This window comes from Albibacillus kandeliae, assembly GCF_003116585.1.
GTDB classification, from domain to species: Bacteria; Pseudomonadota; Alphaproteobacteria; order Rhodobacterales; family Rhodobacteraceae; genus Albibacillus; species Albibacillus kandeliae.
In genome coordinates, this window is record NZ_QEHM01000001.1 from 844,630 (window position 1) to 1,075,315 (window position 230,686).

201 protein-coding genes, 2 tRNA genes and 2 pseudogenes (2 of these 205 running past the window's edge) are annotated in these 230,686 nt (G+C 64.4%); 101 read left to right on the forward strand and 104 right to left on the reverse strand.

Annotation, left to right across the window (positions count from 1 at the left end; all coding sequences use genetic code 11):
• Positions 1-961, reverse strand: partial view of a T6SS phospholipase effector Tle1-like catalytic domain-containing protein gene (locus DDT93_RS03990; RefSeq protein ID WP_109464484.1) — the 5' portion only. It extends 434 nt beyond the left edge of the window; 961 of the gene's 1,395 nt are visible here — the first part of the coding sequence; the start codon lies at positions 959-961; its stop codon lies beyond the left edge, outside the window.
• 93 nt (positions 962-1,054) lie between these two features.
• Positions 1,055-3,094, reverse strand: a complete 2,040-nt coding sequence (locus tag DDT93_RS03995) for an ASKHA domain-containing protein (protein WP_109464485.1) — start codon at positions 3,092-3,094, stop codon at positions 1,055-1,057.
• Positions 3,095-3,396: 302 nt separating this feature from the next.
• Here DDT93_RS03995 and guaB point away from each other — a divergent pair, with 302 nt between their 5' ends.
• The 3 genes from guaB to DDT93_RS04010 all read left to right on the forward strand — a co-directional run bounded on the left by guaB (position 3,397) and on the right by DDT93_RS04010 (position 8,430).
• Positions 3,397-4,845, forward strand: coding sequence for an IMP dehydrogenase (guaB, locus tag DDT93_RS04000; protein ID WP_109464486.1), 1,449 nt, complete (start codon positions 3,397-3,399; stop codon positions 4,843-4,845).
• A gap of 5 nt (positions 4,846-4,850) precedes the next feature.
• Positions 4,851-6,017: an RsmB/NOP family class I SAM-dependent RNA methyltransferase gene (locus DDT93_RS04005; protein ID WP_109464487.1), complete on the forward strand. Its 1,167-nt coding sequence runs from the start codon at positions 4,851-4,853 to the stop codon at positions 6,015-6,017.
• 115 nt (positions 6,018-6,132) lie between these two features.
• Positions 6,133-8,430: a hybrid sensor histidine kinase/response regulator gene (locus tag DDT93_RS04010; protein ID WP_232825360.1), complete on the forward strand. Its 2,298-nt coding sequence runs from the start codon at positions 6,133-6,135 to the stop codon at positions 8,428-8,430.
• Between the two features lie 49 nt (positions 8,431-8,479).
• On the opposite strand, the gene DDT93_RS04015 is transcribed toward DDT93_RS04010, so the two are convergent.
• Positions 8,480-9,073, reverse strand: coding sequence for a gamma-glutamyl kinase (locus tag DDT93_RS04015; RefSeq protein WP_109464489.1), 594 nt, complete (start codon positions 9,071-9,073; stop codon positions 8,480-8,482).
• A gap of 192 nt (positions 9,074-9,265) precedes the next feature.
• Between DDT93_RS04015 and recA the strand changes: the two genes are divergently transcribed.
• From recA to DDT93_RS04035, 5 genes and pseudogenes are all read left to right on the forward strand, one after another.
• Positions 9,266-10,336, forward strand: coding sequence for a recombinase RecA (gene recA, locus DDT93_RS04020; RefSeq protein ID WP_109464490.1), 1,071 nt, complete (start codon positions 9,266-9,268; stop codon positions 10,334-10,336).
• A gap of 130 nt (positions 10,337-10,466) precedes the next feature.
• On the forward strand, positions 10,467-13,142 hold the full coding sequence (alaS, locus tag DDT93_RS04025; RefSeq protein WP_109464491.1) for an alanine--tRNA ligase: 2,676 nt from the start codon (positions 10,467-10,469) through the stop codon (positions 13,140-13,142).
• 3 nt (positions 13,143-13,145) lie between these two features.
• Positions 13,146-13,409 (forward strand): annotated as a pseudogene (locus DDT93_RS26705) (DUF1330 domain-containing protein); the annotation flags it as partial.
• A gap of 3 nt (positions 13,410-13,412) precedes the next feature.
• Complete coding sequence (locus tag DDT93_RS04030; protein WP_109464751.1) at positions 13,413-13,733, forward strand: DUF1330 domain-containing protein; 321 nt, start codon at positions 13,413-13,415, stop codon at positions 13,731-13,733.
• Between the two features lie 35 nt (positions 13,734-13,768).
• Positions 13,769-14,086 carry a DMT family protein gene (locus DDT93_RS04035; RefSeq protein WP_109464752.1) on the forward strand — a complete coding sequence of 106 codons (318 nt, stop codon included), beginning with the start codon at positions 13,769-13,771 and terminating at the stop codon, positions 14,084-14,086.
• A 112-nt stretch (positions 14,087-14,198) separates the two neighbouring features.
• Here the strand turns inward: DDT93_RS04035 and typA are convergent, their stop codons facing one another.
• The 3 genes from typA to DDT93_RS04050 all read right to left on the reverse strand — a co-directional run bounded on the left by typA (position 14,199) and on the right by DDT93_RS04050 (position 18,283).
• A complete protein-coding gene (gene typA, locus DDT93_RS04040; protein WP_109464492.1) occupies positions 14,199-16,016 on the reverse strand; it encodes a translational GTPase TypA in 1,818 nt (605 codons plus the stop codon).
• A gap of 111 nt (positions 16,017-16,127) precedes the next feature.
• Positions 16,128-16,826 carry a hypothetical protein gene (locus DDT93_RS04045; RefSeq protein ID WP_109464493.1) on the reverse strand — a complete coding sequence of 233 codons (699 nt, stop codon included), beginning with the start codon at positions 16,824-16,826 and terminating at the stop codon, positions 16,128-16,130.
• A gap of 242 nt (positions 16,827-17,068) precedes the next feature.
• The gene (locus DDT93_RS04050; protein WP_109464494.1) at positions 17,069-18,283 is read right to left on the reverse strand and encodes an NADP-dependent isocitrate dehydrogenase; all 1,215 of its coding nucleotides are present in this window, start codon (positions 18,281-18,283) and stop codon (positions 17,069-17,071) included.
• 272 nt (positions 18,284-18,555) lie between these two features.
• Here DDT93_RS04050 and DDT93_RS04055 point away from each other — a divergent pair, with 272 nt between their 5' ends.
• A complete protein-coding gene (locus DDT93_RS04055) occupies positions 18,556-19,455 on the forward strand; it encodes a collagen-binding domain-containing protein (RefSeq protein ID WP_109464495.1) in 900 nt (299 codons plus the stop codon).
• Positions 19,456-19,532: 77 nt separating this feature from the next.
• Here the strand turns inward: DDT93_RS04055 and DDT93_RS04060 are convergent, their stop codons facing one another.
• From DDT93_RS04060 to DDT93_RS04070, 3 genes are read right to left on the reverse strand one after another with little or no spacing between them, the layout of a single operon-like run.
• Complete coding sequence (locus DDT93_RS04060; protein ID WP_109464496.1) at positions 19,533-20,117, reverse strand: HD domain-containing protein; 585 nt, start codon at positions 20,115-20,117, stop codon at positions 19,533-19,535.
• Positions 20,114-20,344, reverse strand: coding sequence for a hypothetical protein (locus DDT93_RS04065; protein WP_109464497.1), 231 nt, complete (start codon positions 20,342-20,344; stop codon positions 20,114-20,116). Before DDT93_RS04065 ends, DDT93_RS04060 begins: the two co-directional genes overlap by 4 nt.
• A 1-nt stretch (position 20,345) precedes the next feature.
• The gene (locus DDT93_RS04070) at positions 20,346-20,999 is read right to left on the reverse strand and encodes an alpha/beta hydrolase (RefSeq protein ID WP_109464498.1); all 654 of its coding nucleotides are present in this window, start codon (positions 20,997-20,999) and stop codon (positions 20,346-20,348) included.
• A 186-nt stretch (positions 21,000-21,185) separates the two neighbouring features.
• On the opposite strand from DDT93_RS04070, the gene iscR reads away from it, so the two are divergent.
• From iscR to DDT93_RS04130, 12 genes are all read left to right on the forward strand, one after another.
• A complete protein-coding gene (gene iscR, locus DDT93_RS04075; protein WP_109464499.1) occupies positions 21,186-21,644 on the forward strand; it encodes a Fe-S cluster assembly transcriptional regulator IscR in 459 nt (152 codons plus the stop codon).
• A gap of 58 nt (positions 21,645-21,702) precedes the next feature.
• Positions 21,703-22,746, forward strand: a complete 1,044-nt coding sequence (locus tag DDT93_RS04080) for a cysteine desulfurase family protein (RefSeq protein WP_109464500.1) — start codon at positions 21,703-21,705, stop codon at positions 22,744-22,746.
• A gap of 44 nt (positions 22,747-22,790) precedes the next feature.
• Complete coding sequence (gene sufB, locus DDT93_RS04085) at positions 22,791-24,314, forward strand: Fe-S cluster assembly protein SufB (RefSeq protein ID WP_109464501.1); 1,524 nt, start codon at positions 22,791-22,793, stop codon at positions 24,312-24,314.
• Positions 24,314-24,631 (forward strand): hypothetical protein, encoded by a 318-nt coding sequence (locus DDT93_RS04090; protein WP_109464502.1) that lies wholly within the window; start codon positions 24,314-24,316, stop codon positions 24,629-24,631. The genes sufB and DDT93_RS04090 overlap by 1 nt, the downstream gene beginning before the upstream one ends.
• Positions 24,628-24,942, forward strand: coding sequence for a heavy metal-binding domain-containing protein (locus DDT93_RS04095; protein WP_109464503.1), 315 nt, complete (start codon positions 24,628-24,630; stop codon positions 24,940-24,942). The genes DDT93_RS04090 and DDT93_RS04095 overlap by 4 nt, the downstream gene beginning before the upstream one ends.
• A 156-nt stretch (positions 24,943-25,098) precedes the next feature.
• The gene (locus tag DDT93_RS04100; protein WP_109464504.1) at positions 25,099-25,638 is read left to right on the forward strand and encodes a hypothetical protein; all 540 of its coding nucleotides are present in this window, start codon (positions 25,099-25,101) and stop codon (positions 25,636-25,638) included.
• Positions 25,639-25,731: 93 nt separating this feature from the next.
• Positions 25,732-26,487, forward strand: coding sequence for a Fe-S cluster assembly ATPase SufC (gene sufC / locus DDT93_RS04105; protein ID WP_109464505.1), 756 nt, complete (start codon positions 25,732-25,734; stop codon positions 26,485-26,487).
• Positions 26,487-27,767: a SufB/SufD family protein gene (locus tag DDT93_RS04110; protein ID WP_109464506.1), complete on the forward strand. Its 1,281-nt coding sequence runs from the start codon at positions 26,487-26,489 to the stop codon at positions 27,765-27,767. The genes sufC and DDT93_RS04110 overlap by 1 nt, the downstream gene beginning before the upstream one ends.
• Positions 27,767-28,252, forward strand: coding sequence for a YIP1 family protein (locus DDT93_RS04115; RefSeq protein ID WP_109464507.1), 486 nt, complete (start codon positions 27,767-27,769; stop codon positions 28,250-28,252). The genes DDT93_RS04110 and DDT93_RS04115 overlap by 1 nt, the downstream gene beginning before the upstream one ends.
• The gene (locus DDT93_RS04120) at positions 28,249-28,860 is read left to right on the forward strand and encodes a YIP1 family protein (RefSeq protein ID WP_109464508.1); all 612 of its coding nucleotides are present in this window, start codon (positions 28,249-28,251) and stop codon (positions 28,858-28,860) included. Before DDT93_RS04115 ends, DDT93_RS04120 begins: the two co-directional genes overlap by 4 nt.
• Entirely contained in the window at positions 28,853-30,073 is a 1,221-nt protein-coding gene (locus DDT93_RS04125) for a cysteine desulfurase (protein WP_109464509.1), read from the forward strand. The genes DDT93_RS04120 and DDT93_RS04125 overlap by 8 nt, the downstream gene beginning before the upstream one ends.
• 319 nt (positions 30,074-30,392) lie before the next feature.
• Positions 30,393-30,469 (forward strand) — tRNA-Arg (locus DDT93_RS04130).
• Between the two features lie 499 nt (positions 30,470-30,968).
• Here DDT93_RS04130 and DDT93_RS27150 read toward each other — a convergent pair.
• A pseudogene (locus DDT93_RS27150) lies at positions 30,969-32,000 on the reverse strand (recombinase family protein); the annotation flags it as partial.
• Between the two features lie 803 nt (positions 32,001-32,803).
• Here DDT93_RS27150 and DDT93_RS04150 point away from each other — a divergent pair.
• Positions 32,804-35,353, forward strand: a complete 2,550-nt coding sequence (locus DDT93_RS04150) for a DEAD/DEAH box helicase family protein (protein WP_109464512.1) — start codon at positions 32,804-32,806, stop codon at positions 35,351-35,353.
• Positions 35,354-35,569: 216 nt separating this feature from the next.
• On the opposite strand, the gene socB is transcribed toward DDT93_RS04150, so the two are convergent.
• The 4 genes from socB to DDT93_RS04170 form a co-directional block, all read right to left on the reverse strand.
• Positions 35,570-36,286: a type VI toxin-antitoxin system SocB family DNA replication inhibitor toxin gene (gene socB, locus DDT93_RS04155; RefSeq protein WP_109464513.1), complete on the reverse strand. Its 717-nt coding sequence runs from the start codon at positions 36,284-36,286 to the stop codon at positions 35,570-35,572.
• Positions 36,264-36,902: a type VI toxin-antitoxin system SocA family antitoxin gene (gene socA, locus DDT93_RS04160; RefSeq protein WP_332872680.1), complete on the reverse strand. Its 639-nt coding sequence runs from the start codon at positions 36,900-36,902 to the stop codon at positions 36,264-36,266. The genes socB and socA overlap by 23 nt, the downstream gene beginning before the upstream one ends.
• Positions 36,903-37,324: 422 nt before the next feature.
• Positions 37,325-38,563, reverse strand: a complete 1,239-nt coding sequence (locus tag DDT93_RS04165; RefSeq protein WP_109464515.1) for an HlyD family secretion protein — start codon at positions 38,561-38,563, stop codon at positions 37,325-37,327.
• A gap of 3 nt (positions 38,564-38,566) precedes the next feature.
• Positions 38,567-38,974, reverse strand: coding sequence for a hypothetical protein (locus DDT93_RS04170; RefSeq protein ID WP_198654758.1), 408 nt, complete (start codon positions 38,972-38,974; stop codon positions 38,567-38,569).
• A gap of 451 nt (positions 38,975-39,425) precedes the next feature.
• Between DDT93_RS04170 and DDT93_RS04175 the strand changes: the two genes are divergently transcribed.
• Positions 39,426-39,608: a Flp family type IVb pilin gene (locus DDT93_RS04175; protein ID WP_109464516.1), complete on the forward strand. Its 183-nt coding sequence runs from the start codon at positions 39,426-39,428 to the stop codon at positions 39,606-39,608.
• A gap of 304 nt (positions 39,609-39,912) precedes the next feature.
• Here the strand turns inward: DDT93_RS04175 and DDT93_RS04180 are convergent.
• Positions 39,913-40,002: transfer RNA gene (locus tag DDT93_RS04180), tRNA-Ser, on the reverse strand.
• A 122-nt stretch (positions 40,003-40,124) separates the two neighbouring features.
• Between DDT93_RS04180 and DDT93_RS04185 the strand changes: the two genes are divergently transcribed.
• Both DDT93_RS04185 and DDT93_RS04190 read left to right on the forward strand, forming a co-directional pair.
• The gene (locus DDT93_RS04185; protein ID WP_408607905.1) at positions 40,125-40,988 is read left to right on the forward strand and encodes a DUF2059 domain-containing protein; all 864 of its coding nucleotides are present in this window, start codon (positions 40,125-40,127) and stop codon (positions 40,986-40,988) included.
• 2 nt (positions 40,989-40,990) lie between these two features.
• A complete protein-coding gene (locus tag DDT93_RS04190) occupies positions 40,991-41,815 on the forward strand; it encodes a DUF2059 domain-containing protein (protein ID WP_109464517.1) in 825 nt (274 codons plus the stop codon).
• A gap of 3 nt (positions 41,816-41,818) precedes the next feature.
• Here the strand turns inward: DDT93_RS04190 and DDT93_RS04195 are convergent, their stop codons facing one another.
• Positions 41,819-42,289 (reverse strand): MarR family winged helix-turn-helix transcriptional regulator, encoded by a 471-nt coding sequence (locus DDT93_RS04195; RefSeq protein ID WP_109464518.1) that lies wholly within the window; start codon positions 42,287-42,289, stop codon positions 41,819-41,821.
• A 115-nt stretch (positions 42,290-42,404) separates the two neighbouring features.
• Here DDT93_RS04195 and DDT93_RS04200 point away from each other — a divergent pair, with 115 nt between their 5' ends.
• The 9 genes from DDT93_RS04200 to aroQ all read left to right on the forward strand — a co-directional run bounded on the left by DDT93_RS04200 (position 42,405) and on the right by aroQ (position 51,234).
• On the forward strand, positions 42,405-43,346 hold the full coding sequence (locus tag DDT93_RS04200) for a PDR/VanB family oxidoreductase (RefSeq protein ID WP_109464519.1): 942 nt from the start codon (positions 42,405-42,407) through the stop codon (positions 43,344-43,346).
• A 12-nt stretch (positions 43,347-43,358) separates the two neighbouring features.
• Entirely contained in the window at positions 43,359-44,714 is a 1,356-nt protein-coding gene (locus DDT93_RS04205) for an aromatic ring-hydroxylating dioxygenase subunit alpha (protein ID WP_109464520.1), read from the forward strand.
• Positions 44,711-45,190: an aromatic-ring-hydroxylating dioxygenase subunit beta gene (locus DDT93_RS04210; RefSeq protein WP_109464521.1), complete on the forward strand. Its 480-nt coding sequence runs from the start codon at positions 44,711-44,713 to the stop codon at positions 45,188-45,190. The genes DDT93_RS04205 and DDT93_RS04210 overlap by 4 nt, the downstream gene beginning before the upstream one ends.
• A complete protein-coding gene (locus tag DDT93_RS04215; RefSeq protein WP_109464522.1) occupies positions 45,187-46,809 on the forward strand; it encodes an AMP-binding protein in 1,623 nt (540 codons plus the stop codon). Before DDT93_RS04210 ends, DDT93_RS04215 begins: the two co-directional genes overlap by 4 nt.
• Positions 46,806-47,975 (forward strand): thiolase family protein, encoded by a 1,170-nt coding sequence (locus tag DDT93_RS04220; protein ID WP_109464523.1) that lies wholly within the window; start codon positions 46,806-46,808, stop codon positions 47,973-47,975. The genes DDT93_RS04215 and DDT93_RS04220 overlap by 4 nt, the downstream gene beginning before the upstream one ends.
• Entirely contained in the window at positions 47,972-49,222 is a 1,251-nt protein-coding gene (locus DDT93_RS04225; protein WP_109464524.1) for an SDR family NAD(P)-dependent oxidoreductase, read from the forward strand. The genes DDT93_RS04220 and DDT93_RS04225 overlap by 4 nt, the downstream gene beginning before the upstream one ends.
• Positions 49,219-50,001: a cyclase family protein gene (locus tag DDT93_RS04230; protein WP_109464525.1), complete on the forward strand. Its 783-nt coding sequence runs from the start codon at positions 49,219-49,221 to the stop codon at positions 49,999-50,001. Before DDT93_RS04225 ends, DDT93_RS04230 begins: the two co-directional genes overlap by 4 nt.
• Complete coding sequence (locus DDT93_RS04235; RefSeq protein ID WP_109464526.1) at positions 49,998-50,723, forward strand: SDR family NAD(P)-dependent oxidoreductase; 726 nt, start codon at positions 49,998-50,000, stop codon at positions 50,721-50,723. Before DDT93_RS04230 ends, DDT93_RS04235 begins: the two co-directional genes overlap by 4 nt.
• A 73-nt stretch (positions 50,724-50,796) precedes the next feature.
• On the forward strand, positions 50,797-51,234 hold the full coding sequence (aroQ, locus tag DDT93_RS04240) for a type II 3-dehydroquinate dehydratase (RefSeq protein WP_109464527.1): 438 nt from the start codon (positions 50,797-50,799) through the stop codon (positions 51,232-51,234).
• A 100-nt stretch (positions 51,235-51,334) separates the two neighbouring features.
• Here aroQ and DDT93_RS04245 read toward each other — a convergent pair whose 3' ends face one another.
• Complete coding sequence (locus tag DDT93_RS04245; protein ID WP_109464528.1) at positions 51,335-51,904, reverse strand: YcbK family protein; 570 nt, start codon at positions 51,902-51,904, stop codon at positions 51,335-51,337.
• Positions 51,905-52,239: 335 nt separating this feature from the next.
• Here DDT93_RS04245 and DDT93_RS04250 point away from each other — a divergent pair, with 335 nt between their 5' ends.
• From DDT93_RS04250 to DDT93_RS04265, 4 genes are read left to right on the forward strand one after another with little or no spacing between them, the layout of a single operon-like run.
• Positions 52,240-53,859 carry a L,D-transpeptidase family protein gene (locus DDT93_RS04250; RefSeq protein WP_109464529.1) on the forward strand — a complete coding sequence of 540 codons (1,620 nt, stop codon included), beginning with the start codon at positions 52,240-52,242 and terminating at the stop codon, positions 53,857-53,859.
• 40 nt (positions 53,860-53,899) lie between these two features.
• On the forward strand, positions 53,900-54,991 hold the full coding sequence (lpxD, locus tag DDT93_RS04255; protein ID WP_109464530.1) for a UDP-3-O-(3-hydroxymyristoyl)glucosamine N-acyltransferase: 1,092 nt from the start codon (positions 53,900-53,902) through the stop codon (positions 54,989-54,991).
• 33 nt (positions 54,992-55,024) lie between these two features.
• The gene (locus DDT93_RS04260) at positions 55,025-55,282 is read left to right on the forward strand and encodes an acyl carrier protein (RefSeq protein ID WP_109464531.1); all 258 of its coding nucleotides are present in this window, start codon (positions 55,025-55,027) and stop codon (positions 55,280-55,282) included.
• Positions 55,283-55,301: 19 nt separating this feature from the next.
• On the forward strand, positions 55,302-56,510 hold the full coding sequence (locus tag DDT93_RS04265) for a beta-ketoacyl-[acyl-carrier-protein] synthase family protein (protein WP_109464532.1): 1,209 nt from the start codon (positions 55,302-55,304) through the stop codon (positions 56,508-56,510).
• Positions 56,511-56,588: 78 nt separating this feature from the next.
• Here the strand turns inward: DDT93_RS04265 and DDT93_RS04270 are convergent, their stop codons facing one another.
• A complete protein-coding gene (locus DDT93_RS04270; protein WP_109464533.1) occupies positions 56,589-57,191 on the reverse strand; it encodes an invasion associated locus B family protein in 603 nt (200 codons plus the stop codon).
• Positions 57,192-57,712: 521 nt separating this feature from the next.
• Between DDT93_RS04270 and DDT93_RS04275 the strand changes: the two genes are divergently transcribed.
• The gene (locus DDT93_RS04275; RefSeq protein WP_109464534.1) at positions 57,713-59,251 is read left to right on the forward strand and encodes a helicase HerA-like domain-containing protein; all 1,539 of its coding nucleotides are present in this window, start codon (positions 57,713-57,715) and stop codon (positions 59,249-59,251) included.
• Here the strand turns inward: DDT93_RS04275 and DDT93_RS04280 are convergent.
• From DDT93_RS04280 to DDT93_RS04315, 8 genes are all read right to left on the reverse strand, one after another.
• Complete coding sequence (locus DDT93_RS04280; RefSeq protein WP_109464535.1) at positions 59,238-61,121, reverse strand: transglycosylase domain-containing protein; 1,884 nt, start codon at positions 61,119-61,121, stop codon at positions 59,238-59,240. The two genes, DDT93_RS04275 and DDT93_RS04280, sit on opposite strands and share 14 nt — an antisense overlap.
• A gap of 82 nt (positions 61,122-61,203) precedes the next feature.
• A complete protein-coding gene (locus tag DDT93_RS04285) occupies positions 61,204-62,508 on the reverse strand; it encodes a branched-chain amino acid ABC transporter permease (RefSeq protein ID WP_109464536.1) in 1,305 nt (434 codons plus the stop codon).
• Positions 62,505-63,515, reverse strand: a complete 1,011-nt coding sequence (locus tag DDT93_RS04290; RefSeq protein WP_109464537.1) for a branched-chain amino acid ABC transporter permease — start codon at positions 63,513-63,515, stop codon at positions 62,505-62,507. Before DDT93_RS04290 ends, DDT93_RS04285 begins: the two co-directional genes overlap by 4 nt.
• Positions 63,515-63,913 (reverse strand): hypothetical protein, encoded by a 399-nt coding sequence (locus DDT93_RS04295; RefSeq protein WP_109464538.1) that lies wholly within the window; start codon positions 63,911-63,913, stop codon positions 63,515-63,517. Before DDT93_RS04295 ends, DDT93_RS04290 begins: the two co-directional genes overlap by 1 nt.
• A gap of 2 nt (positions 63,914-63,915) precedes the next feature.
• Positions 63,916-64,743 (reverse strand): ABC transporter ATP-binding protein, encoded by an 828-nt coding sequence (locus tag DDT93_RS04300; RefSeq protein ID WP_109464539.1) that lies wholly within the window; start codon positions 64,741-64,743, stop codon positions 63,916-63,918.
• Positions 64,744-64,872: 129 nt separating this feature from the next.
• Positions 64,873-65,655 carry an ABC transporter ATP-binding protein gene (locus DDT93_RS04305; protein ID WP_109464540.1) on the reverse strand — a complete coding sequence of 261 codons (783 nt, stop codon included), beginning with the start codon at positions 65,653-65,655 and terminating at the stop codon, positions 64,873-64,875.
• 112 nt (positions 65,656-65,767) lie between these two features.
• Positions 65,768-66,946: an ABC transporter substrate-binding protein gene (locus DDT93_RS04310; protein ID WP_109464541.1), complete on the reverse strand. Its 1,179-nt coding sequence runs from the start codon at positions 66,944-66,946 to the stop codon at positions 65,768-65,770.
• Positions 66,947-67,724: 778 nt separating this feature from the next.
• Complete coding sequence (locus DDT93_RS04315) at positions 67,725-68,729, reverse strand: GlxA family transcriptional regulator (protein ID WP_109464542.1); 1,005 nt, start codon at positions 68,727-68,729, stop codon at positions 67,725-67,727.
• A 161-nt stretch (positions 68,730-68,890) separates the two neighbouring features.
• On the opposite strand from DDT93_RS04315, the gene DDT93_RS04320 reads away from it, so the two are divergent.
• On the forward strand, positions 68,891-70,261 hold the full coding sequence (locus tag DDT93_RS04320) for a class II 3-deoxy-7-phosphoheptulonate synthase (RefSeq protein WP_109464543.1): 1,371 nt from the start codon (positions 68,891-68,893) through the stop codon (positions 70,259-70,261).
• Between the two features lie 78 nt (positions 70,262-70,339).
• Here the strand turns inward: DDT93_RS04320 and DDT93_RS04325 are convergent, their stop codons facing one another.
• Positions 70,340-71,026 (reverse strand): PAS domain-containing protein, encoded by a 687-nt coding sequence (locus DDT93_RS04325; RefSeq protein ID WP_408607906.1) that lies wholly within the window; start codon positions 71,024-71,026, stop codon positions 70,340-70,342.
• A gap of 279 nt (positions 71,027-71,305) precedes the next feature.
• On the opposite strand from DDT93_RS04325, the gene DDT93_RS04330 reads away from it, so the two are divergent.
• The 11 genes from DDT93_RS04330 (at position 71,306) to phoB (ending at position 82,042) form a co-directional block, all read left to right on the forward strand.
• Positions 71,306-72,196, forward strand: coding sequence for a YicC/YloC family endoribonuclease (locus DDT93_RS04330; protein WP_109464544.1), 891 nt, complete (start codon positions 71,306-71,308; stop codon positions 72,194-72,196).
• Between the two features lie 19 nt (positions 72,197-72,215).
• Complete coding sequence (gene gmk, locus DDT93_RS04335; protein WP_109464755.1) at positions 72,216-72,857, forward strand: guanylate kinase; 642 nt, start codon at positions 72,216-72,218, stop codon at positions 72,855-72,857.
• Positions 72,854-73,381: a gamma carbonic anhydrase family protein gene (locus DDT93_RS04340; protein WP_109464545.1), complete on the forward strand. Its 528-nt coding sequence runs from the start codon at positions 72,854-72,856 to the stop codon at positions 73,379-73,381. The genes gmk and DDT93_RS04340 overlap by 4 nt, the downstream gene beginning before the upstream one ends.
• A complete protein-coding gene (locus tag DDT93_RS04345) occupies positions 73,378-74,559 on the forward strand; it encodes a trans-sulfuration enzyme family protein (protein WP_109464546.1) in 1,182 nt (393 codons plus the stop codon). Before DDT93_RS04340 ends, DDT93_RS04345 begins: the two co-directional genes overlap by 4 nt.
• A gap of 14 nt (positions 74,560-74,573) precedes the next feature.
• Entirely contained in the window at positions 74,574-75,605 is a 1,032-nt protein-coding gene (locus DDT93_RS04350) for an ATP-binding protein (protein WP_109464547.1), read from the forward strand.
• Positions 75,606-75,862: 257 nt separating this feature from the next.
• Complete coding sequence (locus DDT93_RS04355) at positions 75,863-76,906, forward strand: substrate-binding domain-containing protein (protein WP_109464548.1); 1,044 nt, start codon at positions 75,863-75,865, stop codon at positions 76,904-76,906.
• 79 nt (positions 76,907-76,985) lie between these two features.
• Positions 76,986-78,458, forward strand: a complete 1,473-nt coding sequence (gene pstC, locus DDT93_RS04360; protein WP_109464549.1) for a phosphate ABC transporter permease subunit PstC — start codon at positions 76,986-76,988, stop codon at positions 78,456-78,458.
• On the forward strand, positions 78,455-79,813 hold the full coding sequence (gene pstA / locus DDT93_RS04365; RefSeq protein WP_109464550.1) for a phosphate ABC transporter permease PstA: 1,359 nt from the start codon (positions 78,455-78,457) through the stop codon (positions 79,811-79,813). Before pstC ends, pstA begins: the two co-directional genes overlap by 4 nt.
• A 10-nt stretch (positions 79,814-79,823) precedes the next feature.
• The gene (pstB, locus tag DDT93_RS04370) at positions 79,824-80,621 is read left to right on the forward strand and encodes a phosphate ABC transporter ATP-binding protein PstB (protein ID WP_109464551.1); all 798 of its coding nucleotides are present in this window, start codon (positions 79,824-79,826) and stop codon (positions 80,619-80,621) included.
• 13 nt (positions 80,622-80,634) lie between these two features.
• A complete protein-coding gene (gene phoU, locus DDT93_RS04375; RefSeq protein WP_109464552.1) occupies positions 80,635-81,348 on the forward strand; it encodes a phosphate signaling complex protein PhoU in 714 nt (237 codons plus the stop codon).
• A 4-nt stretch (positions 81,349-81,352) separates the two neighbouring features.
• Complete coding sequence (phoB, locus tag DDT93_RS04380; RefSeq protein WP_109464553.1) at positions 81,353-82,042, forward strand: phosphate regulon transcriptional regulator PhoB; 690 nt, start codon at positions 81,353-81,355, stop codon at positions 82,040-82,042.
• A 127-nt stretch (positions 82,043-82,169) separates the two neighbouring features.
• On the opposite strand, the gene DDT93_RS04385 is transcribed toward phoB, so the two are convergent.
• Genes DDT93_RS04385 through cyoA form a run of 5 tightly spaced genes read right to left on the reverse strand, consistent with a single transcriptional unit; the run spans position 82,170 to position 86,952 of the window.
• The gene (locus DDT93_RS04385) at positions 82,170-82,913 is read right to left on the reverse strand and encodes an SURF1 family protein (RefSeq protein WP_232825361.1); all 744 of its coding nucleotides are present in this window, start codon (positions 82,911-82,913) and stop codon (positions 82,170-82,172) included.
• Positions 82,913-83,317, reverse strand: a complete 405-nt coding sequence (cyoD, locus tag DDT93_RS04390) for a cytochrome o ubiquinol oxidase subunit IV (protein WP_109464554.1) — start codon at positions 83,315-83,317, stop codon at positions 82,913-82,915. The genes DDT93_RS04385 and cyoD overlap by 1 nt, the downstream gene beginning before the upstream one ends.
• Positions 83,317-83,940 (reverse strand): cytochrome o ubiquinol oxidase subunit III, encoded by a 624-nt coding sequence (cyoC, locus tag DDT93_RS04395; RefSeq protein ID WP_198654782.1) that lies wholly within the window; start codon positions 83,938-83,940, stop codon positions 83,317-83,319. The genes cyoD and cyoC overlap by 1 nt, the downstream gene beginning before the upstream one ends.
• A 2-nt stretch (positions 83,941-83,942) precedes the next feature.
• The gene (cyoB, locus tag DDT93_RS04400) at positions 83,943-85,940 is read right to left on the reverse strand and encodes a cytochrome o ubiquinol oxidase subunit I (protein ID WP_109464556.1); all 1,998 of its coding nucleotides are present in this window, start codon (positions 85,938-85,940) and stop codon (positions 83,943-83,945) included.
• Positions 85,930-86,952, reverse strand: coding sequence for a ubiquinol oxidase subunit II (gene cyoA, locus DDT93_RS04405; protein WP_232825362.1), 1,023 nt, complete (start codon positions 86,950-86,952; stop codon positions 85,930-85,932). The genes cyoB and cyoA overlap by 11 nt, the downstream gene beginning before the upstream one ends.
• Before the next feature lie 692 nt (positions 86,953-87,644).
• Here cyoA and DDT93_RS04410 point away from each other — a divergent pair.
• A complete protein-coding gene (locus tag DDT93_RS04410) occupies positions 87,645-88,943 on the forward strand; it encodes an MFS transporter (protein WP_109464557.1) in 1,299 nt (432 codons plus the stop codon).
• Between the two features lie 73 nt (positions 88,944-89,016).
• Here DDT93_RS04410 and DDT93_RS04415 read toward each other — a convergent pair whose 3' ends face one another.
• Positions 89,017-89,928, reverse strand: coding sequence for a LysR family transcriptional regulator (locus DDT93_RS04415; RefSeq protein ID WP_109464558.1), 912 nt, complete (start codon positions 89,926-89,928; stop codon positions 89,017-89,019).
• Between the two features lie 102 nt (positions 89,929-90,030).
• Here DDT93_RS04415 and DDT93_RS04420 point away from each other — a divergent pair, with 102 nt between their 5' ends.
• The 4 genes from DDT93_RS04420 (at position 90,031) to DDT93_RS04435 (ending at position 94,689) form a co-directional block, all read left to right on the forward strand.
• Positions 90,031-91,254: an acyl-CoA dehydrogenase gene (locus DDT93_RS04420; protein ID WP_109464559.1), complete on the forward strand. Its 1,224-nt coding sequence runs from the start codon at positions 90,031-90,033 to the stop codon at positions 91,252-91,254.
• Positions 91,255-91,808: 554 nt separating this feature from the next.
• Positions 91,809-93,119 (forward strand): acyl-CoA dehydrogenase family protein, encoded by a 1,311-nt coding sequence (locus tag DDT93_RS04425; protein WP_232825363.1) that lies wholly within the window; start codon positions 91,809-91,811, stop codon positions 93,117-93,119.
• 3 nt (positions 93,120-93,122) lie between these two features.
• The gene (locus tag DDT93_RS04430; RefSeq protein WP_109464560.1) at positions 93,123-93,896 is read left to right on the forward strand and encodes an SDR family NAD(P)-dependent oxidoreductase; all 774 of its coding nucleotides are present in this window, start codon (positions 93,123-93,125) and stop codon (positions 93,894-93,896) included.
• Positions 93,897-93,906: 10 nt separating this feature from the next.
• The gene (locus DDT93_RS04435; protein WP_109464561.1) at positions 93,907-94,689 is read left to right on the forward strand and encodes an SDR family oxidoreductase; all 783 of its coding nucleotides are present in this window, start codon (positions 93,907-93,909) and stop codon (positions 94,687-94,689) included.
• Between the two features lie 20 nt (positions 94,690-94,709).
• Here the strand turns inward: DDT93_RS04435 and DDT93_RS04440 are convergent, their stop codons facing one another.
• Genes DDT93_RS04440 through DDT93_RS04470 form a run of 7 tightly spaced genes read right to left on the reverse strand, consistent with a single transcriptional unit; the run spans position 94,710 to position 101,919 of the window.
• The gene (locus DDT93_RS04440) at positions 94,710-95,759 is read right to left on the reverse strand and encodes an amidohydrolase family protein (RefSeq protein WP_109464562.1); all 1,050 of its coding nucleotides are present in this window, start codon (positions 95,757-95,759) and stop codon (positions 94,710-94,712) included.
• Positions 95,756-96,634 carry an acyl-CoA thioesterase gene (locus DDT93_RS04445; RefSeq protein ID WP_109464563.1) on the reverse strand — a complete coding sequence of 293 codons (879 nt, stop codon included), beginning with the start codon at positions 96,632-96,634 and terminating at the stop codon, positions 95,756-95,758. The genes DDT93_RS04440 and DDT93_RS04445 overlap by 4 nt, the downstream gene beginning before the upstream one ends.
• Before the next feature lie 16 nt (positions 96,635-96,650).
• Positions 96,651-98,615 carry an acetoacetate--CoA ligase gene (locus DDT93_RS04450; protein WP_109464564.1) on the reverse strand — a complete coding sequence of 655 codons (1,965 nt, stop codon included), beginning with the start codon at positions 98,613-98,615 and terminating at the stop codon, positions 96,651-96,653.
• Positions 98,612-99,829: a serine hydrolase domain-containing protein gene (locus tag DDT93_RS04455; RefSeq protein WP_109464759.1), complete on the reverse strand. Its 1,218-nt coding sequence runs from the start codon at positions 99,827-99,829 to the stop codon at positions 98,612-98,614. The genes DDT93_RS04450 and DDT93_RS04455 overlap by 4 nt, the downstream gene beginning before the upstream one ends.
• 32 nt (positions 99,830-99,861) lie before the next feature.
• Positions 99,862-100,659 (reverse strand): enoyl-CoA hydratase, encoded by a 798-nt coding sequence (locus tag DDT93_RS04460; RefSeq protein WP_109464565.1) that lies wholly within the window; start codon positions 100,657-100,659, stop codon positions 99,862-99,864.
• A complete protein-coding gene (locus DDT93_RS04465; protein WP_109464566.1) occupies positions 100,656-101,414 on the reverse strand; it encodes an enoyl-CoA hydratase/isomerase family protein in 759 nt (252 codons plus the stop codon). Before DDT93_RS04465 ends, DDT93_RS04460 begins: the two co-directional genes overlap by 4 nt.
• 31 nt (positions 101,415-101,445) lie before the next feature.
• Positions 101,446-101,919, reverse strand: a complete 474-nt coding sequence (locus tag DDT93_RS04470; protein WP_109464567.1) for a winged helix-turn-helix transcriptional regulator — start codon at positions 101,917-101,919, stop codon at positions 101,446-101,448.
• Between the two features lie 99 nt (positions 101,920-102,018).
• Between DDT93_RS04470 and DDT93_RS04475 the strand changes: the two genes are divergently transcribed.
• Positions 102,019-102,624, forward strand: a complete 606-nt coding sequence (locus DDT93_RS04475) for a glutathione S-transferase family protein (RefSeq protein ID WP_109464568.1) — start codon at positions 102,019-102,021, stop codon at positions 102,622-102,624.
• A gap of 74 nt (positions 102,625-102,698) precedes the next feature.
• Here DDT93_RS04475 and DDT93_RS04480 read toward each other — a convergent pair whose 3' ends face one another.
• From DDT93_RS04480 to DDT93_RS04540, 13 genes are all read right to left on the reverse strand, one after another.
• Entirely contained in the window at positions 102,699-103,403 is a 705-nt protein-coding gene (locus DDT93_RS04480; protein WP_109464569.1) for an ABC transporter ATP-binding protein, read from the reverse strand.
• The gene (locus tag DDT93_RS04485) at positions 103,400-104,161 is read right to left on the reverse strand and encodes an ABC transporter ATP-binding protein (RefSeq protein ID WP_109464570.1); all 762 of its coding nucleotides are present in this window, start codon (positions 104,159-104,161) and stop codon (positions 103,400-103,402) included. The genes DDT93_RS04480 and DDT93_RS04485 overlap by 4 nt, the downstream gene beginning before the upstream one ends.
• On the reverse strand, positions 104,158-105,453 hold the full coding sequence (locus DDT93_RS04490) for a branched-chain amino acid ABC transporter permease (protein WP_109464571.1): 1,296 nt from the start codon (positions 105,451-105,453) through the stop codon (positions 104,158-104,160). Before DDT93_RS04490 ends, DDT93_RS04485 begins: the two co-directional genes overlap by 4 nt.
• Positions 105,450-106,406, reverse strand: a complete 957-nt coding sequence (locus DDT93_RS04495) for a branched-chain amino acid ABC transporter permease (RefSeq protein ID WP_109464572.1) — start codon at positions 106,404-106,406, stop codon at positions 105,450-105,452. Before DDT93_RS04495 ends, DDT93_RS04490 begins: the two co-directional genes overlap by 4 nt.
• Before the next feature lie 93 nt (positions 106,407-106,499).
• Positions 106,500-107,744, reverse strand: a complete 1,245-nt coding sequence (locus DDT93_RS04500) for a branched-chain amino acid ABC transporter substrate-binding protein (RefSeq protein ID WP_109464573.1) — start codon at positions 107,742-107,744, stop codon at positions 106,500-106,502.
• A 475-nt stretch (positions 107,745-108,219) separates the two neighbouring features.
• Positions 108,220-109,017, reverse strand: coding sequence for an IclR family transcriptional regulator (locus tag DDT93_RS04505; RefSeq protein WP_109464574.1), 798 nt, complete (start codon positions 109,015-109,017; stop codon positions 108,220-108,222).
• Positions 109,018-109,040: 23 nt separating this feature from the next.
• On the reverse strand, positions 109,041-110,072 hold the full coding sequence (locus DDT93_RS04510; protein WP_109464575.1) for a phosphotransferase family protein: 1,032 nt from the start codon (positions 110,070-110,072) through the stop codon (positions 109,041-109,043).
• A 13-nt stretch (positions 110,073-110,085) separates the two neighbouring features.
• Positions 110,086-110,736, reverse strand: coding sequence for a histidine phosphatase family protein (locus DDT93_RS04515; protein ID WP_109464576.1), 651 nt, complete (start codon positions 110,734-110,736; stop codon positions 110,086-110,088).
• Positions 110,736-111,932 (reverse strand): acetyl-CoA C-acyltransferase, encoded by a 1,197-nt coding sequence (locus DDT93_RS04520; RefSeq protein ID WP_109464577.1) that lies wholly within the window; start codon positions 111,930-111,932, stop codon positions 110,736-110,738. Before DDT93_RS04520 ends, DDT93_RS04515 begins: the two co-directional genes overlap by 1 nt.
• Positions 111,933-112,036: 104 nt before the next feature.
• Entirely contained in the window at positions 112,037-112,963 is a 927-nt protein-coding gene (locus DDT93_RS04525) for an SDR family NAD(P)-dependent oxidoreductase (RefSeq protein WP_109464578.1), read from the reverse strand.
• A gap of 15 nt (positions 112,964-112,978) precedes the next feature.
• Positions 112,979-113,800 carry an SDR family oxidoreductase gene (locus DDT93_RS04530; RefSeq protein ID WP_109464579.1) on the reverse strand — a complete coding sequence of 274 codons (822 nt, stop codon included), beginning with the start codon at positions 113,798-113,800 and terminating at the stop codon, positions 112,979-112,981.
• Positions 113,801-114,916 carry an acyl-CoA dehydrogenase family protein gene (locus DDT93_RS04535; RefSeq protein WP_198654760.1) on the reverse strand — a complete coding sequence of 372 codons (1,116 nt, stop codon included), beginning with the start codon at positions 114,914-114,916 and terminating at the stop codon, positions 113,801-113,803. It abuts the gene before it with no gap.
• Positions 114,917-114,937: 21 nt separating this feature from the next.
• Entirely contained in the window at positions 114,938-116,128 is a 1,191-nt protein-coding gene (locus tag DDT93_RS04540; protein WP_109464581.1) for an acyl-CoA dehydrogenase family protein, read from the reverse strand.
• Between the two features lie 141 nt (positions 116,129-116,269).
• Here DDT93_RS04540 and DDT93_RS04545 point away from each other — a divergent pair, with 141 nt between their 5' ends.
• Positions 116,270-117,265, forward strand: coding sequence for an NADPH:quinone oxidoreductase family protein (locus tag DDT93_RS04545; RefSeq protein ID WP_109464582.1), 996 nt, complete (start codon positions 116,270-116,272; stop codon positions 117,263-117,265).
• A 9-nt stretch (positions 117,266-117,274) separates the two neighbouring features.
• On the opposite strand, the gene DDT93_RS04550 is transcribed toward DDT93_RS04545, so the two are convergent.
• Positions 117,275-117,931: a histidine phosphatase family protein gene (locus DDT93_RS04550; protein WP_109464583.1), complete on the reverse strand. Its 657-nt coding sequence runs from the start codon at positions 117,929-117,931 to the stop codon at positions 117,275-117,277.
• A 102-nt stretch (positions 117,932-118,033) separates the two neighbouring features.
• Between DDT93_RS04550 and DDT93_RS04555 the strand changes: the two genes are divergently transcribed.
• The 3 genes from DDT93_RS04555 to DDT93_RS04565 all read left to right on the forward strand — a co-directional run bounded on the left by DDT93_RS04555 (position 118,034) and on the right by DDT93_RS04565 (position 120,471).
• Positions 118,034-119,035: an NADP-dependent oxidoreductase gene (locus tag DDT93_RS04555; RefSeq protein ID WP_109464584.1), complete on the forward strand. Its 1,002-nt coding sequence runs from the start codon at positions 118,034-118,036 to the stop codon at positions 119,033-119,035.
• Positions 119,036-119,057: 22 nt separating this feature from the next.
• On the forward strand, positions 119,058-119,528 hold the full coding sequence (locus DDT93_RS04560; RefSeq protein WP_109464585.1) for a MaoC family dehydratase: 471 nt from the start codon (positions 119,058-119,060) through the stop codon (positions 119,526-119,528).
• 187 nt (positions 119,529-119,715) lie between these two features.
• Complete coding sequence (locus tag DDT93_RS04565; RefSeq protein ID WP_109464586.1) at positions 119,716-120,471, forward strand: autoinducer binding domain-containing protein; 756 nt, start codon at positions 119,716-119,718, stop codon at positions 120,469-120,471.
• A 375-nt stretch (positions 120,472-120,846) separates the two neighbouring features.
• On the opposite strand, the gene tsf is transcribed toward DDT93_RS04565, so the two are convergent.
• Both tsf and rpsB read right to left on the reverse strand, forming a co-directional pair.
• Positions 120,847-121,725 carry a translation elongation factor Ts gene (gene tsf / locus DDT93_RS04570; protein WP_109464587.1) on the reverse strand — a complete coding sequence of 293 codons (879 nt, stop codon included), beginning with the start codon at positions 121,723-121,725 and terminating at the stop codon, positions 120,847-120,849.
• Positions 121,726-121,803: 78 nt separating this feature from the next.
• A complete protein-coding gene (gene rpsB / locus DDT93_RS04575) occupies positions 121,804-122,595 on the reverse strand; it encodes a 30S ribosomal protein S2 (protein WP_109464588.1) in 792 nt (263 codons plus the stop codon).
• 212 nt (positions 122,596-122,807) lie between these two features.
• On the opposite strand from rpsB, the gene DDT93_RS04580 reads away from it, so the two are divergent.
• Entirely contained in the window at positions 122,808-123,401 is a 594-nt protein-coding gene (locus DDT93_RS04580) for a 2-hydroxychromene-2-carboxylate isomerase (RefSeq protein WP_109464589.1), read from the forward strand.
• On the opposite strand, the gene DDT93_RS04585 is transcribed toward DDT93_RS04580, so the two are convergent.
• From DDT93_RS04585 to DDT93_RS04595, 3 genes are all read right to left on the reverse strand, one after another.
• Positions 123,391-124,215, reverse strand: coding sequence for a lysophospholipid acyltransferase family protein (locus DDT93_RS04585; RefSeq protein ID WP_109464590.1), 825 nt, complete (start codon positions 124,213-124,215; stop codon positions 123,391-123,393). The genes DDT93_RS04580 and DDT93_RS04585 overlap by 11 nt on opposite strands.
• A complete protein-coding gene (locus DDT93_RS04590) occupies positions 124,212-124,976 on the reverse strand; it encodes a GNAT family N-acetyltransferase (RefSeq protein WP_109464591.1) in 765 nt (254 codons plus the stop codon). The genes DDT93_RS04585 and DDT93_RS04590 overlap by 4 nt, the downstream gene beginning before the upstream one ends.
• A gap of 121 nt (positions 124,977-125,097) precedes the next feature.
• Positions 125,098-125,286 carry a DUF3553 domain-containing protein gene (locus tag DDT93_RS04595; RefSeq protein WP_109464592.1) on the reverse strand — a complete coding sequence of 63 codons (189 nt, stop codon included), beginning with the start codon at positions 125,284-125,286 and terminating at the stop codon, positions 125,098-125,100.
• Between the two features lie 26 nt (positions 125,287-125,312).
• On the opposite strand from DDT93_RS04595, the gene DDT93_RS04600 reads away from it, so the two are divergent.
• Positions 125,313-125,909 (forward strand): histidine phosphotransferase family protein, encoded by a 597-nt coding sequence (locus tag DDT93_RS04600; protein WP_109464593.1) that lies wholly within the window; start codon positions 125,313-125,315, stop codon positions 125,907-125,909.
• Between the two features lie 4 nt (positions 125,910-125,913).
• Here the strand turns inward: DDT93_RS04600 and DDT93_RS04605 are convergent, their stop codons facing one another.
• The 6 genes from DDT93_RS04605 to DDT93_RS04630 form a co-directional block, all read right to left on the reverse strand.
• Positions 125,914-127,179, reverse strand: coding sequence for a glutamate-5-semialdehyde dehydrogenase (locus DDT93_RS04605; protein ID WP_109464594.1), 1,266 nt, complete (start codon positions 127,177-127,179; stop codon positions 125,914-125,916).
• A 70-nt stretch (positions 127,180-127,249) separates the two neighbouring features.
• Positions 127,250-128,356, reverse strand: a complete 1,107-nt coding sequence (gene proB / locus DDT93_RS04610; RefSeq protein WP_109464595.1) for a glutamate 5-kinase — start codon at positions 128,354-128,356, stop codon at positions 127,250-127,252.
• Positions 128,344-129,378, reverse strand: a complete 1,035-nt coding sequence (obgE, locus tag DDT93_RS04615; RefSeq protein ID WP_109464596.1) for a GTPase ObgE — start codon at positions 129,376-129,378, stop codon at positions 128,344-128,346. Before obgE ends, proB begins: the two co-directional genes overlap by 13 nt.
• 36 nt (positions 129,379-129,414) lie before the next feature.
• Entirely contained in the window at positions 129,415-129,951 is a 537-nt protein-coding gene (locus DDT93_RS04620; RefSeq protein WP_109464597.1) for a GNAT family N-acetyltransferase, read from the reverse strand.
• Between the two features lie 140 nt (positions 129,952-130,091).
• The gene (gene rpmA / locus DDT93_RS04625) at positions 130,092-130,361 is read right to left on the reverse strand and encodes a 50S ribosomal protein L27 (RefSeq protein ID WP_109464598.1); all 270 of its coding nucleotides are present in this window, start codon (positions 130,359-130,361) and stop codon (positions 130,092-130,094) included.
• Between the two features lie 11 nt (positions 130,362-130,372).
• Positions 130,373-130,987: a 50S ribosomal protein L21 gene (locus DDT93_RS04630; protein ID WP_109464599.1), complete on the reverse strand. Its 615-nt coding sequence runs from the start codon at positions 130,985-130,987 to the stop codon at positions 130,373-130,375.
• Positions 130,988-131,292: 305 nt separating this feature from the next.
• On the opposite strand from DDT93_RS04630, the gene DDT93_RS04635 reads away from it, so the two are divergent.
• Positions 131,293-131,727 (forward strand): c-type cytochrome, encoded by a 435-nt coding sequence (locus DDT93_RS04635; RefSeq protein WP_109464600.1) that lies wholly within the window; start codon positions 131,293-131,295, stop codon positions 131,725-131,727.
• 33 nt (positions 131,728-131,760) lie between these two features.
• Here the strand turns inward: DDT93_RS04635 and DDT93_RS04640 are convergent, their stop codons facing one another.
• A complete protein-coding gene (locus tag DDT93_RS04640) occupies positions 131,761-132,528 on the reverse strand; it encodes a helix-turn-helix domain-containing protein (protein ID WP_109464601.1) in 768 nt (255 codons plus the stop codon).
• 836 nt (positions 132,529-133,364) lie between these two features.
• On the opposite strand from DDT93_RS04640, the gene DDT93_RS04645 reads away from it, so the two are divergent.
• From DDT93_RS04645 to DDT93_RS04665, 5 genes are all read left to right on the forward strand, one after another.
• On the forward strand, positions 133,365-134,231 hold the full coding sequence (locus DDT93_RS04645) for a helix-turn-helix transcriptional regulator (protein WP_198654761.1): 867 nt from the start codon (positions 133,365-133,367) through the stop codon (positions 134,229-134,231).
• The gene (locus DDT93_RS04650; RefSeq protein WP_109464602.1) at positions 134,228-134,743 is read left to right on the forward strand and encodes a hypothetical protein; all 516 of its coding nucleotides are present in this window, start codon (positions 134,228-134,230) and stop codon (positions 134,741-134,743) included. The genes DDT93_RS04645 and DDT93_RS04650 overlap by 4 nt, the downstream gene beginning before the upstream one ends.
• A 66-nt stretch (positions 134,744-134,809) precedes the next feature.
• Positions 134,810-136,570, forward strand: a complete 1,761-nt coding sequence (locus DDT93_RS04655; protein ID WP_109464603.1) for a type I secretion system permease/ATPase — start codon at positions 134,810-134,812, stop codon at positions 136,568-136,570.
• A complete protein-coding gene (locus DDT93_RS04660) occupies positions 136,567-137,943 on the forward strand; it encodes an HlyD family type I secretion periplasmic adaptor subunit (protein WP_109464604.1) in 1,377 nt (458 codons plus the stop codon). The genes DDT93_RS04655 and DDT93_RS04660 overlap by 4 nt, the downstream gene beginning before the upstream one ends.
• A 278-nt stretch (positions 137,944-138,221) precedes the next feature.
• Positions 138,222-140,744, forward strand: a complete 2,523-nt coding sequence (locus DDT93_RS04665; RefSeq protein ID WP_109464605.1) for a calcium-binding protein — start codon at positions 138,222-138,224, stop codon at positions 140,742-140,744.
• A 218-nt stretch (positions 140,745-140,962) separates the two neighbouring features.
• Here the strand turns inward: DDT93_RS04665 and DDT93_RS04670 are convergent, their stop codons facing one another.
• The 3 genes from DDT93_RS04670 to DDT93_RS04680 form a co-directional block, all read right to left on the reverse strand.
• Positions 140,963-141,607, reverse strand: a complete 645-nt coding sequence (locus DDT93_RS04670) for a hypothetical protein (RefSeq protein WP_109464606.1) — start codon at positions 141,605-141,607, stop codon at positions 140,963-140,965.
• Positions 141,608-141,953: 346 nt separating this feature from the next.
• Positions 141,954-142,352 carry a rhodanese-like domain-containing protein gene (locus tag DDT93_RS04675; RefSeq protein WP_109464607.1) on the reverse strand — a complete coding sequence of 133 codons (399 nt, stop codon included), beginning with the start codon at positions 142,350-142,352 and terminating at the stop codon, positions 141,954-141,956.
• A gap of 26 nt (positions 142,353-142,378) precedes the next feature.
• On the reverse strand, positions 142,379-143,767 hold the full coding sequence (locus DDT93_RS04680) for an amidase family protein (RefSeq protein WP_109464608.1): 1,389 nt from the start codon (positions 143,765-143,767) through the stop codon (positions 142,379-142,381).
• A gap of 211 nt (positions 143,768-143,978) precedes the next feature.
• Here DDT93_RS04680 and DDT93_RS04685 point away from each other — a divergent pair, with 211 nt between their 5' ends.
• Positions 143,979-145,493 carry a peptidoglycan-binding domain-containing protein gene (locus tag DDT93_RS04685; RefSeq protein WP_109464609.1) on the forward strand — a complete coding sequence of 505 codons (1,515 nt, stop codon included), beginning with the start codon at positions 143,979-143,981 and terminating at the stop codon, positions 145,491-145,493.
• Between the two features lie 58 nt (positions 145,494-145,551).
• On the opposite strand, the gene DDT93_RS04690 is transcribed toward DDT93_RS04685, so the two are convergent.
• The 4 genes from DDT93_RS04690 to DDT93_RS04705 form a co-directional block, all read right to left on the reverse strand.
• Positions 145,552-146,982, reverse strand: coding sequence for a TRAP transporter large permease (locus DDT93_RS04690; RefSeq protein WP_109464610.1), 1,431 nt, complete (start codon positions 146,980-146,982; stop codon positions 145,552-145,554).
• 5 nt (positions 146,983-146,987) lie between these two features.
• Positions 146,988-147,671 carry a TRAP transporter small permease gene (locus DDT93_RS04695; RefSeq protein WP_109464611.1) on the reverse strand — a complete coding sequence of 228 codons (684 nt, stop codon included), beginning with the start codon at positions 147,669-147,671 and terminating at the stop codon, positions 146,988-146,990.
• Between the two features lie 90 nt (positions 147,672-147,761).
• Positions 147,762-148,763: a TRAP transporter substrate-binding protein gene (locus tag DDT93_RS04700; protein WP_109464612.1), complete on the reverse strand. Its 1,002-nt coding sequence runs from the start codon at positions 148,761-148,763 to the stop codon at positions 147,762-147,764.
• Between the two features lie 370 nt (positions 148,764-149,133).
• Positions 149,134-149,862, reverse strand: a complete 729-nt coding sequence (locus tag DDT93_RS04705) for a pyridoxamine 5'-phosphate oxidase family protein (RefSeq protein WP_109464613.1) — start codon at positions 149,860-149,862, stop codon at positions 149,134-149,136.
• Between the two features lie 78 nt (positions 149,863-149,940).
• Here DDT93_RS04705 and pdxR point away from each other — a divergent pair, with 78 nt between their 5' ends.
• Positions 149,941-151,383: a MocR-like pyridoxine biosynthesis transcription factor PdxR gene (gene pdxR / locus DDT93_RS04710; RefSeq protein ID WP_109464614.1), complete on the forward strand. Its 1,443-nt coding sequence runs from the start codon at positions 149,941-149,943 to the stop codon at positions 151,381-151,383.
• Here the strand turns inward: pdxR and DDT93_RS04715 are convergent.
• Both DDT93_RS04715 and DDT93_RS04720 read right to left on the reverse strand, forming a co-directional pair.
• Positions 151,380-152,597 (reverse strand): sigma-54-dependent transcriptional regulator, encoded by a 1,218-nt coding sequence (locus DDT93_RS04715; protein WP_109464615.1) that lies wholly within the window; start codon positions 152,595-152,597, stop codon positions 151,380-151,382. The genes pdxR and DDT93_RS04715 overlap by 4 nt on opposite strands.
• Positions 152,594-154,336, reverse strand: coding sequence for an ATP-binding protein (locus tag DDT93_RS04720; protein WP_232825364.1), 1,743 nt, complete (start codon positions 154,334-154,336; stop codon positions 152,594-152,596). The genes DDT93_RS04715 and DDT93_RS04720 overlap by 4 nt, the downstream gene beginning before the upstream one ends.
• Positions 154,337-154,424: 88 nt before the next feature.
• On the opposite strand from DDT93_RS04720, the gene DDT93_RS04725 reads away from it, so the two are divergent.
• Positions 154,425-155,609, forward strand: coding sequence for a cytochrome P450 (locus DDT93_RS04725; protein WP_109464617.1), 1,185 nt, complete (start codon positions 154,425-154,427; stop codon positions 155,607-155,609).
• 69 nt (positions 155,610-155,678) lie between these two features.
• On the opposite strand, the gene DDT93_RS04730 is transcribed toward DDT93_RS04725, so the two are convergent.
• Entirely contained in the window at positions 155,679-156,146 is a 468-nt protein-coding gene (locus DDT93_RS04730; protein WP_109464618.1) for an Lrp/AsnC family transcriptional regulator, read from the reverse strand.
• Positions 156,147-156,292: 146 nt separating this feature from the next.
• Here DDT93_RS04730 and cysG point away from each other — a divergent pair, with 146 nt between their 5' ends.
• From cysG to DDT93_RS04760, 6 genes are all read left to right on the forward strand, one after another.
• Positions 156,293-157,687, forward strand: coding sequence for a siroheme synthase CysG (cysG, locus tag DDT93_RS04735; RefSeq protein ID WP_109464619.1), 1,395 nt, complete (start codon positions 156,293-156,295; stop codon positions 157,685-157,687).
• Entirely contained in the window at positions 157,687-157,998 is a 312-nt protein-coding gene (locus tag DDT93_RS04740; RefSeq protein ID WP_109464620.1) for a DUF2849 domain-containing protein, read from the forward strand. The genes cysG and DDT93_RS04740 overlap by 1 nt, the downstream gene beginning before the upstream one ends.
• Before the next feature lie 58 nt (positions 157,999-158,056).
• Complete coding sequence (locus DDT93_RS04745; protein WP_109464621.1) at positions 158,057-159,721, forward strand: nitrite/sulfite reductase; 1,665 nt, start codon at positions 158,057-158,059, stop codon at positions 159,719-159,721.
• A gap of 7 nt (positions 159,722-159,728) precedes the next feature.
• Positions 159,729-160,490 (forward strand): phosphoadenylyl-sulfate reductase, encoded by a 762-nt coding sequence (locus DDT93_RS04750; protein ID WP_109464761.1) that lies wholly within the window; start codon positions 159,729-159,731, stop codon positions 160,488-160,490.
• Positions 160,487-160,891, forward strand: a complete 405-nt coding sequence (locus DDT93_RS04755; protein ID WP_109464622.1) for a DUF934 domain-containing protein — start codon at positions 160,487-160,489, stop codon at positions 160,889-160,891. The genes DDT93_RS04750 and DDT93_RS04755 overlap by 4 nt, the downstream gene beginning before the upstream one ends.
• A 68-nt stretch (positions 160,892-160,959) precedes the next feature.
• Positions 160,960-161,817, forward strand: a complete 858-nt coding sequence (locus DDT93_RS04760) for a ferredoxin--NADP reductase (protein ID WP_232825365.1) — start codon at positions 160,960-160,962, stop codon at positions 161,815-161,817.
• Between the two features lie 60 nt (positions 161,818-161,877).
• On the opposite strand, the gene DDT93_RS04765 is transcribed toward DDT93_RS04760, so the two are convergent.
• A complete protein-coding gene (locus DDT93_RS04765; protein ID WP_109464623.1) occupies positions 161,878-162,528 on the reverse strand; it encodes a hypothetical protein in 651 nt (216 codons plus the stop codon).
• 247 nt (positions 162,529-162,775) lie between these two features.
• Here DDT93_RS04765 and DDT93_RS04770 point away from each other — a divergent pair, with 247 nt between their 5' ends.
• The 6 genes from DDT93_RS04770 (at position 162,776) to DDT93_RS04795 (ending at position 167,974) form a co-directional block, all read left to right on the forward strand.
• The gene (locus DDT93_RS04770) at positions 162,776-163,951 is read left to right on the forward strand and encodes an MFS transporter (protein ID WP_157960098.1); all 1,176 of its coding nucleotides are present in this window, start codon (positions 162,776-162,778) and stop codon (positions 163,949-163,951) included.
• A gap of 73 nt (positions 163,952-164,024) precedes the next feature.
• Entirely contained in the window at positions 164,025-164,615 is a 591-nt protein-coding gene (gene infC, locus DDT93_RS04775; protein WP_332872682.1) for a translation initiation factor IF-3, read from the forward strand.
• 151 nt (positions 164,616-164,766) lie between these two features.
• Positions 164,767-165,666, forward strand: a complete 900-nt coding sequence (locus tag DDT93_RS04780) for a PfkB family carbohydrate kinase (protein WP_109464625.1) — start codon at positions 164,767-164,769, stop codon at positions 165,664-165,666.
• Entirely contained in the window at positions 165,663-166,595 is a 933-nt protein-coding gene (locus DDT93_RS04785; protein ID WP_232825366.1) for a pseudouridine-5'-phosphate glycosidase, read from the forward strand. Before DDT93_RS04780 ends, DDT93_RS04785 begins: the two co-directional genes overlap by 4 nt.
• A gap of 65 nt (positions 166,596-166,660) precedes the next feature.
• On the forward strand, positions 166,661-167,338 hold the full coding sequence (locus DDT93_RS04790; RefSeq protein WP_109464626.1) for a DUF502 domain-containing protein: 678 nt from the start codon (positions 166,661-166,663) through the stop codon (positions 167,336-167,338).
• Between the two features lie 60 nt (positions 167,339-167,398).
• Complete coding sequence (locus DDT93_RS04795) at positions 167,399-167,974, forward strand: hemerythrin domain-containing protein (protein WP_109464627.1); 576 nt, start codon at positions 167,399-167,401, stop codon at positions 167,972-167,974.
• 22 nt (positions 167,975-167,996) lie between these two features.
• Here the strand turns inward: DDT93_RS04795 and DDT93_RS04800 are convergent, their stop codons facing one another.
• Positions 167,997-172,628 carry a calcium-binding protein gene (locus DDT93_RS04800; RefSeq protein WP_157960099.1) on the reverse strand — a complete coding sequence of 1,544 codons (4,632 nt, stop codon included), beginning with the start codon at positions 172,626-172,628 and terminating at the stop codon, positions 167,997-167,999.
• 209 nt (positions 172,629-172,837) lie between these two features.
• Positions 172,838-173,467, reverse strand: a complete 630-nt coding sequence (locus tag DDT93_RS04805) for a response regulator (RefSeq protein ID WP_198654762.1) — start codon at positions 173,465-173,467, stop codon at positions 172,838-172,840.
• A 27-nt stretch (positions 173,468-173,494) separates the two neighbouring features.
• On the opposite strand from DDT93_RS04805, the gene DDT93_RS04810 reads away from it, so the two are divergent.
• The gene (locus tag DDT93_RS04810) at positions 173,495-175,474 is read left to right on the forward strand and encodes a sensor histidine kinase (RefSeq protein WP_198654763.1); all 1,980 of its coding nucleotides are present in this window, start codon (positions 173,495-173,497) and stop codon (positions 175,472-175,474) included.
• A gap of 16 nt (positions 175,475-175,490) precedes the next feature.
• Here the strand turns inward: DDT93_RS04810 and DDT93_RS04815 are convergent, their stop codons facing one another.
• Both DDT93_RS04815 and DDT93_RS04820 read right to left on the reverse strand, forming a co-directional pair.
• Positions 175,491-178,619 carry an efflux RND transporter permease subunit gene (locus DDT93_RS04815; RefSeq protein WP_109464631.1) on the reverse strand — a complete coding sequence of 1,043 codons (3,129 nt, stop codon included), beginning with the start codon at positions 178,617-178,619 and terminating at the stop codon, positions 175,491-175,493.
• 9 nt (positions 178,620-178,628) lie between these two features.
• Positions 178,629-179,786: an efflux RND transporter periplasmic adaptor subunit gene (locus DDT93_RS04820; protein ID WP_109464632.1), complete on the reverse strand. Its 1,158-nt coding sequence runs from the start codon at positions 179,784-179,786 to the stop codon at positions 178,629-178,631.
• Positions 179,787-180,041: 255 nt separating this feature from the next.
• Between DDT93_RS04820 and DDT93_RS04825 the strand changes: the two genes are divergently transcribed.
• The 3 genes from DDT93_RS04825 to DDT93_RS04835 all read left to right on the forward strand — a co-directional run bounded on the left by DDT93_RS04825 (position 180,042) and on the right by DDT93_RS04835 (position 185,551).
• A complete protein-coding gene (locus DDT93_RS04825; RefSeq protein WP_109464633.1) occupies positions 180,042-182,111 on the forward strand; it encodes a hydantoinase/oxoprolinase family protein in 2,070 nt (689 codons plus the stop codon).
• Positions 182,108-183,844 carry a hydantoinase B/oxoprolinase family protein gene (locus DDT93_RS04830; RefSeq protein ID WP_109464634.1) on the forward strand — a complete coding sequence of 579 codons (1,737 nt, stop codon included), beginning with the start codon at positions 182,108-182,110 and terminating at the stop codon, positions 183,842-183,844. Before DDT93_RS04825 ends, DDT93_RS04830 begins: the two co-directional genes overlap by 4 nt.
• Positions 183,845-184,192: 348 nt before the next feature.
• Complete coding sequence (locus DDT93_RS04835) at positions 184,193-185,551, forward strand: cytochrome P450 (RefSeq protein ID WP_109464635.1); 1,359 nt, start codon at positions 184,193-184,195, stop codon at positions 185,549-185,551.
• A gap of 146 nt (positions 185,552-185,697) precedes the next feature.
• On the opposite strand, the gene DDT93_RS04840 is transcribed toward DDT93_RS04835, so the two are convergent.
• The 8 genes from DDT93_RS04840 to DDT93_RS04875 all read right to left on the reverse strand — a co-directional run bounded on the left by DDT93_RS04840 (position 185,698) and on the right by DDT93_RS04875 (position 194,949).
• A complete protein-coding gene (locus DDT93_RS04840) occupies positions 185,698-186,474 on the reverse strand; it encodes a hypothetical protein (RefSeq protein WP_109464636.1) in 777 nt (258 codons plus the stop codon).
• A gap of 12 nt (positions 186,475-186,486) precedes the next feature.
• Positions 186,487-186,861: a hypothetical protein gene (locus tag DDT93_RS04845; protein WP_109464637.1), complete on the reverse strand. Its 375-nt coding sequence runs from the start codon at positions 186,859-186,861 to the stop codon at positions 186,487-186,489.
• A 63-nt stretch (positions 186,862-186,924) separates the two neighbouring features.
• Positions 186,925-187,851, reverse strand: coding sequence for a dynamin family protein (locus DDT93_RS04850; protein WP_109464638.1), 927 nt, complete (start codon positions 187,849-187,851; stop codon positions 186,925-186,927).
• Positions 187,848-189,914 carry a dynamin family protein gene (locus tag DDT93_RS04855; RefSeq protein ID WP_109464639.1) on the reverse strand — a complete coding sequence of 689 codons (2,067 nt, stop codon included), beginning with the start codon at positions 189,912-189,914 and terminating at the stop codon, positions 187,848-187,850. The genes DDT93_RS04850 and DDT93_RS04855 overlap by 4 nt, the downstream gene beginning before the upstream one ends.
• Before the next feature lie 131 nt (positions 189,915-190,045).
• A complete protein-coding gene (locus tag DDT93_RS04860) occupies positions 190,046-191,311 on the reverse strand; it encodes a hypothetical protein (protein WP_109464640.1) in 1,266 nt (421 codons plus the stop codon).
• Complete coding sequence (locus DDT93_RS04865) at positions 191,308-192,237, reverse strand: PP2C family protein-serine/threonine phosphatase (RefSeq protein ID WP_109464641.1); 930 nt, start codon at positions 192,235-192,237, stop codon at positions 191,308-191,310. Before DDT93_RS04865 ends, DDT93_RS04860 begins: the two co-directional genes overlap by 4 nt.
• On the reverse strand, positions 192,221-193,582 hold the full coding sequence (locus tag DDT93_RS04870) for an FHA domain-containing protein (RefSeq protein WP_109464642.1): 1,362 nt from the start codon (positions 193,580-193,582) through the stop codon (positions 192,221-192,223). The genes DDT93_RS04865 and DDT93_RS04870 overlap by 17 nt, the downstream gene beginning before the upstream one ends.
• Positions 193,579-194,949, reverse strand: a complete 1,371-nt coding sequence (locus tag DDT93_RS04875; protein WP_157960100.1) for a serine/threonine protein kinase — start codon at positions 194,947-194,949, stop codon at positions 193,579-193,581. Before DDT93_RS04875 ends, DDT93_RS04870 begins: the two co-directional genes overlap by 4 nt.
• A gap of 498 nt (positions 194,950-195,447) precedes the next feature.
• Here DDT93_RS04875 and DDT93_RS04880 point away from each other — a divergent pair, with 498 nt between their 5' ends.
• The 9 genes from DDT93_RS04880 to DDT93_RS04925 all read left to right on the forward strand — a co-directional run bounded on the left by DDT93_RS04880 (position 195,448) and on the right by DDT93_RS04925 (position 206,188).
• Complete coding sequence (locus tag DDT93_RS04880; RefSeq protein ID WP_109464644.1) at positions 195,448-196,569, forward strand: response regulator; 1,122 nt, start codon at positions 195,448-195,450, stop codon at positions 196,567-196,569.
• Positions 196,570-196,769: 200 nt separating this feature from the next.
• Positions 196,770-198,149, forward strand: coding sequence for a sensor histidine kinase (locus tag DDT93_RS04885; protein ID WP_232825367.1), 1,380 nt, complete (start codon positions 196,770-196,772; stop codon positions 198,147-198,149).
• Between the two features lie 201 nt (positions 198,150-198,350).
• Positions 198,351-199,178, forward strand: a complete 828-nt coding sequence (locus DDT93_RS04890) for an acyl-homoserine-lactone synthase (RefSeq protein WP_232825368.1) — start codon at positions 198,351-198,353, stop codon at positions 199,176-199,178.
• Between the two features lie 337 nt (positions 199,179-199,515).
• Positions 199,516-200,775 carry an imelysin family protein gene (locus DDT93_RS04895; RefSeq protein ID WP_109464647.1) on the forward strand — a complete coding sequence of 420 codons (1,260 nt, stop codon included), beginning with the start codon at positions 199,516-199,518 and terminating at the stop codon, positions 200,773-200,775.
• A gap of 80 nt (positions 200,776-200,855) precedes the next feature.
• Positions 200,856-201,872 (forward strand): porin, encoded by a 1,017-nt coding sequence (locus DDT93_RS04900; protein WP_109464648.1) that lies wholly within the window; start codon positions 200,856-200,858, stop codon positions 201,870-201,872.
• A 247-nt stretch (positions 201,873-202,119) separates the two neighbouring features.
• Entirely contained in the window at positions 202,120-202,605 is a 486-nt protein-coding gene (gene bfr, locus DDT93_RS04910; protein WP_109464650.1) for a bacterioferritin, read from the forward strand.
• Positions 202,577-204,118 (forward strand): di-heme oxidoreductase family protein, encoded by a 1,542-nt coding sequence (locus DDT93_RS04915; RefSeq protein WP_109464651.1) that lies wholly within the window; start codon positions 202,577-202,579, stop codon positions 204,116-204,118. Before bfr ends, DDT93_RS04915 begins: the two co-directional genes overlap by 29 nt.
• Positions 204,118-205,104, forward strand: a complete 987-nt coding sequence (locus DDT93_RS04920) for an imelysin family protein (protein ID WP_109464652.1) — start codon at positions 204,118-204,120, stop codon at positions 205,102-205,104. Before DDT93_RS04915 ends, DDT93_RS04920 begins: the two co-directional genes overlap by 1 nt.
• Before the next feature lie 4 nt (positions 205,105-205,108).
• The gene (locus tag DDT93_RS04925) at positions 205,109-206,188 is read left to right on the forward strand and encodes a DUF1513 domain-containing protein (RefSeq protein WP_109464653.1); all 1,080 of its coding nucleotides are present in this window, start codon (positions 205,109-205,111) and stop codon (positions 206,186-206,188) included.
• 38 nt (positions 206,189-206,226) lie between these two features.
• Here DDT93_RS04925 and DDT93_RS04930 read toward each other — a convergent pair whose 3' ends face one another.
• The 6 genes from DDT93_RS04930 to DDT93_RS04955 all read right to left on the reverse strand — a co-directional run bounded on the left by DDT93_RS04930 (position 206,227) and on the right by DDT93_RS04955 (position 213,343).
• Complete coding sequence (locus DDT93_RS04930) at positions 206,227-206,997, reverse strand: ABC transporter ATP-binding protein (RefSeq protein ID WP_109464654.1); 771 nt, start codon at positions 206,995-206,997, stop codon at positions 206,227-206,229.
• Positions 206,994-207,968 carry a FecCD family ABC transporter permease gene (locus DDT93_RS04935; protein WP_109464655.1) on the reverse strand — a complete coding sequence of 325 codons (975 nt, stop codon included), beginning with the start codon at positions 207,966-207,968 and terminating at the stop codon, positions 206,994-206,996. The genes DDT93_RS04930 and DDT93_RS04935 overlap by 4 nt, the downstream gene beginning before the upstream one ends.
• The gene (locus tag DDT93_RS04940; protein WP_109464656.1) at positions 207,965-208,954 is read right to left on the reverse strand and encodes a FecCD family ABC transporter permease; all 990 of its coding nucleotides are present in this window, start codon (positions 208,952-208,954) and stop codon (positions 207,965-207,967) included. Before DDT93_RS04940 ends, DDT93_RS04935 begins: the two co-directional genes overlap by 4 nt.
• Entirely contained in the window at positions 208,951-209,973 is a 1,023-nt protein-coding gene (locus tag DDT93_RS04945) for an ABC transporter substrate-binding protein (protein WP_109464657.1), read from the reverse strand. The genes DDT93_RS04940 and DDT93_RS04945 overlap by 4 nt, the downstream gene beginning before the upstream one ends.
• A gap of 66 nt (positions 209,974-210,039) precedes the next feature.
• Positions 210,040-212,160 (reverse strand): TonB-dependent siderophore receptor, encoded by a 2,121-nt coding sequence (locus tag DDT93_RS04950; protein ID WP_109464658.1) that lies wholly within the window; start codon positions 212,158-212,160, stop codon positions 210,040-210,042.
• A gap of 310 nt (positions 212,161-212,470) precedes the next feature.
• Complete coding sequence (locus DDT93_RS04955; RefSeq protein ID WP_109464659.1) at positions 212,471-213,343, reverse strand: NAD(P)-dependent oxidoreductase; 873 nt, start codon at positions 213,341-213,343, stop codon at positions 212,471-212,473.
• Positions 213,344-213,473: 130 nt separating this feature from the next.
• Here DDT93_RS04955 and DDT93_RS04960 point away from each other — a divergent pair, with 130 nt between their 5' ends.
• Positions 213,474-215,945, forward strand: coding sequence for a penicillin acylase family protein (locus DDT93_RS04960; protein WP_109464660.1), 2,472 nt, complete (start codon positions 213,474-213,476; stop codon positions 215,943-215,945).
• A 112-nt stretch (positions 215,946-216,057) separates the two neighbouring features.
• On the opposite strand, the gene hflX is transcribed toward DDT93_RS04960, so the two are convergent.
• The 4 genes from hflX to trkA all read right to left on the reverse strand — a co-directional run bounded on the left by hflX (position 216,058) and on the right by trkA (position 220,617).
• Positions 216,058-217,329, reverse strand: coding sequence for a GTPase HflX (hflX, locus tag DDT93_RS04965; protein ID WP_109464661.1), 1,272 nt, complete (start codon positions 217,327-217,329; stop codon positions 216,058-216,060).
• Positions 217,329-217,568, reverse strand: a complete 240-nt coding sequence (gene hfq, locus DDT93_RS04970; protein WP_109464662.1) for an RNA chaperone Hfq — start codon at positions 217,566-217,568, stop codon at positions 217,329-217,331. Before hfq ends, hflX begins: the two co-directional genes overlap by 1 nt.
• 133 nt (positions 217,569-217,701) lie before the next feature.
• The gene (locus DDT93_RS04975; RefSeq protein ID WP_109464663.1) at positions 217,702-219,237 is read right to left on the reverse strand and encodes a TrkH family potassium uptake protein; all 1,536 of its coding nucleotides are present in this window, start codon (positions 219,235-219,237) and stop codon (positions 217,702-217,704) included.
• Positions 219,238-219,240: 3 nt separating this feature from the next.
• Positions 219,241-220,617, reverse strand: coding sequence for a Trk system potassium transporter TrkA (gene trkA, locus DDT93_RS04980; RefSeq protein WP_109464664.1), 1,377 nt, complete (start codon positions 220,615-220,617; stop codon positions 219,241-219,243).
• Positions 220,618-220,734: 117 nt separating this feature from the next.
• Here trkA and DDT93_RS04985 point away from each other — a divergent pair, with 117 nt between their 5' ends.
• Both DDT93_RS04985 and DDT93_RS04990 read left to right on the forward strand, forming a co-directional pair.
• A complete protein-coding gene (locus tag DDT93_RS04985) occupies positions 220,735-221,214 on the forward strand; it encodes a hypothetical protein (protein WP_109464665.1) in 480 nt (159 codons plus the stop codon).
• A 232-nt stretch (positions 221,215-221,446) separates the two neighbouring features.
• Positions 221,447-222,133, forward strand: coding sequence for a class I SAM-dependent methyltransferase (locus tag DDT93_RS04990; protein WP_109464666.1), 687 nt, complete (start codon positions 221,447-221,449; stop codon positions 222,131-222,133).
• A gap of 87 nt (positions 222,134-222,220) precedes the next feature.
• On the opposite strand, the gene ntrX is transcribed toward DDT93_RS04990, so the two are convergent.
• The 5 genes from ntrX to dusB form a co-directional block, all read right to left on the reverse strand.
• Complete coding sequence (gene ntrX, locus DDT93_RS04995) at positions 222,221-223,636, reverse strand: nitrogen assimilation response regulator NtrX (protein WP_109464667.1); 1,416 nt, start codon at positions 223,634-223,636, stop codon at positions 222,221-222,223.
• Complete coding sequence (locus DDT93_RS05000) at positions 223,633-225,852, reverse strand: sensor histidine kinase NtrY-like (protein WP_109464668.1); 2,220 nt, start codon at positions 225,850-225,852, stop codon at positions 223,633-223,635. The genes ntrX and DDT93_RS05000 overlap by 4 nt, the downstream gene beginning before the upstream one ends.
• Before the next feature lie 182 nt (positions 225,853-226,034).
• Positions 226,035-227,402, reverse strand: a complete 1,368-nt coding sequence (locus tag DDT93_RS05005) for a response regulator (protein ID WP_109464669.1) — start codon at positions 227,400-227,402, stop codon at positions 226,035-226,037.
• A gap of 5 nt (positions 227,403-227,407) precedes the next feature.
• The gene (locus DDT93_RS05010; RefSeq protein WP_109464670.1) at positions 227,408-228,487 is read right to left on the reverse strand and encodes a two-component system sensor histidine kinase NtrB; all 1,080 of its coding nucleotides are present in this window, start codon (positions 228,485-228,487) and stop codon (positions 227,408-227,410) included.
• Positions 228,484-229,413 (reverse strand): tRNA dihydrouridine synthase DusB, encoded by a 930-nt coding sequence (dusB, locus tag DDT93_RS05015; RefSeq protein WP_232825369.1) that lies wholly within the window; start codon positions 229,411-229,413, stop codon positions 228,484-228,486. The genes DDT93_RS05010 and dusB overlap by 4 nt, the downstream gene beginning before the upstream one ends.
• A gap of 267 nt (positions 229,414-229,680) precedes the next feature.
• On the opposite strand from dusB, the gene DDT93_RS05020 reads away from it, so the two are divergent.
• A protein-coding gene (locus DDT93_RS05020) for a bifunctional 2-C-methyl-D-erythritol 4-phosphate cytidylyltransferase/2-C-methyl-D-erythritol 2,4-cyclodiphosphate synthase (RefSeq protein WP_109464672.1) crosses the window boundary here: on the forward strand, positions 229,681-230,686 show its 5' portion. It continues 131 nt past the right edge of the window; 1,006 of the gene's 1,137 nt are visible here — the first part of the coding sequence; it begins with the start codon at positions 229,681-229,683; its stop codon lies off the right edge, out of view.

The window sequence follows — 230,686 nt, forward strand, 5'->3', positions numbered from 1 at the left end:
TCCAGAGCAGGGTGATCTTACCAAGACCGCTGTAGTACTCGCGCGGGGTGCCGCCCACGTCGGAGTGATAGCCGGGGAACCAGCGCTGCTCGACATACTGCCGCCGCTCGCGCGCCGGGGTCTTGAACCGGTTGCCGTGATACTCGGAGGGGACCCAGGGCAGCGCGCGGAACATCGAGCGGCGCTCGTCCACCGCCTGGGCGTGCAGCACGATGCGGACAGAACGGTTGCGCATCACGTTGGCATGGGTGCCGAGCTCCATCGGGCTGCGCCACTTCCAGAACGTCCTGAGCGGGCGCGAGAAACGGGCCATCGAGGCAACCGTGTCGAACAGCCCCAGCGCCCGGATCGGCACGTCGGGATCGGGGCTCAGGACCTCGTCGAACTGCCGGAGTTTCTTGAAGATCACCGAATCCGGCTGCTTCCGGTCGAGGTCGGTCACCAGCCGGTAGGCGCGGAAAGCGCCGGGAATCAGGTGCAGCTTGTCCGGGGTGACCACGCCGAAGTTGTGCAGGAACCCGGCAAGGATGCGGGCGGCATAGGCGCCGCGCGAGAAGCCGAAGATGTAGATGCGGTCACCCTCGTCCGATGCGCTGCCCCCCTCCGGCGGCGGGGCGATCCCCAGCGCATCGGCGGCGGCGCGGATCCCGGCCTCCCGGCGGCGGCGCAGGGCCGCCTTGGTGCCGGGCCCCTGGTAGGTGCTGCAGAGAAAGCGGTAGGCGTCGAGGACGTCGTCTTCCAGCCCCATGCCGAACGCCAGCCCGAGCAGCGACTTGGTATTGTTCAGCAGGGCCGAGCCGAACAGGCGCGGCCCGTCGAGCGTGCCGACCCCGGGCACGTAGTGGACGATCTGCTCGTCGGTCTGGGCCAGCCCCTTGTAGAGCTTGAGGATGTTGCTCTCGTTGTCGCCGACCTCGTTGCCGGTGCCGTCAAAACAGATGATGATCTTTCGTGCGCTCATGGCCTCGCGGTTCCCGGCTGTCCCCCGGGGCCATGATGTCGCCTCGCGACGCGCGCTCCTAGTCCGGAATTCCGGACCGGAGCGCCGCGTGGATCAGCCCCGCCGCCCGCGGCGCCTGCGGCCTCCGTCGCCGCTATCACCCTGGTTGAAGGTCGCATCCGGCAGATCGACGATGCTGCGCAGGATCGGGAAGGGCTCGACCGAGTTCGGGATGTTCGAGGCGTTGACGAAATGCTCCTGGAACCGTGGCTCGATCGCGGTCTCGACCTTGTGGATCGCGCGCACCGTCTCCTCGATCAGGCTGCGTGCCTCGGTGTTCAGCAGGGCGATGCGCGCGCCGGTCCCGGCGGCGTTCCCCGCCGAGGTGACCTTGTCGAGCGGCGCGTCGGGGATCATCCCCAGCACCATCGCATGCTTGGGGCTGATATGGGCGCCAAAGGCCCCGGCCAGCACGATGCGGTCCACGTGGTCCACGCCGAACTTGTCCATCAGCAGGCGCGCACCGGAGTAGAGCGCGGCCTTGGCCATCTGGATCTCGCGGATGTCACGGTTGGTGACGGTGATCCGCGGCCCGCCCTCGGCGGTGCCGTCCCAGACCAGGTAGGAATAGGTGCGCCCCTCGAGGATGCAGCGCTCGGTCCCGGTCTGCTCGGGCGAGCCGATCAGGCCCGGCGCGTCAACGATGCCGGCCATGCGCATCTCGGCCACCATCTCGATGATACCGGACCCGCAGATGCCGGTGATCCCGCTCGGTCCGACCTGTTCGAGGAAACCGGCCTCGTCCGACCAGAGGTCGCAGCCGATCACGCGGAACCGCGGTTCCTTGGTGACAGGATCGATCTCGACCCGCTCGATGGCGCCCGGCGCGGCCCGCTGTCCCGAGGAGATCTGCGCCCCCTCGAAAGCCGGGCCGGTGGGCGAGGAACAGGCCAGCACCTTCTCCTTGTTGCCCAGCAGGATCTCGGCATTGGTGCCCACGTCGACGACGAGCATCAGGTCCTCTGACTTGTCTGGCGCCTCCGACAGGGCCACGGCGGCGGCGTCGGCCCCCACGTGGCCCGCGATGCAGGGCAGCAGGTAGATGCGCGCCGAGGCGTGCAGGTCCAGCCCCATCTCGCGCGCAGTCAGGTTCAGCGCGTCCGAGGTGGCCAGTGCAAACGGCGCCTGGCCCAGTTCGAAGGGGTCGATGCCAAGGAACAGGTGGTGCATCACCGGGTTGCAGACAAAGACCGCATCCATGATGTCGGCAGTGGCGATCTTGGCCTCCTCGGCGATCTGGGCGAAGAGCGTGTTCATCCCGTCGCGCACCGCGGCCGTCATCTCGGTCGCGCCGCCGGGGTTCATCATCGAGTAGCTGACCCGGCTCATCAGGTCCTCGCCAAAGCGGATCTGCGGGTTCATGATCCCCGAGGAGGCCACGACCTCGCCGGAGTGCAGGTCGCAGAGATGGGCCGCGATGGTGGTCGATCCGAGATCGACGGCCAGCCCGTAGACCGGCGCCTCGCGAAAGCCGGGCCAGACCTCGAGGATGCGCGGTGCCAGGGCCGAGGTGCCAAGGTGCACGGCGCAGGTGACGCTCCAGCCGCCCTTGCGCAACACCGGCTGCAGCTTCTGCAGGATCGACAGGTCGATCTGAAGTCCCTTCAGGTCCCACTGCGCCTCCAGCGCCATGCGCAGGCGCTGCAGGTCGCCCGAGGGGTCGTGCATGTCTGGTTCCGCCACCTCGACGTAGAACAGCCGCACCGCCGGGTTCATGGTGATCTCGCGCGCCTCGGCGCGCTTTCTCACCACCTGCTTATGCACCTGGCTCTCGGGCGGCACGTCGATCACCACGTCGCCCTCGATCAGCGCCTGGCACCCCAGCCGGCGCCCGTCCTTTAGCCCGCGCTTGGACTTGTAGCGCTCCTCGACCGCGTTCCAGTCCGAAAGCGCATCCGCGCGCACCGTGACTCCGTGCTTCGGGAACTCGCCGTAGGAGGGGGTGATCTGGCAGCGCGAGCAGATGCCGCGCCCGCCGCAGACCGAATCCAAGTCTACCCCGAGTTGCCGTGCGGCGGTAAGCACCGGGGTTCCGGGGGCGAAACGCCCGCGCTTGCCGGAGGGGGTGAAGATGACGAGGGGGTCACTGCTCATGTCGCGATCTGCCTTTCTGACGCGTTCGGCGTCAGGATAGGCATTAGCGGGCGCGGCGATAGACGCCCAGCGGCAAATGCTGCGCTGCCCGCGTCATTCTGCGACCCCCACATGGCTTCTTTGGGTCGCAAGTATCCCGGGGGTGCGGGGGCTGGCCCCCGCTTCGGCGCCGTGCCAGTCCGCCCGGGCCATGACGAGGGCGCAACCCGGACCGTGCACATATATATAGTGTTGGCCCTTTTCCCCCCAGACAAACCGTGCCATAGGGTAGCCGTCAAACGGGGTATGCATGGGGATTCATTATGCAGATTCGTGAGGCGCTCACCTTCGACGACGTTCTTCTTGTTCCGGCGGCCAGTTCCGTGCTGCCGTCCACGGCGGATACCCGCACGCGGGTGACGCGCAGCATCTCGCTGAACATCCCGCTGCTCTCCAGCGCGATGGACACTGTGACCGAGGCGCGCATGGCCATCGCCATGGCGCAGGCCGGCGGGATCGGCGTCATCCACAAGAACCTCGATATCGAGGCCCAGTCGCAGGAAGTCCGGCGCGTGAAGCGCTTCGAATCCGGCATCGTCTACAATCCCGTCACCCTGACGCCCGACCAGACGCTGGCCGATGCCAAGGCGCTGACCGAGCGCTATGGTTTCACCGGCTTCCCGGTGGTCGACGACCAGCACCGCGTCGTCGGCATCGTCACCAACCGTGACATGCGCTTCGCCCAGAAGGACGAGACCCCCGTCCGGGTGATGATGACCTCGGAAAACCTCGCCATCCTGAAAGAGCCCGCCGACCGCGACGAGGCCATCAGCCTGATGCGCTCGCGCCGGATCGAGAAGCTGCTGGTGACGGACGCCAAAGGCAAGCTGACCGGGCTGCTGACGCTGAAGGATACCGAGAAGGCAGTTTTGAACCCCACAGCCTGCAAGGACGACCTCGGCCGCCTGCGCGTGGCCGCGGCCACCGGCGTGGGCGATGCCGGCTTTGCACGGACCGAGGCGCTGATCGATGCCGGCGTCGACATCGTGGTGATCGACACTGCCCACGGGCACTCCGCCGGGGTGATCGAGGCCGTGGACCGGGCCAAGCGCATCTCGAACCATGTTCAGGTCATCGCCGGGAACGTCGCCACTGCCGAAGCAACCCGCGCGCTGATCGACGCGGGCGCCGATGCGGTCAAGGTCGGCATCGGGCCGGGCTCGATCTGCACCACGCGCATGGTGGCGGGGGTCGGCGTACCGCAGCTGACCGCGATCATGGATTGCGCCAGCGCAGCCGGTGACGTGCCGGTGATCGCCGATGGCGGCATCAAGTTCTCGGGCGACTTCGCCAAGGCCATCGCCGCCGGGGCGTCCTGCGCCATGGTCGGCTCGATGATCGCGGGCACCGACGAATCCCCGGGCGAGGTCATCCTCTACCAGGGCCGCAGCTTCAAATCCTATCGCGGCATGGGCTCGCTTGGCGCCATGGCGCGCGGGTCGGCCGACCGCTACTTCCAGAAAGACGCGGCCAGCGACAAGCTGGTTCCGGAGGGCATCGAGGGGCAGGTGCCCTACAAGGGTGCTGCAGGCGCGGTGATTCACCAGCTGGTCGGCGGTCTGCGCGCCGCAATGGGCTACACCGGCTGCGCCACCGTCGAAGAAATGCGCCGCAACTGCCAGTTCGTGAAGATCACCGGGGCGGGGCTCAAGGAAAGCCACGTCCACGACGTGACGATCACCCGCGAGTCGCCGAACTACCGGATCGGCTGAGGCAGATGACACCGGCGGCCCGCGTTCAGGCGGCAATCGACTGCCTTGACCGGATTCTCGCCGGGGCACCTGCGGAACAGGAACTGACGGGCTGGGCCCGGCGCTCGCGGTTCGCGGGGGCCAAGGATCGCGCCGCCATTCGTGACCACGTGTTCGACGCGCTGCGCTGCCGCCGCTCCTTTGCCGCCCTTGGTGGAGCGGAGACGGGCAGGGGCCTGATGCTTGGCGCTCTGCGAAGTGCGGGCCTCTCTCCTGACGAGCTGTTCACAGGCGCGCCCTACGCGCCGGAAGCGCTGAGCGAGGCGGAACTCGCAGCGGGCCGCGCGCCCGCTCCGGGCGCCGAGGCGGGCGATGTGCCCGACTGGGTCTGGCCGCTGCTCGAATCCGGATTTGGGACTGAGGCCGCCGAGGTGGCAGAGGCGCTGCGGAGCCGCTCCGCCGTCCATCTGCGGGTCAACACCGCCCGGACAACGCTCGAAGAGGCGCAGGCAGCCCTGGCGGAAGAGGGCATCGCCACGCGCCCTCATCCCGCCTCGCCGACCGCGCTGGAAATCACCGAGGGCGCGCGCCGCCTGCGCAACAGCCAGTGCTACCTGGATGGGCGCGTCGAACTGCAGGACGCCGCCAGCCAGGCCATCGTCGATGCCCTGCCGCTGCGCCCGGGGATGAAGGTGCTCGACTATTGCGCGGGCGGTGGGGGCAAGACGCTGGCCGTGGCCGCACGCGGCGAGCTGTCGGTCTTTGCCCATGATGCCGCGCCCCAGCGCCTGCGTGATCTGCCCGCACGGGCGGAACGGGCCGGGGCCAAGGTCCGGATCCTGACAACGGGAGAGCCGGAGTCGGCGGGGCCGTTCGACATCGTGCTCTGCGATGTGCCCTGTTCGGGCAGCGGTGCCTGGCGCCGGTCGCCCGATGGCAAGTGGCGGCTGACGCCCGAGACACTGGCGGCGACGCAGGAGATCCAGCGGGACATCCTGTCGAAGGCGCTGAAGCTCGTGAAACCGGACGGGCTGGTCGCCTATGCCACCTGTTCGATCCTGCCAAATGAGAACGACGTACAGGTGCAACGGGTCGCCGATGGTGCCCCGGGGTGGTCGGTGACCTACCGCAATTTCTGGGACCCGCGCGAGGGGACCGACGGGTTCTTCTCGGCACATCTCCAGCGCCGTTGAGGCGGCATAGGGCACGATACCGCGCGGGGATATTAACCTATGGTTAACCACTGAGCGGGAATATCGTTAAGGTGAATCCCCGGTGGACTTCCCCATGCCCGCGGAGACCCTTTTGTTGTTCAGACGCCCAGCCTCCCGCCCGTCGGGTCCGCAGCGGCCCGCGCCGGGCCTGCGGGCGCTCGTCGTGCTGTCGTTTGCCGCCGGGCTGGGGCTTGTCGCCGCCGTGGTCGCGCCGCCGGGATTCTGGACCCGGGCTTGCGCTGCCGCTGGGCTGGCGCTGGCCGCCGCGGTCGGGCTCGTGCTGTTGCGCCGACGCAGGGCGCCGCCCGCGGGATTCCTTCAGGCCTTCGACATCCTCTTCGCGCAGGACGGCATTCCCGCGATGCTTACGGATGATGAGGGACAGGTGCTGCTGCGCAATCCCGCCGCGGCGCGCCGCTATGCCGAGACCCTCGAGCCGAGCTTGGCCGGGACCTTGCGCGCGGTCTTCGCCAACCCCTCCGCCATCCTTAACCGGTTGCAGGCGCAGGCGGCCACCGAGGGGCAGGCGCGGGAAGACGTGGCGACACGCAACGGGATCCTGCGGCTCTCGGTGCATCAGGTCGAGGCCACGGCGCTGCTCTGGCGGATTGAGGAACTGTCGGACCGCGGCCAGAGCGCCCGTGGCGCCGAGGCGCTGCCGGTGCCCTTGCTGACCGTCGGGCGCTCGGGGGCGATCCTGTTCATGAACGAAGCCGCCCGAGTGCTGATCGGCGCGCGGGTCAAGGCGCTGGAGGGCGTCTTCCAGTCCCTGCCGGTGTGCCCGGGCGCGATCAACGCGATCACGACCGCGCGCGGGCCTATAGAGGTGGTGGTGGCCGAACATGGCGGCGGCGGGCGGCGAGAGCTGTTCCTTCTGCCGCTCGATCCCGGCCACGGCGCCGACTACACTGCACATTTCGAAGCGCTGCCGGTGCCGCTGCTCAAGATCGCCGCCTCGGGGCGGATTCTGGCCGCGAACCGAATCGCCACACGTCTGCTCTCCATCGCGCCCGGAGAGGAAGACGTGGCGATTTCGGACGTGATGGAGGGGCTGGGGCGACCGATAGACGACCTGCTGCGCGATATCATCGCCGGTGATCTGACCCAGTGCAGCGAGTTTCTGCGGTTGATGCGTCCCGACCGCGAGACCTATGTTCAGGTGACCCTGAACCGCGTGCAGGAGAATGCCGAGACCGTGGCGATTGCCGTGCTGAACGATGCAACCGAACTCAAGACGCTGGAGGCGCAATTCGTGCAGAGCCAGAAGATGCAGGCCATCGGTCAGCTCGCGGGTGGGGTGGCCCATGACTTCAACAACCTGCTGACCGCCATTTCGGGCCACTGCGACCTGCTGCTGTTGCGCCATGACCAGGGCGACCGCGATTACGGCGACCTCGTCCAGATCAACCAGAACGCAAACCGCGCGGCGGCGCTGGTGGGGCAGTTGCTGGCCTTCTCGCGCAAGCAGACCCTCAGGCCCGAGGTGCTGGACCTGCGCGATACGATGGCGGACCTGACGCATCTGCTGAACCGGCTGGTGGGCGAAAAGGTCGAACTGACGCTCAGCCACGACCCGGTGTTGCGGCCGATCCGGGCGGACAAGCGTCAGTTGGAACAAGTCATGATGAACCTCGTGGTCAACGCCCGCGACGCGATGCCAAAGGGAGGGGACATACGGATCGAGACCCGGGTGGTCACGCTGGCCGAACCGCTGGTGCGCGACCGCGCGACGATTCCGGCGGGCGAGTACGTCACCGTCACCGTTGCGGACGAGGGTGAGGGCATCGCCACCGACAAGCTGCCGAAGGTGTTCGAACCTTTCTACACCACCAAGCGCACGGGCGAGGGCACGGGGCTGGGGCTCTCAACTGTTTACGGGATCGTCAAGCAGACGGGCGGGTTCATCTTCGCCGACAGCCAGCTGGGCCGGGGCAGCACCTTCACCATCTACTTCCCGGTCTACGACCCGCGCCGGGATGCACCCGAACCGGCGCCGCCGCCCGTGCGCAGCATTTCCCCGACGCATGGCGAGGGCGTTGTCCTTCTGGTGGAAGACGAGGCGCCGGTGCGCGCCTTCGCCTCTCGCGCCTTGCGGTTGCGCGGATATACGGTGCTGGAGGCGGATTGTGCTGAGGACGCGCTCCACATGCTGGAGGACCCTGACCTCTCGGTCGATGTCTTCGTGACCGACGTGGTGATGCCGGGCATGGACGGGCCAAGCTGGGTCCGCCGTGCGCTCCAAACGAGGCCCGATGTGCGGGTTGTCTTTGTCTCGGGTTACGCCGAGGGGGCCTTTACCGATGGCGGGGCAAAGATCCCGAACTCGGTCTTCCTGCCGAAACCCTTCTCTCTGAGCCAGCTGACGGATACGGTTCATCAACAGATGAACTAAACCATTTCAGTCTCTTGGATGGCGCAGTTGAGGTCAAACCTCAGCGCGATTAACGGATGCTTTCGTACAGCTCGTACTCATGTGCAAACTTGCTGCGATAGCGCTCCTCCACGTCGAGAGAGATCAGCGTGCCGCCCGGAGGCGAGACGTTCTCGCGCTTGAGGTCGAGGGTCACCCCCAGCCGCTCTTCGAGGAAACGGTCGAGAGGAGCGCGGTCCTCGTAGCGGAAGAGATGGGTGATCGGCGCTCCGTTCTTGCGTGGTTCCAGGAACTTGGCCTGGCTGCCGACGGTCGCAAAGCCGGGCGTGTCATCTTGCATGTAGGCCAGCACGAAGTCGTCAAAACTCATCCCGGCCGTGGAGTTCGGCGTTCCTGCCAATCCGTCACGCTGGCGGTAGCGATACCAGCTGCCCAGCCAACTCAGCGGTTCGCGCATCACGGCCAGCGTTTCCAGATCGGCCCGGCAGACCTTCTCGAACATCGGCCGGAAAAACCTGTCGTAGCGGAACAGGTTCGCATGTTTCAGCTCGGGCGGCGCGGTCACGACCATGTCGGCGCGCGCGGCAAGAGCGGAGTGATAGGCCGTGGACCCGGTTTTCGGAACGGCGAGGAACGCCAGTCTTTCCTTAGTGAAAACAAGCATATGGTCCGGTCTCTCCTCGGTCCCGCCACGGGATGGTCTGGGTAAACTACTTCTTAACCAAAGCGGAGCACAGTGGGGAGGAGGAAAATTCTGTTGTAATGTTCTCTTTTTGGTCTCATATAGAACAAGAGGCGAACAAAGCAGCGATTGCCGCCCGTCTTCGGGTGTGACAATAAGATAGGGAACAGGACGATGGCGGATCTTTTGACAATGGACAGCAAGAAGAGCGCGGACAAGCAGAAGGCCCTTGAAAGCGCGCTGGCGCAGATCGAGCGGCAGTTCGGCAAGGGCTCGATCATGAAACTCGGATCGGACAACCCGATCGCCGAGATCGAGTCGAGCTCGACCGGCTCTCTCGGCCTCGATATCGCGCTTGGCATCGGCGGCCTGCCGATGGGGCGGATCATCGAGATCTACGGTCCTGAAAGCTCGGGCAAGACCACGCTGACGCTGCACTGCATCGCGGAACAGCAGAAGAAGGGCGGCGTCTGCGCCTTTGTCGATGCCGAGCACGCGCTGGACCCGCAGTATGCCCGCAAGCTGGGCGTCGACCTCGACGAATTGCTGATCTCGCAGCCCGACACCGGCGAGCAGGCGCTGGAGATCACCGATACGCTGGTGCGCTCGGGCGCGGTGAACATGGTCATCGTCGACTCGGTTGCGGCCCTGACTCCGAAATCCGAACTCGAAGGCGACATGGGCGATTCCAGCGTGGGCGTTCAGGCCCGCCTGATGAGCCAGGCCATGCGCAAGCTGACCGGGTCCATCAGCCGTTCCAAGTGCATGGTGATCTTCATCAACCAGATCCGCATGAAGATCGGCGTGATGTTCGGTTCGCCCGAAACCACCACCGGCGGTAACGCCCTCAAATTCTACTCCTCGGTCCGTCTCGACATCCGACGCATCGGCGCGATCAAGGACCGTGACGAGGTGGTCGGCAACGCAACCCGCGTGAAGGTCGTCAAGAACAAGGTGGCGCCGCCGTTCAAGCAGGTGGAATTCGACATCATGTACGGCGAGGGCATCTCCAAGACTGGCGAACTGCTGGATCTGGGCGTCGCCGCGGGCGTGGTCAACAAATCCGGCGCATGGTTCTCCTACGGGGATGAGCGCATCGGCCAGGGCCGCGAGAATGCCAAGCAGTTCCTGAGGGACAATTCGCAGATCGCGCTTGAGATCGAAGACAAGATCCGCGCCTCGCACGGTCTCGACTTCCACATGGACGACGGCGACAGCAGCGACGAGGACATCCTCGAAGCCTGAGGCCGTCCAACGGACCCAATGCTGGCGGGCGGACCGGATCGGTCCGCCCGTCGTGTTTTGCGGGCAGGCTTATGGACAGTGGAGGGGCGGACGGATAAACCGGCCCAAACGTCCAAAAGAGCCAGAAGCTATGCGCACGCTGAACGATATCCGATCCACCTTCCTCGGCTACTTTGCCAAGAACGGCCACGAAGTGGTCGACAGCAGCCCGCTGGTGCCGCGGAACGATCCGACACTGATGTTCGCGAACTCGGGAATGGTGCAGTTCAAGAACCTGTTCACCGGGGTCGAGACACGCGATTACAAGCGCGCGACCACGGCGCAGAAATGCGTGCGTGCCGGGGGCAAGCATAACGACTTGGACAACGTCGGCTATACGGCGCGTCACCATACCTTCTTTGAAATGCTGGGGAATTTCTCGTTCGGCGACTACTTCAAGTCCGACGCGATCCCATTTGCATGGGAACTGGTGACCAAGGAGTTCGGCATCGACAAGTCGCGGCTCTACGTGACCGTGTACCACACCGATGACGAGGCGGCCGAGATCTGGAAGAAGACCGGCGTGCCCGAAGACCGGATCATCCGCATCGCCACCAACGACAACTTCTGGATGATGGGCCCCACCGGTCCCTGTGGTCCCTGCACCGAGATCTTCTATGACCACGGCGACAAGTACTGGGGCGGCCCTCCGGGATCGCCCGAGGAAGACGGTGACCGCTTCGTCGAGATCTGGAACCTCGTCTTCATGCAGTACGAGCAGTTCGAGGACGGCACCCGCCGCGAGCTGGAGGCCCAGAGCATCGACACCGGCATGGGGATCGAGCGGGTTGCGGCGCTGCTGCAGGGTACCAACGACAACTATGCCACCGACCTCATCCGTTCGCTGATTGAGGCCAGCGCCGATGCCACCTCGACCGATCCAGACGGTCCCGGCAAGACCCATCACCGGGTGATCGCCGACCACCTGCGGTCGACCTCCTTCCTGCTGGCCGATGGCGTGATGCCCTCGAACGACGGGCGCGGCTATGTGCTGCGCCGGATCATGCGCCGTGCCATGCGCCACGCGCATCTGCTGGGCGCCAAGGATCCGCTGATGCACCGGCTGGTGCCGGCGCTGGTCCGCCAGATGGGCGCCGCCTATCCGGAACTGGTCCGCGCGCAGCCGCTGATCGAGGAAACGCTGAAGCTCGAGGAAACCCGGTTCAAGCAGACGCTGGACCGTGGCCTCAAGCTGCTGGACGACGAGGTCCTTCTGCTGGGTCAGGGCAAGGAACTCCCGGGCGAGGCCGCATTCAAGCTCTACGATACGTACGGCTTCCCGCTCGACCTCACGCAGGATGCCCTGCGCGAGAAGGGGCTGACCGTCGACACCAGCGGCTTCGACGTCGCCATGGCCGAGCAGAAGGCCAAGGCCCGCGCCGCGTGGGCCGGTTCGGGTGAAGCCGCCGATGCAACCGTCTGGTACGATCTTTACGAGGCTGACGGCGCCACCGACTTCCTCGGCTACGACACCGAGACCGCCGAGGGTCAGGTCGTGGCCCTCGTCGACGACAAGATGAATCAGGTCGACGCGTTGACTGCGGGGGCGACCGGCTACATCGTGACCAACCAGACCCCGTTCTATGCGGAGTCCGGTGGCCAGGTGGGCGACACCGGCTGGATCCGCCGTCTGCAGGACGAGGACGATTACGCCGAGGTGACCGACACCCAGAAGATGGCAGGCGGCAAGCTCTCCATTCACAAGGTGAATGTCGTGCATGGCACCATCACCGCGGGCGATGCCGTGGCCTTGGAGGTCGATCATCACCGCCGGAGCATGATCCGTGCGAACCACTCGGCGACGCACCTGCTGCATGAAGCCTTGCGAGAGACGCTTGGCGACCACGTGGCGCAGCGCGGCTCGCTGAACGCGCCGGACCGGCTTCGCTTCGACTTCAGCCACGCCAAGGCGATGAGCAAGGACGAGTTGCGCCAGGTCGAGCGTGACGTGAACGCCTATATCCGCCAAAACAGCGCGGTCATGACCCGGATCATGACGCCCGACGACGCCCGCGCCATCGGCGCCCAGGCGCTCTTTGGCGAAAAGTACGGCGACGAGGTGCGCGTGGTCTCGATGGGCCGCGCCGATACCGGCAAGGGCACCGACGGCAAGACCTATTCGATCGAGCTCTGCGGCGGCACCCATGTCGAGCGCACGGGTGACATCGGCGCCTTTGCCCTGACCTCTGAATCCGCGTCTTCCGCGGGGGTCCGCCGGATCGAGGCGCTGACCGGCGCAGCCGCGATGACCGAGCTCCGGGGCCGCGACGAACGCCTGTCCGAGATCGAGGGCCTGCTGAAGGTCGGTCGTGATGAAGTGGCCGAACGGGTCAAGGCCCTGATGGACGAGCGCAAGGCGCTCAGCAACGAGGTGGCCCAGCTGCGCCGCGAACTGGCGATGTTCGGCGGCGCGGGGCAGGGTGCCCCGGCCGAGGCGCGTGACGTCAACGGCGTCAAGTTCCATGCCCAGGTGCTCTCGGGCGTCTCGGGCAAGGACCTGCCCGCGCTGATCGACGAGCACAAGTCGCGGCTCGGCTCCGGCGCTGTGCTGCTGATCGCCGATACCGGCGGCAAGGCCGCGGTTGCGGCCGGCGTCACGGCGGACCTTGCCGACAAGGTCTCGGCGGTCGATCTCGTACGCGCGGCGGTCGGAGAGCTGGGCGGCAAGGGCGGCGGTGGCCGTCCCGACATGGCGCAGGGCGGTGGGGCCAGCACCGAGAACGCCGACGCGGCCATCAAGGCGGCCGAAACCGTGATCGGAGGCTGACCCATGGCCGCACTCTGGATCTCGAACTCCACCGTTACCGACCCGGAGAGCTACGCCCAGTACGGCAAGCTGGCGGGGCCGGTGATCGCGGCACATGGCGGGCGCTTCATCGCCCGCAGCGCGCCCTACACGCAGCTTGAAGGCCACGAGCATCCCCGCCACGTGGTCATCCGCTTCCCGAGCCTGGAAGAGGCGGTGGCCTGCTACACTTCCGAGGGCTACCACGCGGCACACGCGCCTGCGGCGGGTGCGGCGCAGCGGGACGTCTGCATCGTCGAATGCGAGGACGATCCGCTCGATCAGCCCGGCGCGCTCTGGATCGCCCATGTGACGGTTACCGACGAAGAGGCCTACAGCAAGTATGCCGCGCTCGCCGGTCCGGCCATCGCCGCGCATGACGGGCGTTTCATCGCCCGCGCAGGCCGCTACCAGCAGATGGAAGGCAAGGACCGCGCCCGCAACGTCGTTGCGATCTTCCCGACCCGCGCCCGCGCGGTCGAATGCTACCACTCCGACGCCTACCAGGCCGGGCTCGCCCACGCGCGCGGCGCGTCCGAGCGTGACCTGCTGGTGGTCGAGATTAACGGATAGCGGGATTGAACGCGGCGCACCTGACGCCTGTCCTGATGCTGCTGGCCTCCAACGTCTTCATGACGGTGGCATGGTACGGCCATCTCCGGTTCCCGCACGCGGCGCTCTGGCTGGTGATCCTCATCAGCTGGAGCATCGCCTTCGTGGAATACTGCCTTGCCGTTCCCGCCAACCGGATCGGCCACGCGGTCTATTCCGCCGCCGAACTCAAGACCATTCAGGAGATCATCACGCTCGTCGTCTTCGCGGGCTTCTCCGTCCTGGTCCTGAAGGAGCCGCTTGGCCTGAACCACCTGGTCGGCTTCGGTTTCATCGCGCTCGGCGCCTTCTTCATCTTCCGCGGCCCATTTTGACCCTGGCTTCCTTGGGTCGATAAATATCCCCGCCGGAGGCTTGGCCCGCAGGGCCAAACGAAAAACGGCGCCCGCGAGGGGCGCCGTTGCAAATCTGATCAGCCCTTAGCGATCAGGCCGACTTGGCCATCCGCTTGCGCTCGTGCGGGTCGAGGTAGCGCTTGCGCAGACGGATCGCGTTCGGCGTAACTTCCACCAGTTCGTCGTCGTCGATATAGGCGATGGCCTCTTCCAGCGACATGGTGACCGGGGTGGTCAGGCGCACGGCTTCGTCGGTGCCCGAGGCGCGGACGTTGGTCAGCTTCTTGCCTTTCAGCGGGTTCACTTCGAGGTCGTTGTCGCGGCTGTGCTCACCGATGATCATGCCGGTGTAGACGTCGGCCTGTGCGCCGATGAACATCTTGCCACGCTCTTCGAGGTTCCAGAGCGCGTAGGCAACGGACTGGCCGTTCTCCATCGAGATCAGCACGCCCGCGCGGCGGCCCGGGATCGGGCCCTTGTGCGGCGCCCATTCGTGGAACACGCGGTTCAGTACGCCGGTGCCACGGGTGTCTGTCAGGAACTCGCCCTGGTAACCGATCAGGCCGCGCGAGGGCACGTAGGCGATGATGCGGGTCTTGCCTGCGCCGGCGGGCTTCATCTCGGCCAGTTCGCCCTTGCGCGCGCCGGTGACCTTTTCGATCACCGCGCCCGAGTATTCGTCATCCACGTCGATGGTGACTTCCTCGATCGGCTCGAAGCGCTGGCCGTTCTCTTCGCGGAACAGAACCTGCGGGCGCGAAATCGACAGTTCGAAGCCTTCGCGGCGCATGTTCTCGATCAGCACGCCCATCTGGAGTTCGCCGCGGCCGGCAACCTCGAAGGCCTCACCGCCGGGGGTGTCGGTGATCTTGATGGCGACGTTCGATTCCGCTTCCTTCATCAGGCGCTCACGGATCACGCGCGACTGGACCTTCTTGCCGTCACGGCCTGCCAGCGGGCTATCGTTGATGCCGAAGGTCACGCTGATGGTCGGCGGATCGATCGGCTGGGCCGGGATCGCTTCGTCGACCGAGGTGGCGCAGAGCGTATCGGCAACGGTCGCCTTGGTCATACCGGCGAGCGAGACGATGTCGCCCGCTTCGGCGACGTCGATGGGCTGCTGGCTCAGGCCACGGAAGGCGAGGATCTTGGTGGCGCGGAAGTTCTCGATCAGCTTGCCGTCGCGCGCCAGAGCCTTGATCGATTCACCGGCCTTGAGGGTGCCGCTCTCGACGCGGCCGGTCAGGATGCGGCCAATGAAGGGGTCGCTGCCGAGGGTCACGGCCAGCATGCGGAAGGGCTCTTCCTTCTTCGCGATCTGCTTGGGCGCGGGCACGTGCTTGACGATCAGTTCGAACAGGGCCGAGAGGTCCTTCCGGGGGCCGTCCAGCTCCATGTCGGCCCAGCCGCTGCGGCCCGAGGCGTACATCGCGGGGAAGTCGAGCTGTTGGTCGTCCGCACCGAGGTTGGCGAATAGGTCAAAGCATTCGTCCAGCGCGCGGTCCGGCTCCGCGTCTGCCTTGTCGACCTTGTTCAGCACGACGATGGGGCGCAGGCCGAGGGCCAGCGCCTTGGAGGTCACGAACTTGGTCTGCGGCATCGGGCCTTCGGCGGCGTCGACCAGCAGCACCACGCCGTCGACCATCGACAGGATGCGTTCGACTTCACCCCCAAAGTCGGCGTGGCCGGGGGTGTCGACGATGTTGATACGTGTGCCCTTCCACTCGACCGAGGTCGCCTTGGCAAGGATGGTGATCCCGCGCTCGCGTTCCAGGTCGTTGGAGTCCATGGCGCGCTCGGCAACGGCCTGGTTCTCGCGGAAGGCACCGGATTGTTTGAGCAGTTCGTCCACGAGCGTTGTCTTGCCGTGGTCGACGTGGGCGATGATCGCGATATTGCGCAGGTCCATGGGGTCACTCTTGTTCCGGAAGTTGCCGCGCGCATACCGCGCCGCAGCGCAGAAGGCTAGGGTGAAAGCGTCGAAACAGCCTGAAATCGGCGCTCCGTGGCGTCGTTTTCGTCAGCGCGCGGGCCCGGGCCATATGCCAGTTGCCATGAACTGGCGCACTTCTGCGCAGCTGGTGCGCACCGCGGCGGCGCGCCGGATGCGCTGTCGCAGCCGCTGCTGGCGGCGCGACGGGGGCTCGCGGCCGGTCCCGGCGATCTCGTTTACCCGCAGCCAGTCCATCTCGTCCAGCGCGGCCTGGTCCAATCCGACCTCGCCCAGCAGGGCCGAGGCGGCGGCAAAGGACGAGCCCTCCGCGCCGGTCAATGTCTCGAAGTTGACATGCAGCCGCATGTGGCTGGGATAGCTGCGCACCGTTTCCAGCAGCCCGTGCAGCCGGTCGAGCTCGACCGCGGTCGCCGACGCGATCTGCCGCTCGGTGACTAACATACGTGACCCCATCTGGTCGGAGAGGTGCGAGGCGATGGCGTCGCGCGGGTCGCGCAGCACCAGCAGGAGCCGGTCGGTGCGGGGATCGAAGTCCGGCAGCGGGCCGTCGCCGAGCGGATGGGCCTTGACGGTGACAGGCGCGAGAGCGGCCGACCATGCGCCGCGTGTTCCGCGTGTGGTGTCGTCGCTGCCGCCGCCGGGGAGTTCCGAGAAGACGCGGCGCGCGGCGAAGTCCAGCAGTGTGGTGACCAGCCTGTTGCCGCTGCGGGGATAGGACAGGACGTGCCAGTTCAGCACCCTGTCGACATTGCGGGCCAGTTTCATGACAGGCCTTTTGCCGCCGCCGGGACAGCGGAGGGCAGGGGCGTCTGGCTGATCGGCATGGGATACTCGCGGGTCTTGGGGTCTTGACGGTTAGAACGCGCCTGCGCGCTGTTTCCGTCGCCCGAGACCTAATCTTTTTCGCGCGGCCCGCCAGCCTGCCGCGACGTCCTCCCGCAAATGTGAGGGGGGCCCGCAGGCCCCCGTGCATCGTCGTGGTTCAATCGCCTCGCTGCGCGGGCCAATCAGCCCGCGAGCGCCTTGTTCAGGTTCTCGTCCACCTTCTCGAGGAAGCCCATGGTCGTCAGCCACTTCTGGTCGGGTCCGACCAGCAGCGCGAGGTCCTTGGTCATGAAGCCGCTCTCGACCGTGTCGACGACCACCTTTTCCATCGTCTCGGCAAAGCTCATCAGCGCCGCGTTGTCGTCCAGCTTGGCGCGGTGCTTGAGCCCGCCGGTCCATGCGAAGATCGAGGCGATGGAGTTGGTCGAGGTCTGTTCGCCCTTCTGGTGCTGGCGGTAGTGGCGCGTCACGGTGCCATGAGCGGCCTCGGATTCGACGATCTTGCCATCCGGCGTCATCAGCACCGAGGTCATCAGACCGAGCGAGCCGAAGCCCTGCGCCACGGTGTCGGACTGTACGTCGCCATCGTAGTTCTTGCAGGCCCAGACGTAGCCGCCGGACCATTTGAGCGAGGAGGCGACCATGTCGTCGATCAGGCGGTGTTCGTACCAGATGCCCGCCTTCTTGAACTGCTCCTCGAATTCCTCTTCGTAGACCTTCTGGAAGAGGTCCTTGAAGCGCCCGTCATAGGCTTTGAGGATGGTGTTCTTGGTCGAGAGATACACCGGCCACTTGAGGTTGAGCCCGTAGTTCAGCGAGGCACGGGCGAAGTCGAGGATCGACTCGTCGAGGTTGTACATCGACATGAAGACACCCGCGTCGGGGGCCTGGTAGACCTCCTTCTCGATCACCTCGCCATCTTCGCCGACGAACTTCATCGACAGGGTGCCCTTGCCGGGAAAGCGGAAGTCGGTGGCCTTGTACTGGTCGCCGAAGGCGTGGCGGCCAACGACGATGGGCTTGGTCCAGCCGGGCACGAGGCGCGGCACGTTGCGGCAGATGATTGGCTGGCGGAAGATCACACCGCCGAGGATGTTGCGGATGGTGCCGTTGGGCGAGCGCCACATCTGCTTGAGCCCGAATTCCTCGACGCGGGCCTCGTCGGGGGTGATTGTGGCGCATTTCACGCCGACGCCGACCTCCTTGATCTTGTTGGCGGCGTCGACGGTGATCTGGTCGTCGGTGCGATCACGTTCCTCGATGCCAAGGTCGTAGTACAGCAAATCGATATCCAGGTAGGGCAGGATCAGCTTCTTCTTGATGAAATCCCAGATGATCCGGGTCATCTCGTCACCGTCCAGTTCGATGATGGGGTTGTCCACCTTGATCTTGGTCATGGGTCGGCACCTTTCGCAGGTTGTTCGAGTCGGAGGAGTAGGGCCTCTCTAGACTAGAATCGCTCGCCGGAAAAGATTGTATGCGACGGTATACTGTCTTTCCACGTATGGTGGCTGTGTTTCATTTCGATACAATGGCTGCATCCATATCGGCATTGAGTTTGAACGGCACCGTAGTCTGCGGGAATTGTTAAATTGCTAATGTTCCTGTGACCGAAGTGCGCTAGCAAGCGGCATCACGCCTCGAACTCCTCCAATCGAAAGTTCAGAAGATGCTCAAGACCTTGTTCGCCGCTGCGGCTATTGCAGTGGCGCCGTTTGCCAGTGCGCAGGCCGCGACGCTCGACGCGGTCGAACTGCTCCAGCAATTCAACCTCATCACCACCGGCGACGTGCAGGTGAACAGCCTTCACGTCCACGGCCGCGCGCTGATCGGCGGCACGATGACCGGCAACCTCGCCGAGGTGAACCACGACAACATCGACAACCTCGTCGCGTCCGATTTCGACGAGCTGATCCTCGGCGAGCGGACCTCGGGTACCAATGTCCGCGTTCTCAACGGCGGCTCTGTCAGCACCACCGGCTCGGGCGGGTACATCGACGCGGCCAGCGTCTCGACGCCCGCGGTCGCCCCGGAAAACTACGCCGCGATCCTGTCAGAGTTCTCCGACAACCTCGCGCTGCTGAGCAGCACCGCCTCGGCTGACAAGACGACCTTCACGAACCGCATCAGCTTTGACAGCTCGGCCTCCGGTGGCACCACTGTCTATGACATCACCGCCGCCGACCTGGCAGGTCGCGAGGTAGAACTGCTACTGAACGGCGCCGACAATATCGTGATCAACGTCACCGGCAGCGGCACGCTGAACTGGAACACCAACTCCATCGGTGACAAGAGCGTGTCGACCAACGTGATCTGGAACTTCGTCGGGTTCGACCAGATCAACATCACCTCGACCATCTGGGGTCAGATCCTCGCCGGTGGGTCGGACGTCTACTTCTCGACCGATCTCGAAGGCTCGCTCTTTGCCAAGAACGTGACTGGGCAGGCGCAGATCCACGTGCAGACGCTCGACTATCCGAACCCGCAGCCGGTTCCGCTGCCGGCGACATTGCCGCTGATCCTCGTCGGTCTGGGCGCGTTTGGCGTACTGCGTCGCCGCAAGGCCTGAACCGTCAGGTTAGAGAAACGAAAAACCCGCCCGGAGGCGATCCGGGCGGGTTTTTCATTTTCGGGGAAACGGGTAACCTACTTGCCGTGCGCGGTAAACCACGGTGCGATCATCTCGCGAACGCGGGTCCAGAGCGCGGGGGCGCCACGGGCGACCTTGGTACCGACCCGTTGCTCCAGCTGCGCCAGCGTCACGTCGTACTCGCGCCAGCTATGGCCGCCGGAATGCAGGTTGGACAGGGCCGGCTGAACCCGGTCGATCGACTTGGCAAAGACCGCGTCCGGGCTCTCCGAGGCTTCGAACTCTTCCCAGAGCGCGCGCAGTTCCGCACCCTGATCCGCGGGTAGCAAACCGAACAACCGGTCGGCGGCCGCCTGTTCCCGGGCCTCCTGTTCGGCAGTGTCGTGCTGACCGTGGATGGGCGTGTCTCCGGCGTCGATCTCGACGATGTCGTGCAGCAGCAGCATCCGGATCACCCGGTCAATCGAGACTCCGGGGCCAGCATGATCGGCGAGGATCAGGGCGTGCAGGGCCACGTGCCAGGAGTGTTCGGCAGAGTTTTCGGAGCGCGAGCCGTCGTGCAGTGTCGTTGCACGGTGCACCGTCTTCAGCGCGTCGGCCTCGGCGAGGAAGGCCAGCTGGGCATCGGTACGCGCCGTCATTGACCGGCCTTGGTTCGTGACTGCGCCAGCCGGGTTTCGAGAAACCGGCGGGCCGTGCGTTCGGCCTGCCGGACCCGGATCTCGCTGAGGTAGGCTTCTTCCAGCGTCTGCGAAGAGGTGCCGATCACGCCGGCAACCTCCATGAACAGCCGGTCATTCCCGGTTTCTTCCATGGCGGCCATCGTGTCGTCGGCCAGCTTGGCGGCCAGGGACTCGATCGTGCTCATGTCAGCGGGTGTTCTCGGTCAGGCGCCGCTTCACGTAGTCGGTGACGCTGGTGATCATCGTCTCCATGTGCTGGTCCTGGAAGAAGTGGTCCGCACCCGGCACTTCCTCGTGCGTGATGGTGATGCCCTTCTGCTCGTGCAGCTTGCTGACCAGCGCGGTGGTGTCCGCCGGGGGCGCGACACGGTCGGCGCCACCGTTGATGATCAGGCCGGAAGAGGGGCAGGGCGCCAGGAACGAGAAGTCGTACATGTTCGCCGGCGGAGAGACGCTAATGAATCCCGTGATCTCGGGGCGGCGCATGAGCAGCTGCATCCCGATCCACGCCCCGAAGGAGAAGCCCGCAACCCAGCAATGCTTGGAGTTGTTGTTCATGGACTGCAGGTAGTCGAGCGCCGAGGCAGCGTCGGACAGCTCGCCGATGCCCTGGTCGTACTCGCCCTGGCTTCGGCCCACGCCGCGGAAATTGAACCGCAGCACGGTAAAGCCCATGTTGTAAAACGCGTAGTGGAGGTTATAGACGACCTTGTTGTTCATCGTGCCGCCGAACTGGGGGTGCGGGTGCAACACGATGGCGATGGGCGCGTCCTTTTCCTTCTGCGGATGGTAGCGGCCTTCGAGGCGGCCTTCGGGTCCGGGAAAAATCACCTCGGGCATGGGCAGTTATGTCCTGTCTCTTGTTAACGGAGCGCCCAGCGGCATTCTTGACGAATTGGCCAGGTCTCTTTAGAACGGTTCTAATCGACGGTGCGACGTTTGTCAGCACGTCGTCTGCGGCACATAGGCAATGCACGCGGAAAGGTCAATCTTTCCGCGCCGCTGACGGGGTTTGGAGGGAATGAAGTGAAGCTATCTACCAAGGGCAGATACGCGATGGTTGCGCTGGCGGATATCGCTCTGCAACCGGAAGGCACGCTGGTGAACCTGGGCGACATCGCCCAGCGGCAGAAGATCTCGCTGCCCTATCTGGAACAACTCTTCGTCAAACTGCGCCGGGGCGACCTCGTGACTTCGGTGCGCGGACCCGGTGGCGGCTATCGTCTGTCGCGTCCGGCCAGCGAGATCCGCGTGGTCGATGTGCTCTCGGCGGTCGATGAAACCGTCGACGCCATGCACAAGGGGGCAGGGGCCTCGGGCGGGTCGTCCGGCAGCCGAGCGCAGTCCTTGACAAACCGGCTGTGGCAGGGTCTGAGCGCGCACGTTTACGTCTTCCTGCACCAGACCAGCCTGCAGGACGTGATCTCGAACGAACTGGCGCCCTGTCCCGCCGTGCCGGGCCTGCTGGCGATCGTGGACGACTGATCCCGGGTCCGGCGCCAAGTGGCGCTGTCGGATTCGAGTATTTGGAAAGAGAAGAAGCATGGACCGCGTCTATCTCGATCATAACGCCACGGCGCCGCTGAGGCCCGAGGCGCGGGCGGCGATGATCGCGGCGATGGATGCGGTGGGGAACCCCTCGTCGGTCCATGCGGAGGGACGTGCGGCCAAGGCCATCATCGAGCGCGCGCGGGCGCAGGTGGCGAGTGCCTTCGGGGCTGATGGAGCGGACGTGATCTTTACCTCGGGTGCGACCGAGGCCGCGGGGCTTGCCTGCGCCGGGCGCGACCTGCATGGGGCCGAGGTGGAGCACGACGCGGTACGCGCCTGGGTGACCTGCGACCTGCCGGTCGATGCGTCGGGCCGGGTGCAGGTGGCCGATCCGGCGCGGTCGGTGCTGCAGATGGCCAACTCGGAAACCGGTGTGATCCAGGACCTGCCCGAGGGGCTTGCCGTCACCGACGCGACACAGGCTTTCGGTAAGCTCCCGGTCGCGTTCAACTGGTGCGGGGCGCAGATGGCGCTGATCTCGGCGCACAAGATCGGCGGGCCAAAGGGGATTGGCGCACTGGTGGTGCGGCGCGGGACCGAGGTTCCGGCGCAGATTCGCGGTGGTGGCCAGGAGATGGGGCGCCGCTCGGGGACAGAGAATATCCTCGGAATCGCGGGTTTTGGCGCTGCGGCCGAGGCGGCGGCGCGGGATCTTGCAGATGGGGTCTGGCAACGAATCGAAGAATTTAGAAATATTCTAGAAATGCATCTTGAGGGTTCCACAAATAAGACTATTTTTGTCGGGAAAGAGTCGCGGCGTCTGCCGAACACATCCTGCCTGGCCACGCCGGGCTGGAAGGGAGAGACGCAGGTGATGCAGATGGATCTGGCCGGTTTCGCGATCAGCGCCGGGTCAGCCTGTTCCAGCGGCAAGGTCAGGGCCAGCCAGGTGCTGACGGCCATGGGGTTTGACGAAGGAGCGGCCAGCAGCGCCATCCGCGTCTCGCTCGGGCCGGAGACCACGAAAGAAGATGTGCTGCGTTTCGCCGAAGCGTGGCTCGCCAAGGAAAAGAAACATCGCGCGCGCGCCGCGTGAGAGAGATACAGCCTGCGCTTCGCGTGACGGGCAAGGAGAGAAAGATGGCCGCATTGGACCAGTCTCAGGTGAAGGAAGGGGTCGACCAGGATACGGTCGATGCCGTGCGCGAAGTCGGGGGCGCCTACAAGTACGGGTGGAATACCGACATCGAGATGGAATACGCCCCCAAGGGGCTGACCCCGGATATCGTGCGGCTGATCTCCGAGAAGAACGAAGAGCCGGAATGGATGACCGAGTGGCGGCTGGCGGCCTATGAGCGCTGGCTGACCAAGGAAGAGCCCAAGTGGGCGATGGTCGACTACCCGGAGATCGACTTCCAGGACCAGTATTACTACGCGCGTCCGAAATCGATGGAAGTCAAGCCGAAGTCGCTGGATGACGTCGACCCCAAGCTGCTGGAGACCTACCAGAAGCTCGGCATTCCGCTGAAGGAACAGATGATCCTTGCCGGTGTCGAAGGGGCCGAGGATGCGCCTGCCGAGGGCCGCAAGGTGGCCGTTGACGCGGTGTTCGACTCCGTCTCCGTCGGCACCACCTTCCAGAAGGAACTGAAAGCGGCGGGCGTCATCTTCTGCTCGATCTCGGAAGCCATCCGCGAGCATCCCGAACTGGTGAAGAAGTACCTCGGCTCGGTGGTTCCGGTGTCCGACAACTTCTATGCCACGCTGAACAGCGCCGTCTTCTCGGACGGGTCCTTCGTCTACGTGCCGCCGGGTGTTCGCTGCCCGATGGAACTGTCGACCTATTTCCGCATCAACGCCGAGAACACCGGCCAGTTCGAGCGTACGCTGATCATCGCCGACAAGGGCTCCTACGTGTCCTACCTCGAAGGCTGCACCGCGCCCGCGCGTGACATCGCGCAGCTGCACGCGGCGGTCGTCGAGATCATCGTCGAAGAAGACGCCGAGGTGAAATACTCGACCGTCCAGAACTGGTATCCCGGCGACGAGAACGGCAAGGGCGGCATCTACAACTTCGTGACCAAGCGCGCGGATTGCCGTGGCGACCGGGCCAAGGTGATGTGGACGCAGGTAGAGACCGGCAGCGCCGTGACCTGGAAGTACCCGTCTTGCATCCTGCGCGGCGACGACAGCCAGGGCGAGTTCTACTCGATCGCCATCGCCAACAACTACCAGCAGGCCGACACCGGCACCAAGATGATCCACCTTGGCAAGAACACCAAGAGCCGGATCGTGTCCAAGGGCATCTCGGCGGGACGTGCGCAGAACACCTATCGCGGGCTCGTCTCGATGCACCCGAAGGCCAAGCATGCGCGCAACTACACCCAGTGCGACAGCCTGCTGATCGGGGACAAGTGCGGCGCACACACCGTTCCCTATATCGAGGTCAAGAACAACACGGCGCGCGTGGAACACGAGGCGACCACCTCCAAGGTGGATGACGACCAGCTGTTCTACTGCCGCTCGCGCGGCATGGACGAGGAAGAGGCCGTGGCCCTGGTGGTCAACGGGTTCTGCAAGGACGTGCTGCAGGCGCTGCCGATGGAATTTGCCATGGAGGCCCAGCAGCTGGTCGCCATCTCGCTGGAAGGGTCGGTGGGCTGATGGACGAGGTTCACGCCAAATCCTCGCGTCCGGTGCGGCTCCGGCTTGGTCATCCGAGCCGGCTGAACAACGGCACCCTGTCGATGACGATGATCTTCATCGGCTACTTCGCCGTGTTCATGGCCTCGCTGTTTCACGACGAACTGGCGCTGGAACTGGCGAACATGGGCTGGATCTCGGTCTCCTGGGTCGAGATGGTCGAACTGTTCATCGGCCTTGCTCTGTTCCTGTGCTGGGGCGCGCTGACGGCGGTCCAGATCCGCTTTCTCGACCATGTGCGCGCCCAGCCCCGCAGGCAACGGGACGACCGGTCATGATCATCACCACCACGCCCTCGGTCGAGGGTCGCAAGATCACGGATTACAAGGGTATCGTGGTGGGAGAGGCCATCATGGGGGCCAACGTGGTGCGTGATATCTTCGCGCAGATCACCGATATCGTCGGCGGCCGCTCGGGCGCTTACGAAAGCAAGCTGCAAGATGCGCGGGACACCGCGCTGCGCGAGCTGGAACAGCGTGCCACCGAGCGCGGTGCCAACGCGGTGGTGGGGGTCGACCTCGACTACGAGGTTGTCGGGCAGTCCATGCTGATGGTCTCGGCCTCCGGCACCGCCGTCGTGGTCGGCTGAACGGCAGGAGCGATTGCGTCATGTCTGCCAGGTTATCTCGTTTCGGGGAACGGACCGTTTCCGCCGTGTTTGGGGGCGAATTCGCCGGTTTGCCCAACTCACGCCACTTTCCTGAGGCATCTGCTGCGCCGACTGATCAGGATTGGCAGGCGCGGCATGCTCGACTCGGACACCCAGAAGCAGCAGTTTCACCAGCGGATAGATCGCATTCAGACGCGGCTTCTGGAAGATCAGGCGCCGCGCAAGAAACGCCGCGTGACCCGCGACCACACCATGAGCCAGCTTGCCGTCGCGCCGTCTCTGGCCGAGCTGTCGCGCGCGTCGGCGCGCAAGCGGCGCGGCTTTCCCTTTGCCGGGCATCTGGCGTTCCTCGTCGGGATCGCGGTGATGCTGGCGGCCAACGTGATCGTCTTTCGCACCAGCGGTGCGACCACCAACGCGGTCGCGGAGTTCCTGTCGCTGATCGGGCCGCTGCCGCTTGCCGGTGCGCTGTCCATCCTGCTGATCTTTGGCTGCGGCATGCGGCGGCGGCCGCAGATCATCGGCCTGACGCTCGGGCTTGTCCTGATGTATTTCGTCGAACCCTACGTGGCCTATGCGCTGCCCGAGGTCTGGGCAAAGCTCTACACGGCCGAGCACTTCGACGCCATGATGGTCGAGTCGGGCCTGCGCGTGGCCGGGTCGCACTCCCTGTAACACCGGCCGCCCCGGCGGCCTTTCATCCGAAATCCAAGATGCGGTCCGCGTGCCTTCCGGCGCGCGGTATCGCCATGCGTGAGAGAGAGAATTATGCTTGAGATCAAGAATTTGCACGTCAAGCTTGAAGAAGAAGACAAGCAGATCCTGAAGGGCGTGAACCTGAGCGTCGAAGCCGGCAAGGTACATGCGATCATGGGGCCGAACGGGTCGGGCAAGTCGACGCTGTCCTATGTTCTGTCGGGCCGCGACGGCTATGAAGTGACCGACGGGAGCGCCACGCTCGACGGTGACGACCTGCTCGCGCTGGAGCCCGAGGAGCGCGCCGCCGCTGGTCTGTTCCTTGCGTTCCAGTACCCGGTCGAGATCCCCGGTGTCGGCAACATGACCTTCTTGCGCACCGCGGTGAACGCACAGCGCAAGGCCCGTGGCGAGGAAGAGATGAGCGCGGCGGACTTCCTGAAGGAGGTACGTACCCGCGCCAAGGCCCTGAAGATCGACGCCGAGATGCTGAAGCGCCCGGTCAACGTGGGTTTCTCGGGCGGTGAGAAGAAGCGCAACGAGATCCTGCAGATGGCGATGCTGGAGCCCAAGATGTGCATCCTCGACGAGACCGACTCCGGCCTCGACGTGGACGCGATGAAGCTGGTGTCGGACGGCGTGAATGCGCTGCGCGACGAAGGTCGGGGCTTCCTCGTCATCACCCACTACCAGCGGCTTCTGGACCACATCAAACCGGACGTGGTTCACATCATGGCCGATGGCCGGATCATCAAGACCGGCGGCCCCGAGCTGGCGCTGGAAGTTGAACAGAACGGGTATGCCGACATCCTGAGCGAGGTGCAGTAATGGCCCTTGCCGAAAGAAGGATCAGCGCCACGGAAGCCCGGATCGCCGGGCTCGAGCTGCCTCGCGGCGGCTGGACCGAGGCCGCGCGGCAGGATGCCCTCGCGCGTCTGCGCGCCATGGGCCTGCCCGAGCGGCGTGATGAATACTGGCGGTTCACCCGTCCCGACACGCTGTCGCAGGCCGAGACGCCGCGCGCTGCGCTGTTCAAGCCGGAAGAGACCGAAATCTTCAGTGATCTCGATCGTCTCAAGATCGTGTTCGTGGACGGTGTCTTTGATGCCGCCCAGTCAGACGACCTGAGCCTCGAAGGGGTCACGATCGAACGGCTTGCCGATGCCTCGGTGACCGACATTCACTGGGCACGCGACCTCTACGGCACGCTGGAGGCACGCGGGCAGGTTCCGGTGCAACGGCCTTTTGCCGCGTTGAACACCGCCTTTGCCACCGACGGGCTGATGATCCATGTCATCGGCAAGCCCAGCAAGCCGATCAGCCTTGTCTATGTCCACGATTCCGAGACTTCGGACGCGATCCTGCACCACGTGGTCAAGGTCGAGCCGGGCGCCGAGGTGACCCTCCTCGAGAACGGTCCGGCGGCTGCGCGGTTCAACAAGTGCATGGAGATTGACGTGGCCGACGGCGGCAAGCTGCACCTGATCCGCAGCCAGGGCCGCGACCACGAGCGCCGCGCCGTGACGCATCTGTTTGCGCGCCTCGGCGAGGAGTCGGTGTTCAAGGCCTTTACCCTGACTGTGAACGGTGTGCTGACCCGAAACGAAGCCTTCGTTGAACTGACCGGCGATGACGCCACCGTGCATGTGGCCGGTGCCTGTGTCGGGGATGGCGATTTCCATCACGACGACACGGTCTTCATTACCCACGACGCGGTGAACTGCGAAAGCCGGCAGGTGTTCAAGAAGGTCCTGCGCAACGGGGCGACCGGTGTCTTCCAGGGCAAGATCCTTGTGAAGGAAGGCGCGCAGAAGACCGACGGCTACCAGATCAGCCAGTCGCTGCTGCTGGATGGCGACAGCCAGTTCCTGGCCAAGCCCGAACTCGAGATCTACGCCGACGACGTGGCCTGCTCGCATGGTTCGACCAGCGGCGCCATCGACGAGGAGGCGCTGTTCTACCTGCGCTCGCGCGGGGTGCCCGCGGGCGCGGCGACGGACCTCCTGACGCTGGCCTTCCTGGCCGAGGCGGTGGACGAGATCGAGGATCCGGACCTGGCCGCCGACATCGTCAGCCGGCTGGAGAGCTGGCTGGCGCGCCGCCGCTGATGGCGGTGACGTCGGACATAACGGCGACCTACAGGGGGCCGGGCAGGGTGGTCGAGCGCCTGCTCGCCGCGGGCCAGCGCGACGACAGGGCGCTGGCCTTCCTGATGGCCTTCTGCCTGCTGATGTTCATCGCCCAGATGCCGCGCCTTGCACGGCAGGCCTATCTGACGGGCGAAGAGCTGAACCCTCTGCTGGGCGGGGCGCTGCTGGGGTGGATCGTGATCGCGCCGCTGTGTTTCTACCTGATCGCCGCGGTCTCGCATGTGCTGATCAAGGCGGTGGGCGGCAAGGGGAGCTTCTACGGCGCCCGCCTGGCCCTGTTCTGGGCGCTGCTGGCCTCGACGCCGGTCCTGCTGCTGCACGGGTTGACTGCAGGGTTCGTGGGGCCCGGTGCGGCGCTGCAGGCGGTTGGCCTCTTGTGGATCGCGTTGTTTTTCTGGTTCTGGATCGCGGGGCTGCTCCGCGCCGAAGGGTTTTCCAAATGACAGTCATCCCGGCCGCGGGCCCCTTGCTGAAACAGTCGCTGACCGACCCCGCCGGGGTGGCGCGTACGCTCGTCGGCCTGAACCTGCCGCGCAATGTCCTCTGGACCGCGCTGCTGCTGATGGCGGCGCTGCAATCGGTGCTCTTTGCCCTGTCGAACCTCGTCATGCCACCCGAGGACCTGCTGCCTGCCGTCCTGAGCTCGCCCCTGCGGTTCTTCATGCTGACGGCGGCCATGCTCGCGCTCACGGTCAGCGCGATCTACTGGGTCGGACGCCTGATGGGCGGAGACGGCGCCTTTGAGGATGTGCTGGTGGTGATCGTCTGGATGCAGGTCCTGCGCCTGCTGGTCCAGCTCGTCTCGCTGGTGCTGGCCCTCGCCATCCCGCAGCTTGCGGTCATGCTGCTGGTGGCTGCTTCGCTGGTCGGGATCTACATCCTCGTCCATTTCATCGATCAGGCACACCGCCTGAATTCGCTGGCCAAGTCGATCGGCGTGCTGGTGCTCGCCATGGTGGCTCTGGTCGTGGCGCTCTCCCTGCTGGCAGCCCTGTTCCTCGGGCCCACCGTCGGGGTCGCCGGCTATGCAGGAAGTGATAGCTATGTATGACGTCGACAAGATCCGCGCCGATTTCCCGATCCTCTCGCGCGAGGTGAACGGCAAGCCGCTGACCTACCTCGACAACGGCGCCTCTGCGCAGAAACCGCAGGTGGTGATCGACGCGATCACGCAGGCCTATTCTCAGGAATACGCCAACGTGCACCGCGGTCTGCACTTTCTGTCGAACCTCGCGACCGAGAAGTACGAGGGCGTGCGCGGGATCATCGCGCGCTTTCTGAACGCGCCCACCGAGGAAGAGATCGTCTTCACCTCCGGCACCACCGAGGGGATCAACCTCGTCGCCTATGGCTGGGCCATGCCCCGGCTGCAGGCGGGGGACGAGATCGTGCTGTCGGTCATGGAACACCACGCCAACGTGGTACCCTGGCATTTTCTGCGGGAACGACAGGGTGTGGTCCTGAAATGGGTGGATGTGGATTCGACCGGTGCGCTTGACCCGCAGGCGGTGATCGACGCCATCGGACCAAAGACCAAGCTGGTCGCGGTGACCCATGTGTCCAACGTGCTCGGCACGGTGGTCGATGTCAAAACCATCACCCAGGGCGCCCACGCCAAGGGCGTGCCGGTGCTGGTGGATGGCAGTCAGGGCGCGGTGCACCTGCCGGTGGACGTTGCCGATATCGGCTGCGATTTCTACGTCATCACCGGGCACAAGCTCTACGGTCCTTCGGGTTCCGGCGCGAACTTCATCAAGTCCGAGCGGATGGCCGAGATGCGGCCCTTCCTCGGTGGGGGCGACATGATCCGCGAGGTCAGCAAGGACCAGGTGATCTACGCCGACCCGCCGATGAAGTTCGAGGCCGGTACGCCGGGCATTGTCCAGACCATCGGCCTTGGGGTCGCGCTCGAGTACATGATGAACCTCGGGATGGAGAACATCGCCGCGCACGAGCACATGCTGCGGGACTACGCGGTGTCGCGGCTCTCCGGGCTGAACTGGCTGCAGGTGCAGGGGACGACGCCCGACAAGGCGGCAATCTTCTCCTTCACGCTGGACGGTGCCGCCCACGCCCACGACATCTCGACCATCCTCGACAAGAAGGGCGTCGCCGTACGCGCCGGTCACCACTGCGCAGGGCCGCTGATGGACCACCTAGGGCTGACCGCCACCTGCCGCGCGTCTTTCGGGCTCTACAACACCAGGGCCGAGGTCGACACGCTGGTCGACGCGCTGGAACTGGCCCACGAACTCTTCGCCTGATCGGGGCGGCCCGGCGCATCTGGTGATGTGCCGGGCTGTCAGTCGTTTTCGGGGGGGACAGCCGTTCTCGGTGTAGACGCGCAACGGAGCTGAGCCTGCTAAGCTTATGGGGAAAGGTGCGGCGGCCTCGCAACCGATTGCCCTCGCAATGTCACACCGACGAGGCCCCGCAGCGAGCCGGTTTAGACCCATTCACTCTCCCGCGACGAGGCCCGCAACGATGATGTTGACCGAAGGTCGCAGGGCGGCATGATTTTCTACCCGCGTGACCATTCCCATGTTGCGGGACCCTCTTGGATGGTCTAATGCAACCCGGCACGCACCCGTAGCTCAGCTGGATAGAGCGCTGCCCTCCGAAGGCAGAGGTCACAGGTTCGAATCCTGTCGGGTGCACCATCTTGCAATCAGTGCTAGTCAGAAACCGTAAGACCTTGAACGGGAAGGTGGTTTCTGTGGTTCGAACACCCTCTTTTAGGTTTACCGTTACAGGCTCCGTGAAGACCAGCCGCAGCACCGTTCTCTTCGCTGCCAAGTCGCCTTTCGCCCATATTTCATAGGGCTTTGCGATGAAAGTCATAGCGAGTTCGAACATCTCAGAGAAGTTCTTCGCTGGTTTGGCTGATCGTGCCGCCGCCTCGTCAATGCAAACCTTTTCGGCCTGTAACTCCGCGATCCTATTCTCGAGTGCTTGTGCGACCACTTCGTTGGTTGTCTTGACCGCGCGCTCTACGTACGACTGGATATCGCGTTCAATCTGCCGCGATTTGGTTCGAAGTCGTTTCGATTCCTCTTGGAGGGTACTCGCATGCTGGTCCCACGCATCTCTGAACATTCTGTGCGCGAGTTCGAACGTGGTTTGATCAGGAACAACGGACTGCAGTAACTTATCAAACTGGTCCTCAACTTTTCCTCTGGCGATCGACTTCCCCTTCAAGGAGCAACCTCGGTGCTGGCACAGGTAGTAGGGATACTTCTTTCCAGTGTGGCTCATTGACCAAGCAGACGTGAGTCGGCGTTCGCAAGCTTCGCAGATTAGGAAACCGCGCAATGGAAAGTCTTCGTGAATGTCTTTTCGCGCCGGAGCGACGCTCTTCTCCTTCAGACGATCTTGAATGATGACATGCGTGTCGTAGGAGATCAGTGGTTCATGTTGGGCTTTGGTCAGTGGAATGCTCCACTCCGGTTTTTCGATGTAGCCTGCGTAGATCGGATGTTTCAGCAGCGCCGTCACACTGTCATAGCGCACCTCTTTGTACCTGTAGTCTTTGGGAAACTCCGGCTTAGCGTCGAGGAAGCGTTTCACTTCGGCTTGTGTTTGGAAGCGCCCTGACGCGAAACCATTGAGCGCCTCAGCGACAATGGAAGCGACGGGTTCATGCCGAACAAGCATCTTACCTCCACCGGACGCCCTTACGTACTGATACCCTTTAGGCGCCCGGAAGACCCAATAGCCGTTTTGGAGGCGCGCTATGGTACGACTCATCGATTGCTCGGCATTTTTGACTCTGTCGTGTTCGGCGATTGCAGCAAAGATAATTTCGATAAACCGTGATCCGGCATCCTCACCAAATTTCTGTTTTGGGCTTTCAATCTTCGCGCCGCACGATACGATCTTTTCGCGCAGGGCGGTGTGCGTGGACACATCTCGAGCGAAGCGAGTGATATCGTCCACGACTACTACGTAGTCGGAGCCTTTGACTCTTCTCAGGTGCTTCAGCAAGGCATTCATGCCGGGCCGTTCAGAGAATTTTCCCGATATTACGTCGGAGAAGACTTCGACGACTTCATAGCCCCGCGCTTCCGCATATTCTCGGCAGCTTCGCTCTTGACTGGACAGTCCAGAGCCATCACTGGTTTGCTTCCTAGAGGAAACTCGGCAGTACACGACACAGAGTTTACTTGTGGTTGACATCAATTGTGAATGCATTCGAATTTTTCCTTTTGGCTCATATTTCTTCAAGCGGCTGTGGGAATTGAACCTCTGGTGAGATCCTTCGCAGTGGGATGCCTCGATGCTTCCCTGATTGCCTGCTGCGCCGGGTGCACTTCGAATCCAAGATCAATGAATGCCACTACAATTGACCACAGTGCGTTCAAGAACCAGCGCGATCTTCTTCTGAGAGATCCGCACGATCGAGAAAGCCTTGATAAAACTCGACGTCGAAGAAGATCTTTTTAGATGTGTTCGTCTGCTCCACTGCGAAGCTGGATGGGCACAGCTCCTGCGTCGTACTTGCTATGATTTTCAATTTCGAACCCTCCGTGGTTTCAGTGATGAAATGGTCGATGCTGAAGCATAGGCTCAACTCGACGGCGCTATGCAAGTCATTGTTTTAACGCAAGCAAATGTCCGAGAATGCAGGTTTTTGGACATGTGACTCCGGGTCACAAAGTCGTTCGACTTAGAACGGAAAAGTTCGAACTGTCGTTTCTGGTGTGACCACAGATCACAGCAAAAAAAGTGGTTTCGCTTCGCACGGGGTTGGCGGTTGGAAGCGTCGCCGCTGGTCAAGTGGTGAGGAAAATGGCGCTTACACCTCGCTTGGAATCAGAATCACCACCCGATTCGATTCGGTTCGCCACCCCGCCGTGCCACTAGAACCATGGAACACGCACACTCGTGGAAGAACGCTTGCGCCAGACTTGCCGGGCTTTCGGTGCGATTGAACTTAAGCTCGGCTTCAGGTCTAGTGCTGCAAGAAATCACGAAACTGGAAGAGCCCGGGTACCATGATAGATTTTTCGAAGCTGAGCCGCCCGAAGTCGAGAACCGCGTCAGTAGATCCGATTGAAATATTTAAGAAAACTCCGAACACGGGGGGCGCTCCGAACGATCTTTGGAAGGGACAGGCTGACGCTCTGACCGCATGGAACGGCGCACGGACCGAACGTGACAACCTGATTATCCTCAACACAGGCGCAGGCAAATCGATAGTCGGGCTGATGGCCGCACAGAGTCTGGTCAATGAAGGGGTCGAGAATGTTTTGTTCGTATGTAGTACGATCGATCTTGTTGAACAAACTGCCCGCGAAGCTGAAAAGCTTGGCCTGAATTACACGATGAGGACGGGTGGGGCGTATTCCAACGACGGATTTGAGACTGGCAAGTCATTCTGTATTACGACCTACCAGTCTCTGTTTTTGTCGCTATCTCCATTTAAAAAGTTTCAACTTGGTGGGATCATCTTCGACGACGCCCACGTCTCGGAAAGGTTGATTCGCGATAGCTTGACTGTGACCGTTTCAATTACCGATCATCCTGAACTGTACCAAAAGCTTGTCGGTATTATTCGTCCGGAGTTCGAAAAAATTAAACGAGCTGACCACCTGAAATTCGTTGTCGACGAAGCTTCGGGGGGCACGACTCTCTGCCCGCCGATGACGGCCGCCAGGAATTCAGCTGCCATCATTGAGGCATTTAAGGGATATAAGTACGGGGATCACTTGGATCTGAAATTTCCAATGATTCAATTGTACGAGCACTTGCAGTGCTGTGCGGTTTATGTCTCTGCGCGTGAAGTTGAGATTTGCCCGCCGTTCATACCGAACGCGCATTTCGAGCATGTAGTGCGATGCCCTAGAAGAATTTACCTGTCTGCAACCTTGGATTACCCGACTGATTTCATCAGGGCTTTTGGGACAGAAAAGGTGAATCGGATTGAGCCGGATAACGATGCGGGTAACGGTGAGCGGGTTATAATCCTCAGCTCGCTGCTCGCAGATGCGGACGCCAAATTGGACTTGGCTGTGCGGCTGAAGCAGGAGTCCAAGGTCCTCGTGTCCGTTCCGAGCTACAGGAAGGCGAAGGCTTGGAAAGACTTGTGTGTCCCCCCAACTGCCGAAAACTTTTCCGCAGCGTTAAACGATTTTCGAAAGAGCGAGACTGGAATATTTTGCTTAGTCTCGAGAGTTGATGGAATAGACCTGCCGCAGAATACATGCAGAATAATGATAATCGACGGTAGCCCAAGCGGTTCAAACGCTCAGGAGCGGTACCAAGTCGAAGCGCTCCAGATGCTTAGCCAGAACGCTACAAAGACGTCAACTCGACTTACGCAGTTGCTCGGTCGCATCAATAGAGGTCGAAGCGACTATGGTGCATTCATTATTTACGGTCACGATCTAAATACGTGGTGCAAGAATGATAGAAACATTGCGCTTCTTCCATCCTTAATTAGAAAACAGTTTCTGCTTGGCGCGGGCCTTCAGGAGCAAATTGGAAAAATTGACAACGTTGAGCTGGTCAAGCTTCTGTACAATATTCTTGGGCAGGGTGAGGGAAAGGTTAGAGACAAGGAATGGCTGAAGTTCTACGGAGAGACAATTGAAGGCCTAGAAGTGCATGACGATGCGCTTACATTGGTACGTGAACGCGAGGAGAAGCTGGCGCAAGGTGCGCTCGCTGAAAGCGAATTCATGAGTTGCCTATGGCATGGTGACACGCAAAAGGCGCGGCAGGCGCTTATGTCGGTTATTGATTATGTCGCGCCAGTAGATTCGAAGCTCGCTGGTTGGTACGATCTTTGGCTCGGGATGACGTACGAGCTGGAAGGGGACGTTTCTTCCTCTTCGACCCATTATTCACGAGCCCGCTCGAGGCTCACGCCGCGGCTGAATGTACCCTTGGTCAGCAAGTTTGCCACTGATCACGGAGAACTGAGCACTGAAAATCCGGTCCAGAGAAAGCTTGCCGACCTCAACCTAAAGTCTGGCAACCCATTCTCTGAGTACGCTGAGAAGCTAAGACACAACATTGCAGTGGTCGGGAACGCCGCAAAGTCTTCGAACGAGCGGGAAGAAGCGTGCCGTTTGATCGGAGAGCTTCTAGGATTCGAAACGGAGAGGCCCGACAATGTTTACAGAAAGGGTCCAGACGTCGTCTGGAGTTCCGAAGAGACAAAAGAACTGATCGCTTTTGAACTAAAGACGCAGAAGAAGGAAGGCGACACGACATACAAAAAGGATGCGATCGGTCAAAGTTTGAATCACATTGAGTGGCTCCACGAGAAATACGAAGGTTATGTTTTTCGGGGTGTCGTTGTGATGGGGCCGCTAGGCGTTGTAAGTAATAATGCTTCTCCGGGCGACCAACTTTTCCTAATCACGCCGGATGAGTTCGGTGCGGTGTGTGGCGGTTTCGTCGCGCGTATCGATGATTTGGTCGGCAGAACGCAGCTCGAGCGGTGGCACATGCTCAAAGAACTCGGATTGCTGCCAGAATACCAGATTGCGGGGCTATCGGCAGCCTTCTCGAATAGGTTGCTTAAGTCCTTGATGTAGAGCGGCTCGGAGCGAAATATGTGGACGCGAGGGGAGGGGCGCTTAGCGCGTCCCTCGCTTCTTCCAAGCAGTAGGTCATTTCCATTCGAAGCGCGGCGTGTCGGCCAACAGTAGTTTTCTATGGCCCCAGTGCGAACTTGGATGCAGCTTGGCGAAATAGTCGCGCGCAATCAAACAGATGCTTATTTAGGCACTCGAGGAATACTCGCTTTTGTACTAAAAGAGTCCGCCCTCTGTGCCGGTGGCCCGCCGCCTGGCTTCGAACTCCCTCTCCGAGCAGATTTCTTTCCACATCGTGTGAGTTGAAGAGACCATCTCTTGCAAGGCATCACGTGGATACAATGCTAAGTCGTCAGCCGTATAAAGTATTGCTGTTCGTCGATCATCCGTAGGTGCACCGAATTTGATGACACCTAGCCGAACTTCTGCAAGGTCCGGGTTATCTACGCGGATACGTTCGTGCATCATTGAAAAGGCAAACCTTCTACCTTCGGCAGTTAGTCCTCTTGCGCTCCTCGGCTCCACAAACGGAACCAGTGGCCGCCCGTCGATTGCCAAAATAAGTGACTGCCAATAGACGACTTTGCCAGCGGCGCCCATTGGAAATGGGTAGATGTCGAACGACCTCCCTTCGATTCCCTCACGCGAGGCAAAGTCGTGAAGCCCTCGCGCAACCCGCAGGTTCGCAGCTTTCTCTTTCTCACTGCGGCTTAGGCGAGAGATTTTTGAAGCAATAACCTTCCAAGGAGTCTTGCCTGTAGGGCCGAGTAACTCGGACTGGACATCGAAAATGTCGCTAAAGCATTGCCGGAGCGGACGGTAGGAAAACGGCGGGCGCCCAGCCCGCATTGCCAAAAGACTTTTTCTTTTCATGTCGTACGGTTGCGGCGCAATCCGCGCGAGATCGATGTCAGGTAAGGGGGGAGTCTTCATGTGGATCTCCTGCTCGCAATGGAGCGCCCACACTGACCTTATGATGCTTGAAGCGCTCTATGATCACACTATCGGAGATCCGATTTCCAAAAGCAACTGCTGTTCCTGTTTTGTGCTTCACTGTGGCCCAAGGCCCGCCGGGTGCGTGAGAGATGTCGACGAGTAACCAAGGTGACATCTTGCCATACGCAATTAGGACCTGCCGTATCAGGCTGCGGACATCCCCATCCTCCGGGGTTGGGAGCGGCGTCTCCTTGCCAGTGAGTGCGTCTCGACTTACTGCTCTGAAGCGGATCGCATCCGCTCCTGCAGACTTGAAAGATGAGTAGACAGCAGGATGAACCGGCCCATGCTGCCAAGCTTCAAAGTTTCCTGAGACCAATGGCGAACGGGACTGCATGAGTTTGGTGCCGTGTGCAAAATAGATCAGCTTCTGCAGTGCGACGTGGGTGACCGCAACATCCTCCTCCTCTGCTATCTCAAGTAGAAGGTTGGCTATTGCTCTAGGGTCGTATGGTCCGCTCATGCCATGGTGCCCAATGTTCTTCTTTTGTTCGCATAGTGACAGAGTCGCGGCGGTATCGCAATGAGCGATGCGAGACGATTGCGCTACCATGGCGTTATGTGACCGGCTTACTTCGTGCTGGCACAGTCTTGGCGCTCATGGTCGGTGTTGGTCTTGGCTTCACCACATGGCGACGACGTGCGAGGCCTCACACGTCGTCCCTGTCGCAAAAGTGAGGCTGGGCTTATACCTCCCGATCCGACGTTTCGCCGGCGAGAGATATAGCCACAAGAAGCCTTTCCCACCGACGTAGCTCCTCGAAAACTGAGTTCGATGTTGCTGCTTTTAGGTGCGCCAATTCCCAGAAAGATACTGATATGAACCGCGATTTCGGGGGACAGATTTGCTGTATCTTAAGAGGTTCCGCTTGCGCAGTCCCCTCGATTACCGCGAGCAACCTTTCTGCGTCACCCCGGGAACCAAATTCGCAACCGCCCGGCAAGCGGGGCCTCACCCCCGCCCGCCGTCCGGGCTCAATGGCTGCCGGTGAAGACCAGCGATTGCACCGGCATCAGGAGCATGTGGATCCGCAGCAGGATCGCGTGGACGAGGCCCACCGTATCCACGACATGCAGGTAGACCGTTTTCCAGAAACCGAGGCCGCCTTGTTCGATCAGGTCGTGGTTGTAGGTGTAGGCGTTGGCCATGCAGCTTGCCCCGGCCGGGATGCCATCGGCGCCACCGGCGTAGAGCGGTTCGAGGAACACCGTCACGCTGCCCGGGGCGCCGGTCTGCGCGGGGTCGCGCAGCATGTCGGTGGGCCGGTACTGGCCTGACGGAATCACGTTCTGCACCTCGGCGACCACCATGGGAATGACCTTGAAGGGCTTCGCGTAGCAGCCCATCTCGGCGAACATGCCCGGGCGGATGACGTCGGCGGACAACTGGCTGAACCCGGCCGCGAAGCGCTCCTTTTCAAGGTGGAGGGCCGGGACAAGGATGCCGGCGGGGCGCAGCACCGGGTTCACGTAGTCGCCGGGCTGGAGCACGAACTGTTCGACCCGTCCGGCCACGCCCGCGTGCACTTCGGTCTTGGCCAGCTCGGCCTGCGTCTGCTTCAGAGCGGCCTCGGCGCTGGCCAGCTGGGCGGGGATCAGGACGTTGATGTTCTCTTCTACTGCGCGCATCTGGGCGATCGCAGCGGCCACCGACCCCTCGCGGCTCGACACAAGGTTCTCCAGCCTCTCCTTCTCTGAGGCGCGGGCCGCGGTGGAGCCGCGCTCGGCCAGCAGAGTTTCCCGCGCGAGATTGTCGCGTGCCTGTCGGAGGGCGCCCTCGGCCTCGGTCACGGTGCCCCGCGCCGCGGCGAGTTGGGCGGCGGCGACGCTCTGCGAGGCCTCGACTTCCACCATCTTCTGCCGTGCCGCGTTGACCGCCGCCTCTTGCGACGCGGAATCGAGCCGGAACAGAAGTTGACCGGCCTGAACGTCCTCGTTGTTGGCCACGAGCACCTCGGTCACCCGGCCGCCGGTTTCCGGCAGGATGGTCACTGTGCGGAAGTAGTTCGTCACCGCGTTGGTCGAGGGATGGTAGTAGAAGACCAGCGTAATGAGCGAGATGGTCAGGATTGCGCAGAGGGTGATGCCCCAGCGCAGTTCGTACCAGACGGAGAAAAACGTGATCTCCTGGCCGATCCGTTTGCCCTGTACGAAGCGGCGGAACAGGTAGTCGGGCAGGATGGTGACGAGCGAACAGATGATGACTTCGAACATGCTTCAGTGCGCCCCGTTTTCCTTGGCGGGGGCCTCGGCCTCCGTTTCGTCTGTAGTCTGAGCCTGCGCGGGCGCCATGGCCTGAAGCGAGCGCGCGATGGAGCGGAGCGGGGTCAGGAAGTCCGGCATCCGGAAGGCGGCGATCAGGATCGCGACGACCCAGAACAGGTTGTTGTGGGTGAAGAGTGCCAGCAGGGCGAGAATGCCGATCACCTGAAACTGAGCGTGATTGCCGGTATGGGCCATCCGCTCGGGCAGGGCATGAAGGGTCAGGTACAGCGCGCCGATGCCTACGATCAGGGCAATGGTGAAAATGGCGACGACGGTAAAGAGCGGATCGCTCCCATCTGCGTTGGCCAAGTAACTCGGCGCATGGGCCGGGGCCAGCGGGTTCATCGTGTCCGATTGCAAGTGTCTCTCCCTCGCCATCTTGATGCAGCTAAAGCCAGATTGCTGGCCCTGTGCCGTTCCGGCAAGCGGTCAATGAGCGAGGCCGCGATGATCGCCCGGGGATGTGGCATTCCGGGTTCCTCCCGTTCTTGGGCGCCATCGTGGGTTTGGCGGGGTGCGAATGAGCCCGGTTGTGAGATACCGGAAGGTGTAGGGAACCCGGCTGTTCGCCGGATGGGGTTCGGACAATGGCGATGCAGGCCCCTTCGTCGTTCTCGCAGGGAGGTCGAAAACAGGGGGGTGGAGGCGTGAGAATGCCCACGGCTGCATTTTGTCTGGCGTTGAAGGCTTTGTACGACGTGCCCCAAAATTGACAAATTACCAATTCATCTCGGAGTTGAAATGAAATCAGGATAACTGAATTAAGTGAAATTAGTCACAATTCCGTTTCCGCAATTAATGGCGAGCAACAGTGAAACGATTTATCCAAACGTTCCTCAAGTCTGAAAGTGGTGCAGTAACAGTCGATTGGGTGGTTCTGACCGCGCTCGTAGTCGGGCTGGCCATCGCGGCCTTCGCAGGAATCGAAGGCGGCGTCGCCGAGCTGACCGCAAGTATCCAGGAATATCTCGAGAGCGTATTGGTGGGATCCTGACAAGATCGAATCCGGAGGTTTCTGATTCCGTTGCGATTCGTCTGCCGATTCTCATCGAGGTAAATCGGCAATAGGCGCAGAGCCTCCTGCCGACGCGCCTTGCAAGACACCTGATCGCGGAGTCTGGGTCTCCTCAGCTCTGACGAGGCGATGGTGTAAGGCAATCAAAGGGCAGGGCGGTAATCCATGCTTTGCCAAGCCTGCAAATGGCCTTCCGCCCCGAAGGGCAATTGCGCATCATGTCCGGCTGAACTGCGATATTCTTCGCGTTCAGGTCGCACGGGGCGACGGAACGGGAAGAATATGGCGGAGAGACAGGGATTCGAACCCTGGGTGGGCTTGCACCCACAACGGTTTTCGAGACCGCCCCGTTCGACCACTCCGGCACCTCTCCGCGGGGGTCTGTGAGGGAGCCGTTTAATGAGTCGCGCGGCGGGGTGCAAGGGGCCTTTCCCCAGTTTTGAGATTATCGTGATTTCCCATTGCCCGGTGCCGCAAAAGTCTTACGATTCCTGCATGACAAGATCGTTCATGCCCCACCGCTGGCCCCGTCTCCTCGCCGCGCCCCTGCTGATGGCGCTGATAGTCGTGAACCTCGCCGCCGCGTCGCCCGTGCGCGCGGCCAACCGTGACCGGATCGAGGCGTTCCTGAACGTCACCGGCTTTGATGTCGCGCTCGACAGCATCCGCTTTTCTGCCTCTGCCGCGCCCGAGATGCTGGGCGTGCAGGCCCGCGACTTCGGTTCGGAGTGGAAGCGCCTGACCGACAAGGTGTTCGACACCGCGCAGATGCACTCGATGGCGCTCGACATGCTCGAACAGACGCTCTCGGACGAGAACCTGAACTTCGCCGTCGAATTCTACGCCGGGGACCTTGGGCAGCGCCTGGTCGAGGCCGAGAATGCCTCGCACATGATCGAGGATGACGATGCCAAGAAGGGTGAGGGCGAGCAGATCGTCGCTGACCTCGTGGAACAGGGATCGCCCCGTATCGAGCTGTTCAAGCGGATGAACCGCGCCATCGACTCGGATGGCTCCAGCCTGAAGGCGATCGAGGAAATCCAGGTGCGGTTCCTGATGGCCGCCAGTGCCGCCGGTGTGGTCGACCTGACCATGGACGCCGACGAACTGCGGGCCGCCCTGAAGGCGCGCGAGCCGGAAATGCGGATCGCGCTGCAGAAATCGGCCCTCGCGGGCTCTGCCTTCACCTACCAGAGATTCTCGGATGACGACCTCGGCCTCTACACCGAGGCGCTGGAAGCGCCGGAGATGCGGCAAGTCTACGAGCTGCTGAACGCGGTGCAGTACGAGATCATGGCCAACCGCTTCGAGGCGCTGGCGGCGGAAATGGCCGAACTCCGGCCCGGTCAGGACATCTGACGATGACCGGCCTCCGCCACGCTCTTGGGGTTGCCGCGGTCCTGCTCTCGGTGCAGGTGGCGGCACTTCGCGCCGAGAGCGCGGCGGAACGGCTGGGCGAGGTTCTGCTCTTGTCGGACGTCGCCGAACAACTGCGGGACGAGGGGATCGCCTATGGCGAACGGCTGGACGAGGAGATGCTCGACGGCCGGGGCGGCGCCCACTTCGCGGGTGAGGTCAGCCGCATCTACAACAGCGCCGCACTCCTTATGGTAATGCAGAAAGCCATCGCCGAGGGGCTCGACGCGGCTCAGGTCAATGACAGCCTTGCCTTCTTCGATACCGAGCTTGGCGGGCGTATCCTGACACTCGAACTCAGCGCGCGGAGGGCAATCTCCGATCCGGCGGTCGAGGACATGGCCGCCGACACCTACGACTCGGCCTTTGCCGACGGGAACCCCCGGGTGGACGATATCGTCGCCTTCATCGAGGCGAACGACCTGAGCGAGCGCAATGTCGCCGAGGCCCTGAGCTCGAACTACCAGTTCTTCCTTGGCCTTTCCTCGGCCGCCGCGGCGCCGGCCAGCGAGGCCGAGATCATCGACCGGGTGTGGTCGCAGGAAGAAGATATCCGCGAGTCGACGAATGAGTGGCTGCAGAACTTCCTGTTCATGGCTTACGGTCCGCTTTCGGATGACGAACTGCACGCCTACATCGCGTTTTCCCAGTCATCGGCGGGCAGGGCGCTGAACGCCGCCCTTTTCGACGGATTCGAAGAGATGTACCGCGCCGTCTATTACGCGCTGGGGCTCAGCGTGGGGCGTGCCCTGTCGACAAGCGACCTCTGAGCGTTACTCCGGTGTGTCGGGGTCAAGCTGCGTCAGGAGCGCTTGCAGCGCGCGCTTGATCCGTGCCGCGTCGCTGTCTTTCAACTGATGCAGCAGAACCGTCTCGTGAGCGCGGGCATCGCCGACCAGCCGCTCGGCCAATGCGCGGCCGTCCTCGGTCAGGAACACGCGGACGCGGCGCCGGTCTGCCGGGTCGCCCTGGCGGCATACCAGTCCACGGTCCTCCATCTGCGCGATGATGCGGGTCAGGCGGGATTGTTCAAAGAGGGCGAGTCGGGCGAGGCGGGTAATCATCGCCCCGTCCCGATCGTAGAGGCAGGCCAGGACCCGCCACTCGGGCACTCTCAGCCCGTTTTCGCGCACATGTGCATGGAATTGGGCACTGGCTGCCTCGCTCGCGGCAGCAAGCAGGTACAGGAGGTATTCCGAGACGAATTCGCCTTGTTTGGAGGCAGTGGGGGGCTGGAAGCTCACTGGATCGTCCGCTAGAGCACAGGGGTGCGTGAAAAAAGTCTTGACCTGACAGTATATGAAAAATCATATTAATCAAGACTAGCGGGAACAGCCCCGCGATACGAGAGAGATAGCATTGACCTGCCATCCAGCACGCATCGAAGCCATCACGCCGCTGACCGAGCGTATTGCCGAATTTCAGCTGGCGCGCGCGTCGGGAGAAGCCTGGCCCGCGTTTGAAGCCGGGTCGCATATCCGGGTCACTCTGCCCGATGGCGACACCCGGGCCTATTCGCTGATCCGCTTTACCCACGACACGCCCGGCTACCGCATCGCGGTCCAGCTTGAGCCCGAGGGCCAGGGCGGATCGCGTTTCATGCACGATCTCAGGGTCGGCTCGGAAGTTTCTGTTACCGAAGCAAAAAACGACTTTCCAGTTAAGTCGGGTGCGCCCGCTGTCCTGCTCGCGGGTGGGATCGGCGTGACACCGTTGATCTCCATGGCAGCGGCGCTTGACGCGTCGGGCAGTCCGTTCGAATTCCACTATGCCGGCCGGTCCGCAGGGTTCATGGCCTATCGCGATGCGCTGGCAGACCGGTTTGGCGAGCGTTTCCATCTGCACCTCGACGATGATGCCAGCGCGCTGGACCTCGCCGGGCTGATCGCGGGCATGGAGAGCGATGCGCACCTCTACGTCTGCGGTCCGCGGGGCATGATCGAAGCGGCCAAGGCGCAGGCCGAAGCCGCAGGTGTTGCGTCCGAACGCATCCATTTCGAACTCTTCGAATCGGCGCAACCGCAAGAGGGCGACTCGAGTTTCGAGGTCGAGGTCGCGTCGTCCGGCGAAGTGTTTACAGTCCCGCCGGGCAAGAGCATCATCGAGGTGCTGGAAGAGGGCGGGGTCGATGTCATGTACGACTGCCAGCGCGGCGACTGCGGCATTTGCCAGGTCGATGTTCTGGAAGGCATCCCCGATCACCGTGACGTGGTCCTGAGCGAGGCCGAACGCGCCTCGGGCAAGGTCATGCAAATCTGTGTCAGCCGGGCCAAGAGCCCGCGCCTCAAGCTGGATATCTGAGGAGACGACGATATGAGCCACTACGCCGACAATCCCGACGCCATCCGCGCGCTGGTTCAGGACAAGCAGGTCCACCGCGACGTCTATACCAGCCCCGAGATCTTCCGGTTGGAGATGAAACACATCTTCGCCAACTCCTGGGTCTTCGTGGGTCATGAGAGCCAGACCCCGAACAAGGGCGACTACTTTGCCACCTCCATCGGCGACCAGCCGGTGATCCAGGTGCGTCACACCAACGGCGATATCAACGTCCTGCTGAATCGCTGCCCCCACAAGGGCACCAAGATCGTGATCGACCGGCAGGGCAACACCGGCAAGTTCTTCCGCTGCCCCTACCACGCATGGTCCTTCAAGACCGATGGTTGCCTGCTCGCGATCCCGTTGAAGAAGGGCTACGAGGGCACCGGGCTGGAAGAGACCCAGAACGGCAAGGGCATGAAAGCCGTGGGCGCGGTGCAGAACTACCGTGGCTTCATTTTCGCGCGCCTTGCCGATGAGGGGATCAGCTTCGAGGAATTCTTCGGCGAAAGCCTCAGTTCCTTTGACAACATGGTCGACCGCTCTCCCGCCGGGAAGCTTGAAATCATGGGGCCGCCGCTGCGCTACATGCACAAGTGCAACTGGAAGATGCTGGTCGAGAACCAGACCGACACCTGCCACCCGATGGTCGCGCATGAATCGAGCGCCGGGACGGCGGTGAAGCTCTACGAGGAACTGGGCCTGCCCGCAGATGCGCCCAAGCCCCCGGCGATGGAGATCATCGCGCCCTTTATGAGCCCCTACGAGATGTTCGAGGACATGGGCATCCGGACCTGGCCCAACGGGCACGGGCACACTGGTGTGCACCATTCGATCCACTCGAACTATTCCGCGATCCCGGGGTACTTCGAGGCGATGTGCGAGACCTACGGCGAGGAGAAGGCCAAGCAGATCCTCGGGGAGAACCGGCACAACACGGTCTATTTCCCGAACGTGATGATCAAGGGCCCGATCCAGACCCTGCGACTGTTCATTCCGCTGGCCGCCGACAAGACGCTGGTCGAGAGCTATATCTATCGCTTGGTCGATGCGCCCGACGAACTGACCGCGCGCACTGCCATGTACAACCGCATGATCAACGCACCGACCTCGATTGTGGGCCACGATGACCTCGAGATGTACGAGCGCGCGCAGGAAGGCCTCGCCGTGGACGGGCTGGAATGGGTGAACATCCAGCGCCTCTACGAAGACGACGAGGATTTCGACACCGAGGCCGTCGAGAACGGCACCACCGAACGGCAGATGCGCAACCAGTTCCACGCCTGGGTCAAGTTTATGACCATGGATATGGACCCCAAGGCAGCCCCGGCCCGGGAGGCCGCAGAATGACAGTGACGAAAGACGACCTGATCGACTTCATCTACGAGGAAGTCCGGATGCTGGACGAGGGCCGCTATGACGAGTGGCTCGCCCTCTGGTTGCCGGACGGCCACTACTGGATGCCTCTCGATTACAAGCAGACCGACCCGCTGAACGTGACCTCGCTGATGTACGAGGACATCTTCATGCTGAAACTGCGGGTCGAGCGCCTGAATGGTGCACGGACCTTCAGCCAGAAGCCCAAGAGCCGCTGTCACCACGTAATCCAGCGCCCCTTCGTCGACGAGATGAATGCAGAGGCCGGCACATTCGTGACCACCACCTTCATGCACTACGTGGAAACCCGGCTGGACGAACAGCAGCTTCTGGCCCTGACCGCGCGGCACGAAATCTCGCTGGTCGACGGCAAGCTGCGCATTGCCAACAAGCGCGTCGATATCGTCAATTGCGACGCGGCCTTCGGTAACATTCAGTTGCTGCCATGATCCCCGATACAATTGAAACCACCTACGGTGCCCTTGCTCACAGCGCGGGCCAGTGGCCCGAGCGTCCGTGGCTGAACATCCTGCCGGAAACCGCTGGCATCTACGATATTGCCGCGGGCGAGCTGACCTACGGCGCGGCTAAGGCCGAGATCGACGGGCTGTCCGAAGCCCTGAAGGCGGCAGGCTATGTCGCCGGTCAGCGGGTGATGCTGCTGATGGAGAACCGTCCGGCCTTCTTCCTGTGGTGGATGGCCTGCAACGCCCTTGGCATCTCGGTCGTTCCGGTAAATCCTGACCTGCGCGCGGCCGAGCTGACCTACATGATCGGCCATGCCGAGCCCGTCCTTGCCATTGTCCTGTCCGCCCGGGTCGAGGAGATGCAGACCGCCGCTGACGAGGCAGGGATCGCCATGCCTGTCATCGCGCCGGGCGACCCGCTGCCCACGCCACGCGGCGACAGCGCCATTGCCCTGCGCGATGGCGGCGGCACTAATGCCGAGGCGGCGATGCTCTATACCTCGGGCACCACCGGCCAGCCCAAGGGCTGCATCCTGACCAACGAGTATTTTCTCGAGGCCGGGCGGTGGTATGCCAATGCCGGTGGCCTCTGCGCGCTCGATACCTCGGGCGAGCGGATGATCACGCCGCTGCCGATCTTCCACATGAACGCGATGGCCTATTCGCTTATGGCGATGATCGCGGTCGGCGGCTGCCTCACCGTACTCGACCGGTTCCACCCGCGCAGCTGGTGGGCTTCGGTACGCGAGTCCGGCGCGACCTGCCTGCATTACCTCGGCGTCATGCCCTCGATGCTGATGGGCGCGGAGCTTTCCGGCGCGGATCATCAGGACAAGGTCAAGTTCGGCTTCGGTGCGGGCGTGGATCCCAAACTCCACGCGGCCTTTGAAGAGCGGTTCGGCTTTCCGCTGGTCGAGGCCTGGGCGATGACCGAAACCGGGGCAGGGGCGGTGATCTGCGCCAACCAGTTGCCGCGCCGTGTCGGCGAGAGCTGTCTTGGCCGTCTGGATGGCGATATCGAGGCAAAGATCGTTGACGACGAAGGCCGGGAGATCGACGGACCCGGTGAACTGCTGGTGCGCCACGCCGGGGATGATCCGCGCAAGGGCTTCTTCGCGGCCTACTTCAAGAACGAAGCGGCGACCGACGAAGCCTGGGAAGGTGGCTGGTTTCATACTGGCGATATCGTGCGCCGCGAACCCGACGGCTCCTTCTTCTTCGTGGACCGCAAGAAGAACGTGATCCGCCGTTCGGGCGAGAACATCGCGGCGGTCGAGGTCGAATCCATCCTCGCCCGTCACCCGGCCATCGCCTCCGTTGCTGTCGCCGCCGTTCCGGACGCGGTCCGTGGCGACGAAGTTTTCGCCTGCATCGTTCCCAAGGGCGAGGCGGGGCCACAACTGGCGCAGGAGATCACCGCGTGGTGCCTGACCCAGCTCGCCTATTACAAGGCGCCCGGCTACATCGCCTTCGTCGAGGCGCTGCCGGTCACGGCCACCCAGAAGATCCAGCGCGCGGCACTGAAATCGCTGGCGGCGACCCTGCTGGATGACCCGGCCACCGCCGATACCCGACAGATGAAGAAGAGGACCGCCGCGTGAAGCGACAGAGTTACGACGGCGTGGTCGTCACCAGCCCGGTGACGGTGCCCTACGTCCGCTACTCGCAGGAAACGGCCCACTGGTGGATCGCACGCGCCCTGCGCGCGACGCTTGCCACGGCCAGCCTGCGCCCGGACGAGATCGACGGGTTCTCGGTCTCCAGCTTCTCGCTGTTCCCCGATACGCCCGTGGGTCTGTCACAACACCTTGGCCTGACGCTGCGCTGGCTTGACACCGTCCCGATGGGCGGCGCGAGCGCCGTCGCCGGGTTCCGGCGCGCGGCGCGCGCCGTGCATGCGGGGGATGTCGATATCGTCGCCTGCGTGGCGGGCGACAGCAACTACATCGACAGTTTCCGCAAGCTGCTGAGCTCGTTCTCTCGGTTCTCGATGGATGCGACCTATCCCTACGGGTTCGGTGGCCCCAACGCGAGTTTCGCCCTGCTGACCGATGCCTACATGGCGCAGTACGGCGCCACCCGCGAGGATTTCGGCAAGATCGCGGTCAGCCAGCGCGACAACGCGCTGAAGAACCCCGATGCGATCATGAAGAAGCCGCTGACGATGGAGGAGTATCTGAACGCGCGCCCCATCTCGGACCCGATCGCGCTGTTCGACTGCGTGATGCCCGTCGCGGGCTCGGAGGCTTTCCTTGTCATGCGCGAGGAAGAAGCGAACCGGCGGAGCCTGCCATATGCGCGCGTCGCCTCGACCATCGAGCGGGTCAACGCGTTCCCGGAGGATCCCATCCAGTTGCGTGGTGGCTGGGCGATGGACATCGACGAGTTCTGGGAGATGGCGGGCTTTGGCCCCGGCGACATCGACCTGCTGCAAACCTACGACGACTACCCCGTCATTTCGATGATGCAGATGGAAGACCTGGGCTTCTGCAAGAAGGGCGAGGGCCCGGACTTCGTGCGCAAGCATGACCTGACCATCGGCGGCGACTTCCCGCACAACACTTCGGGCGGTCAGCTCTCGGTGGGTCAGGCGGGCGCGGCGGGCGGTTACCTCGGCTTTGTCGAGGCGCTTCGGCAAGTTACCGGCCTCGCCGGCGGCACGCAGGTCGAGGGCGCACGGCGAGCCGTCGTTTCCGGCTTTGGCATGATCAACTACGACCGCGGCCTGCTATCTGCAGCTGCCGCGCTGGAGGGCGTGACCCCATGAGCATCCCCCTGACGCCCCCTCCGAAGAAGGACCCGCAGAAGCGAACCCGCGTCCCGACGCTGCCGCCAGCCATGCGCTCGCGCGCCGCGACCGGGATCAGCGCCGCCGCCGCCGAGGGGCGCTTTGCGCTCCAGCACTGCGAGGAGTGCGGGACCGTCCAGTACCCGCCGCGCGATGCCTGCTGCAAATGCCTGTCGGTGGATCTGACCTACAAGGACACCGAGACCGGCGCCGAGGTGCTGGCCGAGACCCGCATCCATGCCTCGCCCGACCCGTTCTTTCGCGAACGGCTGCCGTGGCGGCAGGGGTCGGTCAAGCTTGACGCCGGGCCGGTCGCCGTCGTGCACCTGCATGGCGACGTGGGGCGGGGTGACCGCGTCCGCATGGCGATGAAACTCGACAAGGCCGGGCAGGGGGTGCTGATCGCCCTGCCGATCGAAAGGACCGAGGCGATGGAAGACGACCCGACCCTGCGCGGGCTGACAGCCCACCCCAAGCACCGCCGGATCCTGATCACTGACGGCCGCAACCCCGTGGCCGTGCCACTGGCCAAGGCGCTGCTCAAGGCCGGGGCCAGTACCGTGTTCGTCGGCGAAGCCGAAGCCTGGCGCCGGTGGCCGGGCCGCGCTGCGCTGGAAGCCATCGAAGGCGTGGAAATCATGGACCTCGATGTCTCCGATATGCGCTCGGTGACCGAGCTGGCGGGCGAGATCGGTGGCAAGACCGACATCCTGATCAACACCGCCCGCTTCGTGCGCCCCGGCGGGGTGACGATGCAGGATACCGTGTTCGCACGTGAGGAACTGGACGTGAACGTCCTCGGCGTCATGCGCCTTGCCCAGGCTTTCGGTCCGGGTATGGCGGGCCGCGTCCAGGATGGCACCAACAACGCCGTGGCGTTCGTCAACGTGCTGTCGTCCTACGCGCTGGTTCCCGATCCGGCCTATGGCGCCTTCAGTGCCAGCCAGGCCGCCGCGCGCTCGGTCTGCCAGACCCTGCGCGGTGAGTACCGTCCGCAAGGCCTGCGGGTGATGACGGTTTACACCGGCCCGACCGACGACGAATGGCACCAGCCCCTGCCGCCACCGAAAGTGGCGCCAAGCGCGCTGGCCCGCGACATCGTGAACGGCCTGATCGAAGGGCTGGAAGACGTCTATTCGGGCGATGTGGCCAAGGACATGTTCGAACGCTGGCAGCGAGACGCCAAGGTGCTTGAGCGCGAAATGACGACGGGAGGCGGGATATGAGCGAGATCCTGACGCAGATGGCCGCCTCGCTGGCGAGCGGCGAAACCAAGGTCATCGACCTGACCCACACGTTGGACCCGGACTTTCCGGTGATCATCCTGCCGCCCGAGTTCGGTCAGTGCGCCCGGTTCCGGATGGAGGAGGTCTCGGCCTACGACCATCGCGGTCCCGCGTGGAAATGGCATAACCTCACGCTCAACGAGCACACCGGCACCCATTTTGACGCTCCGATCCACTGGATCTCGGGCCGCGACGTGCCGAACGGCGCGGTGGACGAGATCGACGTGAAGAACTTCATCGGTCCCGTGGTGGTGATCGACTGTTCGGAGGGATCTGCCAAGGACCCGGACTTCGTGCTGACCGCCGAGATCATCCTCGAGTGGGAGAAGGAGCACGGCCCCGTTCCGGCGGACAGCTGGGTGCTGATGCGGACTGACTGGTCCAAGCGCAAGGGCATCGACTACCTGAACATGGCCGAGGATGGCCCGCACTCGCCGGGCCCCATGCCCGACGCCATCGAGCTGCTGCTGGAGCGCGGAATCCGCGGCTTCGGGACCGAAACGGTTGGCACCGACGCGGGGCAGGGAACGCATTTTTCGCCACCGTACCCGGCCCACTTCCTGCTGCATGGCGCGGGCAAGTTCGGCCTCCAGTGCCTCTGCAACCTCGACCTGTTGCCGCCCACCGGCGCGATCCTTCTTGCCACCCCGCTCAAGATCAAGGGCGGCACCGGCAGTCCGCTGCGCGTGCTGGCGCTGATCCCGGGAGAGGGCGCATGAGTGAATACACCGCACTGATCACCGGCGGCAGCAAGGGCATTGGCAAGGACCTCGCGCTCAAGCTGCTCGACAAGGGGTACAAGGTCATCGTCGTCGCCCGCGGCAAGCCCGGCTTCAGCCACGAGAATCTCGTGAGCTACGAGGCGGACCTGCTAGATATGGAGGCGACCTCGCAACTGGCCGAGACGGTGGGGCGGGACCACGAGGTGACCCACCTCGTGCACAACGCGGGGATCATCTGGCCGAACCTGCTGGAAGAGGCGAGGGCGAGCGACATCACCGGCCTCGCCCAGATGCACCTCGGGGCGCCGCTGACCCTGTTGCAGGCCTGCCTGCCGACCATGAAGGCCCGCAAGTTTGGCCGCGTCATGTTCAACGGCTCGCGCGCCGCGCTTGGCGTGCCGACGCGCACGGCCTATTCCGCCACCAAGGCCGGGATCATCGGCATGGCCCGGACATGGTCGCTGGAACTGGCACAGCACGGGATCACGGTAAACGTGGTCTCGCCCGGGCCGATCCAGACCGACAACTTCTGGGACATCATCCCGAAGGGCAGCGAGCGCGAGGCGGCCCTGGCCGAACGTATTCCCGTGGGCCGGTTGGGCCGTGTCGAGGACGTCTCGAACGCCTTCCTGTTCTTCTGCGATCCGGCCAGCGGCTTTGTCACCGGCCAGACGCTCTACGTCTGCGGCGGGTCGAGCGTGGGGACCTTCAGCCTCTGAGAGTGCGCGCCAGCTTGCACTTCGCTCCGGGCCCTGTCAGGTTCCGCCCCGTAACGAATGGGGCGGAGCGCACATGACAAAGACCATCTTCCTGCTGAACGGGCCCAACCTGAACCTGCTGGGCAAGCGTCAGCCGGACATCTACGGGCGCGACACGCTCGACGACGTGGAAGCGAACTGCCGGGCGCTGCTGCCCGAGGGCTATGACCTGCGGATGCTGCAGTCCAACCACGAGGGGCAGTTGATCGACTGGATCCACGAGGCGCGCGAGGCGGCCTGCGGGATCGTGATGAACCCCGGTGCCTATACCCATACCTCGGTGGCGATCCTTGACGCGCTGAATGCCTTCGAGGGGCCGATGATTGAGATCCACATCTCGAACGTGCACAAGCGTGAGAGCTTCCGCCATCACTCCTACGTCTCGCTGCGCGCGGATGGCGTGATCGCCGGTCTGGGCATCGAAGGGTACGAGGCCGCGGTGCGGCGTATCCTGACGCTCACGCGCGACTGACGCCCGGCCACGAAAAAGCCCCGCGCCAGATGGCCGGGGCTGTTTCATCAGGACCGGACGGACCCGGGGACACGGGCCGCCCAGTGGACTTGTCTTGCGATCAGGCGCCCCAGGACCGGACGGCGCCGCAATCCATGTGCACGAAGTTCGAGCGCGAGTAACGGCCCACACCGCCAGCGTGGCACGCCAGAGCAGCCTTGGCCATCTGGTTGACCGAGCGCGAGGCGAGGCGAAGATCGGCGGCCTGGCCCTTCATATGGAGCGAGTTCTTGGCCACGCCGCGCGAGCGGTTGCGCAGCATCGCGTTGGTCTCGGGGCAACGGTAGCCCGAGAGCAGCATGTAAGGCTCGTTCACGTCGAGGAGGTTGTGCGCGGCGGCCATGATGTCGATGGTCCGAAGGTCGATGTTCATGACCTTGTCGGTCCGCCAGTCGCGCATGAAGTAAGTGACTTCCTTGCAGGCGTCCTTGATGTACTCGCCATCAATCCAGTAGACCATATCCATGCGTTCGCCGGTGCGACCGGAATACATTCGAACGCGCCGGATATCGCCGCCGCCCCGGAGGAAACCTGCGGCTTTCGAATAGGTCGGAGCCGCGGTGAGTGCTGTTGCTGCGAATGCGCCTAGCAAAGCACGACGGGAGAATCCCGTTGTGTTGTCTGTGGTCATGCCTGCGTGTGTCCCGTACGCTGTATGTCTGCCTGCCCCCGATGTTACGAGGGCCTTTGTCATCCATCCCCAGATGCACGGTTTGTATGGCATAGGTCGGTTGACGAGCCAACAAAGGATTTGGGTCAGTTTTATCCACCCGGTGATTTCGGCAGTTTTTCGCGCATTTGCCTTGTTGGCATGCAATTATTTTGGCGACCGATGCAAACGGGCAACCACGGCGTTGCCCGAAAGCTGCAAAACGAAATGTGAATAGACAAGTTTGCAGCGCTTTTGGACTGTGAAGCGTAGGCCTAAGTGCTAATTGTGGCCTACCAGATATTGAGGAACCCGTTATGAAGTCCACTCCCGGTATTGTCGCTCTCCCCCGACTTGCCCTGCTTGCCGGCGCCGTTGTCCTGTCGATCGGCATGGCCGGAGCTCCCGCCAGCGCGCAGGTGACCGCCTTCAAGCAGGCCGTCGCGGAGACCGCAATTTCCGACAAGGAAGTCGCCGAATTCTACCGCCAGGCGGACTATGCACCGCTCTGGACCGGTGAGGGAGAGGAGTTCCGCCAACGCCGGGCCGCGCTGATCGAGGCGCTGAACTCCGTGGAAATTCATGGATTGCCCGCCTCGCGCTACGATGTTGCGGGGCTGATGGCGAAGATGGGAGCCGCCCACACCACCCGCGACATCGGGATGGTCGAGGTCGCGCTCAGCAAGGCGTTCCTGGACTACGCCCACGACGTGCAGAGCGGGCTGCTGGTGCCCTCCCGTGTCGACGACGGCATCGTGCGCGTCGTTCCGCGCCGGAAGGGCGCCGATCTGCTTGGCGGGCTGGCCGCCTCGCAGGAGGCGCGATCCTACATGAACGCGCTGCCGCCGCAGAACCCCGAGTATCGCAACCTGATGAAGGAACGGCTGCGCCTGCAGAAGATCGTGTCCGAAGGGCTCTGGGGCCCGACCGTGCACGCCACCAAGCTGGAACCGGGCGACCGGGGCGATGCCGTTCTCGCGCTGCGCAACCGCCTGATCGCAATGGGTTACATGGATCGCACGGCGACCGTGGCCTACGATGGCGCCATGACACGGGCCGTGATGGCGTTCCAGTCGGCGCACGGGCTCGAGCAGGACGGCGTTGCCGGGCAGGGCACCATCGCCGAGATCAACGTCTCGCCCGAGGACCGTCTCAAGTCGGTGCTGGTGGCCATGGAACGCGAGCGCTGGATGAACATCGAGCGCGGCAAGCGCCACATCCTTGTCAACCTCACGGACTTTACCGCGAAGATCGTCGATGACGGGCAGGTGACCTTCCAGACCCGGGCGGTGATCGGTGCGGCCAGCCATGACCGGCGCAGCCCCGAGTTCTCGGACGAGATGGAGCACATGATCATCAACCCGAGTTGGCACGTTCCGCGCTCGATCATGACCAAGGAATACCTGCCGCAGCTCAAGAAGAACCCGAATGCGGCCAGCCACCTGATCATCACCGACCGGCGGGGCCAGAGGGTCGACCGCGCCGCGGTCGACTTCACCCAGTTCACCCAGACGAACTTTCCCTTCGACATGCGGCAGCCGCCGAGCAACAGCAACGCGCTGGGGCTGGTGAAGTTTATGTTCCCGAACAAGTACAACATCTACCTGCACGACACGCCGCAAAAGAGCCTCTTCGCCCGTGAAAGCCGCGCTTATTCCCACGGCTGCATCCGTCTGGCTGACCCGTTCGACTTTGCCTACGCGCTGCTGGCGCGGCAGGAGGCCGATCCCAAGACCTTCTTCCAGAACGTGCTGGGCCGGGGTGTCGAAACCAAGGTCGACCTGAAGCAGAAGGTGCCGGTGCACCTGATCTACCGGACAGCCGTGATCGGCGAGCGGGGCCGTGTTGAATTCCGCCGCGATGTCTATGGGCGCGACGCCCGGATCTGGGAGGCGCTCAGCGACGCGGGGGTGGCGCTGAACGCGGTTCAGGGGTAACACCAAGGCCCGAGCGGTTAGCTAGAGGAAGGGCCGGCCCATGACGTTCACGGTGGCACAGATTGCCGCGGCACTCGGAACCGAGGCGGCGGGCGATACCAGCATCACGATTGGCGCTCCCGCCGAGCCCGCAGACGCCGGCCCCGGCGACCTCGCGATGGCGATGTCGCCCAAGTATGCCGACGGGCTCAAGCAGGGGCAGGCCCGCGTGGCGCTGCTCTGGCCGGGCGCCGACTGGCAGGCACTAGGGCTGGAGGCCGCGATCTTTGCGCCGCGCCCCCGCATGGCCATGTCCGGCGTCACTGCCCTGATGGATCCCGGCCAGCGCTTTGGCGAAGGGATCCACCCGACCGCCGTGGTGGACCCCTCGGCCGAACTGGGCGAGGACGTCTCGGTGGGGCCGATGACAGTGATCGGGCCGGGCGCGCGCATCGGCGACGGATCGGCCATCGGTCCGCTCTGCTATGTCGGGGCGTGCGCCGTGCTCGGCGCGCAGGCCTACCTGCGCGAATCCGTGAGCATCGGGGCCAACGTGCGGATTGGGGACCGCTTCATCGCACAACCGGGCGCGCGGATCGGATCGGACGGTTTCTCTTTCGTTACGCCCGAGGTCTCCGGCGTTGAACTGGCGCGCGAGACCATGGGCGATCAGGGCGATACCGCCGCGCAGAGCTGGATCCGCATTCACTCCCTCGGCGGCGTGGTGATTGGTGATGACGTCGAGATCGGTGCCAATTCCACCGTCGATTCCGGCACCGTGCGGCCGACACAGATCGGCAACGGGACCAAGCTCGATAACCTCGTGCACCTCGGACACAACGTGAAGGTCGGCAAGGACTGCCTGCTGTGCGGTCAGGTCGGCATCGCCGGGTCGGTCGTCGTTGGCGACAACGTGGTCCTGGCGGGGCAGGTCGGCGTGGTCGACAACATCACCATCGGCGACCGGGTCATTGCGGGCGGCGCGTCCAAGATCCTCTCGAACGTGCCCGCAGGCCGCATGATCAGCGGCTATCCGGCGGTGAAAATGGACATGTTTACAGAGATGTACAAGGCGCTGCGCCGGTTGCCGCGCCTGGCCTCTGATATCGCTGTCCTGAAAAAGGCTGTTTTCAAAGACGAGCCGAACGAGTAATCCCTCGTCAGGCATGAGATCAGGAGGCCCTGCATGAGCATTCAGGACCGTGTAATCGCGATTATCGCCGAACAGGCCGTTCTGGAGCCGTCCGACGTGACGCTCGACAGTACGCTCGAAGATCTCGGCATCGACAGCCTCGGGCTGGTCGAGAGCATCTTCGCCATCGAGGAAGAGTTCGATATCTCGATCCCGTTCAACGCGAACGAGCCCGAGTCCAGCGACTTCGACATTTCCAACGTACGTACCATCGTCAAAGGCATCGAAGGCCTCATGGCGGAAAAGGCTTGAGCCGGGGATATCCGTTGGCATGAGACGGGTTGTCATTACCGGTGCGGGCACGATCAACGCGCTCGGCCATTCGGTTCCTGAAACGCTGGGAGCGATGCGCGAGGGGCGCTGTGGTATCGGCCCCCTCGAGATGCGCGATCTCGAACGGCTGGCGATTCAGATCGGCGGCCAGATCAAGGGGTTCGAGGCCGAGGGGCTGTTCAACCGACAGCAGATGGCGCTCTACGACCGATTCACGCAGTTCACGCTGATCGCGGCCAAGGAAGCCATCGGTCAGTCGGGGCTCGAATTCATCGGCGAACTCGCCGCGAAATCGGGGGTGGTGCTGGGCACTGCAGGCGGCGGCGTCTCGACCTGGGACGACAACTATCGGACCGTCTACGAGGACGGCAAGAACCGGGTGCACCCCTTTGTGGTGCCGAAACTCATGAACAACGCGGCCGCCAGCCACGTCAGCATGGAATACAACCTCAAGGGACCCAGCTTTACGGTTTCGACCGCCTGCGCGTCGTCGAACCACGCGATGGCGCAGGCGTTCCAGATGATCCGCTCTGGCATGGCGCCTGCGATGGTCACCGGCGGTTCCGAGTCGATGCTGTGCTTTGGCGGCGTGAAGGCCTGGGAAGGTCTGCGCGTCATGTCCAAGGACGCGTGCCGGCCCTTCAGCCTGACCCGCTCGGGGATGGTGCAGGGCGAAGGGGCGGGTATCTTCGTCTTCGAAGACTACGAGCACGCCAAGAAGCGGGGGGCGGAGATCCTCTGCGAGGTGATCGGCTATGCCATGTCCTCGGATGCGTCGGACATCGTGATGCCCTCCAAACAGGGTGCGGCGCGGGCCATGTCGGGTGCATTGGCCGATGCAAGGATCAACGCGGACGAGGTGGGCTACATCAATGCCCACGGGACCGGGACGGCTGCGAACGACAAGACGGAATGCGCTGCCGTGGCCGACGTTTTCGGCCCGCACGCGGACCGGCTCATGATTTCGTCCACCAAGTCGATGCACGGCCATCTTATCGGTGGCACCGGGGCAGTGGAACTGCTGGCCTGCATCATGGCGTTGCGGGACGGGGTGATTGCGCCGACCATCGGTTACGAGGAACCGGACCCCGAATGCGCGCTGGACGTGGTGCCGAACGAGGCGCGCGATGCCGACGTCTCGGTGGTTCTTTCCAACGCCTTCGCCTTCGGCGGTCTGAACGCGGTGCTGGCCCTGCGCAAGGTCTGAGCCGAGCCGACACGGACAAAAAAAAGGGCCCGCAAACGCGGGCCCTTTCGCATTCTCGGGTGTCTGGACCCGGGAAACTTACTTCTTCACCACGTCCACGATGTCGTACCCAGCGGTGAAGCCCTTCAGCGAAAGGGTCAGGTTGATCGCCTGATCCGGCGCCGGGGCGGGGCGGATGGTGATCTTGGCCGAGCTGCCCTTCTTGAGCGAAGTGATGTCCGCCTCGGTCAGGCCGATCTGCGCGACGCAACCGATCTGGTTGCAGAAGGTGTAGTTGTAGCGCTTGCCGAGGTTGTCGTCGACGGCGATGGTCAGCTGTGCGGGCAGCAGCGTCTCGAGCGGCACGATCACGGTCGCGCCTGCCACGGCCTGCGAGCCGTTGTCGATGCGGAAGAGCGAGAATTCGGCGATCGGGTTGTTCTTGTCGTCGTGCAGGACCTGCAGCAGCGAACAGGGGTCCTGTTCACCATCGGTCTTGATGCACGCGAGATCCCAGTCGCCCAACTTTTCCTTGGAGTACCGCTGGCCCAGCTGCGGCCCGTCGGTCACCGGCGTGCCGAGGTCGAGCTGTTCACCGGAGGTGTTGGAATCTTCGGTCTGCGCGGCGGTTTCCTGTGCCACGGCAGGTGCCGCAAAAGCGATCAGGGCAAGCGCGGCAAGGGAAGGCAGGTTTTTGAACATGGGTTACCCGTTTCATTTTGACTTGCCGTTGCTCTAGCACGTCACCGCCCGAGAGTCAGGGTCATAAGGCGGGAAATCGCTGCCTTTTTGCGACAGTCCCATGGTGAACGGCGGGCCCATGCCGACGAGTTATTTCGGGATTTGGGGACGTCGAGGTGAGACCCGAAAGAGGCGTCGTCCAACAAAAAACGAGGGGACCCGGATAGGTCCCCTCGAGAAATTTGTGACTCCCCGTCGGACTGGCCGACTTAGTTATTGAACAGGAGGTTAAAAGAAGGATCTGTGACGGTCAACAGGGAAGCAAGAAATTCTCTGTGACCACGGGGGCTTGGGTGGAAGTGCCTGAAATTTGGGCAAAAAAGGCCGTACCCGGGGGTACGGCCAGTCTGACAGGGAGGAAGTGCCCGCCCGAACCGACCTTTGGCCGGGGGGCAGAAAGCACTATCGCAGCCAAAGGTTAAGTTAGTATGGTGCATCGAATTTCGCGGCCTCGCGGGGTCTAGAGACAGGATAAGGGTCTGATGGACGGTAAGATTTTCGTGGGCGGTGGCGGCCCGGACTACGGCGAACAGCAGTTCCTCACCCTCAAGTACGCCAACCGGCACGGACTCGTCGCCGGTGCAACCGGAACCGGCAAGACCGTCACCCTGCAAATCCTGGCCGAGGGCTTCAGCGCCGCCGGGGTGCCCGTGTTCCTCGCCGATGTGAAGGGCGATCTTTCGGGGCTCGCCAAATCCGGCTCGGCCGAGTCAAAGCTTCACGAGGCTTTCAGCGGCCGCGCGGCCAAGATCGGGCTCGACGATTTCGCCTACAATGCCTTTCCGGTCACCTTCTGGGATCTCTACGCCCAGCAGGGTCACCCCGTCCGCACCACTGTCGCCGAGATGGGGCCGCTGTTGCTGGCGCGGCTGCTGGAACTGACCGAGGCGCAGGAAGGCATTCTGAACATCGCCTTCCGGGCTGCCGACGAGGAAGGGCTGCCACTGCTCGACCTGAAGGACCTGCAGGCGCTTCTGGTCTGGATCGGCGAGAACCGCGAAAGCCTGTCGCTGCGCTACGGCAATGTCTCGGTCGCCTCTGTCGGTGCGATCCAGCGCAGCCTGCTTGTTCTGGAGAACCAGGGGGGCACCGAGCTCTTCGGTGAGCCCGCGCTGGAGCTGGCGGACCTGATGCGGCTGGACGATCAGGGCCGGGGGATGGTCAACATCCTTGCCGCCGACAAGCTCATGGCCGCGCCGGGTCTCTATGCCACATTCCTGCTGTGGCTGCTTTCGGAACTCTTCGAGGACCTGCCCGAGGTCGGCGATCCGGACAAGCCCAAGCTTGTCTTCTTCTTCGACGAGGCGCACCTGCTGTTCGACGACGCGCCCAAGGCTCTGGTGGACAAGGTCGAACAGGTGGCCCGCCTGATCCGCTCCAAGGGGGTCGGTGTATACTTCGTCACGCAGAACCCGGGCGACATTCCGGAAGACATCCTCGGCCAGCTTGGCAACCGGGTTCAGCATGCGCTGCGCGCCTTCACCGCGAGGGATCAGAAGAACCTGCGCTTGGCCGCCGAGACCTACCGCGACAATCCGCGTTTCTCGACCGAGGAGGCGATCCGCGAGGTCGGGACGGGTGAAGCGGTGACCTCCATGCTCGAACCCAAAGGGGTGCCCGGGATGGTGGAGCGGACGCTGATCCGGCCGCCGTCGTCGCAGCTTGGCCCGATCACCGAGGCCGAGCGCAAGGTCTGCCTCGCGGCATCCGGGATGTCGGGGAAGTACGACCAGACGCTGGATCGCGAGTCCGCCTACGAGATCCTGCGCAAACGGGCCGATCAGGCTGCGGCTCAGGCGGCCCATGCCGAGGAAAAGGCAGAGGCGGAGGAGTCCGCCGCACGCGAGTACAACTCGGCCCGGCGTTATTCCGGCACGCGCGTCACCCGCTCGACCTCGCGCAAGGTGAGCACGGATACCTTCGGCTCGGCCATTGGCGAGGCGGTGATCAAGGAACTGAAGGGCACCACCGGGCGACGTATCGTGCGCGGTATTCTCGGCGGCTTGTTCAAGGGACGTTGACGTCCCGCCAGAAGCTGTCCTCGCCCTGAGGAAGCCTGCCGACGTAGCCCTGGAACCGCTCGACGAGGTTCACGTTGAAGTCCGAGAAGATCTCGGCCGGGAGCTGTCCACCCGCGACGTTGTTCATCAATTTGCCCTCTGCCGGGCCAACCCAGACCGCGGTGGCGATGCCCTGTCCGGTGAACCCCACGAACCAGGCGTCCCGGTTTTCCTGACTGGTGCCGGTCTTGCCATAGGCAAATCCCCCGGTGAACTCGGCCGCCTCGCCGGTACCACCGGGTGAGGTGACCTCGCCCAGAAGGGCCTTCATCCGCGACGCGATCGCCTGCGAGATGACCTGTTCGCCCTCGTCGGACTCACGGTAGAGAACCTTGCCGTTCTGCCCCAGCACCGCGCGCAGCAGGTGCGGCCGGTACCGGAGCCCGCCGTTCGAAATCGCAAGGTAGGCGGCGGCGACGGCGGGGACAGTGGTTTCACCCGCGCCCAGCACGGTTGCCGCATTGGGCGTCTGGTCGTCGGCGATCCCGAGCCAGCGCGCCATGCCCGCCACGGTGTCGATTCCGACCTGCTCGGCGAGCCATGTGGTGCAGACGTTGCGGCTCTCGCGCAGGCATTGCTGCAGGGGGATCTCGCCCTTGTAGGTTCCGTCCACGTTGCGCGGCTTGAAGTCCGAGCGGATACGGGCGGGATCGTCCCAGAGTTTGGACTCGGCGGTCCAGCCATCCTGAAGCGCCGCAAGGTAGGTGGCGATCTTGGCGGTCGAGGCCGGTTGGCGACGCGCCTGAATGGCGAGGTTCCAGTTGGAGCGGCGGTAATCCGGGCCGCCGAACATGGCGAGGATCCGGCCCTTGTCGTCGAGCGTCAGCAGCGCGGCGCGGGCGACACCCCGCGACTTGAACCGCGCCATGTCCCGCCCGACGATGCGGCGGGCCTGATCCTGCGCGATCGGGTCGATGGTCGTCAGCGCGTAGTGCCGGCCATCGGGCAGCGAGCTGGCGAGGTCCTGCAGTTCGCGCATGACCTGATCTTCGAGGAAACGGTCTCGCGCCGGCAGCCTCCGCACCTTGGCCGGCATGGCCGCCGCCACATCGACCACCGTGTCCTGAGCGAGGAGGTCCTCGGTCTTCATCCGCGCGACCACGAGCCTTGCCCGCTCGGCGACCCCTTCGGGATTACGCAGCGGGTTGTAGAGGCTCGGGGCATTGATCATGGCGACGAGGATGGCGCCCTCGGCCAGCGAGAGGTTTTCGGGCGCCTTGTCGAACCAGGCCCAGGCCGCATCGCGCAACCCGTAGATTGGCACTCCGTTCAGCCGGCCGAAGTTTACCCGGCTGAGGTAGAGCCGCAGGATGTCATCCTTGGAGTAGGCAAGCGAGATCCGGGTGGCGAAGAAGAGTTCGCTGAACTTGCGGAACAGGCTGGGTTCGCTGCCGTTCAGCGTGTTTTTCGCCAGCTGCATCTCGAGCGTGCTGCCCCCACGATCTCCGGCGCTGAACAGCGCCTTGCCGAAGGAAAAGGGATCGACGCCAAAGTGGAACCGGAACCGGCGGTCCTCGGTGGCGATCAGGGCGTTGGCGACGGTCTCGGGGATCTCCGCGTGCCGGAGGGTCGGGTTGCAGATGCAGGACACCATCCCGAGTGTGTCGCCGCTCTTGGTGAAGATCACCAGCGGCTGGGTCAGCGCGGCGCGAAAGATGCGCCGGTCGACAGGGTAGAGGATGAAGAGGCAGCCCAGCACCACGGCAAAGATCGCGGTCCAGACGCTCCACCGAAAGACCCGCCGAATTGTCCCGAAGAAACCGGAACGCCGTTCTTCGGGCGTGATCGAGGTGATCGGGCCGTCGCGGCTCTTGTCGGGATCGGCGGGCAATGGTCAACTCGGGTCACAAACAGAACGGGAAGCGCCATAGCAGCAACTTCCCGTCCGGTTGTCAAACCAAAGGCCGGTTAAACTACTTCTCCGGGATCAGGCCCCTCGGACTGAACCGCAGCACCAGCAGCAGCACGAGCCCCATGGTGAACAGCCGCATGTGTGCCGCGCTGCCCAGCAGGTGATCCTTCAGCCAGCTCCCGTCGGCCATACCTGCGGTCACCACGTCCATCAGCCAGCGGCCCACGGGCTCGACCTCGACCCAGAGGAACCAGACGAGGAAGCCGCCCAGTACCGCGCCGAAGTTGTTGCCCGAGCCGCCGACGATGACCATCACCCAGATGAGGAAGGTAAAGCGCAGGGGCTGGTAGGTGCCCGGCGTCAGCTGTCCGTCCAGCGTGGTCAGCATGGCACCGGCCAGACCGCAGATGGCCGAGCCGATCACAAAGATCTGCAGGTGACGGCGGGTCACGTCCTTGCCCATCGCCTCGGCTGCGGTCTCGTTGTCGCGGATCGCGCGCATCATCCGGCCCCAGGGGCTGTTCAAGGCCATCTGTGCGCCCCAGAGGATGATCACCAGCACGATGGTGAACAGGAGCGCATAGGCGACCTTGACGTAGAGCGTGGAGGCATCGACCGGGCTCAGGCCCCAGCTCGCCGCACGTTCGACAAAGGCCGGATCGTTCTGCAGGTCGATTTCGTAGGCCGTCGGACGCGGGATACCGACGACGTTCTTCACGCCCCGGCTCAGCCAGTCTTCGTTCTTGAGCACCGCGATGATGATCTCGGCGATGCCCAGCGTGGCAATGGCGAGGTAGTCGGAGCGCAGACCAAGGGCCGTCTTGCCGATCAGCCATGCGGCTCCGGCAGCCAGCAGCCCGCCGACCGGCCAGGCCACCAGCACCGGCAGGTTGAGCCCGCCAAGGTAGCCGTAGAGCGCCGGGTTCACGGCCTCGACCGCATCGACCGACGGGTCGAGGACGGCTCGGTAGACGAAGAAGCCGACGATCAGGATCGCCAGGATCCCGAGCGCCCGGACACGGCCCTTGGGCAGACGCTTCATCGCGAACGCCGCGCCCGCGATGGTGGCCGCGCCCAGCAGCAGCGCGGCGATGATCCCGAGCCCTCCGGCCGCCCAGGCGTCGGGCACCGGCGGCATGGACACCAGCACCGAGGCCAGCCCGCCCAGCGCGACGAAGCCCATGATCCCGACGTTGAACAGCCCGGCGTAGCCCCACTGCATGTTCACACCGATCGACATGATGGCCGAGATCAGCCCCATGTTCAGGATCAGCAGCGCGGTGTTCCAGCTCTGGGTGACCCCGGCGATGCAGATCAGCACCGCCACGATGCCGAAGAGAAGGATGTTCTTGAGCGTGTCGGTCATACCGATTTCCCCCGGAACAGGCCGGTCGGCCGGAACAGCAGCACGATCAGCAGAATGACGAAGGACACCGCGAACTTGTAATCGGTGCTGAGGAGTTGGACGAGCCCCGAGGGCTCCAGCGCATCGGGCAGCAGGTAGCCCAGAACTTTCTTCCAGGCGTAGGTGATCGTCACCTCGGAAAAGGCGATCACGAAGCCCCCGGCAATGGCGCCAAGAGGGCTGCCAAGCCCACCGACGATGGCGGAGGCAAAGATCGGAAGCAGCAGCTGGAAGTAGGTGAAGGGCTTGAAGCTCTTGTCGAGCCCGTAGAGCACGCCTGCCACGGTGGTCAGCGCGGCGACGATGAGCCACGTATACATCACCACGCGCTCGGGGTTGATCCCCGACAGAAGGGCGAGATCCTCGTTGTCGGAATAGGCGCGCATCGACTTGCCGGTGCGGGTGCGGTTCAGGAACCAGAACAGCAGCGCCACGGCGATGATGGTGGTGATCACGGTCAGGCCCTGGCTGGTTTTGATCGCCAGACCTTCGTCAAGTCCGCTCCACTCCTTGAAGTCGCGCGCGGAGACGATGAACCGCGCGCCGTCGGCGAACTGCTGGTCGTCGGGCCCGATGATGAAGCGCACGATGCCGTTCATGATGAACATCACGCCCAGCGAGACGATCACAAGGATCACCGGCTTGGCCTTCTGTTCTCGGTAGAAGCGATAGACCACGCGGTCGGTCCCGATCAGCAGCAGGGCCGTAACCGCGATGCCGAAGGGCAGGGCGAGCAGGGCCGTCGGAAGCGGCCCGAGGGTGAGCCCCATGCCCTGGAACCACCAGGTGAAGAGGATGGTGACCATGGCGCCGAAGGCCATGGTGTCGCCGTGGGCGAAGTTCGAGAAGCGCAGGATACCGTAGATCAGCGTCACCCCCAGCGCGCCGAGCGCAAGCTGGCTGCCGTAGGACACGGCGGGGACGATGACGAAGTTGGTCAGCGCGACGATTGCATTCAGGAGATCCATCAGTAGGCGACCTCGCAGTTCATCATGTCTATTTCGGCGGAGGGCGGTGCGCCGGTTCCGCTCTCGGTCACCTGGCGCACCAGCAGGGCAGTGGCCTCGCCGGTCAGTGTCAGGATCGCGCGTGTTCCGCTGCCGGTGCTCCACAGGAACGGCCCGGTTCGGGAGAGGCCCTGAGCCGGTACGGGTTCGGAGGCGTCGGTGGCAATCCGGTAGCTGCCCGCGCCCTCGCCGTCGATGGCTTCCGGCGCGATGTCATAGCGTGCCGGTCCGTCACCGGGTTGGCAAACGCTTGCCTCGGAACAAGCGGTGGTCAAGGTGCAGTCGAGCCGCAGGTGGGCGCCTTCCGCAGCGGCGGATGAGGCGAGGGCGGCCAGGGCGGCCGAGGTATAGGTCGTCATCCTCATCCCCCCAGGAAACTCTTGCGCACTTCCGGGTCCTCCAGAAGTTCCTTGCCGGTCCCGGTGAAGGCATTGCGCCCCTGCACCAGCACGTAGCCCTTGTCGGCGATCTCGAGCGCCTGGCGGGCGTTCTGTTCCACCATCAGGATCGGGATGCCGGTGCGTGCCACTTCGATGATCCGGTCAAAGAGCTCGTCCATCACGATGGGGCTGACCCCGGCTGTCGGTTCGTCCAGCATCAGCACCTTGGGCCGCGTCATCAGCGCGCGCCCCACGGCAACCTGCTGGCGCTGGCCGCCCGAGAGTTCCCCCGCGGCCTGGTTCCGCTTTTCCTTCAGGATCGGGAACAGGTCATAGACCTGCGCCATGGTGCCCCGGAAATCGTCGCGCCGGATGAAGGCGCCCATCTCGAGGTTCTCTTCCACCGTCAGCGAGGTGAAGATGTTGTTGGTCTGGGGTACGAACCCCATGCCCTTGATCACCCGGTCCTGCGGCGAAAGCGCGGTGATGTCCTCGCCATCGAGCAGGACGTGGCCCGAGCGCACGTCAAGCATTCCGAACACCGCCTTCATGGCGGTGGACTTGCCCGCGCCGTTCGGCCCCACGATCACCGCGATCTCGCCGGGGTTCACCGCGATGGTGCACTCATGCAGGATATCCGGCCCGGTGCCGTAGCCGCCGGTCATGGTGTCGCCGATCAGAAAGGCCTCGCCCTTGGCCGCAGGCGTCGCCTTGCCGCCCTTGCGATAGGGAATCTCGCCCACTCCGTGGCGCTTGGTGATCGAGGCGTCCTTGTTGCCCCGGTCGTCCTGATAGGGATTGCCGCTCATCCGCGCCCCCTCATCTCTTTTCCAAAAATACTCAAAATCCTGTCCTCTCCGCCAGGGCGGTTGCAGGGGCAGTGGCGCTTCGTTCGCGGCCCGTCGGCGCAGGGTCATTCCGCTGCGCCGGGTGCCCCGTCATGCGCCCACCTTGTCCTTGTTCTTCAGTCCGGTGCCCAGGTAGGCCTCGATGACGTGCTCGTTGGCCTTGATCTCTGCCAGCGTTCCCTCGGCCAGCACCTTGCCCTCGGCCATGCAGATCACCGGGTCGCAGAGGCGTTCGATGAAATCCATGTCGTGTTCGATGACGACGAAGGTATATCCGCGCTCCTTGTTGAGTCGCAGGATAGCATCCCCGATGGTGTTCAGCAGCGTCCGGTTCACCCCGGCGCCCACTTCGTCGAGAAACACGATCTTGGCATCCACCATCATGGTGCGCCCGAGCTCCAGCAACTTCTTCTGCCCGCCCGATACCTGTCCCGCCTTGTGGTCGGCAAGATGTTCGATGGTCAGGAACTCCAGAACCTCGTCGGCCTTGGCGCGCAGGGCGCGTTCCTCGTCGGCGATCCGCTTGCGCCCGAACCAGGTGTTCCACAGCGTCTCGCCGGACTGGCCGCCCGGAACCATCATCAGGTTCTCGCGGCAGGTCATCGAGGCGAATTCGTGGGCGATCTGGAAGGTTCGCAGCAGCCCCTTGTGAAACAGGTCGTGTGGCGGCAGGCCGGTGATGTCCTCGCCCGCCATAGTGACCTTTCCCGAGGTCGGCTGCAGAACTCCGGCGATCACGTTGAACAGCGTGGTCTTCCCCGCGCCGTTGGGACCGATCAAACCGGTGATCGACCCCTCGTGGATGGTGAGAGTGGCCCCATCGACGGCATGGAAGCCGCCGAAATGCTTGTGCACGTCTTCTACGACGATCATGGCATCCCCGTATACCGCTTGCCGGTTGCTCCGGCTGCGGCTGATTATGATTGTTGAGACGGCCCGGGGCGGCGATTGCGCCGCGCCCGGACCCCCTGGTGTCGTTCGCGGATCAGCGGAAGTTCACGGTCTCGTTCTTGCCGTCCTTGACCTCGATCTCGCGGTAGCTGCCGGCGCTTTCGCCCGGTCCGATCAGTTCCACGGCAGAGGCACCGACGTAGTCGATGTCGCCACCCTCGGCGATGATCTTCAGGCCCTTGGCCAGTTCACCCGGATAGATCTTCTCGCCCGGCGCGTTGGCCACTTCGAGGATCTTGGGGCCATAGGCCGCCGGATCGGTCGACTTGGCAGCCTGCATGGCGAACATGAACAGGGCTGCAGCGTCGTAGCTTTCCGGGGTATAGGGCGAGGTCGCGTCGAATGCGGAACCGGCCATCTCGGTCAGCTTCTCGATGCCTTCACCGCCGGAACCGGCGATCTGGCCGAAGGAGCCGTTCAGGTCGGGGCCGACGTTCTCGGGCAGGCTGTCGCCGATCATGCCACCGGGCAGGCCGAAGGTGTCGAAGGCACCGGTGTCGAGCGCGGACTTGATGATGCCGAGACCGCCCTGGTCGAGATAGCCCGCAACGACGAGGATGTCGCCGCCTGCAGCCGCCAGTGCACCGACTTCGGCCGAGTAATCGGCCTTGCCGTCTTCGTGGGCCGCCATGATGGTGACTTCACCGCCTGCGGCTTCGAACGAGGTCTTGATCGCGTCGGCGAGACCCTTGCCGTAGTCGTTGTTGGTGTAGGTCAGAGCGATCGACTTGATGCCCTTGTCCATCAGGATCTCGGCCATCACCTGGCCTTCGCGCGCATCCGACGGAGCGGTGCGGAAGAACAGGTCGTTGTCTTCGACGGTCGAGAGACCCGGCGAGGTGGCGGAGGGCGAGATCATGACCATGCCGTTCGGGATGGCCACGTTCTGCAGGATTGCACCGGTCACACCCGAGCAGTCGCCGCCGATGATCCCGGCCACGCCGTCAGCGATCAGACGTTCGGCGTTGGAGGTGGAAAGACCGTTGTCGATACAGCCGGTATCGGCGCGAACGCCGGTGACGGAGGAGCCGTCCATGAACGCGCCGCTGTCGGTGACTTCCTTCATCGCCAGTTCGGCGCCGCTGGCCATCGCCTCGGTCAGAGATTCGATGGGTCCGGTAAAGCCGATCAGAATGCCCAGTTTGACATCTTCGGCATAGGCCGCGGACGTGGTAAGAGCCATTGCGGCCGTAGCCATCAGCAGCTTTTTCATTGATTTACTCCCTGATTGGAACATGTTTGTTCGCGTCGAGCCTAGGCGTGGAAAAATAAAAAGAAAAGTCCCTTAGCGCGCGGTTTCGCGGCTTACGCCACTGGTTGCCCGCACGTTATGCAGGCGTGCGTGGGAGGCGAGACAACAGGCCGCCTCGTTTGACGAGTGGAGCGAAACGGGCTGCTGCAAAACAGGTTAATCATTCACTTCCGGAGCGCTGTGTGACGTGAATTGGCCGACCGGACGAAGGAAACTCGACTACCGTCCCTAACGTCCTATCTACTTAATATACAATATCTTGCGGTCTATTTCTGATGTTTTGGTGGATGTTCCAAACCCGTTAATGGTCAACCGACCCGCACAGTTGGTTGCCGCTGAATGGTTGACCGCTCCGCAATACTCCCGCCATTCCGGACCGCGGCTAACGTCAATCAGGTGTTGAAAATTTCATCGCGGGCGGGCGCCAAAATAGGGTGATCACCTGAGAGACACGCCGCACCGTGGCTGTTAGCAAGACGGGCGTGAGTGATTGCAGCAAAAAGTTCTAGTTACACCAAGTTATTACCCGTTCCAGTCGGGGTCGGCCCAAGCTCATGCAGCGGGGTCGAAGACGGAAACACCGCATCGGTTCAGACTGGATCGATGAGGGCTTCCCATCCCGGCGGCCGTCGGGGCGAGGTATGGCCCCTTGCCCGGGTGGACGGGACAATCGAAGGAGACGGTGACCGGTTCATCGTCTCCTGTTTTCTTTCCACAGATCGGCGAAACCGGTCGAAGGTCAGATCGACAGACGCGTCGCGTGGCTGCCGCGCTCGCGGTAGGGCGTGGTGTCGTAATGGGCGCGGTAGCACTTGGAGAAGTGGCTGGGCGAGGCAAAGCCGCAGGCCAGCGCCACGTTGATCACGCTCATGTCGGTCTGCATCAGCAGGTTCCGCGCTTTCTGCAGGCGTAGCTCCATGTAGTAGCGCTTGGGCGACCGGTTCAGGTAGCGCCGGAACAGCCGTTCCAGCTGCCGCGTCGACATCCCAACGTCCTTGGCCAGGATCGAGGGGCTGATGGGCTCCTCGATGTGGTTTTCCATCATCTGGATGACCTGGCTCAGCTTGGGGTGCCGCACTCCGATGCGGGTCGGGACCGAGAGGCGCTGCGTGTCCTGGTCGGTCCGGATCGAGGAATAGATCAGCTGATCCGCCACCGCGTTGGCGAGATCCTCGCCATGCTCGTCTGCGATCAGCTTGAGCATCAAGTCGATGGAGGAGGTGCCGCCCGCCGTCGTCATGCGGTTACCGTCGACGACAAAGACCGACTTGGTCAGGTTCACCTCGGTAAACTCCTCGGCAAAGCTGTCGGAGTTCTCCCAGTGGATCGTGGCCCGCTTGGAATCCAGCAACCCGGCCTTGGCAAGAGAGTAGGCCGCCGTGCAGAGGCCACCGACCTTCAGACCCTTGCGGGCCTCGCGGCGGAGCCACGCCAGCAGCTTCTTGGTGCTCGACGCCTGGATCTCGATGCCGCCGCAGACCATGATGGTATCGTCGCGCGACAGCTCGTCGAAACCGCCATCAACCTGGAACACGGTGCCGGCCGAACATGCCACCGGAGCACCGGATTCGCTGACCAGCCGCCAGGCGTAGAGCGTCTTGTCGGACATGCGGTTAGCGATGCGAAGGCTCTCCAATGCCGAGGCAAAGCTCAGCATGGTGAAATTGTCGAGCAGGACAAAGACGAACTGACGGGGTTTTGTGGCTCCCGAGGCCACTCTGACAACTTGGCGTTGCTCTTGCATGGGTAGCGTCCTTGATGCCTTGCAGAGCGGTCCGTGGACCCTCGATGATCCACTTGGTCAGAGGTCAGGCGCGACGTCAAGGGTCGCAATTCGGTTGTGGTATGTCCTCCCGCTGTTTTGTATAAGGACGGCCCATAGTGTTGAAACCGGAGGACAGGGCCATGGGCGACTGGCGTAAAACAGACTGGCGCGCGAAACCGCGGGTACAGATGCCCGATTATACCGACACGGCTGCATTGACGGCCGTGGAGGCACAGCTCGCAAAGTATCCTCCGCTGGTTTTTGCAGGCGAGTCCCGCAGGCTGAAGAAGCACCTCGGTGCCGCCGGGCGTGGCGAAGCCTTTCTGTTGCAGGGCGGCGACTGCGCCGAGAGCTTCGAGCAGTTCAGTGCCGACGGCATCCGCGATACCTTCAAGGTCATGCTGCAGATGGCCATGGTGCTGACCTATGGCGCCAAGGTTCCCGTAATCAAGGTGGGCCGCATGGCCGGGCAATTCGCCAAGCCGCGCTCGGCCCCGACCGAGACGGTGAATGGCGTCGAGCTGCCCAGCTACCGCGGCGATATCATCAACGAGCTGGCCTTCACGCCCGAGGCGCGGATTCCCGATCCGGCCAAGATGCTGCAAGCCTACACCCAGGCGGCAGCGACGCTGAACCTGATCCGGGCTTTTTCGACCGGGGGTTACGCGGACGTGCACCAGGTTCACGCCTGGACGCTGGGCTTTACCGAGGGGCGCAAGGCCGAACGCTATCGCGAACTGGCAAACCGGATCACCGACACGCTCGACTTCATGTCGGCCGCTGGCGTGAACCGCGATACCGCGCATACGCTGCAGTCGGTCGAGTTCTACACAAGCCACGAGGCCCTGCTGCTGGAATACGAAGAGGCGCTGACGCGTCTTGATTCCACCTCGGGCAACTGGCTCGCGGGCTCGGGCCACCTGATCTGGATCGGCGACCGGACCCGGCAGCCGGACGGTGCGCACGTGGAGTTCTGCCGCGGCGTGCTCAATCCGATCGGGCTCAAGTGCGGGCCCAGCATGACGCCAGACGACCTGAAGGTGCTGATGGCGCGGCTGAACCCGAACAACGAGGCGGGCCGCCTGACGCTGATCACGCGCTTTGGCGCCGGCAAGGTGGGCGAACACCTGCCGCGTCTGGTGCGTGCGGTGCAGGAAGAGGGCGCCAACGTGGTCTGGGTCTGCGATCCGATGCACGGCAACACCATCAAGTCCTCGACCGGCTACAAGACGCGGCCCTTCGAGTCGGTGCTGCGCGAGGTGCGCGAGTTCTTCGGGGTTCACGCCTCGGAAGGGACAGTTCCCGGCGGCGTGCATTTCGAGATGACCGGTCAGGATGTCACCGAATGCACCGGTGGGGTCCATGCCGTCACCGACGAGGACCTGTCGGACCGTTACCACACGGCCTGCGACCCGCGCCTGAATGCCAGCCAGTCGCTGGAACTGGCATTCCTCGTGGCCGAGGAACTGACCAGCCTGCGCAACGCCCGTCAGGCGCGTGAAGCCGGCTGAGCGGAACGTATCATGGAACAGCGAAAGGGCCGGCAATCGCCGGCCCTTTTTCGTGGTGTGATGATCGGACCAAAGCGGTCAATTGTCGGTCTTGATCAGCCGCAAGCGCGGGCGGCCGGTCGAGGCCGGTTTCGGCCCACGGGGCCGGGGCTCGGCAAAGCCGAGGGTCTGGTCCTGATACGAGGTGTCGGGGAGGGCGTAGCGCAATCCGCCCACGGGACGGAAGGTCGTCTGGCTTATCTCGAAACGGGCCGGGCCACGGTCCGGGCGGGTGTTCGAAACGAGGACGCCCAGCGTCCGGCTGATTTCGCCGAGATCGCTCTTCAGCGGCAACATGATCATATGGGCTTCGCTGGCGGGCTGGGCGAAACGGGGTTCGCCGGTCAGGGCAAGCTCCGCGATCGCCGGGGTGCCAAAGACCTGTTCCAGCGCATCGGCAATGGCGTCGCGGGCGGCAGGAACGAAGAAGGCGGTCAGGGGCATTCCCCTGACCTCCATTCCGGCGGCGCGGTTCAGGTGCTGTCCGGCTAGTCGGAAACGGGCGATGCCGGGCGCGATGCGTTCTAAGATAAACGCGTACTCAAGGATGTTTTCCAGACCGCGCGGGTCGATCTGGGTGCGCCGCGGGATCCCGGCGCCCTCGCGTAGCGCCGACCAATAGGCTTCGGCCTGGCGGATCGGGGATAGGCTCGTCAGGCCGCGGAAACTCTGCATGTCCACGATATTGTTCTCGCCCTCGCGGTCGGACCTTGTCTCAACTCTCACCTTTGTCGCTCCCGGCGCGCCGATGCAGGAGCGTCTGCTCCGGCAATCACGCTGCCTGCATCGGACGTTTGATACTCGTTGTGCTGAACACCCCGATATCTGCCACGTTTTGCTTCAATTTTGGAGAAACTTCTTAACTAATGGTTAACGGTGCGGACCCGTGGCAAGGATTGGCTGAGTCCTGTTTCTGCGCCGGGGGGTTGCCCTGCAGGGGGCGATGGCTTTACCTGCGCCCGACCGTCCCCGGGGGAGGGACCAAAGTTTCGGAGCAGACCCGACATGATTTCGTCGATGACCGGTTTCGCCTCGGCAAGGGGAGAGTTGCCGCCGTTCTCCTGGGCCTGGGAACTGCGCAGCGTTAATGCCAAGGGGCTGGACCTTCGCCTGCGCGTGCCGGACTGGCTCGACGGGCTCGAGGCCGCATTGCGGGCAGACCTGTCCAAGGCGCTGACCCGCGGCAACGTCACCCTGTCGCTGCGCCTGTCCCGCGACGAGGCAACCGGCGATCTCGCGCTGAACCGTCAGACCCTCGCAGCGGTGCTGGACGCGCTGGCGGAAGTCGAGGCCGACGCGCTTGAGCGTGGGATAAACCTCGCGCCGTCCAAGGCGAGCGACCTGCTGGGCCTGCGCGGAGTCCTCGACAGCTCGGTCGGCGATGTCGATCCCGCGCCTCTGGTCGCCCGGCTGCGCGCCGAGTTTCCCGCGCTGGTCGAAAGCTTCCTGCAGATGCGCCGGGATGAAGGCGCGCAACTGGCGTCTGTCCTCGGGGAACAGGTCGGCCGGATCGAGGCACTGGCCGTTCAGGCCGCGGCGCTGGCCGAGGCCCGCAAGGATGCGATGGCCGATACGCTGAAGGCGAACCTTGCCCGGGTGATGGACTCCGCAAATGGCGCAGACCCGGACCGCGTGGCGCAGGAACTGGCGCTGCTCGCGGTAAAGGCGGATGTGACCGAAGAGATCGACCGGCTGAACGCCCACGTGGCCGCCGCGCGCGATCTGCTCTCCAAGGGCGGCGCGGTGGGGCGAAAACTCGATTTCCTGATGCAGGAATTCAACCGCGAGGCCAACACGCTCTGTTCCAAGTCGCAATCGGTCGAACTTACCGGCGTCGGGCTCGAGCTGAAGGCCGTCATTGACCAGATGCGCGAGCAGGTCCAGAACGTCGAGTGACACGGAGATGACCACGGACATGAGCAACCGGCGCGGCCTTCTTATCATCCTGAGCTCGCCCTCCGGCGCGGGCAAATCCACGTTGGCCAAGCGGCTGCGCGACTGGGATTCGGGCCTGATCTTCTCGGTCAGCTCCACCACCCGCGCCCCAAGGCCGGGCGAGGTAGATGGCAAGGACTATCACTTTACCACCGAGGCCGCCTTCAAGGCGCAGGTGGCCAATGGCGACATGCTGGAACACGCCCATGTCTTCGGCAACTTCTACGGCTCGCCGCGCGGTCCGGTGCAGGACGCCATCGAGGCGGGCAACGACGTGCTGTTCGATATCGACTGGCAGGGCGCCCAGCAGATCCGCAACTCGGCGCTGGGTCAGCACACGCTGTCGATCTTCCTGCTGCCGCCGTCGATCAAGGAACTGCACCGCCGCCTGATCGGACGCGGGCAGGACGACTCCGACACCATCGCGCGGCGCATGCAACGCAGCTGGGACGAGATCAGCCACTGGGACAGCTATGACTTCGTGCTGGTGAACGATGACCTCGACGCGACCGAGGAGAAGCTGAGGACCATCGTGACCGCCACCCGGCTGCGCCGGATCCAGCAGCCGGGGCTGACCGGCCATGTCCGGACCCTGCAAACCGAATTCGAGGAGCAACTATGACCATCTATGCGCTTGGCGCCGACACGCCGCAACTTCACCCCGACACATGGGTCGCGCCGGACGCCAACGTCATCGGCAAGGTGATCATGGAGGAGGGGTCCTCGGTGTGGTTCGGCTGCACGCTGCGGGCCGATCACGAGATCATCCTGATCGGCGCGGGCAGCAACGTCCAGGAAAACTGCGTGATGCATATCGACGCCGGGTTTCCGTTGACCATCGGCAAGAACTGCACCATCGGGCACAAGGCCATGCTGCACGGCTGCACCATCGGGGACGGAACACTCGTCGGGATGGGTGCGACCATCCTCAACGGGGCGCGCATCGGCAAGAACTGCCTGATCGGGGCAGGGGCGCTGGTGACCGAGGGCAAGGAAATCCCCGACAACTCGCTGGTCATGGGCTCCCCGGGCAAGATCGTGCGCGAGATCGACGAGAAAGCCCTGCAGCGAATGATGGGCGGCACGCTGCATTACCAGGAACATATGCGCCGTTTCCGCTCGGAACTGAAAGTCGTCTCCAAATGAAGAACTCCAAGGGGTCACTGCTGCGGCCCGATACCCTGCCCGAGAGCGCATCGCGCCCGGTGGTCACGCCGCTGTCGCCCTCCGTGGTCTATGCCAGCGAAACGCCCGACGCCCTCGATGACCAGTACGAGGGCCGGACGCAGGGCTACACCTACTCGCGCGAGGGTCATCCCAACGCGGACGTCGTTGCAGCGCGCATCGACCGGATGGAGGGCGTCGAGGGCGGCGTCGTCACCGGGTCGGGCATGGCGGCGGTCACGGCGGTTCTGATGGGGCTGCTGAAGTCGGGCGATCATGTGATCGGGGGCAATCAGCTCTACGGTCGCTCGCTCCGGCTGATGAAAGAGGACATGCCGCGCCTTGGCATCGCGACCTCGCTGGCCGATCCTGGCGATGTTGGCGCGATGCGGGCCGCCATCCGTCCCGAAACCCGGATGATCCTTGTCGAGGTGGTGTCGAACCCCACGCTGCGGGTGGCCGATATCGCAGGCATCGCAGCACTGGCCAAGGAACATGGGCTTCTGCTGGTGGTCGACAATACCTTCACCACGCCGCGCGGGTTCAAACCCTTCGAGCATGGCGCCGATATCGTGATCCATTCGATCACCAAGCTCCTGTCGGGACACTCCGACGTGATGCTTGGCTATGTCGCGGCGCGGGATCCTGCGCTGGCCCAGCGGCTGCGCGTCTTCTCGGTCACCACCGGCCTGACCGCGAGCCCCTTCGACTGCTGGCTGGCCGAGCGCGGAATGCTGACTTTCGAACTCCGGTTCGAGCGGGCACAAGCCACGGCGGCAACCTTGGCGGATCATCTCGCTGGGCTGCCGGGCGTGGCTCGGGTGATCTACCCAGGCCGCTCCGATCATCCCGATCACGCGCGCGCTCAGGAACTGCTGGGCGACAATGCCTGCAACATGGTGAGTTTCGAGCTGAAGGGCGGGCGCGCCGCCGCCAATGCCTTTACCCGTGCGGCCGAAGGTCTGGCCTTTGCACCGACGCTGGGCGATGTGGGCACGACCCTGTCGCACCCCGCGTCCTCCTCGCATCGCGCGCTGACGCCCGAGGAACGGACCGGTCTGGGCCTGTCGGAAGGCTTCTTCCGCGTGTCGGTCGGGCTTGAGGAGCCGCAGGCGCTTTGCCGCATCTTCGCCGACGCGGTTGCCGCCGCCGTCGCCTGAGTCCGGAGACACCTATGCCCGAGGATACGCTGGGACACCTTCTGGCCGCCATGCCGATCCCAGTCCTGCTGGTGGAGGCGGGCGAGCGCATCGCTGCGGCCAACGCGGATGCGCTCACACTCCTCGGGCAGCAGATCCAGGGGCGGCACTTCGCCACTATCCTGCGCCAGCCCGAGTTGGCCGAGGCCATCGAAGGAACTCTCAGGGACGAACGGCCGCGCCAGGTGCGCTATCTCAGCAACGATGGCGCGCATGACACCACCTTCGACGTGTCCTGCCGTTACGTGCCGTCCTCGCGCGGGGTGCTAGTGGCCTTCCTCGACGTGACCCACATGGAGCAGGCGGGCCAGATGCGGCGCGACTTCGTGGCCAATGTCAGCCACGAGCTGCGCACGCCACTGACCGCGCTGATGGGGTTCATCGAGACCCTGCGTGGCGCCGCCGCGGACGATCCAGCGGCGCGCGACCGGTTCCTTGCCATCATGCAGGACGAGGCCGGGCGAATGAACCGACTGGTCGGCGACCTGCTGTCACTGAGCCGTGTCGAGAGCCAGGAGCGGGTCCGACCGAAGGATCCGGTGGACCTCGCCGACAAGATTTCGTCGGTGCTGAACGCCATGCGCCCGCTGGCAGAAGAGGCAGGGGTTACGTTTCACTACGTCAAGCCCGACAGCCCCGTCATGGTGCCGGGCGATTCCGATCAGATCCGGCAGATCTTCACCAATCTGGTGGAGAATGCCCTCAAGTACGGCGGATCCGGCGAGACCGTCACGGTGACGCTGACGACCTCTGAGCGCGACCCGGCGCTGCGTGCGCCTGCCGCGCGGGTTCAGGTCATCGACAAGGGGCCGGGCATCGACCCGATGCACCTTCCGCGCCTGACCGAGCGCTTCTACCGGGCCGACAACCACCGGTCTCGGATGCTGGGCGGCACCGGCCTTGGCCTTGCCATCGTAAAGCACGTGGTGAACCGTCACCGGGGTCGGCTGAGGGTCGAAAGCGAGCTGGGGCAGGGCGCTACCTTCACGGTGATTCTGCCAATGTAACAGTTTCGTGGTGAGCGCCGTCAGGTGCGGCCGCGGATCCGTGAATCCGTCACAATTGGCGGTGAATCCGTTTTCTGTAATGGGTTGAGGCGCTTCCGGTCTTCGCGTTGACAGTGGGCAGCCCAAACTATTTTGCGGAAACGCTGGTTGTCATATAACTGTTACACAGCTGTCACAAAACCATTGCTCAGGGCCGGTAGCTGCAGGCCCAAGATCATCATGGGGGTGATCGCAATATTCCTGAACAGGAGGAACGCATGTCGTTCGCAAAAATGACCGTTTCCGGGCTGGCCCTCGCCGCCCTGTCCGCAACTGCTGCTGTCGCGCGTGACCAGGTGCAGGTCGCCGGCTCCAGCACCGTGCTGCCCTACGCGTCCATCGTTGCCGAAGCCTTCGGCGAAAACTTCGACTTCCCGACCCCCGTCGTTGAATCGGGCGGCTCCTCTGCCGGCCTGAAGCGCTTCTGTGAAGGTGTTGGCGAGAACACCATCGACGTCGCCAACGCATCGCGCAAGATCAAGGACAGCGAAGTGAAGGCCTGCGCCGACGCCGGCGTGACCGACATCATCGAAGTCCGCATCGGTTATGACGGCATCGTGTTCGCCAGCCAGCTGAACGGCCCGGCCTACGACGCCTTCGAGCCCGCCGACCTCTACAACGCCCTGGCCGCCAAGGTCGTCAAGGACGGTGCTCTGGTCGACAACACCTACGCCCAGTGGGCCGACTTCAACGGCGACCTGCCGGCAGAAGACATCGTTGCCTTCATCCCGGGCACCAAGCACGGCACCCGTGAAGTGTTCGAAGAAAAGGTGATCCTGGCCGGCTGTGAAGCCACCGGCGCCCTGGAAGCCTACAAGGCCGAGAACGGCGGCGACGAGAAAGCTGCCGAGAAGTCCTGCATGACGCTGCGCACCGACGGCAAGTCGGTCGACATCGACGGCGACTACACCGAGACCCTGGCCCGCATCGACAGCAACCCGAACGGGATCGGCGTCTTCGGCCTGGCCTTCTACGAAAACAACACCGACAAGCTCAAAGTCGCGACCATGTCCGGCGTTGCAGCTTCGACCGAGTCCATCGCTTCGGGCGAGTACCCGGTGTCGCGCCCGCTGTTCTTCTACATCAAGAAGGCCCACATCGGCGTGATCCCCGGCCTGAAAGAGTTTGCCGAGTTCTTCGTCTCTGACGAGATCGCTGGCCCCGATGGCCCGCTGGCCCAGTACGGCCTCGTGTCCGACCCGGAACTGGCCGACACCCAGGCTGTCGTTTCCGAAGAAAAGACCATGGGCAACAACTCGTAAGAGTTGATCTCCCGACCGGGGCGCCTGCCGCCCCGGTCATTCCCTGCGATCATCCGAAAATACCGACGGAGCGGCTGCCATGCCCGTGATCTGGATCGTCACGTTTCTTTTAGTTCTTTCCATTGCGGGATATGTCGCCGGCCGCGCCCGGGCATTTCAATCCGCGTCGGGCGATGTCCGACAGATGCATTCCCTTCCCGGATACTACGGCTATAACGTCGCGCTGACCTCACTGGTGCCCGCGCTGCTGGTCCTCGCCGTCTGGCTGCTGGTCCAGCCGATGCTGATCGAGAGCCGCGTGGCCGGGATGCTGCCCGCCGAGGTCATTCCCGAGGGTTCGAACCAGAGCCTGGTGATGAGCGACGTGCGCCGCGTGGCCGAGGGCCTCGATATCGCCATCGAGCGCGGCGTGATGACCGAAGAGTCCGCCAGTTCGATCCGCACCGAGTTTACCGACGTGCGCGGTCGCCTCGGTGAGGTCGGCGTTGCGCTCGGCTCCGATGTGCGCCCCGAAGTGCTCCGCGCCGCGCAGGCCTACCGCTCGATGAGTTCCAAGGGTTCGCTGGCGATGACCATCGTGGTCGGCCTGCTGGCCATTGGCGGGCTCGCGCTTGCCTTCAGCCGGACCAACAAGGACTTCCGCGCCCGCAACGTGGTGGAGCGCGGCGTGATGGCGCTGCTGATCCTCGCGGCCTGCATCGCGATCCTCACCACCATCGGCATTGTCCTGTCGATGCTGTTCGAGACGATGAACTTCTTCCGCCTGCACTCGTGGACCGACTTCTTCTTCGGCTCTACCTGGGCCCCGAACTTCCGCGGTGACAGCGACCTGTCGATCCTGCCGCTGCTCTGGGGGACGCTCTACATCTCCTTCATCGCACTGCTGGTGGCGGTTCCGATCGGCCTCTTCGCGGCGATCTACCTCTCGGAATACGCCAGCAACGCGGTCCGCTCGGTCGCCAAGCCGCTGCTCGAGATCCTCGCCGGTATCCCGACCATCGTCTACGGTCTCTTCGCCCTGCTTACCGTGGGTCCGGCCCTGATGAAGGTCTTTGGCCAGGGCGGCATGGCCGGCGTCGGCTGGATGAGCGGCGCGACGTCGGTGCTGACTGCCGGTCTCGTCATGGGTATCATGCTGATCCCCTTCGTGTCCTCGCTGTCCGACGACATCATCAACTCAGTGCCGCAGGCGATGCGCGACGGTTCGCTCGGGCTCGGTGCCACGCAGTCCGAAACTGTGCGTCAGGTGGTCATGCCCGCCGCGCTCCCCGGCATCGTCGGTGCCATCCTGCTGGCGGCCTCGCGCGCCATCGGTGAAACCATGATCGTGGTCATGGGGGCAGGGGCCGTCGCCAAATTCTCGGTCAACCCGCTGGAATCGATGACCACCATCACCACCCGGATCGTCAGCCAGCTGACCGGCGACACCGATTTTGCCAGCCCCGAGACGCTGGTGGCCTTCGCCCTCGGCCTCACGCTCTTTGTCCTTACCCTCGGGCTCAATATCCTGGCGCTCTACATCGTGCGCAAATACCGGGAGCAGTACGAATGACCGATATCACCAATCTCCCGGGAAACGCCGCCGAACCGCGCAAGCACGGCTCGCTCCTTGAAAAGGACGCCCGGACCGCACGCCGCAACGCCGCCGAGAAACGGTTCCAGGTCTACGGCATGGTGGCCATCGGCATCGGCCTCCTGATGCTGGTCATCCTCGTCGTCAACATCTTCAGCCAGGGCCTCGGGGCGTTCCAGCAGACCTTCGTCACGCTCGAAGTTCAACTGGACGAGTCCAAGCTCGACAAGAACGGCAACCGGAACCTCGAGGAAATCAAGAAGGTCTCGACCTTTGGATATGCGCCGCTGATCCAGCAGGCCTTCGAGGCCAAGGTCGCCGCTGACGGTATCGAGACTGCGCTGCCCGGCAAGGCGATGGCAGACATCCTGTCGAAGAGCGCCGCCGCACAGCTGCGGGACTTCGTCATCGCCAACCCCGACGAGATCGGCAAGACGGTCGAGTTCCGCTTTCTCGCCAACAGCCGCGTCGATGGTTACCTCAAGGGGCGCGTGACACGCGAGTCCATCGTGAACGACAAGAACGTCACCGCCGAGCAACTGGATTTCGTCGACGCGCTGAAAGAAGATGGCGTGCTGGCCAAGACCTTCAACATGAGCTTCATCACCGGTGCTGACGCCTCCGACCAACGTCCGGAGGACGCGGGCATGGGCGTGTCGATGCTGGGCTCGCTGTTCATGATGCTGGTGGTCCTGATCCTGTCCCTCCCGATCGGCGTCGCGGCGTCGATCTACCTCGAGGAATTCGCGGCCAAGAACTGGCTGACCGACATCATCGAGGTGAACATCTCGAACCTCGCGGCGGTACCTTCTATCGTTTTCGGTATCCTCGGCCTCGCGGTCTTCATCAACTACATGCACCTGCCCATGTCGGCTCCGCTGGTTGGGGGCCTCGTGCTCACGCTGATGACCCTGCCGACGATCATCATCTCGACCCGTGCCTCTCTGAAGGCAGTTCCGCCGTCGATCCGCGACGCTGCGCTTGGGGTCGGCGCCTCGAAGATGCAGGCGGTGTTTCACCATGTGCTGCCGCTCGCCGCACCGGGGATCCTGACCGGCACCATCATCGGCCTGGCCCAGGCGCTGGGGGAAACCGCACCGTTGCTGCTGATCGGGATGGTCGGTTTCATCGCCTCGAACGCGCCTGACAGCATCGCGTCGGGCCTGCTCTCGCCGAACTCCGCCATGCCTGCCCAGATCTACGAATGGGCGAAACGCGCGGATCCGGCCTTTTACGAACGCGCTTGGGGCGGCATCATCATCCTGCTGCTGTTCCTGATCACAATGAACACGGTGGCCGTGATCCTGCGCCGCCGCTTTGAACGCCGCTGGTAAGGAGCGTCACATGAACCAGATGACTGCTTTGGAGAAAGACGTGGACACGAACGAAATCAAGATCAACGCAAGTAACGTCCAGGTTTTCTACGGCGAATCCCACGCCATCAAGGATGTGAACGTCCAGATCGAAGACAAGACCGTCACGGCCTTCATCGGCCCGTCGGGCTGTGGCAAGTCGACCTTCCTGCGCTGCCTGAACCGGATGAACGACACCATCGACATCTGCCGTGTCGAGGGCGAGATCCTGCTGGACGGCGAGAATATCTACGACAAGAAGGTCGATCCGGTACAACTGCGCGCCAAGGTGGGCATGGTGTTCCAGAAGCCGAACCCGTTCCCCAAATCGATCTACGACAACGTGGCCTACGGGCCCCGGATCCACGGCCTTGCCAAGAACAAGGCCGACCTGGACGAGATCGTCGAGAGGGCCCTGCGCCGTGGCGCCATCTGGAACGAGGTCAAGGACCGTCTGCACGCACCGGGCACCGGTCTGTCGGGCGGTCAGCAGCAGCGTCTGTGCATTGCGCGCGCCGTGGCAACCGAACCGGAAGTCCTGCTGATGGACGAACCCTGTTCCGCGCTCGACCCGATTGCCACCGCGCAGGTGGAGGAACTGATCGACGAACTGAAGCAGAACTATTCGGTCGTCATCGTGACCCACTCGATGCAACAGGCCGCGCGCGTCAGCCAGAAGACCGCCTTCTTCCATCTCGGAAACCTCGTCGAGTTCGGCGAAACGGGCCAGATCTTCACCAACCCCGTCGACCCGCGCACCGAGAGCTACATTACCGGCCGTATCGGCTGAGGAGTATTTGACAATGTCGGATCAACACATCGCATCGGCCTTCGACCGCGACCTCGAAGCCATTCAGGCCCGGATCATGAAGATGGGCGGCCTCGTCGAGGCGGCTATCCGCGACGCCGCCACCTCGCTGGAGAACAGCGACGAGGAGCTGGCCGAACAGGTGCGCAAGGGTGACCTTGCCATCGACGGGCTGGAAGAACTGATCAACGAAGAGGCCGCGCGCGTCATCGCGCTGCGGGCTCCGACCGCGATCGACCTGCGCCTCGTGCTCACGGTCATGAAGATCAGCGGCAACCTCGAACGCATCGCTGACTATGCCAAGAACATCGCCAAGCGGACCGGTGTCCTGGCCCAGATGTCGCCGGTGCCGGATGCCGCCAGCGCCCTGCGCCGGATGGCACGTGAGGTCGAGCTGATGCTGAAGAACGCGCTCGATTCCTACATCCAGCGCGATGCCGAACTGGCCGAGGACGTGATCCAGCGCGATCTGGAAGTCGACCAGATGTACAACGCCCTGTTCCGCCAGTTCCTGACCTTCATGATGGAAGACCCGCGCAACATCACGCCCTGCATGCATCTCCACTTCATCGCCAAGAACGTGGAGCGCATGGGGGACCACGCCACTTCGATCGCCGAGCAGGTGGTCTATCTCGTCACGGGCGACCGTCCGGACGAAAGCCGTCCCAAGGCCGATCTGACTTCGGAAACGGCGATCCTGGACAAGTAAGCCGATGACTGCAAACCAACCCACCGTACTGGTCGTCGAGGACGAACCGGCGCAGCGCGAGGTGCTGGCCTACAACCTGGAAGCCGAAGGCTTCCGGGTGCTCAAGGCCGAGACCGGCGATGAAGCGCTGCTGCTGGTCGACGAGGACATGCCCGACATCATCGTGCTCGACTGGATGATGCCGGCCCTGTCCGGCATCGAGGTCTGCCGCCGTCTCAAGATGCGCCCCGAGACCCGCGGGATCCCGATCATCATGCTCTCAGCCCGGTCCGAGGAAGTCGACAAGGTGCGCGGGCTCGAAACCGGGGCCGACGACTACGTGGTCAAGCCCTACTCCGTCATCGAACTGATGGCGCGCGTGCGCTCGCAGCTGCGTCGGGTCCGCCCTGCCACCGTGGGCCTGCGGTTGGAGTACGACGATATCGTTCTGGATGCCGAGACCCACAAGGTCAGCCGTTCGGACAAGCCGCTCAAGCTCGGTCCGACCGAGTTCCGCCTGCTGTCGACCTTCATGGAGAAACCGGGCCGGGTCTGGAGCCGCGAGCAACTGCTCGACCGGGTCTGGGGGCGTGACATCTATGTCGATACCCGCACCGTGGACGTCCATATCGGTCGCCTGCGCAAGTCGCTGACCCAGTACGGCGGCGAAGACCCGGTGCGCACCGTGCGCGGTGCGGGGTACGCGCTCGGCTAAGGTCCGGGCTGTTGATGCGAGGATGGGGGCAAACCCCATCCCGCGTCACAACGGAACCGGTCAGATGGGGTTTGCCCCCACCCCACCAAGCTCAAAAGACAGAAGAAGCCGCGTGATGGCCGCTTAGTTACTTGCGCCGCCATTCCACGCGGATGAACAGCCCCCAGGCCACCACGCACATCAGCGCCAGTGCCGCCCAGGTCAGGGCATAGCTCAGGTGAGCATTGCGGAAGGACACGACGGTCTGACCGCCAAGTGGCCAGGCACCGGCCGAATCCTCGTCGGCATCCACGAAATAGGGCGCAGCCTTTACCAGTCCAAGAGCCTGCGTGATCGAGCCGATGTCGCGGCGATACCAGAGCCGTTCGTCGGGGTTGTTCTTGCGGGAGAACAGCCAGCCCTTGCTTTCCGAAATGCGCAGCAGTCCGTTGACGGTCTGCGTGCCTTCGGGCGCGGGACGGGTTGCCGCATCCTTGAACTCTTCCGGCACCAGCCCTCGGTTGATCAGGATCACGGTGCCATCGTCGCGGTCCAGCGGCGTCAGGACCCAGTAGGCGGGACCATAGGCCGAAGGGGTATAGATCAGCACCTCTTCGTCGTTGCGGAAGGTGCCGGTCAGGCTCACGTGACGGTATTCGTCCCGTTCCGCCGAAATGTCGGGCCACGCGCCGGGCCCGGGCGCGGCGACGGGGGCGGCATGCACCCGCTCATCCACCCGCTCGATCAGGTTCAGTTTCCAGTGCAGGCGCTTAACCTGCCAGACCCCGAGCGAGGTGAAGCCCGCCGCGCCGATCAGCGCGGCGAGCGTCACGACTGCAATCAGCAGCCAGCGACGGCGGGGCGCCATGTGGATACGCTCCGCCATGGCCATCAGTGATCCGTCCCGTGGGACGCATCGTGCGTCTGAACCGGCATGGCTTCGCCGCCCGACATCTCGCTCATGTTGCCGGGGCTCATCGGCATCATGTTGGCGTTCATGTTGTGCATGACCCAGAGCGACCCAGCGAGCACGATGAGAAGGATCACCGCCGCGAGGATGGTCGCGGCCAGCGTCCAGCCACCTTCATTGCTGCTGTTCAGATGCAGGAAGTACACGAGATGGACGATGATCTGCACGGCACCGAGGCCCATGATCAGGCCGATTGCCCATTCACGGGAGAGGTCGAACTCTCCCATGACGATGGCGAAGGGCACGACCGTCAGCAGAGCCGACAGGCCAAAGCCCGTCATCAGCTTGCCCATGGTGCCGTGCGAGGAGTGGCTATGTGCGCTCATCAGATCAGCCTCACGAGATAGACGAAGGAGAACACCCCGATCCAGACGAGGTCGAGGAAGTGCCAGAACATGGACAGCGTCGAGAGGCGCTGCATGTTCGCCGGGATCAGGCCGCGCAGACGCAGCTGTACGATCAGCGTGACCAGCCAGATCAGGCCGCCGGTGACGTGGAGTCCGTGGGTCCCGACCAGCAGGAAGAAGGCCGAGAGGAAACCCGAGCGTTCCGGGCCCGCACCGATGTGGATCAGGTGACGGAACTCGTAGATCTCCATGCCGATGAACCCGAGGCCGAAGATGCCCGTGATCACCAGCCACAGGGTGGTGGCGTTCAGGTTGCCGCCCTCTGCCTTCAGCATCGCAACACCGAAGGTGATGGAGGAGAACAGCAGCAGCGCGGTTTCGATGGCGACAAAGCCGGGCTCGAACAGGTCATGCGGGGCAGGGCCACCGGCATAGTTGTAGCCCAGCACGGCATATGTGGCGAAGAGCGTCGCGAAGATGATGCAGTCGCTCATCAGGTAGATCCAGAACCCGATGGGCGTGGCGCTCTCGTGGTGGTGATCCGGGTGTGCGTCGGGGCCCGCGGGCCCCTCCACAACACCGGTCAGCGGGGTGTCGAGCATTGTCATGCCGGTTCTCCCTTGCGCTCGGTGGCTGCGACGACGGATGCGGGGATCCAGTGGTCGCGGTCATAGTTGAAGGTATGGGCGATGGCGTAGCCGATGCAGCCCAGCAGCGAGATCGCCGCCAGCCACCAGATGTACCAGACCATGGCGAAGCCAAAGACCAGTGCACCCGCCGCGAGCACGATGCCCGTCGAAGTGGAGTTCGGCATGTGGATCGGCTGGTAGTTCGTCGACCACTTGAAGCCGTTCTGCTTCATCCGCCACCACTCGTCACGGCCGTGAACCACGATGTTCTCGGGGAAGTTGTAGGGCGCCGGCGGCGACTGGGTCGCCCATTCCAGCGTCCGCGCATCCCAGGGATCGGGGCCGCAGGCCAGCTTCTTGCGGTTGATGATGGAGTAGGCGAAGTTGATGAAACCACAGGCGATGCCGCAGGCGATCAGGACCGCGCCAAAGGCGGCGACCACGAAGTAGATCTGCCAGGCCTGATCCATGTAGGCGTTCAGACGGCGGGTCACGCCCATCAGTCCCAGTGCATAGAGCGGCATGAAGGCGAAGTAGAAGCCGACAAACCAGAACCAGAAGCTGCGGCGGCCCCACTTGTCGTCCAGCTTGAAGCCGAAGGCCTTGGGCCACCAGAAGGTGACGGCAGCATAGACCCCGAACACCACGCCGCCGATGATCACGTTATGGAAGTGCGCGATCAGGAACAGCGTGTTGTGCAGCTGGAAGTCAACCGGGGGAACGGCCAGCAGAACGCCGGTCATGCCACCGATGGTGAAGGTCACGATGAAACCGGTGGTCCAGAGCATCGGCACTTCGAACCGCACGCGGCCCTTGTACATGGTGAACAGCCAGTTGAATATCTTCACGCCCGTGGGCACCGCGATGATCATCGTGGTGATGCCGAAGAAGGCGTTCACGTTGGCGCCGGAGCCCATGGTGAAGAAGTGGTGGAGCCACACGACGAAGCTCAGCACCATGATGCAGGCAGTCGCCCAGACCATCGTCTTGTACCCGAAGAGCGGCTTGCCCGAGAAGGTCGAGACGATCTCGGAGAACACGCCGAAGATCGGCAGGATCAGGATGTAGACTTCCGGGTGGCCCCAGATCCAGATCAGGTTGATGTACATCATCGAGTTCCCACCCATGTCGTTGGTGAAGAAGTGGAACCCGAGGTAGCGGTCGAGGGTGAGCATGGTCAGCGTCGCGGTCAGGACCGGGAACGCCGCAACAATCAGCACGTTGGTGCAGAGCGTCGTCCAGGTGAAGACCGGCATGTCGAACAGCTTCATGCCCTTGGCGCGCATCTTGAAGATGGTGGCGATCAGGTTCACGCCCGAAAGCGTGGTGCCAACCCCGGCGATCTGCAGCGACCAGAGGTAATAGTCGACCCCGGGCCCGTGCGAGAACGCCGATCCGGAGAGTGGCGGGAAGGCCAGCCAACCGACGCGGGCGAACTCACCTATGAACAGCGAGACGTTGACCAGCAGCGCACCTGCCACCGTCATCCAGAACGAGAAGTTGTTCAGGAAGGGGAAGGCCACGTCGCGGGCACCGATCTGCTGCGGCATGACGTAGTTCATGATGCCGGTGACGAAAGCCATCGCCACGAAGAAGATCATGATCACGCCGTGCGCGGTAAAGACCTGGTCGAAGTGGTGCGGGGGGAGGTAGCCCTCCGATCCGCCGGCGGCGAGCGCCTGTTGCGCGCGCATCATCAGGGCGTCCGCGAAACCGCGGATGAACATGACGAAGCCAAGGATCATGTACATGATCCCAATTTTCTTGTGGTCGACGCTGGTCAGCCAGTCACGCCACAGCGGGACCCAGAGGCGGAAATAGGTCATCAGGGCGACAACCGCGATACCGCCGAGGACGATACCGGCGAAGGTGCCGACCAGAATGGGTTCGTGGTAGGGGATCCAGTCAAGCGTGAGACGGCCGAAAATCGGCGAGATCGTCTCGGGCGCCGTGAGTGCGGGTTCAGTTGCCATTGGCAATGTCCTCGTCCTGGGCGAGTCGCAGCGGCGCGGCGCTCGCGTGGTCGTTGTCGTGAGTGGTGAGGCTCGCTTCGGGCCGCGGGAGCGGACGTCCGAACCCGTCGATGGCACGGTCCTGGTCGTACTCGTACTTGTGCTCGTCGGCGATGCCTTCGAGGCCGCCGCCGCCCTGCTCGTCGATCATCATCATGTGATCCATGCAGACCTTGCCCTCTTCGACGCAGAGGCCGCGGATGCGGTCGAACAGACCGTCATCGACCTTGCCGAAGTAGCGGACCGGCTCGTTGAACGAGGGGGTTTCCACCTTGAGATAGTTGGCGCGGGTCAGGTCGTCGCTGCTCAGCTTGACCTTGGTCACCCAGCCTTCGAAATCATCCTCGCTCATCGAGATGGTATCGAAAGTCATGCCCGAGAAACCCGGCCCGGAGTAGTGGGCCGACCGGCCCGCGAACGTGCCGATCTCGTTGGCGACGAGGTGCAGTTTGGTCTCCATCCCGGCCATCGAGTAGATCATGCCGCCGAGGGCAGGCACCGAGAAGGTGTTCATGACAGTAGAAGAGGTCAGGCGCAGGTTGATCGGGCGCCCCTCGGGGATCGCCAGCTCGTTGATCGTCGCGATGCCCTGCTCGGGATAGATGAACAGCCATTTCCAGTCGAGCGAGACGGCTTCGACTTCGACCGGCTCGGCCGCGATATCCAGCGGGCGGTAGGGGTCGAGGCGATGGGTATAGACCCAGGTGAAGGCCCCCAGCGCGATGATGATCACGATGGGACCGCCCCAGACCATGTATTCGATCTTGTTCGAGTGGGCCCAGTCGGGGGCGTAGTCGCTCAGGTCCTTGCGGTCCGCGCGATAGCGCAGCGGGAACCACACGGCCATGACGAGGACCGGAATGATGACGATGAGCATGAGGAGTGTGGAGATGACCAGCAGGTTGCGCTGCTGTTCACCAACCCATCCGGCGGGAGAAAGGATGTCGTAGTTGCAGCCCGAAAGGACTGCCACGACCCCCAGGAGAGCCGGGAGTTTGAGTTTATCTAGCAATGTTGCCTCGTGACTTCTTCCGGCCAGCACGGAGGGACGTGACTGACCTTCAAAAAATTCGGGCGCGGCGGGAGGAGTCGCGCCAGCGGATGCGCCCCGCGTTTACATGCGCTCAGCATGGAGCTGTATATGTCATTCCGTCGCATAGCTTTTTTCGGATCACCTCGCAGATGCAGCATGGAATCGCGGAGTGGAATCGCTGCGAGTGCAAAGGCGAATTGCTGCAGGTGCGATGGCGGAAGTCTTTGAAATTTCGATGCTTTGCGGGGCAGGGCAGGGGCCAAAACAGTGATTCCGCATAATCAATTTCAGGGCCGGAATCCGGATCGTTTCGGGCCGTTTCGGGTGCCATTCTGGCCGCTCCGCGCACCCTGTTTCACAGACACGTGACATACTGACGTCAGGGCAGGGCGGCGGTACTTGCCCGTTTTTCGGACGCTTTCGCGCGAGTCTTCATCGTGTCGACGGATCCGGGCGGGAAAAGAGAGTCGCGGAGGCCGAGGATGCCATGTGATTACGTCAATCCCGCCATGCGGGACAGAAAAGTACGTCGAATGCGCTTTCCGCCATATCTTTGTTGCGCTAGGGCCCGTGCTCTCTGCGAACGACCCCGACGCGGGGTGCGTCCGCGCTAGAAAAACCGGACGATACACATGTCAGATATAACCTCTCACCCGTCGGCGGCCGCCGGCGCGGCACCTGTTTTGAACCGGCCCAGCCGGGTTCTGCTGGCCAGCCTCATCGGCACCACCATCGAGTTCTTCGACTTCTATGTATATGCCACCGCCGCCGTGCTGGTGTTTCCCGCGCTGTTCTTCCCGGGCGAGGACCCCACGACCGCGTTGCTGGCGTCCTTCGCCACCTTCTCGATCGCCTTCTTCGCGCGCCCGCTGGGCGCCGTCGTCTTCGGCCACTTCGGGGACCGGATCGGGCGCAAGACCACTCTGGTGGCCGCGCTGCTCACCATGGGCATCTCGACCGTCATCATCGGCTTCCTGCCGACCTATGCCCAGATTGGTGTCTGGGCGCCCGCGCTGCTGGCGCTCTGCCGTTTCGGGCAGGGGTTCGGCCTCGGCGGTGAATGGGGTGGGGCGGTCCTGATCGCGACCGAGAACGCGCCGGAAGGCAAGCGCAGCTGGTACGGCATGTTCCCGCAACTCGGCGCGCCGGTTGGCCTGTTCCTCTCGTCGGGCCTGTTCCTCGTGCTGCTGACCTTCATGACCCGCGAGGACCTGCTGGCCTGGGGCTGGCGCATCCCGTTCCTCGGTTCCATCGTGCTGATCGTGATCGGCCTTTGGGTGCGCCTCTCGCTGGCCGAAACCCCGGCGTTCCAGAAAGCCATCGACAAGGAAGAGCGCGTGTCCGTGCCCTTCGTCGAGGTCTTCCGCAACCACAAGCGCAGCCTGTTCCTCGGCACCTTCGTTGCGCTCGCGACCTTCGTGCTGTTTTACATCGGCTCGGCCTACCTGCTGTCCTACAACGTCAAGGTACTGCAGATGTCTCTTCCCGAAGCGCTGGAGGTCCAGCTTGTCGGCGCCGTGGTGTTCGGCCTGTTCATCCCCTTCGCGGGCAAGATCGCGGACCGCTGGGGCCGTCGCAACCTGCTGATCCTCGTCACCGTCCTGATCGGGGTGTTCTCCTTCTTCCTCGACACGCTGCTCGGCGGCAGCCTTTCGGGGGTCTTCACCTTCGTCGTGCTCGGCATGGCGCTGATGGGGGTCACCTACGGCATCATCGGCGCGGCCCTTGCGGCGCCGTTCCCGACCCGGGTGCGCTATACCGGTGCGTCGCTGGCGTTCAACTTCGCGGGAATCGTCGGGGCTTCGCTGGCGCCCTACATCGCGACCTGGCTGCAGGCGACCTACGGCATGAGCTACGTTGGATACTACATGCTGGCCGCGTCCGTGATCACGCTGCTCTGCGTTTTGGCGTCGGGCAAGGACGAGGTCTGAACTCGATCAGACTGGCAAAACAAATAAGCCGCGCCTTCGGGCGCGGCTTTTTGCTGTCGGGGCAGGGCGCGTGTCAGCGGGGCAGCGGGTCCTCCGGTTCGGCCTGCGTGGAGAGCCATTCGCGGAAGGCGGCGACGGACGGGTCCTGCGATTTCGCGGTGGGCCAGACGAGGTAATAGGCCCCCGGTGTTTCCACCGCCGGGCCATAGACCGGGATCAGCCGACCGGTCGCCACATCCTGCTCGACAAGGTAGTCCGGCATCAGCGCGACGCCCAAACCATGCAGCGCGGCCTGTGTGATGGTTGAGTATTGGTCATAGATCATCCCGGGGATCGGCTGCGTCAGCCTTATGTCCTGAGCGGCGAACCAGTCCGACCAGGCGCGCGGCCGGGTCTGGATGTGCAGCAGCGGCATGCGGAGGAGGGCGCGCGGATCGCCCGGTCGTCCGCGTGTCAGCAGTGAGGGCGCAGCCACAGCCAGCACATGTTCATGCTTGAGCAACAGCTTGTCCGTTCCGGGCCAGTCGCCGCTGCCGAAATGCAGCGCGGCGTCGAAAGGCTCGGTGGCAAAGTTGAACGGTACCAGCCGCGTTGCCATGTTCAGCGTCACCTCGGGATGCAGGCGAGCGAATTCCGGCAGGCGGGGCATAAGCCAGCGCATTCCGAAGGTCGGCAGGATGGCGAGGTTCAGCGTGCCGGACATCGGCGCCACTTGCAGCCGCAGCGAGGCATTGGTGATCTGAGTCAGCGCCTGCCGTATCTCGGCGGCATAGTCCCTGGCTGCCGGGGTCAGTGTCAGCCGCTTGTGTCCACGGTCCACGAGGACAGCACCCATCTGGGTCTCCAGCGCCTGCAATTGACGGCTCACGGCACTCTGGGTCAGCGAAAGTTCTTCGGCCACGGCAGAGGCGCTGCCAAGCCGGTCGAGTGCCTCGAGCGCGCGAAGGGAAGAGATGGAGGGCAGGAAGCGGCGGGGTGTAATCATGTATGCCGTTTACTCATACATATTGTCGAAAGTCTCGCTGTTTTTCATGAAACGATCCGCGTATGTTGCCGCCAAACCGCAACAACCTTGCAGGAGACGGCCATGAACGCCCCGACACCATCCCTCAAGCCCAAGGACGCGCCTGATCTCGGGTCCTTCGACTGGACCGATCCGTTCCGTCTGGAAGACCAACTGACCGAAGACGAGCGCATGATCGCCGCCAGCGCCAAGGCCTATGCCCAGGAAAAGCTGCAGCCGCGCGTGACCGCAGCCTACGAGAAGGAAACCGTGGACCCCGAGATTTTCGCCGAAATGGGTGAAATGGGTCTGCTCGGCGTCACCGTGCCGGAACAGTACGGCGGCATCGGGGCCGGCTATGTCTCTTACGGGCTTGTCGCTCGTGAGGTCGAGCGTGTCGACTCCGGCTACCGCTCGATGATGTCGGTGCAGTCGTCGCTGGTGATGTACCCGATCTACGCCTACGGCTCGGAAGAGCAGCGCATGAAGTACCTGCCGAAACTGGCCTCGGGCGAGTTCATCGGCTGCTTCGGCCTGACCGAGCCTGACGCCGGTTCCGACCCGGCAGGCATGAAGACCCGCGCGGTCAAGATCGATGGCGGCTACAAGCTGACCGGGTCCAAGATGTGGATCTCGAACGCGCCGATCGCAGACGTTTTCGTGGTCTGGGCCAAGTCCGAGGAACACGGCGGCAAGATCCGCGGCTTCATCCTCGAGAAAGGCATGAAGGGCCTGAGCGCACCGAAGATCCAGAACAAGATGTCGCTGCGGGCGTCCGTGACCGGCGAAGTCGTGATGGATGGCGTCGAGGTCGGCGAGGATGCGCTGCTGCCGTATGTCGAGGGCCTGAAAGGTCCGTTCGGCTGCCTCAACCGCGCACGCTATGGCATCAGCTGGGGCGCGATGGGCGCCGCCGAAGCCTGCTGGCATGCAGCACGTCAGTACGGTCTGGACCGTCACCAGTTCAAGCGTCCGCTGGCACAGACCCAGCTGTTCCAGAAGAAGCTGGCCGACATGCAGACCGAGATCGCACTGGGCCTGCAGGCCTCGCTGCGCGTCGGTCGCCTGATGGACGAGGCGCAGGCCGCGCCCGAGATGATCTCGATCGTCAAGCGCAACAACTGCGGCAAGGCGCTGGATATCGCGCGGATGGCGCGTGACATGCACGGCGGTAACGGTATCAGCCTGGAGTTCCAGGTGATCCGGCACATGATGAACCTCGAGACCGTGAACACCTACGAGGGCACGCACGACGTTCACGCGCTGATCCTTGGCCGCGCACAGACGGGGCTGCAGGCGTTCTTCTGATCGTTCTGACCTGATGATGGGGAACCCGGTTGCGCGTTGATCCGCGCAGCCGGGTTTTTCTTTTCGGGGGAACCGGATAGGGTTTGAATTAAGGGCCAAGGGGCCCTCGTTTCCGCTGCATGCGTAATACGTATAATCAGTATTATGTAAATAAATCTCATACCCAGCTATGGCCAAACCCGGCCAACTCCGACAGGATCGCTCCGAGAACTTCCCCTCGGTAAGCGGTCTTTCGTTGTGCGAAACGAAATTTCGTCAAGCGGTATTGGCTGACTTCATTTTCCGTAGTAACTTTTCCGCAGGGAGAGTCGCGGCGCCTACTGACACCTTGATCCACATCGAGGAACCGGCAGAGCGAGGCGCCAAGGGAGGAAGAATGATGCACAGGTCGCGCCCGCTCTTGGGCCGTGTCTCGCCATCGCGCCTGAACGGTATCAGGCACCGTGATCCTTCACTTGGGCTGCGCGAAGTTTCCCGCATCAAGCCGCTGTTTTCGCAGAGATTTTGAATGGGTCATCCGATGGCCCAGAACCGAACCCAACCGGGAGCCCTATATGGTACATGACGCTACGCCCCTTGAACTGAACAACCTCGAGATGTCGGACAAGGCCAAGCCGCTGCTGGCCGCCGTGATCAAGCACATCACCGAGAACGTCGATCCGATCACCGAGGAATTCTATCGTCTTGGCGAAGGCCGTGCCGACCGCTGGTCCTACGCGCCGGGCCAGCTCGAGCTGCTGGACAGCGTCAAGCAGAAGGCCAAGGAGTCGGGGCTGTGGAACTTCTTCCTGCCGAACGCCGAAACTGGTGAAGGCCTGTCGAACCTCGACTACGCCTATATCGCGGCAGAGCTCGGCAAGAGTCCGCTGGCACCCGAAACGCTGAACTGCTCGGCGCCTGACACCGGCAACATGGAGGTTCTGGAGCGCGTCGGCACCAAGGAGCAGAAAGACAAGTGGCTGAAGCCCCTGCTCGCCGGCGAAATCCGCTCTGCCTTTGCCATGACCGAGCCCAGCGTCGCCTCGTCGGATGCCAAGAACATCTCGACCAGCGCGGTTCTGGAAAACGGCGAATGGGTCATCAACGGCGAGAAGTACTACATCTCCGGTGCTGGAGATCCGCGCTGCAAGATCATGATTGTCATGGTAAAAACCTCTCCGGATGCCGAGACGTTCCGCCAGCAGTCGCAGATCCTCGTGCCCATCGACACACCCGGCGTCGAGATCGTTGGCCCGATGCATGTCTTCGGGCATGACGACGCGCCGCACGGCCACATGCACATCCGCTTCAAGAACGTTCGCGTGCCCGAGACCAACATGCTCTGGGGTGAAGGTCGCGGCTTCGAAATCAGCCAGGTGCGCCTCGGGCCCGGCCGTATCCACCACTGCATGCGCTCCATCGGTGCCGCCGAACGTGCGCTGGACCTGCTGATCGGGCGCGGCCTGTCGCGCGAAGCCTTCGGCAAGAAGATCATCGACCTCGGCAAGAACATGGAAACCATCTCTCGCGCGCGAATCGAGATCGAAGCGATGCGCCTGATGGTCCTGAAGGCCGCCAAGGCGATGGATGTTCTCGGCAACAAGGAAGCCCGCATCTGGGTTTCGATGATCAAGGCGATGGTGCCCGAAAAGGTCTGCCAGATCATCGACCAGGCCATGCAGGTGCACGGCGCCACCGGTCTGTCGCAGTGGACGCCGCTGGCGAACATGTACACCGGTCAGCGCACCCTGCGTTTCGCGGATGGTCCGGACGAGGTGCACCATGCGGTGATCGCGCGCCACGAGGTCAAGACCTATCAGGGCTCGAACGAACGCAAGGCCGCCGTCGCCAATCAGGTGACCGGCATGATCTTCCAGGGTCCGTAATCCATGCGGAACCTGTTCGATCTGACTGGACGCGTCGCGCTGTTGACCGGCGCGTCCAAGGGCATGGGTCTGGCGATGGCGACCGCCCTCGCCGACCACGGCGCCAAGGTCGTGATTTCCTCGCGCAAGCAGGATCAGCTCGACACCGCGGCGGCCCAGATCAATGAAACCGTCGGCGCGGATCGCGCCGTCGGGATCGCCTGCAACATCGGCTATCAGGACCAGATCGAAGAACTGGTCAACCGGACCCGGGCCGAAGTTGGCCCCATCGACATCGTGGTCGGGAATGCGGGCGTGAACCCGCATTACGGTTCGATCACCGAGATTTCGGATGGTGCCTACGAGAAGACCATGCAGGCCAACGTCCAGTCCAACCTGTGGCTGGCCAAGCGTGCGGTCAAGGACATGGAGGCCAAGGGCAAGGGCTCGATGATGTTCACTTCGTCCATCGGGGCCTTCAAACCGTCTACGACGCTGGGCACTTACGACATGTCCAAGCTGGCGCTGATCGGCCTCGTGCGCAATCTCGCGGCCGAGTTCGGGCCCTCGGGTGTCCGCGTGAACGCGATCTGCCCGGGCCTGATCAAGACCGATTTCGCCCGCGAGCTGTGGGAGAACCCGGATACCGAGCGGCGCATCAAGCAGGACATCGCGCTGCGTCGCCTTGGCGAGCCCGAGGATTTCTGCGGTGTTGCCACGTACCTTGCCTCGGACGCGAGCGGCTACATGACTGGCCAGGCTCTGACCATCTGTGGCGGAACTGTCATGTGGACCTGAGGAGAGCCATATGGAACTGAAAGACAAGATCATCGTGGTCACCGGCGCGGCCAGCGGCATCGGACGGGCCATGGCCGTCCGGTTCGCAGAGGAAGGCGCGAAAAAGGTGATCTGTGCCGATCTAAACCTTGCCGGCGCCGAAGAAACTGCAAGCAAGATCAATGGCATTGCGTTTGAAGTGAATGTCGCGCGCGAAGAGGAGATCTCGGCCCTGATCGAAAAGGTCGAGGCCGATATCGGGCCCATCGACCTGTTCTGCTCGAACGCCGGTATCCTTGCCGCCGGCGGAGCCGAGGTACCGAACGACGCTTGGCAGAAGATCTGGGAGGTCAACGTGATGTCCCATGTCTGGGCCGCGCGTCACCTCGTTCCCCGCATGGCGGCGCGCGGCGGCGGCTACCTGTTGAACACCGCGTCGGCGGCCGGGCTGCTGAACCAGGTCGGCTCGGCGCCCTACGGTGTGACCAAGCACGCGGCGGTGGGTCTGGCGGAATGGCTGGCGCTGACCCACGGCGATCAGGGCATCAAGGTGTCCGTCCTATGCCCGCAGGCCGTGCGCTCGGAAATGACGCGCGGCCACGAAGACGGGGTTGCCTCGATCAACGGCATGCTGGAACCCGAGGCCGTTGCCGAGGCTTGCGTCCAGACCATTCGCGCCGAGACTTTCCTGGTGCTGCCGCACCCGGAGGTCCTGAGCTACATGCGCAACAAGGCCGAGAACTACGACAAGTGGATCGGCGGGATGCGCAAGCTGAATCGCGTCTACGGCGGAACTTTCGAGGGGCGGGGCTGACCCGCCTGCCCCGGCTCTGCCTAGACTCCCGGCAGACCGTAAACTCGCCGCGCTGTTCCGCTGAACAGCGCGGCCTTTTCATTCTCGCTCGCGCCATGCGCCAGCTTCTTGAAGAAGTTCCACAGCACCGGATAGCTGACCGAGACGCGATCAACGGGGAAGTTGCTTTCGAACATGCAGCGCTCGGCCCCGAAGGTGGTCAGCATGTGCTCGTACCATTCCCGCTGAGCGGCCAGCAGTTCGTCTGATGATGGCGGCTTGTCCCGCTCCATCCAGCCCCAGCCGTTGTCAGGCATGGCGAAACCACCCAGCTTGGCCACGACATTGGGACAGGCTGCAATGGCGCGCATGTCGAGCTTCCAGTCGGCAAAGACCTCGTCCCGCCTGCCCGAGAACCGCGCGACTCCCAGCGGCGAACCCAGGTGGTCCAGCACCATCGTGGTCTCGGGTACGGCGCGGGCCAGCGACAGGAACTCGGCGTTCTGGTGGTGATAGTGCCAGCTGTCATAGGTCAGTCCGCGCGCGCCAAGGTGGCGCACTCCACGCCGGAAGGCCGGGTCGGCCAGCTGACCGGGCACCCCGCGCGAGGGGATCATCAGTTGTTCGCGCTCGGGGTCGCAGGCGGCGGCGTGGCGGATCCCTTTCACCAGCCCCTGCCCGGCTTCGATATGCGCGTCCAGAACCTCGTCAAGCTGCTCGGGCGGCAGCGTCAGATCGGCAAAGGCGATGATCCCGGCGATCCGGGACGGTCCATCGGCGCGGGCCAGGTCGGCGATGTGCCGGGTTTCACCCACGGGCTGCAGATGGTCGGGTGCGGACTTGTCCCAGTAGGACCGGCACTCGATGTAGACCGTCTGCACGACGTTGTGGCCGGCGCCGGTGTCGCTCCACAGCGCGTCCAGCTCGTAGACGGCCTGGTTCTCCGGAGTCCCGTGGGTCCAGAGATGATGATGCGGGTCGACGATCTCGCGCCCGGGGTCGAGGATCTCTTCCTGCACCTGCCCAAGCCAGTCCGCGCGCAGCTCGATACCCGGCACCCAGCGAGGATATCGGCTGCCCGCGGTGCTCATCCCCGATCGTCCTTGTCCTTGAACTTCCGCACGAGCCCTTCCTGCGCCACGCTGGCCACCAGCCGGCCGTCCTGCGTGTAGACAGCACCCCGGTTGAAGCCGCGCCCGCCGCCGGTAAAGGGGCTGTCCATCGAGTAGAGGTGCCAGTCCTCGAACCTGATCGGACCATGAAACCACATGGCGTGATCAAGGCTCGCGGTGAGCACGCCGCCGCGATACCAGCTGATGCCATGGGGCCGCAGGGACGAACCCAGAAGCCCCATGTCGGAGGCATAGGCCAGCAGGCAGTGCTGCATCGGCGTGTCCTGCCCCTTGGCGGCCTCCATCCGGAACCACGTGTGGTTGACGTCGCCCATGGGCTTCGGTTCGAACAGGTCCTGCGGTTCGACCTCTCGGATCTCGATGGGCCGCGGCCGCAGGTAATCGCTGCGCTCGCGCCCGGTGACCTGACCGGCCGAGGCTTCCCTCAGTTCGGCACGGGACAGCAGGCCTTCGGGTCCTTCGACCTCGGGCATGTCATGCTGGAACGACCAGCCATCCTCGTCTTCGTGGAACGAGGCGGAGAGGTTCAGTATCTGCTTGCCATGCTGGATCGCCACCACCCGCCGGGTGGTAAAGCTGCCGCCATCGCGGGCGCGGTCCACGTTGTAGATTACCGGGATTTTCGGATCGCCGGGTCGGATGAAATAGGCATGCAACGAATGGCACAGCCGGTTCTCGACCGTGCGATAGGCCGCCATGAGCGCCTGGGCGATGACATGACCGCCGAAGATCCGCGTCGTCGTCTCGCCGCCTGCCCCAGTGCCCCGGAACAGGTCGACTTCGAGTTGTTCGATGTTCAGAAGTTCGAGCAGTTCTTCTGCAGGATCGGTCATTCAGGGTCTTTCTTCTTCAAACGGATTCCACGCGGGATTTGGCATAATCAACGAAGATGTCGAAGGATCCGGGGTTCACCATCGAATCCCGGTTCACCACCTTGGCCGGATCGCCGCCCAGCAGCAGCTTCTTCACCGGCACTTCCAGCTTCTTGCCAGAGAGCGTGCGCGGCACTTCCGCGATCTGAACGATCTCATTGGGAATGAAGCGGGCCGAGACCGCCGAGCGGATTGCGCCGTTGATCTTGTCCTTCAGCGCTTCGTCCAGCGTAAGCCCTTCGGCCAGCACGACGAACAACGGCATGAAGCTCTCGCGGCCAAGGAACTCGAGGTCGACGATCAGCGAGTCCATGACCTCCGGCAGACCTTCAACCGCTTGGTACAGCTCGGAACTGCCCATGCGCAGGCCCTTGCGGTTGATGGTGGCGTCGGACCGCCCGTAGATCACCGCGCCGCCCGTGTCGGTAAACTCGATCCAGTCCCCGTGACGCCAGATGCCCGGGTAGGTGTCGAAATAGCTGTCATGCAGGCGCGAACCGTCTTCGTCGCCCCAGAAGTAGAGCGGCATCGACGGCAGGGGTTCGGTGCAGACAAGCTCGCCCACCTGGCCAAACAGCTCGTTGCCACCCTCGTCGTAGGCACGCACGGCGTTGCCCAGCAGACGGCACTGCATTTCACCCATGCGAACGGGCATCATCGGATGGCCGCCCACGAAGGCACCGGCAAGATCGGTCCCGCCCGAGATCGGCGCCAGCCAGACGTCGGGCTTCACCGCGTCGTAGATCCAGCGATAGGCATCGTCCGACAGAGGCGAGCCGGTGGAGCCGAGCGAGCGCAGGTGCGAGAGGTCCAGTTCGTCGCCGGGACGGATCCCGGCCTTGAGGCATCCCGCGTAGAAGGCGGCGCCCGCGCCCAGATAGGTCAGCTTCTGGTCCGCGGCAAAGCGCCAGAGTTCCAGCATGTCGGGCCGGTTCGGCGCCCAGTCGAAGAGGGCGACGGTTGCCCCCTGCCCCAGTGCGGCGAACTGCGAGTTCCACATGATCCAGCCCGACGAGGTCATCCAGCAGAACCGGTCATTGCCCGTCAGATCCTGATGCAGCGATTGCTTGGCGCTCTCCAGCAGGATGCCGCCGTGGCCCTGCACGATCGGTTTCGGGTTTCCGGTCGTGCCTGAGGAGTAGACCACCCACAGCGGATGGTCGAAGGGAACGGGAACCGGGGCAAAGGTCGCATCTCCATCCTGGAGCGTGGACCAGTCAACGGCACCTTTCGGCAGTTCACCCGTTACCGGGATCATCACCAGCTGTTCCAGCGTGGGCAGCCCCTCGGCGATGGTCGCGATCACCGCGCTCTTGTCGATGGTCTTGCCGGCATGGACGTAACCGTCCTGTGCGATCAGCACCTTCGGCTCGATCTGGCGGAACCGGTCGAGGATCGCCACGTGCCCCATGTCTGGGGCGCAAAGCGACCAGATCGCGCCGAGGCTCGCGGTGGCGAGCATGGCGATCATCGCGGCCTCGGTGTTGGGCAGAATGGCGACCACGCGGTCGCCCTGCCCCACGCCCATACCACGCAGGTGCGACGCGACGCTGGCGACGCGCGCGGTCAGTTCGGCCCAGGTCAGTTCCGACTCTCCGAAGGTCTCGGACTTGACGACCAGCGCCTGATCGTCCGGCTTGTCACGACCTGCGCGCAGGACCACTTCGGCATAGTTCAACGTCACCCCGGGGAACCACTCGGCGCCGGGCATGTCGCGCCGGGCGATGACCTCGGTGACCACCTCCTTGGGGCCGATCCCGAAATAGGTCCAGATCGCACGCCAGAACCCCTCGAGGTCTGAGACGCTCCAGTTCCACAGCGCGTCATAGTCGGTGAAGATCAGCCCGTGGGTCTCCTCGAGCCAGCGCAGGAACGCGGCCATGGTGCTGGCCTCCGCACGCTCGCGGGAGGGAGTCCACAGGATGGGTCGTTTTTCGGTCATGCGACGATGGCTCCGTGCACGAGGGCTTTCAGTTCCGGACGGGCCGGGTAGGAACTCGAGGGCGACAGCTGGGTGAAGAAGACGACCGAGAGGTCGAGGACAGGATCGACCCAGAACATGGTCGAAGCCATGCCGCCCCACGAGAAATCACCGACGCTGCCCGGCACCCGCACGCGGCCCGGATCCAGCACGACGGAACCGCCAAGGCCGAAGCCCATGCCGTCCATCGGCTGCTCGGCAAAGCTGCGCGGCCCCATCGAGGCGATGTCGCCCGGCAGGTGGTTGCGCATCATGAACGACAGGGTCTTCGGGCTGAGCAACCGTCCGCCTGGCACGTCGCCGCCCCGGCGCAGCATCTCGGTGAACAGCATGTAGTCGTCGATGGTGCCGACCAGCCCGCCGCCCCCCGAGAAACAGGTGGTGCGCTCGAAGATCGACTTGCCCGGCCGGTCCACCAGCCGCAGGCTGTCGCCGCCTTCCTTGGCCGCGTTCAGATCCATCGCGTCGCCCGCCAGCGGGGTGTAGAGCGCGGCAAAGCGGTCGCCGGTGCCTTCGGGCACGCGGAATGCGGTCTCGCTCATGCCGATCGGCGCAAAGATGTTCTCCTTGAAGAACTCGTCGAGCGGTTGGCCCGAGACCACTTCGACAATACGCCCGAGGATGTCGATCGAGATCGAGTATTCCCAGTGCTTGCCGGGCTGGAAGGCCAGTGGCAGAGCGGCGGCGCGGTCGACCATCTCGGCGAGGCTGGAATCGTCGGCCCGGAACATGATCTTGGCCTCCTCCATCGCCTTGGGCAGCACGCCGGGGTTGAACGGATAGCTGAGACCGCTGGTATGGGTCAGCAGATGGTGCACCGTTGGCGAGGGCGCACTCACCGTTTGCCCGATATGGGTGGCCCCCTCGACCAGCGCGGTCATGTCCTTGAAGGCGGGAATGAACTCGGACACCGGGGTGTCGAGATGGAACAGGCCCTTCTCGACCAGCATCATGATGGCGACCGAGGTGATCGGCTTGGTCATCGAGTAGATGCGCGCGACGGTATCACGTTCCCAGGGCAGCCCTTCCTCGATGTTGCGCTGCCCCGTGGCATTGAAATAGACCTCTTCACCGCCACGCCGGATCAGGAGGGCGCTGCCGGGGAACTTGCGTTCCGCGACATAGCGCTCCATCCAGCTGTCGAGCCGCGCAAGGCGGTCGGGGTCAAACCCCATCTGTTCGGCGGTCGTGGTCATCGGTTGGTCCCTCATGATGCGCTGCCGGTCCCGTTCAGTTCACGGTTGCGGCCCAGCATCTGATGGCGATGTCTCGCAGCCTGCTGCAATGTTCCCACGTTCAGGTGCGAGCCGAAAACCTGCCCCTCGCGGCGCAACGAGGCGGTCAGCCCGTGGTCTGCACTCTCGTTGATCAGATCGCGGACCCGGGTCGTCGTTGCCGGATCGGCCTCGGCAATGCGCCCGGCCAGTTCGCGCGCCCGCGCCATCAGCAGGTGCGGTGGCAGGACCTCGTTCACCAGCCCCCAGTCGCGGGCGGTGTCGGCGTCGATGTACTCGCCGGTCAGGCTCATCTGGCGTGCCCGGTTCAGACCGATGAGGCGCGGCAGCATCTGCGACAGCCCCCAGCCCGGCGAGATACCGAGGCGCGCGCTCAGTTCGGCGAAGGTCGCGGTGTCCGAGGCGATCATGAAGTCGCAGAGCATGGCCAATGCCAGCCCGCCCTGCACGGCAAGGCCGTTGACCGCGGCGATCACGGGAACCGGACAGGTCCGCATGACCGTCGCCAGCCCCTCGCCGCCCTGCCAGTCAAGGGCCGTGCCCGCATCCTGCAGCCGCGACAAGTCCGACAGGTCGCAGCCCGCGCTGAAGGCGCGTCCGGCGCCAGTGAGGACGATGGCGCGCACGTCCTCGTCGCTGCCAAGCTGGCGCACCGCCCGGATCAGGGCGTCGATCAGCGCGCCGTTCATCGCGTTCAGCCGGTCGGGACGGTTCAGGGTCAGCTCGGCCACGGGACCGTAGCGTTCGATCAGTACCAATGGGGTCGTCATTCTCCGATCATCCTCTGCATGGCTGGGCGGGTTTCATCGGTAAACCAGCCGGTTTCTGGGGTATGGCGGGCCGAGTCCAGTTCGGCCCGGATCCGTGCGGCGGCGCCGCTCCGGATCTGCTTCTTGACCGCCGCGAAGGCGATGGGCGGCAGTGCCGCCAGTTCACGCGCCTTGGCAAGGGCGCGGTCGTTCAAATCGTCGGGTTCGACGACCTCGTCGACGAAACCCTCGGCATGGGCCGTTGCCGCCGACACCGGTTGCCCGGTCTGCATCAGCCGCCGCAGCGTGTTCGGCCCGAGCATTTCACGCGCGATCTCCATCGGCCCGACCGGAAAGTCGACGCCGACCCGGATCTCGGCAAGGCCGAACTGCGCTTTGGGAACCGCGATGCGCCAGTCGGCGCCAAGCACGAAGAACAGCCCGCCGGCAATGGCGGCTCCGTTCACGGCGGCCACGACCGGCTTGGAAAAGGTGAAGAGGTTGAGGAAATCCTCGTTCAGGGCCCGCACGATGGTATTTTCCCCCGCAAGGTCGAAGGCCTGCGCCTCCTTCAAGTCGAGCCCGGCGGAATAGACGCGGAAGGCGCTGCACAGCATCACGCCACGCACGTTGCCGTCCTGCTCGAGGCCCGCGAGGACCCGGCTCATTTCTCCAAGGAAAGCAGCGCTCAGCGCGTTGACCGGTGGACGCGCAAGGGTGAGCCGGCAGATGCCGTCGCCCGCGTCTTCAAGCCCGATCAGGCCCGTCTCCGTCATCCTCCCCCCTTCTCGGCCTCCTCGGCTCGTCTTAGCGGACCTGGCGCTCTGCCTCCATCGCCGGTCCGATCCGCCCTATGCAGTCGTGCGCATGAAGCGGCTCGCCGCACTTGTCGCAGACCAGGTAGGGCTCGGTATCCTCCCCACAGCCCTTGTGCGTGATGATGGTCGGCGGACGGTCCCTCTCCTCGTGGAGCCACTTGTTGCCCCAGGCACGCAACGTCACGATGACGGGCCAGAGGTCCTTGCCCTTGTCGGTCAGAAGATACTCCTGCCGGGGCGGTCTCTCGGAGTAGTTGCGCGCCCAGATGATGCCATCGGCCTGCATGTGCTTCAACCGCTGGCTCAGCACGTGCGGCGATGCGCCGGTATGGCGCTGGAGATCGTCGAAGCGTCGGCTGCCCAGAAACATCTCCCTCACAATCATCAGGGTCCAGGTGTCGCCCACGCGTTCGATCGTGCGGGCCACGCTGCAGGTGGTCTGGGCAAGATCCGATCGGCTCAAGATTGACTCCCTTCAAATCGTGAAGTTACTGTTTTCACAGCAGGACCCCCATGTCAAACCTGATGTCGGGCTTCGGCAGAAAGTTACCCGGGGAGGATCATGAAGCTCTATTTCGCACCTAATACCCGCGCCGTGCGTATCGCGTGGCTGCTGGAGGAACTCGGCCTCGATTACGAGCTGGAAAGCTACACGCTCGGCGACCGCAAGATGCGTGAACCCGAGTTCCTTGCCATCAATCCCAATGGCCGCGTTCCGGCGCTGAGGGACGGCGAGGTGCTGATCCACGAGTCCGGCGCCATCGTGGAATACGTGATCGCCCGCCACGGCAACGGGCGCCTCGTCCCGCCGGTCGACAGCCCGGAATTCGCCAATTATCTCCAGTGGTTGCACTATGCCGAGGGCATGGTCATGCCCCAGATAAACGTGATCATGGTCGAAACCGTCTTCCTCCCGCCCGAGCGCCGGAACGAGGTGAACGTCAAGCGCGCCACCAAGCTCCTGAACCAGATGCTTGCGGCGGTTGATGCGCACATGGCCGGACGCGACTACCTTGCGGGCGAGTTCAGCGGTGCCGACATCATGCTGGGCCATGCGGTTTCGGTGTCCGAACGCCTCGGGGCGGATTTCTCTGACAAGCCGAACCTGCCGCCCTACGTGGCCCGGCTCAAGGCGCGCCCCGCGTTCCAGAAGGCGCAGACCCTCTGAAAGACAGCGCCCCGGTCGAAACCGGGGCGCCTTGTCATCCATGAATGCGGGCCGCTGCACCAGCGCCGTCCGCATCAGACCTCGAGCCACTCCTTGCGGACGTCCTCGCGCTCCTTCAGCTCCTGCGGTGTGCCTTCGAACACCACCTGTCCGTGGCCCATCACGTAAACCCGGTGCGCGATATCGAGAGCGATGGACAGCTTCTGTTCCACCAGCAACGTTGCGATCCCGCGCTTGGCGATCTCCTGCAGCAACTCGGCCACGCGCTGCACCATCTGCGGCGAGAGCCCTTCGGTCGGTTCGTCGATCATCACGAGGTCCGGATCGCCCATCAGCGTGCGGCACATGGTTAGCATCTGCTGCTCGCCGCCCGACAGGACCGAGGCCTCGACATCGGCACGGCGCTGCAGGTTCTCGAAGAGGTCGAACATGTCCTGCATCGACCACCGCCCCTGCCCGTCCTTCTGCCCTGGCTTCAGGCCGAGGATCAGGTTCTGACGGGTGGTGAGACCGGGGAAGATATCGCGGTTCTCGGGAACGTAGCCGATCCCCAGCTTGGCGATCTCGAAGGCCTTCTTGCCCGCGACCTCCTGCCCCTTGAACATCACCGAACCGTGCGGCGCGACTTCGCCCATCACCGCCTTGCAGGTGGTGGAGCGCCCGACGCCGTTGCGCCCAAGAAGGGCGACGATCTCGCCCTCCTTGATCGACAGGTTTACCCCCTGAAGGATATGCGACTTGCCGTAGTAGGCGTGCAGGTCCTTTACATCCAACATCAGTGTTCTGCCTCCAGCGCGGCGCCCAGGTACGCCTCTTGAACCTTGGGATCGCCGCGAACGTCCTCCGGGCGGCCCGTGGCGATGATCTCTCCGTAGACGAGCACCGAGATGCGGTCGGCGAGGCCAAAGACCACGCCCATGTCGTGCTCGACCATCACCAACGTCTTGTCCTCGGTGACCTTGCGGATCAGCTCCACGATGTAGTCGGTCTCCGAGTGGCTCATGCCCGCCGTCGGCTCGTCGAGCATGATCACGTCGGCCCCGCCAGCGATGGTGATCCCGATCTCGAGCGCGCGCTGTTCCGCGTAGGAGAGCACGCCCGCCGGGAGTTCGGCCCGCGAGGTCAGGTTGATCTGGTCAAGGATCTCCATCGCCCCTTCAGTCAGTTCGCGCGAACGGCTCACCATGTTCCAGAAGGAATACTTGTAGCCCTGCGACCACAGAAGCGAGCAGCGCACGTTCTCGAACACGCTCATCTTTGGAAAGATGTTGGTGATCTGGAACGACCGCGACAGGCCCATACGGTTGATCTCGAAGGGCGCGAGGCCCTTCAGATCGTGACCGTGTAGTCGGATCGTCCCACTGGTCTGCGGAAACCGCCCGGTGATCAGGTTGAACAGGGTGGACTTGCCCGCCCCGTTGGGCCCGATCACCGCGTGGCGTTCGCCTGCGGAGATCGAGAGGTCGATGCCGCGGATGATCTCGGTCTTGCCGAAGCTCTTGCGCAGCCCGTCGAGTTGCAGTGCGGGAACCGTCATGCCGCGCCTCCATCCAGGGTATTGGCACGATGCCAGGCATCGCGCAGGTCGGGGGCCGACATCCGGGCCAGCCAGAAGCCGCCCAGGGCCAGAACCGCACCGATGGCCCATGCCACCGGGTTGTGACTGTCGAAGGTGATCCAGAACAGGGTCATCTCGTTGTCACCGGGCGCCGAATGACGGACGTGGAACAGGATCTCGAGGATCACCGCCACCCCGATGATGCAGAGCACTGCCGGAACCAGGGTCCTGATGTAGGGCACGATCAGAAGATGCAGCTTGCCCAGCCTGATCGCCGGAACGTGCATCATCAGCACACCCGCGAGGCCGCCGGGGAAGAACATCACCGCCGCCACGAAGAGCGCCCCGACGTAGAGCTGCCAGATCTCGGTCTGCAGGCTCAGCACGGTTTGCAGCAGCGTGAACACGATCGCCCCGATGATCGGTCCGAAGAACAGGCCGACACCGCCGAGGAAGGTGATCAGCAGGATCGCCCCCGACTGGATCAGGCTCAGCTGTTCGCCGGTCAGGATCTCGTAGTTGATGGCGAACATGCCGCCCGCGATCCCGGCGAAGAAGCCGGAGGCGCAGAACGAGAAGTAGCGCACCCAGCGGGCCGAATAGCCCAGGAACTCCGCCCGCTCGGGGTTATCCCGCACGGCGTTGGCCATGCGACCCACCGGGGTCCGCGAGAACAGGTACATCAGGATGGTCGAAAGAACCGTCCAGAAGGCCAGCAGGTAGTAGACTTCCTTCTGCTGCAGGAACTCAATCCCGAAGAAGGGCAGCCCGTAGGTCCGGTCGCCGCTGATACCTTCCTCACCGCCGAAGAAGACGACGATGATGACCGAACAGGCGGCGATCAGTTCGCCGATCCCCAGCGAGATCATCGCGAAGACGGTTCCGGCCTTGCGGGTCGAGAACGACCCGATGATCATCGCGAGACCAAGTCCGAACAGACCGCCGAAAAGCGGCAGCACCGGTAGGGGCAGCGGGATCCCGTATTTCTCGACCATGCGGATGATGTGCATGCACATGAAGCCGCCCACGCCCATGTAGACGGCGTGGCCAAAGCTCAGCATCCCGCCCTGCCCCAGCAGCATGTTGTAGGCCAGGGCAAAGACGATGGTGATCATCATCTGGTTCATGATGGTGATCGCGCTGTTCGATCCGAAGAGGATCGGCATGATCAGCAGGAACAGGATCGCGATGATCCAGGGCATCAGCCGCGACAGCGTGATGCCGGAGGCCGGTGCGGAGACGTGCGCGCGTTCTTGAGCTGTCTGGGTCATGCGTCACGCTTTCCGAACAGGCCGTAAGGACGGACGACGAGGATCAGCACCATCAGCAGGTAGGGCAGGATCGGCCCGATCTGCGGCAGGGTCAGCACCCAGAGATCGCGCAGGTAGCTCTCGCTCAGGTCCTCGGGCCGCTCCATGCCGAAGGCGGTGAGGATGCTGGCGAACTCGAAGTTGTAGGTGGCCGCGAAGGTCGTCAGCCAGCCGATCAGCAGCGATGCGACCAGTGCGCCGAACAGCGACCCGAGGCCACCGATAACGATGGTCACGAAGACGATGGAGCCCAGCAGGAAGGCCATGCCCGGGAAGGTTCCCAGAACCGGTCCGGCAATGACGCCTGCGACACCGGCGAGCGCGGTCCCGACCCCGAAGACGCCCATGAAGATCAGCGGCACGTTGTGGCCGAGCGCCTCCACCGTCTTGGGATAGCTCAGCGCGGCCTGAATGATCATGCCGACGCGGGTCTTGGTCAGCACGTAAAGCAGGCCGAGGAAGATGGCGATGGCCACGAAGATCATGAAGACCTTGTAGGCGGGCACCGCGTTGCCCCCGATGTTGAACAGGGCGAACTGCAGCGCAGCGGGTTCCTCGAAGGGAACGATGTTCTTGCCCCAGAAGAACTGGACGATTTCCTCGATCAGCAGCGCGAGGCCGAAGGTGAAGATCAGCTCCGGGACGTGCCCGTACTGGTGCACCCGCCGCAGCCCGTAGCGCTCGACAAGCGCGCCAAGCACACCCACGAGCACGGGCGCGATGATGAGGCCGGGCCAGAACCCGACATAGAGGCTGATCTGATAGGCAAAGTAGGCGCCCAGCATGTAGAAACTGGCATGCGCAAAGTTAAGAACACCCATCATGGAGAAGATGAGTGTCAGCCCGCTCGACAACAGGAACAGCAGCAGCCCTGTCACCAAACCGTCAATGAGGTTGATAACAACCAGATCCATCGGTCACGACTCCCGGTTGGATTTGTTATTGTTTGTTCGATTTGGCCACGGTCTGCCCGCGCCGAAGCGCGGGCATCCATGGCGGAACCACCGTTACGGGCGGTCCATCTTGCAGGTGGTCGGGCTGTCCATGCCGGCCATATCGATCGTCGACTCCGTCACGGTGCCGAAGCCCGAGTTGTCGTAATCGAAGGTCACACCCTCGTTGGTGTGCACCAGGACGTGCATGTTCTGGATGACCTGGTGGTCTTCTGCCCGCATCATCAGCTTGGTGCCGAAGATGCTGTCCCACTCCATGCCTTCCATCGCCTTGCCGATGGAAACGACGTCGTCAGCGGTGCCCGCCTTCTCGATGGCCGCCGACAGGAAACCGATGGTGTTATAGATCCGCGGCTGGTCGATGTTGCCGTCCGGGTACTTGGCCTTGTAGGCCTTGTAGTACTCGACGACCTGATCGTTCGGCGGCGGGTTCAGCTGACCTTCGGCGACCAGACGGATCACACCCTTGCCGGCTTCGCCGAAGGCTGCCGTGATGCCGCTGCCTGCCGCGTAGTAGGTGTAGACCGGCCCGCTGAAGCCGTTGGCAACCAGCGCCTTGCCGAGGCCCAGCATGTCGGCGCCCCAGTTCCCGGTGATCACCGCATCGGCGCCCGACGACACGATCTTGCGTGCATAGGGGGTGAAGTCCTTCACCTTGCCGATCGGGTGCAGTTCGTCGCCGACGACTTCGATGTCAGGACGTTTCTCCTTCAGCATGGAGTTCGCGGCGGCCGACACGGCCTTACCGAACGAATAGTCCTGGCCGATGATGTAGACCTTCTTGATGTCCTGGTTGTCCTTGATGACATCGGTCAGCACGTCCATCTTGATGTCCGCGTTGGCATCGAAGCGGAAGTGCCAGAAGTTGCAGTCATCGTTGGTCAGCGCCGGGTCCACGGCCGCGTAGTTCAGGAACAGAACGCGCGAGTCAGGGTTACGCTTGTTGTGCTTTTCGATGGCATCGGTCAGCGCGTGGGCCACGCCCGAGCTGTTGCCCTGCACGATCACCTTGTAGCCTTGGTCGATGGCGACCTGCAGCTGGATCAGCGATTCCTGCGGGCTTGCCTTGTTGTCGAACCCGTCCACCTTGAAGGTCGTGCCTCCGAGGATACCGCCCTTCTCGTTCACCAGCTTGTCTGCTGCGAATTCGAACTGGTGCAGGCCGTTCGAGCCGGTCGAGGCGAAGGGCCCGGACAGCGGATCGATGAACGCGATTTTCATTTCTTCCGCGCAGACGGCGGTTGCACTGACGGACAGCGCAAGCGCGGCGGCGACGCCGAACTTGGTCTTGAAGCTCATAAATTTTCCTCCCTACAAAAGCCCGCCTTGCCGAAGCATTCTCCCCGGGCTTGAAGGGAGCCTTGCACATACCGACACAAAGTCAAGCGTTCCGGTCCGCTTTCTAACCCGCCTATTTCTCAGGCAAATTTCAGGATGGCAGTAGGGCGGCGACAGGCCGAAGGACCACCGCGGCGCACTCGCCGGGTGGCATTTGCATGAAATCGTTTAGGTGTCTGAAAACTATCGGTTTTTGTGGATAACGCCGGAGGGCGTCAGGGTCGATTTGGCGTGTCCCGGGCCGGTTACTTGGCCTTGGTTACGGACCTGGCTGAGGGTGCCGAACAAAATTTAATCCCCTTCGGTCACGAGAAATTTCAGGGCTGTTGCCACCTGTCACCCGGCTTGGCGGATCGTCCCGTAATTCCGCAGTGCAGAATGTGGTTCCACCGAACGAGTGATTCTCTCGCGAAACAAAGTTTCATTTAGGAGCGCGTCAGGGACGCAAACTTAGCAGGCGACCCGCCTCCAGCATCAGCGGCGCATAGTGCGATTCGAGCTGCTTCTTCTTCACGTGGAAGGACGGACCGCCCGCGTTCAATGCATAGATCCGCGCCCCGCCGAGGGACTGGACGGGCACCGCGATACCGTTCACATCGGCACGCCATTCCGCATAGCTCCGGCAGTAACCGTCGCGGGCATATTCCTCTTCGGCCCGCTTCAGCAGCTCGCGGCATTCTTCTTCGCGCTCGGGCATGTCGCGCGCGACGTAGTCCCAGACCTCGGCGCGCTCGTCCTCGCCCATGACGGTGAGGATCGCGCGGCCCATCGCGGAATGGAACAGCGGCAGGCGGGACCCGACGTGCATGGTCAGCGCCACGTCCTCGCGCGAGCGCTGGACCGCGATATACATCACGTCCAGACGGTGCCGCTCGCCCAAGGCGACAGTGATGTACGAGTTCGGCCCGTCGCGCAGATCCTGCATGATCTCGGTCGCGCGTTCGCTCACGTCCATCCCTGCCAGCACACCGAAGCCGAGCTTGAGGACCCCTGCCCCCAACCGGTAAGTACCCCGCCGCGTGTCCGCGACGAGGTAGCCAAGCTGGACCAGCGTGAAGGTCAGCCGTGAGACCGTGGGTTTCGGAAGCCCCGTGCGCTCAGCGAAATCGGTGTTGGTCAGCTCGATCTCGTTCCGGCGGAAACAGCGCAAGACGTCGAGACCGCGCGCCAGCGCGGTGACAAAGTTCCGATCCTTGGAGTCCGCCTGATCCGACGGGAACTCGATATCTGACATGACCGTTTCTCCACCTTTCGGGGTCAGCCCCCGAGCGCCTCCAGACCACGTTCCGCGAAAGCGGGCACATGTGCGCCCAGCGTCCGCGCCCGCTCGGGATTCGAGGCATTGCCGTCAAGCGCCCTTTTCAGCACACCCTGGATGATCCCGGCCATACGGAAAAAGCAGAAAGACAGATAAAACCCGAAATCCTCGATCTCGGGGATCCCCCGCCGCTCGCAATAGCTTGCGATGAATTCTTCATCCGACGGCAGGCCCAGTGCCTTGCGGTCGATCCCGGCGAGACCACGCCCTTCGTTTCCGTTCGGCATCTGCCATTGCATGATCACCGAGGCGAGATCCGAATAGGGATGCCCCGTGGTCGAAAGCTCCCAGTCCAGCACCGCCATGCAGCGGTTGGCGTCCTTGCGGTACATCATGTTGTCGATGCGATAATCCCCGTGAACAAGGGTCCGCTGGCCGTCGTCGGCCGGCGTGCGTTCGACCAGCCGCTCCATCAGACGATCCATCGCCGGGATCTGCACGGTCTCCGACGCCTTGTACTGCTTGGTCCAGCGGCCGATCTGACGCTCATAGTAGTTGCCCGGCGGCCCATAATCCGAGAGCCCGACAGCATCGAGGTCGACCATGTGAAGCGCGGCGAGCACGCGGTTCATGTCGTCGATGACTTCGGCGCGATCCTTGTTGGTCACGTCAAACCCCTCGAGCGTCGGCTCGCGGAAGTTGCGCCCGTTCATGTGCTCCATGACGTAGAAAGCTGAGCCGATGACGTCATCGTCCTCGCAGAGCACGTACATCTTGGCGACCGGCACGTCCGTGTCCTGCAGCGCCCGCTGCACCCGGAACTCGCGATCGACCGCATGGGCCGATTTCAGCAGGACCCCCGGCGGCTTGCGGCGCAACACGTAGTTACGTGCGGGCGTTTTCAGCAGGAAGGTCGGGTTCGATTGCCCGATGTCGAACTTCTGGGCCTCCAGCGGCCCTTCGAAGCCCTCCAGGTGGTCCTTCAGATAGGCGGCAACGGCGTCGGTATCCAACGTCTGCGTGTCAGCCATAGCCTCCTCCTCCTCAGCTATAGGTCAGCAACTCTGCACGCTCGGGGCGCGACAGGTGCGGAACGGAATTGAATTCATGCAGGAAGAACCGGGGACCGGAGAACACGAACTTGGTGATCGAGGTGTTCTTGATCTGAAGGTTCAGCTCCATCATCATCGGTTTCGGCGCCTGCAGCGCCCGGGCGACCAGTTGCCCGATCACGCCACCCGAACTGACGACCAGAACGCGCCGGGCGTCCGTGTCGGTGGCGAACCCGCGCGCGGCCTCCACCCGGCCCTCGAACGTGGCCCAGGTTTCCTTCGCACCCTCGATCCCGCCATCCTGCCAGTCGAGGATCGTCTCGCGCAGGGTGCGGAAATGGGTCTTGCGGTCGCCCTTCACGTCCTCCGGCACCGCCTGGGCAAAGCGGACGGCAAGCAGGTCGTGAAAGTCGTACTCGTTGAACCCGGCGTGTTCTTCGGGAGTACCGTCGAACCCCATGGCCGACAGCGTATCCCGCTGCCGCTTTAGGGTGCCCGTGACGAGCCGGTCGGGTATCCAATCGGCCTCGCGCAGGGCGTCGCCGACGAGGCGGGACTGTTCATGCCCCACCTTGGACAGCGCGTCGTAGTCGTCGGCGCCGAAAGACGCCTGACCGTGACGGACGACGTAGAGTTCCGCCATTACAGGACTTCGAACAGCCCGGCAGCGCCCATGCCGCCACCTACGCACATGGTGCAGACCACGTACTTGGCGCCACGGCGCTTGCCCTCGATCAGCGCGTGGCCGACCATGCGGGCGCCCGACATGCCATAGGGGTGACCGATCGAGATCGCGCCGCCGTTCACGTTCAGCAGTTCGTTCGGGATCCCGAGCTTGTCACGCGAGTAGATCACCTGGCAGGCAAAGGCCTCGTTCAGCTCCCAAAGACCGATGTCGTCCATCTTGAGCCCGTGTGCGGCCAGCAGCTTCGGCACGGCAAAGACCGGGCCAATGCCCATCTCGTCCGGCTCGCAACCCGCAGCCATCACGCCGACATAGCGGCCCAGCGGCTCGAGGCCCTTCTTCTCGGCAACCTTGGCTTCCATGATGACAGCGCCCGATGCGCCATCGGACAGCTGGCTCGCGTTACCGGCAGTGATGAACTTGCCTTCCTTGATCACGAGGCCGTCCTTGAACACCGGCTGCAGTCCGGCGAGGCTCTCGGCGGTCGTGGAGGGGCGGTTGCCCTCGTCCTTCGACAGCGTCACCTCGTGCTCCGAGATCGCCTTGGTCTCCTTGTCCTGCATCTTCATGATCGTGGTCATCGGCACGATCTCGTCGTCGAACTTGCCCGCCTGCTGCGCCTCGTGGGTGCGGCGTTGGCTTTCGGCCGAGTACTCGTCCTGAGATTCGCGGCTGATGCCATAGCGTGCCGACACGGTTTCCGCCGTTTCCAGCATCGACATGTAGATCGCGGGCAGGTTCTTCTTGAGCCACGGGTCGCCGTTGACCCGCATTTCGGGGGTCTGCACGGTCGAGATGCTGTCGACGCCGCCGCCGATCACCACGTCCATACCGTCATGCACGACCTGCTTGGCGGCCGTGGCGATGGCCATCATGCCGCTGGCGCACTGGCGGTCCACCGACATGCCGCCGACAGTCACCGGGAGACCGGCGCGCATCGCGGCCTGACGCGCGATGTTGCCCGCCTGGAAGCCCTGCTGGAGCGCGGCGCCCCAGACCACATCGGCGATCTCTGCCGGGTCGACGCCCGCGCGGCTTACCGCGTTGGTGATGGCATGGGCCGACAGCGCCTGCGGCGTGGTGGCATTGAACGCACCGCGATAGGCCTTGCCGATCGGGGTACGGGCGGTCGATACGATGACTGCGTCACGCATGGTGGTGTTCCTCTCCAAAACTCTCTGTCACATCGCGCCCCGGAGCGGATCCGGGGCCTCTTTCTCAAATCGCGCCCCGAACATCGTCCCGGGCTTGTCGGGCATCAGTCCCAGTTCAGCTTCATGCCGCGCGCATCGGCGCCGTTCTTGGCGTACTTGCGCGTCTGTTCAAAAGCCTGCGTCAGCTCCTGCTGGCCCGTGGTGTCGCTGATCTTGTCGAAGTTCGCGGCCACCATCTCCGGCGTCAGGTCGTCGCCCGCGAAGGTCGCACCAAGCGTTTCGTAAACCTTGGTCACCGCGAAGGACCCCGCGCCCGCGCCCATGATCACCCGGCTCGGGGCGTCCTCGCTGACGAGGTAGAGCACGCCCGGCGTGATGGTTTCGGGCTGCAGCAGCTCCAGCGCCTCTGGCGGCATCAGCTTTTCGGTCATCCGGGTGGCGGCTGTCGGCGCCAGCGTGTTGACGCGGATGTTGTCGCGCGCCCCTTCGAGGTGCAGCACGTTCATCAGCCCCATCATCGCCGCCTTGGCCGCGCCGTAGTTGGACTGGCCGAAGTTGCCGTAGAGCCCGGAGGAGGACGCGGTCAGCACGATCCGGCCATATCCGGCTTCGCGCATGTGCGGCCAGACCTTGTGGGTCACCGTGGCGGTGCCCATCAGGTGCACGTCGACCACCTTGCGGAAGTCGTCCAGCGTCATCTTGGCAAAGGTCTTGTCGCGCAGAATCCCGGCGTTGTTGATCAGGATGTCGACCCGGCCCCAGGCGTCCATTGCACGCGCGACCATGTCCGCGACCTGCTCTTCGTTCGACACGTCGGCGCCATGCGCCATTGCCTCGCCGCCGGCGGCCTTGATCTCTTCCACGACCTTGCTGGCCGCGCTGTCGTCGGCGCCGGATCCGTCAAGCGACGCGCCCAGATCGTTCACCACCACCTTGGCGCCGCGTGCCGCAAGCTGCAGCGCATGGCTGCGCCCCAGACCGGCGCCCGCGCCCGTCACGATGGCGACGCGATTGTCAAACCTGATGCTCATTCTCAACTTCCTCGCCTAGTGCATTGCTTCTTCGAAGATATTACCGGACGTGACCACATTGATCCCGCCCGAAACCGGCACAATGGAGCCGGTGACATAGCTGCCGCCCTTGCCGCAGAGGAACAGCACGCACCCGGCGATATCCTCCGGCTGGCCGACCCGTTTCAGCGGCACGTCGTCGCCCACACGGCCACGCATGCCCTCATCCGCGGTGGCAAACGCGGTCATCCGCGACACGAAGGGTCCGGGCGCCAGCGCATTCACGGTGATGTAGTCGCCCGCCAGTTCCTTGCCGAGGATCTTGGTCAGGTGCATCACCGCAGCCTTGGAGGCGGAGTAGCTGTAGGCGCCATCGCCCATCGGCACTTCGCCCATGACAGACCCCACGTTGACCACGCGCGCCGGATCCTCCGGCGAGGCCGAGGCCTTGAGCATCGGGGTCAGCTTCTGCGTCAGGTCAAAGACACCGGCGACGTTCACCGCCATCACCTTTTCCCAAGCCTTGTGCGGAAACTGGCCGTAAGGCGCGCCCCAGGTGATCCCGGCGTTGTTCATCAGGATATGAAGCTTGCCAGTCCGGGCCTTCACCTCGGCCACCAACGCGTCGACACCTTCCTCGGTGCCCACGTCACCCACGAAGCCCTCGGCGCTGCCCGGTGCATCGAGCGCGTTCAGCTCTTCGGCGACGGCGGCACAGGCCCCGTCCTTGCGCGAGGCCAGCAACACGTGAGCACCAGCGCGCACCAGTGCTTCGGCGGCCATGCGACCGATGCCAGTGGCACCCCCGGTGACCAGCGCGGTCTTGCCGGGCAGGCCAAACAGAATTTCGGGTGTCATTCAGAATCCTTTCAGTCGCGCGACGGTTTCGGCGTGGTAGCCATAGTCGCCGAGCCATTCCGCACCCGCACGGGCACGTTTCATGAAAAAGCCCATGTCGAAGGCATCGGTCATGCCGATCCCGCCGTGCATCTGCACCCCCTCGATCACCGCCTGCTTTGCGGTCTCGGTGGCCCGCGCCTTGGCGAGGGAAACGGCGAGCGTCGCGTTCTCGGGGTCCGCATCCAGCATTCGCCCGGCATGGGCGATGGCCGAGGCGGTCACCTCGGTCTGGCACCAGAGGTCTGCCGCACGGTGCTGCAGCGCCTGGAACTGGCCGATCAGCAGGCCGAACTGTTTGCGCTCCTTCAGATAGCCGACGGTCATGCCGAAGGCCCCCGCCGCAACACCCGACAGCTCCGCCGCCAGCGCCGCCTGCCCGGCCTCCAGTGCCGGTTTCAGCACGCTCATCGCGTCATCCACCTGACCCAGAACGTCCTCGCCGGTGGCCTCGACCTCGTCGAACACCACGCGCGCCGCGTCGCGGCTGTCGATCATGCTCTGCGTCTCGCGGGTGATCCCCGCCCGGTCCGCCGGGATGTCGAACAGCGTCAACCCATCGCCGGTCCGCGCCAGCACCAGCAAACGGTCGGCAAAACCGCCGTCGATCACGAAGGTCTTCTTGCCCGACAGACGGAACCCGTTGCCTTCGCGCCGCGCGGGCATCTCGGTACCCTCGGGGTTGAACTTGCTCTTCTCGTCGATAGCCAGCGCATAGGTCCGCTCGCCACTCGCGATAGCGGCCAGAGCCTCGCCCGCCCGGGCGTCCGAGACCTGTTTGAGCGCGGTCGCCGCGATGACAGAAGACGACAGGAAAGGACTGGCGACCAGTGTCTTGCCCATCTCCGTTGCCAGCACGCCCGCCGCGGCATGGCCCATGTCCACGCCGCCGAACTCTTCGGGGATCAGGATCCCAGCCCAGCCCATCTCGGCCATCTCTTTCCACAGAGCCGGATCATGGGTCTTGCCCGCATCCCGCATGTCGCGCAGGTGCTTGACCGGCGCCTTTTCGTCCAGGAACCCGCGGGCAGACTCCGCCAGCATGGTTTCCTCTTCGGTTCTTACCAGATTTGCCATTTCAGTCTTATCCCGCCCGTCTCAACCCGGGAGTCCCAGCACGCGGCGCGAAACGATGCCCAACATCACCTCCGTGGTGCCGCCTTCGATCGAGTTTGCCTTGGTGCGCAGCCAGTCCGCCGGACGGTCGCCAAAGGCGCCGCCCCATTCCAGCGCATCGCTGCCCCCGGCGCTCATCATCAGCTCGTGCCGGTCCTTGTTCAGCTCGGTGCCCACGTACTTCAGCATGGCCGAGGCATCGCCGACGCCCTGCCCCGAGTTCGCCATGTCCTTGTAGCGTTCGAGCGTCAGACCGATCGCCAGCGAGTCGATCTCGGCCTTCATCGCGGCGGCCCGCAGGCTGGTATCGAGATCGCCGTCGAGATCGTCCTTCAGCACGGCCCCCAGTGGACGAGCGCCGCCAAGGCCGGTGCCCATCGCGGAAATCATCGAACGCTCGTGGGTCAGCAGGTACTTGGCCACGTCCCAGCCCCGGTTCACGGTGCCGACAACGGCCGAGATGCCCTCGTCGTTCACCTTCGGCACCACGACGTTGTCAAAGAAGGTCTCGCAGAAGGGCGACACGCCCGAGATCAGCTTGATCGGCCGCGTCGACACGCCCTCATTGCGCATGTCAATCAGCAGGAAGGTGATGCCAAGATGCTTCTTGGCCTCGCGATCCGAGCGCACGAGCGCAAAGATCATGTCGGCCTTGTCGGCGTAGGAGGTCCAGATTTTCTGGCCGTTGATCAGGTAGTGATCGCCCTTGTCCTCGCACTTGGTCTGCACACTGGCGAGGTCGGACCCGGCGCCCGGCTCCGAATACCCCTGGCACCAGCGCACTTCACCGCGCGCGATGGGCGGCAGGTAGTGGGCCTTCTGCTCGGGCGTGCCAAAGTGCAGCAGCGCGGGCCCGAGCATCCAGATTCCAAAGCTTTGCAAAGGCAGGCGGGCGTCGATGCGGGCCAGTTCGGAGAGAAAGACCTTCTCCTCGGCCCGACTCAGCCCTGCGCCGCCGTATTCCCTCGGCCAGGTCGGCACGGTGTAGCCCTGGGCCGCGCAGCGGTTGAGCCATGCCTTCTGAGCGTCCGACTCGAATACCCAGTTGCGCCCGCCCCAGCAGGTATGGTCCTCTGGGGAACTTCCGTCGCGCATCTCGGCAGGGCAGTTTTCCTCCAGCCAGTCGCGCAGCTCTGCCCGGAACCCGGCCAGCTCTTCGGTCTCTTGCGCCATGTCTCCTCCCACTGCGCGTCTATTCCGCTGTGCAAAATGGCATTTCGAAATTGGATTGACAACAGCGATTTGCAGAACGAAGACTCCGGGCCAACCGCGCCCCGGAGGAGGACGCGACGTTATCTACCTGGGAGGTACCTCATGAAAGCCATGCTGAGCACCGTCGTCGGCGGCCCCGAAACGCTGGAACTGACGGAAACGGAAACCCCCGTGCCCGGCCCCGGCCAGATCCTGATCCGCACCCATGCGACAGGCGTCAACTTTCCCGATACACTGATGATCCGCGACCTTTACCAGTTCAAACCGCCGCGTCCCTTCGCGCCCGGCGGAGAGATCGCAGGTGAAGTCGAGGCGCTGGGCGAAGGCGTCTCCGGCTTTGCCAAGGGCGACCGCGTGCTGGCGCTGACCGGGCATGGTGGCTTTGCCACCCATACAATCGCACCCGCCAAGCAGGTGATCCGGATTCCCGACAACATGCCCTACGAGGATGCGGCCTGTTTCATCTTCACCTACGGCACCTCGCACCACGCGCTGAAGGACCGCGCGCACCTGAAGGCGGGCGAATCCCTGCTGATCCTCGGTGCCGCCGGGGGTGTGGGTGCCGCGGCCATCGAACTGGGCAAGGCGGCTGGTGCCAAGGTGATCGCGGCGGTCTCGTCACAGGACAAGGCCGACTTCTGCAAGGAACTCGGCGCCGACGAGACGATCGTCTACGCGCGCGAGCTCGACAAGGACGGGCAGAAGGAATTCTCGAACCAGATCAAAGAGATCGTGGGCAAGGATGGCGTGAACGTCGTCTATGACGCGGTCGGCGGCAACTATGCCGAGCCCGCGGTGCGCGCCCTCGCATGGGAAGGCCGGTTCCTCGTGGTCGGCTTCCCGGCAGGGATCCCCAAGCTGCCGCTGAACCTCGCGCTGCTGAAGGGCTGCCAGATCGTCGGCGTCTTCTGGGGCGACTCGACCCGGCGCGATCCCAAGGGGCACGCCGAGAACGTGGCCGAACTCTTCGACATGTACGCCAAGGGCCAGATCAAGCCGCGTATTTCGGCGGCCTTCCCGCTGGAGAAAGCCGCCGAGGCGCTCGAGATGATGCAGGACCGCAAGGTGATGGGCAAAGTCGTCGTCACGATGGACTGACGACGGCCCTTACCGCAGATGCGCGCAGTCGTTGAATCCCTTGACCCACATGGTCTCGCCCCGGATCACCAGACGGGAGATCGAGCCATTGTCGGCCCCGTTGAAGTGGAACGCCTGCGCGCCGCTCGCAAGTGCCATGGCGGCACCCACGACGCCGCCATGCACGACGACCGCCACCCGCTCGTTCGGATGCGCCGCCGCGATCCGCAGCAGACCGGCGCGGACCCGCGCATGCAGTTGCGCCGTGGTCTCGGCATTGGGGATCTCGCCCCATTCCTGCCGCTCGATGGCGCGCTTGAACTCGGGCGCGCCTTCGGCCGCCTTGATCCGGTACTCCCCACCATCCCAGTCGCCCAGCCGGACCTCGCGCAGGTCGGCCTCGACCTTCGGCGTCAGGCCGAGGTGCGCCGCCAACGGCGCAGCCGTCTGGTGCGTCCGGCGCAGCGTGGTCACGTAGATTGCGCTGATCGGGTCGTTCTTCAGCCGCTCGCCCACCAGCACGGCCTGCTCTTCTCCTTCAGGATGAAGCGCCGGATCACCGTGCCCGTCAAGCATGGGAAAGCTCTCGCCCGGCCGAGCGGCCTCGGTCCGGCCATGCCGGATCAGCAGCAGGTCGGCGGCGCCTTCCGGCGGGGTATAGACGGTCTGGTGGTATTCGCGGGACATGCTCGGCTCCTCGGTCTGGTGCTGTCACTTTCGCTCCTAACGACAAACGCGGCCCATTGCCAACCGGCCGCGGCCATTCACTGAAAAAGGAAGCTCGTCCTCATGGAAAACCGCCAGATCATCGTCAGGGAACTCCCCAAGGGCGAACTGACAACCGGCCATTTCGAGGCCCGCACCGCGCCGATGCCCACGCCCGGACAGGGCGAGGTGCTGCTGCGGACCATCCTCATGTCAATCGACGCCGCCAACCGCTCGTGGCTGCAGGGCGCAACCTATCGCGATGCCGTTCACGCGGGCGACGCGATGCCGACCTATGCCGTCTGCGAAGTGGTCGAGAGCAACTCACCGCGCCTCGCCAAGGGCGACCTTGTCGCCGCCGAGTCGACCTGGAGCGCGTATACCACCTGCCCCGCCCACAAGGCGCTGAAGCTGCCCGCGGTGCGCCCGCTGGAACACCTGCTGTCGGTCTATGGTATTGCGGGCAAGACAGCCTTCCACGGCCTGATGAGTGTCGGCCAGCCGGTTGCCGGTGAAACTGTCCTCGTCTCTGCGGCAGCCGGATCCGTCGGCTCCATCGTCGGCCAGATCGCCAAGGCCATCGGCTGCCGCGTTGTCGGTGTCGCGGGGGGCGCCGAGAAGTGCAAATGGGTGACCGAGACCCTCGGCTTTGACGCCTGTATCGACTACCGCGAACCGGGCATGGGCAAGGCGCTGCGCGCCGCCTGTCCCGAAGGTGTCGACGTCTATTTCGACAACGTCGGTGGCGCCGTGCTCGAAGCCGCGCTCTTCGCCATGAACCTGCGTGGCCGCGTGGTCTGCTGCGGCGCCATCAGCCAGTACGATACCACCTCGACCACCGGCCCGCGCAACCTGCCCGGCATGGTGGTGGTGAAGCGCCTCCGCATGGAAGGCTTCATCGTGATGGACTTCGCCGACCGTGACGCCACCGCTCTGCGTGCCCTGCAAACCTGGGTCGCGGCGGGGCAGATCAAGGTCTTCGAGGACGTGGTCGAGGGACTGGAAAACGCGCCGCAGGCGCTGATCGGCCTGCTGGCCGGAGAAAACAAGGGCAAGCGCATGGTGCGCGTCGGGCCCGATCCGTGATTTGTTGGAGGAGTAAAGACAAATGGCTGCAATAGACGACGCCCTGGCGGCGGCACAGGCGAAACTGGGCACCGAAGTGGGCGTGTCCGAATGGGTGACGGTGGACCAGAAGACCATCGACACTTTTGCCGACGTGACACTGGACCACCAGTGGATCCATATCGACCCCGAGCGCGCGGCCAAGGACACGCCCTTTGGCGGCACCATCGCGCATGGCTTCCTGACGCTCTCCTTCGCCAGCAAGTTCGCCTATGACTGCTTCGACGTTGCGCCGGGGCAGACCATGGGGATCAACTATGGGTTCAACAAGCTGCGCTTCCTGAACCCGGTCAAGGCGGGTTCGCGGATCCGGGGCCGGTTTGTCCTGGCCGAGGTCAAGAAGCGGTCGGACACCGAGCTGCTGCGCACCAACCAGATGACCATCGAGATCGAAGGACAGGAGACCCCTGCCCTCGTCGCCGACTGGCTAGGCCTCGCGGTTTTCGCGGCCTGATCGAGGCGAATAATCCCTGCCGCCGCGCCACGAAACACACCACGGGCGCGGCGGCAAAAGCACATTCCCACCATTCGCCCACACACAGAGTTGCGAGAGCGCCCAGCACCGCTATAGTAGTGCCGCTGCGTGCCCGTTGCGCACCCCATTTCATGTATCCCTGGTTTGATCCTAAGGCGTGGCCTGAATGAAGTTGCGAGAGTATCTGCATTACCTGTCTAACGCGCCGTCACTGGAATCCCTCTGGTCGGCCCATACCGACAGGATGGCCGAGTACGGCTTTGATCGGCTGATCTACGGGTTCACTCGTTTCCGGACCGAACATTCGCTGGGCGATCCCGAAGACTTCATCATCCTCTCGAACCATAGCCCCGAGTATATCGAGGGCTTCATGACCAAGGGCCTCTACGCCCATGCGCCAATGCTGCGCTGGGCGCTGGAAAACGAGGGCGCCGGCAGCTGGCGCACCATCGGCGAACAGTTTGACCTTGGGGCGCTGACGCCCGAGGCGCTCAAAGTGGTCGAGTTCAACCTGACGATGAAGGTGACTTCGGGCTATACCATCAGCTTCAAGTCGGTCTCGCCCCGCTCCAAGGGGGCCATCTCGCTCGCCGGACGCGCCGGGATGAGCCAGGACGAGGTCGATGCGATCTGGGAAGAGCATGGGCGCGACATTCACCTGATGAACAACATCGCGCACCTGAAGATCCTGACGCTGCCCTACATCCCGCCGAACCGCGGGCTGACCAAACGCCAGCGCGAGGCCCTTCAGTGGGTCGGAGACGGCAAGACAACGCAGGATATCGCCCTGCTGATGGGCCTCACCTCGGCCACGGTCGAGAAGCATTTGCGGCTCGCGCGCGAGTCCCTGTCGGTTGAAACCACTGCGCAGGCCGTTTTGAAGGCCGCGCTTCACAACCAGATGTTCGTTGTCGAAGCCTGAATCCACTAGATGTGGTTTCTGTGACGCAACGTTAACGCAAATGGACGCTAGGTAAGGAATACATGACTTTCCTGACGGCACATTCGGTAGCAAAGTCAAAGCGTTCCGTGAGTGGTGGCTTTAGCCTGGGAACATCGGGAAATGACCCCTGCGATTTCAGGGCCCTCTTACCCGTCCGGCCCTGGTGCGTATACTCCGTGCCAGGGTCGGAACCATCGGCCCGTCCCGCTGCCATCCCCATAGCCAAGGGGGCGGTCTGATTCCCCGGGGCCGCAGTTTCTGCGGTCCCGGCCCATTGCAGAGTTACACGCAGCTACAAACGAAACGGGGCGGCGCCATTGGCACCGCCCCGATCCGATTCTGATGAGAGAAGGCTCAGGCGCCAGCTGCGGTCTTGGCGACCTCGGCTGCGAAATCCTCTTCCTTCTTCTCGATGCCTTCGCCGACTTCGAGACGGATGAAGCCGGTGATCGTCGCGCCAAGCGCCTTGGCCGCGTCGCCGACGGTCACGTCGGGGTTGATCACGAACTGCTGGTTGACCAGCGTCACTTCGGCCATGAACTTCTGCATCCGGCCAACGATCATCTTCTCGATGACGGCTTCCGGCTTGCCGCTTTCACGGGCGATGTCGATCTGCACCGACTTTTCTTTCTCGACGACGGCCGGGTCCAGCTCGGCTTCGTTCAGAGCGGCCGGGCTGGTGGCTGCGATGTGCATTGCGACCTGCTTGCCGAATGCTTCGTCACCGCCGTCCATTGCGACCAGAACGCCGATCTTGCCCATGCCGGGCGCAGCTGCGTTGTGTACGTAGGACACGACGTTGCCGCCTTCGATCGACGCCATGCGGCGCAGGCCCATGTTCTCGCCGATCTTGGCGATCGCGTCGGTCAGCGTGGACTCGACGGTCTTGCCGCCCAGGTCAGCTGCCTTCAGCGCGTCGACGTCCGATGCGTTCAGCGCGGCTTCGGCGATCTTGGCGACCATGCCCTGGAATTCGGCGTTCTTGGCAACGAAGTCGGTTTCCGAGTTCACTTCGACAGCGACACCCTTGCCGCCTTCGACGACGACGGCCACGAGGCCCTCGGCAGCGGTACGGCCGGATTTCTTGGCGGCTTTCGCCAGGCCCTTGGTGCGCAGCCAGTCAACGGCGGCTTCCATGTCGCCATTGGACTCGGTCAGTGCCTTCTTCGCGTCCATCATGCCTGCGCCGGTGCTTTCGCGCAGTTCCTTAACCATTGCAGCGGTGATTGCCATCTCGGCTCTCCTCAAATCGTCGGATCGTCGGGGCAGGAAATACCCTGCCCCGCATGTCAGTCTCGTGACAGGCTGGGATCAGCCTTCGGCGGTCTCGACTTCGCCAGCTTCTTCCGAAGCGGCAGCCAGTTCTTCCTCGATCGCCTCTTCCATGGCGCCGATATCGACACCGGCGGCGCCCAGCTGGGCGCTCATGCCGTCAAGGGCAGCGCGCGAGGCCAGGTCGCAGTAGAGCGCGATGGCGCGTGCCGCGTCATCGTTGCCGGGGATGATATAGTCCACGCCCTCGGGCGAGCAGTTGGTGTCGACCACGGCCACAACCGGGATACCCAGCTTGTTGGCTTCGGCAATCGCCAGTTGCTCTTTCTTCACGTCGATGACGAAGAGCAGGTCCGGGGTGCCGCCCATTTCGCGGATGCCGCCCAGCGAAGCGGTCAGCTTGGCTTGGTCGCGTTCCATGCCGAGGCGCTCTTTCTTGGTGAGGCCGTCGAAACCGGTGTCCATCTGCTCGTCGATGGTTTTCAGGCGCTGGATCGACTGGGAAACGGTTTTCCAGTTGGTCAGCGTGCCACCCAGCCAGCGGTGGTTCATGAAGTACTGTGCGGACTTCTCTGCGGCTTCGGCGATCGGCTTCTGTGCCTGACGCTTGGTGCCGACGAAGAGAATGCGGCCGCCCTTGGCGACGGTGTCACGGATGACCTGCAGAGCCTGGTCCAGCATCGGAACAGTCTGGGTCAGGTCCATGATGTGGATGCCGTTGCGGTCACCGTAGATGAACGGTGCCATACGGGGGTTCCAGCGTTGGGTCTGGTGGCCAAAGTGAACGCCGGCTTCAAGCAGCTGGCGCATGGTGAACTCGGGAAGAGCCATGCTCGTTTTCCTTTTCCGGTTTCGCCTCGGCGGGGGTATTGAGAGCGGATGCTCCAACCGGCGGACCTATGGGGATTTCTCCCCCAAGGGCCCAAACCCCGCCTGCGGGTTTGAATGGGCGCGCGTATAGGCGGTTTGCCGGGAATGTGCAAGAGGGGTTTGACGAATTGGGTTTTCCCGGCAAGTCTCGGCCTCAGCCAACGGAGGATGACATGGCACGACCCAAGCTTCAATTCTGGTTCGAGTTTGCTTCGACCTATTCCTATCTAAGTGCGATGCGCATCGACTCTCTGGCCGAGGCCGCCGGTGTCGAGATCGAATGGCGCCCCTTCTGGCTGGGTCCGATCTTCAAGTCGCAGGGCTGGGACAGCTCCCCGTTCAACATCTACCCGGTCAAGGGCAAGTACATGTGGCGCGACATGGAACGTCTCTGCGCCGCGCGGGGTCTACCGCTGTCGCCGCCCGAACCGTTCCCCCAGAACGGCGTTCTCGCCGCCCGCACGGCGATCCTGGCGCTGAAGGAACCTGAGGGCGCCGAATTCTGCAAGGCGATCTACCGGGCCGAGTTCGGCGAGGGCCGCACGATCTCCGACCCGGACCTGTTGCGAACCCTGCTCACCCAATGCGGCTTGCCTGCCGAACTGGTCGATGCGGCGGGAGAGCCCGAGAACAAGGAAGCGCTGAAAGACGCGGTCACCGAGGCGATGGACCTCGGCATCTTTGGTGCCCCGAGCTTCATCGCGAACGGAGAGCTGTTCTGGGGCGATGACCGCCTCGAACACGCCATTGCGGAGCTTACCGGCTAGCGTTCAACCCCTGCCGTACAGCAGCCTCACAGGCAGCCGCGACCGATTTGCGGCTGTCGAAGTCCGCCACCCGCAATGGCGGGTGGTAGACCAGTTCGACGGCGCCCTGACGCGCGGCGGCCAGCGTCTTGAGCAGATGCGGCCCGAATGCCATGTCGCCCCACCAGCCATAGAAGCGCGCGGGCTGACCCTCGGGGGCACGGTAGATCACCGTGACCGGCTGGATATGCATCGCGTCGCGCAGGTGATCGGAAAAGAAGGCCGCGAAGAGCGTTGTCTTGAACGGCAGCACCCGCTGCCCGTCGGTCGAGGTACCCTCGGGAAAGAACAGCAGGCGGTGCCCGGCCAGCAGTCGCTGTTCGAACAATTCGGTCTGCTCGCGTGCGTGCTTGCGGTCCCGTTCGATAAACACGGTGCCGGTGGCGCGGGCCAGCCAGCCGATCGCGGGCCAGCGCGCCACTTCGGCCTTGGACACGAAATAAACTCGCTTGCGCGCATTTAGGGAGAAGATGTCGAGCCATGAGGCATGGTTGGCAACAACCGCGCCCCGCTCGTGCATCGGCGCTCCCCTCGTCGTGAAGCTGATCCCGAGGATACGGAACGCGTTGCGGCAGACGAACTGCACGATGAAGGGCGTCACAGGGCGCTTCAGCCCGAACAATGGCCGTTCGATCAGCCGGACAAGCAGCAGGATCCCGAGACAGCCGAATACGAGGGTGCCGAGGATCAGGCCGCGTAGGACTACCCGCATCCAGCCCCCCAGCCCGATCTGGATCGCCTCGGGCGCCTCCTCGCTCTCCCAGGTCGGGCTCATGCCCCGGCGCCGCCCGCGTAGAGCTTACGCTGACGGGCATTCATCGCCGCGGTATCCAGCACCAGGCAGATGTCAGTGGTGTTGAATGCATGGTCCACATAGGCCCCGTCACCGATCACGCCGCCAAGACGCAGGTAGGCCTTGATCAGTGCGGGCACCTGCACCATCGCACGCCGCCGGTCCAGAGCGTCCGCCGAGACGAGGTCCATCCGCTGGTAGTGCCCCTCCAGCGCCCGCACACGCAGGTCCGGGGGCGCGAGGTGGTTGTGATACAGCATGGCCAGCGGCTCAGCCAGCGCCGAGACATCGGTACCGTGGAAAGACGCTGTCCCGAACAGGATCTCGATATCGTGCTCCAGCACGTATTCCGCGAGCCCGTTCCAGAGATGGAACATGGCCGTGCCGCCGCGATAATCGCGGTGCAGGCAGGATCGCCCGAGCTCAAGCAGACGCCGGCCGCTGGCTTTCAGCAGCGTCAGGTCGTATTCGCTCTCGGAATAGAACCGCCCGGCGGCCTCGGCCTGGCTCTCGCGCAGCAGGCGATAGACCCCCACGACCTTACCGGTCGCGGTATCCTCAAGCAGCATGTGGTCGACAAAGGGATCGAAGGCGTCGCGCTCCAGCCCGGCCTCGTGGTCGACCTCCGCGCCACCACCGCCCAGTTCAAGCACGAAGACGTCATAGCGCAGCGCCTGCGCCGCGCGCAGCTCGGCCTCGGTCTCGGCAATCCTGACGGAGAAGGCGGGTCCGCTGTCCGGCATGGTCGTGCTCTGGTTCCGGTCTCGTTGGATTTCGCGGCAGATAGCGCGACTCCCGTCGCGATTGCAACACGCCGCGAGGCCGCACCCCGGCAGGGCGCAAGTGGTGTTAATCAATCGTCAATCAGTTTCCAGCATCAAAAACCGGAACCAGCTCGATCCGGGCGCCGTCGATAACCACCTTGCCGTGCTCGCGAAAGTTGACCGTGATCTTGCCACCGATGTTGGACTGCACCTGCCCCAGCCCCCAGTCCGGACAATCCGGGTGGCGCACCAGCATTCCGGGTGCAAGTATGGCGTTCAGGTCTGACATGGACCGGCTCCCTGCCTGGAGGACATATGGCTGACTCTAACGCCGAACTCGCCCTGTTGATAGGCTCCCGCATCTGCCATGACCTGATCAGCCCGGTGGGCGCGATCCTGAACGGGCTCGAGCTGCTGGAACTGACCGGACCGGTCAGCGGCCCCGAACACGAACTGATCTCCGACTCGGCGCGCAACGCCAACGCCCGGCTCCGCTTCTTCCGCATCGCCTATGGGCGCGCGGGCGGACAGTCGCTGGGCCGCAGCGAGGTCGGGGCGATCCTGAAGGACTTGACGCGCAACACCCGGCTCGAGATCATCTGGCAGCCCTCGGCCCCGCAGGAACGCTCGGAGGTGCGCCTTGCCTTCCTCGCCCTGCAATGCTGCGAGAGCGCGATGCCCCACGGCGGCCGCATCACCGTCCTGCGCGAGGGGTTGCACTGGCGCATCGACGCCCTGCCCGAGAAACCGCGCACCGGGCCGGACCCGCTGCACCGGCTGGCAGAGCCGACCTCCCTCGCCCGGACCGAACCGGCGCAGGTGCACTTTGCCCTGTTCCAATGCCTGCTGGCCGAAGCCGGACGCAGCGCCGTAACCGAAACCTCGGCCGAGGCGATCTGCATCCGGTTCTGAAGGCTCAGTCGCGCAGCGCGCCGTCGCCTTCGACCAGGTACTTGAAGCTGGTCAGCTGCGCAGCACCAACCGGCCCGCGCGCATGCATCTTGCCGGTGGCGATCCCGATCTCGGCGCCCATGCCGAACTCGCCGCCATCGGCGAACTGGGTCGAGGCGTTGTGCATCAGGATCGCGCTGTCGAGCCGTTCGAAGAACCGCGCGACGGGCGCCCGGTCCTCGGCGATGATGCAATCGGTGTGGTTGGAGCCGAACTGTCGGATATGGGCAATCGCACCATCCACGTCAGCCACGACCTTGGCCGCGATGATCATGTCGAGATACTCGGTGCCCCAGTCGTCGTCCGTCGCCGGGGTCGTGCCCTCGATCTTCTGGAGCCGTGTGTCGGCGTGGACTTCGACACCGGCAGCGATCAGCGCTTCGATAACCGCGCGACCAAGGGTCTCGGCGACATCCTCGTGGACCAGCAGGCACTCGGCTGCGCCACAAATACCGGTACGACGTGTCTTGGCGTTCAGGACCACCTCGACCGCCTTGGTCAGGTCGGCGGACTTGTCGAGGAAAATGTGCACGATCCCCTCGAGATGCGCAAAGACCGGCACCCGCGCCTCGCGCTGGACGAGGCCGACAAGGCCCTTGCCCCCGCGCGGAACGATGACGTCGACGTAATCGGTCATGGTCAGCAGTTCGGTGACGGCAGCGCGGTCGCGGGTCGGCACCAGCTGGATCGCGTCCTCGGGGAGCCCGGCGGCGCGCAAGCCTTCGGCCAGGCAAGCATGGATCGCCTGCGCGGAATGCAGGCTCTCGGACCCGCCGCGCAGGATCACCGCGTTGCCGGACTTGAGACAGAGCGCCCCGGCGTCGGCGGTCACGTTGGGGCGGCTCTCGTAGATCACTCCGATCACCCCCAGCGGCGTGCGCACGCGACGGATATGCAGACCGGTCGGCATATCCCACTCGGCCAGAACCTCGCCCACCGGATCGGCCTGCGCCGCCACGGCGCGCAACCCCTCGACGATGCCCCTGATGCGGGTCTCGTCCAGCATCAGGCGGTCCATCATGGCCTTGGACAGGCCCTTATCGCGGCCGAAATCCATGTCCTTGTCGTTCGCCGCAACAATCTCGTGACGGCGGGCCCAGACCGCATCGGCTGCCGCCTCCAGCGCGCGGGTCTTGGCCTCGGCTGGGGCGAAGGACAGCTCCTGTGCGGCCGCTTTGGCGCGGGCACCGATCTCGGCCATGAGGGCGGGGATGTTGTCGAGGTCCTGCATGTCGCTGTCCTTTTGAGTGAGGGTTGCGAGGGTCCGCCTCCGGCGGGGATATTTATGACCCAAAGAAGGGTCAGAGGGCCAGATCGTCGCGATGGATCAGCGCGGCGCGGGCCGGGTAGCCAAGCACCGGCTCGATCTCCTCGGACTTCAGCCCGGTGATCTGCCCGGCCTCGGCAGAGGTGTAGCGGGTCAGCCCCTGCCCCAGCTTGCGCCCCGCGAGCGTGACGATGGCGACCGGTTCACCGCGACCGAAGGTGCCGGTGACACGGGTCACCCCGGCGGGCAGCAGGCTGCGTCCGTTGCCGAGCGCCGACTCGGCCCCGGCATCCACCACGATCTCGCCGCGCGGCTTCATCGCCGCGATCCAGCGCTTGCGCGCGTGTTGCGGATCGCCCTCGGCGGTGAACCAGGTGGCGTTCGCGCCGTTTTCGAGCAATTTCAGCGGGTTGTCCGGTGATCCTTCGGTGATCGCCATGTCGCAGCCCCCGGCGATCGCCATCTTTGCCGCCATCAGCTTGGTCTTCATCCCGCCCTTGGACAGGCCCGATCCGGCATCGCCGGCCATGGCCTCGATCTCGGGGGTGATCCGGTCGATGACGTCGAAGCGTCGCGCCTCGGGGTCGTCGTTGGGATTGCCGGTGTAGAAGCCGTCCACATCCGAGAGCAGGATGAGCTTGTCGGCCCCGACGGTGACCGCAACCTGCGCTGCGAGGCGGTCGTTGTCGCCATAGCGGATCTCGTCGGTCGCAATGGTGTCGTTCTCGTTCACGATGGGAACCACGCCGAGCGAAAGCAGCGTTTCGAGCGTCGCGCGCGAATTGAGGTAGCGGCGGCGGTCGGCGCTGTCCTCCAGCGTCACCAGCACCTGACCGGTGGTGATGCCGTGCGGTGCCAACGCCTCTTCGTAGGCGCGCGCCAGGCGGATCTGGCCGACGGCGGCCGCAGCCTGCGACTGTTCGAGGGCGAGATCCCGGCCCGACAGGCCGAGCACGGAGCGTCCGAGGGCGATGGAGCCGGAGGAGACGAGGATCACATCGGCGCCGAGGCCGCGCAGCCATGCCACGTCCTGCGCCAGGGCATGGAGCCAGTCGGCGCGCAGATGGCCTGCGTTGCGGTCGACCAGGAGTGCGGAGCCGATCTTGACGACGATCCGGCGCGCGTCGCTCAGGGCCGCCACGCGTCGTCCTCCTCGTCGGGCTGGCGGCGCAGCCGGTCCTCATCGATCTGGCCTCGCAGCGCGCGCAGCACCTCGGTCACGCCCTCGCGGGTGACGCCCGACATCAGCATGATCGGCTCGCCCACCGCAGCTTCGAGCTCGTCGCGCAGGAACGCGCGCTCTTCCTCGTCCAGCGTGTCGATCTTGTTCAGAACGGTGATCCGGGGCTTGTCGGCGAGGTCGCCACCATAGGCCTCGAGCTCGCCGATGATGGTCTCGTAATCCTCGATCAGCGTTCCGGAGGTGCCGTCGACAAGGTGCAGCAGGACCGCGCAGCGCTCCACGTGGCCAAGGAAGAGATCGCCCAGACCCCTGCCCTCGCTCGCGCCCTCGATCAGGCCGGGAATGTCGGCGACGACGAATTCGACGTTGTCGACGCCGACCACACCGAGGTTCGGATGCAGCGTGGTAAAGGGATAGTCGGCGATCTTGGGCCGCGCATTGGAGGTCGCGGCGAGGAAGGTCGACTTGCCCGCGTTGGGCAGGCCCAGCAGGCCGACATCGGCAATCAGCTTGAGCCGCAGCCAGATGGTCCGCTCGACACCCTCCTGCCCGGGGTTTGCCCGGCGCGGCGCCTGGTTGGTCGAGGTCTTGAAGTAGGCGTTGCCGAAACCGCCGTTGCCGCCCTTGGCCAGCAGGATCCGCTGCCCGACCTCGGTCAGGTCGGCGATCACCGTTTCCTCGTCCTCGTCGAGGATTTCCGTCCCGACGGGCACCCGCAGCACGATGTCGTCACCGTCCTTGCCGGTGCGCAGTCGGCCCATGCCGGGCTGGCCGGACTTGGCGAAGAAATGCTGCTGATAGCGGAAGTCGATCAGCGTGTTCAGACCGTCGACCGCCTCGGCCCAGACCGAACCGCCATTGCCACCGTTGCCGCCATCGGGTCCGCCGTACTCGATGAACTTCTCGCGGCGGAAGCTGACGCACCCGCCGCCGCCACCGCCGGACCGGATATAGACCTTTGCGAGATCAAGAAATTTCATGGTCACCCTCTACCGCAAAGATCTCTGGCGGCTCAATCAGAGTTTTCGACTGTACGTCCAGGTGGGAACGGTTGCCCCGCGCGCCACCGAATAGCTCTCGGCATCGCCGAGGTAGTTGAACCCGCAGTGGGTCAGCACCTGCGCCGAGGCCGGGTTGTCCTGGAAGACGCTCGCGAACAGCGAGGTGTCGCCCAGCGGGTTGGCCGCGATCAGCGCCTGCAGCGCCTCCGAGGCCACGCCGGTGTTCCAGAATGGTGGCCCGACCCAGTAACCGATCTCGGACTGGTGGCGGTCGAGCTTCTTCAGCGAGATGAGGCCCTTCAGCTCGGCGCCCTCGTCCTTGGTTCCGTCGATCGCCCAGACCGTTTCGGCCGGGTTGCCGGCCGTGTTGCGGGCGATGAAGGCCTCGGTCGAACCGGGCGGCAGCGGATGCGCGATCGAGGTCGTCATCATGGCCACCCGCTTGTCGCCGGCGTAGAGGTCGATCAACCCCTGGTCCGACCGCCTCAGCGGCCGAAGGTCGAAGCGTTCGGTCTCGATCACCTGTTGTGCGACGATCTGCTCACTCTGCATTCTCGTGGTCCTCCTCCGGATCACATGGTCCCGGTCTCTGCCGCGCTCCTCTTTCGCGTATCGACCTCTGGACCGAAACGGGAAAGGGGACCGGCGGTTTCGCCGATCCCCCTGAATTTTACCTCATTCCCGGGTACGGCTTACTCTGCAGCCTCCGCCACTGGCAGGACCGAGATGAAGGTGCGGCCCTTGAGGCCCTTGCGGAAGCTCACGGCGCCTTCGGCGGTTGCAAAGATGGTGTGATCCTTGCCCATGCCAACGCCTTCGCCCGGCCAGAACTTCGTCCCGCGCTGACGCACGATGATGTTGCCGGGGATGACGGCTTCGCCGCCATAGAGTTTCACGCCAAGACGACGACCCGCGGAATCGCGGCCGTTACGGGAGGAACCGCCTGCTTTCTTGTGTGCCATGCTTTCTCTCCTTAGCCTTTAGCCAGCTCTTTGGCCTGTTCAACCCACTCGGGTTTCACCTTGACGCCGTCGATACCAGCAATGTCGTCTTCCGACAAGGCCGCGATCTGGGCGTAGGTGGTCAGGCCAGCTGCGTTCAGCTTGGTGGCAGCAGCGGGGCCGACACCGGTGATCTTGGTCAGGTCGTCGTTGCCAGCGGCAGCAGCTTCCGCCTTGGGCGCGGCTGCTTTCTTGGCCGGAGCGGCCTTGGCTTCGGCAGAGGCCGGAACCGATGCTGCGCCGACAGCGGCCTTGACGCCGGTCTTGTCTGCACCCGAGGACAGGATCTCGGTGATCTTGACCAGGGTCAGCTTCTGACGGTGGCCCTTGGTGCGCTGCGAGCTGTGCTTGCGGCGGCGCTTGACAAAGTGGATGACCTTGTCGCCTTTGACCTGTTCGATCACTTCCGCCTGGACACCGGCACCCGCGACGAGCGGTGCGCCGACGACGGTAGAGTCGCCGCCCAGCATCAGAATGTCGTTGAATTGAACTTTTTCGCCAGCGTCAGCAGCCAGTTTTTCGACCCGGAGAACGTCGCCGGATTGAACTTTGTACTGCTTGCCGCCGGTCTTGATGACCGCAAACATTGCGTCTTCCTTTTCGTGACCGCGTTCTGTGGTCCCCGGTGACCGGGTGTTTGCAGCTTGCGCCACCTCGAACAGCGCGCCCCTCCCGGGGCGAATGAGTAGAAAACCCGGCACGATGGCTCGGCCGGGCTCGGCGCTTATGCAGATTTCGGGTGGTCCTGTCAAGCGGACTGTCCCCGGGGGCGAGTCCGGTGTCCTGCCCGGTCTCGCGGGGCTGTGACACATCGTTCATGTGACACTTCTATCGTTTGACATTCCGGGCGGCAATGCGTTGGTCTGCCAGCGTGGAACAACGGAGTTCAGCCATGAAACTGAAATCAGCCATCATCGTTGCCGCACTCGGACTCGCCCTGCCCGCCCAGGCTCAGGACGCCAGCGGCGACGCTGACAAGGGCGAGAAGGGCTTTGGCAAGTGCCGCGCCTGTCACATGATCGAGAACGACGCCGGTGAAGTCATCGTCAAGGGCGGCAAGACCGGCCCGAACCTGTTCGGTCTGCCGGGGCGCATTGCCGGGAAGCACGCCGATTTCGGCTATTCCGACGCGATGGTCGCCGCAGGTGACAAGGGTCTCGCCTGGGATCTCGACCACTTCATCGTCTACACGCAGGACCCGACCGAGTTCCTCAAGGAGTACCTCGAGGACGGCAAGGCCCGCAGCAAGATGACCTTCAAGCTGCGCAAGGAAGAAGAGGCCCGCGATATCTGGGCTTACTTGGAAAAGGTCGCGGCAGGTTCGTGATCCTGCACCGTCGGGGGCGCTCCCGCAGGGAGATCAGCCCCCGATGTTGCGCGCCGCCCAGAGCGCGGCCTGGGTCCGGTTCTTGACCCCGATCTTGCCGTAACAGGCGCGCAGGTGCACCTTCACCGTGTTCTCGACGATGTTGAGCCGCTTGGCGATTTCCTTGTTCGACGCGCCCTTCATCAGCAGCTCGACAACCTCCAGCTCCCGCAGCGACAGGTTCTTCACCGGCGCGCCGATGTCGTGTCCGCGGTCACTGCCGTGATTGCCGCCGTGATTGTCGTACTCGTGATCTGCGCGCGGTCGGTCGACATGGTTGCTTGCACTGGCCTCTTCGTCCGGAGCTTCGTGCATGACGATGCGCCTGTGCTCGCCTCCGGATGGAGGCCGTAGCCCGCCGCTGTTCTGATGCCGGGCGCCCCTCGGCGCCCAAGGACCCGTGATCTTGTAGCCCTCGAGCACAACCGTAAGGAAGCCCGCAAGAGCCCTGGTCGAGGTCTCGTTCGGCAATACTGCTTCGAACTCGCCCTCGAACGTTTCGAGCACTCCATCCCGGAGCTGGTCGGAGACGATTGCAACGATCTTGCATGACGGATTGTGATGCCGGAAAGCGCTGACCTGGGCATGACGTGAGGCGTTCATCGACGCGTCCACGTGATACAGGATCAAGTCTTCATCAGCGACTTCTCTCACCTGAGACAAGTCGTTGAACACGCCACCGATTTCAAATCCTTCGGATCGGCAATACGACGCCAGCAAGTCACCGAAAAGGTGCTTTTTGGATATAACAATAATAGACATCTCTAACGAGAGTTTGAAAATGAAAACAAAACTTTAAGGAGATCTACCAACGGTATAGCCCCCCAACTTACCTGCGTCCCACTATACCTAAAATTTATGCAGAACGGCTAAAAAATTCACTCACCCATGAAGCCATTGAAAAAAGGGATCAATCTTAAGTCTCAAAACCTATACTTCACAGAACCTAAACCCAAGGTTGTATCGCTTGAGGATTGAAATTTCCCTCGGAGCGCCTGGGGAAAGATCGATTCGGGGGATCGGAACCACCGGAATGTGGCGGACGATCACGCGAATCCGTGTCTTCCGCGGGCACATTGCAGGGAATCAGTCACGATGAAAACTCAGGAATTCAGGTTAGTACGAAGGGCGTAGTACACCCGCTCCCTACCCCCGGATGACTAAACCTCCCGACCTGCTTCCTACCACGCGGAGCAGCAAAACCGGGTTAGCCTATGGCCTGTTGGCAGGCTCGAAATTGCTACCTTTGCCCAGTCTAAATGGTTAAAAATCAACGGTTTTAATGAGAAGCAACCAAAACCGGCTAAGCCTTTCCGCCGCTTTTCACGTCGCGCATCCATGACGTAAGATCGCCTCGCTATCTTTGATGCAGAGGAGGCATATTTCTCAATTTAACAATTTTAATCTTGGTGAACCTTGGGGGGGGTACCATGAGTTTCGTTGACAAGCCCGCAATTGGTGCGGGGGGCGCATTGCACTGCGCCATACTGAAAGACATTTTAGGTTCCGTCGCGGCCTTTTCGGTCGCATGCCTTGACCAGCAAGGCGCTGCTCTCTGGATCGCTTCGGCAGATTCCGGTCTCCGTCCCGGGGGTCCAGTGTCCGTTGGACCAGCTGGCAAGCTGACTTCGGTTACCATGTACGACCTTGGCCCGGCCGATGTGCTGGCCTTTGTCGATCTCTGCGGCGCCGACCTCGCCGCGCGTCGAACGGGGCGCTGGCTCAGTCTGCTCTGCGTCTTCGACAATGGCGTCCAGGATCGTCTGGTCGTCTACACAGAAAACCGGCCCGAGACTGTCCAGGCGCTGGTGGAACGAACCTGGCAGGGCCTGCGCAAGGCCTGCATTGCCCATCTGCCGGATACGGCGGCCGATCTCTCGGACGACGCTATGCTGTGGATGGTCAGCCAGAAGGTCAACGCGGCCATCCTCGTCATCGACGAGGAACTCCGGTTGTTGAAGTTCAACGCCGCAGGCCGTGACATGCTGGGCGAGGCCCGGCTTCTGTCGGCGCGTTCCGGTGCGCTGACGCTTGGGTCAGACCGCGAGACACGCGCCCTGCGCGCGGCCGTCGCGGATCTGCTCACCAACCGGGGCAAGCGCAACGAGGAGTTCATCCTCATCCTGCGTGGTCTCAGCCGCGACGCCCACGTGCCCATGTCCCTCTCGGTCTATCCCGACGGTCGAACCGGCCAGAACCTGTTCCTGGTCATGGTGCCGATGCCACCTGATCAGAAACGGATCGAGGGCATCGCACTGAAAATGGGCCTGACCCCAGCGGAAGCCCGGGTCGCCGCCCTGATCCGTGAGGGTCATTCGAACAAGCAGGCCGCCGAGATCGCCGGTCTGACCGTCGAGACCTTCAACACCTACGCCAAGCGGGTGCTGTCCAAAATGAACGTAACCTGTCGTTCGGAAATGGCACAGATGCTCACCTGGCAAGCCACGATGGAGCGTTCGCTATGAACATCGCGGCAGGTACGGATCCAAATCCGCAAAAGGCGACAACCGCGGCCAAACCGCGGGTGCCGTTCAGCGAGGTCGAGATCGAGGCGCTCAAGAAGATCCTCGGTTCCGGTCTCGGCGGGTTCGCGCGGCAGGGCGACATCGTCGAACTGCACAAGCGCATCGGCGAGAAGTTCGGCAAGCTCCCGTCCGAGCTCAACGAACTGCTCGACGGGCGCGACGACCCGACGCCCCGCATCGAGGCCGTGGAAGTCCGGCTCGGCAGGATCGAGACGACGCTCGACAGCCTCGAGGGTGCGCTGCGCATCGAACTGGCACCAGCGTTGGGGGACGTGTTGCGCGCCTCCCTGCCTCAGCCGCCGCGACGACGGCGGGGCACTCTGGTCACCGCCCTGATCTGCGGGGTCATCGGCCTGTTGGCCGGGAGCCTGTGGCATGGGCCACTGACATCTGCCGCCGAGAAATCCTGGGGGCAGGTAACCGCATTTTATCAAGACTTTTCAAAAAATTAATTCATCTGGTTCTGTCCCGGCCGGTTTCAGGCCGGTCGGGCGGGGCTCCTTCGAAAGGGGTATCCGATGACACGACGTCGCGTTTTCGACGGTCAGCGAGGGGCCATCATGGCCATCTTCTTCGCCAGCCTGTGCCTGAACCTGCTGGTTCTGACGGCACCGCTCTACATGATGCAGCTTTTCACCCGGGTCATGTCCTCGGGCAGCATTTCCACTCTCATTGCGCTCACCATCGCCGCAGGCATCGCGCTGTTCTTCTTCATGATCTTCGACGCCCTTCGGCAGCGGCTTGTCTCGCGCCTCGGCAACCGGCTCGAAGCCGACCTCGGCCCCATCGTCCTGCGCTCGGTGGTCGATGGCAAGGATGGCGGGACCGACACGCAGGCCGTCCGTGACCTCCACGAGGTCCGCGCCTTCGTCATTTCGCCAGTCTTCACGGCCCTGCTGGATGCTCCCTGGTCGATCCTTTTCGTCGGGCTGATCTTCCTGTTTCATCCTCTTCTCGGGGCGGTCGCCATCGTGGGGATCGCGATCCTGTTCCTGCTGGGGGTGATCAGCGAACTCTCCGGGCGCGACCCCGCACGCGCGGCCTCAAATGCGGTGCGCAAATCCAACCGCACCGCCGATGAGGTCCTGCGCAATGCGGATATCGTCCGCTCAATGGGCAAGACCCCTGCCCTCGTGAACCGCTGGCAGGCCCAGTCCCATGCCGCCATCCAGACGGGCACCCGTGCCCATGACCGGGTCGCAAACATGACATCCCTCGCCAAGATGGTGCGCATGATGCTGCAGATCGCGGTCATGGCGGTCGGTGTGCTCCTGGTCCTTGAGGGGATGATGGCGCCGGGCATGATGATCGCCGCCTCCATCCTGCTGGGTCGCGCTGCAGCCCCGGTGGAGCAATCCATCGCCGGGTGGCGCGGCCTGTTGCAGGCGCGCGTGGCGGTGCAGAACCTGAACGCGATCCTCGCCAGTTACGAGGAAGACCGCAGCCTGATGGAACTGCCCGAGCCCGAAGGCCATATCTCGGTGCAGGATGCCACGGTGATCACGCCCGGACGGCAGGATCCGCTGGTTTTTGGTGCAAGTTTCAACCTTAATCCCGGCGACTCTCTCGGGCTGTTCGGCCCATCCGGCGCCGGCAAGACGACGCTGGCGCGGGCGCTGGTGGGTCTGCAACCGTTGTCGCGCGGATACATCCGCATCGACGACGCCGCCCTGACCGACTGGCCGACCGAACAGATCGGACGGCGCATCGGCTTCCTGCCGCAGCGGGTGGATCTGTTCGACGGCTCCATCGCCGAGAACATCGCCATGATGGACGCCGAGGCGCGGCCTTCGGACATCGTGCGCGCCGCGCGCCGTGCTGGGGTTCACGACCTGATCCTGTCCATCCCCGGTGGCTACAACGCACCAGTGGGTCCCAACGGCAACTTCCTGTCCGCCGGGCAACGCCAGCGCATCGGACTTGCCCGCGCCTTTTTCGGCGAGCCCTGCCTGATCGTGCTGGACGAACCCAACGCCAACCTCGATCCCGCAGGCGAAGAAGCTCTGGCCAACGCCATCCGCGAGGCAACCCGCGTCGGGGCGGTGGTTGTCGTGGTTTCGCACCGCACCAGCGTTCTGAACGCGGTCAGCCATGTCGGCCTGATGGAAAGCGGCCGGCTGATCCGCTTCGGCCGTGCCAAGGCCGTCTTCGGCGAAGACCAGGCAACGCCGATGGCGGGCCAGGTCAGCTCGGATGACGAGGGCAAGGTGCTGACCTTGCCGTTCAAGAGCCGCGTGCGTGCGGCCAAGACGGAACGCGCAGCAGGAGCAGAAGCATGACCGGAACCATAGCCACATCCCGCGCCGATGCCCTTCTCCTGCCCGACCGGCTGCCGCAATCGGCCCCGGCGGTCGAGCGCCCCCCGACCCGCGTCGGGCCCACCGTTCTTGTCCTGCTGCTGGCCGCTGCCGTGTTCTGGGGCGCGCTGGGAACTTGGGCCGCCATCGCCCCGATCCAGAGCGCCGTGGTCGCCGCAGGCAGTTTCCGCGTGCAAGGCAGCCTGCCCGTCGTCCAGCACCTCGAAGGCGGCTTGATCCGCGAGGTCAAGGTGGTTGAAGGCGAGCACGTGGAATCCGGTCAGGTGCTGATCGAACTCGCCGATACCATGTCCTCGGCGCAGGATCGCATCCTCGTGAACCAGCTCGCCACCGCCCTCGCCCGCGAGGCCCGCGTGGCTGCCGAGGTGAACCGGGCCGATGCCATCACACCGAGCCCCGAGCTCGCCGGGCTGATGGCGGACGATCCCAGCCTCGGGCCGATCCTGTCGGCGCAGGAGACGCTGCTGAGATCCAACAACGCCATGTGGGAAGGCCAATGGCAGATCCTCGAAGAGCGGATTCACCAGCTGACCCAGCAATCGGAAGGTCTGACCTCGCAGCAGAACGCGCTGAACAACCGCCTCGCACTGGTGCAAGACGAACTGCCGGGCCTCCAGAAACTGTTCGACCAGGGCCTGATCACCAAGAACCGCCTGCACGGGCGGCGGGACAACGAGGTCGCCCTGCTCGGTGACATCAGCTACACGAGTTCCCAGTTGCAGGGGCTGGCCAGCCGCATCTCCGAGACCCGCGAACAGATGCTGCAGCTGCGCCGCGACCGGGCCCAGCGTCTGGCCGGGGAATACCAGGAAAATCAGGCGCTTCTGTTTGACACCCGCCAGCGTCTGCTGGCCAATACCGATGTGAAGCAGCGCCACCTGATCCGCGCGCCCGTCGCGGGCAAGGTGCTGGACCTGCGGTTCACCGCGCCCGGCGAGGTCATTCAGGATGCCGAGGACATTCTCAAGCTTGTTCCCGACGGTGCCGTCTACATCATCGAGGGCCAGGTTCGGCCCGAGGACGTGGATCAGGTCGCCGAAGGCAATCACGCGCGGGTCCGGCTGACGGCCTACAACTTCCGCACCACGCCGCCGGTCGAGGGCATCGTGACCCATGTCTCTCCCGACAGCTTCGTAGATCCCCAGACCGGACAGCCGTTCTTCAAGGTGCATGTCCGGCTGGACGAGGCCGAACTGGCGGAGCTCAAGAATGTGCAGGTCGCGCCGGGCATGCCCGCGCAGGTCATGATCACTACGGGCGAACAGACCTTCGCGAACTATATCCTCGGCCCGATCTTCGCGGGCATGAACTCCGCCCTGCGCGAGAGCGACTAACTCCTGCTCCCCAAGCAGTGACCGGGTGCCGATCCCCTCGCGGCGGCACCCGGTTTTTTGCTGTCTTGAGCCATGTCGCGTGGCGGCGGTGAAAAACGACGAAATCACCCGAAAAAACAACGACCGTCCCTGAATGGGGGCAGTGACGACAGGGGGCGCGACTTAGGCTTTGGGCATGAGCGTCATGAGTGCTCGTTTCATTAGTCGGGTTTCCGACAACAGAGGACCGCAGTGTCCGCCCATGGGACAGGCCGCTGCACCAACATTGGAGAAAAATCATGTCTAAAGCAAAAGTGGCATATGACACCTGGGGCGAATGCGACCCGAACCAGCCGCCCCCGTATATCCATCCGACCGTTCTTCAGCTTGGTGACGATGACAACATCGGCACGCTGACCTCCGATTTCGATTCCGATCACGTCGAGGCGGGCGAAGGCAACGACAGCATTTTCGGCAACGAGAATTTCAACTACATGGACGGCGAGGAAGGTGCCGATACCCTTTGGGGGCTCGGCGGCAACGACTACCTCCTCGGCGGCGGGCACGACGACAAGCTCTACGGCTATGACGGCGACTTCGACTATCTCGGCTTCCCGCTCTTCGACAACGACTACCTGAACGGCGAAACCGGCGACGACTGCCTCTGGGGCGAGTACGGCGACGACGACATGATCGGCGGCTACCAGAACGACGTCATGTGGGGCGGCCTCGGCGATGATGTCATGTCGGGCGACAATGCCACCATCGACGTCGATTCCATCTTTGACGGCAACGACTGGATGGACGGTGAAGCCGGCAACGACTGCATGGACGGCGAAGGCGGCGACGACTGCATGTGGGGTGGCGAAGGCCATGACCTCATGTACGGCGGCTCCGGCAACGACCGCATGGACGGCGAAAAAGGCGAAGACAAGATGGCCGGCGGCCTCGGCGACGACCTGATGCTCGGCGGCGAAGACGACGACAAGATGTTCGGCGACGTCCGGATCGGCAATGGTCCCAACCTCAACTACGGCACCGACACCACCAAGCATGGCGACGACTGCATGTACGGTGAGGACGGCAACGACGAGATGGATGGCCAGGGCGGCAACGACTACATGTTCGGTGGCAATGGCCGCGACCTGATGTTCGGCGGCCGTGGCAACGACCAGATGAGCGGCGGCGAAGGCAAGGACACCATGAATGGTGACGCCGGTCACGACATCATGCGCGGTGGCGGCGAGTCCGACATCCTCGATGGTGCCGCGGGCCACGACATCATCTTCGGCGACAGCGGCAACATCGAGGGCATCCCCGATTACGACTGCGAAGCCGACTGGACCTGCGCCCCGATCGAGTATGGTTCCATGCCCGAGCACGCCGGCGACTGCCCCGAAGCCCTTGAGGGTGAAGGCGACAGCGACGACGAAGACTGCGACCTGATCCACGGTGGCAGCGGCGACGACTGGATCTTCGGTGAAGGTGCAGAAGACCGTCTGTATGGCCAGCGCGGCGACGACTTCGTGTCGGGCGGCGAAGGCGACGACCTCGTCAAGGGTAACGCCGGTGACGACTTCCTCGTCGGTGACCAGGGCAACGACAAGCTCTGCGGCAACGATGGCGACGACACCATCTACGGCGGCACCGGGAACGACGTTGCCAAAGGTGGCGAAGGTGACGACACCATCCACGGCAACGATGGCCGCGACCGCCTGTTCGGCGACAACGGCGACGACTGGATCGAGGGCAACAACCAGCTCGACCGCATCTTCGGCGGCGACGGTGAAGACGTCCTGCAAGGCAACGGCGGCAGCGACCGGATGTACGGCGGCGCCGACGACGACATCATGTTCGGTGGCGACGGCCTGGATCATCTCGACCTTAACCAGAACTTCTTCTGCGAGGACTACAGCCCGCAGCCGGAGCTGGAGCGTCCTTACGACTGCCTCGACGGTCCGGACGAGTCCGAGGAACCGATGGCCGATGCGGGCGATCTGATGTTCGGTGGCTCGGGCAACGACATCATGTTCGGTCAGCTGGGCAACGACACCATGTTCGGCGAGAAGGGCGACGACGTGCTCTTCGGCGGAGAAGATGACGACTACATGCGGGGTGGCGACGACAACGACATCCTGTTCGGTGAAGACGGCGACGACACCATGTTCGGCGACAAGGGCGACGACTTCCTTGGCGGCGGCGTCGGCGACGACACCATCGACGGTGGCAAGGGCGACGACTACATCCTCGGCGGCGAAGGTGATGACGATCTCACCGGCGGCGACGGCAAGGATGTGTTCTTCTCCGACCTGACCCTGTCCTACGACGGCGAAGGCTACAGCTTCTCGTCGAGCGACGGGACCGACATCATCCGCGACTTCGACTTCAACGAAGATCAGGATGTCATCGGGTTCCGCGTCACCGTGGACGAAACCGCCGAAGGCACGCTGGGCAGCACTGTGGCCCAGATCCGCACCAAGATCTTCGAGCTTCTCGAAGCGGCGACCACCGTCACCGAAGGCGACGCGGGCGTTGGTACTTCGGCTGCGGACACCACCATCTCGGTTGGCGGTCACACCCTGATCCTTCAGGACGTGAACTGGCAGGACGTGGTGGACTTCGACATCCCGGCGACGAGCTTCACCTCGATCGGCCAGGACTCGGATATCTCCGGTGGTGTCGGGATCAACGGTACGGCAAACGGTCTGGACTCGGGCGGCTATACCGCCATCGCGTCCTGGGATGTCGAGAACGACATCTACTGCCCGCCGCTGCCTGAGGTAGACGACTGGTATTGTGCGGACATCCTCGCGCAAGCGTAAGGTCCGTACAAGGGTTGGGTTGTCCGCTGTCACTCACGGTGTACGGACAACCCAGCGCTCCAGTGTCAGTTCGCCTGTGGAGATCCCCCCTTCGGGTTCCTGTGCTGGTGAACCGCGCTGGAGCGCACTTGCGTTTACCGGCGCGGGCCACCGGTATCGCTTACTTCGATCACCTGACCAGCTCTTCATGTGTCAGGCGGGTGACGTCACCGGAAACGTCAGAAGGCCCGGCCTTCACCACTCTCCGGTTCATCCAATTCCGCGGTGCGCTTGAACCGAAACCGCTGCAAGGCTGCCGGCAAGTTGCTTGCCGGCTTTTCCACGCCCGGCGCCGCGGGCGCCTCCGAAGCCGCTGATGGATGTAACACCAGAGACGCCACCCAGAAGCCGATGGAACCACCCGCCACGAGGCACAGCAGCATGGCCGCCGCGATCTTGATGCGCCAGTTCGGATGACCATGTGTGTCCGGAGCAGAGCGGAACCGCGTCGCGGCCAGCCGATACTGGCGATCGGCCACCATGTCGCGAACCTCGCGTTCCGAGGTGCCGGAGCCCTCGGGATCGGACAGTTCAGCGAAGTGTCCGCTGCGGCTGCCCGGTGCAGCAACGGCTTCCGGCTTGTCGCCCGGTCCCGCAGCACGTCCGTCGCCCTTGATCCTCGGTGGGATCCGCCGCGCGGTCGCTGGCCGGTCATCGGAGCGGCAGTGCGCTTCCGCCTCTGCGGTGCCCCCCTCGACAAGGTCCGCCGGATCGGCAGCCTCGCTTTCAGGCGCGTCGGTTTCCCAGGGTTTCAGTGCCGGAAGGGGCGCTCTTTCGCCTCCCTTCCTCAGGGCTTCGGCGCGTGTCTGACGCGCCAGTTCCAAGCGTTCTTCCCAGCTCAGAGACTTGTCGAGATAAGCTTTCGCATCGCCCGCCGGAGAGCCCCCTCTCCGGCCAGGCCGTTCCGTCACACCCATAACCCTCACCCAAACTTACTTGTACATTCAGTCTACAGCAGAACCGGAAAAAGTCATGACACTTGTAGCGTGTATAAGGCGAGCTTAACTTTTCTCAGGGGCTAAATGGCGGCATTCTCGGAGCCAATGAATGATGGGTCTCCACATTGTTTCCAGGTTGAATACACCGAAGGCCATTCAACCCCGAAGGTCCGATAGCAGCCACCAAACCGAGATTCGTGGGCCGGCGGGTGCCGACCCTTGAAGCAGGCGTTTAGCCGACTTCCTCGATCGGCGCCCCGGCAGCTTTCCACGCGCTGAATCCACCGTCGAGGTGCGCGACAGGCGAAAGACCCATCTCCTGCGCCATGCGGGTGCTGAGCGCCGACCGCCACGCGCTGGCGCAGTAGAACACGTAGGTCTTGTCCTGATTGAAGACGTCCTTGTGATAGGGGCTCTCGGAGTCGATCCAGAACTCCAGCATCCCGCGCGGACAGGAGAAGGCGCCGGGGATCTTTCCCTCGCGCTTCAACTCGCGGGGATCGCGGATATCGACGATCACGTAGTCGTCGGAGTCCAGCATGGCGCGGACTTCATCGACCGAGACACGGGTCACGACCTCGTTGGCCTCCGCCACCATCTGCTTGACGTGCTTGGTTATGGTCTGGGGCATCGCGAACTTCCTCCTTGTCGCAGTTGTCAGAGTCCGGCCACGACCGGAACGCCACAGGCGGCCTCGATCACCTCACCAGCGGCGAGGAGCACGTCCTCGCGGAACTTGGAGCCGATCAGTTGTACGCCCACCGGTGCGCCGTCCACCTCACCCGTGGCGACCGAGAGACCGGGAAGCCCCAGCGTCGGCAGCGCGCGCTGCATCAGCTGCGCCTCCATGATCGCATCGAACTCGGCCTGGCTCGCCACGTCGCTCTGCTGGGCGAAGGGCAGCATCCCCGAGACCGGGCACAGCACCACCGGGTAGGTTTCAAGGAAAGCCAGCCATTCACGGACTACGCCGACACGATCCTGCAACGCCGTCATCAGAGCGGCGAGGTCCATCTCGGGCGAGTCCGCCGTCATGCGGGCAAAGACGATGTTGGCGTCCGGGTCGTCCTCACGGGCGATCACGGCCGCGGCAGCGCGGGACTCGGCCATCCAGAGCTTGGCGTTGATGTCGGCAGCCTGCCGCACTGGCGGGGTGTCGACCTCGTCCACCTGCCAGCCTGCCGCGCGCAGCGCCTCGGCGGCTTGCAGCACCGCCTGCGCGACGCTGTCCTCCACCACCATGCCCTCGGGCGCAACGCAAACCGCCGCGCGGCGCGGGAAGGCGCCCATGTCGAGCGGAACCGGGGACCACCAGGGGTCGCGGTAATCACCGGCCGACATCGCCTCCAGCCCCAGCCGCACATCCGCGATGCTGCGCGCCAGCGGCCCCGAGACGGCCATGATCTGCGCCCCGATCAGTCGGTCGGGGGCCGAGCTGTTCCAGGCCGGAATACGCCCCAGCGTCGGACGAAGGCCCTGAACGCCGCAGGCGTAGGCCGGGTAGCGCACCGAACCCGCGATATCGGTACCATGCGCAATAGCGCAGAGACCCGCCGCCACGGCAGCCCCTGCCCCGCCAGACGAGCCGCCGGGCGTCAGTGCCCGGTTCCTAGGGTTCAGCGTCTGGCCGTGCAGGCTGTTGTTGGTGAACCAGCGCATCGAAAACGCGGGGGTATTGGTCCGCCCGACGATCACTGCCCCCGCCTTGCGCAGGTTCGCGACAACCGGGTTGTCCTGACTGGCGATCTGGTCCTTCTGCAGCCGCAGACCATTGGTGGTGGCATGTCCGGTCTGATCGACGTTCACCTTGATGGTCACCGGCACGCCCGCCAGCGGCCCCGCTTCCTCGCCACGGGCGATCTTGGCATCGACAGCGCGCGCCTCGGCCATGGCCTCCTCGGGGAACTCCTGCACGATGGCATTCAGCTCGGGGTTGAACCGCGCAATCCGGTCGAGGTGCACCATTGTCACCTCTTCCGCCGATACCCGCCCGGCCCTGACCAGTGCCGCAATCTCCGTCGCGCTCTGCGCCCACAGTTCCCGCATGATGCTTCCTTTCGCCTTTGCGCAGGAGGTGACAGGAAATCCCGCGCGGATTCAATGCCCAAGTCGGCAACCGCAGATCTCCGATGGACCTGCCGCACGCGTTCGGGCAACACTCTGCGCAATTGATTTGTGTGACCTTCTTCACGGACGAGTCGGCCGCAACGTGGTTGCGTGAGGCATTGTCCAAAAGACCATTTCTCGGAGAGCGGCCATGGCCAGCCAGATGCCCCCTGCAAAGGCAAAGAAACTGCAGGAATTGTTGAACCGTATCGTCAAACCGCGCCCCCCGCTCGAAGTGGACGGGATCATCGGCGACAAGACCAAGGACGCCATCAAGCAGATGCAGGGCATGGCCGGCCTGAAGAAGTCCGGCGAGGTCGACAGCGAGACCGCGGCAGTGATCGCGCGCGGGCTCAAGACCGGCAGCATCGAAAAGGAACAGCCCGAGTATTTCTTCAAGGTCGGCAGCAAGTGGATCGGCATGACCAAGAAGGAATACGCCGCCTACAAGAAACAGATGGTGGACAAGCTGCGCTCGGGTCCGCTGATGCAGATGCGGATGAACCTGATCGCAGCCGAGTCCGACTGGGACCACTTCGACAAACAGAACAAGGACCAGTGGTTCGTCGCCTTCTGTATCGAAACCACCCGTGGCATCGACCTGCCTCCGAAGGGCATGATCACCAAGGCGCAGGCCGCCTACAAGCAGTGTGAATCCGCGCTGAGTTCTGGTGACCTCTCCAAGTTCCACAAGCTCTACCCGAACGCCGAGAAGCTGGCCAACGACGCCGCTGTCGAAATGCGCCGCTACCGCGAGAACATGATCGACGGCGGTGGCAACTGGGTGACGGGCCTGACCTTCACCAAGACCGGCGCTTTCACCTTTGTCGGCGTCTTCGCTGCCCCGGTCGCAGGCGCCGCGCTGGGCACCGGCGTGGTCGCCTCGGCGATGATCGGCGGTGCGGCGGTATCGGCGACGCAGTCGGCGGCTGGCGAACTGGGCAACTGGTCGGCCGGAGACAAGAACTTCTCAGTCGGCGGCGCGATCAAGAACACCATCATCGACGGCGGCGTCGGTGCCATCGTCGGCTTCTTCAACAAGGGCGGCGCGGGCGGCAAGAACATCGTCGAGGCTCTCTCGGCCCGGGTCCTGCCCAAGCTTGCCAAGGAGACCGGATTCAAGCTGCTCTCCAGCACCTCACTGAAGAAGGCCACCGCCTACCTGATCACCGAGGGCTTCAAGAAGACGCTCGAGGACGCGGTCAAGGACGTGGCCGCCGCCGCCAAGGGCGACAAGACCATGACCATCGACAAGTTCCTCGACAACCTTGCCGTCAACTTCATGAAGGGCGCCGCAATGGGTCCCTTCGGCAAGATCATTGGCGACTTTGCCAAGAAGGCGAGCAGCAAGCTCGACAGCAAGGACAAGCAGAAGATCTGGGACGTGGTGCTGAACGAGCTGTCGAAGCAGGCCAAGGGTAAGACCATCCATATCGGCGACATCAACGACCGGGCCGAAGCGCTGGTCGAGAAGATCATCAACGACCAGATTTCCAAGAACCTCGATCAGGTGATTTCAGAGATCTACGACAAGGTCTCCGGCCCGATGTCACCCGCCGCCTTCGAACAGATGCTGCGCGACAAGCTGGTCTCTCCCGCCCGCGCCAAGGCGATGGGGCTGATGGCGGCACAGGAGATCAAGAAGAAAAAGATGGTTCCGGCCTGACACGGATCTGATCCGGCAGAAGAAGAAAGGCCCCGGGGATCCCCGGGGCCTTTGTCGTTTACCTTGTGATGATCTCCGGTCCCATCAGCAAGGTCGGCAGATAGGTCGAGATGAAGGGGACGTAGGTCACCAGGATCAGGAAGATGAAGAGCACGCCAAGGAACGGCAGCGCGGCGCGGACCACGCCCATCATCGGCATCCCGGCAACGCCGGAGGTGACGAAGAGGTTGAGCCCCACCGGCGGCGTGATCATCCCGATCTCCATGTTCACCACCATGATGATCCCCAGGTGGATCGGGTCGATCCCCAGTTCTATGGCAATCGGGAACACCAGCGGCGCGACGATCACGATAAGGCCCGAGGGCTCCATGAACTGCCCGCCGATCAGCAGGATCACGTTCACCGCCACCAGGAACATCACCGGCCCGAAGCCCGCCGACAGCATCGCGCTGGCGATCTGCTGCGGGATCTGCTCGTCGGTCAGAACATGCTTGAGGATCAGCGCGTTGGCGATGATGAACATCAGCATGATGGTCAGGCGCCCGGCCTCCAGCAGCGTGTCGCGGGTGTCGCGATGGAAGAACGCGGTCACGATGGCCCAGGGCTTGTCCAGCAGGGTCAGCGGGCGTGGCACCTCACCGGTGACGGCTGCAGCAGACAGGCTGCGGTTCTCGCGCGCCTTCAGCGGCCCCATGTCTCGGTAGACGAAGAGCGCAACCAGAGCCGCGTAGACCGAGGCCACCGCCGCTGCCTCGGTCGGGGTGAACAGCGCCGGGGTGACGCCGGGGATCCCGTAGATGCCGACCATGATGATGGCGATCAGCATGAGGCCCCAGAATGCGTCCCGGAAGCTGTCCCAGACCTCTCCCCAGCCGAGCCACTCGCCCTTGGGCATGTCGCGGACCACGGCCATGATGTAGATGGTGATCATCAGCATCACGCCCGCCATGATCCCCGGGATCACCCCGGCAAGGAACATGCGGCCCACGGAGACATCGGTGGCCGAGGCGTAAACGACCATCACGATCGAGGGCGGGATGAGGATGCCCAGCGTACCCGCGTTACAGATCACCCCGGCGGCGAATTCCTTGGAGTATCCGGCCTGTTTCATCGCCGCGATCACAATGGTCCCGATGGCAACCACGGTGGCCGGGGAAGACCCGGAGAGCGCCGCGAAGATCATGCAGGCAAACACGCCCGCGATGGCAAGCCCGCCGCGCAGGTGACCCACGCAGGCGATGGAAAAGCGGATGATCCGCTTGGCCACACCGCCCGTCGACATGAACGAGGACGCCAGGATGAAGAAGGGAATAGCCAGCAGCGTGTAGTGCCCGGCCATCGCCTGGTAGAGAGACTGCGCGATCGAGGCCAGCGAGGTCTCGGAGAACATCAGCAGGAAGATGATCGAACTGAGCCCGAGAGAGACCGCGATGGGCACGCCAATCAGCAGCAGCGCGACCACCATCACGAAAAGAAGTACGACGTCCATGCGGATTACTCCCGGTTCTGGGCGGCGTCGGCCACCGCGTCTTCGGCCTCGTGGCTCACGATCAGGCTGTCCTTGCGCCCGGTCACGACCGCCCAGCTGGCCTGCAGCACCCGAAGCAGGATCAGCGCGGCCGAGAACGGCAGGATGAAATAGGGCACCACGCGGGGCAGCTTGTCGTAGGAATCGCCGTAGTTGATGGCGTCCTCCAGCCAGCGGAAGATGCCAAGCATCGGCACCTGGTCGGTGACGTAGAAGGCCCGGTCGCGCACGCCGGTGGCAAAGCCCATCGGGAACCAGCGACCCTCGGTCGGTTGCAACGCGGCGAAGGGGGCCCAGTAGTCCCACGCGCCTTTCAGCAGCAGCAAGGCGTAGGCGATGCAGCAGAAGGCCGAGATGAGGGCGAGGTTACGCTTGCCGGGCTTGTCGAACAGGTTGATCACCGCGTCGACCCCAAGATGGGCGGTCATCTTGAACCCATAGGAGATCCCGAGCAGCACCAGCCAGGCGAACAGGATCAGTACGACCTCGAGCCCCCAGATCAGGGCATCGTTGAACAAGTACCGCAGCACGACGTTCACGAAGGTGATCAGCGTCATCATCCCGAGGATGAAAGCGATCAGCGTCTCTTCGATCGAATGGATGGCCCGTCCGAAGGCGGATCCGGGCCGGTAGGACGAATGTCCGGACATCGTCATTCCCCCGCTATGCAGATTGCGAAAATGGCCCGCCACAAGGACGGGCCAGTTGGCGGGCGCCGACGAGATGCCGGCGCGCCGCTCTTACATCGAGGCGTTGATGTTCTGGGCTGCGGCGATGTTGTCCGCACCCACGTCGCCTTCGAACTCTTCCCAGACCGGCTTCATCGCGTCGACCCAGTGCTGGCGCTGTTCCGGGGTCAGTTCCCGGATCTCGGCGCCTGCGTCCAGGATCGCCTGGCGCGCTTCGGCGTCGACTTCGCCCACGGCAGCGTTCCGCTCGACGGTCACTTCGTTCAGGATGGTCAGCAGCTGATCGCGCACCGCCGGGTCAAGGCTGTCGAGCCAGTCGACCGAAGTCACGACGAGGTAGTCGAGCACACCGTGATTGGTCTCGGTGGTGCCGTCCTGAACCTCGAAGAATTTCTGACCGTAGATGTTCGACCAGGTGTTTTCCTGGCCGTCGACGACGCCGGTCTGCAGCGCGCCGTAAACCTCGGAGAAGGCCATCGGCTGCGGCGAGGCGTTCAGCGCCTTCATCTGGGCGACCAGCACGTCGGAGGGCTGAACGCGGAACTTGAGGCCCGCGGCATCGCCGGGTTCGATCAGCGGCTTGTTGGCCGAGAACTGCTTCATCCCGTTGTGCCAGAACTCGAGGCCCATCAGGCCACGGCGCGCCATCGATTCCTTCATCGCCTGGCCGGTCTCGGAGTTCTGGAAGGCGTCGACCGCTTCGATGTTCTTGAACATGAACGGCAGGTCGAAGATGCGGAACTGCTTGGTGAAGGCTTCGAACTTCGACAGCGACGGGGCGGCCATCTGGACGTCGCCCTGCAGCATAGCTTCCAGAACCTGATCGTCATTGTAGAGGGTCGAGTTCGGATAGACCTCGACACAGGCCTTACCGTTCATTTCCTCGTCCACACGCTGCTGGAACAGCGAGGCGGCGATCCCCTTGGGGTGCTTGTCGGTGTTGGTCACGTGGCTGAACTTGATGACGATCTCGCCCTCTTCGCAGGATGCGAGAGCCGAGGTTGCGCTCATGCCAAGGGTCAGCGCCGCGACGGCGGCGGTTACGAATTTCATCGGATACTCCTCCCGAGTTGTATTCCGTCACCGGACGCTCCCGGTCCGGCCGCACCGCGTCTCGGTGCACTGAGCGGAGTGAACCCAAATGCCGCCAACCGCTCAACTGTTCGTCAGTTTCAAGGGGCGGCGCACAAGAAAACACCTGAAATTAAATGATTTAGGCGGATTTCAGCCGGGCCGGAGAATTCTGACATCAACCGACCAGTGCGGAAATCCGCACGGCGCCACACCACGTTTGTGCGAAAATCCGCACACATTCGAATCGCGACTCACGCTGTCTGACCAGTTCGAATCGCATCACGACACACAGGAGCGGCGGCGCAGTCCCCCTGCACCGCCACCAATGTCATCACCTGAACAGGTGTCGCTAAGCCCCTGTCGCCGCGCCATAAGCCATGCCGTAGGCCTCGGTCAGCGCCTCTTCCAGCAACCGGCCTTCGCGATAGGGAGCCAGCGTCGCGGGCCGATTCACCCCGCCCGGCATCCGCGCGCAGGCTTCCGGCGCGCCCATGACCATCCGCACCGGCAGCAATTCGGAGTAAATTGGCAGTTCGTAATCCTCCTCGTCATCCGCGATCCCCTTGGCGCGAACTTTTGCCGAGGCGCGGTCGATGTCCATGACGATCACCGTGGTCGCCTTGATCTCCTGCGTGGTCGCGGGCCGCAGGCTGGCCGTGCGCTCCGGGAAAAAACGGTCGACCATCATGGTGAGCGCGCGCAGCTTCTCCTCGGGGTCTTCCACCAGCCGGGCCTGCCCAAAGGCCATCACGGATCGGTAATCCGCCGAATGGTTGAAACCGGACCGCGCCAGCACAAGGCTGTCGAGGTGGGTCACCGTCACGCAGGCCGGCTCGCCTTCGGAGAGGTTCCGCAACATCCGGCTCGCGCTGCTGCCGTGCCAGTAAAGCCGCGTGCATTCGCGCCAGAACAGGGTCGGCGTGCAGAAGGGTTGCCCGTCGATCACGTAGGCCACATGCGCCATCACCGCCGCATCCAGCAGCTTGTGCACCGTGTCGTGGTCATAGAACCCGCGATCATGGCGGCGCTTCACGCGGTTGGTGCCATCTACGGGATAGGAATGGGTCTGATCGGTCATGGAGGGGTTCCTTCTGGCTTGCACCCCTCTCGTCGCACACGCAAAGTGGTTTGAGATAGGACCAGTTTTGAACCAAAAATGGCAAACACTTCGCGATCCCGCCCCGACGCGCCGCTGCCGCCGATCCAGCTGGACCCGGCGATCCGCAACCAGTCCCTCCGGGTACGCGCGGGCCTGCGCGCGGCAATCCTCGACGGGCTGCTCCCGCCCGGCACCCGCCTGCCCTCCAGCCGAGACCTGTCCCGGACCCTCGGCATCGGGCGCAACGCCGTGGTCGCCGCGTTCGAGCACCTGATCAGCGACGGGTTGATCGAGGCGCGCCACGGCTCGGGCACCTTCGTCTCGCCGCAACTGCCCCCCGCACAGCAGACCGCGACAGCTCCCGACCTTGCACTCGCTTACGGCAAACGCCCGCCCTTCGCGCTGGGCCAGACCCATGTCGAGCCCGACTTCCTAGCCCGGCTAGGTGCGGCCACCCGGCGCGCCATCGCCCTCGCCCGGCCCGCCGATCTCGCCTATGGCGATCCGCGCGGCACCCGCCACCTGCGTACCCAGATCGCCGAAACCCTGGCCGCCAACCGTGGCATCCGTTGCGATCCCGATTGCATCATCGTCGTTACCGGCACCCAGCACGGCCTGCGCCTCTGTGCCGACGCGCTACTGACCCCGGGCGACACCGCGTGGTTCGAGGACCCCGGCTACAACGTCTCGCGCGCCACCCTGACCGCTGCGGGGATGACCCTTGCGCCGGTCCCGGTGGACGCGGCCGGGCTCGACGTCGCGGCCGGGATCGCCAACGCGCCCAACGCCCGTGCCGTTTACGTCACCCCGTCGCATCAGTTCCCCACGGGTGTCCGCATGGAGATGACACGCCGCGCCGCACTCATCGACTGGGCAGAGGCAACCGGGGCATGGGTCTTCGAAGACGATTATGACAGCGAGTTCCGCTACTCCGGCCCGCCGCTGACCGCCCTCGCGGGGCTTTCGCCGAACCGGGTGATCTACCTCGGTACCTTCGCCAAAACCCTGTTCCCCGGGCTGCGCCTCGGCTACATCGTCGTGCCGCCCGATGCGCTGGAGCGCGTGCTCAGGGCCCGGCCAGCGCTCGACCGGTTCCAGCCCGCCTTCCTCCAGAACGCCGTTGCCGATCTCCTCGCCGACGGCACCGTTGCGACCCACCTGCGCCGCAACCTCCGTCGCTATCGCGCCGCCCGCGATCTTGTCGCCCAATGCATCGTGGAAACCTCCGAGGGTCGCCTCACCCCCGATGTCCCTGAGCACGGGCTGCACCTCATCGCGTGGCTCCCAGCGGGAACCTCCACGGCAACCGCCACAGAGATCCGCAGCGCGGCAGGGGTCGAGACCCTGCTGGTCTCGGAAACCCGGATGCAGCAAGGGGAGCGTGAAGGCTTCGTCCTCGGCTTTTCAGGCCACGCGCCCGAGGATCTGCGCATCGCTGCGACCGCCCTTGGCCGCGCAGCCCTGACCACGCTTTCGTCCTCCGGCGGCGGGACCAATTAACGCCGGAAGTCCTCGGGCCGGATCCCGTAGCGCGCCAGCTTGTCGTAGAAGGTCTTCCTCGGCAGCTTGAGCGCCTTGGCCGCCTCCGAAGCATGCCCGTTCTGACGACCCAGCGCGGCGATCAGCAGCGCGCGTTCGACCCGCGCCATCTGTTCCGCCAACCCCAACTCACTGGCCTGCGCCACGTCGCGCGGCATCCCGAGGACGAAGCGCATGGCCGCGCTCATCAGCGACCGGGTGTTGCCAGGCCAGTCCTGTGCCATCAGCGCCGAGAGATGCTCCGAGGTGATTTCGGGCGGCGTCAGCCCGGCCTGTTCGCTGGCCTGCGCCACGTAATGGCGGAACAGCACGGGAATGTCTTCGGGCCGCTCGGCGATGGACGGCACCCGTACGGTTCCGACCTCGAGCCGGTAGAACAGGTCGGGGTTCATGTCCTCGGGCCCCGGATCGGCCGTGCTCCCGCCCATGACCCGGGCTGCGGTGCCCCCGTCCAGCGCCTCGATCAGGGCAATCTGGGTGTCAGGCGGCAGGCGGGTGATCTCGTCCAGAAACAGGCTGCCCCCCGCGCTCGCGGCCAGCGCGGTTTCCAGCGCCACGCGGTCCAGCCCATCGGCAGCCCGCTTCTCGAAGGGTTTGCGCGACCGCGCCGAAGACAGGTGAATGACCTCGGCGACCTTCGAAATGCCGCTCCCCGGCGGACCGGTGACCAGCAGCTCGGTCTCCATCCCGGCCAACCTGCGCACCCGGGCCCGCAGCCCCTCCGCGAGGTCGGAGACCCCGAACAGCAGCCGCGCCGCCGGGTCCCCCTTCTCGGCCCGCATCCGCTCGGCCCGCCGTTCGAGCACGGCGCGACGCGCCTCCAGCGCCCGCTCCAGCACCGCGACCAGATCCGCCGGGGCGCAGGGCTTTTCGAGAAAGTCGAAGGCACCCTGCTCCATCGCCGCCACAGCCATCGGGATATCGCCCTCTCCGGTCAGCAGCACCACGGGAAGGTCCTCATCGACCGCGTGGGCATAGTTCAGCAGGTGAAACCCATCGCGCCCCGGCATCCGGATATCCGACAGGATGACGCCCTGAAACTCCCGCGCGATGTGATCCTTGGCCGCCACGAAGGATCCCGCCGGGATCGCCGCCAGCCCGGCAAGGTCCAGCGTCTGGCTCAGCGCCTCGCGCACCGCTGCGTCGTCATCCACCAGAAGGACCTGCCTCGTCATGCCGCCTTGTCCTCCTGCCAGCGTTCCAGCCGCACCAGGAACAGCGCGCCCCCGGTTCCATCCTCGATGTTACGCCCGCGGATATCACCGCCAAAGCTCTGCACCAAGCCGTAGGAGATCGACAGGCCCAGACCCATCCCCTCGGCGGCACCGACTTTCTTGGTCGTATAGAAGGGATCGAACACCTTTTCCGGGTCGTCGATGCCCGGGCCGGTATCGCGGATCTCGACCTCAGGCGCCGCACCGCCCCGGATCTCGATGCTCAGCACCTTGTTCTCGCGCCCCTGCATCGCGTCGATCGCGTTGCTGACAAGGTTCAGAAACACCTGCCCCAGTCGCACCTCGCCGGCCCGTACCCAGACCGGCGATACCGGCGAGTCATAGCGCAGTTCGACCTCCTCCTGCCGCATCCGCGCCTCGGTCATCTCGATCACGCTCTCCATGACCGAGACCACGTCGACCCGGACCCCAGCCTCACTCTCCTGCCGCGCAAAGGCCCGCAGGTTCTGGATGATCCGGCCCATGCGCCGCGCCAGTTCGGAAATCCGCCCGAGGTTTTCGCCTGCCACGTCCGCCTGTCCGCGCTGGAGGTAGGCGGCGCCGTTCTCGGCAAAGGACCGGATCGCCATCAGCGGCTGGTTCAGCTCGTGGCTGATACCCGCGCTCATCTGCCCCAGCGCCGAGAGCTTGCCCGCCTGCACCAGCTCCGCCTGCGCTCGCTTCAGCGCCTCTTCGGCTTCCTCTCGTTCACGGACCTCGCGCCGCAAGTGCGCGTTGGTGGAAAGCAGCGCCTCGGTCCGCTTGGCAACGCGTGCCTCCAGTACGGCATTCGCCTCGGCCAGCGTCCGGCGCCGGACAGTCGCGAGAAACAGCATCGCGCCAAAGGCGAGGCAGATCGCCGCCACCGCCGCCGCCTGCAACGACGCGAGACGCAGCGCCGGGGCCACGTCGACCAGCACCTCGCCGGTCAACCCGATCACCGGAAGGTCCTTCGCCATGTGCAGCGCCCGCGCCGGAAGGTAAGGCCCCCAGCCCAATCGCCAGATCTCGACGGGCCCGACCTGCGCCACGGCAAAGGGCGGGGCCGCCCCCTCGGGCGGCACCAGCCCCACGTGTCCCGCAGGACGTCGCCAGCCCAGCAGGTCGGTCCGGTTCGAGATGAAGACCCCGCCGTCACTGTCGGTGAAGAAGACCGCCGGGTTGTCGCCGCGCCAGGCCTGTTCGACCTGAACAACATCCGCGACCATGACCAGCGCACCGCGCACGCGCCCGTCCACACCGAAGGCCGGCGCGGCATAGACATAGGCGCGGCGCTGGTCCGATCCCGCCTGCCCGTGCCCCGACCCCAATGCCCCCTGCATCGCGCGCCGGAAATAGGGCATATCGCCGATCTCGCGCCCCAGCAGCTCCCAGGGCCCGGACTGCACGTGCCCGCTGGCATCGGCAAAGACCACACCCATCGCCCCGATCTTGTCGCTCACGCCCAGCAACATCTCGTCCGCCGCCTCGGCCCGGCCCGGCTCCTCCAGCCCCGACAGCGCCGGGTGTTCGACCAGCAGAACCGCCAGCTCCTGAAACACCCGCAACTGGGTGCTCAGCCGGTCGCTCGCCAGGGCGAGATCGGATTCGGCGCGCCGTGCCAGTTGGTCCAGCGCCTGCCCATAGCCATAGCGCCAGACGCCGGCAGCCAGCCCCGCCACCGCGATCAGGAAAACCGGAACGATCCAGTTGATACGCAAGGCCTTTTCATGCTCCCCGGAATGTCGTCCCGGCGAGAATAGCAGCGGAGGGCTTGCAATGACCAGCGTCCCCCGGCAAAGCCCTTCCATGCAGCGCCACAGCCAGTCACCGACCGATCCGTCCTTCGTCCAGGACCCCTACCCATTCTACGCCTCGGCCCGCCTAGGCAGCGATCTCGGCTGGTGGGAGCAATACGGCATGGTCGCGGCCTTTTCCCATGCCGCGGTATCGTCCTTGCTGAAAGACCGCCGCTTCGGCCGCGAAGTCCCACCGGAGATGGCCGTCACACCGCCGCCCCACCTCGCGCCCTTCTACGCGGTCGAGGATCATTCCCTGCTGGAAGCGGAACCGCCACGTCACACCCGCCTGCGCGGTCTCGTCCTCAGGGCCTTCACCTCGCGGGCCATCGCCGCCCTCGCCCCCGCGATCGAGAGCCTCTGCCACGAGTTGATCGACGCCTTTCCCACCGGGCCCTTCGACCTGCTCCCGGCCTATTGCACCGAAGTCCCCGTGTGCACCATCGCGCGCCTGCTCGGCGTGCCCGAGAGCATGACGCCGGAACTGCTGGGCTGGTCCCACGCCATGGTCGCCATGTACCAGGCGAACCGGACCCGCGCGACCGAAGAGGCCGCCGCCCGTGCCGCCGCGGAATTCTCGGCTGCCCTGCGCGACTACATCGCCCATCGCCGCGCCCGACCCGGCGAGGACCTGATCACCGCGCTCATCGCGGCAGAGGAGGCTGGCGACAAGCTGTCCTCGGACGAACTGGTCGCCACCTGCATCCTGCTGTTGAACGCCGGGCACGAAGCCACCGTCCACAGCCTCGGCAACGGCCTCAAGACCCTGCTCGAACAGCGCGACGACATCGCCGATCTGCTCGCACCTGAGACCCTTGCCGGCACGGTCGAGGAAATCCTGCGCTACGACCCGCCGCTCCACATGTTCACGCGCTATGCCTATGAAGACGTTGCCGTCTTCGGCCACCAGTTCCGCCACGGCGATCAGGTCGCCCTGCTGCTCGGCGCCGCCAACCGCGATCCCGCCGTCTGGCCCGAGCCCGACCGCTTCGATCCCCGCCGCCCGGTTTCGACCAACACCAGCTTCGGCGGCGGGCTGCACTTCTGCGTCGGCGCCCCGCTGGCCCGCCTCGAGATGCAGATCGCGCTGCCCGCACTGATCGCCCGCTGCCCCGGCCTCAAACTGGCCGAACCGCCCCGCTACAGCGACAGCTATCACTTCCACGGGCTCACGGCGCTCCGGGTCAGCACGTGACCCCGACTTCTTTGGGGAGAAATATCCCGGGGGAGTCGCGCCTCGCGCGACGGGGGCAGCGCCCCCGCTTCAGGCCCCAAGCGGCAGCATCGTCGTCGATTTGATCTCCTCCATCGACAACAACGCCGTTACGTTGTGGATCCGCACTTCCGAGATCAGCGCCTGGTAGAAAGCGTCATAAGCACGCGCGTTCTTCACCCGGACCTTTAGGATGTAGTCGATATCGCCCGCCAGCCGATGGGCTTCCTGCACCTCGGGCCGTTCCTTCAAGGCTTTCAGGAACTTGGCCTGCCAGTCCGCCTCATGTGCCGAGGTCCGGATCAGCACGAAGAAGCAGGCCTCGAACCCCAGCGCCTCGGGGTCGAGAACAACGGTCTGCTGACCGATGACACCGGCTTCCTTCAGCTTGCGGATTCGGTTCCAGACCGGGGTCTTGGACGACCCCACCGCCTTGGCGATATCGTCCAGCGACTGGCTGGCATCGCGCTGCAGCTCGCCCAGAATTTTCCTGTCTGTCTCGTCTATCCGAACCGACATTCCTGTTTTCCCCTTCGCATCAGGTCAAACGTTCCCATCTTACCGATGCGGGGAACATATGTCCTTATTTGATCCGCCATATGGCGCTGAAACGGGAATATTTCCTATATTGGGTGACAAGTCAAACAGCCACACGGGCGACCACGATGCAGCATTTTCCGATCTTCCTGGCCATGGATGGTCAGCGGCTGGTTCTCTCCGGCGGCGCCGACGCGGCGCTGGCCAAGCTGCGCCTGCTGATGAAGACCACCGCCCGCATCGAAGTCTACGCCCCCGCGCCCGCAGCCGAGATCGAGGGCTGGGCCGCCGAAGGGCGCCTTGAACTCCTCCGCCGCCCGCTCCGCGCCGGTGACGTGCAGGGTGCGTCGCTGTTCTATGCCGCCGACGAGGACGAGACCGAGGATGCGCGCACCGCCGCGATCGCCCGCAGCGAGGGTGTGCTGGTGAACGTCGTCGACAACCTCGAAGACAGCCAGTTCATCACGCCCGCCATCGTCGACCGCGACCCGGTCACCGTTGCCATCGGCACCGAAGGCGCCGCGCCGGTTCTGGCCCGAGCCATCAAGGCCGACCTTGAAGCGCGCCTGCCGGTAACGCTCGGCCCCCTCGCCCGCATCGGCAAGGGTTTCCGCAAGCTGGCCGAGGCGCTGCCCTTCGGCCGCGCCCGCCGCGATTTCTGGGCCGACTACTATTTCAACGCCGGTCCGCGCGCCATCGACCGTGACGGCGAAACCGGTGCCCGCGAGGCGCTCGACACGCTTCTTGACCGTCACCTCGCCCGCCAGCAGCGCGAGGGCCACGTGGCCTTTGTCGGCGCTGGCCCGGGCGACCCGGAGCTTCTGACCCTGAAGGCCCGCCGCGCGCTCGACGAGGCGGATGTGGTGATCTTCGACCGTCTGGTCTCCAAGGAGATCCTCGAACTCGCCCGCCGCGAGGCGACGATGATCGATGTCGGCAAGGAAGGCTTCGGCCCTTCGACCAGTCAGGAGACCATCGACGCCCTGATCGTCGAACATGCCAAGGGCGGTGCCCAGGTGGTTCGCCTGAAATCGGGCGATCCGACCGTCTTTGGACGCCTTGACGAGGAAATCGACGCCTGCGAGGCCGCCGGGGTCACCTGGCACATCGTGCCGGGCATCACCGCTGCCTCCGCCGCCGTCGCCGGGATCGGCCAGAGCCTCACCAAGCGCGGCCGCAACTCGTCGGTCCGGTTCCTGACCGGCCACGATGTGGCGGGTTTCGCCGACCACGACTGGGCCGCGCTGGCCCGCGAGGGCGAGGTCGCCGCGATCTACATGGGCAAGAAATCGGCCCGGTTCCTGCAGGGTCGCCTGATCATGCACGGCGCCGACCGCGCGACACCCGTAACCGTGATCGAGAACGCCTCGCGCCCCGATCAGCGCGTGCTTTTGACCACGCTCGACACCCTGCCGGCCGACCTCGCCGAGGCGAAAATGACCGGCCCCGCCCTGACCTTCTATGGCCTCGCGCCGCGTGCCGCCGCACTGGCCCTGCCCGATCTGCAAAAGGAGCTTGCCTGATGCCCCGTCCCTTCACCCCCAAAGTCGTCACCGCCAATGACCTGCTGATGGGCGACGTGATCTACCAGACCGCCGACAACGTCTGGTCCCGTTCGATCGCCGAGGCCGAGGTGCTGCGCGACGAGGACACGGCCAACGCGCGCCTTGCCTTCGGCTCGGCGCAGGCCGGCGAAGTCGTCGGCGCCTACCTCGCTGACGTGAAGGTCGGCGAGAATGGCCCCCAGCCGGTCCACTTCCGCGAGGACTTCCGGATGACCGGGCCGTCCAACTACTTCCACGGCAAGCAGGCCGACCTGCAAGCCAGCTCCTGATCCGCCGCACCGCCACGACCCATCGAAGGCGCTTCCGCCGCGCCCGAAAGGAAAGACCATGTACAGCTACAACGAATTCGACAAAGCCTTCCTTGCCGAGCGCAACGCCCAGTTCCGCGCCCAGGTCGAGCGCCGGATCGACGGGTCGCTCACCGAGGACGAATTCAAGCCACTGCGGCTGATGAACGGCCTCTACCTCCAGCTGCACGCCTACATGCTTCGCGTGGCCATTCCCTACGGCACGCTGAACTCGGCGCAGATGCGCCAGCTCGCGCTGCTGGCCGAGAAGTGGGACAAGGGCTACGGCCACTTCACCACCCGCCAGAACATCCAGTACAACTGGCCCGCGCTGCGCGACGTGCCGGACATGCTCGATGCGCTGGCCGAAGTCGGGCTGCACGCGATCCAGACCTCGGGCAACACCATCCGTAACGTGACTGCCGACCACTTTGCCGGTGCCGTCGCGGACGAGATCGCCGATCCGCGCCCGGTGGCTGAACTGATCCGCCAGTGGTCCACCGACCACCCGGAATTCCAGTTCCTGGGCCGCAAGTTCAAGATCGCCGTGACCGGTGCCGAGCATGATCGCGCGGTGACCCGTGCCCACGACATCGGCCTGCGGATGCTGTCCCGTGACGGGCAGCGCGGGTTCGAGGTCATCGTCGGCGGCGGCCTTGGCCGTACCCCGATGATCGGCAAGGTAATCAATGACTTCCTGCCCGAAGCTGACCTGCTGCCTTACCTCGAGGCCATCCTGCAGACCTACAACCTGCTGGGCCGCCGCGACAACAAGTACAAGGCCCGGATCAAGATCACCGTGCACGAAAACGGCATCGAGAAGATCCGAGAGCTGACCGAGGCGCGCTTTGCCGAGATCCGGCCCGAGTTCAAGGGAACCGATCAGGACGTTCTGGCCGAAATCCGCGGGATGTTCTCGAACCCGGCCTTCCGCAACGTGCCCGAGGATGCCTTCCACACCGCCTACGACGCCGACCCGGTGTTCCGGTCCTGGGCCGACACCAACCTGTCGGAGCATAAGGCGCCGGGCTATGCCATCGTCTCGATCAGCCTCAAGGCCCACGGCAAGACGCCGGGCGACGCAACTGCCGAGCAGATGCGTGTGATGGCCGATCTCGCCGCGCAATACGCCCATGACGAGCTGCGCATCAGCCATGAGCAGAATGTGATCCTGCCGCACGTCCACAAGTCGGACCTGCCCGCGATCCACGCCCGCCTGCGCGAGGCCGGGCTAGCCACCGCGAACATCGGCCTGATCTCGGACATCATCGCATGCCCGGGCATGGACTACTGCGCGCTGGCAACCGCCCGCTCGATCCCGATCGCGCAGGAAATCGCGGTGCGCTTTGACGAGCTGAAGCTGGAGCACGACATCGGTCACCTGCAGATCAAGATCTCGGGCTGCATCAACGCCTGCGGTCACCACCACGTGGCCCATATCGGGATCCTCGGTCTCGACCGCGCAGGCGTCGAGAACTACCAGATCACACTGGGCGGTGACGCGACCGAAACGGCGGCCATCGGCGAACGTGCCGGCCCCGGTTTCTCGGCCGACGAAATCGTCCCGGCGGTCGAACGGCTGGTCTATGCCTACCTCGACGAGCGCGAGTCGCCCGAGGAAACCTTCCTCCAGACCTACCGCCGCCTGGGCGCCGAGCCCTTCAAGGCTGCGCTCTATCCCGAGGCCAAGGCCAATGCCGCTTGATCGTCCGATGATACCTCCTCTTGACCAAGTGCCCGAGGGCGCGGTCGACCCCGCTCTGGCGGAACAGGTCGCGGCGCTGAATGCCCGGTACCGCCACCACAGCGCGACCGAGGTGATGAAGGCCGCCCTGAAGGAAGCCGGGAACATCGCCCTGGTCTCCAGCTTCGGCGCTGAATCGGTCGTGCTGCTGCACATGGCGGCAATCACCGACCGCAACGTGCCGGTGCTGTTCATCGACACCGAGATGCTGTTCACCGAGACCCTGGTCTACCAGGCCGAGGTGAGCGAGCGGCTGGGCCTGACCAACGTGCAGATCATCCGCGCGTCCGAGATGGACCTTGGCCGCGAGGACCCGGACGGGACCCTGCACCAGTTCGATACCGACGCCTGCTGCTCCCTGCGCAAGACGGTTCCGCTGAACCGGGCGCTGGAGAACTTCGACGGCTGGATCACCGGTCGCAAGCGGTTCCAGTCCGGCACCCGCGCCGCGCTCGACTTCTTCGAGGCCGAGGCCGGTACGGGCCGCATCAAGGTGAACCCGCTGGCGCACTGGGCGCCGGAGGACGTCAAGAACTACATGGAGGAAAACCGCCTGCCGCGTCACCCGCTGGTGGCCCGGGGCTATCCCTCCATCGGCTGCGCCCCCTGCACCTCGCCGGTAAAACCCGGCGAAGACCCGCGTGCAGGACGCTGGCGCGATCAGAACAAGGAAGAATGCGGCATCCACTTCGTCAACGGCAAGGTGGTGCGGATAGGAGCAAACCAATGAGCGTTATCGTAACCGACAGCGGCTTTGGCGCCGACGACTTTGACGGCCAGTTCGTGGCCATCGACGAGGCCGAGGGCGCCCTGGCGCTCGACCTCGCGTCCGACACCGATCCCGACGCGCTGGCCGGCAAGCTGGCAAGCGCCGAAATGATCCGCGTGGATTTCCCGAGCTTTGCCGACGGCCGCGGCTTTACCATCGCGCGCCGCCTGCGCCGCATGGGGTATACCGGCCGCTTGCGGGCCAAGGGCCACGTGATCGCCGACCAGTACGCCATGGCGCGCCGCTCCGGTTTCGACGAGGTCGAGATCGATGCCGCCCTGGCCGAGCGCCAGCCCGAGGACCAGTGGGTTTTCCGGGCAAACTGGCAGGAAAACGACTATCGCGCCCGCCTGCGGGGCTGAACGGCCTTTTCCTGACCTGGATCAAGGACTACTCAAGAGGGACCGGCCAGAGAGGTCGGCAGATGTACATGAATGAAATGACCGCCGTGACCGATACCGAAATCGCACCGACCAAAGCCAAACCGACGCTGCCCGACGCCCAGACCGTGACCGCGGTCAAGCATTGGACCGATCGCCTGTTTTCCTTCCGGGTTTCGCGCCCTGCGAGCCTGCGCTTCCGTTCCGGCGAGTTCGTGATGATCGGCCTCATGGGCGATCCCGATCCGAACACCGGCAAGCAGAAGCCGCTGCTGCGCGCCTATTCCATCGCCTCGCCCGCATGGGACGAGGAACTGGAATTCTACTCGATCAAGGTTCAGGACGGCCCGCTGACCTCGCGCCTGCAGCACATCCAGCCGGGCGACGAGATCATCCTGCGGCCCAAGCCGGTCGGCACTCTGGTGCATGACGCGCTGCTGCCGGGCAAGAACATCTGGTTCTTTGCCACCGGCACCGGCTTTGCCCCCTTCGCCTCGCTCCTGCGCGAGCCCGAGACCTACGAGAAGTACGAGAAGGTCATCATCACCCACACCTGCCGCGAGGTGGGCGAGCTGGAGTATGGCCGCAAGCTGATCGAGGACCTCAAGCAGGACGAGCTGATGATCGAACTGCTGGGCGAGGAAAACCTGGCGAAGATCCACTACTACCCGACCACCACGCGCGAGGAGAGCCCGCGCATGGGCCGGATCACCGAGCTGCTGCAGGACGGCACCGTGTTCAAGGACCTCGGCATCGACCCGATCAACCCGGCGGACGACCGCGCGATGGTCTGTGGCTCGCTGGCCTTCAACAAGGACATGCAGACGACCCTCGAAGGCTTCGGTCTGCGTGAGGGCGCCAACTCGGATCCCAAGGAATACGTGGTCGAGAAAGCCTTCGTCGGCTGACCGTCCCGCCAAATTGACCTCAACGGCCATTCCGGACCTCCCGGGATGGCCGTTTTCGTTTCAATGACGCCAGCGCCGATGTGCCCCCTTGTCGAGGGCAAAGACCCTCGGGTCGGGCAAGGCAAGGCCAACGAACAGCAGCAGGAACAGCAAAGCGGTGAAAAACGACGTTTCCCGGAATATGGGAATGTCGACCGCCGCGACTTTCACGAAGGAATGCCCGACGAGCAACGCAAAGGACAATGTCAGCCCCATGACCACACCAATGCGATACATGTCTGCGCCAATTGGCCGGGACAGCCCGAGGCAGTAAATGCAATAGGCCGCGAGCAGCAGGCCATAGGCCGTACCGTCGGCCATCCGGTCGCCGTCACCCAGTGGAAAGCCCAGCAGGTGGTCGAGGCTCGACATGGCGGGGAACTGGTGCAGCACCAGGTTTAGAACGGCGATCACGACAACAACTGCAAGCAACGCTCTCAGCAGCCAGAGGTGCCGGGCTGCCCCGCGGCTGGCGAGGATGTTCGCACAGCCGAGGATGGCGAAACAAACCGCCGTTGTCGGGACCATCGCGTAGTAGAATGGCTTGTATCGCACAAGGAATTCCGTACCGGCAAACCAGCCCGCAAGAAGTACGATCAATGCGAAAATGGTAAATACCGACGCGATCAGAACCTGGATTGCACGTCTGAAACGCGCATACCCCCCCTTCATGGTTCCTCCCCTCCAATAATCCCCTGCCATTAACAGATTACCGCAAAACGTATTTCGTAAACATATTAATTACAGCATTTCGACGCGATACCGGCCCCCTGTCAAACTCGTTTGTATCGGCACGCCAACTCTGACCGGAACCGCCAGCCGGGGGATTGCCATGCCTGCCCACCGCGCCACATTCCGCTTGTTATGCCCGCCCTTCGTGGGTACCGAGAACCGACAATCCTTCCAGCGACCGGAACCCATGTCCCAGCCAGCCTCCACCAAACGCGTGATCACAGCGCTCTCCGCGGCCAACTTCGTGATCGGCATGGGGGCCCTGATGGTGGTCGGGCTGCTGAGCCCGGTCGCCAGCGATTTTCGGATCCCGCCTGCCGAGGCGGGGTTGATGATGACCTATTACGCCGTCGGCTACGCGATCCTCTCGCCGCTCCTGATCTCGCTGACCGGCCAGATCGGACGCCGCCGCATCCTGACCGCGGCTCTGGTCATCTTCGCCCTCTCGAACCTCTGCGCCCTGCTGGCGCCGACGCCCACGCTGCTGTTTCTCTCGCGGATCCTGACCGCGACCGGCGCGGGGCTCTTCACGCCCGTTGCCGCCGCCGTTGCCGCGGGTCTCAGCCCGCCGGACCGGCAGGCAAGGGCGCTGGCGGCGGTCTTCTTCGGGCTGACCCTGAGCCAGGTGATGGGCGTGCCCGCAGGAGGCTTCATCGCCTATACCTTCGGCTGGCGCGCAGCCTTCGCAATGATCCTAGTGCTGACCCTGCCCTTCATCGTCATCCTTTGGCGCACCGTGCCTGCGGGTCTCAGGTTCCAGCCGGTCTCGCTCTCGGACCTCGGGCGATCCATCACCAACCCGCGCGACGTGCTGGCCCTGCTGTTCACCGTCTTGTTCGTCGGCTCGACCTTCGTGGTCTATACCTACATCGCGCCGCTGCTGTCCGAGACCATGGGCTTCGGGCGCAACGGCATCACCCTGATCCTGCTGCTCTTCGGGGGCGGCGCAGTTGTAGGAAACCTCGCCAGCGGTATCGTCACCGACCGGATCGGCGCCTTCCGCATGCTGATCATCCTATGCGTGGCGCAGATCTGCCTGCTGCCCTTCTACTCGCTGATGCCGCTCTCGCTCTGGGTCCTGATCCCGGTCTGTTTCGGCTGGTCCACCTTCGGCTGGTCCTTCAACGCGGCCCAGCAGCTGCGCCTGATCTCGATGGACCGGGACAACGCGGGCGTACTGCTGGCGCTCAATGCCGCGGCGATCTATGTCGGCACAGCGCTCGGTGCCTATGTCGGCGGCCGTGTTCTGAATGCCGCCGGACTGCTCTCGCTCGGGGTGGCCGCCGCGCTCTGCGCCGCTGGCGCGCTGGTGCTGCTGCTGGTCTCCGAGGCCCTCATCCGACGCCGCCGCGCCGCGCTCTGAACACACGTCATAAGAGAGATTTCAAGGATTTCCCCGGAATTCCGCCTTGAATCAACCCGCCCGCGAAGTTACTTTGCGACTTCGTAAATTCAACGATCAAAGGAACGATTCCATAGCCCGCAGACCTCACAACGCGCCGCCGACCCGCGATACCGGCCCGCGCGTAAACGAAAAGATCCGCGCTTCCGAAATCCGCCTGATTGGCGCCGATGGCGAAAACATCGGTGTTGTCCACCCGGCCAAGGCGCTCGAACTGGCCGAAGAGGCCGGCCTCGATCTGGTCGAGATTTCGCCCAATGCGACCCCGCCTGTCTGCAAGATCATGGACTTCGGCAAGTTCAAGTACGAGACGCAGAAACGCGAAGCCGAAGCGCGCAAGAAACAGAAGATCATCGAGATCAAAGAGGTCAAGTTCCGGCCGAACACCGATACGCACGACTACGAGGTCAAGATGCGTAACGTGGTCAAGTTCCTCGAGAACGGCGACAAGGTGAAGGTCACCCTGCGGTTCCGTGGCCGCGAGATGGCGCACCAGAACCTCGGGCGCGAGCTGCTCGAGCGCGTCGCCGAGGACACCAAGGAAATCGGCAAGGTCGAGAACTTCCCCAAGATGGAAGGCCGCCAGATGATCATGCTGATCGGCCCGCTCCCCAGCAAGGGCTGAGCACAGGTCCGACCCGATTGTCATGCCCCGCCCCCTCCGGCGGGGCATTTTGCTTTCCAGGCCCTGGTCTCATAGCTGCTGCGGCCCTGCCGAACGACGATCAGGACACGCCCGCTTGCCAAGGTCTCCATTTCCGGCCAGAACCGCTGCCATGACCCGCGCCAGCTCCAAAGACATTCTCTGCATCGGCAGCGTCCTCTGGGACGTCATCGGCCGTTCCGCCAGCCATATGCGGCAGGGCTCCGACGTGCCGGGCCGCATCACCCGCCTGCCGGGTGGCGTCGCTATGAACATCGCGATGACGCTCGCCCGTTTCGGCCTTCGTCCCGTGCTGCTGACCGCCATCGGGCGCGACCCCGAGGGCAACGAACTGGTCGATGCCTGCCGGGAGCTCGGAATGGACACCACGCATGTCTATCGCTCCGAAGACCTGCCGACAGACCGCTACATGGCTGTCGAGGGTGCCAACGGGCTGATCGCGGCCATCGCCGATGCCCACTCGCTGGAGGCGGCAGGCGACAAGATCCTGCGCCCCCTGTCCTCGGGCACACTCGGGAGCGAGGCCGCGCCCTATGACGGGTCGGTGGCCCTCGACGGCAACCTGACCAAGTCGCTGCTGGAAATCATCGCCCGCTCGCCCGCCTTTGCCCGCGCCGACCTGCGCGTTGCACCGGCCTCGCCCGGCAAGGCGGAGCGGCTTCAGCCCTTCCTGACCCACGGCCGCGCCACGCTCTACGTGAACCTCGAAGAGGCGGGCCTGCTCTGCCAGCGCGAGTTCACCGATACCGAGGCGGCGGCGACTGCCCTTCTGGAACGCGGGGCCGCACGTGTGCTGGTGACCGATGGTGGCCGCGCCGCCACCGAGGCCGACGCCGCCCGCCTTCTCACCCAGGAACCGCCCAAGGTGCTGGTGACCCGCGTCACCGGTGCAGGCGATACCTTCATGGCCGCCCACATCGCCTCGGAACGCGCCGGGGCGAGCCGCGACGAGGCGCTCGACCGCGCCCTGCTCTCGGCGGCTCGCTACGTTTCCGGAGAAACACCGCTGTGACAAAGATCGACATCACCTATTCCGCCGAAGTTGCCGCCGCCCGTGCCGATGGATCTGCCATCGTGGCGCTGGAGAGCACAATCATCACCCACGGCATGCCCTACCCCCAGAACATCGAGGTGGCGGCACAGGTCGAGGAGGACATCCGCGCCGCAGGCGCGGTTCCGGCCACCATTGCCGTGCTGAACGGCACGCTGCATGTCGGTCTGGAAGCCGACCAGCTTGCCAGCCTCGGACAGGCGCAGGGCGTCGCCAAGCTGTCGCGCGCGGATTTCGCAGCCTGCCTCGCCCGGGGCGGCACCGGGGCGACCACCGTCGCGGCAACCATGATCGCCGCACATCTCGCTGGGATCCGGGTGTTCGCAACCGGCGGCATCGGCGGCGTGCACAAGGGCGCAGAAGAAAGCTTCGACATCTCTGCCGACCTGCACGAACTGGCCCAGACCCCCGTCACCGTCGTGGCGGCCGGGGCCAAGGCCATCCTCGACGTACCCAAGACGCTCGAAGTGCTGGAAACCCTCGGTGTGCCGGTCATCGCGGTTGGTCAGGACAGCTTCCCCGCCTTCTGGTCGGCGACCTCGCCGCACCCGGCGCCGCTGCGCATGGACGACGCCGAAACCATCGCCCGCGCCCACCTGCTGCGCGGTGCCATGGGCCTGCCCGGCGGTCAGCTTGTCGCCAACCCGATCCCGGCCAGCGACGAGATTCCCGCCCCTGATCTGGCACCTGTCATCGCCGCCGCCCAAGCCGATGCCGATGCCCAGGGCATCGCCGGCAAGGCCGTTACGCCCTTCCTTCTGCAACGCATTTTCGAGGCCACCGAAGGGCGTTCGCTGACCGCCAACATCGCGCTGGTGCGAAACAACGCCCGGCTGGCCGCCGAGATTGCCAAGGCGCTGAACAAACAGGCTCAATCCCTGAAATCTTAACGGCGTCGCCCATTGTAGCTCCGCCTCAAACTCCCTACCTTGCTTTGGGATTTGGCGGAGCAGCGATGAACACCCCCTTTGATGAAGAACCCAATCGCCGCCCTGGGCGGTTCGGAGGCCTCCGTGCCTCTTTCCTGACCGGGCTGGTGGTAATTGCCCCCGTGGCGCTGACCATCTGGCTGCTGTGGACCGTGATCGGATGGATCGACGGATTCGTGCTGCCCTTCGTGCCGCATCAGTTCCGGCCCGAGCAGTATATCGGGATCAACCTGCGCGGCGTCGGGGTGATCATCTTCCTGGTCTTCACCGTGATCGTCGGCTGGATCGCTAAGGGAATCATCGGTCGCTCGCTGATCCGCTCGGCCGAAAGCCTTGTCGACCGGATGCCCGTGGTGCGTTCGATCTACTCGGGCATCAAGCAGATCTCCGAAACCGTCTTTGCCCAGACCGAGCGGTCGTTTGAAAAGGCCTGCCTCGTGCAATACCCGCGCAAGGGTATCTGGGCCGTCGGCTTTGTCTCGACCGTGGCCAAGGGCGAGATCTCGGAGCGTGCCGAAACCGGCGGGCGCCTGATGAGCATCTTTGTCCCGACCACACCGAACCCGACCTCGGGATTCCTGCTGTTCTTCCCCGAGGAGGACGTGATCGAGCTGGAGATGAGCCTTGAGGACGCGGCCAAGCTGGTGATCTCGGCAGGGCTCGTCTATCCCAACGGCAAGGATCCGACGCGGCCGGTGGACTGATCCGGCCGGATCCGGGGACATCACCGCATGCGACAGCGCGAGAGCACCGAAAAGGCCCCAATGGCAGAAGAAGACCTGAGCCTTGCCGCGCGGAACGCCCTGCCCGACGCGCTACGCGTCCTCGTCAAGGAATTCCCGCGTGAGGCATGGGACACGGACCCGAACTTCTCGGGTCTGATCCGCTTTTGGCTCGCCCGTCACATCGGCTTCCGCCAGCTTCTCGGGCAGATGCAGCGCGACGTCGAAACCGTGCTCGACAACGGCATGGAGCCCTTCGCCTACGCCCGCAGCCTCGCCAACCGGGGTGGCGCCTTCGTGAACGAACTCCACGGCCACCACCAGATCGAAGATCACCACTACTTCCCGCTGCTCGAAGGGCTCGACGCCCGGGTCTCGCGCGGGTTTCACCTGCTCGATGCCGATCACCACGAGATCGACGCGCTTCTGCATCGCTTCGCGGACGCGGCCAACGGCGTGCTGAACCAGCCGCAGGGCGGCAGGGGCTTCACCGATCTCTGCGCTGGCTTCAAGGTCGCTCTGGACGCCACCGTTCCGCTGCTCGACCGACACCTCGTGGACGAGGAGGAACTGGTGGTGCCCGTCCTGCTGAAATACGCGCCTCCCGGCCTGCAATAGCCGCCCGCGTTCCGGGATCACCTCAGACGAGTATGTCGTCCGACAGCGCGCCCAGACGAACGTTGCGCACCACCAGCACATCGCCCCCGCCGAACTCGAAGATCACGTCGCCATTGGCGGCCTCTGCGTGATCCAGCGCCTCCTCCACGTCGGCAAAGCCCCAGCTGCGCAGGTCGATCTGGTCTCGGTTGTTCTCGAAGTCCCGGATCACATCCGTGTCCGCTCCCTGCCGGAACCGGAAGGTGTCGCGCCCGTCACCGCCCCACAACAGATCGCGACCGCGTCCGCCCTCCAGCAGATCACGCCCGGCCTCTCCCTTGAGCGTATCCGCTCCGTCACCGCCAATCAGCCGGTCCGCCCCGTCGCCGCCAAGCAGCGTGTCCTTGTGCGCGCCGCCATTCAGCGTGTCGTTGCCCTCGCCGCCGGCCAGCCGGTCATTGCCGTCATCGCCCTTCAGGACGTCATTCCCGGTCCCGCCGAACACCCTGTCGTTGCCTTTGCCTCCCGCAAGGGCGTCATCGCCCTCCTGCCCCAGCAAGGTGTCGGCCCCGGCGCGCCCGGTCAGGCGGTTGTCACCCGCGTCTCCGGCAATCTTGTCCGCGCCAGTCCCCCCGATGACCCCCTCGATGCCGCGAAGCCGGTCGCTCTGTGCAACGGCAAGGTCGCTGTCCCCAGTCGCGAGGTTGAAGCGGAAGCCGTCGCTGTAATCCGACAGGTCCACGGTGTCGTTAAGTGAGGACCGGCCATCGTAACGGTCGATACCGTCCGAGAGCAGCAGCCGCACCGCCGCGCCACCCCCGACCACGGTCTCGATCCCGGCAAAGCTGCCGCTTGCCGCCGTTCCCTTGAACACGTCCTTGATCCTGAACGCCGCCGCCTCTACGTCTCCTGCCTCGGGCAGGGTGCGCAGCATGTCATCGGCGCTGTTGGCGAAGGCGGCCGAGGTTTCCTTGACCTCCTGCGGTGTAAGGGCGATGCCGCCGTAGACTCGCGACTCGGAGGTGCCAGTGTCCTGCCAGACAGCTGTGGCAACCTTCAGCGTCCCCGCATAGGTGCCCGCCGCGAAATCAAGGGTGATCTTGCCGCTTTCGGACCCAAAGATCATCCGGTCCTGCCCGGCGCCGCCCGCCACCGTCTTGGTCCCCGCGCCAAGGACGATATCGTCTCCGCCCTGTCCGCCCATCGCCGTGTCCACGCCACTGCCCAGCAACAGGATGTCATCACCCCCGCGCCCGGCCAGCAAGTCGTCGCCGGCATCACCGCTCAGGACATTGGCCTTCCGGTCGCCATAGAGGGTATCGGACGAAAGCGTGCCCACCACGTTCTCGATGGATTGCAGGATATCGGTGCCAAAGCCGCCGGTAACCCGACCCTCGGCAAGGTCGGCCTCGATCCCGCCGAACCCCGAGGCCGCCAGTACGGCATCAAGCCCATCCGGTGCGGCGTGGTTGTAGACGGCCGTGTCGCTCCCGCTGCCCCCCTGCAGCATGTCGTTGCCCAATCCGCCGTGCAGCCGGTCGTCGCCACCACCGCCCTGCAGGGTATCGTTGCCCTCACCGCCAAACAGCCGATCCCCGCCGCCACGCCCGTCCAGCAGGTCGTCGCCCTCGCGACCGACGAAGGCCTCGCCGCGCGAGCTCCCAAGCAGGGTGTCGCCGAACTCCGAGCCGACGACCTCCTCGAAACCGGCGATGGCGGCATTCACCTTCTCGCTCTCAAAGGCGGAGTGGATCGACTTCTCGACCATCACGGCGGTTCCGGCAGCGAGGTCGACGCGGACCCAGCCGTAGTCGTTGCCCGCGCTGTCCTCCAGATCAAAGGCAAGCCGGTCGTACCCGTTGCCGCCCGCAGCCATCCCCTTGCTGCGTTCAAGGATGACGACATCGTTGCCCTGCCCGCCCCAGGCCTCGTTCTCACTCGCGGTGTCGTCAAAGGTGATGGTGTCATCGCCCGCACCGCCATAGACGATGCCGCTTTCGTCCATCTTCGCGACGTCGTCGCCACCTCCGGCGTAGAACGTTACGAAGCCGCCGTTGGTCGTCATCTCGTCGTCGCCATTGCCGGTCCGGAAGATCCGCTGCTCCGATCCCCCGGGCCGGTTGTCGATCAGGTTGTCGCCATTCCCAAGGATGAACTCCTCGACGTTCTCTACATTGAACGAGAACAGCGACCCGCCGCTGCGCAGATATCCGGCATAATCCTCGCTGAACGCGCGGATGCTCCGACTGATCGAGCCTTCGAGGTTGAACCACCACTGCACGTCGCCGAACCCGGTCACGTCGAGCGTATCGACGCCCCCGCCGCCGTCGAAGATCGTATTCCCCGCGCGCCCGTCCTCGGACCGGGTGGCATGGATCATGTCATCGCCGCCACCGCCAAAGACCGCCCCGGCCGCCCCCGAATAGATCAGGTCCGCGCCCCCGGCGCCGTGCACGGTGACCGGGTTCGAATAGCCGCCATAGGCCCCGTAGATCACGTCGGCCGCATCGGACCCCACGAAGGTCTCGATGTTCACAGCGGTATCGGTGGCCACCACCTCGCCCGAGCCGTCAAGCTTGTCGATCCGCCCCGTGGCGGCGTCGATCACCAGCGAGCCGGTGCTGCCCGTCGCCAGTGCAAAGGCCGCGTTCAACGCATTGCGCTGGTTTCCGTCCGCGTAATAGACCTCGGAGACGATGTTCAGATCGCTGGAGTACGACAGGATGTCCCGCCCGCGCCCGCCGTCATAGGTGTCGTTCTCACCCGCGACCGTGGTGGAATCCGCAATGATGTAGTCGTTCTCGTCCCCCGCAAGCACATTATCGTTGCCATCCCCGGTCACGATGAAATCCCGCCCGGCCCCCGCATTGAGCACGTCATCGCCGCCGAGACCGGCAATCACGTCGTCTCCCGTGACCGAGATGATGATGTTGTCGCGCGCATCGCCATACAGCAGGTTGTCGCCGGTGCTCTGGACAATGACATTCTCGATGCTGCTGAGCGTGTCCGTCCCCTCGCTGTTGTAGGAGACGCCGTCGTAGAGGTAGAGGCGCACGGGGCTCGAAGAGTTCCCTTCGAGGATCTGGTAGCTGTCGATGCCGCCATCGCCATTCACCTCGTCCACGCCATACCCCGGCAGCAGAACATCGTTGCCGCTGCCACCGTTCAACTCGTCATCGCCGGTGCTGCCAAAGATCCGGTCATTGCCGCCAAACCCCCTGGCAACGTGCTGGTCGTCCTCGTTCGGCGTGCCGGTGGTGTTCAGGAACATCAGGTCGTCGCCCGAGGTGCCCTCCAGCACCGAGCCGCCAATCTCGGCGTTCTCCAGTTCCTCGCCGGTGAACTCGATATTGCGGAAGACCACGTGTTCCACGTCGATCAATGTGGTAGACCCCTCGTCCTGCGCTCCGTCCTGCGGTTTCATGTGGGTGACGACCACGTGGCCGTCTGCGTCGCGGACCAGTTCGTATTCCTGAAAGTAGCCGTCGAAATACACCATGTCGGTGCCCTCGCCGCCGTCCGCCACGTCGTTACCCTCGCCCGCGATGATGATGTCGTTGCCTGCGTTGCCCCGGATGATGTCATCGCCGCCGCGTCCGTCGAGAATGTCGTCACCCCCGTCCCCGTTCAGCGTTTCCGAGGCATCGGTGCCGAAACCCGTCGGCCCGAGGAGCGCGTTGCCAAGGGTCAGGCCGAACAGCCGTTCGTCGATCTCCAGCGTCAGGTCGTCGATCCCGAAGCTCCCGTCGATGAAGCTTTCGAGGTCAGCCAACAGGGCATCCACCTCCTCGATCAGGGGATCGAGGAAATCGACGTCCGGCAGCAGCGCCTTGATCTGGTCGGCGATCCCGTCCAGCAGGGCGTCCACCCCCAAAGCCTCGGTCACGTAGTCAAAGATCGGGCCCAGCACGATGTCGACCAGCGCGCCCGCTGCATCCTGCAGCCCCTCGACCGGTTTCAGGACCGAGGCGACGAGGCTCAGCGGCTCGGCGATCTTGTCGATCAGGTCCGATACCTCCGCGAACTCTCCGAAGTCCTCGTTGACCAGTTCGAACTTTGCATCCGAAAAGATGGCGAGGATGTCGTTGACCTTTCCAAGCGCCGTGTTGAACAGATCGGCAAGGTCGCCCACCGCGGCGTTCCGCCCTTCGAACTGGGCCGAGACCGAGGCCTTGAGCGCGCTGAACTCGGAGTAATTCGCGTGGTTCAGGGCCGTCAGCATCTCCGCCACGCTCACCTGCGTCTCGCGGATCTTGAGCGCGGTCTCCTCGAGGTCGTCGGCCACCCCGCCGATGGCACCGCTCGCCTGCTCCAGCGCGTCATTGAGGTCCGACAGGAACTCGCCGTCCTTCTTGTTGCCCTGCGCGTCCTCGGTGTCGCCGTTGAGAAAGCCCACAGCCTCCTCGATGTTCTCCACCACCGGCAGGACCGCCTTCAGCACCTTCTCGTAGACCTGCGAGGGCAACTTGAGCGGGCCCGCCTGTTTCGACAGCTTCAGGACCGTCAGTTGATCGTCGATGGCTTCGTGCGCCTTCTCGGCGTAGTCCCCGATGTCATCGATGGTATCGACCACTTCCGCGGCAGTATCTATGCTCTCCGAGAAGTCGTTCAGCTTGGCGCCGAGAGTGCCGATGTTGTAGATCGTCTCGTCCAGCGTCGCGAGATACGCGCTCATTTCGGCCCTGTAGCCCATCTCACCAATCCCTTGTTAAAAATGAAAAAACTATTGAGCGCCCTAAAAGGCGACGTAAGGTAAACTAAGGCCATGCCGGTTTTGCGGCAATCAGGTGATCACCCCAATTTACAAAGCGCGCGTGCCCGACCACTATCCGCAGGGTGCGAACGTGGCCGCTCGATCGGCCCGCAGGGCTTGTGGAACAAGGGTCAGTCGATATCGCTTACGTCGATCAATCCGTCGCGCATCGCCCGCACCAGCAACGTCGCCGTAGACCGCACGCCCAGCTTGCGCATCAGGTTGGTGCGGTGAGTGTCGATGGTCTTGGCGCTGATCCCCAGCAGCTCGGAGGCGGCATGGTTGGTCATGCCCCGCGCGATAGCCTGCAGGACCTGAACCTCGCGCGCCGTCAGCGTGTTGGCCTGTTCCGCCGCCTGCAGGATCTGCTCCACCGCCGGCGCAATCACCGTCTCGCCCGCCGCAACGCGGAGGATACCATCGCGGATCTCCTCGGCCGAAGCGGTCTTGAGCAGGATACCCTCGACCCTCGCGCGCCGGATCTCCTGCAGAACGCTCGGGCTGCCGACCCCGGTGACCACCGCAAAGCGGGTTGCGCCCGACCAGCGGCGGGCTTCCAGCACCACTTCAAGACCGGAGGCGCCCGGCATCGTCATGTCGAGCACGGCCACATCCGGGGCCAGCGTCTTGATCAGGGAGATGGCCTTGATCCCGTTCTCGACCCGCGCGACCACCTCGACACCCTCGGCCAGCTCAAGGCAGGCGGCGAGACCGGCAAGGCTCAGCGGGTGATCGTCAGCAAGAAGCAGTCGGATGGTCATGGCGCAAGGATCCATCGCCGGGGAATGATGGCAAGTCTTTCCGTGCTCGGCGCCCTGCTCCTGCTATTATGCTCATTGGCCTCCCCCCTTGCGGCCCAGACCCTCGACTGCGCGCCGCTCACGCTCGACGGACCGGCCAAGACGCCGGAGATGACGGGCTGGATACAGGCGCAGGACGACCCCGACTGGGCCATGACCTTGGCGGACGTCACCGGCCCGGGTGCGAAGGCGTTCCGCCCGGTGGAAGGCAGCCGCCCTGACTTTGGCTATACCCCGGCGCGCATCTGGCTGCGGATCTGCCTGAGAAACGCGACCGCCCAAGACGCCGAGTGGATCCTCTACACCCACGAGAATTTCTTTCAGGTCTACCGCGCCTTCCTCGTGCCCGAGACCGGCGACCCGATCACGCTGATCGACCTTGAACAGAACAGCCCCTTTTCCGATCGCCCGCTCGACAGCCCCGAGCTCGCCGCCCCGATGACCTTTGCGCCGGGAACCACCGCGACGCTCTTCATCAATTACTGGTCCGGCGGCTCGTCCCAGCTCGATTTCTCGATCGAGACCAAGGAGAGCTACGATCAGATCATCGCGCGAAAGACCGCGCGGAACTTCTTCTTCTACGGCATGATGATCCTCCTGATCACCGTAGCCTTCGCCTCGCTTGTGGTGTTTCGACACCCCGTCTTCCTCGCCTACTGCGCCTACGCCGGGGCAGCGCTGCTCTTCATCATGCACGAGGACGGCATCGCGTTTCAGGTGTTCTGGCCAAGGTTCCCCGCGTTCAACGCCAACGCATCCGTCTTTGTCGGCAGCGCGCTGATCGTCTCGGGCGCGGTCTACGCCCGCATCTTCCTCAAGACGCGGCGCCGCCATCCGGTCGCCGACAAGGTCCTGCTCGGGGTCATCCTCCTGACCCTCGGGCTCGACGCCGCGCTCTACTTCACCGATCCACAGTTGCTCAAGAAGCTGCTGATCATGATGTCGCTCTGCGCTTTCCTCGTGTTCACCGGGGCCGGGCTCGTCTCGTACTTCTCGGGATACCGAGAGGTCCGCTTCTACCTCCTCGCATGGCTGGGCGTAGTCCTCTCCAGCGCCCTGATGAACCTGCGCCACGTGGTCGGGATCGAGATATCGCAGGACACCGTTCACGACAGCATGCGCTTTGTCATGGTGATGGATGCGCTGATGATGGGGCTCGCCATTGCGGACCGCTACAATCAGCTGCGCCAGTCCCGGCAGGTCGCGCTGGAACAGACGCTGGACGCCACCAGGCACCGGCTCGACCTCAACCGACGCCTGACCGAGTTGCAGGAGCGGCACGAACTCGCGGTGGAACTGTCCAAATCCCGCGACGAGCAAATCCAGAACGTCGTCCACGACCTGCGTCAGCCGCTCCTTGCCCTGCGTCAGAGCGTATCGGATCTGAACGGCACCCGCCCCGGCAGCCCCGGAGAGGTCCAGCAGGTCGAGGCCGCCTTCTCCTACCTCGAAACCCTGATCGCGCAGCAGCTCCGCCCGATGCCGCAGGCAGCGACCAAGACCGCCCCGGCAGCCGAGCGGCTTGAACGGATCGCGCTGCAGGACATTCTGCAAGCGGTCGAGGAAATGTTCCGCCCGGACGCCATCGCAAAGGGCCTTTCGCTCCGGCTGGTGCCCTCGCGTCTCGACGCCAGCGTCGACGCGCTGGCGCTGACGCGGATCCTGTCGAACCTCGTCTCGAACGCGATCAAGTACACCACGCAGGGCGGTGTCCTGATCGGAACGCGCAAAACGGCGACCTCGGTGCGGATCGAGATACACGACACCGGCCCCGGGATGACCGAGGCCGAATTTGCCCTCGCCCGCAAGCGCACCGTCCGGCTGAAAAAGGGCCGCACCGTCGCCGAGGGCAGCGGGCTTGGCCTTGCCATCGCCATGGACCTTGCCCAGAGGCACGGCATGGCGCTGTCCCTCTCTCCGCTGCGCCGCCAAGGCACGGGGCTGGTCCTGACCATCCCCACCACCTGAACCGCGCGCAGCGGGATCAGATCGGCTTGGCCTCTCGCAGTTCCGTCTTCAGACGTTCCTCTTCGGCCCGTCGCGGCTTCGACAAGCCCGCCAGCAGCAGGTAGGCCACCGGAGTCAGGAACAGGGTCGACAGCGTGGCAAGGCCCAGCCCGCCAACAACGACCCATCCCAGCGCGGCACGCGCCTCGGCGCCCGCGCCGGTCGACAGGATCAGCGGCACGCCCCCCAGAACGGTCGAGACCATCGTCATCATCACCGGGCGCAGGCGGATCGTGCTCGCATCGTAGATGGCATCGCGCACCGACTCCCCGGCATCGCGCAACTGATCCGCGAACTCGACGATCAGGATCCCGTTCTTGGCCATGATCCCGACCAGCATCACGAGACCGATCTGCGAGTACACGTTCAGGCTCATGCCCGCGAACAGCAGCGCGAAGACGGCGCAGGCCAGCCCGAGGGGCACCGTGGCCATCACCACCAGCGCCGAAATGAAGCTCTCGAACTGGGCGGCAAGAACCAGCAGCACGACGGCAATGGCAAAGCCGAAGACCAGCGCCAGCCCCGAGGAAGTCTGGTTCAGCGCGGCAGCCTCGGCCAGCGGCAGCACCCGGTTCTCGGGCCCGAGGATACCCTCCGAAAGGCGTTCAACTTCTGCCATCGCCGCGCCCAGCGACATCTCGTCGGACAGCGAAGCCCCGATATCGACCGAGCGCTGCTTGCCCTCCCGGTTGAGGTTGGGGGCGACAGCACGCTCTTCCAGCCTGACGAAGCTCGCCATCGGCACCATCTGACCGTCCGTCGAGGGCACGAAGATGCTCTCGAGGTCGCCGGGGTCATTCACCGGATCCGTGGTCGAAAGCATCTGGATGTCATGGCTGGTGCCGTCGACAAAGACCTCGCCCACCGAACGGGTGTCGAGCAGCGCCTGCAACGCCTGTCCCAGCCCCGAGATGTCGATCCCGAGGTCCGAGGCACGCTGCCGGTCGATCTCGACGAAGAGCTGCGGCTGCGTCGTCTCGTAGCCGAGGTTGACCTCACCGAACCGCGGGTCCTCACGCATCTTGGCGACCAGGCGCTCGCCCACGCCCGCGATCTGGGCATAGCTGGGCCCGGTGACCGCGAAGCTCAGGCCACGGCCCGCCCCACGGATACCCAGCGAGTTCGGCTGGATCGGGAAGGCAAAGACGCCCACCACATTGCGCAGACGCCCCCGCAGCTCGTTCACGATGTCGTCCTGGCTGCGCGTCCGGTCTTCCCAGGGCGAGAGCGTCATGACCATGAACCCGGCATTGCCCGCACCCCAGCCGGTGATCGACAGCACGTTGACGATCTCCCCGGTCTCGCGCAGCGGTGCGACCACGTCCTCGATCTCGCGCATCTTGCTGGTGGTATAATCCAGCGACACACCCACCGGCGCGGTCACCCGCAACAGGATGACGGCGCGGTCCTCGCGCGGGGTCAGCTCCTGCTTGATCCCGCTCGTCGCCATCACGGCGGTCAGCGCGAACAGCGCGGCGATCACCACCACCACCATCGGCGCGGCCAGCGCACCGCGCAGCAACCATGCATAACAAGCGCCCAGCCGGTTCCCCAGCCAGATCATCGGGCCACGCGCATCCGGACCCGGCGGTGCGGCGGTCAGCAGGCGGCTCGCCAGCATCGGCGCCAGCGTCAGCGCCACCACCGAGGACAGCATGACCGAGATCGCCAGCGTGAACCCAAATTCGCGGAACAACCCGCCCGCCTGACCCGGCAGGAACGACAGGGGCACGAAAACCGCCGCCAGCGTCGCCGTCGTCGTCACCACGGCAAAGACCACCTGCCGCGTGCCCAGCACCGCAGCTGCACGCGGGCCGATGCCATGCGCCCGGTGCCGCACGATGTTCTCCAGCACCACGATGGCGTCGTCCACCACCATGCCGGTCGCCAGCACCAGCGCCAGCAGCGTCAGCACGTTGATTGAAAACCCGACGATGTAGACCGCCGCAACCGTCCCGATCAGCGCCACCGGCAGCGTCAGCGAAGGGATCAGCGTCGCGCGGATGTCGCGCAGGAAGACGAAGATCACCAACACGACTATGACCACGGCCAGCGCCAGCGATTTGACCACCTCGTCGATGGCCCCCTGGATAAAGCGCGCATCGTCGGAGGTCACGAAGACGTCGATGTCATCGGGCAGCGACTGGTTCAGCTGATCCACCACCTTGCGGATGGACTTGGAGATATCGAGCGTGTTGGACGTCGCCTGCCGGATCACACCAATGCCGATGCCGGTGACACCATTGGCCCGCAGGATCGTTTCGTTCGGCGCGGGCCCGAGCGAGACCCGTGCCACGTCGCTCAGCAGCACGTCATCGCCGATCTTCAGCGCCTCGAACGCCTCTGGGGTGATGATGTTGGCTGTCGTGCGCACGCTGATCGACTGGCTGTCGCCCTGCAGGTCGCCCGATGGCACGTCGAACGAGGCCCCGGAGAGCGCCCTTTGCAGGTCGGCCAGGTTCAGCCCCCGGCTTGCGAGTTCCAGCTGGTCGATGTCTATCCGGAACACCGGATCCCGGTCGCCGTAGATCTGAAGGTCCGCCACCCCGGGAACCGAGATCATCCGGTCCTCGATCTGGTCGGTCACGATCTTGGTCAGTTCCTGCGGCGCGCGCCGGGTCGAGGTGATGGCGATCCGCATCACCGGGTCGGCATTCGCATCCGCCTTGACGATCCGCGGTTCGTCGGCGTCCTCCGGCAGTTCCCCGGCGATCCGCGCAATCGCATCCCGCGTGTCCGAGGCCGCCACGTCGAGGTCGACGTTGTCATTGAATTCCAGCGTCACCCGGCTGCGCCCGTAGCGCGAGTTCGACGACATCGACTTGACGCCCGAAACCCGGCCCACCGCGCCCTCGATCCGCCCGGTCAGTTCCTGATCGACAGTATCTGGCGAGGCACCGGTAAAGGTGGTGGTGACGGTGATCACCGGACGGTCGACGTCGGGCAGTTCCCGCACCTCGACCGCAAAGAGACCGGCCAGCCCCGCGATCACGATCAACGCGTTCAGCACGAAGGCCAGGATCGGGCGGCGTACGAACAGCGCCGTTCCGCCCCCGGTATCTGTGCCGCTGGTGATGCCCTTTTCCTGCTGGGGCTCTTCCGTCATCACCGCGCCTCAGAGCTTGATGCGTTGCTGCTCGGCCACCTCGGGCCGGGCACTGAGTTCAGACACGATGGTCACGCGGGCGCCCGGGCGCAGCGTCTGCACCCCTTCGACCACCACCAGCGTTCCCTCGGGCAGATCGCCCTGCACCAGCACCGCGTCCGCGTTGCGCTGCATGATCCGCACCGGAACCTGCCGGGCGATCCCGTCGGTCACCGCCCAGACAAAGGCGCCATCCGACGACCACTGCACCGAGAGCGGCGGAACGGCCGGGGTATCTACCCCTGGAAACTCCATCGAGACCGAAAAGGCCATGCCGGAGCGCAACAGGTCCTCGCGGTTGTCCAGCGTCCCCTGCACACGCAGCGTGCGCGAACTTCGCTCGACCAGGTTGTCGATCGCGCTGACCTGCCCCTTCAGCACCATGCCCCGGTGCGCCAGCGGCTCGGCAAAGAACGGCATGCCCACGGTGATCTGGCCGACCACGCGCTCGGGCACCCGGAAATCTACAAGAATGCGCGAGCGGTCGGTGATCACCGTCACGCTGTCCTGCGCCAGGACCCTGTCGCCCTCGTCCAGTTCGATCAAGCCCGCCCAGCCGGAAAAGGGCGCGACGATCACCTTCTGGTCCAGTTCGAACTCTGCCTGCCGCAGTTCAAGGTCGGCGGTCTGCAGCGCCAGCTCGGCCTCCTGCTGGCGGACCGCAGTCACTGCACCCGTTCCGGTCAGCCGGTTAACCCGCTCCAGCTCGGTCTGCGCATCCGCGCGCATCAGCTTGGCCCGTTCGACGGCGATCCGCTCAACCGAATCCTCCAGTCTGATCAGGACGTCCCCGGCCTTCACGTACTGGCCCGAGTCAACTTCGACCGCACTGATCCGCCCCGGCACGTCCGAGCGCAGGGTAACCGAATGCAAAGCACGCCCGTCACCGATGGCGCCGACCCGGTCGCTCTGCTGCAGCAGTTTGACCGGCGCGACAATCACCGAAGGATCCGCACGTGGCGGCCCCGACCGTTCAGCCGCGGCGGCGGCGGGCGGCTCCATTCCGAGCAGGTCGAACAGGCCTACCTCTTCCAACCAGGGCACCGAGGACGGCACAAAGTAGATCCAGCCCGCAATACCGGCGGCAACGACCACCAGCGATAGCAGAAACTGCTTGATTACGGACATTAACCTCGCCCCTTGCCCCGGCCCGTCTCCGCGGCGAGTGCGGTCGGGCCTTTCAAAATCTGGCACATGCTTATCTACTGGCACCGCCAAGGCAATACAAATGCGTTTGAACAATCGCGTTACCGTCACAGGTCCCGGCACTGCCCGGCCCTTAAGCAGCACCGAGAGGCGGCGCGCGCCCGGCAGATGCCACGGATTGACAGGTCGACCGACATGGGATCATCATTTGCATACGAACAACATGCGGGAGCGGTCATGGCCAACGACACCTCTTTGGAAAGGGCCGCCGGCGCAATCGTCGGTGTCGACGTGGGCGGCACCTTCACCGACCTCGTCGAACTCGACCCCGCCACCGGCCGCGTCCGCCTCGCCAAGGTGCCGAGCACGCTCGAAAACCAGGCCTTCGGCGTCCTGAACGCGCTGAAACACGCGGGTTGCGACCTCGCCGCGCTCGACCTCATCGTCCACGGCACCACGACCACGACAAATGCGGTGCTGGAACGCAAGCTCTCCCGCACCGGCCTGATCACCACCCGGGGCTTCCGCGACGTGCTGGAACTTGGTCGCCGCACACGGCCCCAGGCCTACGGGATGAAGGGCGAATTCACCCCACTCATCCCCCGCGATCTGCGCCTCGAGGTGCCCGAGCGGATGGACAGCGCGGGCGAGGTCGTAACCGCACTCGACGAGGACGCTGTCCGCGCCGCGGGCCAGCGCCTTCTTGCCATGGGCTGCGAGGCCGTCGTGGTGCACTTCCTCCACTCCTACGCCAACCCGAGCCACGAACTCCGCGCCGCCGAAGTCCTGCGAAGCCTCTGGCCCAACGACTACATCACCGTCGGACACGCGCTGCTCTCAGAAAGCCGCGAGTTCGAGCGTGGGGTCACGGCGGCGGTCAATGCCTCGGTCCAGCCGATCATCGACCGCTACATCCGCCGCCTGACGCAGGAGTTGAAGAATGGCGGGTATCACTCTGATATTCTTGTGATGAATGGCAACGGCGGCATGGTCAGCGCGGGCCGCGTCGCGCTGGAGGCCGCCAAGACGGTTATGTCCGGCCCGGCCTCTGGCGTCATGGCCGCCGCCTACACCGGGCGCAAGGCGGGCCTGCCCAACCTCATCACCTACGACATGGGCGGCACCTCGACCGACGTCGCCCTGATCCGCAACGCCGAACCCACCGTCTCGAACGAGATCGAGATCGAATACGCCATGCCGATCCACGTGCCCATGGTCGACGTGCGCACCGTGGGCGCCGGTGGCGGCTCGATCGCCCGGGTCAACCACGCCGGACTTCTGGAAGTCGGACCCGAGAGCGCCGGCGCGACCCCCGGACCCATCTGCTATGGCCGCGGCGGCACCGAGCCCACCATCTCCGACGCCAACCTCGTCCTCGGACGCCTCGATCCGTCCAAGTTCACCGGCCATACCGGCGTGACGGTCGAGCATGTCCGCCACATCTTCGAGGCCGATCTCGGCGCGCCCCTCGGCGTCGATGCCACGGAGGCCGCCGCCGCAGTCATCCGCCTTGGCAACATGAAGATGGCAGGCGCGATCCGCATGGTCTCCGTCTCCCTCGGCGCCGACCCGCGCGACTTCGCCCTCTTCGCCTTTGGCGGGGCCGGACCGCTGCACGCCTCTGCCCTCGCCCGTGAACTGGGCATCCCCCGCGTCCTCGTCCCCTCACGCCCCGGCATCACCAACGCCATCGGCTGCGTGGTGGCCGACCTGCGCCACGACTTTGTACGCACCCTGAACGCCCCGCTCGACACCCTCGACCTCGCCCGTCTCCACAGTGTCTTCGCCGAACAGGCCGCCGAGGGCGAGGCGCTGATCGCCGCCGAGCGCATCACCCTGCGCGAGACCCGGCATCTCTACAGCGTCGACATGCAGTTCATCGGCCAGACCCACCTGCTGCGCGTGCCACTGCCCGGGCCGGACGTCAGCCGCGAAACGCTGCAACAGTTGTTCGAGACCGCCTATTTCAACCGCTTCCGGGTCCAGCTCGACAACATCCGCGCCAACCTCGTGAACGTTAACTGCTCGGTCATCGGCACCCGCGCCGAACTCGACCTCTCCACGCTCATCGACCCGGCCGAACGCCGTGAAACACTGGCCGAAGCCGAACTCAGCCGCCGCCCCGTCTACTTCGACGGCTGGCACGACACCCCCGTCTACTGGCGCGACCACCTGCCCGCCGGATTCACGCTGGATGGCCCCGCCATCGTCACCCAGATGGACACCACCGTCCTCATCGAACCGGGCGACCGTGCCACGGGCGACGCCAACGGCAATATTCTCATCGAGATCGGAGGCGCCGCATGACCCTCGACCCCATCACTCTTTCGGTCATCCAGGCGGGCCTGCAACAGGTCTGCGACGAGATGGACCTCTCCTTCTCCCGCGCCGCCTTCTCGCCCGTGATCGCCGAGGCGAACGACCGCTCCGACGGCATCTACGCCGCCGAGGATGGCGCCCTGATCGCGCAGGGCGCGGGCGGTCTGCCTGTCTTTGTGGGCACCATGCAGTACTCGACCGCCACGCTGGTCTCGATGATCGCCAGCGGCAAAGCCGCCAAACCCCAGCCTGGCGACATCTACATCGTCAACGACCCCTACCTCGGCGGCACCCACCTGATGGACGTCCGCTTTGCCAAACCCTTCTACCGCGATGGCGAGATCTGGTGCTGGCTCTCTAACACCGGTCACTGGCCCGATACCGGCGGCGCCGTGCCCGGCGGCTTCTCCGCCTCCGCCACTTCGGTCGAACAGGAGGGGCTACGACTGCCGCCCGTGCGCCTGTTCAAGCAGGGTGAGCTGGACGCGGAAATCTACGCCATCATCACCTCCAACATCCGCGTGGCCGACCAGCGCATCGGCGACGTCAAGGCCCAGGCCGCCGCCCTGCTTGTGGGCGAGGAGCGGCTGAACGAATTGCTCGACCGCTATGGCGACGAGACCGTCCGCGCCGCCATCGCCGAACTGCGCAGCCGCGCCACCATCCAGATGCGCGCCTTCCTGTCGGAAATCCCCGAGGGCACCTACGAGGCCACCGCATGGGTCGACAGCGATGGCGTGGTGAACGAGCCGCTGGCAATCCGCCTTGCGGTCAGCAAAACCGAAGATGGCCTGACTTTCGACTTCACCGGATCTTCCGCCCCCTGCGCCGGTCCGATGAACTCCGTCCGAGCCACCACGCTCAGCTCGGTCTACCTGGCCATGCGCCATATCTTCCCCGAGGTGCCGATGAACGCGGGCGCCTTCGCCCCTCTCACCATCACCGGGATCGAAGGCACCTTCCTCGACGCGCAATACCCGCGCCCCGTCTCCGGCTGCGCCGCAGAGGTGTCCCAACGCATCGCCGAAGCGGTCTTCGCCGCCCTTGTCCCCGCACTCCCCGACCGCATCACCGCCGCGCCTGCAGGCACCTCCGGCAACTTCGCCCTCGGCGGCCACGACCCGGCGCGCGGCCGCGACTTCGTCATGTACCAGCTCTCCGGCGGCGGTTACGGCGGCAATGCCGATCACGACGGGCTCGCCAACGGCTGCTCCACCATCGGAATCTCCAAGGCGCCCCCGGTCGAGATCATGGAACAGGCCTTCCCGGTGCTCTACCGCCACTACGCCCTGCACGAGGGTTCGGGTGGCGCCGGAGAACACCGCGGCGGCTTCGGGCTCGACTACGAACTCGAACTGCGCCGCGGCAGCGCTCGCGCCAGCTTTGTCATGGACCACGGTCGCTTCGGCCCGCAGGGCGTTCTCGGAGGCCGCGACGGCACCCCGAACCAGGTCACCGTCTGGCAATCGGGTCAGCCCCACACGCCCGAGCACCTCTCCAAGGAACAGGACATCCCCCTGGCCCCGGGCGATCGCGTCCACGTGCGCACCCCCGGCGGCGGCGGCTATGGCGACCCGATGAAACGCGCACCCGAAGCGGTGCTCGAGGACGTTCGCCTCGAGCGATACACGCCGGAACAGGCAGAGGCGCTCTTTGGCGTCGCCCTCACCGGCACCCCGCCAAGGATCGACCCGGACCGGACCGCCGCACTGCGCGGCTGATCGAGAGGGGGCTCTGCCCCCACGGCCTGCGGCCGCCCCCCGGGATATTTTCAACCCAAAGAAACATATGCCGCTCGAATTCTTCTTTGGGTGGTAAATATCCCGGGGGAGTCGCCGGACACGGCGACGGGGGCAGAGCCCCCTCCTGAGCGCTGAAACCCGCGCCGGCCGCTGAAATGCTGGCCTTTCGCAGCGCCGGACTTGCGTTTTCCGCCACGGCACTCGCGCCAAGGGCGAATCAAAATTCTTGTCAGACTCCCCCGAATGGTTCTACGCTTTTCGTGGGCAAACCGGCTGACCCCGCGCCTCTGTGGGCAACGGCCGGACATTGGGAATGGGGCTAAGAGCATGAGTTTCGCAAAAGAAATCGAGGCGCTTGATCGCGTCACGCCGGTTGCTGCCGAGATGGCAACCGAAGATCTCAACCTGATCTCCTTCGCGAGGAAGGCGGGTAAGAACCTCTTTTCTGTGATCCCGGATGCAACCCGGCACGAGCTTTATCTGCGGGGGCCGGGCAACCTGCATTACGTCTGCGACCCGGAGATGATCACCGAGGTGCTGATCGGCGTCGGGCGCCATTTTCCCAAGTCGCAGTTCACCAAGAACGTCATCGGCGACGCGGTTGGCAACGGCATGATCCTCTCGGAGGGCGACAAGTGGAAGGCACAGCGCCGCCGCTATTCGCCGCTCTTCGCCGCGCGCAACCTGCCGCACCTTTCCAAGGAGTTCGCGCAGACCGGGCTCGACACCGCCGCCGCCTTGCTGGCGAACCCGGGTCAGACCGATGTCTGCCTGACCTCGCAGCAGGCCACCCTGACCGACATCTCGCGCGTGATGTTCTCCGGCAACGAGGCCGTCGCCCCGGAGACCGTGCGCGACGCGCTCTGGCGCTTTACCAACCACATCAGCTTTGTCTCTCTCTTCGACCTGATGGGCCTGCCCACCTGGGTGCCGCGCAAGAAGTGGCTGCGGGGCAAGGAGCCCGTGAACTACGTGCGTTCGCTGGCCTCTGACGTGATCGCCAGTCGCCGGGCCAAGATGAAGGACAATCCCGAGGACTTCCTCGACCTGATGATCGCGGCTCTCGACGAGGATTTCGAGGATCTGGACACCACCATCGACAACCTGCTGACCTTCGTGGTCGCCGGCTACGAGACGGCGGCGGTCACCATGTCCTGGGGTCTCTACCTGCTGGCGCTGCACCCGGCGATCCAGTCGACCCTGCGCGAGGAAGTGCGCGCGGCCTGCCCCTCGGGCCCGATCCCCTTCGAGGCGGTGACGATGATGCCCCGCCTGCACGCTCATATCCGCGAGACCCTGCGCCTGTTCCCGGCGGCGGCGCTGTTCGCCCGCGACGCGACGCAGGACGTCGTGATCAAGGATGTGCATTTCAAGAAGGGCGACGCGATCATGTTCCCGATCTGGTCGCTGCACCGTCATACCAAGCTCTGGGACAATGCGGGCGAATACGTGCCCGAGCGCTTCCTCGACTGGAAGGCGCCGCGCGGCCAGTTCCTGCCCTTCGGCGACGGCCCCCGGGTCTGCATCGGCGCGCAATATGCCGAGACCGAGATCATGATCCTGATGGCCTCGATGATCCGGGACGTAGAGTTCTCCATGACCGATCACGAGATCCCGCTGCCGAACCTGACCTTCACCATGCGCCCCGGCGGGCCGATCATGCTGGACGTGCGCCCGGCGCTCTGAGCCAAGGTCCGGACCGGCAACGCGCTCTTGGCAGCACCCTCGTCCTGGGGCTCTAACATCCTGAGCCCCAGGGTCTGCCTGTTTCCATCATCTCTGGCAATTCGCGCCGGTACAGCGACCAGGGCCCCACTGCCGGGCCGTCGGTTCTAGCGCCGCATCTGCCAAGCGGCGACCACTTCCGGCAGCGCCTGCGCGGGCAGCAAGGCCTGCAGGGTACAACTCGTGTCCCGGGCCGAGACCAGCAACTCTCCGTTCGGCAAGGGCAGCACGGTGCACTTGGCGGCGCGGGTGTCAAAGCGCGCCTGCGGGTCGGGGCGGGCCTCGTCGCGGAAGGCCAGCAGCGCCTCGCGGCGGACCGGATCGCCACCCCGGCGCAGTCTGCCGTCCTGCTCTGTCAGGATCCAGGCGAGGCAATGTGCTGAAATCGACCCGAGGAATCCCTCGATGGTGCGGCCCTGTCCTGTCGTCACCGGATTGACGCCAGCCGCCGCGGCGAGGCTGCGCGCGCTGCAACCGATGGTGCGCTGCGAGAAACCCGCCGCGCAGCGGGCGTAGGAGAAGGTGACCCGTTCGGCCCCCTCGACAAGGGCCGCCAGCCGCGCGGCAAACAGCCGTGCGGCGCTGTCCGGATCCGAGGGCTCGTCGCAGGGCATGTCCCCGATCGCCAGCGCCTTCAGGCGCCGGTTCGACACGGTCAGATCGGCGCGGTGCCCGGTGTCGGTGGTCAGGGTGATCTGGCGCGGCAGGACCGTTTCATCGACCTCACGCAGGACGCTCACCAGCAAGCGGGCGGCATCGCCAGGGCGGCTGCGGCGCGTCCGGGGCAGCGTGACCTTTTCCTCGGCCATGCGCATCAGCTTGAGGGTCACCCGCGAGCCATCCTGCTGGAGGTTCTGGTTCACCACTTCTGCCAGGTTTGCCATCTCACTGCCCCCTCAGATATCGCGCATCACGTCACGCGCGGCGTTGGTCAACACCGGCAGATCGGTCAGCGAATGGCAGACACAGCAGATCACATCGGAAGGATCCGCGTCGGAGCGCACGAAGAGCTTGATCTCGTTGTCGCCGAGTTCCAGCGCCTCGTTCACGACGCCGCGCGCGCCGCCCAGCAAGTGGCTGGAGATGGCGCTGCTGTCGGCCCGGTCAAAGCAGCGCACCGCCTGGGTGCAGAGTTCGTCCAGCCGTTCCTGTGGCCAGGGGTGGTCGGAACTGACCCGCAGCATGAGCCGCGTGCGCAGGTCCCCAAACGCCGCAAGGCTGCAGCCATCGGCCACAGCCCTCAGCCTGTCGAGGCGGTCGGCGACGGTCATGGCGTCGCCCTCCTGCGCAAGGTCTCTCGCGTCTCTCGCATGTCCATACCTGCCCCCATCAGATCAAAACCGTTCCAGTTGCTGCAGATCGCCTGCATCGCCCCGCGCGCGCCGCTCGGGGCGTGCCGTGCCCGACCGCGCCTGCACGCGCTTCGGCATGACACGCGGCTCGTCCGGGACCGCCGCGACCTCTTCGACCGGTGCAGCTACCGGTTCAGAAATCGCCACCTCGGCCTCGGCCTCGGGCTCTTCCACCGCGACACCGTCCTCCTGAAGGCCGGTCCGCAGCAGCATCTCGATCAGCGCCTCGATGAAGGGACCTGCACCGCTGGCGTCCCAGCGAGCCTCGTCCTCCCCGGCACGGATCGCGTCGAGCAGGGCGACCGGGTAGATGCCCGAGAACTGGTCGCCCGTTTCTTTTTTCAGCCGCGCCAGCACGCGCGCACGGTCGCGCTGCGACGTCAGCTTGTCGATCTGGGTCACCAGCAGGATGTTGCGCCCGCTGGTCATCTCCCGGATGCTCTCCCAGGTCGCGGCCTCGGACTGGCGCCAGGCCTGCGTCGCGTGGGTGCACCAGATCACGTGGTCGGCCTCGCCGATCACCGACTGCCAGACCTCTGAGGACATATTCGGATCGGAGATCCCGGGCATGTCGATCAGATCGCAGAGCTGAAGCGCGTCGGACTCCATTGAGAGGCGGATCATCCGGGTGCGTTCGAGGTCCACCTGATCCAGTTCGGCAGGATCGACGTCTTCTTCCGAACCGTCATGGCCCACCAGCGTTGCGCCCGGCGCGCCGTAGGAGACCCAGACCGGCGGCAGCCGGGTCGCGGTCACCCGCGTCGGCATCGGGTCCGCCCCGAGCAGCAGGTTCGACAGCGTGCTCTTGCCCGCGCTGAACTCGCCCATCAGCGCGACCCGGCGCTTCTGGGGCTGGTCCTGCAGGTCCTGCTCGCTGCTCTCCATCTCGTTCTCCTTCATCACGCTCATGCCGCGTAGCGCGTCAACGTATCGAGCGCCGACTGCAGCAGGCCCTGCCGCTGTACGTCGTCCCGGCTCTGGAACAGCGACTGCACGTCCTGCTGACGCCCGCTGCCGCCCAGTTCCATCAGGATATCGCGCTGTTCCTCCAGAAAGATGTTCAGCGCCGCGAGCGCTTCGTCGCGTACGGCGGCGGTCTGAACCACCTTGAGCTGGGTCATGAAATCTTCGGTCTCGGCGATGATCAGCGCCTGGAACTTGCCCGCGAACGCTTTGTAGCCCCGTGTCCGGCGCCACCACGACTTCCACCAGCCATCGCGGAAGTCGAGCGCGATGGTCTGGCCAAGCGCGACCGGCGCGGGAATGTCCGGCGCCATCGGCACGCCGATCTGGATGCCGCCGACCGCCTGTCCGAAGGCTTCGAAGTAGAGCTCGGCAAGCTCTTCGACGGCCTCCTCGAAGGTGGAGGTCGTGAGCGACTGCGCCCGGGTACCGAAGACGTTGTAGGCAGACCGCAGCAGCATCCGCAGACCGGTCGGGCTGTATTCCCAGACATCGCCCTCGCCGTAGTTCTCGAGGTGGGCGATCAGCGAATGGGTCGCGCGGTCGACAAAGGTCACATGCGCCCGGTCGGCGCGTTGACGATAGGCCTCGATCAGCGAGTCAAAGCGTTGTGTCAGCGCCAGCCGGTGGCGATCCGCAAGCGTCTCGAAGCGGTCGCGCACCTCGTAGGTGGAGAGCGAGGACCCGCCCTCGACGCCGTCGCGCCCCTCGATGGTGATGGTTTCCGCAACCTTCTGGCTGCTGGCGATGGTCACGGCCGAGTTGGCGATCCGCGACAACTGCGCCTCGCCCGCGTCCGACACGATACGGTCCGACACCAGCCGGAACAGCGCGGGCAGCCCCGACAGTTCCCAGACCAGATCGGCGGCGGAGGCAGCCGCCGGGGCCCCGGCCATCGCGGCTTCGGCATAGTTCAAGAGTGCGTTCGAGCTCATCTCGGACATGCTCTCGACCGAACCGGACAGCACCCGATTGGCCCAGTAGGCACTTCCAAAGACGATCTCGGCCTCGGTCGGGCCGTTCTGGTCCACGAGGGTCTGGCGGATGCTCGCCTCGATCTCGGGGATCTGGTTGGCCGGATCCTGCAACTCGTCGATGCGGTTCACGAAGATCAGCACATCACGCGATTTGAGGTTCGAGATCAGGCGGATCAGCCCCATGTCGACCGAGCTCAGCGCCTGGTGCGCCGACAGGACCACGACGCACAGCTTGCTCTCGCGAATGGCCTGTATCGTCACCTGCTCGCGCATCATGAAAGTGTCGTTCACCCCCGGCGTGTCGCGCAGACACATGCGGAAAGGGATCGACGGGCAATTGAGATAGAGATCGGCCGACCGTGTGATATCGGCAAAGCGGCCCTGGTCGTCGCTGGCGGAGTCGCCCTCGATCTCGAAATCATCGCCGAGGCAGATGTAACGTTCCACGAGGTTCTTGTCGAAGAAGCCGTATTCGTGCTCCTGGCCCAGCAGCAGTTCGAACTTCTTTCCAAGCCGCTTGCGGGACTTCTCGCGCATGGTTTCGATCTGCTCGCGGATCTTCTCCAGCTCGCTCTCGGCCCCTGCCCGCCCGGCCAGTTCGCCGATGCGGCCACCCTTGGTCAGCAGGCGGTCCCATTCCTTCTCGGTCATGAATCGGAAGCGCGCACCGATCTCGGCCCGCTCACGCCCCGGCGTCAGGTGCAGCGAGGTGACGACCGAGGTCCAGGGGTTCACGTCCGACGGCAGCAGGTCGGCCCAGCCCGCCATCGCGTTGACCAGCGTGGTCTTGCCGGATTTCACCTGCCCCAGCAGAGTCACGCTCGGCTCGAACTCGTCCAGCGAACGGCGCAGTCGTTCCACTGACCGCAGCGCGCTGTCGCCCGCGACCTCCGAGAGTTCCTGTAAGGCGGTATCGAGCTGCTCCACCCTGGCCGCGAAATCCGCCAGCGTTTCCAGACCCGCATTGAGGTTCCCGGGGCCTGTCACGGCCCTGAGTTTCGTTGCGGGATCAAAGCTCTCCTGGCTGTTCATTGGCGTGCCTTGTGGTCCTTTCAGGATGGGTCCGGTCTGACATTTTCGTCATGACGCGAGCCCCAACTCCGTCCTTTGGATCTTCCGTCGAATTATGGTCAAATTAGGGCTTGCCCGTGGCAGAACCCTATCTATTGACCCGCATTCGCCGCACCGTTTCCAAAGCCGACACCTGCGGCCGGCACCGGGGCCTTGCGCGCGATTTCCTTCTTCAGCTGCAGCAGCAGCGTCACGGCGTCGACAGCCGCATCCTCGTCCTTTTCAAGCTGGAACAGCAGCATCATCTCGGCACTTTCCTGTGCGTCGTTGACGATGTCCTGAACCACCAGCTCGCTCGGATCGATCCGGTGCAGCATGTTGGCCAGTTCCTCGGCGGTCGACACGCAGCTTTCGAGAATGCGTTCCGATTCCGGCATGTCCTGCCGCGAAAAAGTGGCGAGCATCTCGTTGGCCCGGTCCTGCAGGAACTGCAGCGCCTCGGTCAGCATTTCCTCGCCGGTCTTCGCGTCACCGGCCTGCGCAGAAGGCGCAGCAGGCGCCACCATCGACGGTTTGGCGCGCGGTGTCGCGGGCAGGTTCGGCGCAAACCGGTTCAGCAACATCTGCGCCTGGTCCATATCGGCGTTGCGCCCGCTCTCGACCTGGCTCAGCACGCCATCAAGCAGTGCCTTGCCGCCGCTTTGGGCCCAGAGCTGCTGGTTGACCTTCGGCCCGGCCGAGCGCGCAGTGATCGCCTGCTCGGTCGCGATGGGATAGAGGCACAGGAACTCCTCGGCCACGATCGGCTCCAGCGCGGCGATCCGCTCCTGCAGCACGCCCCGCATCATCTGCCGGTCGGCCATCGTCAGAACCAGAAAGCTGTGGTCCTTGATGTCATCGGGCACACCGGCCCAAAGCTTCTGCTCGGACTCGTCAAAGCTGTCGGTGCACCACAGGATGATATCAGCCCATTGCACCACCCAGTTCACCATCGACATCTGATGGCTGAGCGTCCCGGTCAGCCCGACCTCGATGAAGTTCTGACGCAGGAGGATGTCCTCTTCCAGTTCCAGACGGGCGCGGATCGTCCCCTCCGGCACCGCCTGATCGGTCAGCAGGCCGCTGCGCCGCACGCATCCGCCGTCTTCCAGCTCGAACAGCGTACGGGTCTTGGGACCGTGCGCGACCTCGATCACCGGGATTCCTTCGACGCGCGGAATCACCGGCTGCGCCAGCATCATGTTGATCAGCGTGGATTTTCCGTACCCCGGCTGGCCAAGGACCGCGACCTGCACGGGCTTGCGCAGGTGATCCAGCAGACGGCTGCCCCACTGTTGCCACTCGCTCGGAAAGAGCTTTCCCTCAAGGGCGGTCTGCAGGCGGTCCACGACCGGCTCAAGATAGGAAGACTGGCTCACGCGGATTTCTCCAGGGACACTCGGTACGTTCTGATGTTCTTTGACTTGCCCTTGGTCGCCATGAAGGCCACCGTGCTGCGCTTGCGCTTGTCGGGCGCCGTCGCGGCCTGGGTCTGGGCCTGCGCCGGGGCGCGGGATTTCTCGGCCACCCGGATCACGCAGATCGAGGTATTGTCCTGATCCGGATCGTCGAGCCGTTCCAGCGCCCGCATCAGCGCCGCTGAAATCTCGGCGCTCGATCGGTCCGCATGGGCCGCGACCAGCGCGGCGATCTCGTCATCGGTGAGGAATTGCAGCCCGTCGCTTGCCACGAGAACGATATCGCCCGCCCGCAGCTTCAACGGCTCCGCCGGGCAGTCGATCTGGGGAATGTCCGCCCCGATCAGCACCGAGGTCACGCAGTTGCGGTCGGGATGGTTCAGGCCCATCTGGCTGTCGATGATGCCGCGAGCCACCATGAACTCGATCTGCGGCACCATCGAATGATCTTCGTTCAACCGATGAAGCTCGCCGTCGCGGAACAGGTAGAGCGGGGAATCCCCGACCGAAATCCAGTAGAGCCGGTCCGCCAGAACAACCGGCGCCACCAGCGTGGTGCCCATGCCCTCGGTTTCCGGGTTGGCCTCGGCATGATAGCGCACACACTCGTTGGCGCTCATCAGCGCGTCATGCAGGATCTGCCCAAGCAGCGGACCGGGCATCGCCGGATCGCCGGTCTGCAGCTTCAGCTCGCTGAAGACCTCGGTGACGGCGATCTTGCTCGCGACGTCGCCCGCCGCATGGCCGCCCATGCCGTCTGCGAGCACGGCAAAGCCCATGCCCGCACCGACCGGGAAGTCGGCGACCACCGAGTCTTCCTGGTGCTCGCGCCGGCCCCGGGACAGGGCCGAGGCGGCGTCGTATACGAAGTCAGCCGAAGGATACATGTTTCGTTGCGCCTTCCTGCCCCTCGCTCCAGTCGAATCCCTCTCCGCACAGCGCCTTGAACAGCAAGGTGGTTTCGCCGATGCGGATCAGGTTGCCATCCAGCAGTTCCTCGGTCGACAGCACCGGGCGGTTGTTCAGCCGCACGAGGTTGGCCTTGCCACCATGGCCGAGGTAGAACTTGCGGCTCTCGCTGTCATAGGCGACCGCCGCGTGGTTCTCGCGCGAGATCGCGTTATCGCCAAAGTCCAGCCGCACCCCCTGCCCGGCCCCCCGCCCGATCTGAGCCACGCCGTTCTGCAGTGCGATCGCGGCGCCGCGCCCAGGGCCCGAGACCACGATGAGCCAGCCGACCGGGAAGGTCGGGGTGATCTGAACTTCTTCCTCGGCGACCTCCTCGACCGTTTCGGCACGCGCACCGAAGGGATCGGGCGCACGATGTTCGGCCGGGTTGAAGCCAAGCAGGCGCGTCTTGACGCGACCGGCGCGGCGGGCAGCCCGGCCCGCTGCGGGCGCCGGCACATCCACCGGACCCGTGGCTACTGTTTCTGCACTGTCCGTGGCGAACTCGCGGCGCGGCAGCACCGGCTGGCCGCGCTCGGGCCGTGGCTGCGACAGAACGCGCGACTGCTGCGGCATGGCGCCAAAGGGGGCCTCGTCGCGGGGCGCGCGCATCTGGGCCAGCGCGGCCGCGGCGGCGGCAAGGCTCTCCTCGCGTCCCGGTTCAGCGGCTCGCGTCTCGCGCCGGTCAAAGGGCCCATCCTCCGGCTCGTCGTCCTCCTCGGCCTCCGCCAGAACCTCCTCGGCCTCTTCGAAGTCGTCCTCGGCTGCGAACGCTTCCTCTTCGAGGTCGTCGAGATCTTCCGCTTCCGCGGTCACGTCGAAGTCTTCCTCGTACTCGTCTTCGAAGTCGTCTTCGGCAGCGTCTTCCGCCGCGTCGGACCATTCCTCGGCCTCCGCGACAGGCTCATCAAGGAGCTCGTCCTCGTAGCCGTCTTCATCGTCGGTATCGTCGTCGAGGCCGTAGGCCGCAGCCGGGGCCTGCTCGCGGGCTGCCGCCAGGGCACGGACAGCAGCAAGGGCCGCCTCCTCGTCCACGTCCGGCTCGCCCGTCAGGCGCTCGCGGCGGGCCTGATCCTGGGCGGCTCCGGGCTCCAGCACGTCGAACATGTCGAGCCCTTCGTCAGCCAGCAGGTCGTTCCCTGCCCCGCTGTCCCCGGACTTGCGCCCCGTGGACATCAGGTCGCCGGTCAGGACGAAGGTTTTCTTCGCCTTGGCCGCGTCCGCCTGACCTCCGGACATACCCTGAGCACGCTTTTCAGAGATGATATCTCGAATGAACTTCATGTCTGGTTCCTTACGTTCTGGAGGATCGTCTGCGACTGGGTTTTGCGCCCCGGCAGGCAGGCCGAGATCAGGCGGTTGAGGCTCAGCCCGCCACCGCCCTGCGCCGCTTCAGCCTCGTGTTCCGCAGTGTCCGGTTCCGGCTCCGCGGCTGCCTTGGCACGCTTCTTGGGCATGAGATGCATTCGCTTGGGCGACTTGCCGTCACTGTGCTCCCGCATCCATGCATCGATGTCGGGCACGGGATTCCCGAAGATGTCGACGAGTTGCTTGGGCCCCTCGTCCTGTGCCTCGTCGACCATCCGGCCGCGCCGGCGCTTGCGCTTGGACTGCTGCTGCGCCGCATCGCCGGGCATGCCCTGATGCACGTGCTGGTTGGTATCCTCGACCAGGCGCGAGATGACGCGGGTCAAATCGCCCTCCTCGATCACCACATCGGGCATGGTGGTCGCGGCGAACTGGTTCAGCAGGTCCAGCCACTCGGCCGCAGTAGCGATCCGGTCGCGCGCCAGCAGCTCCAGCGCCCGGTCGATCGACGCGAGAATACGACGGTCATAGGCCCAGTCGCCGCCATCCAGCGGCTTGTACGGATCGGGCTGCCCCGAGGCCACGGCCACCACGCGGTCCTGGCTGTTCGGGGGCGCCTCGCCCGTGATCAGGTGATAAAAGGTCGCCCCCAGCGAGTAGAGATCGCTCGACGCATCCTGCAGCATGTCGGTCAGGTAGAACTCGTGCGGCGAATACCCGTCCTTCACCGCCAGCAGCGCCGACAGGGCGCGGTTCTCCTTGCCCGCCTGCTCGCGCGCGGCGCCAAAGTCGATCAGCGTCAGATGGTTGTTCTCGCCGAGCAGGAAGTTGTCCGGCGAGATATCGCGGTGCAGGATCCCGAGCTCGTGAATATAGCGGATCGCGATCAGGGCGTCGCGCAGCGCCTTCACCACCACCGGCGGCGTCAGCCGCGCGGGCGCGGTATCGATGATGCTCAGCAGATCCTCGCCATTGACCGCCTCCATCGCCATGTAGGCCGAGTTGTTCTCTTCGAACACCTGATGGACCTTGACGATGTTGGGGTGATCCAGCTTGGCCAGACGGCGCGCCTCGCGCACGAAATGACGGCGGATCGAGAGGTACTTGTCGGCCACCTCGGCGCTCAGCGGCTGGATGTCGCCCTTGACCCGGCAGCACAGTGCGCCGGGAAAGCACTCCTTGATCACGTAACGCCGATCCAGCGAATCCCGCGCCAGATAGGTGATGCCAAAGCCGCCCCTGACCAGGTATTCCTCGATCAGGTACTGGCCACGCAGCAGCGACGAGCCGGAGGGGAGTTCGTCTCCCTTGTCGGGGCGGTCCACGGTACCATTGTCAAACAAAGCGGGCAGCCTTCATTACCGAACGATTCAATTCTTCCGGTGCGATCCCCGAGCTGGAACGGAACTGGCTCTGGCAGACCGGATCACCGGCAGCGCGAGCATGCGGGCAGATTGTGTTCAGATCGTGGTTCAAAATGGCCAATCGGGTGGCCGCGCGGATCTGCGCTCCCGGGGGCGCTGGGGTTTCCCCCCGATTGTCTCCACCGCGGAGACCATGGGACCCCGGACCGTTGCCGTATCAGCGACGCCCGGAGGTCAACCCTGTGATTGCCACACCCGCTGGAAACGCGTAAAATTTAATCGCGAGACGGATTTCCTGACGTCGGCTGGCTGCAGAATCGTAATGAAAAGAACGGGAAAGAGCCGCCCCGGCAGGCCGAAGAAATCGAGCGGAATTAATGAAAAAACAGGACAACGACGAAAAAACGCCACTTTTTGGGCCCATTCTGCCGATAGCCATCAAACACGGCATGTGAATCTGTCAGTGGAGATTGTACGGTGAACGCAGAAAATTCGATAGACAGCAGCACGCAGGAAAAGCTGTCGCGGCGCTCCAGGCTTCAGGAAGAGTTGCGTGTTCTCGCCGTCGATGACGACCATAACATTCTGCAGCTTCTGAAGACCGCTCTTTCGGCCTTCCACTTCAATATCACCATCGCGGACTCCGGCGCCAACGCGCTGAAGATGATCGAGAAAGCGGACAAGCCGTTCGACTGCTTCCTGCTCGACATCCAGATGCCCGCGATGAACGGCATCATGCTGTGCAAGGAGATCCGCAAGATCGCCGAGTACAAGCAATCGCCGATCCTCATGCTGACCGCCATGTCCGACCGCGAGTATGTCGACCTCGCCTTCGTGGCCGGCGCCACCGACTATGTCACCAAGCCGTTCGACTTCCTCGAACTGCGCAGCCGCATGTCGGCCGCTCAGCGCCTGGTGCAGGAACGCCGCATCGCCGAGGCCAACGGCGCGCGCAAATCGACCGGCGTCAAGCGTCAGAAATTCCCGCTGGACGAAGCCATTGCCATCGAAGGCATCGAGCGCGTCCTGCGCAACACCGAGTTCGACAACTACATCATGCAGCTCTCGCAGGGCCGCCTGTTCAACACCCACGCCGTCGCGGTCAAGCTGGCCGACGCAGCGCGGATGCACAAGCGCCTGACCCCCGAGAACTTCGAGGGCCTGCTGCACGACATCGCGTCGAGCATGACCGGCCTGACCAAGAAAACCGGCGACATCGTTTCCTACCGCGGTGACGGCGTGTTCCTGATGGTCCGTCATGGCCGTTTCGGAACCGACCAGGCCGAGCTGGAGATGGCGCTGAACCGCACTCTGCTCAGCCATCTGAGCGAGCGCAACGCCGAGTTCGAGGCCCAGGTCATCGTCGGCGACAGCGTGTCGCTCCGCTCGCTGTCCAAATCCGGGTCGCTGATGTCGGTCAACCGCGCCATCGAGGCCGTGGAACTGCGCGAGGAAGTCATGCGCGAACAGCAGGCTGCCCCGCGTCGGTTGCTTAACGGCCCGACCGTGACCGCCGAACAGGAAATGGTGCGCAAGAAAGCCTACCAGAACGTCCTGCGCGACCTGTTCCGCGACGAACCCTCGCTGCGCAACGAATAGTCCTCCCGGACTCGCACCGCGCCCCCTTTTCCGAGAAAACTCAGGCGCGGCGACCCAAGTGTCGCCGCCCGCTGATATTTAGCAACAATCACGCACCAAGATTTTTTTATCCGGCCCCCGAATTGTCACTGTTTGCCCCAAAGGCTAACAATTTCGAGGAATAGTCCTCAATTCAATATAACAACGCGAGTCGAGCAAGAATGTCCGCATCCGAGGAAATGGGCACCCAGCCAGAGGTAGCTTACCCGCAGTCGCGGGCCGAGGGGCAGATACGTGACTATTTTCAAGCCACTACCGGTCTGATCTGGCAACGGCAGGCGATCTTCTTCTCCGCCACCGTGCTGACCATGTTCTACTTCGACCCGATCAAGCAGCTGGCCTGCTATGCTGCGGTCCTGTTCAACGAACTGATCGACCTGCTGCTCTGCCGCAAGGTCAACAACGAGACCTCGATCGACGGTCGCAAGGCACGGCACTACGTCTTCTGGATTCTGATCAACACGATCCTCAGCGCCGCCTCGATCTCGCTCTTCGTGCTGATCATCGCGCTGCAACAAGGCGCTGGCGGACACTTCACGCCGCTGTTCTTCCTCTTCGCCGCCGCGCTCTTCGCGGCAATGAACAACCACCAGATCGTGCCCGTCCTCGTGGTACGCCTGCTGATCTACGCGGCGACCTTCTTTGCCATCGTCCTGATGGACATCTTCCGCGAACGTCCGCCGCTGACCTCCGAGCTCTGGCTGCACTTCTTCACGGTGGTCTTCGTCCTCTATTTCATCATCGACTGCTCCTTCGTCTTCCTCAACTTCTACCGCAAGAACGTCCGCCAACTCGAGGAATTGCGCGAGGAACATGAACGCACCAAGATCGCCTACCGGGCCAAGTCCCAGTTCGTCGCGGTGGTCAGCCACGAGCTTCGGACCCCGCTGACATCGATCAAGGGCTCGCTCGACCTGATCAATTCCGGCATCCTTGGCCCGGTCCCGGACAAGATGATGCCGATCCTCAAGATCGCGGGCAAGAACAGCGCCCGGCTTGCCGACCTCATCAACGACATCCTCGACCTGCAGAAGATCGAGGCCGGCGAGGTCGCCTATCGCTTTGCTCCCATCGACGTGAAAATGCTGATCACCGAGGCTGTGGATGCGAACCGTGGCTACGCCGAGGCGATGAAGATCGGGCTGGAAGAACTCTCGCCCGATGGCAACACCCCGATGATCCTGGGCGACGAGAAGCGCCTGATGCAGGTGATGTCCAACATGATCTCGAACGCCCTCAAGTTCTCCAAGGAAGGCGGCACCGTCACGGTCAGCTTCCGCGAGGAAGGTGAGAAGGTCCGCATCATGGTGAAGGACCGCGGCGTTGGCATCCCCGAGGACTCGCACGAGAAGGTGTTCGGCAAGTTCACCCAGGTGGACTCCACCGACCAGCGCGAGGTCGGCGGCACCGGTCTGGGCATGAACATCTCCAAGCAGATCGTCGAGCACCACAACGGTTCGATCGACTACGTGAGTAAGCTTGGCGAAGGCACGACCTTCTTCATCGACCTCGATATCTGGGATCAGGCCGAGGCCGCCTGATCTCTTAACTCTTTCAGAATTCCCGGGGATCAATACTCCGACTAATTCATGAGCAACTTTGTCGGCTAATCTTTACATATCTTTACGTTTACGTAAGGTTATGTGTGTCGAAAATGCATAATCCCCGAATTCAATAGAAAAAAACTGGACGCAAGGCCGGGGAAGTCGCTATTCCTGCAAGAAAAATATACTGAGGCAGGAATGAAACACACGCGCGACACCGTCGCAGGAGAGCCGGCGCATTCCGCTGTTTCGGAATTGTCACCGCTCGCCAGACCGGCAAATCTGAAGCCGGTTCAGGCGCAATCTCCTGGTGCAAACGGGCCCGGACTTTCGGGTGCCGCCGCAGAGCAAGCCGTTGCAACGCCCCGTCTGGTCACCTTGCCGCGCCCCCATGTTCCGGGCGGCCTCAAGGTCAGCACGCTGTCCTATCTCAACATGCATGAATTCGGCGACCTGCTGTCGAAATCCATGATGGTGCGCAAGCAGGTCTTCATCGATACGCTCGAATGGGATCTGCCGAACGTCGACAACATGGAGTTCGACCAGTACGACACGCCGATGTGCCGCTGGATCATCGTCCACGAGTTCGGCGAAGTGCTGGCCGGGATCAGGTTGGTGCCCACCACCGCCGTCTGTGGCACATATTCCTACATGCTCCGCGATGGCCAGCTTGGGCTGCTCAAGGATTTCCCGACCGACATCATGTTCTTCGAGGCCCCGGTCACCGAGAACATCTGGGAGGCATCGCGGCTGTTCATCGCCGAGGACGTACCGGCCCAGCACCGCAGCCAGGTCCAGTCGCTGCTGATGCGCGAGATGATCCTCGCCGCCGCCGACGAAGGCGCCAAGCACGTCATCGGCATCGTTCCGGCGGTGTGGTCGCGCTGGCTCCGCCGCCTCGGTCTCTACGCCGTTCCGATCGGTCCGCGCTTTACCATTGGCCGCATTTCCAGCCAGGCCGCGCTGTTCAGCGTCGCCGACCAGCTCGACTGGGCCCTCGGTAAAACCGACACGCCGGCCAGCTGACCAATAGACAGACGCGGCCCCTGGCCGCGGCCTCACATTTTTGTGACAGTACGCCTCTTACGAGAGGCTTGCGCTGTCCGCCCCCTAACTCTTCAAATCAAAACAACAAATCACGTTCCGGGCCATCGCGCCCGGGCCAATTCCATGCCCTTGCTCGGCGCGACATGAATTCCGATCTATTAACTCAGGATTGACGAAGCCGAGTTCTTTGGTCAGGTAATACCACAATGAGTCCGGTTGCGCCCCTGCACGCCTGTTTCGTGCCCTCCGCGCCAAGGACGGACCCGCACCAGAGCGGGAAAGATACAAGACGAAAACGCCGAAAGGACCTCGACGTATGATCCGCCTTCTTACCACGACCGCTACCCTGGCCTGCATCGGCTCTCTCGCCGCCGCCACGGAAAGCACCGAGGTCCTGACCAACTATGCCGACATCGCCGAGGCCGCCTATGGCGACAGCCTCACAACCGCCAAGGCACTCGACGCAGCCGTTGACGCGCTGATCGCAAACCCCTCCGAGGAAACCCTCGCCGCCGCCAAGACCGCATGGCTCGCCGCGCGCAATCCCTACCAGCAGACCGAAGTCTTCCGCTTCGGTAACCCCATCGTCGACGACTGGGAAGGCAAGGTGAACGCATGGCCGCTGGACGAGGGCCTGATCGACTATGTTGACGCCTCCTACGGCGGGCCGACCGATGAAAATGAACTGGCTGCGCTGAATGTCATCGCCAGCCCCCAGCTGACCATTGCCGGGTCCGAGGTCAATGCGACCGAGATCACCCCGGACCTGATCGCCGACACGCTGAACGAGGCCGACGGCATCGAGACCAACGTGGCGCGCGGTTACCACGCCATCGAGTTCCTGCTCTGGGGTCAGGACCTGAACGGCACCGAAGCGGGCGCGGGCAACCGTCCGTGGACCGACTATGCGCAGGGTGACGACTGCACCGGCGGCAACTGCGACCGTCGCGCGGCCTACCTTGCCGCCGCCTCCGACCTGCTGGTGAGCGATCTCGAGGAAATGGCGGGCAACTGGGCCGACGGCGGCGCGGCACGCGAGGCGCTGATGGCCGACGAGGGCGCTGGCATCGTCGCAATGCTGACCGGCATGGGCTCGCTGTCCTATGGCGAACAGGCGGGTGAGCGCATGCGCCTCGGCCTGATGCTGCACGATCCCGAGGAAGAGCACGACTGCTTCTCGGATAACACCCACAACAGCCACTACTACGATGGCCTCGGGGTCCAGAACGTCTACCTTGGCAAATACCAGCGCGTTGACGGCTCGACTGTCGAAGGCGCGTCGCTCTCCGACATGGTCGCCGCGGCCGACCCGGCCCTCGATACCGAGATGAAGGGCAAGCTCGACACCACGATGGCAGCCCTTGGCGCCATCAAGTCGGCAGCCGAAGGCGGCTTCTACTACGACATGATGCTGGCGCAGGGCAGCGACAAGGGCGAGGCCCTGATCATGGGCGGCGTCAACGGCCTGATCGACCAGACCCGCACCATCGAGCGCATCGTGACCGCTCTCGACCTCGACAGCATTGCCTTCGAAGGCTCTGACAGCCTCGACAATCCTTCGGCCGTCTTCGAATGACCGGCCGCTGAACCCCGGCACCGGTCGCCACTCCCCGGCGGTCCGGTGACCTCTCCTCCCTCCATGGACAACCAACAAGAATGAAAATCTCCATCCCCTCGATCCTCCTTGCCAGCGCAGCCGGTGTTACCCTCGCCGCACCCGCATGGGCCCAGGACTCCCGCTTTACCTGGGAAGGGTCGCTCGAATTCGACGCCGAGAAGGTGTACGACTCCGATGATGCCGCCAACGAGATCCACGATGTCTATCCGACCATCACCTTCGGCGCGCGCTATCGCTTCACCAACGTCGTCTCCGCCTTCGGCGCCCTGACCATCGAGCCCGTGCTCGATGCTACCGAGGACCGCGAATTCGATGACGTCGGCCTCTACTTCGACGAACTGGGCCTGACCTTCGACTTCGACGCGCTGTCGATCTCGGTCGGTAAGCTGCACCCGGCCTTCGGGGTCGCGTGGGACGCGGCGCCGGGCTACTTCGGCACCACCTTCGGCGAAGATTACGAGCTGAGCGAGCAGATCGGCGCCATGGCCGACTACGACGCCGGCGCGGCGGGCGTGTTCTCGCTGGCCGTGTTCTATGCCGACGACACCAAGCTCAGCGAAAGCTGGGGCACCAACCGGGGCCGCAACAGCTCGGATGACGGCGGCGCTGGCAACACCGGCGAACTCGACAACGTCGCCCTGCAATGGGCCAAGGAATTCGGCAGCACCACCGTCACCATCGGCGCGCGGATGCTTTCGGCTGGCACCGGCGACCCGGAAGACGAGCGTGGCTATGCGGCTGCCGTCAGCCATGACTTCGGCTCCGGCCTGTCGCTTCTTGCCGAGGTTGCACAGTTCAGCAACTACGGCGGCGGCACCGACGACGCGACCTACGCGACCCTCGGCGGCGCCTACACCACCGGCCCCTGGACCTACTCGGCAGTCTATTCGCAGCGCGATATCGACAACGCCACCAAAGACACCATGTCGACCGTGGGTCTGAACTACACCTTTGCCAACGGCCTCGACATCGGCGGCGCCCTCGCTCTCTTCGAAGAAGACGAGGTTCAGTCCAAGTCCGTCGGTCTGTCTGTCGCGTTCCCGCTCGGAGGATAACAACCGTGATCGTCTGTCACTGCATGAGTATCAGCGAAGCCGACATTCACAGTGCCATCGACTGGATGAGGGCCGCCGATGGCGAGGCCCTCATCACGCCCGGCAAGATCTATCGCGCGCTCGGCAAGTCCGCGGACTGCGGCGGCTGCATGCCACTCTTTCTTGCTACCATGCGCGCGAATGATAACTTAGAGGTTCCAATGCAACTTCGCGGCCTGCGCCGCGGAACAACACAGGAGCCCAGATCATGCAAGGCGACGCAAAAGTCATCGAATATCTCAACAGCGCCATTCGGTCAGAGCTGACGGCCGTCAGCCAGTACTGGCTCCACTTTCGCCTGCAGGAAGACTGGGGCCTCGGCCACATGGCCAAGAAAAGCCGTGAGGAAAGCATCGAGGAGATGCACCACGCCGACAAGCTGATCCAGCGCGTGATCTTCCTCGGCGGTCATCCGAACCTGCAAAAGCTCGACCCGCTGCGCATTGGCCAGAACGCCAAGGAAACGCTGGATTGCGACCTGGCTGCCGAAATGGAAGCGATCAAGCTCTACAAAGAAGCCCGCGCCTATTGCAACTCGGTCGGTGACTACGTATCGCAGAAGCTCTTCGAGGACCTGTTGATGGACGAAGAAGGTCACGTCGACTTCCTCGAAACTCAGATCGAGCTTTTCGAGAACCTGGGGGCAGAAAAATATGCGCAGCTCAATGCGCTTCCGATGGACGAAGCCGAGTAAACTCGCGCTTGCACTATGCCTGGCCGCGGGCGCGAGCGCAGCGGCCAGCTACGACAAACTGGACGATCCCCACCTGGACGTCATCCCCCGCACCAAGTCGGAGCGCGCGCGGATCGCGGCAGTGGTGGCACCGACCTCGGATTTCTCGGCACCCGAGAAGTTCGAGGCCCTTCCGGCAGGAGCCTCCTCGGTCCGCGCCCGTACCAACGCAGACGCGTTTTCGCAACCCTCCGGCAACATGAGTTTCGAGCGCGAGCTCGACTTCAAGGTCGGCAACGGGCTGTTCCGCAAGATCTGGGTCTCCGCGCCCTCCTCCACGCTCGCCTCGGACGGTCTCGGCCCCCTCTACAACGCGCGCGGCTGCCAGAACTGCCATATCAAGGACGGTCGCGGCCATCCCCCCGAAGGGCCCGAGGATACCGCCGTCTCGATGTTCCTGCGCATCTCGGTCCCGGGGCATCCCACCGCCGAAACCGATCAGATCGCCGACTACATCGCCACTGCACCCGATCCGAACTACGGCGCGCAGCTGCAGGATTTCGCCGTTGCGGGTCTGAAATCCGAGTATCGCCTCGGCGTCGCCTACGAGGATATCGAGGTTGCGCTCTCCGACGGAGAGGTCGCTCATCTGCGCGCGCCCACCTACACCGCCGAAGACCTCGGCTACGGCCCGCTGGCACCCGGCGCCATGCTCAGCCCCCGGGTCGCGCCCCAGATGATCGGGCTCGGCCTGCTGGAGGCGATCCCCGCTGCCGACATCCTCGCCCATGCCGACCCGGACGACGCAGACGGCGACGGCATCTCGGGACGTCCCAACATCGTCTGGTCCATCGAGTTCAACCGCCCGATGCTCGGACGCTTCGGTCACAAGGCGGGCGCGCCGACGGTGATGCACCAGTCCGCCGCCGCCTTCGTCGGTGACATCGGCATCTCGAACCCTCTGTTTCCCTTCCACTCGGGCGAATGCATGCCCGCGCAGGTCGATTGCATCGCCGCCCCAAACGGCGCCAATGCCGCGCAGGACGACCTCGAGATCGACAAGGAAGGCATGGACCTCGTCGCCTTCTACTCGCGCAACCTCGCCGTGCCCGAGCGGCGCGATGTCGACGACCCGGAGGTGCTGCACGGCAAGCAGGTGTTCTATGCCTCCGGCTGCCCCGCCTGCCATACGCCCAAGTTCGTCACCGCGCGGCTGAAGGACCAGCCCGAGCAGAGCTTCCAGCTGATCTGGCCCTATACCGACATGCTGCTGCACGACATGGGCGAAGGCCTCGCCGATCATCGCCCCGAAGCCCGCGCCACCGGCACCGAATGGCGTACCGCGCCGCTCTGGGGCATCGGCATGACCAAACAGGTCAGCGGGTTCGAAACCTACCTTCACGACGGTCGCGCCCGCACCCTGCTCGAAGCGGTGCTCTGGCACGGCGGCGAGGCGCAGGCCTCCCGCGACAGGGTGGTCTCGATGCCCAAGGCCGACCGCGACGCTCTTATCAAGTACCTCGGGAGTCTCTGATGCGAATAGCCCTACCCCTCTGTGCCCTGCTGGCGCTTGCGCCCCCCGCGATGGCCGACGTGGAAAGGGCGCTGGACGAGACCATCCTGCCCGGGTTCTTCAGTTTCGCAACCGCGACCGAAGACCTCGCCCGCGACGCGCAGACCGGCTGCACGCCCGAGGAACTCTCGGCCAGCTACAACGCCGCCTACGATGCCTGGATGGAGGTCGCCGACCTCCACATGGGCCCCTCCGAGACGCGCGCGCTGACCATCGAATTCTGGCCCGACACGCGCGGGTTCACCCCCAAGACACTGAAGGGACTGATCGCGGCGGAGGATCCGGTGGTCGATGACCCGGCCGCCTTCAACGAGAGCTCCATCGCCGGGCGCGGCTTCCTCGCGCTCGACATGCTGCTGTTCGACCCAGACTTCGCCGGCTACCGGGAGGGCGACTACACCTGCCGCCTGGTGCAGGCTGTCGCCACCGACCTCGCGGCCCAGGCGCGGCTGCTGAACGAGGAATGGTCCGGCACCTTCGCGCAGACGCTTCGCAGTGCCGGGGAAGCCGGCAATGCGACCTACCTCAGCAAGGACGAAGCCACCCGCGCCCTTTACACCCAGCTGGTCGCGGGGCTCGAGTTCATCGCCGATACCCGCCTCGGCCGTCCGCTTGGCACCTACGACCGTCCGCGCCCCACGCGGGCCGAGGCCTACCGCTCCGGCAGGTCGCTGCGCAACGTGGTCCTCGCGCTCAAGGCCGACGACGCGCTGGCCCATGCCCTTGCCGACCGTCCGCTGCCCGAAACCGAAAAGGCCATCGCTCATGCGCTGACTTCGGCAGACCGGGTGACGGATCCGGCCTTCCAGGACATCGACGACCCGCAGTCGCGGATCAAGGTCGAGGTGCTGCAACAAGCCGTTCGCGCCGTGAAGGATGCCGTCGAGATCGAGATCGGCGTCCCGATGGGCATCACGCCCGGTTTCAACTCGCAGGACGGAGACTGACCGCATGATCCCCCGCCGCGCCTTTCTCGCCAGTTTGCTTGCCGCCGGGGCCGCCCCGACCCTCGGCTGGGCCGACGTCGGCAACCCCAGCTACATCGCCGCCGCCAAGCTCGGGGATGGCAGCTTTGCCCTCTTCGGCCTCGCCGCGGATGGCGCGCAGCGCTTCCAGGTGCCGCTGCCCGCGCGTGGCCACGCAGGAGCCGGGCATCCCACCCGTGCCATCGCGGTCGCCTTCGCCCGCCGCCCCGGCACCTTCGCGCTGGTGCTCGACTGCGCCTCGGGCGAGGTGCTGCACCGGCTCCACGCCCCCGACAACCGGCATTTCAACGGCCACGGCATCTTCGTCGACGGCGGCGCTGTCCTGCTGACGGCCGAGCAGGTGTCCGAAGGCAGCGCAGGCCGCATCGGGGTCTGGGACGCCGACAAGGGGTTCAAGCGGATCGGCGAGTTCGACAGCCACGGCATCGGCCCGCACGACCTGCGCCTGCTGCCGGATGGCGAGACGCTGGTGATCGCCAACGGCGGCATTCAGACCGATCCCCACACCCGGGCCAAGCTCAACACCGAAACCATGCGCCCGAACCTCACCTACATGGACCAGCAGGGCAACGTGCTGGAACAGTACGAGCTGGACGAGGACCTGCACCAGAACTCGATCCGCCACCTCGCCATGCGCGAAGACGGTCTGATTGCCTTCGCGATGCAATGGGAAGGCGAAGAGAACGCCGCGCCTCCGCTGCTGGGCCTGCACCGCCGCGGCTGGGACGCGCCCGTGCTGGCCGAGGCGCCGCTGGCCGACGAACTGGCAATGGACGCCTACGCCGGCTCGGTCGCCTTTACCGGCAGCGGCGAAGAGGTCGCGATCACCTCGCCGCGCGGCGGACGCGTCCACCGCTTTGCCCCAGACGGAACCTTCCTCGGGGTGGTCTCCCGCACTGATGTCTGTGGCCTCGCAACGCATGGCAACGGGTTTCTGGCCAGTGACGGCCTTGGCGGCCTGATCACCATCGAGAACGGCGAAGCGCGTCCCGCCAACCGCGCCGATTGCGCGTGGGACAACCACATCGTTCCCTTGTCGGTCTGAGTAGGCTCCGCGCGCCACGGCGCGCGGCAGCTCCCTGACTATAGCGGAATGACCATCGGCGTGCCGGTCACCGGATCCGGCACCACCTGCGCGGACAGACCAAAGGCCGTCTTCAGGTGCTCGGGCACCAGCACGTCGGCGGGCGCGCCGACCGCGACGAGCCCCTCGCGCCCCAACAGCACCAGCTGATCCGAATAGCGTGCCGCGAGGTTCAGGTCGTGCAGCACGCTGACCACCGTCAGCCCGGTCTCGCGATTGCGCCGTCTCAGCAACCCCAGCACCTCGATCTGGTGCACGAGGTCAAGGAAGGTCGTCGGTTCGTCCAGCAACAGCAGCGGCGTCGTCTGGGCCAGCACCAGTGCGATCCACGCCCGCTGCCGCTGCCCGCCCGACAGCTCGTTCAGCGGCCGCTCTTCGAGCTCGCCAAGCCCCACAGCCTCCAGCGCCGACGCGCAGGCCTGCGCGTCGGCCTCGCGCCAGGGGCTCAGCGCCCCGCGCCAGGGCGTCCGCCCCCGCCGCACCAGATCGCCAACACTGATCCCCTCCGGGGCCACCGGCGCCTGCGGCAGGATCGCCATGCGCCGCGCCAGCATCCGCGTGTTGGTCCGGTGCACATCCGTCCCGTCCAGCAGCACCCGGCCCGCGACCGGCTGGATCAGCCGGGCCAGCGCCTTCAGCAACGTGGACTTGCCGCAGCCATTCGGCCCGAGGATCGCGGTCATCTGCCCCTCTGGCACCTCGAGGTCGAGCCCCTCGATCACGCTGCGCCGGTCGTAGCCGAGCGAAAGCCCCTCGGTCCGCAAGCTCATAGCCCGCCCCTTTCCATTTCGCGCGAGAGCCGCCACAGCAGGTAGGGCGCTCCCAGTATGCCCGTCGTCACCCCGGCAGGCAGCTGTAGTCCCGGCACCGCACCCCGGGCGGCCAGATCGGCCAGAACCAGAACCAGCGCCCCGGCCCCAGCTGCCGAGAGGAGGCGGCCCGCAAGGCTCCTCGCGCCAGTGATGCGTTGCCCCAGCGGCCCGGACATCAGGGCGACAAAGGGCACCGGCCCGGCAACGGCAACCCCGGCGGCCGCCAGCAGAACCCCGGTCGCGGCCAACGTCCAGCGCACCCGTTCGACCCCGATGCCCAGCCCGGCGGCAAGCTCTTCGCCCAGTTCGAGCGCAGACAGCACGCGCACCTGCGCCAGCGCGGCGATCACGAGCACAAGCCCAAGGCCCCAGACCTGCGCCGCATGGGTCCAGTTCCGCGCAGCCAACGACCCCGTCAGCCAGCGCTGCGCCTCCACCGCCTCGGCATGGGGCAAGAGCGTCATCAGGAAAGTCGAGAAGGCGGAGCAGAGAAACCCGATTCCAAGCCCAACAAGGATCAGGGTCAGCGGCGGCGTGGCATGGCCGGGCCGCCAGCTGAGCCCCGCGACCAGCAAGGCTGCAACCGCACCGCCTGCCGCCGCGACCAGAGGCATCGGCGCGCTGAACCCGAAGGCGATTGCCGCGATGATCGCGAGCCCTGCGCCCGAGGTGAAACCCATCACGTCCGGCGCGGCCAGCGGGTTGCGCAGGACAGTCTGGAACAGCGCCCCGGAAAGCCCCAGCACGGCCCCCGCGCCAAGCCCGGTCAGCACGCGCGGCCCACGGATATTGCCAATGACCATCGCGCCCGGTCCCTGCCCGGTCGTCAGCCCCTCCCAGAGCATCGAGAACGGCATCGACACCTGCCCAAGCAGCAGGGCGGCCAAGGTGGCCCCCAGCAGCAGAACGACGAGCAGAAGTCCCCTCATGCCGCACCTGCCCCGGGCCGCAGTCGCCGCGCGATGACGAGGAAGACCGGACCACCCAGCAGCGCGGTCATGATCCCGGCCCGCACCTCCGAGGGGGCCATGACCACCCGCCCGAGCGTATCGGCCAGCAGCAGAACGGTGGCGCCCAGCATCGCGGCCATCACCAGCTCCGCCCGCAGGCGGTGCCCGGCGATCATCCGCGCCAGCGGCGGCACCATCAGCCCGAGGAAGGCGATGGGCCCGGCAACCGCGACGGCGGCGCCAGTGGTCAGCGTGACGGCGACCAGCGCGCCCGCCTGAACCCGTCCGGGCCGGGTGCCGAGCCCCCGCGACAGCGCGCCGCCAAGTGACAGCGCCTCGATCCCCGGGGCGAAGAGCAACGCCAGCACGCCACCCAGCCCCGCGACCGCCGCCATTTCCGCCACCGGGCGGGCCACCGCCTGGCTCAGCGACCCCGCGACCCAGAACCGGAAGATGTCGAGCGAATCCTGCCGGATCAGCACGATGGCGGTCACCAGCGACAGCAGCAGCGCGTTCAGCGCGGCCCCGGCCAGAGTCAGGCGGACCGGGCCGACATCGCCCCGCAGGCCACCGCCAAGCGCAAAGACCGCCGCCGCCGCCATCGCCGCGCCGGGGAACGCAAGGAGCGCCAGTGCCGCCTCGTCCGCGCGGCCCAGCAAGGTGGACCCGACCAGCAGGGCAAAGGCCGCACCCGCGTTCACGCCCAGCAGTCCGGGGTCAGCCAGCGGATTGCGCGTCACCGATTGCATCAGCACCCCCGCGACCCCGAGGGCCGCCCCGGCGACCAGCCCGGCACAGAGCCGCGGAATGCGGATCGCCATCAGCGTGACATGCGCCGGGTTCTGCGGATCATATGCCGTCAGCGCCTGCAGGTAGGCGTCCAGCGACATGTCGCGCACCCCCACGGTCAGCGAGGCCAGCGCGGCCAGCGCCAGCAGCCCCGCAACGACGATCCATCGCGTCACCCTGCGAGACCCGCGTCGCGGGCAGAGGGCACGACGGTGGCGGGGTCGCCATCCAGCGCCAGCGCGAACTCGGGTTCGAACTGTTCCAGCGCAAAGGGCAGCGACAGCACGCTGCCAAAGGACATGGCCCCGCCGAGCAACTCCCCGGCAAAGACCTCGCGCCCCTCCTGCTGGACCTTCAGCGTCCCGCGCATGGCGAGGTTGGCAATGTCCGGGGCGCGGGCGGCGGACGAGATCCAGACCAGCAGGTCGGCCTCCAGCGGCGTCAGATCCTCCGGCGAGAGGTTGGTATAGAACCCGTCGATGGCTGGCATTCGGCTCAGCCCCTCGGTCGGCTGGAATCCCAGCATCGACAGGAACCGCGCCCGCGTGTCCTCCCCCATGAAGGCCCCGGTCTGTCCGCCGTCATGCCACGCGGCCACGGCAGTCTTGCCCTCCCAGTCGGGGTGACGGGCGCGGGCGTCGGCGAACAGCCCCTCGACCCGGGCCACCAGATCGGCGGCCGTCGCATCCTTGCCAAGCGCGCGGCCGATGGTTTCGACCTCGACCTGCCAGGGGCTGCCGTAGGTGGTGTATTCGGCTGGCTGCATCAGCACCGGCGCAATCTGCGAGAGCATGGCGTATTCCGCCTCGGATATGCCCGACCCAGTGCCAAGGATCAGATCGGGCGCGAGGCTCGCCACCGTCTCGATCGAAACTTCACCGCGCATCACGACGGGCTCGGCATCCCCGAGGTAGGGCTGCGCCCAGGGCCAGACGCCATAGGGATAATCGCCATACCAATAGCGCAGACCCAGCGGCGCGGTGCCAAGCGCCAGCAGTGTGTCCTGCGTGTTGTAGCCAAGCGAGACGACCCGCTCGGCCGGCTTCTTCAACTCGATCTCGCCATAGACATGGGAAAACCGCAGACCACCCGAGGCCCGCACCGCCGGCGCGGCCAGCGTGGCGGCGGCACCCGCCAGAACGGCGCGCCGGGTCAGTCCCCTGTGGGTCCGGTTCGTGGGGCGGGCAATGGTCATTCTCGGGTCTCCCAGATCTTGAAGGTCACCCGCCGGGATCGGCGGATGACCATTGGTTTCAGAGGTTTACCAGGTGTACTTCAACGTCGCGCTCACGGCGCGTCCATCGCCGTAGTAAAGCGAACCGTAGTAGTTCGTGGTGATGTAGTCCTCGTCCATGAGGTTGGTGACGTTCACCGCCAGGCTGACGTTCTTGGCAAGGTCGTAGCCAAAGGCCGCGTCCACCACGGTGTAGCTCGGCACACTGACAGCGTTGGCATCGTCCCCATAGGTCTGGCCCACGTAACGCACACCCAGCCCGAAGGTCATGTCGCCACGGTCGCCCGCACCGGGAACGGTGTAGTCGGCCCAGATCGAGGCGATGTGCTCGGGCACGCGCGACGGGCGATTGCCCTCGTTGGTGGCGATCCCGTCCTCGACGATCTCGGAGTCCCAGTACGAATAGGCCACGGTCAGGTTCAGACGGTTGTTGAGCTCCATCTTGCCTTCAAGTTCGAGCCCGCGAACGTTGACCTCGCCGATCTGGCGCTGCTCGGTAGCCGTCACGTAGGTGTTCACGTTGGTCTGCGACAAGTCAAAGATCGCGGCGGTGAACATCGCGTTCAGATTGTCGGGGCGGTACTTAACGCCCACCTCGTACTGCTGACCCTCCTTGGCGTCCGCAGTGATGTCCCACACGTTCGGCTCGAAGGACTCCGAGTAGTTCGCGTAGAGCGACACCTCTTGCGTCGCCTTGTAGGTCAGGCCGAACCGCTTGGTGAAGGCGTCGAAGTCCCGGCCCGTGGTGGTGTCGGTGCCCGGATAGTAGATATCGACGTCGGCAAAGTCGTAGCGCCCGCCGATGGTCGCGATCCAGCGGCCAAAGGTCAGCTCTTCCTGCAGGTAGATCGACTTGGTCTCCTGCTCCGGCACCCAGTCGATGTAATCGTAAAGGGTGACGCAGCTGCGGCCGCAGTAGGCGATGTTGTAGATGTCGATCCCGTCGGCCGTCCCGAACAGCGCCTCTTCATCGACCTTCAGCCAGGTGTACTCCAGACCAAAGAGCGTCTTGCTGGCGACGTTGCCGAATGTGGTGTCGTACTGGAACTGGTTGTCGATCGCGAACTGTTCGCTGTCGCTGTAGACCGCAAAGGACGACCGGTCGGCGGTCGCATCCGTGGTCGCCCCATAGACCTGCTCGTAGGTCAGGCTCATCTGGGTATAGCGCGCATTCTGACGGAAGGTCAGGCCATTGCCGAAATCATGGCGGAACATCCAGCCCGCGCTTTTCTCGATGGTGTCGAAGCGGTTGAAATCCGGCTCGCCCAGGAAGGTGTCGCGGTCGATGCCAGCCCCCTCGGGGAAGCCCACGCCCGGAACCCCGTCACGCTTGAGGTAGTCGACCGAGAAAGTCAGCTCGGTCGCATCGGTCGGCCGCCAGGTCGCGGCCAGCGCGAGGAAGGCCCGGTCGTCGTTCGAATAGTCGTAGCTGTAAGCGCCGTCCTGAAGCTTGGTGGTGACGCGATAGCTCCAGTCCGTCCCGATCACGTCACCAAAGTCGGCGCCGATCTCGGCGTGGTCCGGACCGACCGTGGTGTAGATCTCGCCAAACTTGTAGCTCTTCGGCGTCTTGGTCACGGCGTTGACCAGACCACCCGGCGCATTCATCCCGAAGAGCGAGGAGTTCGACCCCTTCAGCACTTCGACCCGGTCATAGGCATAGGGCTCGCGCCGCCCAAAGGTCCAGCCCTGTCCCCGCACGGGCAGACCGTCGCGGTAGGTCCCCATCGACAGCTCGTCAAAGCCGCGGATCCGGAACCCGTCGTAGCGGTCGTCGCTGCCCCATTCGTTCACCATGACGCCCGAGGTATAGGCAATCACCTGTTCGAGGTTCTGCGCCTTGCGCTTTTCGATCTCCTTGCTGGTCACGACCGAAACGGATCCGGCGGTGTCGAGGATGTCGGTGTCGGTCTTGCTGCCGCTGGTAGCCTCGGTGGCCACGATGGTTGTGGAGTCGTCGTCTTCCGAACGCACCGTGATCGGTTCAAGCGTCACGGTCGTGCCGGTATCCCCCGAAGACTGCGCCAGCGCCAGCGACGGAACGACGAGCGCGGTGCAGGACAGCAGCAGGGTCAGGGCCAGTTTCGATGCAGGTCGCGCCGGTGCCGCGGCGCCCTCCATCCCACCCCATGCGGATTTGAGAGTCATGATTGGAATTCCAGAGCCAGTGTTGTCGGATCGGCTCGCTGTTCCAGATCAGGACGCCCCCGCGCCCTGGGAATATTGGCTTGCTGAACGGGGCCTTATCTGACGGAAACGCTAGGGAATTGAAAGAGGCAAGTCACAAACTGTTGAAATTAGGAAAACCCTCCCTAGCGGAATGGCTCCGGTGCACAGTTTTCGACGCATTTGGGGGGATTACAGTGGGCGTGACGTGGGGTCGGGTTCACAGGTGTGAACTGCCCGGACGGCCGGAGGCGCGGCGCGATGCACCACGCCTCTCTGTATTCTAGGGTGTTCAGCCGATGGCGCGCAGCCGTTTGAACAGGCTCGACGTGTCCCAACGGCCGCCGCCAAGCTTCTGGACGTCCTTGTAGAACTGGTCGACGAGCGCGGTCACCGGAAGGCTCGCGCCATTCTCGTCGGCGGTATCGAGGCAGATCCCGAGGTCCTTGCGCATCCAGTCCACCGCGAAACCATGCTCGAAGTGGTCGTCCAGCATGGTTTCGTAGCGGTTCGCCATCTGCCAGCTGCCAGCCGCGCCCTGGCTGATCACCTCGACCACCTTCCGCCCGTCCAGTCCGGACTTCTCGGCGAAATGCAGGGCTTCCGACAGCCCCTGCACGAGACCGGCAATGGCGATCTGGTTGCACATCTTGGTCATCTGGCCCGCGCCGCTGTCGCCCAGACGGCGGCAAATCTTGGAATAGCTGCCGATGATCGGTTCGGCCCGCGCATAGGCGCCTTCGTCGCCCCCGCACATGACCGAGAGCACGCCGTTCTCGGCGCCCGCCTGCCCGCCCGAGATCGGCGCATCGACAAAGCTGATCTGGCGCGCGTCGGCGGCGGCATACAGCTCACGCGTCACCCGCGCCGAGACGGTGGTGTGATCGACGAAGACCGCGCCGTTCGACATGCCCGCAAAGGCGCCCTCGTCGCCAAGGCAGACGCTGCGCAAATCGTCATCGTTGCCCACGCAGGACATCACGAAATCGGCACCTTTTGCCGCCTCGCGCGGGGTCGACGCCGCCGCGCCGCCATACTCCGCCACCCACTTTCGGGCCTTGGACTCCGTGCGATTGTAGACGGTCACGTCGTGCCCCGCCTTCTGAAGGTGGCCCGCCATCGGGTAGCCCATGACCCCCAGTCCCAGAAACGCCAGCTTTGCCATCAACTTTCCCCTTGGTGCATCTTTCATTAATCTGGGATTCTCACTATCAGGCCACAGCGGCGGGTCAAAGCGTCTGACTGCGCGAAACACCGCCGGGACGGGACCAATCGGGACCAACAGGGACAAGACTATGGCACGCGCGTTTCGCTGGCTGCTGCGGATTACCGCCGGGCTGATCCTTCTCGTCGTACTCGGCATGTGCCTTGTCTACTTCCTCGCCTCCCAGTCGCTGCCCGACTACGACAAGACGCTCGCCGTGCCGGTCATCAGCGCCCCGGTCGAGATCGTCCGCGACAATTCCGACGTGCCCCATATCTTCGGCAAGAATGACGAGGACGTGTTCTTCGGGCTCGGTTATGCCCACGCACAGGACCGGCTGTGGCAGATGACCATGCTGCGCCGCACTGCTCAGGGTCGGCTGTCGGAAGTCTTTGGCCAGCGCACCGTTGCCATCGACCGCATTCTGCGGCGGCTCGACATCTACCGCCTTGCCCAGCAGTCCGTCGCCTCGCAGGACGCCGAAACCCTCGCCGCGCTCCGGGCCTATTCCGCCGGGGTCAACGCGCGGCTGGAAGAGATCAACCAGCGCGCCCTTGGCCGCGGCGCGCCCGAGATGTTCCTGTTCAACGCCCCGGTTGCGCCCTGGCAGCCAGCCGACTCGCTCGCCATCGTCAAGCTGATGGCGCTGCGCCTGTCCGGTCATCTCCAGAGCGAGGTGCTGCGCGCCCGTGTCTCGCTGATGCTGCCCGACCCGGCGCGGATCTCGGATATCCTGCCCGACGCACCCGGCAGCGGCATCGCCGCCCTGCCCGAGTACGCCAGCCTGTTCCCCGACCTGCCGCGCTATGCCGAGGGGCACCACATGCCCGACTCGCCGCTCTCGCCCATCCCGCAGCGCGATCTCGGCGGCGCCTCCAACGCCTGGGCCGCCGCGCCGTCGCGCTCGGCCTCGGGCGGCACGCTGCTGGCCAACGACCCGCACCTTGGCTTCACCGCGCCCTCCGTCTGGTACCTTGCCCGGCTGGAGCTGCAATCCGGCGGCGTCATCGGCGGTACCATTCCGGGCATGCCCGTCGTGCTAACCGGACGCAGCGCGCGCCTCGGCTGGGGGCTAACCTCATCCTACCTCGACGACCAGGACCTCTACATCGAGAAACTGAACCCGGATAACCCCGAGGAATACCTCACGCCGGACGGCTACAAGCGGTTCGAATCCCGCCCCTCGATCATCGAGATCAAGGACGCCCCGCCGATCACCCTCACCCTGCGCTGGACCGAGAACGGCCCCGTCCTGCCCGGCAGCCAGTTCGACCTCGATGCGATCACGCCGCCGGGGCATGTCGTCTCGCTCGCCTGGACCGCGCTCAGCCCGCGCGACACCTCGCTGAGCGCCGCCATCGCGCTGATGCATTCGGGCACCGTCGAAGAGGCGATCAAGGTCTCCGAGGCCTATATCGCGCCATCTCAGAACCTGATGCTGGCCGATCAGCAGACCATCGCGATGAAGACTATCGGCGCCGTCCCGCGCCGCGATGCACGCCACCAGAGCCAGGGCCGCATGCCCAGCCAGGGCTGGCGGGCCGAGAACCGCTGGCTGGGCCGGATGCCCTACGAGTCGAACCCCGAGTTCGTCAGCCCCCGCGGCGGCATCCTCGGCAACACCAACAACAAGATGGTCGACCGCCCCTTCCCTGATCACATCTCGTTCGACTGGGGCGACACCCAGCGGATCAACCGCTGGCAGCGGCTGATGCAGTCGCGTCAGGTTCACACGCGCGAAAGCTTCATCGAGGCGCAGCTGGACCCCGTCAGCTACACCGCCCGCACCCTGCTGCCCCTGATCGGTGCCGACCTCTGGTTTACCGGCGAAGCCGCGCCCGATGGCACGCCCCAGCGTCAGCGCCAGATCGCGCTCAAGCTGCTTGCCGAGTGGAACGGCGAGATGAACGAGCACCTGCCCGAGCCGCTGATCTACGCTGCGTGGCTGCGCGCACTGCAGGACCGCCTGATCCGCGACGAACTCGGGCCCCTTGCCGACCAGTTCACCCATGTGGAGCCGCTATTCATCGAACGGGTGTTCCGCGACGTGGATGGCGCCAGCGTCTGGTGCGACGTGATCCAGAGCGCGCCCAAGGAGACCTGCACCGACATGGCCCGCCTCGCGCTCGACGATGCGCTGGTCTGGATCGGCGAACGCTACGGGACCGCACTGGAATCGCTGCGCTGGGGCGACGCCCACCAGGCCACCCATGACCACGAGGTTCTGGGCGACGTGCCGCTGCTGCGCTACTTCGTGAACATCCGCCAGTCCACCAGCGGCGGCGACAACACGCTCCAGCGCGGGCTGACCAAAGGCACCGGCCCGGACCCCTTCGAGAACGTGCACGGCGCGGGCTATCGCGGCGTCTACGACTTTGCCGACCCGGACAGTTCGGTCTTCATCATCTCGACCGGCCAGTCCGGGCACTTCCTGTCGCGCCACTACGACGACATGGCCCAGCTTTGGCGGCGCGGCGAATACATCCCGATGTCGCTGGACGTGGAACTCGCCAAGGCTGCGGCCGTCGGGATCACCCACCTCGTGCCGTCGCCCAAGGAGTAGACACCGAGCGCCGGTCCCGCTGGGGACCGCCCACTTTAAAAGAATGGCCCGCGCCTTGATCAGGTGCGGGCCATTCTTTTGATGGATAAGGTCGGAGACCTCAGACAGGCACCTACAGCGCCTGGAATTGCGCTTCCTGCCGCGGGGTCCAGATCACGACAAGGTCAAACCCGTCCTCGACCTGCGTCTCGCTGCGCACGAGGTCCTGTTCGAACAGCCAGGCGCGTTTCTTGCCCTCGCTGAAGGCAAGGTGCAGTTCCGCCTCGCGGCGGACGCCCTGCAACTGGTAGGCTACCTCGGCCAGCAGCCGCTCGACCCCCTCGCCGGTGATCGCCGAGATGGCAAAGATGCCCTCTTCGCGCTCTGCCCGCGCCCGGCGAGCATCGGCTTCCTCGGGCGGCAACAGGTCGAGCTTGTTCCAGACCTCGAGCTTTGGCCGAGTCTCGTCGACACCGAGCGACGTCAGGATCGCCTCGACATCCTCCGCCTGCTCGGCGTTGTTCGGATGCGCAACGTCCCGCACGTGGATGATGACATCGGCCTCCAGCACCTCTTCCAGCGTCGCACGGAAGGCGGCGACCAGCTGGGTCGGCAGGTCCGAGATGAAGCCCACGGTGTCGGACAGGATGATCTCGGGCCCGTCCGGCAGAACCACCCGACGCATGGTCGGGTCGAGCGTGGCAAAGAGCATGTCCTTGGCCAGCACTTCCGCCCCGGTCAGCCGGTTGAACAGAGTCGACTTGCCGGCGTTGGTGTAGCCCACCAGCGCGACGATCGGATAGGGCACCTTGGCGCGCGCCGCGCGGTGCAGCGTGCGCGTCTTGACCACCTTCTCGAGCTGTCGCTTGAGCCGTACGATCTGGGTGTCGATGGCGCGACGGTCCGCCTCGATCTGGGTTTCACCGGGGCCGCCGACGAAACCGAGCCCGCCCCGCTGACGTTCGAGGTGGGTCCAGGCCCGCACCAGCCGCGTCCGCTGATAGCTGAGGGCCGCCATCTCGACCTGAAGCACACCCTCCCGGGTCCGCGCGCGTTCCGAGAAGATCTCCAGAATCAGGCCGGTCCGGTCCAGCAGCTTGACCTTCCACTCGCGTTCGAGGTTGCGTTGCTGCACCGGCGTCACCGGTCCGTCGATCAGGACCAGCTCGACCTCGTTTTCCTTGAACCGCCTGCCGAGTTCCTCGATCTTGCCCGAACCGAACAGCAATCCGGCCTGCGCCTTGGGCAGGGGAACGATCTCGCCACCGAGGACATCAAGATCCGGCAAAGCCGCGGCAAGTGCCACGGCTTCGTCCAGCGCGGGGCCCGCCGCGCGGCGATCCTTCTCGGATTTCAGGTCGGGATGCAGCACCCAGGCCCGGGTGCGCGCCCTGTCATGTTCCATCAAGAAGCGTCTTCGCCCTCATAGAGGCTGATCGGCTGTGCCGGCATGATGGTCGAAATCGCGTGTTTGTAGACAAGCTGCGACTGACCATCGCGGCGCAGAAGCACGCAGAAGTTGTCAAACCACGTAATGACGCCTTGCAGCTTCACGCCGTTGATCAAAAAGATTGTGACCGGGACCTTTGTCTTGCGCACGTGATTCAGGAACGCGTCCTGAAGATTCTGTTTGTCCGAAGCCATATGTAATTAATCTCGCTTTTGTTCTTGCCACGCGCCGCGTACCAACGCGCCCCTCCCCTTAAGTATGAGGCTTGGCGTGGGGAGATTCCACCCTAAAAAATCAGCCTCTTAATTCACCGTTTCCGGACCGTGTTCAACGCCGCCAGAGATCGGGGGTGAACAGCGCCACGATGGCCAGCGTTTCCAGCCGCCCAAGGATCATGGCGGCGCAGAGCACGCCCTTGGCCGCATCCCCCAGCTCGGCCAGGTGGATCGGGCTCTCGGCCGCGCTCTGAATCAGCGGCCCCGTGGTCGAGAGCGTGGCGATGGACAGCACCAGCGCCTGATCGAACGGCACGCCAAGCCCGGCGAGGACCACCTGAATCACCGAAAAGGAGAGCGCGAAGAGCATGAAGAACACCCAGGCGATAAAGGCGCCGTCCTTCTGGATCCGCTTGTTGCCGCCCATCGCACCGCTGACAGATGAGGGATGTACCAGCCGCTGCATCTCGCGCAGGCCGTTGAGGTAGAGCGCATAGACCCGCAACAGCTTGACCCCGCCTGCGGTGGTGGCCACCCCGCCGCCCATCAGGGCCAGCCCCATCAGGATCAGCCCCGAGGTGCCAAGCCCCGACCACTGCTGCGCCCCGGCCCAGTCCGCACTCTCGAACCCGGTCGTGGTGAGATAGCTCATCACCGTGAACATCGCCCCCCAGAACGAGGCCAGCGCCGAGGCCGTGTTCTCGGCCGCGTCGATCTCGTAGGCAGCCAGCCAGTGCCGCAGGAACAGCAGCAGCGGGAGAATCACCACCAGCAGGATGCCGATGCGGAACTCCGGGTCGCGGTCGAGCTGGCCGTGCCCGCGCAGCACCGTGTCGCTGGAGAAGGTCAGGCGGGAGAGTGCGAAGAACATGAAGAGGAACAGGATGATCTCGCCCACCACCCCGGCATGGGCGCCCTGCAGGCCACCCACCGGCGAAATGCCCGACGTCGCCATGACCGACATCGCGTGGCAGAGCGCGACCAGCGAATCCTCTCCCGCCATCAGCAGCAGCACCCAGACCGCCGCCGTCAGCCCGACGTAGATCGGCACGAGGGCGACCACCGCCCGTTCCAGTCGCCGCCCCGGATCGGCGCGCAGGATGTCACGGCGGTTCAGCGTACCCTGCCCCGGCTCGCCCTGCGCCGTCACCTCGAACCCGCCCAGCGACAGCGGCGCGAGGATGGCCGAAGCCGCAACCCACATCAGCAGGCCGCCCAGCCAGCCGACCTCGGCGCGCCAGAGATGCAGCGACGAGACCAGCCGCCCCGGCTCGTTCCGGAACATGTCGGCGCCGGTCGTGGTGATGGCGCTGACCATGTCGAAGTAGGAGTTGAGAAAACTGGTGGTCTTCAGCGTGTCGTGGAACGGCAGCGCCAGAAAGGCAGGCAGAACCGCAAAGGTCGCCAGCAGCGACAGCAGCAGGCTGATCGGCCCGTGGGTCGATGGCCGCCCGCCGATGGCCAGCGCGATCAGCGTGACCGTGATCAGCCCGAGGGTACCGGTGTAGAAGAACGCCCGCGACGCCGGGTGGTCATCCATCACCACCGCGTGGCTCGCCGGGATGTACATCGCCAGCGACATCACCCCCCAGATCAGGAGGAAGAGCGGCAACCGCATCAGCAGGCCCGGTGTTTCCTGCCGACGCATGGATCAGAAGAAGTCGATCGAGACCTGCAACAGTCTCTCGACCTCGGGCACGTCGTCGGCCATGGCGAAGAGCGCGATCACGTCTCCCGCCTCGATCCGCAAGGTGCCGACCGGGCGCTTGACCTCGCCGTTCTTCATCACGGCGCCAATCAGCACGCCTTCGGGGAAATCAATGTCGCGCATGGTCTGTCCCGCCATGGGCGAGGTCGACATCACTTCGGCCTCGATCACCTCGGCCTCGGCATCGCCGATCGAATAGACCTGCCGCACGCGGCCATGCCGGATGTGGCGCAGGATCGAACTCACGGTGGTCGCACGCGGGTTGATGTAGGCGTCGATCCCCAGCGGCTCCATCAGCGGCACCAGCGTCGGATCGTTGATCAGCGCGATGGCATAGGGGCAGCCCTCGGCCTTGGCGCGGACGGCGGCCAGCATGTTGGTCTTGTCATCGTCGGTCACTGCCAGCATGGCGTCGGCCCGCGAGATCCCCGCCTCGTTCAGCAGCGCGCTGTCGAGCCCGTCACCGTGCAGCACGATGGTCCGCTCCAGCGCCTCGGCGGCGCGTTCGGCGATAGCGCGGCTGCGTTCGATCACCTTGGTCCGGGTGCGCCCGTGGCGTTCCTCCAGCGCGCGCGCCACGGTCAGCCCGACGTTGCCGCCACCAACCAGCACCAGACGCTCCTGCGTCTTCTGGCTCTTGCCGAACACCTCGAGCGTGCGGTTCACGTCATCCACGTGGGCGAAGACATAGCAATGGTCGCCGACGAAAAGCTGGTCGTTCGGCTCTGGCGCAAACAGCGTTCCCTCGCGCCGGATCCCGACCACGATGGACCGCAGGGTCGAGAACAGGTCGGTCAGCTGGCGCAGCGGCGTGTTGATGATGGGGCAGTCGTGCTGGATTGTGATCCCCAGAAGCTGCGCCTTGCCGTCCATGAAGGTCTCGGTATCGAAGGCGGCCGGCGCCGAGAGGCGGCGCATGGCGGCGGCGGCAACCTCGCGCTCGGGGCTGATCACCACGTCGATGGGCAGGTGATCGCGGCGGTAGAGATCCGAGTAGATCGCCGTCAGGTAGGACTGGGCTCGCAGGCGGGCGATCTTGCGGTTGATCGAGAAGACGGAATGCGCCACCTGGCAGGTCACCATGTTGACCTCGTCAGAGTGGGTGGCAGCGATGATCATGTCCGCGTCGCGGGCGCCTGCGCGTTCCAACACGTCGGGATAACTGGCAAATCCGGCGATGCCCTGAACGTCCAGCGTATCGGTGGCGCGGCGTACGAGGTCGGGATTGCTGTCGACGACGGTCACATCGTTCATCTCGCCCGACAGGTGACGCGCAATCTGCCAGCCGACCTGCCCCGCACCACAAATGATGACCTTCATGCTCTTATGCTCTCTGGCTCGTTTTCTGGCCGTGCGTGCCGAGCCTTTTGAATGGCAGATGCTCCCGACACGGTCAATTCAATTGTCACCCGCCCCGCCATGCGGCAGGATGCGCCCATGAAAACCACGTTCAAGATTGCCCTCATGTGCGGCGTGCTCGCCTCCTGCGGGCCCGTGTCGATGTACTACAAACCCGGCGCCAGCGTCTCGCGTCTGGACACCGACACCACGAACTGCCAGGTCGCGGCGCTCAAGGATGCGCCGGTGGCCAACGAGATCCGGCGCAGCCCGCCGGTCTACTACCCCGGCCCCCGGATCTGCCGCCCGGGCGGAAACTGCTATTACCGCCCCGGTTACTGGGATCCGGGCAACATCTACACCGTCGACACCAACAAGCCCCTGCGCGACAAGGTCACCCAGCAGTGCATGGCGGCCCGCGGCTACCAGCAGGTCAACATCCAGCGCTGTTCCGAAGGCGTGAAGCAATCCGCGCCCGCCGTGCAGACCACAGTGATGCCGAACCTCACGCAGTCGAGCTGCATCATCCCCTACCAGAGCGGCCAGTGGCAGATCGTGACCCCGGCCAGCGGGGGCTAGAGCGCCTAAGTTGGGGCCATGATCTTGGCCCCAAGCCCTTCAGAAGAAAACTGAATATCAGCGAAAACCCGTTCGCCTCGCACCGGGTTTTGCCCCTAACTAATTTGCGTTTCGATAGTTCGCCAATTGGCCCCGGTTAATCCCATCCGCTCGGTTCCGCCTGTCCAATCCAAGCCGCTGGTCGCGACTCAGTTCCTCTCCTAAGGTTTCGACACCATCTAGGGAGGACGTGATGGGATTTTTTACAGACCACGAAAGATTCAATACAACGAGTACAGTTGCGTCAGATCTCGAAAGACTGGATTTCAGGTTCAGACACGTCATCGAACGCAACAGGGAACTGATTGAAAACAAGCGCGTTCTGGACATCGCGTCACATGACGGTCGCTTTTCATTTGCCGCCCTGCGGGGCGCCGGCGCCACATCGGTTGTCGGCATCGAGGCAAGGGACCACCTTGTCAAACATGCCGAAGACACCTTTGCCTTCTACAATGCTGAACCGGGTAGCTATCGTTTCCTGACCGGCGACGTCTTTGAAAAGCTCGACGAGATCGAACCGAATTCAATAGATACCGCATTGGTCCTTGGATTTCTCTATCACACGGCGCGCCAATACGAGCTGATTTCCAAACTGTCCAAACTGGGGATCAAATCCCTCATCGTCGACAGCAAGGTTTTGCGAAACGTGGAAAAGCCCTACGTCCTGCTCGAAATGGAACGCACCCAACAGGACGCGATGATCTGGGACGAGAGCCGCTCTCATGTCCTGTCCTCGGTCCCGTCCGCCGCAGCCCTCGAACTCTATCTGACCGAGTTCGGCTATCGGGTAACCCACCAGCCACCGGAGGGGGATGTTCCGAAACGCGCGCGCGTCTACCTCAGGAAGGGCCGCGTGACGATGATCGGCCAGAAGGACTGATCAGGACCATTCTGTCCAAGCCGTAACACGGAACGGCTTGGCACTCTTGAATACTGTCTCCCGCGACGGCCCCGGGCCGTCGCACCGTCACTCGGCGGCTTCCACTGCGTCCTCGTCCACGTGGGCGATGCGGGTGCCCGACTTGGTCGAGGTCACCACGCCCAGCGACTTGAGCTTGCGGTGCAGGGCGCTGCGCTCCATCCCGACAAAGGCGGCGGTGCGGCTGATGTTGCCGCCGAACCGGTTGATCTGGGTCAGCAGGTATTCGCGCTCGAATGCTTCCCGCGCCTCGCGCAGCGGCAGGGTCGCCAGCGCGCCAGACAGGACAACACGGCCCTCCTGCCCGCCCTTTTCTTCCTCGCTCGGCAGTTCGCGCGCCTCGATCGGACCGGTGCCCTCGCCAAGGATCAGCACCCGCTCCACGAGGTTCTTCAGCTGGCGCACGTTGCCCGGCCAGGTCATCGTCTGCATCAGCGCGACCGCCTCGTCCGAGAGTTCGCGGATCGGCAGGCCCTGGGCCGCATTGCACTGCGAGATGAAATGCTCGGCCAGCACGGGGATGTCCTCGCGCCGTTCCTCCAGCGAGGGCACGCAGATCGGAACCACGTTCAGCCGGTGATAGAGCTCCTGCCGGAACCGCTCGGCGGCGATCTCGGCCTCGAGGTCGCGGTTGGTCGAGGAGATCACCCGCAAATCCACCCGCACCTTGTCCGAACCGCCGACCCGCTGGAACTGCTGGTCGACCAGCACCCGGAGGATCTTGGACTGGGTGCCGATCGGCATGTCGGCGACCTCGTCAAAGTAGATCACCCCGCCATGCGCTTCTTCCAGCAGACCGGATTCGATGCCACGCTCGGGCGTTTCCCGCCCGAACAGCACCTCTTCCATCCGCTCCGGCTCCACCCCGGCGCAGTTCACCGTGACAAAGGGGCCGCCCGCGCGGTTGGAATGGGCGTGAATGTAGCGTGCGGCAATCTCCTTACCCGAACCAGCCGGGCCGGTCAGCATCACCCGACCGTTGGACTTGGTAACCTTGTCGAGTTGCCCCACGAGGGCGCGGAAGGCCGCGCTCTGCCCGATCATGTCGGCGCTGGTGACTTCCCGGCGCTTCAGCGAGGCGTTCTCGCGGCGCAGGCGCGAGGTTTCCATCGCGCGGCGGATCACCACCATAAGCTGGTCAATGTTGAATGGTTTCTCGATGAAGTCGTAGGCGCCCTGCTTGATGGCGGCCACCGCGATCTCGATGTTGCCGTGGCCCGAGATGATCACCACCGGCACATCCGGGTTGTCCCGTTTCACCGTCTTGAGGATATCGATCCCGTCCATTCGGCTGTCCTTCAGCCAGATGTCGAGGATCAGCAACGCCGGGGGTTCGGCGTTGATGGCATTCATGCATTCGTCGGAATTGCCTGCGAGACGGGTGGCAAAGCCCTCGTCTTCCAGAATGTCAGAGACCAGTTCGCGAATGTCGCGCTCATCGTCCACGATTAGAATATCACTCATGTCGATCCTGCTTCTTCTTTTGTTTTGCCCGCCGACTTCTTCGGCGCGTCCTGGGTGAATTCGCCCGCTACCGGGCCGGCCGACAACCGTATCACGGCCATCGCACCGAAATGCTCTTGTCCTTCAAAGACCGGCGCGTCCTGGAGGCTGAGACTGCCGCCGTGTTCTTCGATGATCTTCTTGACGATGGGCAGGCCAAGGCCGGTTCCCTCGTCCCGGGTGGTCACATAGGGCTCGAACAGACGGGCCCTGTCCTCCGGCAGACCAACGCCGTTATCTGCAATGGTAATCTCGAATTCGTTGTTGTCCCGCCGCAGCCGGATGCGGATCTCGGGGCGCAGGTTGTCCGGCGCGCCCTTCTCCTTCAGCGTCTGGATCGCCTCGCCCGCGTTCTTTATCAGGTTGGTCAGCGCCTGGCTCAACATGGTCGCGTCCACATCGGCGGTCATCGGCGCATCGGGCAGGTCGATGGCAAAGTGCACCTCGGGCTGACCCGACTGCTGCAACAGGGTGGCGTCGCGCACCAGAGTGACGAGGTTCTCGGGCTGGCGGTCCGGCTCGGGCATCCGCGCGAATTTCGAGAACTCGTCGACGATCCGCCGCAGATCGCCGGTCTGGCGGATGATGACATCGGTCATCGACTCCAGCCGGTCGCTGTCGTCGCCGACCATCGGTGCGAACTTGCGCTTGATGCGCTCTGCCGAGAGCTGAATCGGCGTCAGCGGGTTCTTGATCTCGTGGGCAATGCGGCGGGCCACGTCACCCCAGGCCGCCATCCTCTGGGCACTCACAAGGTCCGACACGTCGTCAAAGGCCACCACGTAACCATCCAGCGACCCATCCTCGTTGCGCCGCGTGGCCATCCGCACCAGCAGGGTCTCCATGGTCGAGTTGCGGGTGACCTTCACCTCACCCTGAACCACCTCGCTGCCCTGGCTGCGCAGCGTCTGGTAGAGCGGACCGAATTCAGGGATCGCGACCGCCAGCGCCAGGCTCTGCTCGTCGCCCGACCAGTCCAGCAGCCGCTCGGCCGAGCGGTTGACGAAGGTCACGCGCCCCTGCGGGTCGAGCCCGACGACCCCCGAGGTTACCGACGAGAGCACGGAATCGAACAGGCGCCGCCGCCGCTCGATCTGGCGCGTGTTGTCGAGCAGCGTCTCGCGCTGCCCCTTCAACTGACGCGTCATCTGGTTGAAGTAACGGCCCATCATGCCGATCTCGTCCTCGCTGCCCTGCTCGGGCACCTGCACGTCGAGGTCGCCTGCGCCAACGCGCTGCGCCGCCATGATCAGCCGCCCGACGGGGTTCGAAAGCCGCTCGGCGAACCAAAGGCCGAGCCACACCGCGGCGAGGATCAGGATCACGGCAAAGCCGAGGTAGAGCAGCGCGAATTCAAAGACGACGCGGCCCCGTTCCTTCTCGAGCTGCTGATACAGCCGCGTAGTTTCCTGGGTCTCGTCCAGCAGGTTCAGGATCTCGCCGTCCACCTCGCGGCTGACATAGAGGAACCGGTCAACATAGGTTTCCAGCGGCACGAGGGCGCGGAACTCGTTGTAATCCCAGTCCTGAATCACCGCAAAGCCCGTGTCGCGCGCCTCGGCGATCTGTTCGGGCGTGGGGCGCTCGAAGTCAAAAAGATACGAGCGCTCGCCGCGCGCCCGCAATTCACCGGTACCGTCGATGATGTAGGATTCGCGCAGCCCGCGCTGGATCTGCGATTGGGTCTGACCTAGCGCCTGCCGCAGTTCGGCGTCGTTGATGAAGAGGTTCGCGCGGTGCCCGTCGTCAAGGAACCCGGCCAGCGCCTTGGCGTCCTCCTCGAGGTCCGCGCGCTGTTCGTACTCGTAGGCCTCGGCCGCTGCCAGCGACGAGCCCACCACGCGGCTGACCCGGTCCGAGAACCAGCCTTCGAGGCCGATGTTCACGGTGAGCCCGGCAAAGATCGCGACGAGCACGGTCGGCAACAGCGCGATCAGCGCGAAGACGCCGATCAGGCGCAAATGCAGCCGCGACCCGGCTGACTTGGCTCTTCGCGCAGCGATGATCCGGGCCAGTTGGCCCAGCACCAGTGCGGCGACGACCAGCACATAGACGAGGTCGGCCAGCAGGATGAATCGCAGCCCGAGATTCGACGGACCGCGGTCGAACACGCCAAGCGCAAGGAACGTCGCCAGCGCAAGCACGGGTCCGAGAACCACCAGCCCGAGCGTGGCCATGTTCTGAGCGCGACGCGTCCGGCGCCAACGATTGAACGCCTGGAAGGGTCGGTTTTGTGACCGGGATACCACCCGCTGCCCTCACCTTGATGTGCCGCTTTTGCGGCTTACCGCCAAATGTCGTGGTCGGACCGGTTGTCACGTACAGTGTGAAACCGGTCCGCCACGCTTCTGTGGCGATTTTACATCAACTTGCGGCGCCGTGTCACCTGAATATCGAGGTCAGAAATTTTCTTTCGCAGGGTATTGCGGTTGATCCCGAGCAGATCGGCACATTTAGCCTGATTCCCGCCGGTTGCCTCGAGTGCGATCTCGATCAGCGGCGCTTCGACCTCCCTGAGGATCCGGGCGTAAAGGCCCGGCGGAGGAAGCATATTGCCGTGCAGATCGAAGTAGCGGCGCAGGTGACGCTGGACCGAAGCCGCCAGCTTCTCGCCGTCGCCACCACCCAGCACGGGCTCCATTTCGGGCTGGCTGCCAAGCACCTGCTCGACCTCGACCCGGGTGATCTCGTCGGCCCGGCTGGTCAGCACAAGGCGACGAATCGCGTTTTCCAGCTGACGCACGTTGCCCGGCCAACTGTAGGCGCGGAACAGTTCTTCGGCCTCTTCCGAGAGCCAGCGCTTGGGCGCGCCCTCCCGCTCCGCGCGGGCCAGAAAGTGCTGGGCCAGCAGCGGCACGTCGTCGACCCGCTCCCGCAGCGCAGGAACGTGGATCGTCGCCCCGCTCAGACGATAGTAGAGGTCTTGCCGCACGCGGCCCGCCTCCATCGCCGAGGTCAGGTTGTTCTGGCTGGTCGCCATAAAGCGCGGCACGTGATCGCCGGGCGCATCCATCATCCGCACGATGCGGGCCTGAATCTCGTCGTCGATGTCCGCAATCTCGTCGATCAGAACGGTCCCGCCCTTGACCCGGGCCAGCACCCGCGCCGGGCCTTCGAGGTCGCGCAGATCGGCGGCGGTGACTGTCACGAAAGGCAGCGTACGACGGTCCGAGAAGTCATGAATCGCGCGTGCAATCAACGACTTGCCGGTCCCGCTTTCACCCGAGATCAGCACCGGCAGGTCGGTATTCATGACCCGCGCCACGAGGCGGTAGAGCGATTGCATCACCTGCGTCCGGCCCACCAGCGGCAGGTCGTCGGGGCGCTCGTTCACCTCCTCGCGCTTTTCCGACGGGGTGTGCCGCTTGAGCTCCAGCGCACGCGCGGTCCGCTTCATCAGGTCGGGAAGGTCGAAGGGCTTCGGCAGGTAGTCGTAGGCTTCCGCCTCCGCTGCCTGGATCGCGGTCATGATGGTGTTCTGGGCAGAGATCACGATGACCGGCAGGCCCGGACGGTCCTGGCTGATCTTCGGCAGCATCTCGAGCCCGTTTCCATCGGGCATCATCACGTCGGAGATCACGACGTCGCCCTTTCCTTCGCCGACCCAGCGCATCAGCGTGGTCAGCGAGCTCGTGGCGTGCACCTTGCACCCGGCGCGGGTCAGCGCCTGGGTCAGGACCGTACGGATCGTGCGATCGTCGTCGGCGACGAGAACAGTGCCATCCATTATCGTTACTCCTTGGGTTTTGCCGCGCGGGGGACTCGCGGCAGGGACAGGCGAAAGACGGTGCGGCCGGGGACCGAGGTCACGGAGATCCAGCCGTCGTGGTCCGAGATGATCTTCGAGACCAGCGCCAGCCCGAGGCCGGTGCCGTTCTCGCGCCCGGACACGAAGGGATCGAAGATGTCATCCTTGATCTTCTCCGGCAGGCCCGGACCATCGTCGATGATCTCGACCTGCAGCGGCAACGACTGGCCGGTGCCATCGCTGCGGCGCAGGCGGAAGGAATGCTCGAAGTACGAGTGGATGCGAATGGTTCCGCCTTTGGGATCAGCAGCTTCCGAGGCGTTCTTGAGAAGGTTCAGAACCACCTGCAACAACTGGTCCGGGTCACCGTAGGCCAGCGGCAGCGAGGGATCGTAATCCTCGATGATCTTCATGTGGGCGCCAAAGCCCAGCAGCGCGGACCGGCGCGCGCGGTCCAACACGTCGTGAATGTTCACCGCCTTCTTGTCGGGCGGGCTGAGATTGCCGAACTGCTCGACCTGTTCCAGCAGCTTCACGATCCGCCGGCTCTCGGCCACGATCAGATCGGTCAATTCCAGATCGTCGGCAGAGAGGTTCATCGACAGCAGTTGCGCCGCGCCGGTGATCCCGGCCAGCGGGTTCTTGATCTCATGGGCAAGCATCTCGGCCATGCCGATGGCGGATTGCGCCGCCGATTTCACCGAATGGCTCTGGGTCATCCGCCCGGCCAGTTCGCGCGGGGTGATCAGCAGGATCATGTGCCCCTCGCGTCCGGCCAGCGGCGCAATCTGCATGGTGCACTGCAGCGGCGCGCGGTTGACCGAACCCACATCGACATCGTTCACGAACAGCGGCGTGCTGTTCTGGCGCGCCTTCAGAAAGGCTTCCTCGATCGGGGTATCGACGCTGATCTGTTCCCAGACGGGATGCCCCGAAACAGTCTTGGTCGAGCTGTTGAGAAAGCCTTCACCGGCGGAGTTCACATCGGTGATGTTGTCGTTCTCGTCGATCAGGAAGGCCGGAACGGGGAGCGAGGCCCAGATGGCGCAATCGTCGTTGCTCATGCTGCAACCTGCCGGGTTTGGGCCAGCGCCTCGGGCAACAGGCGCAGCACCTCGGCTGCGTCCTTGCGGGTCAGGACAGCGCGGCGCAACTCGGCGCCGGTCCCGGCCTCGTCCATGTACCAGCCCAGGTGCTTGCGGGCCACGCGCAGGCCCAGATCGTTTCCGTAAAAGCTGAGCATTGCCTCGTAATGTCTTGAAACCATGTCGACAAGATCGTCGCCCTCTGGAACCTCGGGTGCCGGTGCGTCCCAGATCGCATGGGCGATCGCCGCCAGTTGCCAGGGGCGACCCTGTGCACCGCGTCCGACCATCACGCCATCGGCGCCGGACTGATCCAGCGCGCTCTGCGCCGTTCCCGCGTCGACGATATCGCCATTGGCGATCACCGGGACCGAGACCGCATCGCGCACTGCGCGGATGGCGGCCCAGTCGGCCCGGCCCTTGTAGAACTGGCAGCGGGTGCGCCCGTGGATGGTGACCATGCGGACCCCGGCGGATTCGGCGCGGCGGGCGATGTCCGGGGCATTCAGCAAGTCGTCGTCCCAGCCCAGCCGGGTCTTGAGCGTGACCGGCACGTCAACCGCCTCCACCACCGCTTCGATCAGCCGAAGCGCGTGGTCGGGCGTCTTCATCAGCGCCGAACCGGAATAGCCGTTGGTCACCTTCTTCGCGGGGCAGCCCATGTTGATATCAATGATCCGCGCACCGCGATCCGCGACCTGGCGCGCGGCCTCGGCCATCCAGTGCGCCTCGCGCCCGGCCAGCTGAACCGCCGTGTTCTCCACATCGGCACTCAGTTCGGCGCGCTCACGCGTACCGGGGCGGGCCTGGACCATTTCCTGGCTTGCCACCATCTCGCTCACCACGAGTCCGGCCCCGAACCCCATCACGAGATCGCGAAAGGGGCGATCCGTGATTCCGGCCATGGGCGCCAGAAACACGGGAGGCGTCAGTGTTTTCTCATCGAGTCGGACGGTCAAATGCCTAAACCTTGTGCATCTGAGGCGGTTCTATCGAAATCGCTGCAACCGCACAATGAACCGGGCCGTGAACGCGCGCAGGTTTGAACCACATGCCCAAAAATTAGGCACACCGGCGTGGGCGATTGCGTCATACCGCGTCTCCCCTTAGACAGGGTCCGCAAAGGCGCCCGGGGCACCGTAATCCGAAACTTCGCAGGGCATGAACCTTCCATGATCACCGCCGCTCTGATCGTGGCCGCCGGACGCGGCGAACGCGCCGGGGGCGGACTGGCCAAGCAATGGCGCACCATCGCTGGCCGCCCCCTGCTCGACCACACCATCGCAGCCTTCCGGAATGCCCCCGGCATCGGACCAATCGCGGTCGTGCTGCCCGCGGGCGACACCGACGCAGCCAGCCGCTTCGCCTCGGCCGGCCTGATCCTCGCCGAAGGTGGCAGCGACCGCTCATCCTCCGTCCGCCGGGGTCTGAATGCGCTGGCCGGAGCAACGCCTGACCGTGTTCTGATCCATGACGGCGCCCGCCCCTGCGTGCACCCCGATCTGATCGCCCGCATCGTGGACGCGCTCGACAGCGCTCCCGGTGCGGCGCCCGCCCTCGCCGTGACCGATGCGCTCTGGACCGGCGACGGCGGCGATGTGACCGGCACCCGCGACCGCTCCGGTCTCTATGCGGCGCAGACCCCGCAGGGGTTTCACTACGCGGCCATCCGCGCGGCGCATGCCGCCCATCCGGGTGGCGCCGCCGACGACGTCGAGGTCGCCCGAGCCGCGGGCATGGCGGTCCGGATCGTCGAGGGCGATCCGGACAATCTGAAGGTAACGCGCCCTGGCGATTTCGCCCGGGCCGAACGACTGCTGGGAGGACGAATGTCAGTAAGGCTGGGAAACGGGTTTGACGTGCACCGCTTCGGCGAGGGAGACCACGTGACGCTTTGCGGTGTCGCGGTCCCCTACGGGCGCGGCCTGCAGGGACACTCCGACGCCGACGTCGGAATGCACGCGGTCACCGACGCGATCTATGGCGCGCTGGCACGCGGCGATATCGGCCAGCACTTCCCGCCGAGCGACCCGCAGTGGAAAGGCGCGGCCAGCGGTATCTTCCTGCGCCACGCCGTCGCCCTCGCCACCGAGATGGGCTGGCGGATCGGCAACGTCGACTGCACCCTGATCTGCGAGGAACCCAAGATCGGGCCCCACGCGGCCGCAATGCGCGCCG

Bases quoted from the DNA above. Each gene is read 5' to 3' on its own strand.
- DDT93_RS03995 (WP_109464485.1), bottom strand. From the start codon at position 3,094: ATGAGCAGTGACCCCCTCGTCATCTTCACCCCCTCCGGCAAGCGCGGG.
- guaB (WP_109464486.1), top strand. From the start codon at position 3,397: ATGCAGATTCGTGAGGCGCTCACCTTCGACGACGTTCTTCTTGTTCCG.
- DDT93_RS04005 (WP_109464487.1), top strand. From the start codon at position 4,851: ATGACACCGGCGGCCCGCGTTCAGGCGGCAATCGACTGCCTTGACCGG.
- DDT93_RS04015 (WP_109464489.1), bottom strand. From the start codon at position 9,073: ATGCTTGTTTTCACTAAGGAAAGACTGGCGTTCCTCGCCGTTCCGAAA.
- recA (WP_109464490.1), top strand. From the start codon at position 9,266: ATGGCGGATCTTTTGACAATGGACAGCAAGAAGAGCGCGGACAAGCAG.
- alaS (WP_109464491.1), top strand. From the start codon at position 10,467: ATGCGCACGCTGAACGATATCCGATCCACCTTCCTCGGCTACTTTGCC.
- DDT93_RS04035 (WP_109464752.1), top strand. From the start codon at position 13,769: ATGCTGCTGGCCTCCAACGTCTTCATGACGGTGGCATGGTACGGCCAT.
- typA (WP_109464492.1), bottom strand. From the start codon at position 16,016: ATGGACCTGCGCAATATCGCGATCATCGCCCACGTCGACCACGGCAAG.
- DDT93_RS04045 (WP_109464493.1), bottom strand. From the start codon at position 16,826: ATGAAACTGGCCCGCAATGTCGACAGGGTGCTGAACTGGCACGTCCTG.
- DDT93_RS04050 (WP_109464494.1), bottom strand. From the start codon at position 18,283: ATGACCAAGATCAAGGTGGACAACCCCATCATCGAACTGGACGGTGAC.
- DDT93_RS04055 (WP_109464495.1), top strand. From the start codon at position 18,556: ATGCTCAAGACCTTGTTCGCCGCTGCGGCTATTGCAGTGGCGCCGTTT.
- DDT93_RS04060 (WP_109464496.1), bottom strand. From the start codon at position 20,117: ATGACGGCGCGTACCGATGCCCAGCTGGCCTTCCTCGCCGAGGCCGAC.
- DDT93_RS04065 (WP_109464497.1), bottom strand. From the start codon at position 20,344: ATGAGCACGATCGAGTCCCTGGCCGCCAAGCTGGCCGACGACACGATG.
- DDT93_RS04070 (WP_109464498.1), bottom strand. From the start codon at position 20,999: ATGCCCGAGGTGATTTTTCCCGGACCCGAAGGCCGCCTCGAAGGCCGC.
- DDT93_RS04080 (WP_109464500.1), top strand. From the start codon at position 21,703: ATGGACCGCGTCTATCTCGATCATAACGCCACGGCGCCGCTGAGGCCC.
- sufB (WP_109464501.1), top strand. From the start codon at position 22,791: ATGGCCGCATTGGACCAGTCTCAGGTGAAGGAAGGGGTCGACCAGGAT.
- DDT93_RS04090 (WP_109464502.1), top strand. From the start codon at position 24,314: ATGGACGAGGTTCACGCCAAATCCTCGCGTCCGGTGCGGCTCCGGCTT.
- DDT93_RS04095 (WP_109464503.1), top strand. From the start codon at position 24,628: ATGATCATCACCACCACGCCCTCGGTCGAGGGTCGCAAGATCACGGAT.
- DDT93_RS04100 (WP_109464504.1), top strand. From the start codon at position 25,099: ATGCTCGACTCGGACACCCAGAAGCAGCAGTTTCACCAGCGGATAGAT.
- sufC (WP_109464505.1), top strand. From the start codon at position 25,732: ATGCTTGAGATCAAGAATTTGCACGTCAAGCTTGAAGAAGAAGACAAG.
- DDT93_RS04110 (WP_109464506.1), top strand. From the start codon at position 26,487: ATGGCCCTTGCCGAAAGAAGGATCAGCGCCACGGAAGCCCGGATCGCC.
- DDT93_RS04115 (WP_109464507.1), top strand. From the start codon at position 27,767: ATGGCGGTGACGTCGGACATAACGGCGACCTACAGGGGGCCGGGCAGG.
- DDT93_RS04120 (WP_109464508.1), top strand. From the start codon at position 28,249: ATGACAGTCATCCCGGCCGCGGGCCCCTTGCTGAAACAGTCGCTGACC.
- DDT93_RS04125 (WP_109464509.1), top strand. From the start codon at position 28,853: ATGTATGACGTCGACAAGATCCGCGCCGATTTCCCGATCCTCTCGCGC.
- DDT93_RS04150 (WP_109464512.1), top strand. From the start codon at position 32,804: ATGATAGATTTTTCGAAGCTGAGCCGCCCGAAGTCGAGAACCGCGTCA.
- socB (WP_109464513.1), bottom strand. From the start codon at position 36,286: ATGAAGACTCCCCCCTTACCTGACATCGATCTCGCGCGGATTGCGCCG.
- socA (WP_332872680.1), bottom strand. From the start codon at position 36,902: ATGGTAGCGCAATCGTCTCGCATCGCTCATTGCGATACCGCCGCGACT.
- DDT93_RS04165 (WP_109464515.1), bottom strand. From the start codon at position 38,563: ATGTTCGAAGTCATCATCTGTTCGCTCGTCACCATCCTGCCCGACTAC.
- DDT93_RS04185 (WP_408607905.1), top strand. From the start codon at position 40,125: ATGACAAGATCGTTCATGCCCCACCGCTGGCCCCGTCTCCTCGCCGCG.
- DDT93_RS04190 (WP_109464517.1), top strand. From the start codon at position 40,991: ATGACCGGCCTCCGCCACGCTCTTGGGGTTGCCGCGGTCCTGCTCTCG.
- DDT93_RS04205 (WP_109464520.1), top strand. From the start codon at position 43,359: ATGAGCCACTACGCCGACAATCCCGACGCCATCCGCGCGCTGGTTCAG.
- DDT93_RS04210 (WP_109464521.1), top strand. From the start codon at position 44,711: ATGACAGTGACGAAAGACGACCTGATCGACTTCATCTACGAGGAAGTC.
- DDT93_RS04215 (WP_109464522.1), top strand. From the start codon at position 45,187: ATGATCCCCGATACAATTGAAACCACCTACGGTGCCCTTGCTCACAGC.
- DDT93_RS04225 (WP_109464524.1), top strand. From the start codon at position 47,972: ATGAGCATCCCCCTGACGCCCCCTCCGAAGAAGGACCCGCAGAAGCGA.
- DDT93_RS04230 (WP_109464525.1), top strand. From the start codon at position 49,219: ATGAGCGAGATCCTGACGCAGATGGCCGCCTCGCTGGCGAGCGGCGAA.
- DDT93_RS04235 (WP_109464526.1), top strand. From the start codon at position 49,998: ATGAGTGAATACACCGCACTGATCACCGGCGGCAGCAAGGGCATTGGC.
- aroQ (WP_109464527.1), top strand. From the start codon at position 50,797: ATGACAAAGACCATCTTCCTGCTGAACGGGCCCAACCTGAACCTGCTG.
- DDT93_RS04245 (WP_109464528.1), bottom strand. From the start codon at position 51,904: ATGACCACAGACAACACAACGGGATTCTCCCGTCGTGCTTTGCTAGGC.
- DDT93_RS04250 (WP_109464529.1), top strand. From the start codon at position 52,240: ATGAAGTCCACTCCCGGTATTGTCGCTCTCCCCCGACTTGCCCTGCTT.
- lpxD (WP_109464530.1), top strand. From the start codon at position 53,900: ATGACGTTCACGGTGGCACAGATTGCCGCGGCACTCGGAACCGAGGCG.
- DDT93_RS04260 (WP_109464531.1), top strand. From the start codon at position 55,025: ATGAGCATTCAGGACCGTGTAATCGCGATTATCGCCGAACAGGCCGTT.
- DDT93_RS04265 (WP_109464532.1), top strand. From the start codon at position 55,302: ATGAGACGGGTTGTCATTACCGGTGCGGGCACGATCAACGCGCTCGGC.
- DDT93_RS04270 (WP_109464533.1), bottom strand. From the start codon at position 57,191: ATGTTCAAAAACCTGCCTTCCCTTGCCGCGCTTGCCCTGATCGCTTTT.
- DDT93_RS04275 (WP_109464534.1), top strand. From the start codon at position 57,713: ATGGACGGTAAGATTTTCGTGGGCGGTGGCGGCCCGGACTACGGCGAA.
- DDT93_RS04285 (WP_109464536.1), bottom strand. From the start codon at position 62,508: ATGACCGACACGCTCAAGAACATCCTTCTCTTCGGCATCGTGGCGGTG.
- DDT93_RS04290 (WP_109464537.1), bottom strand. From the start codon at position 63,515: ATGGATCTCCTGAATGCAATCGTCGCGCTGACCAACTTCGTCATCGTC.
- DDT93_RS04295 (WP_109464538.1), bottom strand. From the start codon at position 63,913: ATGACGACCTATACCTCGGCCGCCCTGGCCGCCCTCGCCTCATCCGCC.
- DDT93_RS04300 (WP_109464539.1), bottom strand. From the start codon at position 64,743: ATGAGCGGCAATCCCTATCAGGACGACCGGGGCAACAAGGACGCCTCG.
- DDT93_RS04305 (WP_109464540.1), bottom strand. From the start codon at position 65,655: ATGATCGTCGTAGAAGACGTGCACAAGCATTTCGGCGGCTTCCATGCC.
- DDT93_RS04310 (WP_109464541.1), bottom strand. From the start codon at position 66,946: ATGAAAAAGCTGCTGATGGCTACGGCCGCAATGGCTCTTACCACGTCC.
- DDT93_RS04315 (WP_109464542.1), bottom strand. From the start codon at position 68,729: ATGCAAGAGCAACGCCAAGTTGTCAGAGTGGCCTCGGGAGCCACAAAA.
- DDT93_RS04320 (WP_109464543.1), top strand. From the start codon at position 68,891: ATGGGCGACTGGCGTAAAACAGACTGGCGCGCGAAACCGCGGGTACAG.
- DDT93_RS04330 (WP_109464544.1), top strand. From the start codon at position 71,306: ATGATTTCGTCGATGACCGGTTTCGCCTCGGCAAGGGGAGAGTTGCCG.
- gmk (WP_109464755.1), top strand. From the start codon at position 72,216: ATGAGCAACCGGCGCGGCCTTCTTATCATCCTGAGCTCGCCCTCCGGC.
- DDT93_RS04340 (WP_109464545.1), top strand. From the start codon at position 72,854: ATGACCATCTATGCGCTTGGCGCCGACACGCCGCAACTTCACCCCGAC.
- DDT93_RS04345 (WP_109464546.1), top strand. From the start codon at position 73,378: ATGAAGAACTCCAAGGGGTCACTGCTGCGGCCCGATACCCTGCCCGAG.
- DDT93_RS04350 (WP_109464547.1), top strand. From the start codon at position 74,574: ATGCCCGAGGATACGCTGGGACACCTTCTGGCCGCCATGCCGATCCCA.
- DDT93_RS04355 (WP_109464548.1), top strand. From the start codon at position 75,863: ATGTCGTTCGCAAAAATGACCGTTTCCGGGCTGGCCCTCGCCGCCCTG.
- pstC (WP_109464549.1), top strand. From the start codon at position 76,986: ATGCCCGTGATCTGGATCGTCACGTTTCTTTTAGTTCTTTCCATTGCG.
- pstA (WP_109464550.1), top strand. From the start codon at position 78,455: ATGACCGATATCACCAATCTCCCGGGAAACGCCGCCGAACCGCGCAAG.
- pstB (WP_109464551.1), top strand. From the start codon at position 79,824: ATGAACCAGATGACTGCTTTGGAGAAAGACGTGGACACGAACGAAATC.
- phoU (WP_109464552.1), top strand. From the start codon at position 80,635: ATGTCGGATCAACACATCGCATCGGCCTTCGACCGCGACCTCGAAGCC.
- phoB (WP_109464553.1), top strand. From the start codon at position 81,353: ATGACTGCAAACCAACCCACCGTACTGGTCGTCGAGGACGAACCGGCG.
- DDT93_RS04385 (WP_232825361.1), bottom strand. From the start codon at position 82,913: ATGGCCATGGCGGAGCGTATCCACATGGCGCCCCGCCGTCGCTGGCTG.
- cyoD (WP_109464554.1), bottom strand. From the start codon at position 83,317: ATGAGCGCACATAGCCACTCCTCGCACGGCACCATGGGCAAGCTGATG.
- cyoC (WP_198654782.1), bottom strand. From the start codon at position 83,940: ATGCTCGACACCCCGCTGACCGGTGTTGTGGAGGGGCCCGCGGGCCCC.
- cyoB (WP_109464556.1), bottom strand. From the start codon at position 85,940: ATGGCAACTGAACCCGCACTCACGGCGCCCGAGACGATCTCGCCGATT.
- DDT93_RS04410 (WP_109464557.1), top strand. From the start codon at position 87,645: ATGTCAGATATAACCTCTCACCCGTCGGCGGCCGCCGGCGCGGCACCT.
- DDT93_RS04415 (WP_109464558.1), bottom strand. From the start codon at position 89,928: ATGATTACACCCCGCCGCTTCCTGCCCTCCATCTCTTCCCTTCGCGCG.
- DDT93_RS04420 (WP_109464559.1), top strand. From the start codon at position 90,031: ATGAACGCCCCGACACCATCCCTCAAGCCCAAGGACGCGCCTGATCTC.
- DDT93_RS04425 (WP_232825363.1), top strand. From the start codon at position 91,809: ATGGTACATGACGCTACGCCCCTTGAACTGAACAACCTCGAGATGTCG.
- DDT93_RS04430 (WP_109464560.1), top strand. From the start codon at position 93,123: ATGCGGAACCTGTTCGATCTGACTGGACGCGTCGCGCTGTTGACCGGC.
- DDT93_RS04435 (WP_109464561.1), top strand. From the start codon at position 93,907: ATGGAACTGAAAGACAAGATCATCGTGGTCACCGGCGCGGCCAGCGGC.
- DDT93_RS04440 (WP_109464562.1), bottom strand. From the start codon at position 95,759: ATGAGCACCGCGGGCAGCCGATATCCTCGCTGGGTGCCGGGTATCGAG.
- DDT93_RS04445 (WP_109464563.1), bottom strand. From the start codon at position 96,634: ATGACCGATCCTGCAGAAGAACTGCTCGAACTTCTGAACATCGAACAA.
- DDT93_RS04450 (WP_109464564.1), bottom strand. From the start codon at position 98,615: ATGACCGAAAAACGACCCATCCTGTGGACTCCCTCCCGCGAGCGTGCG.
- DDT93_RS04455 (WP_109464759.1), bottom strand. From the start codon at position 99,829: ATGGGGTTTGACCCCGACCGCCTTGCGCGGCTCGACAGCTGGATGGAG.
- DDT93_RS04460 (WP_109464565.1), bottom strand. From the start codon at position 100,659: ATGACGACCCCATTGGTACTGATCGAACGCTACGGTCCCGTGGCCGAG.
- DDT93_RS04465 (WP_109464566.1), bottom strand. From the start codon at position 101,414: ATGACGGAGACGGGCCTGATCGGGCTTGAAGACGCGGGCGACGGCATC.
- DDT93_RS04475 (WP_109464568.1), top strand. From the start codon at position 102,019: ATGAAGCTCTATTTCGCACCTAATACCCGCGCCGTGCGTATCGCGTGG.
- DDT93_RS04485 (WP_109464570.1), bottom strand. From the start codon at position 104,161: ATGACGGTTCCCGCACTGCAACTCGACGGGCTGCGCAAGAGCTTCGGC.
- DDT93_RS04490 (WP_109464571.1), bottom strand. From the start codon at position 105,453: ATGACCCAGACAGCTCAAGAACGCGCGCACGTCTCCGCACCGGCCTCC.
- DDT93_RS04495 (WP_109464572.1), bottom strand. From the start codon at position 106,406: ATGGATCTGGTTGTTATCAACCTCATTGACGGTTTGGTGACAGGGCTG.
- DDT93_RS04500 (WP_109464573.1), bottom strand. From the start codon at position 107,744: ATGAGCTTCAAGACCAAGTTCGGCGTCGCCGCCGCGCTTGCGCTGTCC.
- DDT93_RS04505 (WP_109464574.1), bottom strand. From the start codon at position 109,017: ATGTCAGATATCGAGTTCCCGTCGGATCAGGCGGACTCCAAGGATCGG.
- DDT93_RS04510 (WP_109464575.1), bottom strand. From the start codon at position 110,072: ATGGCTGACACGCAGACGTTGGATACCGACGCCGTTGCCGCCTATCTG.
- DDT93_RS04515 (WP_109464576.1), bottom strand. From the start codon at position 110,736: ATGGCGGAACTCTACGTCGTCCGTCACGGTCAGGCGTCTTTCGGCGCC.
- DDT93_RS04520 (WP_109464577.1), bottom strand. From the start codon at position 111,932: ATGCGTGACGCAGTCATCGTATCGACCGCCCGTACCCCGATCGGCAAG.
- DDT93_RS04525 (WP_109464578.1), bottom strand. From the start codon at position 112,963: ATGAGCATCAGGTTTGACAATCGCGTCGCCATCGTGACGGGCGCGGGC.
- DDT93_RS04530 (WP_109464579.1), bottom strand. From the start codon at position 113,800: ATGACACCCGAAATTCTGTTTGGCCTGCCCGGCAAGACCGCGCTGGTC.
- DDT93_RS04535 (WP_198654760.1), bottom strand. From the start codon at position 114,916: ATGGCAAATCTGGTAAGAACCGAAGAGGAAACCATGCTGGCGGAGTCT.
- DDT93_RS04540 (WP_109464581.1), bottom strand. From the start codon at position 116,128: ATGGCGCAAGAGACCGAAGAGCTGGCCGGGTTCCGGGCAGAGCTGCGC.
- DDT93_RS04545 (WP_109464582.1), top strand. From the start codon at position 116,270: ATGAAAGCCATGCTGAGCACCGTCGTCGGCGGCCCCGAAACGCTGGAA.
- DDT93_RS04550 (WP_109464583.1), bottom strand. From the start codon at position 117,931: ATGTCCCGCGAATACCACCAGACCGTCTATACCCCGCCGGAAGGCGCC.
- DDT93_RS04555 (WP_109464584.1), top strand. From the start codon at position 118,034: ATGGAAAACCGCCAGATCATCGTCAGGGAACTCCCCAAGGGCGAACTG.
- DDT93_RS04560 (WP_109464585.1), top strand. From the start codon at position 119,058: ATGGCTGCAATAGACGACGCCCTGGCGGCGGCACAGGCGAAACTGGGC.
- DDT93_RS04565 (WP_109464586.1), top strand. From the start codon at position 119,716: ATGAAGTTGCGAGAGTATCTGCATTACCTGTCTAACGCGCCGTCACTG.
- tsf (WP_109464587.1), bottom strand. From the start codon at position 121,725: ATGGCAATCACCGCTGCAATGGTTAAGGAACTGCGCGAAAGCACCGGC.
- rpsB (WP_109464588.1), bottom strand. From the start codon at position 122,595: ATGGCTCTTCCCGAGTTCACCATGCGCCAGCTGCTTGAAGCCGGCGTT.
- DDT93_RS04580 (WP_109464589.1), top strand. From the start codon at position 122,808: ATGGCACGACCCAAGCTTCAATTCTGGTTCGAGTTTGCTTCGACCTAT.
- DDT93_RS04585 (WP_109464590.1), bottom strand. From the start codon at position 124,215: ATGAGCCCGACCTGGGAGAGCGAGGAGGCGCCCGAGGCGATCCAGATC.
- DDT93_RS04590 (WP_109464591.1), bottom strand. From the start codon at position 124,976: ATGCCGGACAGCGGACCCGCCTTCTCCGTCAGGATTGCCGAGACCGAG.
- DDT93_RS04595 (WP_109464592.1), bottom strand. From the start codon at position 125,286: ATGTCAGACCTGAACGCCATACTTGCACCCGGAATGCTGGTGCGCCAC.
- DDT93_RS04600 (WP_109464593.1), top strand. From the start codon at position 125,313: ATGGCTGACTCTAACGCCGAACTCGCCCTGTTGATAGGCTCCCGCATC.
- DDT93_RS04605 (WP_109464594.1), bottom strand. From the start codon at position 127,179: ATGCAGGACCTCGACAACATCCCCGCCCTCATGGCCGAGATCGGTGCC.
- obgE (WP_109464596.1), bottom strand. From the start codon at position 129,378: ATGAAATTTCTTGATCTCGCAAAGGTCTATATCCGGTCCGGCGGTGGC.
- DDT93_RS04620 (WP_109464597.1), bottom strand. From the start codon at position 129,951: ATGCAGAGTGAGCAGATCGTCGCACAACAGGTGATCGAGACCGAACGC.
- rpmA (WP_109464598.1), bottom strand. From the start codon at position 130,361: ATGGCACACAAGAAAGCAGGCGGTTCCTCCCGTAACGGCCGCGATTCC.
- DDT93_RS04630 (WP_109464599.1), bottom strand. From the start codon at position 130,987: ATGTTTGCGGTCATCAAGACCGGCGGCAAGCAGTACAAAGTTCAATCC.
- DDT93_RS04635 (WP_109464600.1), top strand. From the start codon at position 131,293: ATGAAACTGAAATCAGCCATCATCGTTGCCGCACTCGGACTCGCCCTG.
- DDT93_RS04640 (WP_109464601.1), bottom strand. From the start codon at position 132,528: ATGTCTATTATTGTTATATCCAAAAAGCACCTTTTCGGTGACTTGCTG.
- DDT93_RS04650 (WP_109464602.1), top strand. From the start codon at position 134,228: ATGAACATCGCGGCAGGTACGGATCCAAATCCGCAAAAGGCGACAACC.
- DDT93_RS04655 (WP_109464603.1), top strand. From the start codon at position 134,810: ATGACACGACGTCGCGTTTTCGACGGTCAGCGAGGGGCCATCATGGCC.
- DDT93_RS04660 (WP_109464604.1), top strand. From the start codon at position 136,567: ATGACCGGAACCATAGCCACATCCCGCGCCGATGCCCTTCTCCTGCCC.
- DDT93_RS04665 (WP_109464605.1), top strand. From the start codon at position 138,222: ATGTCTAAAGCAAAAGTGGCATATGACACCTGGGGCGAATGCGACCCG.
- DDT93_RS04675 (WP_109464607.1), bottom strand. From the start codon at position 142,352: ATGCCCCAGACCATAACCAAGCACGTCAAGCAGATGGTGGCGGAGGCC.
- DDT93_RS04680 (WP_109464608.1), bottom strand. From the start codon at position 143,767: ATGCGGGAACTGTGGGCGCAGAGCGCGACGGAGATTGCGGCACTGGTC.
- DDT93_RS04685 (WP_109464609.1), top strand. From the start codon at position 143,979: ATGGCCAGCCAGATGCCCCCTGCAAAGGCAAAGAAACTGCAGGAATTG.
- DDT93_RS04690 (WP_109464610.1), bottom strand. From the start codon at position 146,982: ATGGACGTCGTACTTCTTTTCGTGATGGTGGTCGCGCTGCTGCTGATT.
- DDT93_RS04695 (WP_109464611.1), bottom strand. From the start codon at position 147,671: ATGTCCGGACATTCGTCCTACCGGCCCGGATCCGCCTTCGGACGGGCC.
- DDT93_RS04700 (WP_109464612.1), bottom strand. From the start codon at position 148,763: ATGAAATTCGTAACCGCCGCCGTCGCGGCGCTGACCCTTGGCATGAGC.
- DDT93_RS04705 (WP_109464613.1), bottom strand. From the start codon at position 149,862: ATGACCGATCAGACCCATTCCTATCCCGTAGATGGCACCAACCGCGTG.
- pdxR (WP_109464614.1), top strand. From the start codon at position 149,941: ATGGCAAACACTTCGCGATCCCGCCCCGACGCGCCGCTGCCGCCGATC.
- DDT93_RS04715 (WP_109464615.1), bottom strand. From the start codon at position 152,597: ATGACGAGGCAGGTCCTTCTGGTGGATGACGACGCAGCGGTGCGCGAG.
- DDT93_RS04725 (WP_109464617.1), top strand. From the start codon at position 154,425: ATGCAGCGCCACAGCCAGTCACCGACCGATCCGTCCTTCGTCCAGGAC.
- DDT93_RS04730 (WP_109464618.1), bottom strand. From the start codon at position 156,146: ATGTCGGTTCGGATAGACGAGACAGACAGGAAAATTCTGGGCGAGCTG.
- cysG (WP_109464619.1), top strand. From the start codon at position 156,293: ATGCAGCATTTTCCGATCTTCCTGGCCATGGATGGTCAGCGGCTGGTT.
- DDT93_RS04740 (WP_109464620.1), top strand. From the start codon at position 157,687: ATGCCCCGTCCCTTCACCCCCAAAGTCGTCACCGCCAATGACCTGCTG.
- DDT93_RS04745 (WP_109464621.1), top strand. From the start codon at position 158,057: ATGTACAGCTACAACGAATTCGACAAAGCCTTCCTTGCCGAGCGCAAC.
- DDT93_RS04750 (WP_109464761.1), top strand. From the start codon at position 159,729: ATGATACCTCCTCTTGACCAAGTGCCCGAGGGCGCGGTCGACCCCGCT.
- DDT93_RS04755 (WP_109464622.1), top strand. From the start codon at position 160,487: ATGAGCGTTATCGTAACCGACAGCGGCTTTGGCGCCGACGACTTTGAC.
- DDT93_RS04760 (WP_232825365.1), top strand. From the start codon at position 160,960: ATGAATGAAATGACCGCCGTGACCGATACCGAAATCGCACCGACCAAA.
- DDT93_RS04765 (WP_109464623.1), bottom strand. From the start codon at position 162,528: ATGAAGGGGGGGTATGCGCGTTTCAGACGTGCAATCCAGGTTCTGATC.
- DDT93_RS04770 (WP_157960098.1), top strand. From the start codon at position 162,776: ATGTCCCAGCCAGCCTCCACCAAACGCGTGATCACAGCGCTCTCCGCG.
- DDT93_RS04780 (WP_109464625.1), top strand. From the start codon at position 164,767: ATGACCCGCGCCAGCTCCAAAGACATTCTCTGCATCGGCAGCGTCCTC.
- DDT93_RS04790 (WP_109464626.1), top strand. From the start codon at position 166,661: ATGAACACCCCCTTTGATGAAGAACCCAATCGCCGCCCTGGGCGGTTC.
- DDT93_RS04795 (WP_109464627.1), top strand. From the start codon at position 167,399: ATGGCAGAAGAAGACCTGAGCCTTGCCGCGCGGAACGCCCTGCCCGAC.
- DDT93_RS04800 (WP_157960099.1), bottom strand. From the start codon at position 172,628: ATGAGCGCGTATCTCGCGACGCTGGACGAGACGATCTACAACATCGGC.
- DDT93_RS04805 (WP_198654762.1), bottom strand. From the start codon at position 173,467: ATGACCATCCGACTGCTTCTTGCTGACGATCACCCGCTGAGCCTTGCC.
- DDT93_RS04810 (WP_198654763.1), top strand. From the start codon at position 173,495: ATGGCAAGTCTTTCCGTGCTCGGCGCCCTGCTCCTGCTATTATGCTCA.
- DDT93_RS04815 (WP_109464631.1), bottom strand. From the start codon at position 178,619: ATGACGGAAGAGCCCCAGCAGGAAAAGGGCATCACCAGCGGCACAGAT.
- DDT93_RS04820 (WP_109464632.1), bottom strand. From the start codon at position 179,786: ATGTCCGTAATCAAGCAGTTTCTGCTATCGCTGGTGGTCGTTGCCGCC.
- DDT93_RS04825 (WP_109464633.1), top strand. From the start codon at position 180,042: ATGGCCAACGACACCTCTTTGGAAAGGGCCGCCGGCGCAATCGTCGGT.
- DDT93_RS04830 (WP_109464634.1), top strand. From the start codon at position 182,108: ATGACCCTCGACCCCATCACTCTTTCGGTCATCCAGGCGGGCCTGCAA.
- DDT93_RS04835 (WP_109464635.1), top strand. From the start codon at position 184,193: ATGAGTTTCGCAAAAGAAATCGAGGCGCTTGATCGCGTCACGCCGGTT.
- DDT93_RS04840 (WP_109464636.1), bottom strand. From the start codon at position 186,474: ATGGCAAACCTGGCAGAAGTGGTGAACCAGAACCTCCAGCAGGATGGC.
- DDT93_RS04845 (WP_109464637.1), bottom strand. From the start codon at position 186,861: ATGACCGTCGCCGACCGCCTCGACAGGCTGAGGGCTGTGGCCGATGGC.
- DDT93_RS04850 (WP_109464638.1), bottom strand. From the start codon at position 187,851: ATGAGCGTGATGAAGGAGAACGAGATGGAGAGCAGCGAGCAGGACCTG.
- DDT93_RS04855 (WP_109464639.1), bottom strand. From the start codon at position 189,914: ATGAACAGCCAGGAGAGCTTTGATCCCGCAACGAAACTCAGGGCCGTG.
- DDT93_RS04865 (WP_109464641.1), bottom strand. From the start codon at position 192,237: ATGTATCCTTCGGCTGACTTCGTATACGACGCCGCCTCGGCCCTGTCC.
- DDT93_RS04870 (WP_109464642.1), bottom strand. From the start codon at position 193,582: ATGAAGTTCATTCGAGATATCATCTCTGAAAAGCGTGCTCAGGGTATG.
- DDT93_RS04885 (WP_232825367.1), top strand. From the start codon at position 196,770: ATGTCCGCATCCGAGGAAATGGGCACCCAGCCAGAGGTAGCTTACCCG.
- DDT93_RS04890 (WP_232825368.1), top strand. From the start codon at position 198,351: ATGAAACACACGCGCGACACCGTCGCAGGAGAGCCGGCGCATTCCGCT.
- DDT93_RS04895 (WP_109464647.1), top strand. From the start codon at position 199,516: ATGATCCGCCTTCTTACCACGACCGCTACCCTGGCCTGCATCGGCTCT.
- DDT93_RS04900 (WP_109464648.1), top strand. From the start codon at position 200,856: ATGAAAATCTCCATCCCCTCGATCCTCCTTGCCAGCGCAGCCGGTGTT.
- bfr (WP_109464650.1), top strand. From the start codon at position 202,120: ATGCAAGGCGACGCAAAAGTCATCGAATATCTCAACAGCGCCATTCGG.
- DDT93_RS04915 (WP_109464651.1), top strand. From the start codon at position 202,577: ATGCGCTTCCGATGGACGAAGCCGAGTAAACTCGCGCTTGCACTATGC.
- DDT93_RS04920 (WP_109464652.1), top strand. From the start codon at position 204,118: ATGCGAATAGCCCTACCCCTCTGTGCCCTGCTGGCGCTTGCGCCCCCC.
- DDT93_RS04925 (WP_109464653.1), top strand. From the start codon at position 205,109: ATGATCCCCCGCCGCGCCTTTCTCGCCAGTTTGCTTGCCGCCGGGGCC.
- DDT93_RS04930 (WP_109464654.1), bottom strand. From the start codon at position 206,997: ATGAGCTTGCGGACCGAGGGGCTTTCGCTCGGCTACGACCGGCGCAGC.
- DDT93_RS04935 (WP_109464655.1), bottom strand. From the start codon at position 207,968: ATGAGGGGACTTCTGCTCGTCGTTCTGCTGCTGGGGGCCACCTTGGCC.
- DDT93_RS04945 (WP_109464657.1), bottom strand. From the start codon at position 209,973: ATGACCATTGCCCGCCCCACGAACCGGACCCACAGGGGACTGACCCGG.
- DDT93_RS04950 (WP_109464658.1), bottom strand. From the start codon at position 212,160: ATGACTCTCAAATCCGCATGGGGTGGGATGGAGGGCGCCGCGGCACCG.
- DDT93_RS04955 (WP_109464659.1), bottom strand. From the start codon at position 213,343: ATGGCAAAGCTGGCGTTTCTGGGACTGGGGGTCATGGGCTACCCGATG.
- DDT93_RS04960 (WP_109464660.1), top strand. From the start codon at position 213,474: ATGGCACGCGCGTTTCGCTGGCTGCTGCGGATTACCGCCGGGCTGATC.
- hflX (WP_109464661.1), bottom strand. From the start codon at position 217,329: ATGGAACATGACAGGGCGCGCACCCGGGCCTGGGTGCTGCATCCCGAC.
- hfq (WP_109464662.1), bottom strand. From the start codon at position 217,568: ATGGCTTCGGACAAACAGAATCTTCAGGACGCGTTCCTGAATCACGTG.
- DDT93_RS04975 (WP_109464663.1), bottom strand. From the start codon at position 219,237: ATGCGTCGGCAGGAAACACCGGGCCTGCTGATGCGGTTGCCGCTCTTC.
- trkA (WP_109464664.1), bottom strand. From the start codon at position 220,617: ATGAAGGTCATCATTTGTGGTGCGGGGCAGGTCGGCTGGCAGATTGCG.
- DDT93_RS04985 (WP_109464665.1), top strand. From the start codon at position 220,735: ATGAAAACCACGTTCAAGATTGCCCTCATGTGCGGCGTGCTCGCCTCC.
- DDT93_RS04990 (WP_109464666.1), top strand. From the start codon at position 221,447: ATGGGATTTTTTACAGACCACGAAAGATTCAATACAACGAGTACAGTT.
- ntrX (WP_109464667.1), bottom strand. From the start codon at position 223,636: ATGAGTGATATTCTAATCGTGGACGATGAGCGCGACATTCGCGAACTG.
- DDT93_RS05000 (WP_109464668.1), bottom strand. From the start codon at position 225,852: ATGGCCACGCTCGGGCTGGTGGTTCTCGGACCCGTGCTTGCGCTGGCG.
- DDT93_RS05005 (WP_109464669.1), bottom strand. From the start codon at position 227,402: ATGGATGGCACTGTTCTCGTCGCCGACGACGATCGCACGATCCGTACG.
- DDT93_RS05010 (WP_109464670.1), bottom strand. From the start codon at position 228,487: ATGAGCAACGACGATTGCGCCATCTGGGCCTCGCTCCCCGTTCCGGCC.
- dusB (WP_232825369.1), bottom strand. From the start codon at position 229,413: ATGGCCGGAATCACGGATCGCCCCTTTCGCGATCTCGTGATGGGGTTC.